223 protein-coding genes and 9 tRNA genes (2 of these 232 cut by a window edge) are annotated in these 226,220 nt (G+C 62.0%); 75 read left to right on the plus strand and 157 right to left on the minus strand.

Features of this window, described 5'->3' with window-relative positions; translation table 11 throughout:
* The 4 genes in view from JNO50_RS17605 to lnt are tightly spaced (at most 3 nt apart) and all read left to right on the plus strand, a layout consistent with a single transcriptional unit that may run on beyond the window.
* On the plus strand, positions 1-555 hold the 3' portion of the coding sequence (locus tag JNO50_RS17605) for a PhoH family protein (protein ID WP_189534253.1). Its footprint begins 423 nt before the window's first position; only the last 555 of its 978 coding nucleotides appear in the window; the start codon falls outside the window, past its left edge; its stop codon occupies positions 553-555.
* On the plus strand, positions 518-1,024 hold the full coding sequence (ybeY, locus tag JNO50_RS17610; protein ID WP_189534251.1) for an rRNA maturation RNase YbeY: 507 nt from the start codon (positions 518-520) through the stop codon (positions 1,022-1,024). Before JNO50_RS17605 ends, ybeY begins: the two co-directional genes overlap by 38 nt.
* 3 nt (positions 1,025-1,027) lie before the next feature.
* Positions 1,028-1,867: a CorC family transporter gene (locus JNO50_RS17615; protein WP_189534249.1), complete on the plus strand. Its 840-nt coding sequence runs from the start codon at positions 1,028-1,030 to the stop codon at positions 1,865-1,867.
* Positions 1,868-1,870: 3 nt separating this feature from the next.
* A complete protein-coding gene (gene lnt, locus JNO50_RS17620; protein ID WP_189534247.1) occupies positions 1,871-3,370 on the plus strand; it encodes an apolipoprotein N-acyltransferase in 1,500 nt (499 codons plus the stop codon).
* On the opposite strand, the gene JNO50_RS17625 is transcribed toward lnt, so the two are convergent.
* From JNO50_RS17625 to rpsL, 35 genes are all read right to left on the minus strand, one after another.
* Positions 3,353-4,993, minus strand: coding sequence for a methyl-accepting chemotaxis protein (locus JNO50_RS17625; protein WP_189534245.1), 1,641 nt, complete (start codon positions 4,991-4,993; stop codon positions 3,353-3,355). The genes lnt and JNO50_RS17625 overlap by 18 nt on opposite strands.
* A 138-nt stretch (positions 4,994-5,131) precedes the next feature.
* Complete coding sequence (locus JNO50_RS17630; protein WP_229804690.1) at positions 5,132-7,069, minus strand: methyl-accepting chemotaxis protein; 1,938 nt, start codon at positions 7,067-7,069, stop codon at positions 5,132-5,134.
* A 200-nt stretch (positions 7,070-7,269) separates the two neighbouring features.
* Positions 7,270-7,662, minus strand: coding sequence for a 50S ribosomal protein L17 (rplQ, locus tag JNO50_RS17635; RefSeq protein WP_189534243.1), 393 nt, complete (start codon positions 7,660-7,662; stop codon positions 7,270-7,272).
* A 25-nt stretch (positions 7,663-7,687) separates the two neighbouring features.
* The gene (locus JNO50_RS17640; RefSeq protein ID WP_189534241.1) at positions 7,688-8,671 is read right to left on the minus strand and encodes a DNA-directed RNA polymerase subunit alpha; all 984 of its coding nucleotides are present in this window, start codon (positions 8,669-8,671) and stop codon (positions 7,688-7,690) included.
* Between the two features lie 23 nt (positions 8,672-8,694).
* Positions 8,695-9,315 carry a 30S ribosomal protein S4 gene (gene rpsD, locus JNO50_RS17645; protein WP_189534239.1) on the minus strand — a complete coding sequence of 207 codons (621 nt, stop codon included), beginning with the start codon at positions 9,313-9,315 and terminating at the stop codon, positions 8,695-8,697.
* A gap of 18 nt (positions 9,316-9,333) precedes the next feature.
* On the minus strand, positions 9,334-9,729 hold the full coding sequence (rpsK, locus tag JNO50_RS17650; protein ID WP_008955659.1) for a 30S ribosomal protein S11: 396 nt from the start codon (positions 9,727-9,729) through the stop codon (positions 9,334-9,336).
* Positions 9,730-9,747: 18 nt separating this feature from the next.
* The gene (gene rpsM / locus JNO50_RS17655; RefSeq protein WP_189534237.1) at positions 9,748-10,110 is read right to left on the minus strand and encodes a 30S ribosomal protein S13; all 363 of its coding nucleotides are present in this window, start codon (positions 10,108-10,110) and stop codon (positions 9,748-9,750) included.
* Positions 10,111-10,180: 70 nt separating this feature from the next.
* Positions 10,181-10,294, minus strand: coding sequence for a 50S ribosomal protein L36 (gene rpmJ, locus JNO50_RS17660; RefSeq protein ID WP_011137711.1), 114 nt, complete (start codon positions 10,292-10,294; stop codon positions 10,181-10,183).
* Positions 10,295-10,328: 34 nt separating this feature from the next.
* Positions 10,329-10,547 (minus strand): translation initiation factor IF-1, encoded by a 219-nt coding sequence (gene infA / locus JNO50_RS17665; protein WP_189534235.1) that lies wholly within the window; start codon positions 10,545-10,547, stop codon positions 10,329-10,331.
* Between the two features lie 23 nt (positions 10,548-10,570).
* Complete coding sequence (gene secY, locus JNO50_RS17670; RefSeq protein ID WP_189534233.1) at positions 10,571-11,890, minus strand: preprotein translocase subunit SecY; 1,320 nt, start codon at positions 11,888-11,890, stop codon at positions 10,571-10,573.
* An 11-nt stretch (positions 11,891-11,901) separates the two neighbouring features.
* Positions 11,902-12,336 carry a 50S ribosomal protein L15 gene (gene rplO / locus JNO50_RS17675; protein ID WP_189534231.1) on the minus strand — a complete coding sequence of 145 codons (435 nt, stop codon included), beginning with the start codon at positions 12,334-12,336 and terminating at the stop codon, positions 11,902-11,904.
* Between the two features lie 10 nt (positions 12,337-12,346).
* Complete coding sequence (gene rpmD / locus JNO50_RS17680; RefSeq protein WP_189534230.1) at positions 12,347-12,526, minus strand: 50S ribosomal protein L30; 180 nt, start codon at positions 12,524-12,526, stop codon at positions 12,347-12,349.
* Complete coding sequence (rpsE, locus tag JNO50_RS17685) at positions 12,519-13,037, minus strand: 30S ribosomal protein S5 (RefSeq protein ID WP_189534228.1); 519 nt, start codon at positions 13,035-13,037, stop codon at positions 12,519-12,521. The genes rpmD and rpsE overlap by 8 nt, the downstream gene beginning before the upstream one ends.
* A 13-nt stretch (positions 13,038-13,050) precedes the next feature.
* The gene (gene rplR, locus JNO50_RS17690) at positions 13,051-13,404 is read right to left on the minus strand and encodes a 50S ribosomal protein L18 (RefSeq protein WP_189534226.1); all 354 of its coding nucleotides are present in this window, start codon (positions 13,402-13,404) and stop codon (positions 13,051-13,053) included.
* A gap of 13 nt (positions 13,405-13,417) precedes the next feature.
* Positions 13,418-13,951: a 50S ribosomal protein L6 gene (rplF, locus tag JNO50_RS17695; protein ID WP_189534224.1), complete on the minus strand. Its 534-nt coding sequence runs from the start codon at positions 13,949-13,951 to the stop codon at positions 13,418-13,420.
* Between the two features lie 12 nt (positions 13,952-13,963).
* Entirely contained in the window at positions 13,964-14,359 is a 396-nt protein-coding gene (gene rpsH, locus JNO50_RS17700; RefSeq protein ID WP_189534222.1) for a 30S ribosomal protein S8, read from the minus strand.
* Positions 14,360-14,373: 14 nt separating this feature from the next.
* Positions 14,374-14,679: a 30S ribosomal protein S14 gene (gene rpsN, locus JNO50_RS17705; RefSeq protein ID WP_189534220.1), complete on the minus strand. Its 306-nt coding sequence runs from the start codon at positions 14,677-14,679 to the stop codon at positions 14,374-14,376.
* 4 nt (positions 14,680-14,683) lie between these two features.
* Complete coding sequence (gene rplE, locus JNO50_RS17710) at positions 14,684-15,223, minus strand: 50S ribosomal protein L5 (RefSeq protein WP_189534218.1); 540 nt, start codon at positions 15,221-15,223, stop codon at positions 14,684-14,686.
* A 9-nt stretch (positions 15,224-15,232) separates the two neighbouring features.
* The gene (gene rplX / locus JNO50_RS17715; RefSeq protein WP_189534216.1) at positions 15,233-15,547 is read right to left on the minus strand and encodes a 50S ribosomal protein L24; all 315 of its coding nucleotides are present in this window, start codon (positions 15,545-15,547) and stop codon (positions 15,233-15,235) included.
* 10 nt (positions 15,548-15,557) lie between these two features.
* Entirely contained in the window at positions 15,558-15,926 is a 369-nt protein-coding gene (gene rplN / locus JNO50_RS17720; RefSeq protein WP_189534214.1) for a 50S ribosomal protein L14, read from the minus strand.
* A 202-nt stretch (positions 15,927-16,128) separates the two neighbouring features.
* Positions 16,129-16,392, minus strand: a complete 264-nt coding sequence (rpsQ, locus tag JNO50_RS17725) for a 30S ribosomal protein S17 (RefSeq protein WP_189534211.1) — start codon at positions 16,390-16,392, stop codon at positions 16,129-16,131.
* A 2-nt stretch (positions 16,393-16,394) separates the two neighbouring features.
* A complete protein-coding gene (rpmC, locus tag JNO50_RS17730; protein ID WP_189534209.1) occupies positions 16,395-16,583 on the minus strand; it encodes a 50S ribosomal protein L29 in 189 nt (62 codons plus the stop codon).
* Entirely contained in the window at positions 16,583-16,999 is a 417-nt protein-coding gene (gene rplP / locus JNO50_RS17735) for a 50S ribosomal protein L16 (RefSeq protein WP_189534208.1), read from the minus strand. Before rplP ends, rpmC begins: the two co-directional genes overlap by 1 nt.
* Complete coding sequence (gene rpsC, locus JNO50_RS17740; RefSeq protein WP_189534205.1) at positions 16,983-17,684, minus strand: 30S ribosomal protein S3; 702 nt, start codon at positions 17,682-17,684, stop codon at positions 16,983-16,985. The genes rplP and rpsC overlap by 17 nt, the downstream gene beginning before the upstream one ends.
* Before the next feature lie 10 nt (positions 17,685-17,694).
* A complete protein-coding gene (gene rplV, locus JNO50_RS17745; RefSeq protein WP_189534203.1) occupies positions 17,695-18,024 on the minus strand; it encodes a 50S ribosomal protein L22 in 330 nt (109 codons plus the stop codon).
* A 9-nt stretch (positions 18,025-18,033) separates the two neighbouring features.
* Positions 18,034-18,312: a 30S ribosomal protein S19 gene (gene rpsS, locus JNO50_RS17750; protein WP_028536833.1), complete on the minus strand. Its 279-nt coding sequence runs from the start codon at positions 18,310-18,312 to the stop codon at positions 18,034-18,036.
* A gap of 5 nt (positions 18,313-18,317) precedes the next feature.
* Positions 18,318-19,151, minus strand: a complete 834-nt coding sequence (gene rplB / locus JNO50_RS17755) for a 50S ribosomal protein L2 (RefSeq protein WP_189534201.1) — start codon at positions 19,149-19,151, stop codon at positions 18,318-18,320.
* An 11-nt stretch (positions 19,152-19,162) separates the two neighbouring features.
* Positions 19,163-19,471, minus strand: coding sequence for a 50S ribosomal protein L23 (gene rplW, locus JNO50_RS17760; RefSeq protein WP_215796420.1), 309 nt, complete (start codon positions 19,469-19,471; stop codon positions 19,163-19,165).
* On the minus strand, positions 19,462-20,082 hold the full coding sequence (rplD, locus tag JNO50_RS17765; RefSeq protein ID WP_189534197.1) for a 50S ribosomal protein L4: 621 nt from the start codon (positions 20,080-20,082) through the stop codon (positions 19,462-19,464). Before rplD ends, rplW begins: the two co-directional genes overlap by 10 nt.
* The gene (rplC, locus tag JNO50_RS17770) at positions 20,082-20,726 is read right to left on the minus strand and encodes a 50S ribosomal protein L3 (RefSeq protein ID WP_189534195.1); all 645 of its coding nucleotides are present in this window, start codon (positions 20,724-20,726) and stop codon (positions 20,082-20,084) included. The genes rplD and rplC overlap by 1 nt, the downstream gene beginning before the upstream one ends.
* A 144-nt stretch (positions 20,727-20,870) precedes the next feature.
* On the minus strand, positions 20,871-21,182 hold the full coding sequence (rpsJ, locus tag JNO50_RS17775; protein ID WP_189534193.1) for a 30S ribosomal protein S10: 312 nt from the start codon (positions 21,180-21,182) through the stop codon (positions 20,871-20,873).
* A gap of 12 nt (positions 21,183-21,194) precedes the next feature.
* Positions 21,195-22,385: an elongation factor Tu gene (gene tuf / locus JNO50_RS17780; RefSeq protein ID WP_215796421.1), complete on the minus strand. Its 1,191-nt coding sequence runs from the start codon at positions 22,383-22,385 to the stop codon at positions 21,195-21,197.
* Between the two features lie 70 nt (positions 22,386-22,455).
* The gene (gene fusA, locus JNO50_RS17785) at positions 22,456-24,555 is read right to left on the minus strand and encodes an elongation factor G (protein ID WP_189536873.1); all 2,100 of its coding nucleotides are present in this window, start codon (positions 24,553-24,555) and stop codon (positions 22,456-22,458) included.
* Between the two features lie 27 nt (positions 24,556-24,582).
* Positions 24,583-25,053, minus strand: a complete 471-nt coding sequence (gene rpsG, locus JNO50_RS17790) for a 30S ribosomal protein S7 (protein ID WP_189536871.1) — start codon at positions 25,051-25,053, stop codon at positions 24,583-24,585.
* A gap of 107 nt (positions 25,054-25,160) precedes the next feature.
* Positions 25,161-25,532: a 30S ribosomal protein S12 gene (rpsL, locus tag JNO50_RS17795; RefSeq protein ID WP_189536869.1), complete on the minus strand. Its 372-nt coding sequence runs from the start codon at positions 25,530-25,532 to the stop codon at positions 25,161-25,163.
* Positions 25,533-25,861: 329 nt separating this feature from the next.
* Between rpsL and JNO50_RS17800 the strand changes: the two genes are divergently transcribed.
* A complete protein-coding gene (locus JNO50_RS17800; RefSeq protein WP_189536867.1) occupies positions 25,862-28,162 on the plus strand; it encodes a ricin-type beta-trefoil lectin domain protein in 2,301 nt (766 codons plus the stop codon).
* Positions 28,163-28,241: 79 nt separating this feature from the next.
* On the opposite strand, the gene rpoC is transcribed toward JNO50_RS17800, so the two are convergent.
* The 16 genes from rpoC to rsmD all read right to left on the minus strand — a co-directional run bounded on the left by rpoC (position 28,242) and on the right by rsmD (position 42,910).
* Complete coding sequence (gene rpoC / locus JNO50_RS17805; RefSeq protein ID WP_189536865.1) at positions 28,242-32,435, minus strand: DNA-directed RNA polymerase subunit beta'; 4,194 nt, start codon at positions 32,433-32,435, stop codon at positions 28,242-28,244.
* A gap of 54 nt (positions 32,436-32,489) precedes the next feature.
* A complete protein-coding gene (rpoB, locus tag JNO50_RS17810; protein WP_189536864.1) occupies positions 32,490-36,665 on the minus strand; it encodes a DNA-directed RNA polymerase subunit beta in 4,176 nt (1,391 codons plus the stop codon).
* Positions 36,666-36,822: 157 nt separating this feature from the next.
* Entirely contained in the window at positions 36,823-37,194 is a 372-nt protein-coding gene (gene rplL, locus JNO50_RS17815) for a 50S ribosomal protein L7/L12 (protein WP_189536862.1), read from the minus strand.
* A 36-nt stretch (positions 37,195-37,230) separates the two neighbouring features.
* Positions 37,231-37,725: a 50S ribosomal protein L10 gene (rplJ, locus tag JNO50_RS17820; RefSeq protein WP_189536860.1), complete on the minus strand. Its 495-nt coding sequence runs from the start codon at positions 37,723-37,725 to the stop codon at positions 37,231-37,233.
* A gap of 93 nt (positions 37,726-37,818) precedes the next feature.
* Positions 37,819-37,893, minus strand: a tRNA-Thr gene (locus JNO50_RS17825).
* Between the two features lie 160 nt (positions 37,894-38,053).
* On the minus strand, positions 38,054-38,749 hold the full coding sequence (rplA, locus tag JNO50_RS17830) for a 50S ribosomal protein L1 (RefSeq protein ID WP_189536858.1): 696 nt from the start codon (positions 38,747-38,749) through the stop codon (positions 38,054-38,056).
* Between the two features lies 1 nt (position 38,750).
* On the minus strand, positions 38,751-39,182 hold the full coding sequence (gene rplK, locus JNO50_RS17835) for a 50S ribosomal protein L11 (RefSeq protein WP_189536856.1): 432 nt from the start codon (positions 39,180-39,182) through the stop codon (positions 38,751-38,753).
* A 102-nt stretch (positions 39,183-39,284) separates the two neighbouring features.
* Positions 39,285-39,818, minus strand: a complete 534-nt coding sequence (gene nusG, locus JNO50_RS17840) for a transcription termination/antitermination protein NusG (protein ID WP_189536855.1) — start codon at positions 39,816-39,818, stop codon at positions 39,285-39,287.
* A 2-nt stretch (positions 39,819-39,820) separates the two neighbouring features.
* Positions 39,821-40,174, minus strand: a complete 354-nt coding sequence (gene secE / locus JNO50_RS17845; RefSeq protein WP_189536852.1) for a preprotein translocase subunit SecE — start codon at positions 40,172-40,174, stop codon at positions 39,821-39,823.
* A 66-nt stretch (positions 40,175-40,240) separates the two neighbouring features.
* Positions 40,241-40,316: transfer RNA gene (locus tag JNO50_RS17850), tRNA-Trp, on the minus strand.
* An 11-nt stretch (positions 40,317-40,327) separates the two neighbouring features.
* Complete coding sequence (gene tuf, locus JNO50_RS17855) at positions 40,328-41,518, minus strand: elongation factor Tu (RefSeq protein WP_215796421.1); 1,191 nt, start codon at positions 41,516-41,518, stop codon at positions 40,328-40,330.
* A 38-nt stretch (positions 41,519-41,556) separates the two neighbouring features.
* Positions 41,557-41,631, minus strand: a tRNA-Thr gene (locus JNO50_RS17860).
* A gap of 22 nt (positions 41,632-41,653) precedes the next feature.
* Positions 41,654-41,727, minus strand: a tRNA-Gly gene (locus JNO50_RS17865).
* A 51-nt stretch (positions 41,728-41,778) separates the two neighbouring features.
* Positions 41,779-41,863 (minus strand) — tRNA-Tyr (locus tag JNO50_RS17870).
* 140 nt (positions 41,864-42,003) lie between these two features.
* Positions 42,004-42,255, minus strand: a complete 252-nt coding sequence (locus JNO50_RS17875; protein WP_189532138.1) for a YfhL family 4Fe-4S dicluster ferredoxin — start codon at positions 42,253-42,255, stop codon at positions 42,004-42,006.
* 67 nt (positions 42,256-42,322) lie between these two features.
* The gene (gene rsmD / locus JNO50_RS17880) at positions 42,323-42,910 is read right to left on the minus strand and encodes a 16S rRNA (guanine(966)-N(2))-methyltransferase RsmD (protein WP_189532135.1); all 588 of its coding nucleotides are present in this window, start codon (positions 42,908-42,910) and stop codon (positions 42,323-42,325) included.
* A 296-nt stretch (positions 42,911-43,206) separates the two neighbouring features.
* Here rsmD and ftsY point away from each other — a divergent pair, with 296 nt between their 5' ends.
* The 5 genes from ftsY to JNO50_RS17905 all read left to right on the plus strand — a co-directional run bounded on the left by ftsY (position 43,207) and on the right by JNO50_RS17905 (position 47,454).
* Positions 43,207-44,310, plus strand: coding sequence for a signal recognition particle-docking protein FtsY (gene ftsY / locus JNO50_RS17885; RefSeq protein ID WP_189532133.1), 1,104 nt, complete (start codon positions 43,207-43,209; stop codon positions 44,308-44,310).
* Positions 44,311-44,331: 21 nt separating this feature from the next.
* Positions 44,332-44,985, plus strand: coding sequence for a cell division ATP-binding protein FtsE (ftsE, locus tag JNO50_RS17890; RefSeq protein WP_189532131.1), 654 nt, complete (start codon positions 44,332-44,334; stop codon positions 44,983-44,985).
* On the plus strand, positions 44,982-45,890 hold the full coding sequence (ftsX, locus tag JNO50_RS17895; RefSeq protein WP_189532128.1) for a permease-like cell division protein FtsX: 909 nt from the start codon (positions 44,982-44,984) through the stop codon (positions 45,888-45,890). The genes ftsE and ftsX overlap by 4 nt, the downstream gene beginning before the upstream one ends.
* A gap of 136 nt (positions 45,891-46,026) precedes the next feature.
* Positions 46,027-46,890 carry an RNA polymerase sigma factor RpoH gene (gene rpoH / locus JNO50_RS17900; RefSeq protein ID WP_189532126.1) on the plus strand — a complete coding sequence of 288 codons (864 nt, stop codon included), beginning with the start codon at positions 46,027-46,029 and terminating at the stop codon, positions 46,888-46,890.
* 114 nt (positions 46,891-47,004) lie between these two features.
* On the plus strand, positions 47,005-47,454 hold the full coding sequence (locus tag JNO50_RS17905) for a hypothetical protein (protein ID WP_189532124.1): 450 nt from the start codon (positions 47,005-47,007) through the stop codon (positions 47,452-47,454).
* Between the two features lie 32 nt (positions 47,455-47,486).
* Here JNO50_RS17905 and JNO50_RS17910 read toward each other — a convergent pair whose 3' ends face one another.
* Together JNO50_RS17910 and JNO50_RS17915 are read right to left on the minus strand one after the other, a co-directional pair.
* Complete coding sequence (locus tag JNO50_RS17910; RefSeq protein ID WP_189532122.1) at positions 47,487-49,277, minus strand: PglL family O-oligosaccharyltransferase; 1,791 nt, start codon at positions 49,275-49,277, stop codon at positions 47,487-47,489.
* A gap of 151 nt (positions 49,278-49,428) precedes the next feature.
* The gene (locus JNO50_RS17915) at positions 49,429-49,899 is read right to left on the minus strand and encodes a pilin (RefSeq protein ID WP_189532120.1); all 471 of its coding nucleotides are present in this window, start codon (positions 49,897-49,899) and stop codon (positions 49,429-49,431) included.
* A 270-nt stretch (positions 49,900-50,169) separates the two neighbouring features.
* On the opposite strand from JNO50_RS17915, the gene bioA reads away from it, so the two are divergent.
* The 4 genes from bioA (at position 50,170) to JNO50_RS17935 (ending at position 55,421) form a co-directional block, all read left to right on the plus strand.
* Complete coding sequence (gene bioA / locus JNO50_RS17920) at positions 50,170-51,516, plus strand: adenosylmethionine--8-amino-7-oxononanoate transaminase (RefSeq protein ID WP_189532118.1); 1,347 nt, start codon at positions 50,170-50,172, stop codon at positions 51,514-51,516.
* A 130-nt stretch (positions 51,517-51,646) separates the two neighbouring features.
* A complete protein-coding gene (gene proB / locus JNO50_RS17925; RefSeq protein WP_189532116.1) occupies positions 51,647-52,771 on the plus strand; it encodes a glutamate 5-kinase in 1,125 nt (374 codons plus the stop codon).
* Positions 52,772-52,878: 107 nt separating this feature from the next.
* Positions 52,879-53,946, plus strand: a complete 1,068-nt coding sequence (locus JNO50_RS17930; RefSeq protein ID WP_189532115.1) for a polyamine ABC transporter substrate-binding protein — start codon at positions 52,879-52,881, stop codon at positions 53,944-53,946.
* Positions 53,947-54,110: 164 nt separating this feature from the next.
* Positions 54,111-55,421, plus strand: coding sequence for an NAD(P)/FAD-dependent oxidoreductase (locus JNO50_RS17935; RefSeq protein WP_189532113.1), 1,311 nt, complete (start codon positions 54,111-54,113; stop codon positions 55,419-55,421).
* Positions 55,422-55,473: 52 nt separating this feature from the next.
* On the opposite strand, the gene JNO50_RS17940 is transcribed toward JNO50_RS17935, so the two are convergent.
* From JNO50_RS17940 to amgK, 6 genes are read right to left on the minus strand one after another with little or no spacing between them, the layout of a single operon-like run.
* Positions 55,474-55,878 (minus strand): hypothetical protein, encoded by a 405-nt coding sequence (locus JNO50_RS17940; protein WP_189532111.1) that lies wholly within the window; start codon positions 55,876-55,878, stop codon positions 55,474-55,476.
* Positions 55,879-55,893: 15 nt separating this feature from the next.
* Positions 55,894-56,922 (minus strand): Holliday junction branch migration DNA helicase RuvB, encoded by a 1,029-nt coding sequence (gene ruvB, locus JNO50_RS17945; protein WP_189532109.1) that lies wholly within the window; start codon positions 56,920-56,922, stop codon positions 55,894-55,896.
* Positions 56,923-56,974: 52 nt separating this feature from the next.
* The gene (gene ruvA / locus JNO50_RS17950; protein ID WP_189532107.1) at positions 56,975-57,565 is read right to left on the minus strand and encodes a Holliday junction branch migration protein RuvA; all 591 of its coding nucleotides are present in this window, start codon (positions 57,563-57,565) and stop codon (positions 56,975-56,977) included.
* A 43-nt stretch (positions 57,566-57,608) separates the two neighbouring features.
* Positions 57,609-58,148 carry a crossover junction endodeoxyribonuclease RuvC gene (gene ruvC, locus JNO50_RS17955; protein ID WP_189532105.1) on the minus strand — a complete coding sequence of 180 codons (540 nt, stop codon included), beginning with the start codon at positions 58,146-58,148 and terminating at the stop codon, positions 57,609-57,611.
* Positions 58,145-58,834: an N-acetylmuramate alpha-1-phosphate uridylyltransferase MurU gene (gene murU, locus JNO50_RS17960; protein ID WP_189532104.1), complete on the minus strand. Its 690-nt coding sequence runs from the start codon at positions 58,832-58,834 to the stop codon at positions 58,145-58,147. Before murU ends, ruvC begins: the two co-directional genes overlap by 4 nt.
* Positions 58,834-59,838 carry an N-acetylmuramate/N-acetylglucosamine kinase AmgK gene (gene amgK / locus JNO50_RS17965; protein WP_189532102.1) on the minus strand — a complete coding sequence of 335 codons (1,005 nt, stop codon included), beginning with the start codon at positions 59,836-59,838 and terminating at the stop codon, positions 58,834-58,836. Before amgK ends, murU begins: the two co-directional genes overlap by 1 nt.
* A gap of 75 nt (positions 59,839-59,913) precedes the next feature.
* Between amgK and JNO50_RS17970 the strand changes: the two genes are divergently transcribed.
* The 6 genes from JNO50_RS17970 (at position 59,914) to JNO50_RS17995 (ending at position 70,843) form a co-directional block, all read left to right on the plus strand.
* Positions 59,914-62,136, plus strand: coding sequence for an LPS-assembly protein LptD (locus JNO50_RS17970; RefSeq protein ID WP_189532100.1), 2,223 nt, complete (start codon positions 59,914-59,916; stop codon positions 62,134-62,136).
* Positions 62,137-62,139: 3 nt separating this feature from the next.
* The gene (locus JNO50_RS17975) at positions 62,140-63,420 is read left to right on the plus strand and encodes a peptidylprolyl isomerase (RefSeq protein ID WP_189532098.1); all 1,281 of its coding nucleotides are present in this window, start codon (positions 62,140-62,142) and stop codon (positions 63,418-63,420) included.
* Positions 63,421-63,460: 40 nt separating this feature from the next.
* Positions 63,461-64,429 carry a 4-hydroxythreonine-4-phosphate dehydrogenase PdxA gene (pdxA, locus tag JNO50_RS17980; protein WP_189532096.1) on the plus strand — a complete coding sequence of 323 codons (969 nt, stop codon included), beginning with the start codon at positions 63,461-63,463 and terminating at the stop codon, positions 64,427-64,429.
* 162 nt (positions 64,430-64,591) lie between these two features.
* Positions 64,592-68,422 carry a DUF3683 domain-containing protein gene (locus JNO50_RS17985; protein ID WP_189532094.1) on the plus strand — a complete coding sequence of 1,277 codons (3,831 nt, stop codon included), beginning with the start codon at positions 64,592-64,594 and terminating at the stop codon, positions 68,420-68,422.
* Positions 68,423-68,437: 15 nt separating this feature from the next.
* Positions 68,438-68,914: a YbaK/EbsC family protein gene (locus JNO50_RS17990; protein WP_189532092.1), complete on the plus strand. Its 477-nt coding sequence runs from the start codon at positions 68,438-68,440 to the stop codon at positions 68,912-68,914.
* 147 nt (positions 68,915-69,061) lie between these two features.
* Entirely contained in the window at positions 69,062-70,843 is a 1,782-nt protein-coding gene (locus JNO50_RS17995) for a ShET2/EspL2 family type III secretion system effector toxin (RefSeq protein ID WP_189532090.1), read from the plus strand.
* Between the two features lie 59 nt (positions 70,844-70,902).
* Here the strand turns inward: JNO50_RS17995 and JNO50_RS18000 are convergent, their stop codons facing one another.
* A complete protein-coding gene (locus JNO50_RS18000; protein WP_189532088.1) occupies positions 70,903-71,268 on the minus strand; it encodes an acid-shock protein in 366 nt (121 codons plus the stop codon).
* Between the two features lie 160 nt (positions 71,269-71,428).
* Positions 71,429-72,751 (minus strand): polyamine export protein PaeA, encoded by a 1,323-nt coding sequence (gene paeA / locus JNO50_RS18005; protein ID WP_215796422.1) that lies wholly within the window; start codon positions 72,749-72,751, stop codon positions 71,429-71,431.
* A gap of 119 nt (positions 72,752-72,870) precedes the next feature.
* Here paeA and JNO50_RS18010 point away from each other — a divergent pair, with 119 nt between their 5' ends.
* Both JNO50_RS18010 and JNO50_RS18015 read left to right on the plus strand, forming a co-directional pair.
* Positions 72,871-73,272, plus strand: a complete 402-nt coding sequence (locus JNO50_RS18010; RefSeq protein WP_189532086.1) for an HIT family protein — start codon at positions 72,871-72,873, stop codon at positions 73,270-73,272.
* 2 nt (positions 73,273-73,274) lie between these two features.
* Complete coding sequence (locus JNO50_RS18015; protein ID WP_229804538.1) at positions 73,275-74,120, plus strand: sulfurtransferase; 846 nt, start codon at positions 73,275-73,277, stop codon at positions 74,118-74,120.
* A 7-nt stretch (positions 74,121-74,127) separates the two neighbouring features.
* Here JNO50_RS18015 and JNO50_RS18020 read toward each other — a convergent pair whose 3' ends face one another.
* On the minus strand, positions 74,128-74,904 hold the full coding sequence (locus JNO50_RS18020; RefSeq protein ID WP_189532082.1) for an exodeoxyribonuclease III: 777 nt from the start codon (positions 74,902-74,904) through the stop codon (positions 74,128-74,130).
* Between the two features lie 74 nt (positions 74,905-74,978).
* On the opposite strand from JNO50_RS18020, the gene pyrE reads away from it, so the two are divergent.
* Positions 74,979-75,623 (plus strand): orotate phosphoribosyltransferase, encoded by a 645-nt coding sequence (gene pyrE / locus JNO50_RS18025; protein WP_189532080.1) that lies wholly within the window; start codon positions 74,979-74,981, stop codon positions 75,621-75,623.
* 3 nt (positions 75,624-75,626) lie between these two features.
* On the opposite strand, the gene JNO50_RS18030 is transcribed toward pyrE, so the two are convergent.
* From JNO50_RS18030 to JNO50_RS18040, 3 genes are all read right to left on the minus strand, one after another.
* Positions 75,627-75,956: a hypothetical protein gene (locus JNO50_RS18030; RefSeq protein WP_189532078.1), complete on the minus strand. Its 330-nt coding sequence runs from the start codon at positions 75,954-75,956 to the stop codon at positions 75,627-75,629.
* 36 nt (positions 75,957-75,992) lie between these two features.
* Positions 75,993-76,721 carry a ChaN family lipoprotein gene (locus JNO50_RS18035; RefSeq protein ID WP_189532076.1) on the minus strand — a complete coding sequence of 243 codons (729 nt, stop codon included), beginning with the start codon at positions 76,719-76,721 and terminating at the stop codon, positions 75,993-75,995.
* 128 nt (positions 76,722-76,849) lie between these two features.
* Positions 76,850-79,054 carry a TonB-dependent hemoglobin/transferrin/lactoferrin family receptor gene (locus JNO50_RS18040; protein WP_189532074.1) on the minus strand — a complete coding sequence of 735 codons (2,205 nt, stop codon included), beginning with the start codon at positions 79,052-79,054 and terminating at the stop codon, positions 76,850-76,852.
* A gap of 189 nt (positions 79,055-79,243) precedes the next feature.
* Here JNO50_RS18040 and JNO50_RS18045 point away from each other — a divergent pair, with 189 nt between their 5' ends.
* The 6 genes from JNO50_RS18045 (at position 79,244) to JNO50_RS18070 (ending at position 86,631) form a co-directional block, all read left to right on the plus strand.
* On the plus strand, positions 79,244-80,146 hold the full coding sequence (locus tag JNO50_RS18045; RefSeq protein WP_189532072.1) for a glycerophosphodiester phosphodiesterase family protein: 903 nt from the start codon (positions 79,244-79,246) through the stop codon (positions 80,144-80,146).
* Positions 80,147-80,284: 138 nt separating this feature from the next.
* A complete protein-coding gene (gene bfr, locus JNO50_RS18050) occupies positions 80,285-80,767 on the plus strand; it encodes a bacterioferritin (RefSeq protein ID WP_189532070.1) in 483 nt (160 codons plus the stop codon).
* A 154-nt stretch (positions 80,768-80,921) separates the two neighbouring features.
* Complete coding sequence (locus JNO50_RS18055; protein ID WP_189532068.1) at positions 80,922-81,458, plus strand: sigma-70 family RNA polymerase sigma factor; 537 nt, start codon at positions 80,922-80,924, stop codon at positions 81,456-81,458.
* Positions 81,455-82,462 carry a FecR family protein gene (locus tag JNO50_RS18060; RefSeq protein WP_189532066.1) on the plus strand — a complete coding sequence of 336 codons (1,008 nt, stop codon included), beginning with the start codon at positions 81,455-81,457 and terminating at the stop codon, positions 82,460-82,462. The genes JNO50_RS18055 and JNO50_RS18060 overlap by 4 nt, the downstream gene beginning before the upstream one ends.
* 82 nt (positions 82,463-82,544) lie before the next feature.
* Positions 82,545-84,947 carry a TonB-dependent receptor gene (locus JNO50_RS18065; protein WP_189532064.1) on the plus strand — a complete coding sequence of 801 codons (2,403 nt, stop codon included), beginning with the start codon at positions 82,545-82,547 and terminating at the stop codon, positions 84,945-84,947.
* A gap of 49 nt (positions 84,948-84,996) precedes the next feature.
* The gene (locus JNO50_RS18070; protein WP_215796423.1) at positions 84,997-86,631 is read left to right on the plus strand and encodes an enterochelin esterase domain-containing protein; all 1,635 of its coding nucleotides are present in this window, start codon (positions 84,997-84,999) and stop codon (positions 86,629-86,631) included.
* Here JNO50_RS18070 and JNO50_RS18075 read toward each other — a convergent pair.
* From JNO50_RS18075 to cutA, 7 genes are all read right to left on the minus strand, one after another.
* Complete coding sequence (locus tag JNO50_RS18075; RefSeq protein ID WP_189532060.1) at positions 86,589-87,338, minus strand: substrate-binding periplasmic protein; 750 nt, start codon at positions 87,336-87,338, stop codon at positions 86,589-86,591. The genes JNO50_RS18070 and JNO50_RS18075 overlap by 43 nt on opposite strands.
* A gap of 57 nt (positions 87,339-87,395) precedes the next feature.
* The gene (locus JNO50_RS18080) at positions 87,396-88,166 is read right to left on the minus strand and encodes a substrate-binding periplasmic protein (protein WP_189532058.1); all 771 of its coding nucleotides are present in this window, start codon (positions 88,164-88,166) and stop codon (positions 87,396-87,398) included.
* A gap of 148 nt (positions 88,167-88,314) precedes the next feature.
* Positions 88,315-88,390, minus strand: a tRNA-Lys gene (locus JNO50_RS18085).
* Between the two features lie 40 nt (positions 88,391-88,430).
* Positions 88,431-88,506 (minus strand) — tRNA-Lys (locus JNO50_RS18090).
* 32 nt (positions 88,507-88,538) lie between these two features.
* Positions 88,539-88,614 (minus strand) — tRNA-Lys (locus JNO50_RS18095).
* Between the two features lie 33 nt (positions 88,615-88,647).
* Positions 88,648-88,723: transfer RNA gene (locus tag JNO50_RS18100), tRNA-Lys, on the minus strand.
* 80 nt (positions 88,724-88,803) lie between these two features.
* The gene (gene cutA, locus JNO50_RS18105) at positions 88,804-89,151 is read right to left on the minus strand and encodes a divalent-cation tolerance protein CutA (protein ID WP_244976377.1); all 348 of its coding nucleotides are present in this window, start codon (positions 89,149-89,151) and stop codon (positions 88,804-88,806) included.
* Between the two features lie 45 nt (positions 89,152-89,196).
* On the opposite strand from cutA, the gene JNO50_RS18110 reads away from it, so the two are divergent.
* A complete protein-coding gene (locus JNO50_RS18110; protein ID WP_229804530.1) occupies positions 89,197-89,598 on the plus strand; it encodes an FxsA family protein in 402 nt (133 codons plus the stop codon).
* Here JNO50_RS18110 and JNO50_RS18115 read toward each other — a convergent pair.
* Complete coding sequence (locus JNO50_RS18115; protein ID WP_189532054.1) at positions 89,592-89,888, minus strand: DUF167 domain-containing protein; 297 nt, start codon at positions 89,886-89,888, stop codon at positions 89,592-89,594. The two genes, JNO50_RS18110 and JNO50_RS18115, sit on opposite strands and share 7 nt — an antisense overlap.
* Positions 89,889-89,938: 50 nt before the next feature.
* Here JNO50_RS18115 and JNO50_RS18120 point away from each other — a divergent pair, with 50 nt between their 5' ends.
* The 5 genes from JNO50_RS18120 to JNO50_RS18140 are packed head-to-tail and all read left to right on the plus strand — an operon-like array spanning position 89,939 to position 92,558.
* The gene (locus JNO50_RS18120) at positions 89,939-90,403 is read left to right on the plus strand and encodes a Dps family protein (protein ID WP_189532053.1); all 465 of its coding nucleotides are present in this window, start codon (positions 89,939-89,941) and stop codon (positions 90,401-90,403) included.
* Positions 90,404-90,457: 54 nt separating this feature from the next.
* A complete protein-coding gene (locus JNO50_RS18125) occupies positions 90,458-91,204 on the plus strand; it encodes an energy transducer TonB (protein WP_189532051.1) in 747 nt (248 codons plus the stop codon).
* A gap of 22 nt (positions 91,205-91,226) precedes the next feature.
* Positions 91,227-91,598 carry a VacJ gene (locus tag JNO50_RS18130; protein ID WP_189532049.1) on the plus strand — a complete coding sequence of 124 codons (372 nt, stop codon included), beginning with the start codon at positions 91,227-91,229 and terminating at the stop codon, positions 91,596-91,598.
* A 41-nt stretch (positions 91,599-91,639) separates the two neighbouring features.
* Positions 91,640-92,050, plus strand: coding sequence for an acyl-CoA thioesterase (locus tag JNO50_RS18135; protein ID WP_229804529.1), 411 nt, complete (start codon positions 91,640-91,642; stop codon positions 92,048-92,050).
* 16 nt (positions 92,051-92,066) lie between these two features.
* Positions 92,067-92,558, plus strand: a complete 492-nt coding sequence (locus tag JNO50_RS18140; RefSeq protein WP_189532045.1) for a peroxiredoxin family protein — start codon at positions 92,067-92,069, stop codon at positions 92,556-92,558.
* Here JNO50_RS18140 and JNO50_RS18145 read toward each other — a convergent pair.
* The 8 genes from JNO50_RS18145 to def form a co-directional block, all read right to left on the minus strand.
* On the minus strand, positions 92,528-93,307 hold the full coding sequence (locus JNO50_RS18145; RefSeq protein WP_189532043.1) for a HesA/MoeB/ThiF family protein: 780 nt from the start codon (positions 93,305-93,307) through the stop codon (positions 92,528-92,530). The two genes, JNO50_RS18140 and JNO50_RS18145, sit on opposite strands and share 31 nt — an antisense overlap.
* A 10-nt stretch (positions 93,308-93,317) precedes the next feature.
* Positions 93,318-94,586 carry a sigma-54-dependent transcriptional regulator gene (locus tag JNO50_RS18150; protein ID WP_189532041.1) on the minus strand — a complete coding sequence of 423 codons (1,269 nt, stop codon included), beginning with the start codon at positions 94,584-94,586 and terminating at the stop codon, positions 93,318-93,320.
* Positions 94,586-96,694, minus strand: a complete 2,109-nt coding sequence (locus tag JNO50_RS18155; protein WP_189532039.1) for a sensor histidine kinase — start codon at positions 96,692-96,694, stop codon at positions 94,586-94,588. The genes JNO50_RS18150 and JNO50_RS18155 overlap by 1 nt, the downstream gene beginning before the upstream one ends.
* A 1-nt stretch (position 96,695) precedes the next feature.
* Complete coding sequence (locus JNO50_RS18160) at positions 96,696-97,262, minus strand: DUF4390 domain-containing protein (RefSeq protein ID WP_229804528.1); 567 nt, start codon at positions 97,260-97,262, stop codon at positions 96,696-96,698.
* Positions 97,249-98,499, minus strand: a complete 1,251-nt coding sequence (gene rsmB, locus JNO50_RS18165; RefSeq protein WP_189532035.1) for a 16S rRNA (cytosine(967)-C(5))-methyltransferase RsmB — start codon at positions 98,497-98,499, stop codon at positions 97,249-97,251. The genes JNO50_RS18160 and rsmB overlap by 14 nt, the downstream gene beginning before the upstream one ends.
* Positions 98,500-98,586: 87 nt before the next feature.
* Positions 98,587-99,444, minus strand: a complete 858-nt coding sequence (gene htpX / locus JNO50_RS18170; protein WP_189532033.1) for a zinc metalloprotease HtpX — start codon at positions 99,442-99,444, stop codon at positions 98,587-98,589.
* 35 nt (positions 99,445-99,479) lie between these two features.
* Positions 99,480-100,400, minus strand: a complete 921-nt coding sequence (fmt, locus tag JNO50_RS18175) for a methionyl-tRNA formyltransferase (protein WP_189532031.1) — start codon at positions 100,398-100,400, stop codon at positions 99,480-99,482.
* Between the two features lie 14 nt (positions 100,401-100,414).
* Positions 100,415-100,918, minus strand: coding sequence for a peptide deformylase (gene def / locus JNO50_RS18180; RefSeq protein ID WP_189532030.1), 504 nt, complete (start codon positions 100,916-100,918; stop codon positions 100,415-100,417).
* 99 nt (positions 100,919-101,017) lie between these two features.
* On the opposite strand from def, the gene JNO50_RS18185 reads away from it, so the two are divergent.
* From JNO50_RS18185 to JNO50_RS18205, 5 genes are all read left to right on the plus strand, one after another.
* Positions 101,018-101,779 carry a hypothetical protein gene (locus tag JNO50_RS18185; protein ID WP_189532027.1) on the plus strand — a complete coding sequence of 254 codons (762 nt, stop codon included), beginning with the start codon at positions 101,018-101,020 and terminating at the stop codon, positions 101,777-101,779.
* Positions 101,776-102,654 (plus strand): DNA-processing protein DprA, encoded by an 879-nt coding sequence (gene dprA, locus JNO50_RS18190; RefSeq protein ID WP_229804526.1) that lies wholly within the window; start codon positions 101,776-101,778, stop codon positions 102,652-102,654. Before JNO50_RS18185 ends, dprA begins: the two co-directional genes overlap by 4 nt.
* Before the next feature lie 165 nt (positions 102,655-102,819).
* The gene (locus JNO50_RS18195) at positions 102,820-103,275 is read left to right on the plus strand and encodes a Smg family protein (RefSeq protein WP_189532026.1); all 456 of its coding nucleotides are present in this window, start codon (positions 102,820-102,822) and stop codon (positions 103,273-103,275) included.
* Positions 103,276-103,417: 142 nt separating this feature from the next.
* Positions 103,418-105,706: a type I DNA topoisomerase gene (gene topA / locus JNO50_RS18200; protein WP_189532024.1), complete on the plus strand. Its 2,289-nt coding sequence runs from the start codon at positions 103,418-103,420 to the stop codon at positions 105,704-105,706.
* Between the two features lie 284 nt (positions 105,707-105,990).
* Entirely contained in the window at positions 105,991-106,341 is a 351-nt protein-coding gene (locus tag JNO50_RS18205; RefSeq protein WP_229804524.1) for a hypothetical protein, read from the plus strand.
* Here the strand turns inward: JNO50_RS18205 and JNO50_RS18210 are convergent.
* The 4 genes from JNO50_RS18210 to JNO50_RS18225 all read right to left on the minus strand — a co-directional run bounded on the left by JNO50_RS18210 (position 106,330) and on the right by JNO50_RS18225 (position 110,026).
* A complete protein-coding gene (locus tag JNO50_RS18210) occupies positions 106,330-106,710 on the minus strand; it encodes a diacylglycerol kinase (RefSeq protein ID WP_189532020.1) in 381 nt (126 codons plus the stop codon). The genes JNO50_RS18205 and JNO50_RS18210 overlap by 12 nt on opposite strands.
* Before the next feature lie 16 nt (positions 106,711-106,726).
* Positions 106,727-107,677 carry a glutathione synthase gene (gshB, locus tag JNO50_RS18215; RefSeq protein WP_189532018.1) on the minus strand — a complete coding sequence of 317 codons (951 nt, stop codon included), beginning with the start codon at positions 107,675-107,677 and terminating at the stop codon, positions 106,727-106,729.
* 29 nt (positions 107,678-107,706) lie between these two features.
* On the minus strand, positions 107,707-108,990 hold the full coding sequence (gshA, locus tag JNO50_RS18220; protein WP_189532016.1) for a glutamate--cysteine ligase: 1,284 nt from the start codon (positions 108,988-108,990) through the stop codon (positions 107,707-107,709).
* 88 nt (positions 108,991-109,078) lie between these two features.
* A complete protein-coding gene (locus JNO50_RS18225) occupies positions 109,079-110,026 on the minus strand; it encodes a carbohydrate kinase family protein (RefSeq protein WP_189532014.1) in 948 nt (315 codons plus the stop codon).
* A gap of 113 nt (positions 110,027-110,139) precedes the next feature.
* Here JNO50_RS18225 and JNO50_RS18230 point away from each other — a divergent pair, with 113 nt between their 5' ends.
* A complete protein-coding gene (locus tag JNO50_RS18230; RefSeq protein WP_229804522.1) occupies positions 110,140-110,631 on the plus strand; it encodes a TlpA family protein disulfide reductase in 492 nt (163 codons plus the stop codon).
* On the opposite strand, the gene JNO50_RS18235 is transcribed toward JNO50_RS18230, so the two are convergent.
* A complete protein-coding gene (locus JNO50_RS18235; RefSeq protein ID WP_189532012.1) occupies positions 110,622-111,725 on the minus strand; it encodes an ADP-ribosyltransferase in 1,104 nt (367 codons plus the stop codon). The two genes, JNO50_RS18230 and JNO50_RS18235, sit on opposite strands and share 10 nt — an antisense overlap.
* Before the next feature lie 796 nt (positions 111,726-112,521).
* Positions 112,522-114,543, minus strand: a complete 2,022-nt coding sequence (locus tag JNO50_RS18240; protein WP_189532010.1) for an NADPH-dependent 2,4-dienoyl-CoA reductase — start codon at positions 114,541-114,543, stop codon at positions 112,522-112,524.
* A gap of 158 nt (positions 114,544-114,701) precedes the next feature.
* On the opposite strand from JNO50_RS18240, the gene JNO50_RS18245 reads away from it, so the two are divergent.
* Positions 114,702-115,043, plus strand: coding sequence for a DUF1294 domain-containing protein (locus JNO50_RS18245; protein WP_189532008.1), 342 nt, complete (start codon positions 114,702-114,704; stop codon positions 115,041-115,043).
* Here JNO50_RS18245 and JNO50_RS18250 read toward each other — a convergent pair.
* The 16 genes from JNO50_RS18250 to JNO50_RS18325 form a co-directional block, all read right to left on the minus strand.
* The gene (locus tag JNO50_RS18250; RefSeq protein WP_189532006.1) at positions 115,001-115,945 is read right to left on the minus strand and encodes an alpha/beta hydrolase; all 945 of its coding nucleotides are present in this window, start codon (positions 115,943-115,945) and stop codon (positions 115,001-115,003) included. The genes JNO50_RS18245 and JNO50_RS18250 overlap by 43 nt on opposite strands.
* Before the next feature lie 8 nt (positions 115,946-115,953).
* Complete coding sequence (locus tag JNO50_RS18255) at positions 115,954-116,535, minus strand: GNAT family N-acetyltransferase (protein ID WP_189532004.1); 582 nt, start codon at positions 116,533-116,535, stop codon at positions 115,954-115,956.
* Positions 116,536-116,606: 71 nt separating this feature from the next.
* Complete coding sequence (locus JNO50_RS18260) at positions 116,607-117,476, minus strand: phosphoribosylaminoimidazolesuccinocarboxamide synthase (protein WP_189532002.1); 870 nt, start codon at positions 117,474-117,476, stop codon at positions 116,607-116,609.
* 16 nt (positions 117,477-117,492) lie between these two features.
* On the minus strand, positions 117,493-118,623 hold the full coding sequence (locus tag JNO50_RS18265) for a 5-(carboxyamino)imidazole ribonucleotide synthase (RefSeq protein WP_189532000.1): 1,131 nt from the start codon (positions 118,621-118,623) through the stop codon (positions 117,493-117,495).
* Positions 118,623-119,111, minus strand: a complete 489-nt coding sequence (purE, locus tag JNO50_RS18270) for a 5-(carboxyamino)imidazole ribonucleotide mutase (RefSeq protein WP_189531998.1) — start codon at positions 119,109-119,111, stop codon at positions 118,623-118,625. The genes JNO50_RS18265 and purE overlap by 1 nt, the downstream gene beginning before the upstream one ends.
* Before the next feature lie 188 nt (positions 119,112-119,299).
* Positions 119,300-120,037: a tol-pal system protein YbgF gene (gene ybgF / locus JNO50_RS18275; protein ID WP_189531996.1), complete on the minus strand. Its 738-nt coding sequence runs from the start codon at positions 120,035-120,037 to the stop codon at positions 119,300-119,302.
* A gap of 77 nt (positions 120,038-120,114) precedes the next feature.
* Positions 120,115-120,639, minus strand: coding sequence for a peptidoglycan-associated lipoprotein Pal (gene pal / locus JNO50_RS18280; protein WP_189531994.1), 525 nt, complete (start codon positions 120,637-120,639; stop codon positions 120,115-120,117).
* A 31-nt stretch (positions 120,640-120,670) separates the two neighbouring features.
* A complete protein-coding gene (gene tolB, locus JNO50_RS18285; RefSeq protein WP_189531992.1) occupies positions 120,671-121,960 on the minus strand; it encodes a Tol-Pal system beta propeller repeat protein TolB in 1,290 nt (429 codons plus the stop codon).
* Between the two features lie 57 nt (positions 121,961-122,017).
* Positions 122,018-122,893 carry an energy transducer TonB gene (locus JNO50_RS18290; protein WP_189531990.1) on the minus strand — a complete coding sequence of 292 codons (876 nt, stop codon included), beginning with the start codon at positions 122,891-122,893 and terminating at the stop codon, positions 122,018-122,020.
* Positions 122,890-123,300 (minus strand): biopolymer transporter ExbD, encoded by a 411-nt coding sequence (locus JNO50_RS18295; protein WP_189531988.1) that lies wholly within the window; start codon positions 123,298-123,300, stop codon positions 122,890-122,892. Before JNO50_RS18295 ends, JNO50_RS18290 begins: the two co-directional genes overlap by 4 nt.
* A gap of 93 nt (positions 123,301-123,393) precedes the next feature.
* Complete coding sequence (locus JNO50_RS18300; RefSeq protein WP_189531987.1) at positions 123,394-124,062, minus strand: O-methyltransferase; 669 nt, start codon at positions 124,060-124,062, stop codon at positions 123,394-123,396.
* A 68-nt stretch (positions 124,063-124,130) separates the two neighbouring features.
* Positions 124,131-124,310 carry a DUF3460 family protein gene (locus JNO50_RS18305; protein ID WP_189531985.1) on the minus strand — a complete coding sequence of 60 codons (180 nt, stop codon included), beginning with the start codon at positions 124,308-124,310 and terminating at the stop codon, positions 124,131-124,133.
* A 60-nt stretch (positions 124,311-124,370) separates the two neighbouring features.
* Positions 124,371-125,888: a sensor domain-containing diguanylate cyclase gene (locus JNO50_RS18310; RefSeq protein WP_215796424.1), complete on the minus strand. Its 1,518-nt coding sequence runs from the start codon at positions 125,886-125,888 to the stop codon at positions 124,371-124,373.
* 156 nt (positions 125,889-126,044) lie between these two features.
* Positions 126,045-127,718, minus strand: coding sequence for a tetratricopeptide repeat-containing response regulator (locus tag JNO50_RS18315; protein ID WP_189531982.1), 1,674 nt, complete (start codon positions 127,716-127,718; stop codon positions 126,045-126,047).
* A 28-nt stretch (positions 127,719-127,746) separates the two neighbouring features.
* Positions 127,747-129,897, minus strand: a complete 2,151-nt coding sequence (locus JNO50_RS18320; protein ID WP_189531980.1) for a UvrD-helicase domain-containing protein — start codon at positions 129,895-129,897, stop codon at positions 127,747-127,749.
* A 75-nt stretch (positions 129,898-129,972) separates the two neighbouring features.
* Positions 129,973-130,815, minus strand: coding sequence for an isopenicillin N synthase family dioxygenase (locus tag JNO50_RS18325; RefSeq protein WP_189531978.1), 843 nt, complete (start codon positions 130,813-130,815; stop codon positions 129,973-129,975).
* Between the two features lie 209 nt (positions 130,816-131,024).
* Between JNO50_RS18325 and JNO50_RS18330 the strand changes: the two genes are divergently transcribed.
* Positions 131,025-131,294 carry a hypothetical protein gene (locus tag JNO50_RS18330; protein ID WP_189531976.1) on the plus strand — a complete coding sequence of 90 codons (270 nt, stop codon included), beginning with the start codon at positions 131,025-131,027 and terminating at the stop codon, positions 131,292-131,294.
* On the opposite strand, the gene cysE is transcribed toward JNO50_RS18330, so the two are convergent.
* From cysE to secA, 5 genes are all read right to left on the minus strand, one after another.
* Positions 131,291-132,076, minus strand: coding sequence for a serine O-acetyltransferase (gene cysE, locus JNO50_RS18335; RefSeq protein ID WP_189531974.1), 786 nt, complete (start codon positions 132,074-132,076; stop codon positions 131,291-131,293). The genes JNO50_RS18330 and cysE overlap by 4 nt on opposite strands.
* A 14-nt stretch (positions 132,077-132,090) precedes the next feature.
* Complete coding sequence (gene rng, locus JNO50_RS18340; protein WP_189532147.1) at positions 132,091-133,584, minus strand: ribonuclease G; 1,494 nt, start codon at positions 133,582-133,584, stop codon at positions 132,091-132,093.
* A 14-nt stretch (positions 133,585-133,598) separates the two neighbouring features.
* Positions 133,599-134,192 (minus strand): Maf family protein, encoded by a 594-nt coding sequence (locus tag JNO50_RS18345; RefSeq protein WP_189531972.1) that lies wholly within the window; start codon positions 134,190-134,192, stop codon positions 133,599-133,601.
* Positions 134,193-134,323: 131 nt separating this feature from the next.
* The gene (locus JNO50_RS18350) at positions 134,324-134,941 is read right to left on the minus strand and encodes a DUF4136 domain-containing protein (RefSeq protein WP_189531970.1); all 618 of its coding nucleotides are present in this window, start codon (positions 134,939-134,941) and stop codon (positions 134,324-134,326) included.
* 112 nt (positions 134,942-135,053) lie between these two features.
* Positions 135,054-137,762, minus strand: coding sequence for a preprotein translocase subunit SecA (gene secA, locus JNO50_RS18355; RefSeq protein ID WP_189531968.1), 2,709 nt, complete (start codon positions 137,760-137,762; stop codon positions 135,054-135,056).
* A gap of 279 nt (positions 137,763-138,041) precedes the next feature.
* Between secA and JNO50_RS18360 the strand changes: the two genes are divergently transcribed.
* Positions 138,042-140,102, plus strand: coding sequence for an alkaline phosphatase D family protein (locus tag JNO50_RS18360; protein ID WP_189531966.1), 2,061 nt, complete (start codon positions 138,042-138,044; stop codon positions 140,100-140,102).
* A 93-nt stretch (positions 140,103-140,195) separates the two neighbouring features.
* The gene (locus tag JNO50_RS18365) at positions 140,196-140,621 is read left to right on the plus strand and encodes a DciA family protein (RefSeq protein ID WP_189531964.1); all 426 of its coding nucleotides are present in this window, start codon (positions 140,196-140,198) and stop codon (positions 140,619-140,621) included.
* Positions 140,622-140,625: 4 nt separating this feature from the next.
* On the opposite strand, the gene JNO50_RS18370 is transcribed toward JNO50_RS18365, so the two are convergent.
* From JNO50_RS18370 to JNO50_RS18385, 4 genes are read right to left on the minus strand one after another with little or no spacing between them, the layout of a single operon-like run.
* Entirely contained in the window at positions 140,626-141,699 is a 1,074-nt protein-coding gene (locus tag JNO50_RS18370) for a sulfate/molybdate ABC transporter ATP-binding protein (protein ID WP_189531962.1), read from the minus strand.
* Positions 141,696-142,607, minus strand: a complete 912-nt coding sequence (gene cysW / locus JNO50_RS18375) for a sulfate ABC transporter permease subunit CysW (protein WP_189531961.1) — start codon at positions 142,605-142,607, stop codon at positions 141,696-141,698. Before cysW ends, JNO50_RS18370 begins: the two co-directional genes overlap by 4 nt.
* A gap of 8 nt (positions 142,608-142,615) precedes the next feature.
* Positions 142,616-143,455, minus strand: a complete 840-nt coding sequence (gene cysT / locus JNO50_RS18380; protein ID WP_189531959.1) for a sulfate ABC transporter permease subunit CysT — start codon at positions 143,453-143,455, stop codon at positions 142,616-142,618.
* 18 nt (positions 143,456-143,473) lie between these two features.
* Complete coding sequence (locus tag JNO50_RS18385; protein ID WP_189531957.1) at positions 143,474-144,469, minus strand: sulfate ABC transporter substrate-binding protein; 996 nt, start codon at positions 144,467-144,469, stop codon at positions 143,474-143,476.
* A 342-nt stretch (positions 144,470-144,811) separates the two neighbouring features.
* Here JNO50_RS18385 and JNO50_RS18390 point away from each other — a divergent pair, with 342 nt between their 5' ends.
* Positions 144,812-146,686, plus strand: a complete 1,875-nt coding sequence (locus tag JNO50_RS18390; RefSeq protein ID WP_189531955.1) for a methyl-accepting chemotaxis protein — start codon at positions 144,812-144,814, stop codon at positions 146,684-146,686.
* Positions 146,687-146,764: 78 nt separating this feature from the next.
* On the plus strand, positions 146,765-148,024 hold the full coding sequence (locus JNO50_RS18395; protein ID WP_189532145.1) for a glutamate-5-semialdehyde dehydrogenase: 1,260 nt from the start codon (positions 146,765-146,767) through the stop codon (positions 148,022-148,024).
* 416 nt (positions 148,025-148,440) lie between these two features.
* Here JNO50_RS18395 and JNO50_RS18400 read toward each other — a convergent pair whose 3' ends face one another.
* Positions 148,441-149,205 (minus strand): TlyA family RNA methyltransferase, encoded by a 765-nt coding sequence (locus tag JNO50_RS18400; RefSeq protein WP_189531953.1) that lies wholly within the window; start codon positions 149,203-149,205, stop codon positions 148,441-148,443.
* A gap of 145 nt (positions 149,206-149,350) precedes the next feature.
* Here JNO50_RS18400 and JNO50_RS18405 point away from each other — a divergent pair, with 145 nt between their 5' ends.
* Positions 149,351-149,995 (plus strand): YceH family protein, encoded by a 645-nt coding sequence (locus JNO50_RS18405; protein WP_189531951.1) that lies wholly within the window; start codon positions 149,351-149,353, stop codon positions 149,993-149,995.
* On the opposite strand, the gene JNO50_RS18410 is transcribed toward JNO50_RS18405, so the two are convergent.
* The 4 genes from JNO50_RS18410 to JNO50_RS18425 all read right to left on the minus strand — a co-directional run bounded on the left by JNO50_RS18410 (position 149,968) and on the right by JNO50_RS18425 (position 154,572).
* Positions 149,968-151,998, minus strand: coding sequence for a prolyl oligopeptidase family serine peptidase (locus JNO50_RS18410; protein ID WP_189531950.1), 2,031 nt, complete (start codon positions 151,996-151,998; stop codon positions 149,968-149,970). The two genes, JNO50_RS18405 and JNO50_RS18410, sit on opposite strands and share 28 nt — an antisense overlap.
* A gap of 50 nt (positions 151,999-152,048) precedes the next feature.
* The gene (gene ltaE, locus JNO50_RS18415) at positions 152,049-153,074 is read right to left on the minus strand and encodes a low-specificity L-threonine aldolase (protein WP_189531948.1); all 1,026 of its coding nucleotides are present in this window, start codon (positions 153,072-153,074) and stop codon (positions 152,049-152,051) included.
* A gap of 133 nt (positions 153,075-153,207) precedes the next feature.
* Positions 153,208-153,435, minus strand: coding sequence for a hypothetical protein (locus JNO50_RS18420; RefSeq protein ID WP_189531946.1), 228 nt, complete (start codon positions 153,433-153,435; stop codon positions 153,208-153,210).
* A gap of 189 nt (positions 153,436-153,624) precedes the next feature.
* On the minus strand, positions 153,625-154,572 hold the full coding sequence (locus tag JNO50_RS18425; RefSeq protein WP_189531943.1) for a prenyltransferase: 948 nt from the start codon (positions 154,570-154,572) through the stop codon (positions 153,625-153,627).
* Positions 154,573-154,736: 164 nt separating this feature from the next.
* On the opposite strand from JNO50_RS18425, the gene JNO50_RS18430 reads away from it, so the two are divergent.
* Complete coding sequence (locus JNO50_RS18430) at positions 154,737-155,522, plus strand: tRNA threonylcarbamoyladenosine dehydratase (protein ID WP_189531941.1); 786 nt, start codon at positions 154,737-154,739, stop codon at positions 155,520-155,522.
* Positions 155,522-155,779 carry a YkgJ family cysteine cluster protein gene (locus JNO50_RS19205; RefSeq protein ID WP_342357281.1) on the plus strand — a complete coding sequence of 86 codons (258 nt, stop codon included), beginning with the start codon at positions 155,522-155,524 and terminating at the stop codon, positions 155,777-155,779. The genes JNO50_RS18430 and JNO50_RS19205 overlap by 1 nt, the downstream gene beginning before the upstream one ends.
* 11 nt (positions 155,780-155,790) lie before the next feature.
* Here the strand turns inward: JNO50_RS19205 and JNO50_RS18435 are convergent, their stop codons facing one another.
* The 8 genes from JNO50_RS18435 to JNO50_RS18470 all read right to left on the minus strand — a co-directional run bounded on the left by JNO50_RS18435 (position 155,791) and on the right by JNO50_RS18470 (position 164,392).
* Complete coding sequence (locus JNO50_RS18435; RefSeq protein WP_189531940.1) at positions 155,791-156,717, minus strand: HD-GYP domain-containing protein; 927 nt, start codon at positions 156,715-156,717, stop codon at positions 155,791-155,793.
* A gap of 86 nt (positions 156,718-156,803) precedes the next feature.
* Entirely contained in the window at positions 156,804-157,802 is a 999-nt protein-coding gene (gene oppF, locus JNO50_RS18440) for a murein tripeptide/oligopeptide ABC transporter ATP binding protein OppF (protein ID WP_189531937.1), read from the minus strand.
* Positions 157,795-158,799: an ABC transporter ATP-binding protein gene (locus tag JNO50_RS18445; protein ID WP_189531935.1), complete on the minus strand. Its 1,005-nt coding sequence runs from the start codon at positions 158,797-158,799 to the stop codon at positions 157,795-157,797. Before JNO50_RS18445 ends, oppF begins: the two co-directional genes overlap by 8 nt.
* Positions 158,800-158,820: 21 nt before the next feature.
* Positions 158,821-159,738, minus strand: coding sequence for an ABC transporter permease subunit (locus tag JNO50_RS18450; protein WP_189531932.1), 918 nt, complete (start codon positions 159,736-159,738; stop codon positions 158,821-158,823).
* Positions 159,739-159,753: 15 nt separating this feature from the next.
* Positions 159,754-160,671: an ABC transporter permease subunit gene (locus JNO50_RS18455; protein ID WP_189531930.1), complete on the minus strand. Its 918-nt coding sequence runs from the start codon at positions 160,669-160,671 to the stop codon at positions 159,754-159,756.
* Positions 160,672-160,769: 98 nt separating this feature from the next.
* Positions 160,770-162,320: a peptide ABC transporter substrate-binding protein gene (locus tag JNO50_RS18460; protein ID WP_229804516.1), complete on the minus strand. Its 1,551-nt coding sequence runs from the start codon at positions 162,318-162,320 to the stop codon at positions 160,770-160,772.
* Between the two features lie 783 nt (positions 162,321-163,103).
* A complete protein-coding gene (gene pyrC / locus JNO50_RS18465; protein ID WP_189531926.1) occupies positions 163,104-164,147 on the minus strand; it encodes a dihydroorotase in 1,044 nt (347 codons plus the stop codon).
* 14 nt (positions 164,148-164,161) lie between these two features.
* Positions 164,162-164,392 (minus strand): sulfurtransferase TusA family protein, encoded by a 231-nt coding sequence (locus JNO50_RS18470; RefSeq protein WP_189531924.1) that lies wholly within the window; start codon positions 164,390-164,392, stop codon positions 164,162-164,164.
* Positions 164,393-164,455: 63 nt separating this feature from the next.
* Here JNO50_RS18470 and JNO50_RS18475 point away from each other — a divergent pair, with 63 nt between their 5' ends.
* Positions 164,456-165,253 carry an NRDE family protein gene (locus tag JNO50_RS18475; protein WP_229804514.1) on the plus strand — a complete coding sequence of 266 codons (798 nt, stop codon included), beginning with the start codon at positions 164,456-164,458 and terminating at the stop codon, positions 165,251-165,253.
* Entirely contained in the window at positions 165,250-165,762 is a 513-nt protein-coding gene (locus JNO50_RS18480) for a CNP1-like family protein (RefSeq protein WP_189531922.1), read from the plus strand. Before JNO50_RS18475 ends, JNO50_RS18480 begins: the two co-directional genes overlap by 4 nt.
* On the opposite strand, the gene JNO50_RS18485 is transcribed toward JNO50_RS18480, so the two are convergent.
* The 17 genes from JNO50_RS18485 to mraZ form a co-directional block, all read right to left on the minus strand.
* Positions 165,756-165,956, minus strand: coding sequence for a hypothetical protein (locus tag JNO50_RS18485; RefSeq protein ID WP_189531920.1), 201 nt, complete (start codon positions 165,954-165,956; stop codon positions 165,756-165,758). The two genes, JNO50_RS18480 and JNO50_RS18485, sit on opposite strands and share 7 nt — an antisense overlap.
* Before the next feature lies 1 nt (position 165,957).
* Complete coding sequence (gene lpxC, locus JNO50_RS18490; RefSeq protein WP_215796600.1) at positions 165,958-166,869, minus strand: UDP-3-O-acyl-N-acetylglucosamine deacetylase; 912 nt, start codon at positions 166,867-166,869, stop codon at positions 165,958-165,960.
* 100 nt (positions 166,870-166,969) lie between these two features.
* Positions 166,970-168,157: a cell division protein FtsZ gene (gene ftsZ / locus JNO50_RS18495; RefSeq protein ID WP_189531916.1), complete on the minus strand. Its 1,188-nt coding sequence runs from the start codon at positions 168,155-168,157 to the stop codon at positions 166,970-166,972.
* 66 nt (positions 168,158-168,223) lie between these two features.
* Positions 168,224-169,435: a cell division protein FtsA gene (ftsA, locus tag JNO50_RS18500; RefSeq protein ID WP_215796425.1), complete on the minus strand. Its 1,212-nt coding sequence runs from the start codon at positions 169,433-169,435 to the stop codon at positions 168,224-168,226.
* Between the two features lie 43 nt (positions 169,436-169,478).
* On the minus strand, positions 169,479-170,063 hold the full coding sequence (locus tag JNO50_RS18505) for a cell division protein FtsQ/DivIB (RefSeq protein WP_229804512.1): 585 nt from the start codon (positions 170,061-170,063) through the stop codon (positions 169,479-169,481).
* Positions 170,064-170,193: 130 nt separating this feature from the next.
* On the minus strand, positions 170,194-171,105 hold the full coding sequence (locus JNO50_RS18510) for a D-alanine--D-alanine ligase (protein WP_189531911.1): 912 nt from the start codon (positions 171,103-171,105) through the stop codon (positions 170,194-170,196).
* Positions 171,102-172,517, minus strand: coding sequence for a UDP-N-acetylmuramate--L-alanine ligase (gene murC / locus JNO50_RS18515; RefSeq protein WP_189531909.1), 1,416 nt, complete (start codon positions 172,515-172,517; stop codon positions 171,102-171,104). The genes JNO50_RS18510 and murC overlap by 4 nt, the downstream gene beginning before the upstream one ends.
* Positions 172,514-173,587, minus strand: a complete 1,074-nt coding sequence (gene murG, locus JNO50_RS18520) for an undecaprenyldiphospho-muramoylpentapeptide beta-N-acetylglucosaminyltransferase (RefSeq protein ID WP_189531906.1) — start codon at positions 173,585-173,587, stop codon at positions 172,514-172,516. Before murG ends, murC begins: the two co-directional genes overlap by 4 nt.
* A gap of 5 nt (positions 173,588-173,592) precedes the next feature.
* Positions 173,593-174,750: a putative lipid II flippase FtsW gene (gene ftsW / locus JNO50_RS18525; protein ID WP_189531904.1), complete on the minus strand. Its 1,158-nt coding sequence runs from the start codon at positions 174,748-174,750 to the stop codon at positions 173,593-173,595.
* On the minus strand, positions 174,747-176,114 hold the full coding sequence (gene murD / locus JNO50_RS18530) for a UDP-N-acetylmuramoyl-L-alanine--D-glutamate ligase (protein WP_189531902.1): 1,368 nt from the start codon (positions 176,112-176,114) through the stop codon (positions 174,747-174,749). Before murD ends, ftsW begins: the two co-directional genes overlap by 4 nt.
* A 13-nt stretch (positions 176,115-176,127) precedes the next feature.
* A complete protein-coding gene (gene mraY, locus JNO50_RS18535) occupies positions 176,128-177,213 on the minus strand; it encodes a phospho-N-acetylmuramoyl-pentapeptide-transferase (protein WP_189531900.1) in 1,086 nt (361 codons plus the stop codon).
* A 1-nt stretch (position 177,214) separates the two neighbouring features.
* Positions 177,215-178,576 (minus strand): UDP-N-acetylmuramoyl-tripeptide--D-alanyl-D-alanine ligase, encoded by a 1,362-nt coding sequence (locus tag JNO50_RS18540; RefSeq protein WP_189531898.1) that lies wholly within the window; start codon positions 178,574-178,576, stop codon positions 177,215-177,217.
* Positions 178,560-180,047, minus strand: a complete 1,488-nt coding sequence (locus JNO50_RS18545; protein WP_189531896.1) for a UDP-N-acetylmuramoyl-L-alanyl-D-glutamate--2,6-diaminopimelate ligase — start codon at positions 180,045-180,047, stop codon at positions 178,560-178,562. The genes JNO50_RS18540 and JNO50_RS18545 overlap by 17 nt, the downstream gene beginning before the upstream one ends.
* A gap of 11 nt (positions 180,048-180,058) precedes the next feature.
* Positions 180,059-181,801 (minus strand): peptidoglycan D,D-transpeptidase FtsI family protein, encoded by a 1,743-nt coding sequence (locus JNO50_RS18550; protein WP_189531894.1) that lies wholly within the window; start codon positions 181,799-181,801, stop codon positions 180,059-180,061.
* Entirely contained in the window at positions 181,801-182,073 is a 273-nt protein-coding gene (gene ftsL / locus JNO50_RS18555) for a cell division protein FtsL (RefSeq protein WP_189531892.1), read from the minus strand. The genes JNO50_RS18550 and ftsL overlap by 1 nt, the downstream gene beginning before the upstream one ends.
* A complete protein-coding gene (rsmH, locus tag JNO50_RS18560; RefSeq protein ID WP_189531890.1) occupies positions 182,070-183,032 on the minus strand; it encodes a 16S rRNA (cytosine(1402)-N(4))-methyltransferase RsmH in 963 nt (320 codons plus the stop codon). The genes ftsL and rsmH overlap by 4 nt, the downstream gene beginning before the upstream one ends.
* Complete coding sequence (mraZ, locus tag JNO50_RS18565; RefSeq protein WP_189531888.1) at positions 183,029-183,475, minus strand: division/cell wall cluster transcriptional repressor MraZ; 447 nt, start codon at positions 183,473-183,475, stop codon at positions 183,029-183,031. The genes rsmH and mraZ overlap by 4 nt, the downstream gene beginning before the upstream one ends.
* A 461-nt stretch (positions 183,476-183,936) precedes the next feature.
* On the opposite strand from mraZ, the gene JNO50_RS18570 reads away from it, so the two are divergent.
* Together JNO50_RS18570 and JNO50_RS18575 are read left to right on the plus strand one after the other, a co-directional pair.
* Positions 183,937-186,621 carry a hypothetical protein gene (locus JNO50_RS18570; protein ID WP_189531886.1) on the plus strand — a complete coding sequence of 895 codons (2,685 nt, stop codon included), beginning with the start codon at positions 183,937-183,939 and terminating at the stop codon, positions 186,619-186,621.
* 207 nt (positions 186,622-186,828) lie between these two features.
* The gene (locus JNO50_RS18575; RefSeq protein WP_189531884.1) at positions 186,829-187,656 is read left to right on the plus strand and encodes a hypothetical protein; all 828 of its coding nucleotides are present in this window, start codon (positions 186,829-186,831) and stop codon (positions 187,654-187,656) included.
* Positions 187,657-187,680: 24 nt separating this feature from the next.
* On the opposite strand, the gene gatB is transcribed toward JNO50_RS18575, so the two are convergent.
* Genes gatB through gatC form a run of 3 tightly spaced genes read right to left on the minus strand, consistent with a single transcriptional unit; the run spans position 187,681 to position 190,894 of the window.
* Positions 187,681-189,111 carry an Asp-tRNA(Asn)/Glu-tRNA(Gln) amidotransferase subunit GatB gene (gene gatB, locus JNO50_RS18580; RefSeq protein ID WP_189531882.1) on the minus strand — a complete coding sequence of 477 codons (1,431 nt, stop codon included), beginning with the start codon at positions 189,109-189,111 and terminating at the stop codon, positions 187,681-187,683.
* A 20-nt stretch (positions 189,112-189,131) separates the two neighbouring features.
* Positions 189,132-190,583, minus strand: coding sequence for an Asp-tRNA(Asn)/Glu-tRNA(Gln) amidotransferase subunit GatA (gatA, locus tag JNO50_RS18585; protein ID WP_189531880.1), 1,452 nt, complete (start codon positions 190,581-190,583; stop codon positions 189,132-189,134).
* Between the two features lie 23 nt (positions 190,584-190,606).
* Complete coding sequence (gene gatC, locus JNO50_RS18590; protein WP_189531878.1) at positions 190,607-190,894, minus strand: Asp-tRNA(Asn)/Glu-tRNA(Gln) amidotransferase subunit GatC; 288 nt, start codon at positions 190,892-190,894, stop codon at positions 190,607-190,609.
* 218 nt (positions 190,895-191,112) lie between these two features.
* On the opposite strand from gatC, the gene JNO50_RS18595 reads away from it, so the two are divergent.
* From JNO50_RS18595 to JNO50_RS18620, 6 genes are all read left to right on the plus strand, one after another.
* A complete protein-coding gene (locus JNO50_RS18595; protein WP_133682305.1) occupies positions 191,113-192,156 on the plus strand; it encodes a rod shape-determining protein in 1,044 nt (347 codons plus the stop codon).
* 43 nt (positions 192,157-192,199) lie between these two features.
* Entirely contained in the window at positions 192,200-193,108 is a 909-nt protein-coding gene (gene mreC / locus JNO50_RS18600) for a rod shape-determining protein MreC (protein WP_189531876.1), read from the plus strand.
* A complete protein-coding gene (gene mreD / locus JNO50_RS18605) occupies positions 193,108-193,608 on the plus strand; it encodes a rod shape-determining protein MreD (RefSeq protein WP_189531874.1) in 501 nt (166 codons plus the stop codon). Before mreC ends, mreD begins: the two co-directional genes overlap by 1 nt.
* A gap of 7 nt (positions 193,609-193,615) precedes the next feature.
* Positions 193,616-195,553 carry a penicillin-binding protein 2 gene (gene mrdA / locus JNO50_RS18610; RefSeq protein WP_189531872.1) on the plus strand — a complete coding sequence of 646 codons (1,938 nt, stop codon included), beginning with the start codon at positions 193,616-193,618 and terminating at the stop codon, positions 195,551-195,553.
* Positions 195,534-196,628: a rod shape-determining protein RodA gene (gene rodA, locus JNO50_RS18615; protein ID WP_189531870.1), complete on the plus strand. Its 1,095-nt coding sequence runs from the start codon at positions 195,534-195,536 to the stop codon at positions 196,626-196,628. The genes mrdA and rodA overlap by 20 nt, the downstream gene beginning before the upstream one ends.
* 92 nt (positions 196,629-196,720) lie before the next feature.
* Complete coding sequence (locus JNO50_RS18620) at positions 196,721-197,608, plus strand: sterol desaturase family protein (RefSeq protein ID WP_189531868.1); 888 nt, start codon at positions 196,721-196,723, stop codon at positions 197,606-197,608.
* Between the two features lie 35 nt (positions 197,609-197,643).
* Here JNO50_RS18620 and JNO50_RS18625 read toward each other — a convergent pair whose 3' ends face one another.
* On the minus strand, positions 197,644-199,668 hold the full coding sequence (locus JNO50_RS18625) for a hypothetical protein (protein WP_215796426.1): 2,025 nt from the start codon (positions 199,666-199,668) through the stop codon (positions 197,644-197,646).
* A 483-nt stretch (positions 199,669-200,151) separates the two neighbouring features.
* Here JNO50_RS18625 and JNO50_RS18630 point away from each other — a divergent pair, with 483 nt between their 5' ends.
* Positions 200,152-201,477 carry an amino acid permease gene (locus JNO50_RS18630; RefSeq protein WP_215796427.1) on the plus strand — a complete coding sequence of 442 codons (1,326 nt, stop codon included), beginning with the start codon at positions 200,152-200,154 and terminating at the stop codon, positions 201,475-201,477.
* 8 nt (positions 201,478-201,485) lie between these two features.
* Here JNO50_RS18630 and JNO50_RS18635 read toward each other — a convergent pair whose 3' ends face one another.
* Positions 201,486-202,133: a MarC family NAAT transporter gene (locus JNO50_RS18635; RefSeq protein WP_189531864.1), complete on the minus strand. Its 648-nt coding sequence runs from the start codon at positions 202,131-202,133 to the stop codon at positions 201,486-201,488.
* A gap of 197 nt (positions 202,134-202,330) precedes the next feature.
* On the opposite strand from JNO50_RS18635, the gene JNO50_RS18640 reads away from it, so the two are divergent.
* Together JNO50_RS18640 and JNO50_RS18645 are read left to right on the plus strand one after the other, a co-directional pair.
* Positions 202,331-202,783, plus strand: a complete 453-nt coding sequence (locus tag JNO50_RS18640; protein ID WP_189531862.1) for a copper chaperone PCu(A)C — start codon at positions 202,331-202,333, stop codon at positions 202,781-202,783.
* 447 nt (positions 202,784-203,230) lie between these two features.
* Positions 203,231-204,088: a hypothetical protein gene (locus JNO50_RS18645; RefSeq protein ID WP_189531859.1), complete on the plus strand. Its 858-nt coding sequence runs from the start codon at positions 203,231-203,233 to the stop codon at positions 204,086-204,088.
* Between the two features lie 145 nt (positions 204,089-204,233).
* On the opposite strand, the gene JNO50_RS18650 is transcribed toward JNO50_RS18645, so the two are convergent.
* The 5 genes from JNO50_RS18650 to bioB form a co-directional block, all read right to left on the minus strand.
* A complete protein-coding gene (locus JNO50_RS18650; RefSeq protein WP_189531857.1) occupies positions 204,234-205,124 on the minus strand; it encodes a patatin-like phospholipase family protein in 891 nt (296 codons plus the stop codon).
* Positions 205,125-205,135: 11 nt separating this feature from the next.
* Complete coding sequence (gene bioC, locus JNO50_RS18655; RefSeq protein ID WP_189531855.1) at positions 205,136-206,032, minus strand: malonyl-ACP O-methyltransferase BioC; 897 nt, start codon at positions 206,030-206,032, stop codon at positions 205,136-205,138.
* The gene (gene bioH / locus JNO50_RS18660) at positions 206,029-206,793 is read right to left on the minus strand and encodes a pimeloyl-ACP methyl ester esterase BioH (RefSeq protein WP_189531853.1); all 765 of its coding nucleotides are present in this window, start codon (positions 206,791-206,793) and stop codon (positions 206,029-206,031) included. Before bioH ends, bioC begins: the two co-directional genes overlap by 4 nt.
* Positions 206,794-206,980: 187 nt before the next feature.
* Positions 206,981-208,135, minus strand: coding sequence for an 8-amino-7-oxononanoate synthase (gene bioF / locus JNO50_RS18665; RefSeq protein WP_189531851.1), 1,155 nt, complete (start codon positions 208,133-208,135; stop codon positions 206,981-206,983).
* 13 nt (positions 208,136-208,148) lie between these two features.
* Positions 208,149-209,132 carry a biotin synthase BioB gene (gene bioB / locus JNO50_RS18670; protein WP_189531849.1) on the minus strand — a complete coding sequence of 328 codons (984 nt, stop codon included), beginning with the start codon at positions 209,130-209,132 and terminating at the stop codon, positions 208,149-208,151.
* Positions 209,133-209,234: 102 nt separating this feature from the next.
* On the opposite strand from bioB, the gene JNO50_RS18675 reads away from it, so the two are divergent.
* From JNO50_RS18675 to JNO50_RS18685, 3 genes are read left to right on the plus strand one after another with little or no spacing between them, the layout of a single operon-like run.
* Complete coding sequence (locus tag JNO50_RS18675; RefSeq protein WP_189531847.1) at positions 209,235-209,945, plus strand: ComFC family protein; 711 nt, start codon at positions 209,235-209,237, stop codon at positions 209,943-209,945.
* A gap of 39 nt (positions 209,946-209,984) precedes the next feature.
* Positions 209,985-210,449, plus strand: coding sequence for a tRNA (uridine(34)/cytosine(34)/5-carboxymethylaminomethyluridine(34)-2'-O)-methyltransferase TrmL (gene trmL / locus JNO50_RS18680; RefSeq protein ID WP_189531846.1), 465 nt, complete (start codon positions 209,985-209,987; stop codon positions 210,447-210,449).
* Positions 210,450-210,487: 38 nt separating this feature from the next.
* Positions 210,488-211,348, plus strand: a complete 861-nt coding sequence (locus JNO50_RS18685) for a septal ring lytic transglycosylase RlpA family protein (protein ID WP_189531844.1) — start codon at positions 210,488-210,490, stop codon at positions 211,346-211,348.
* A gap of 182 nt (positions 211,349-211,530) precedes the next feature.
* Here the strand turns inward: JNO50_RS18685 and yihA are convergent, their stop codons facing one another.
* The gene (gene yihA / locus JNO50_RS18690; RefSeq protein ID WP_189531842.1) at positions 211,531-212,169 is read right to left on the minus strand and encodes a ribosome biogenesis GTP-binding protein YihA/YsxC; all 639 of its coding nucleotides are present in this window, start codon (positions 212,167-212,169) and stop codon (positions 211,531-211,533) included.
* A gap of 92 nt (positions 212,170-212,261) precedes the next feature.
* Here yihA and JNO50_RS18695 point away from each other — a divergent pair, with 92 nt between their 5' ends.
* The 6 genes from JNO50_RS18695 to JNO50_RS18720 all read left to right on the plus strand — a co-directional run bounded on the left by JNO50_RS18695 (position 212,262) and on the right by JNO50_RS18720 (position 218,073).
* Positions 212,262-212,876, plus strand: coding sequence for a c-type cytochrome (locus tag JNO50_RS18695; RefSeq protein WP_189531840.1), 615 nt, complete (start codon positions 212,262-212,264; stop codon positions 212,874-212,876).
* A 73-nt stretch (positions 212,877-212,949) separates the two neighbouring features.
* Positions 212,950-214,974: a cytochrome c biogenesis protein ResB gene (locus JNO50_RS18700; protein WP_189531838.1), complete on the plus strand. Its 2,025-nt coding sequence runs from the start codon at positions 212,950-212,952 to the stop codon at positions 214,972-214,974.
* Positions 214,974-216,116 carry a c-type cytochrome biogenesis protein CcsB gene (gene ccsB, locus JNO50_RS18705; protein WP_189531837.1) on the plus strand — a complete coding sequence of 381 codons (1,143 nt, stop codon included), beginning with the start codon at positions 214,974-214,976 and terminating at the stop codon, positions 216,114-216,116. Before JNO50_RS18700 ends, ccsB begins: the two co-directional genes overlap by 1 nt.
* A gap of 32 nt (positions 216,117-216,148) precedes the next feature.
* Positions 216,149-216,436, plus strand: a complete 288-nt coding sequence (locus JNO50_RS18710; protein ID WP_189531834.1) for a GIY-YIG nuclease family protein — start codon at positions 216,149-216,151, stop codon at positions 216,434-216,436.
* Between the two features lie 41 nt (positions 216,437-216,477).
* Complete coding sequence (locus JNO50_RS18715) at positions 216,478-217,128, plus strand: MBL fold metallo-hydrolase (protein ID WP_189531832.1); 651 nt, start codon at positions 216,478-216,480, stop codon at positions 217,126-217,128.
* A 171-nt stretch (positions 217,129-217,299) separates the two neighbouring features.
* Positions 217,300-218,073, plus strand: coding sequence for an outer membrane protein OmpK (locus tag JNO50_RS18720; protein ID WP_189531830.1), 774 nt, complete (start codon positions 217,300-217,302; stop codon positions 218,071-218,073).
* A gap of 74 nt (positions 218,074-218,147) precedes the next feature.
* On the opposite strand, the gene pgl is transcribed toward JNO50_RS18720, so the two are convergent.
* Positions 218,148-218,819: a 6-phosphogluconolactonase gene (gene pgl, locus JNO50_RS18725; RefSeq protein ID WP_189531828.1), complete on the minus strand. Its 672-nt coding sequence runs from the start codon at positions 218,817-218,819 to the stop codon at positions 218,148-218,150.
* Positions 218,820-218,967: 148 nt separating this feature from the next.
* On the opposite strand from pgl, the gene edd reads away from it, so the two are divergent.
* The 3 genes from edd (at position 218,968) to JNO50_RS18740 (ending at position 222,325) form a co-directional block, all read left to right on the plus strand.
* Entirely contained in the window at positions 218,968-220,803 is a 1,836-nt protein-coding gene (edd, locus tag JNO50_RS18730; protein WP_189531827.1) for a phosphogluconate dehydratase, read from the plus strand.
* A 2-nt stretch (positions 220,804-220,805) separates the two neighbouring features.
* Entirely contained in the window at positions 220,806-221,426 is a 621-nt protein-coding gene (eda, locus tag JNO50_RS18735; RefSeq protein ID WP_215796428.1) for a bifunctional 4-hydroxy-2-oxoglutarate aldolase/2-dehydro-3-deoxy-phosphogluconate aldolase, read from the plus strand.
* A 74-nt stretch (positions 221,427-221,500) separates the two neighbouring features.
* Positions 221,501-222,325 (plus strand): HDOD domain-containing protein, encoded by an 825-nt coding sequence (locus JNO50_RS18740; RefSeq protein WP_189531823.1) that lies wholly within the window; start codon positions 221,501-221,503, stop codon positions 222,323-222,325.
* Positions 222,326-222,328: 3 nt separating this feature from the next.
* Here the strand turns inward: JNO50_RS18740 and JNO50_RS18745 are convergent, their stop codons facing one another.
* The 3 genes from JNO50_RS18745 to argH all read right to left on the minus strand — a co-directional run.
* On the minus strand, positions 222,329-224,194 hold the full coding sequence (locus tag JNO50_RS18745; RefSeq protein WP_189531820.1) for a ribonuclease catalytic domain-containing protein: 1,866 nt from the start codon (positions 224,192-224,194) through the stop codon (positions 222,329-222,331).
* 152 nt (positions 224,195-224,346) lie between these two features.
* Positions 224,347-225,114 (minus strand): DeoR/GlpR family DNA-binding transcription regulator, encoded by a 768-nt coding sequence (locus JNO50_RS18750; protein WP_189531819.1) that lies wholly within the window; start codon positions 225,112-225,114, stop codon positions 224,347-224,349.
* 102 nt (positions 225,115-225,216) lie between these two features.
* Positions 225,217-226,220, minus strand: partial view of an argininosuccinate lyase gene (argH, locus tag JNO50_RS18755; protein ID WP_189531816.1) — the 3' portion only. Its footprint extends 388 nt past the window's final position; only the last 1,004 of its 1,392 coding nucleotides appear in the window; its start codon lies off the right edge, out of view; the stop codon is at positions 225,217-225,219.

Raw genomic sequence — 226,220 nt, forward strand, 5'->3', positions numbered from 1 at the left:
TGCGCGGTCGACGCCATGGAACGGGACGCGGTCAAACGCATCGTCCTCGTCCGCCCGGCGGTCGAGGCCGGCGAAAAACTGGGTTTTCTGCCGGGCGACCTCGCCCAGAAGGTCGACCCCTATCTGAGACCGCTGTACGACGCCCTGTACGACTTGATGGGTTTTGACCGGGTGGCCCGCCTGTTCGAAAAGAACCTGATCGAGATCGCTCCGCTGGCCTACATGCGCGGGCGCACGCTCAACAACGCGTTCATCATTCTCGACGAGGCGCAGAACACCACGCCCGAGCAGATGAAGATGTTCCTGACGCGGATAGGCTTCGGCTCGCGCGCCGTGGTCACCGGCGACGTCACCCAGATCGACCTGGCCCGCAACCAGAAAAGCGGCCTCGTGGAAATCGAGCGTATCCTCGGCGGCATACGCGGCATCCACTTCCATCATTTCATGAGCGACGACGTGGTCCGCCACCCCCTGGTCCAGAAAATCGTCGACGCCTACGACAAATGGCAGAATAAAAATGAAATCCGCAAAACGGACCTGCCGGTTCAAGAATAAAACCGGCGCCTTCCATCTGACCCTGCACTACGCGGTCAGGAACGACAACGTGCCGCGCGGCCGGCTGCTCTCCCGCTGGGCGGAAAAGGCCAAACTGCGCGGGCGGGATGTGCTGGTCACCTTGCGCGTGGTTGGCGAGGAGGAAGGACGGACGATGAACCGCGACTACCGCGGCAAGGATTACGCGACCAATGTGCTGACCTTCGCGCTGCACGAAGGCGACGATACCCCGCAAGGCATGCCGCTGATCGGCGATATCGTGCTGTGCGCGCCGGTGGTGGAGCGCGAAGCGGCCGAGCAAGGCAAGCCCCTGCTGGCGCACTATGCTCATCTGACCGTGCACGGGATGCTGCATTTGCAGGGATTCGATCACGAGGACGACGACGAGGCCCGGGAAATGGAAAACCTCGAAACCTCGCTGCTGGCCGCCCTGGGCTTCCCGGATCCCTACGGCGAGGAGAAGGCCTGACCCATGGATGACCCCGGCAAACCCCGATCAAGCTGGCTCGACCGGCTCTCGGCCTTCCTGCTGCGGGAGCCGGAAGACCGCAGGGAGCTGGTCGAGCAGCTGCATGCCGCCTTCGAGCGCAATCTCCTCGATGCCGAAGCGCTCGGCATGATCGAGGGCGTGCTCTCCGTCAGCGAGCTGACGGTCCGCGATGTCATGATTCCCCGCAGCCAGATGAACGTGATCCGCCATACCGACCCGATCGAGCAGGTGCTGCCCCCGATCATCGCCAGCGGTCATTCGCGTTTCCCTGTGGTGGGCGAAGACAAGGACGACGTGAAAGGCATTCTGCTGGCCAAGGATCTGCTGCGCTATTTCCTCAATCCGGGACATTTCAGACTCGACGAAGTGCTGCGTCCCGCCCTGTTCGTTCCCGAGAGCAAACCGCTCAACCTGTTGCTGCGCGAGTTCCGTGCCAGCCACAACCATCTGGCTCTGGTGGTCGATGAGTACGGTAGCGTCGCGGGCCTCGCCACCATCGAAGATGTCATCGAACAGATTGTCGGCGACATCGAAGATGAATTCGATCCGGAAGGCGAAGACGATATCATCCCGGTGAAAGGGCAGCGCTACCGTGTCAATGCGCTGACGTCGCTGACCGACTTCAACCGTTATTTCGATTGCAAGCTGGCGGAGGACGATATCGACACCATCGGCGGCCTGGTGGTGTCCCGGCTGGGCTTCGTGCCCAAGCGCGGCGATGTGCACGAAGACGGCCCACTGCGCTTCACGGTGCTCAAGGCCGACAGCCGCCGCCTCTTCACCTTGCTTGTAGAAAAATTCACTCCAACCCACGGATCCTGATCCATGCGTTTTCTTTTCGGTCTTCTGACCGCGATATTTGCCGGCGCGTCGACGGTGTACAGCTTCGCTCCCTATCGCCTTTTCTGGCTCATGCCGCTTGCGCTGGCCGCACTGGCGGAGCTTTCGGTCCGCTTTGAAAAACGGGCGTTCTGGATCGGTTACGCCTGGGGACTCGCGGCTTACCTGGCCAATTTCTACTGGATCTATCACAGCCTGCACGACATCGCCGGCATGCCCGCGCCCATGGCGCTGCCGATCACCGCTTTGCTGCCGGCCTACCTGGCTCTCTACCCCGGCCTCGCCGCCTGGATCACGGTCAGACTCGCACTGCCCCGCGCCTTGCGATGGCTGGTGACCTTTCCCTGTGTCTGGACTCTGACCGAATGGTTGCGCAGCTGGGTCTTCACCGGTTTTCCCTGGGGACAGGCCGGCTATTCGCAAATCACCGAAAGTCCCCTGGCCGGTTACACATCGGTCGGCGGCATCTATGCCGTTACGGCGCTTGTCGCGCTCAGCGCCGGAGCCCTCGTGCTGATGCCGCGCCTGGCAAACCGCGGCCGGCTCACCCTTCTGACGGCGGCGCTGGCGGTCTGGAGCAGCGGCGCCTTCCTCAAGACGGTTGACTGGACAAGCCCCGTCGGCAAGCCGTTCTCGGTCGCGCTTGCCCAGGGCAATATCCCGCAGGAGATGAAATGGGATCCCGCCAACTTCGCTCACACACTGCGTCTGTATTACACCCAGGCCGCGACTACCCGCGCCGATTTGATGCTGCTGCCCGAGACGGCTTTGCCGCTGTTTCTCGATGACCTGCCTTCCGGTTACCTGACCATGCTCAAAGGCAGCGCCGATCGGCAGGGCATGGCCCTGGCAACCGGCATCCCGCGGCGCACGCCGGACAATCGGGGCTATCTTAATGCCGTGGTGGCGATCACAACGGAAGGCATGCCGTATTATGCCAAGGACCACTTGGTCCCGTTCAGCGAATTCATTCCGCTACGCTGGCTGATCGGCGGGATCTACCAGTTCATGAACATGCCGCTGGCGGATTTCACCCCCGGCGGACAAAGCCAGACGCCGCTCGCCCTCGCCGGCCAGAAAATCGCCTTCAACGTCTGTTACGAGGATGGTTTCGGAGAGGAGCTGATCGGCAGCGCCAAAAACGCCACCGTGCTCGCCAACGTGAGCAATCTGGCCTGGTTCGGCCGCTCGAACGCCGCCAGCCAACAGCTGCAGCTTTCGCAGGCACGATCGATGGAAACCGGGCGTTACATGCTAAGGGCGACCAATACCGGCATGACCGCGATTATCCGACCGGACGGGGAGGTGGGGAGCATCGCGGCGCCGTTCACCGAGCAGATTCTGACTGGTTATGCCCAAGGCCGCACGGGCATGACCCCGTACATGAAAACCGGCAATCTTCCCGTGATCGCCGGTTGTGCCTTACTGTTTGCCGGAATGCTCGCGCTGGGAGTCCGGCGCCGCAGATTACAGCCGGAAGCGTGATACCACCGAACGGAGCGATGCCGCCTCGGAACTGACCTGCTCGATCGAAGACGACACGGTTTGCGCCGCTTCGGCGTTGGCGCTGCTGCTCTGGGCAATGCGTTCGACCAGTTGGGCGATATCCTGACTGGCCTGCCCCTGCTCCTTGAGCGCGGAGGAGATCTCGTTGACCACAGTCACCACGCGGCTGGCGCTGTTACGGATCTCTTCGATGGCCTTGCCGCCCTGCTCTGCCAGATCAAGACCGGTCTTGACGCGGGAGACGGCTTCTTCCATGGTGATGCGGGAGCTTTCAGAACTGGTCTGGATATCCTGAATCATCCCGGCGATTTCCTGGGTCGCGCTTCCGGTACGCTCGGACAGTTTTCTCACCTCGTCGGCGACCACCGCGAATCCGCGGCCCATTTCTCCGGCGCGCGCGGCCTCGATCGCGGCATTCAGCGCCAATAGATTGGTCTGATCGGCGATATCCTTGATGACTTGCATGATGGCCGAAATAGTCTGCGTTTTGTTGGTCAGTTCGGCGATGGTGACGGAGGCCTGGTCAACGGACTCGTTGATTCGGCGCATTTCGCCGACCGCGCTGGCGATGACCTCGCCGCCCTCTTGGGACAAACGGCCGGATGTCTGGCTCAATTCGCGCGCATCCGCGGCATGATCCGCGATGTGGTTGATGCTGACCGTCAACTCCTCCACAGAGGCCGCCATCGACGTGGCGGCCTGACTTTGCTCGTCCGATCCGCTCGCCACCACATCGGCATTGCGATGGACGGTGGCGCTCATATCCGAAAGATGAACCGAGCCATTAAGAATCTGCTGCACCAGCGTTCGAAGCTCATCCTGCATGTGACCCACGGCAGCCATCAGGCTGCCCGTATCGCCCTTGGCAACCGGAACGGGATCGTCGAGCGATTTGTCGGCGATGCGCTTGACCACCTGCAACGTAACGCTCGGATCCGCGCCCAACTGACCGAGAATGCTGCGCATCAGCAATAGGATCAAGACCAGCACGACGATCAGCGCCGCCACCACCTCGCCGACCAGGATCATCAAATCGTGGAAAAAAGCCCGGTTCACGTCATCCATATAGATGCCCGTACCGATAATCCATTTCCATCCGGAAGTCGTGGTAATGAAGGAGATCTTGGGTTGCGGGCTATCGAAGCCGGGTTTGTCCCAGACATACTCGACAAACCCCTTTCCGCCGCCTTCCGATAACGCCCGGGAAAACAGCTCGCCCATATTCACCCCGGTAGGATCTTTGAAGTCATGCAGGTCCTTGCCGGCGATTTGCGGTTTGACACCATGCGCGACATAGCGAAGATTGGCGTCGAAAGCGAAAATGTATTCTTTGGTGTCGTAACGCGCCTTATTCAATGCCGCGACGGCCTGCGCCTTAGCCGCCGCCTCGCTCATCTTTCCGTTCGCCGCCTGCTCTTCGTAGTAGCCGACCACGCTCGACGCCGACTCCACGATATTGCGGATCTTGTCCTTGCGATCCTGAATCATTGTCGAGCGTTGCGTAAATACCGCGATCAAGCCGACAACCACGACCAGTAACGCGACCAGCCCCAATAAACCGGTCAAGCGTCCCTTCAACGACAATGCAGCTGACTTCTCCATCGATTATCCCCACACACTGTTATTTTCTTGACATAGTTCTCCACAACACGTCCAGTTTAACTTAACAAATTAGATAATGTCATACAGCCAAATGAAAGAAAGCGCGGTGAAAAACACCGCGCTTTCCGTCACAACATTTCACACTTTAAAGCGTGAGAACGTCTGCCTCATGCTCGACGCCGCCGTTTTCAGCGACAGCAGCGTGTCATGAACGCCCTGCAAGGCCGTGTCGCTGTCCAGAATCCGGCCATTGATGCGCTCGGTACTCTGGGCAATCATGGTGGTGGCCTTGTGCTGTTCGGTGGTCGACAGATTGATTTCGTTCATCTTCGCCACCACTTCCTCCATCGCATCCTGGATCTTGGAAATCCGCTCCACCGCATCGCGGGTCAGCACGACCCCATCGTCCACCGAGGTCACCGTGTTCTGCATATTGGCGACCGCCTGACTGGTTTCCTCGCGGATCGTATTCACCATGGCCGTGATTTCGACCGTCGCCTGGGCGGTGCGCTCCGCCAGCTTCCGCACCTCATCGGCCACGACAGCGAAGCCGCGCCCCATTTCCCCGGCCCGGGCCGCTTCGATCGCGGCATTCAACGCCAGCAAGTTGGTCTGGTCGGCGATGTCCTTGATCACATTGGTAATACCCGTGATCTGTTGCGAGCGGTTGTCCAGCGTTGCCAGCATGCTCGACAGCCCCTTCACCGCATCCACGGTGCGATTCATTTCACGGGAGATCTGCTCCATGTCCTTGGCGCTGGCATGTGAATAGTCGCCGGTCTTCGTCACCAGGCCATCCGCTTCTCTAGCCGCATCGGCGATATGGGAGATGCTAACCGTAATTTCTTCCAGCGTGGCGGCATTCGAGCTGGACACATCGGAAATCGAACGCGAATCGTCCGCCACCTTCTCAACGGTCGAGCTGACTTCTTCGACACCGCTAATGACACTGGAGGCCTCGCTGCGGACACTGAGGAACATCTGCTGCAAATGCTCGACAAAGAGGTTGAATGACCGGGCCGTGTCGGCAATTTCGTCCTGCCCGCTGACATCCATGCGCCGCGTCAGATCGCCTTCACCCTGGGCGATCTCCCTCATGGCGCGGCTGAGCCGGCCAAGCCCGGCCAGCATCGAACCCAGAATCATGCTGACCACCGGCACCAGTACCACCATGACCAAAAGGCCCAGACCGACAATCGTGATCAGTAATTTCCCCAACGGCTCCAGGACAATATTCTTGTCCACCACGATCCCCAGAATCCAGGGAGTGCCTTCGACCTGCATGACTTGAACAAAGTGAGGCGTACCGTCAATGTCCACTTCCAGCAGTTCTTTGCTGGCCGCCGCACTATTCAGTTTCTCGGCGGTCAATGCCGGAACCGTCTCGGAGAGCGGTTTGAGGGTCAAGGCCTGATTGGGGTGGGCGATGACTTTACCGGACTGATCCACCAGGAATGCGAAACCGTTTCCGCGCAACTTGATGTCAAGAACGGTTTTGACCAGACCGTCGATGAAGATGTCGCCACCAACCACCGCTTTGACCGACCCGCCTTCGCTGACCGGCGCCACGAACGTCACCACCAGTTTCTTGGTATCGAAATCGACATAGGGATCGGAAACCCCGGGTTTACCCGACTTGGCCGCCATCTGATACCAGGGGCGAGCCACCGGATCATAACCTTGCGGTTGCGGTTTGTTGTCGCTTCGCAGCATGCGATGATCGGCCGTTCCGATATACATCAGATCGTAGCCGGCCCCTTGCGCCAGTCTCGTCAGAAACGGGATCGGCTCCGGGTTTTTCACCAATTCCATGCCTGCCAAAGCTTGCTGCAGTTTGCTGGAATACCAATTTTTTACAAAAGTTACGTAACCTGTTGTGGTACTTGTTAGCTCATTGGCCACATCCTCGACCAGTTCCGCGCGCATTTTTGTATAGGCGATAACGGTGAACACCGTACCGAACAGAATCAAAAACGCAGCTGTCAGGGCAATCAGCTTTGCCTTCATGGATTTCATCAGAAACTCCCCGAATTTAGAATAATTATCAGATCTATTCCCCAAGCACAGCACTTCCACTGCTACAACTCTCGTTGTAGAGGGAATTTAAAGAAACTCCAACATGCAAAAATACCGACTCGGTAGATTTTGTTAGGAAAAAACAACGAAACAACGAAGAAAAGGCGGGAACAGTTTGAAAAAGAAAGGGATATGTATTTGTAATGAGAAACAAATGTAAATAAAAAAGCCAGCCCGAAGGCTGGCTTTCTCATCGGCGATTACTCGCCGGTTTCTTCTACCGCTACCGCCTCTTCAGGACGGTCAACCAGCTCGACCAGAGCCAGCGGGGCATTGTCGCCCTTGCGGAAGCCGTACTTCAGGATACGAACGTAGCCACCATTACGGGCAGCGTAGCGCGGTCCGAGTACGTCGAAGAGTTTAACGACCATCTCGCGATCGCGGGTGCGATCGAAGGCCAGACGACGGTTGGCCAGAGAAGGCTTTTTGCCGAGCGTGATGAGCGGCTCGGCGACACGACGCAGTTCCTTGGCTTTCGGCAGCGTGGTCACGATAACTTCGTGGCGCAGCAGAGAGTTAGCCATGTTACGCAACATAGCCAGACGGTGGCTGGTCGTGCGGTTCAGTTTACGATTACTGTAACGATGACGCATTGTTAATGTCCTTTAGTCTCAAACCTTACGGTTTTTCGAGGCCTGCCGGCGGCCAGTTCTCCAGCTTCATGCCCAGAGTCAGGCCTTTCGAGGCGAGAACTTCCTTGATCTCGTTCAGAGATTTACGACCCAGGTTCGGCGTCTTGAGCAATTCGGTCTCAGTACGCTGAATCAGATCGCCGATGTAGTAGATGTTCTCGGCTTTCAGGCAGTTCGCCGAACGAACCGTCAGTTCAAGATCGTCAACCGGGCGCAGCAGGATCGGATCGATCGGCGGCGCCTTTTCAACGACTTCTTCAACCGCTGTACCCTGAAGATCGGCGAAAATGGACAGCTGGTCGATAAGGATGCGTGCAGCATTGCGCACGGCCTGCTCCGGCTCGATCACGCCATTGGTCTCGATATCGAGAACCAGACGGTCGAGGTCGGTACGCTGTTCCACGCGGGCGCTTTCCACTGCATAGCTCACGCGGCGAACCGGCGAGAAGGAAGCATCCAGCTGGATGGTACCAATGGAACGGTTATCCTCATGACTGCTGCGCACGGATACCGGCTGGTAACCGCGGCCCTTTTCAACCTTGATCTCCATCTCGATCTTGCCGCCGGCGGAGAGGTGAGCAATCACATGATCCGGATTGATCACTTCCACGTCGTGCGGAAGCTCGATATCGCCAGCCAGAACAGCGCCTTCGCCCTCTTTCTTCAAAGAGAGAACGACGCTGTCACGACCATGCAGCTTAAGCACTACGCCCTTGAGGTTCAGGAGAATGTCGACGACATCCTCCCGTACACCGTCAAGTGCGGAATACTCATGCAAAACGCCAGCGATGGTCACTTCGGTAGGAGCGTAGCCCGGCATCGACGACAGAAGAATGCGACGCAGGGAATTGCCCAAGGTATGGGCATACCCACGCTCGAACGGCTCCATGGAGACGCGAGCATGCGTAGCGGTTACCGGCTGTACATCGATAAGACGAGGTTTCAGAAATTCCGAAGCGCTGTTTTGCATAGTCATTCCCTAAGAGCTAGCGATTACTTGGAGTAGAATTCCACAACGAGTTGTTCGTTGATATCGCTAGACAGTTCGGAACGTTCCGGGGCGACCTTGAAAACGCCTTCCATTTTCTTCGGATCAACCGAAACCCAGGACGGGAAGCCGATTTGCTCGGCCAGTGCCAGAGCTTCGGCAACACGTACCTGTTTCTTGGCCTTCTCGCGAACGGCAACGATGTCGCCCGCTTTTACCTGGAAGGACGGGATGTTCACGACCTGGCCGTTAACAACGATGGCCTTGTGGCTGACCAACTGACGCGCTTCGGCGCGCGTGGAGCCAAAGCCCATGCGATATACAACGTTATCCAGACGGGACTCGAGCAGCTTCAGCAGGTTTTCACCCGTGGAGCCCTTGCGACGGACAGCTTCCGCGAAATAGTTGCGGAACTGACGCTCGAGCACGCCGTAAATACGGCGAATTTTTTGTTTCTCACGCAGCTGGACGCCATAGTCAGACAGGCGGCCTTTACGGGCGCCATGCTGGCCAGGAACGCTATCCAGTTTGCACTTGGAATCCAGTGCACGACGCGCGCTCTTCAGGAAAAGATCCGTACCTTCGCGACGCGCGAGTTTACACTTGGGGCCGATGTAACGTGCCATGTTCTCAACCTCTCCGAATTAGATACGACGTTTCTTGGGCGGGCGGCAGCCGTTGTGCGGCACCGGCGTCACGTCGGAGATGCTGGTAATCTTGAAACCAAGCGCGTTAAGAGCACGCACGGCGGACTCACGACCCGGTCCCGGGCCCTTGATTCGAACTTCGAGGTTCTTCACACCGTATTCTTGGGCAACTTTACCAGCGTGCTCTGCCGCTACCTGAGCGGCAAAGGGTGTACTCTTGCGCGAACCCTTGAAACCCGCGCCGCCAGAGGTAGCCCAAGACAAAGCATTGCCTTGACGGTCGGTGATGGTGATGATCGTGTTGTTGAAGGAAGCGTGTACATGCACGATGCCTTCGCTAACACTCTTGCGCACTTTTTTACGTACACGGACAGCTGTGTTTGCTTTAGCCATTATCTGTGTTCCTTGAGTTTACTTCTTGCCGGCGATCGCCTTGCGCGGACCCTTGCGGGTACGGGCATTGGTGCGGGTACGTTGACCGCGGCACGGCAAGCCACGACGATGACGCATGCCGCGGTAGCAGCCCATGTCCATCAGTCGTTTGATGCTCATGGTGATTTCACGGCGCAGGTCACCTTCAACAGTGAACTTTGCCACTTCGTCACGAAGAGCTTCCATTTCAGCATCCGTCAGATCCTTCACTTTCGTGGAGGGGGTAACGCCAGCGGCGGCGCAAATCTGCCGCGCGCGGGTCTGACCGACACCGTAAATGGCTTGCAGGCCGATCACGGCATGCGCATGATTGGGGATGTTTACCCCTGCAATACGGGCCATACTCTTTCCTTAAGCCTTAAGACTCTGAAAAGTTTGCGATTGTATCACGCAATGGCAGGACTAACAAATGTTAGCCCTGTTTTTGCTTGTGACGCGGATCCGTGCAAATCACGCGAACTACGCGATTGCGACGAATGATTTTGCAGTTACGGCAAATTTTCTTTACCGAAGGCTGTACTCGCATGTCAGTTCCTTTCTATCTCTAAAGAACGTGTGCTTTATTTCGCACGGAACACGATTCGGGCACGGGTCAAATCGTATGGAGTCAGCTCCACCGTAACCTTGTCGCCAGGCAAGATGCGGATGTAGTGCATCCGCATCTTCCCGGAGATATGCCCGAGCACGACGTGTCCATTTTCGAGCTTGACCCGGAACGTTGCGTTAGGCAGCGTTTCCAGGACTTCGCCCTGCATCTGGATGGTATCTTCCTTAGCCATATAACCCAGTGTGAACTCGTGTATCAGCGGGAAAGAGTGTTGCCCTTGAAGTTTGCCTTCTTGAGCAGACTCTCGTACTGGTGCGACAACACGTAGGATTGAACCTGCGACATGAAGTCCATGGTCACCACGACGATAATCAGCAGTGACGTACCGCCAAAATAGAACGGAACGTTCCATTTCAGCACAAGGAATTCCGGCAACAGACAAACCAGCGTGATGTACAGCGCACCGATCAGCGTCAGCCGCAGAGTGATCTTCTCGATATAACGGGAAGTCTGCTCGCCTGGACGGATGCCCGGAATGAACGCACCACTCTTCTTCAGGTTGTCAGCCGTTTCCTTCGGGTTAAACATCAACGCCGTGTAGAAATAGCAGAAGAAGATGATGGCCGCCGCATACAGCAGCACATAGATCGGCTGTCCGGGGTGCAGCTTGTCGGCTACGCCCTTCAACCAACCCAGGCCTTCCGTGTTTCCGAACCAGCCAAGAGCGGTGGCCGGGAACAGGATGATGCTGGACGCAAAAATCGGCGGAATCACTCCTGCCATGTTGAGCTTGAGCGGCAGATGCGTGCTCTGGCCCTGCATGACACGATTGCCAACCTGCCGCTTCGCGTAATTGACGAGAACTTTCCGTTGTCCACGCTCGGCATAGATAACGAGGAAGGTCACGGCGATCACCGCGAGGAACAGCAAAATGGTAACCGGGATAGGCAGCGAATTTTGACTCGTCAGAGTCAGGGTCTTACCGATCGCAGCTGGAACGCCTGCGGCGATACCGGCACAAATGATGAGGGAGATACCGTTACCGATACCACGCTCGGTGATCTGCTCACCAAGCCACATCAAGAACATCGTGCCGGTCACCAGGGTGACCACTGTGGTCAGGTAAAACTCCCACTGGGGAGTCACTACCAGGTTGGGCTGCTTGTAAAGCATTACCGCGATGCCGAAACTCTGGAAAGAGGCCAGCGCCACGGTGGCGTAACGTGTGTACTGGGTTACCTTGCGACGTCCCGCGTCGCCCTCCTTCTTCAGCTCTTTCAGGCGGGGGATGACCTCGCCGGCGAGCTGGAGAATGATGGAGGCCGAGATGTACGGCATGATGCCAAGGGCAAAGACCGTAAATCTGGAAAGGGCGCCCCCCGAAAACATGTTGAACATGTCGAGGAGCCCCGTTTGCGACGTGTGGAACAACTTCGCCAGTTCGGCAGGATTGATCCCGGGAACGGGGATATGCGCACCGATACGGTAAACAATCAACGCTCCGATCAGGAACCAGATACGGTTCTTCAGATCACCAAACTTATTGGCATTCGCCATTATCGAAGTATTCGCCACGTACGTGTGCCTTATTCAACAATACTGCCACCAGCGGCTTCGATGGCTGCGCGGGCGCCGGCAGTAGCCAGAACACCATGCAGTTTCAGAGCGCGCTCGACCTTGCCGGACAGGACGACCTTGGCCTGCAGGGCCAGGGCCGGCACGATACCGGCTTGCTTCAGGGTCAGCAGATCGATTTCGTCAACCGGCAGCAGGTTCAGTTCGGACAGGCGAACTTCAGCCGTTTTGCCAGCGGACAGGGACTTGAAGCCACGCTTCGGCAGACGACGCTGCAGAGGCATCTGACCGCCTTCGAAGCCTACCTTGTGGAAGCCACCGGCACGGCTCTTCTGACCTTTGTGGCCACGGCCACCAGTCTTGCCCAGACCGCTACCAATGCCACGGCCGACGCGACGCTTCGCATGCTTGGCGCCCTCGGCGGGTTTGATGGTATTAAGCTGCATCACTTAGCCCTCAGAATTTCAAGAGGTAGCTGATCTTGTTGATCATGCCACGGTTAGCAGGCGTATCGAGCACTTCGACAGTCTGGTTGATCTTCTTCAGACCCAGACCGCGGGCGCAAGCCTTGTGCGACTCCAGTCGGCCGATCAGGCTTTTCACCAGAGTCACTTTTACGGTCTTGGCGTCACTCATGATCCACCCCCAGGATTTGCTCAACGGTCAGACCGCGCTTGGCGGCGATCTGAGACGGTACGCAGATCTTGTTCAGGCCATCCAGCGTGGCGCGAACCACGTTGTACGGGTTGGTCGAACCATGAACCTTGGCCGATACGTTGCGTACACCCATCGCGTCAAAAATGGCGCGCATCGGGCCACCGGCCTTAACGCCGGTACCTTCCTTGGCCGGCTGCATGAACACGGTGGTCGCGCCATGCTTGCCGATTACGGTGTGATGCAGAGTGCCGTTCTTCAACGGAATCTTGACCAGGCCGCGGCGGGCCTGTTCCATTGCCTTTTGCACGGCAACAGGCACTTCTTTCGACCTGCCTTTGCCCATGCCGATACCACCATCGCCGTCGCCGACCACGGTGAGTGCGGAGAAGGCCATGATACGACCGCCCTTCACCACCTTGGTGACACGGTTGACGCTGATCATTTTTTCGATCAAACCGTCGCCGCGCTCTTCGATCTCGTGCTTAGCCATTCTTTACTCCGAATTAGAATACCAGGCCGGATTCGCGTGCAGCGTCGGCCAGGGCCTTGATACGACCGTGGTATTTGAAACCCGAACGGTCGAAGGCAACTTTCTCGATGCCAGCGGCTTTCGCCTTCTCGGCGATGCGTTTGCCGACCAGGGCTGCGGCGTCCACGTTGCCGCCACTCTTGAGGCCGGAGCGAACTTCGGCCTCCAGCGTCGAAGCGCTGGCGAGGACGCGGCTACGGGTCTCATCGATGATCTGGGCGTAAATGTGGCAGTTGGTGCGGTACACAGTGAGACGCACCATCTTGAGCTCCGCAATCCGAGCACGGGATTTGCGTGCACGGCGGAGTCGAGCTTGTTTCTTGTCCATGTCAGTGCCTCAGTTACTTCTTCTTGGTCTCTTTCAGAACCACAACCTCGTCGGCATAACGGACACCCTTGCCCTTGTAAGGCTCGGGAGCGCGGTATGCGCGAATCTCGGCGGCGGTCTGACCAACACGCTGCTTGTCAGCACCCTTGATCACGATCTCGGTCTGACTCGGGGTCTCAACCTTGATACCGGCGGGCATCTTGTGCACGATCGGATGGGAGAAACCAAGAGACAGGTTCAGGGCATCACCTTGGGCCTGGGCGCGATAACCTACGCCGACCAGGCTCAGCTTCTTCTCGAAGCCCTTGGAGACGCCAGTCACCATGTTGTTGAGGAGCGCTCGCAGCGTGCCGGACATGGCGCGCGCGAACTTGCTGTCGTTTTTGGCTGCGAAAGTCAGCTGGTTGTTGTCCAGCTTGATTTCCACTTCCTCGCACAGAGGCGTGCTGAGGGAGCCGTTGGAGCCCTTCACAGTCACCTCGGTCGCGGAGAACTTGACTTCTACGCCTGCCGGGATGGCTACGGGATTCTTAGCTACGCGAGACATTACACCCTCCCCTTACGCCACGATGCACAGCAGCTCGCCACCGACGCCGGCAGCGCGTGCCTTGCGATCGGTCATCAGGCCACTGGAGGTGGACAGGATGGCAACGCCGAGGCCGTTCATGACCTTCGGAATTTCGGTGGTGCCCTTGTACACGCGCAGGCCGGGACGGGATACGCGCTCGATGCGCTCGATCACCGGACGACCAGCGTAGTACTTGAGCTGGATATCAAGAACAGGTTTCTTGGCTTCGCCAGCGATGGCGAAGTCTTCGATATAGCCTTCTTCTTTCAGCACCTGAGCCAACGCTACCTTCAGCTTCGAGGACGGCATGGAAACAGCCACCTTGGAAGCGCGTTGACCGTTGCGGATGCGGGTCAGCATATCGGAAATAGGATCATGCATGCTCATTTATGTGTCTCCTATTACCAGCTGGCCTTCACAACACCCGGGATCTCGCCTTTGAGGGCGATTTCGCGGAGCTTGTTACGACCCAGACCGAATTTACGGAACACGCCACGCGGACGACCGGTGATGGCGCAGCGACGACGCTGGCGGACCGGGGAGGCGTTGCGCGGCAGCTGCTGCAGTTGCAGGCGTGCGGCGAAACGCTCTTCTTCCGAGAGGCTCTGGTTGTTGATGACGGCGAGAAGCTGCTCACGCTTGGCGGCGTATTTGGCGGCCAGCTTTACGCGCTTCTCTTCACGGTTAATCAGTGCAAGTGTTGCCATGTGCTTAACCCTTGAACGGGAACTTGAACGCGGCCAGCAGAGCGCGGGCCTCTTCGTCAGTCTTCGCCGTGGTGGTGATCGTAATGTTCATACCACGCAGAGCATCGATCTTGTCGTAGTCGATTTCCGGGAAGATGATCTGCTCTTTGACACCCATGTTGTAGTTGCCACGGCCGTCGAAAGACTTGCCGGAAACACCACGGAAGTCACGTACGCGCGGCAGGGCGATGGTCACCAGGCGGTCGAAGAACTCGTACATACGTTCGCGACGCAGGGTTACCTTGCAGCCGATCGGGTAGTGGTCGCGGATCTTGAAGCCGGCGATCGATTTGCGGGCGGTGGTAACGACCGGTTTTTGACCGGACAGTTTTTCCATGTCGCCCACGGCGTGTTCCATGACTTTTTTGTCAGCCACGGCTTCGCCGACACCCATGTTCAGGGTGATCTTTTCGATGCGCGGTACTTCCATGATCGACTTGTAGCCGAACTGTTTCATCAGATCGGGTACGACAGTTTCTTTGTAGAAATCGTAGAGACGTGCCATGTTGACTCCTTACGCCCCGATAACTTCGCCGGAGGACTTGAACACGCGAACCTTGCGGCCGTCTTCAAGAACCTTGAAGCCTACGCGGTCAGCCTTCTGGCTAGCCTGATTGAAGATGGCCACGTTGGACACGTCAATCGGCATGGTCTTTTCAACGACACCGCCAGCCACGCCACGAATCGGGTTCGGCTTCTGGTGCTTCTTGACAACATTCACGCCTTCAACGACCAGCTTGCCCTCGAGGACACGCAGGACGGTGCCACGCTTACCTTTGTCTTTACCGGTGATTACTACGACTTCATCACCTTTGCGGATTTTAAGCATGCGTATCCCCTTACAGCACTTCCGGCGCCAGCGAAACGATCTTCATGAAGCGTTCGGTACGCAGTTCACGCGTTACCGGCCCGAAGATACGAGTGCCGATGGGCTCGAGCTTGGTGTTGAGCAGTACGGCGGCATTGCCGTCAAACTTGATCAACGAGCCGTCCGGACGACGCACGCCCTTGGCGGTGCGAACTACAACCGCGTTGTAGACGTCGCCTTTCTTGACGCGACCGCGCGGAGCAGCATCCTTGATGCTCACCTTGATGATGTCGCCAACGCTTGCGTAGCGACGCTTGGAGCCGCCCAGCACCTTGATGCACATAACATGCTTTGCACCGGTGTTGTCAGCGACCTCAAGCATGGTCTGCATTTGGATCATGTGTGATTACCTTTCTATCCAACTTAACCCGTCACTTTCGTCCGCGTTAAGCTCGAAGAGTCGAACTACGACAGACGAAACGCCACAGCCAAAGCTGCGGCGTGTCAAACGGCCAGTTTTGGACCCCGTAAAGGGCAGAATCCTGCCCTAACGAGGCAGGAAAATGGCCATTATACAGAGGGGTTGCCCCCTCTGCAAGCACTCACACCAGGCGAGACTTCTCGACCAGTGCGGTCACTACCCACGACTTGGTTTTCGAGAGCGGGCGGGACTCGCTGATTACCACGATGTCGCCAGCCTTGAACTCGTTGTTCTCGTCATGCGCGTGAAACTTCTTGGAACGACGGATGATCTTGCCGTAGATCGGGTGCTTAACCTTGCGCTCGACCAGCACGGTCACGGTCTTGTCCATCTTGTCGCTGACTACTTTGCCGGTCAGCGTACGTACGACTTTGGTTTCGCTCATATTCAAGCCGCCTTCTCTTTCAGAATGGTGCGGACGCGAGCGATGTCGCGACGCACTTTCTTCAGTTCACTGTTCTTGGTGAGCTGTTGGGTGGCGTGCTGCATACGCAGCGCAAACTGAGCCTTCAGAAGGCTGAGCAGTTCGGCCTTCAGCTCGTCTACACTCTTGGCTTTGAGTTCGGACGCTTTCATCACTGACCTACCTGTCTAGTCACAAACACAGTCGGGATCGGCAATTTGGCTGCGGCCAGACGGAAAGCTTCGCGAGCGAGTTCCTCGGAAACACCATCCATTTCGTACAGCATCTTGCCAGGCTGAATTTCTGCAACGTAGTACTCAGGGGAACCTTTACCGTTACCCATACGTACTTCAGCAGGCTTGGACGTAATCGGCTTGTCCGGGAAGATGCGAATCCAGATGCGGCCACCACGCTTGATGTGGCGGGTCATCGCACGACGCGCAGCTTCGATCTGACGGGCGGTCAGGCGACCGCGACCAATAGCCTTAAGACCGAAATCACCAAAGCTCACTTTGTTGCCACGAGTAGCGATACCCGTGTTGCGGCCTTTTTGCTGTTTACGGTACTTGAGTCTAGTTGGCTGCAGCATTGCGAGGCCCCTTTCTCATTTTCTTCTCGGGAGCGACCGGAGCGGCAACGACCTGACCCGGCTTCGACTCACCCTTGTATACCCATACCTTGATGCCGATCACACCGTAGGTGGTCTTGGCTTCGGAGGTTGCATAGTCCACGTCAGCACGCAGGGTATGCAGGGGCACGCGGCCTTCGCGGTACCATTCGCTGCGGGCGATGTCGATACCGTTCAGACGACCGGAGGACATGATCTTGATGCCCTGGGCGCCCATGCGCATTGCGTTCTGCATGGCGCGCTTCATGGCGCGACGGAACATCACGCGCTTCTCCAGCTGGGAAGCGATGCCGTCGGCGATGATCTGTGCGTCGAGCTCAGGCTTGCGAACTTCTTCGATGTTCACATGCACCGGCACGCCCAGGCGCTTTTGCAGTTCTTGTTTCAGGATTTCGATGTCCTCGCCCTTCTTGCCGATCACGACACCCGGACGGGCGCTGTGAATGGTGATGCGGGCGGACTTGGCCGGACGCTCGATGATGACGCGGCCGACGCTGGCGTGAGCCAGACGTTGCTTCAGGAAATCGCGAACATCGATGTCCTGTTTCAGCATGCCGGCGAAATCGTGACTATTGGCAAACCATTTGGATGCCCAGTTCTTAGTTACGGCAAGACGGAATCCCGTCGGATGAATCTTCTGACCCATAACGTACCCCTTAATTGCCCACAGTCAACGAGATGTGGCAGGTCTGCTTCTCGATGCGATTACCGCGGCCCTTGGCGCGAGCGGAGAAACGCTTCAGGCTCGGACCCTTGTCAACGAAGATGGTTGCCACCTTGAGGGTGTCAATGTCGGCACCTTCGTTGTGCTCGGCGTTGGCGATAGCGGACAGGAGCAGCTTCTTGATCAACTCGGCGCCTTTTTTCGGGCTGAAAGCCAGAATGTTCAGGGCCTCATCGACGGACTTGCCGCGGATCAGGTCTGCCACGAGGCGGCCTTTCTGGGCCGACAGTCGGGCATTGTTCAGATATGCAGATACTCTCATCGCTTCACCTTATCGCTTCTTCGCCTTCTTGTCGGCCGCGTGGCCTTTGAAGGTACGAGTCAGGGAAAATTCGCCCAGTTTGTGGCCGACCATGTTTTCGGACACATAAACGGGTACGTGGGTGCGACCGTTGTGTACGGCGATGGTCAGACCAATGAAATCCGGCAGGATGGTCGAACGACGCGACCAGGTCTTGATCGGACGCTTATCACTGGTCGCACGCGCCGCGTCTACCTTCTTCAGAAGGTGCAGATCAACAAACGGGCCTTTTTTCTGCGAACGTGCCATGTCAATTACCCTTTATTGGAATAGCGGCGGCGTACGATCATGTTGTCGGTACGCTTGTTGCGACGGGTACGGAAGCCCTTGGTCGGAGTGCCCCACGGGCTGACCGGTACGCGACCTTCGCCGGTACGGCCTTCACCACCACCGTGCGGGTGATCAACCGGGTTCATCGCAGTACCGCGAACGGTCGGACGGATACCACGCCAGCGGTTCGCACCGGCCTTACCGATCTTGCGCAGGCTATGCTCTTCGTTGCCGACTTCGCCAACGGTGGCGCGGCAGTCAACGTGCACCTTGCGGATTTCGCCGGAGCGCAGACGCAGCTGGGCATAAATGCCTTCGCGCGCCAGCAGCATGGCGGAAGCACCGGCGGAGCGGACCATCTGGGCGCCGCGGCCAGGCTGCAGCTCGATGCAGTGAACCGTGGTACCAACCGGGATGTTGCGGATCGGCAGCGCGTTACCCGCCTTGATCGGGGCTTCGGCGCCGGACAGCAGAACGTCGCCAGCCTTCACGCCACGCGGAGCGATGATGTAACGGCGTTCGCCGTCTGCATAGCACAACAGGGCAATGTGAGCGGTACGGTTCGGATCATATTCAAGACGCTCCACCTTCGCCGGGATTCCATCCTTGTTGCGACGGAAGTCGATGATGCGGTAGTGCTTCTTGTGACCGCCACCCTTGTGACGGGTAGTGATGTGACCGTTGTTGTTACGGCCACCGGTCGAGCTTTTCTTCTCAACCAGCGCAGCGTGCGGCGCACCCTTGTGCAGGTCGGGATTCACGACCTTGACGAGCGAACGACGGCCCGCGGAAGTCGGTTTAACTTTTACGATAGGCATGCTCTATCTCCTTACTCGGCAACCGCGGTGGTCAGATCGAGTTCCTGACCCTGCACGAGGCTTACGTAAGCCTTTTTCCAGTCCTTGCGGCGGCCCATGGTACGGCCAAAGCGCTTGACCTTACCCTTGACGTTCACGGTGGAGACACTCTCAACCTTGACGTTGAACAGCATTTCCACTGCGGCCTTGATTTCCGGCTTGGTAGCGTCGGTTGCGACACGGAAAACCACTTGCTGGTTTTTCTCGGCAACGAACGTGCTCTTCTCGGAGACAACCGGAGCAAGAATTACTTGCAACAGACGTTCTTGATTCATGCCCACTGCTCCTCCAGTTGCTTCACGGCGTCACGGGTGATCACGATCTTCTTGAAGCGCAGCAGGCTGTAAGGATCAACCTGTTGAGCCTCGATCACCAGCACGTTCGGCAGGTTGCGAGACGAGAGATAGAGGTTTTCGTCCAGTTCCTTGGTGATGAACAGAGCCTGTTCCAGGCCCATCGACTTCACCACGCCGACGAATTCCTTGGTCTTCGGGGTTTCGACCGAGAGACCGTCAACCACGATCAGACGCTCGTCGCGAACCAGTTGCGACAGGATGGCCGCCATGCCGGCGCGGAACATCTTGCGGTTGACCTTGTGGCTGTAGTTTTCGTCCGGGCTGTTCGGGAAGGCACGACCACCACCACGCCATACCGGGGACGAAGACATACCGGAACGCGCACGGCCGGTACCCTTCTGACGCCACGGCTTTTTGGTGGTGTGGTTGACTTCGGCGCGGGTCTTCTGCGCACGGTTGGCGCTGCGGGCGTTAGCCAGGTAAGCGGTAACGACCTGATGCACCAGTGCCTCGTTGTATTCGCGGCCGAACAGGGATTCGGACGCTTGCAGACCTTCTACGGCCTTGCCTTGAGCATTGACTACTTTCAGTTCCATCACGCACCCGCCTTCACGCTAGGACGCACGACAACGTCGCTGTTCTTGGCACCGGGAACGGCACCCTTGACCAGCAGCAGCTGACGCTCAACGTCGATACGAACAATTTCCAGGCACTGAACGGTAGACTTGGTGTTACCGTACTGACCTGCCATGCGCTTGCCCGGCAGAACGCGGCCCGGATCCTGAGCCTGACCGATGGAACCCGGCGTGTTGTGCGAACGGGAGTTACCATGGGAGGCGCGGTTCGACGCGAAGTTGTGGCGCTTGATGACACCGGAGAAACCCTTACCCTTCGAGGTGCCGGTGATGTCAACGATCTGACCCACCTGGAAAATCTCAACGGAGATGGCATCGCCCGGCTTGTAGCCGGAGAGTTCTTCCGCGGACAGGGTGAATTCGTGCAGACCACGACCGGCTTCAACGCCAGCCTTGGCGTAGTGACCGGCAGCAGCCTTGTTGACACGGCTTGCCTTGCGAGCGCCATAAGTCACTTGCAGGGCGGTGTAGCCGTCAACATCGGCCGTTTTGATTTGCGTAACGCGGTTGGCGGACATGTCCAGCACCGTAACCGGGATGGATACACCATCGTCGGCGAAGATGCGGGTCATGCCGACTTTGCGTCCGACAAGACCTTTACTCATGTTTATTTCCTTTTGCAGGTGCCGACTACGATTGGCCGGCATACAAAAACAAAAGCGGACTCGCAAAATTGCGAGTCCGCTAATGTATCACAGAAAATTCAAGCGCCGCAAGCACTTAGCGTGCTTGCTGACTCTCTTCCGTAATTACTGCAGCTTGATTTCCACATCAACGCCGGCCGGCAGGTCGAGCTTCATCAGAGCGTCAACCGTTTTGTCGGTCGGATCAACGATATCCATCAGACGCAGGTGAGTGCGGATTTCCAGCTGGTCGCGGGAAGTCTTGTTCACGTGCGGCGAACGCAGAACGTTGAAACGCTCGATCTTGGTCGGCAGCGGAACCGGGCCCTTGACAACGGCGCCAGTGCGCTTGGCGGTTTCGACGATTTCCTGAGCGGAACGATCGATCAGGTTGTGGTCGAACGCTTTGAGGCGGATGCGGATACGTTGGCTTTGCATGTCTGTTCCTAATTAAGCGACGATTTTAGAAACGACACCGGCGCCGACGGTACGGCCACCTTCGCGGATGGCGAAACGCAGGCCTTCTTCCATGGCGATCGGGGCGATCAGTTCCACGGCGAAGGTTACGTTGTCACCCGGCATTACCATTTCCACGCCCTCTTCCAGCGTAACCGAACCGGTCACGTCGGTCGTACGGAAGTAGAACTGCGGACGATAGCCCTGGAAGAACGGAGTGTGACGACCGCCCTCTTCCTTCGACAGAATGTACACGCTGCCGGTGAACTTGGTGTGCGGGGTGATGGAACCCGGCTTGGCCAGTACCTGACCGCGCTCGACTTCTTCACGCTTCGTGCCGCGCAGCAGTACGCCGACGTTGTCGCCTGCCTGACCCTGGTCCAGCAGCTTGCGGAACATTTCAACGCCCGTGCAGGTCGTCTTCGCGGTGGCCTTGATGCCCACGATTTCGATTTCTTCACCGACCTTGATCACGCCACGCTCAACACGACCGGTCACAACGGTACCGCGGCCGGAGATCGAGAACACGTCTTCGATCGGCAGCAGGAACGGCTTGTCGATCGCGCGTTCCGGCGTCGGGATGTAGCTGTCCAGCGCGTCGGCCAGGCGGAAGATCGCCGGTTCGCCGATGTCGGACTGGTCGCCTTCCAGCGCCTTCAGAGCCGAGCCCTTGATGATAGGCAGGTCGTCGCCCGGGAAATCGTACGACGACAGCAGGTCGCGCACTTCCATTTCCACCAGTTCCAGCAGCTCTTCGTCATCCACCATGTCGCACTTGTTCAGGAACACGATGATGAACGGAACGCCTACCTGACGAGCCAGCAGGATGTGCTCGCGGGTCTGCGGCATCGGACCGTCAGCGGCCGAGCACACCAGAATCGCGCCGTCCATTTGAGCGGCACCGGTAATCATGTTCTTCACGTAGTCGGCGTGACCCGGGCAGTCAACGTGAGCGTAGTGGCGCGAAGCCGTTTCGTACTCAACGTGAGCGGTATTGATGGTAATACCGCGGGCCTTTTCTTCCGGCGCGCTGTCGATCTGCGAGTAGTCTTTCGCTTCGCCACCGAATTTCTTCGACAGAATCGTGGTGATAGCGGCGGTCAGCGTGGTTTTACCATGGTCAACGTGACCGATGGTGCCGACGTTTACGTGCGGTTTTGTCCGCTCAAACTTTTCTTTTGCCATTTTGCAAAATCCTTGATTAAAGAACGATAAAGATCGGGACCGGCCCCGGAAGGGCCGGCCTCAGCGCGCATTACTTCTTGGCGTTGGTCACGGCGTCGGCAACGTGCTTCGGCGCCTCGGAGTAGTGCTTGAACTCCATGGAGTACGTAGCACGACCCTGAGTCAGCGAACGCAGCGTGGTCGAGTAACCGAACATTTCGGCCAACGGGACTTCGGCACGAATCTTCTTGCCGCCCAGGCCGTCGTCATCCATGCCTTGCACGATACCGCGGCGGGAGGACAGGTCGCCCATGACGTCGCCCATGTACTCTTCCGGGGTCTCGACTTCCACGGCCATCATCGGCTCGAGCAGAACCGCGCTGGCGCGGCGCATCGCTTCCTTGAACGCCATGGAACCGGCCAGTTCGAAGGCGATTTGCGACGAGTCGACATCGTGGTAGGAACCGAAGGTCAGACGCACACGTACGTCCACCACCGGGTAGCCGGCGACAATACCGGTGGACAGGGTGTTCTGGATACCCTTGTCCACGGACGGGATGAATTCGCGCGGAATCACGCCGCCCTTGATTTCGTCCACGAACTCGTAACCACCACCTTCGCCCAGCGGCTCCAGGGTGATGACGCAGTGACCGTACTGCCCCTTACCGCCGGACTGCTTGACGTGCTTGGCTTCGACATCGGTAACGGTCTTGGTGACGGTTTCGCGGTAAGCAACCTGCGGAGCGCCGACGTTGGCTTCCACGCCGAATTCACGGCGCATGCGGTCAACCAGAATTTCCAGGTGCAGTTCGCCCATACCGGAAATGATGGTCTGACCGGATTCTTCGTCGGTGCGCACGCGGAACGACGGGTCTTCCTTCGCCAGGCGGTTCAGGGCAACGCCCATCTTTTCCTGGTCGGCCTTGGTCTTCGGCTCAACGGCGACGTGAATCACCGGCTCCGGGAACTCCATGCGCTCGAGAATCAGCGGAGCGTCGGACGAACACAGGGTCTCACCGGTGGTCACTTCCTTCAGACCGATGGCGGCGGCGATGTCGCCGGCGCGAACTTCTTCGATCTCTTTACGCTCGTTGGCGTGCATCTGAACGATACGGCCGATACGCTCTTTCTTGCCCTTGACGGAGTTCAGGACGGAGTCGCCGGACTTCACCACGCCGGAATAGACGCGGAAGAAGGTCAGCTGACCGACGTACGGGTCGTTCATCAGCTTGAACGCCAGTGCGGAGAACGGCTCGTCATCGGAGGCCTTGCGGACCGTCGGCGTGCCGTCTTCGTTCTCGCCCGGTACCGGGGGAACGTCGATCGGGCTCGGCAGCAGGTCGACAACGGCGTCCAGCATGCGCTGAACACCCTTGTTCTTGAACGCGGAGCCGCACAGCATCGGCTGGATTTCGCAACGCAGGGTACGCTGGCGCAGACCGTAAACAATTTCCTCTTCGGTGAGCTCACCGGTTTCGAGGTACTTGTTCATGGTGTCTTCGTCGACTTCGGCGGCGGCCTCGACCATCTTCTCGCGCCATTCCTGGGCAACGGACACGAGCTCAGCCGGGATTTCGCCGTATTCGAACTTCATCCCCTGGGAAGCTTCGTCCCAGATGATGGACTTCATCTTCAGCAGGTCGACAACACCGGTAAAGCCGTCTTCGGCACCGACCGGAACCACGATGGGCACCGGATTGCCGCGCAGACGGGTCTTGACCTGTTCCACGGCGCGGAAGAAGTTGGCACCCTGACGGTCCATCTTGTTCACGAACGCGATACGCGGAACCTTGTACTTGTTGGCCTGACGCCATACGGTTTCCGACTGGGGCTGAACACCGCCCACCGCGCAGTAAACCATCACGGCGCCGTCCAGAACGCGCATGGAGCGCTCGACTTCAATAGTGAAGTCAACGTGTCCCGGGGTGTCGATGATGTTGAAGCGGTGCTCCGGATACTGCAGGGCCATACCTTTCCAGAAGGTAGTGGTAGCAGCGGAGGTAATCGTAATACCGCGCTCCTGTTCCTGCTCCATCCAGTCCATGGTGGCAGCGCCGTCGTGAACTTCACCAATCTTGTGGTTCACGCCGGTGTAAAACAGAATGCGTTCGGTGGTGGTGGTCTTACCAGCATCGATGTGAGCGGAGATACCGATATTACGGTAGCGCTCGATAGGGGTTTTCCTAGCCACGGCCTTAACCTTGTAGGTTGGGTTGAATTAGAAACGGAAGTGCGAGAACGCCTTGTTGGCCTCAGCCATGCGGTGAACTTCTTCACGCTTCTTCATTGCGCCGCCGCGGCCTTCAGCCGCATCGATCAGTTCGCCGGCAAGACGCAGATCCATGGACTTTTCGCCGCGCTTGCGGGCGGCGTCGCGCAGCCAGCGCATGGCCAGCGCCATACGGCGTGCGGGACGAACTTCAACAGGAACTTGATAGTTGGCACCACCAACACGGCGGCTCTTCACTTCGACCACCGGCTTGGCGTTGGAGATCGCGGCGTTGAACACTTCGATGGCGTTCTTGCCGGTTTTCTTTTCGATCTGGTCCAGCGCGCCGTAGATGATGCGCTCGGCAACCGACTTCTTGCCGTCGATCATCACGACGTTCATGAATTTGGAGAGATCCTGGCTACCGAATTTCGGATCAGGCAGGACATCACGCTTGGGGACTTCTCTGCGTCTTGGCATTTTAATTCCTTAAACTATTCAGTTGAGCTTTAGCGCTCATGGTTACCCATAAGGGAGCAACCACTTACTCGACGGCACTCGGCCGCCGTTCCAAACCCGACAAGCGCTTACTTGGGACGCTTGGCACCGTACTTGGAACGAGCCTGTTTACGGTCCTTGACGCCTGCGGTGTCGAGGGAGCCGCGAACGGTGTGGTAACGCACACCCGGAAGGTCCTTGACACGACCGCCGCGGATCAGCACGACGCTATGTTCCTGCAGGTTGTGGCCTTCACCGCCGATGTACGAAATGACTTCGAAACCGTTGGTCAGACGCACCTTGCACACTTTACGCAGAGCCGAGTTAGGCTTCTTCGGAGTGGTGGTGTAAACACGGGTGCACACGCCACGCTTTTGCGGGCAGGCATCCAGCGCGGGCACTTTGCTCTTCGCCGTGGTGGCGAGGCGGCCTTTGCGCACGAGTTGGTTGATGGTTGGCATTACTATCAGTTCCTAGTTGATATCCCCACAACGGCAACATGCCGCCATGAGAGAGGCTGGATTATAGTTGAGTCAAACATGGGGGTCAATCGAAATGACGGCGCGCAAAACCGCTTAGCCCTTGAATGAGCAGCATTTTTTCCGGCCACCCTGTTTCACGCTCCACGCTCCCCGCACCTGCGCTTCGGCATGCCGCCGACGGTCACTTCCGGTGGCCCACCTCCTGTTGAGGAAATTTCGACACGAAAAGACGTAATGCGCACATGTCGTGGCCTTCGTGCCTACCGTAGATTCGGCCTTCCTCATTATCTTCAAAGGGAAGATTCATTATGGCCCATCACGGTCCACTGACATGCCTCCTGGCTGGAGCCACCTTCATCACCACCGTCCATGCGCAGGCCGCCCACCCTTCGCCCATCCGTCATGAAACATCATGGTTGCAATCCAGCCTGACGCCCGTCACCGTGCGTGTGATTGGCGCTCATGCGCTTGTCGACGATATCATCGTCGGCGAATGGGATAGCGTCCGCGCCGAGGGTGTACCCAGTTTTCATGTCGGCGCGCCGGATAAATCCGCCAATGGCGAGGTGCACGCAGCGACCGCGCATTTTGTCAGAACCTGGCCTCGCGGCATCGTGCCCTATGAGTTCTCGCGCGACTATCCCGAGAGCGGAAAACAGATGTTCGAGCAAGCCATCCGTCACTACGAGGAAAAAACCGGCATACGGTTCATTCCGAGAAACGGCCATGGCAGCTACATTCGCCTGAACACAAGCATCGACGCCTGCTACACCTACCTTGGCATGGCCCACGACGCCCGCAATATATACATGACCCACGGCTGCGCGGGCGACATGAACTCGAATCTTCATGAACTCGGCCACATACTTGGCCTGATTCACGAGCATCAGCGCGCCGACCGTGACACGTACATCCGCCCCTCGCCTTTTTACAAATGGAGTTCGCAATGGGTTCATGAGTCGGGTACACGCGAGCTGACTCCATACGACATCAACTCCGTCATGCATTACCGAAGCGGTTATACAATGGAAAGCGGCCACAGTAACCGCACATTATCGCGTAACGCGCTCTCGCCCGGCGATATCCGCGGCCTTGCCCAACTCTATCCGGAAGCGGCGCAACGTGTCGTTCCCGAACAACCGGGGGTCGGACGGCTCCCGTCATCGCCAGGCATTCCGGGCATGCCCGCCACGCCACGCTCCCCTTACCCCCAGGTCCTTCCTCCCCGTCCCCGCACTCCACCGGAAGGGAACGCCGCCCTGCCCGGGCAAGGCGGCCTGATCCGCGACAGCACTGGCCAGCGCTGCCTCGGCATTTCATCGGTGAAATTGCCCGGATTCGAGGACGATTATCAGAAAACCCGGCTCGAACACTGCGATGGGCGACCCTCTTTGCGCTGGTATCTGGGCAAGGACGGCAAACTGCGCAACACCAGTCTCGGACCCGATCAATGCCTGGGGGGATTTGTCGCAGGCGCGGGAGAGACGGTCATGCAGCCCTGCAACGGAGGAGGAATACAACGATGGAACCTCGACGCGGGACGGCTTCGCAATCCCGTCGCGATGAACCTGCCGCTTGCCATCATAAGTGTCAGGGACGGTCTCATCGGGACAGGATGGTCCGGGACCCCGGCTTCCAACTTTCTTAACTGGCACCCGGAAGGCGCGACCGCACCTCCGCCTCCCGTACCGGATCGTCAGTACACCGGCCGGTTGTCCGACACGACGGGTCACCGCTGCCTGAGCGTGATGCGCAATCGCCCCAACAGTCCCCATTGGGACATTTCGATGCAATACTGCAACGCTTCACCGCGGCAGGAATGGAAGCTGGACGGTTCACGGCGGTTGCGCAGCGAGTCGCTGCCCGGCTACTGCCTGGGTGGCGATATCCGCAACCAGGATATCCGGATGGAGCCATGCAGTGGCGACGCCCGCCAGCAATGGCACTTCGATGGCGCACATTTGCGCAGCGTTGCGCATACCGGACATGCAATGCGCAAGCTGCCAGCCGGCCCTGTTGTCCTGAACATGCTGACCCAGTGCCCGCAGTTCGACTTTGTCTGGCGAGCATCGCCGGCCAGCCGCGGCCAGGGCCGGAATGAATCGAAGCCCGGCGCGTCCGGTTCAAGCCCGGGACACCCGGCACCCACTCCCTTCGTCCGGACTCCTCCGTCGATCATGGCGTCCGGGACTCGTCCCGCTTCCGTACCACAGGCGGCGTCGCGCAAGGGCTTGTTGACCAGGGCGACCGGCCAGTGCCTCACGGTCGATCCGTACGGCCCGGCAAGGCTTTCCGGGACGCGTTACCTGTCCATGCAAACCTGCACCGGCTCGGCGCTGCAACGTTGGGAGCTCGATGCTGCCGGCAAGCTCGCCAGCGCCGGCCTGCCGGGTTACTGCCTGGATAGCGAGTCGCCCACCCGCGGCTTCGCATTAATGCGGCGATGCGCAAACGGCGCGGCGATGCGCTGGAATTACCGAAACCAGCGACTTGAAAACCGTCAAACGCCTTCGATGGGAATTCGCTATAACGAGCAGGGTAGTGTGTACTTCGACGAGTTCGATCCGGCGAACTACACCCACACGCTGTTGTGGAAGCCCGGACAGTGAGCGGACGGCCCGCCATAGGGTAAAAAAAACGCCGCTCCTCCTTTCGGAGGAACGGCGTTTTCCTGTCTGCGATGCGGACTTATTCGTCGCTTTCCACACCTTCGGTCGCCGGCTGCTGGAACAGGTGTTCCGGAGCCGAGTCGACGCCCAGCGTATTGCGGCGACGATTGCGATGGTAAGCCAGGCCGGTACCGGCGGGGATCAGTCGGCCAACGATGACGTTTTCCTTCAGGCCACGCAGGTCGTCCTTCTTGCCCATGATCGCCGCTTCGGTCAACACGCGCGTGGTTTCCTGGAAGGACGCCGCGGAGATGAACGAGTCGGTCGACAGCGATGCCTTCGTGATACCAAGGAGGACATTCTCGTAGTGAGCCGGCTCCTTGCCTTCGGCCATCATGCGGTCGTTGGTCTCCAGCACTTCCGCGCGCTCGACCTGTTCGCCGGTGATGAAGTCGGTATCGCCCGAGTCGCTGATGACCACACGGCGCAGCATCTGGCGAATGATCACCTCGATGTGCTTGTCGTTGATCTTCACACCCTGCAGGCGATACACCTCCTGCACTTCCTGGACGATATAGCGGGCCAGCGCCTCGATACCCTGCAGGCGCAGAATGTCGTGCGGATCGACCGCGCCGTCGACGATCAGTTCGCCGCGGTTCACCACCTGACCGTCGTGAACCAGCACGTGCTTGTCCTTCGGAATCAGGTTTTCGTAACCGTTGCCTTCCAGATCGGTGATGATCAGACGCTGCTTGCCCTTGGTGTCCTTACCGAACGAGACCGTACCGGTGACTTCGGCCAGCATGCCGGCATCCTTCGGCGAACGGGCTTCGAACAGCTCGGCCACACGCGGCAGACCACCGGTAATATCGCGGGTCTTGGTGGTTTCCTGCGGAATACGCGCCAGAACCTCACCCTTGCCGACCTCCTGGCCGTCCTTGACGGTGATGATCGCGCCAACCTGGAAGGTGATCGATACCGAAGACTCGGAACCGGCCAGCTTCACTTCGTTGCCGAAGTCGTCGAGCAGCTTCACCAGAGGACGCAGCATCTTCGACTGGGTGCCGGCACGGCGCTTCGGATCGATAACGACCAGCGTCGACAGACCGGTCACTTCGTCGGTCTGCTTGGCCACGGTAACGCCTTCTTCGACGTTCTCGAACTTCACGCGGCCAGCGTACTCGGTAATGATCGGACGCGTATGCGGATCCCAGGTCGCGAGCACATGGCCGGCCTTGAGGGACAGACCATCGGTCACCAGCAGGGTCGCGCCGTACGGTACCTTGTGACGTTCGCGCTCACGGCCGATATCGTCGTGAATGACGACTTCGCCGGAGCGGGTGATCACGATCAGCTCGCCCTTGGTGTTGGTCACATAGCGCATCTGGCTGGAGAAACGCACCGTACCATTGGACTTGGCTTCCACCTGGCTGGCAGCGGCATTACGCGAAGCGGCACCACCGATGTGGAAGGTACGCATGGTCAGCTGGGTACCCGGCTCACCGATCGACTGGGCGGCGATCACACCGACCGCTTCGCCGGAGTTCACTTCCTTGCCGCGGCCGAGGTCACGGCCGTAGCACTTGGCGCACAGACCATAACGGGTGTCGCAGGTGATCGCGGTGCGAACCTTCACCTCGTCGATACCGAGGTTGTCGACCATATCGACAAGATGCTCGTCGAGCAACGTGCCGGCTTCGATCACCGTCTCCCCGGTGGACGGATCGACCACATCGATGGCGGTCACGCGGCCGAGAATACGGTCGCGCAGCGCTTCGATGACATCACCACCTTGCAGAACGGCCTTCATGGTGAAGCCGTTCGTGGTGCCGCAATCGTCTTCCACCACGACCAGATCCTGGGTCACATCCACCAGACGACGGGTCAGGTAACCGGAGTTCGCGGTCTTCAACGCGGTATCCGCCAGACCCTTACGGGCACCGTGGGTCGAGATGAAGTACTGCAATACCGTCAGGCCTTCGCGGAAGTTCGAGGTAATCGGCGTTTCGATAATCGAACCGTCCGGCTTGGCCATCAGGCCCCGCATACCGGCCAGCTGCTTGATCTGCGCCACGGAACCCCGGGCGCCGGAGTCGGCCATCATGTAAATCGAGTTGAACGATTCCTGATCGACTTCCTTGCCTTCGCGATCGAGCACCTTCTGCTTGGACAGTTCGTCCATCATCGCCTTGGCGACCTTGTCGCCGGTGCGGCCCCAGATGTCGACCACTTTGTTGTAGCGCTCGCCCTGGGTCACCAGACCTTGGCGGTACTGCTCCTCGATTTCCTTGACTTCCTTGTGCGCGTCGGAGAGCAGGTCGCTCTTGCGCGTCGGAACCAGCATGTCGTCCACGCAGATCGAGATGCCGCCGCGGGTCGAGAAGCTGAAACCGGTGTACATCAGCTGGTCGGCGAAGATGACCGTATCGCGAATGCCGCAGCGGCGGAACGATACGTTGATCAGCTTGGAGATCTCTTTCTTCTTCAGCGCCTTGTTGATGTGCTCGAACGGCAAGCCCTTGGGCAGAATGTCCGACAGGAGCGCACGGCCGACGGTGGTCTCGTAACGCTTCATGACCGGCTGGAATTCGCCTTGGTCGTCCTTCTCCCACTCCTTCAGGCGCACGGTGATGCGGGTAGCCAGCTCGACCTGACGGGTTTCGTAGGCGCGGTGCACTTCCTTGGTGTCGGCGAACACCATGCCTTCGCCCTTGCCATTGACGCGATCGCGGGTCATGTAATAAAGACCCAGCACGATATCCTGCGACGGCACGATGATCGGTTCGCCGTTGGCCGGGGACAGTACGTTGTTGGTCGCCAGCATCAGCGTGCGGGCTTCCATCTGCGCCTCGAGCGACAGGGGAACGTGAACGGCCATCTGGTCACCGTCGAAGTCGGCGTTGAATGCCGCGCAGACGAGCGGATGCAGCTGGATGGCCTTGCCTTCGATCAGCACCGGTTCGAACGCCTGGATACCCAGACGGTGCAGCGTCGGCGCACGGTTGAGCAGTACCGGGTGTTCACGGATCACGTCTTCGAGAATGTCCCAAACCTCCGGAACTTCCTGCTCGACCAGTTTCTTGGCCGCCTTGATGGTGGACGCCAGCCCCATCACTTCCAGCTTGTGGAAAATGAACGGCTTGAACAGCTCGAGGGCCATCTTCTTCGGCAGACCGCACTGGTGCAGACGCAGGGTCGGGCCCACGGTGATCACGGAACGACCGGAGTAGTCCACGCGCTTACCCAGCAGGTTCTGACGGAAGCGACCGCCCTTACCCTTGATCATGTCGGCCAGCGACTTGAGCGGACGCTTGTTGGCGCCGGTCATGGCCTTGCCGCGGCGACCGTTGTCCAGCAGCGAGTCGACCGATTCCTGCAGCATGCGCTTCTCGTTGCGCACGATGATGTCCGGCGCGCGCAGCTCCAGAAGACGCTTCAGACGGTTGTTCCGGTTGATGACACGGCGATACAGATCGTTCAGATCGGAGGTCGCGAAGCGGCCGCCGTCCAGCGGAACCAGCGGGCGCAGTTCCGGCGGCAGCACCGGCAGAACTTCAAGGATCATCCATTCCGGCTTCATGCCGGAGCGCAGGAAGGCTTCGAGCACCTTCAGACGCTTGGCGATCTTCTTGATCTTGGTATCCGAGCCGGTGGTTTCCAGCTCGCGGCGCAGGGTTTCGATCTCGCCGTTAAGGTCGAGGCTGCGCAACAGTTCGCGAACGGCTTCCGCGCCCATCATCGCGCGGAACTCTTCACCGTACTGGTCTTCCTTATCGAGGAAATCCTCCTCGGTCAAAAGCTGACGGCGCTGCAGCGGGGTCAGGCCAGGATCGGTCACCACGAAGGCTTCGAAATACAATACGCGCTCAATGTCGCGCAGCGTCATGTCCAGCACCATGCCAAGACGCGACGGCAGGCTCTTGAGGAACCAGATGTGCGCGGTGGGGCTGGCCAACTCGATGTGGCCCATGCGTTCGCGGCGGACCTTGGACAGGGTCACTTCCACGCCGCACTTCTCGCAGATCACGCCGCGGTGCTTGAGGCGCTTGTACTTGCCGCACAGGCACTCGTAGTCCTTTACCGGCCCGAAAATACGCGCGCAGAACAGGCCGTCGCGTTCGGGTTTGAAGGTCCGGTAGTTGATGGTCTCGGGTTTCTTGACCTCACCGTAGGACCAGGAACGGATCTTGTCGGGCGAGGCGATGCCGATCTTAATCGCATCAAACTCTTCTTCCTGCGTAACTTGCTTAAAGAGATCGAGCAGTGCTTTCATTGCGTCTCCAGTCGGAGGGAGGCCGCGGCGCCTGCCGCGGCTTCACTCCCTTAATCAATAGCGTTCCAGGTCCATGTCGAGGCCCAGCGAGCGGATTTCCTTCACGAGTACGTTGAAGGATTCCGGCATGCCGGCATCGATCTTGTGTTCGCCCTTGACGATGTTTTCGTAAACCTTGGTACGGCCGGTCACGTCGTCGGACTTCACCGTCAGCATTTCCTGCAGCGTGTAAGCGGCGCCGTAGGCTTCCAGAGCCCACACTTCCATCTCGCCGAAACGCTGGCCGCCGAACTGCGCCTTACCGCCCAGCGGCTGCTGGGTCACGAGCGAGTACGGACCGGTCGAACGCGCGTGCATCTTGTCATCGACAAGGTGGTGCAGCTTCAGATAGTGCATCACGCCGACGGTGACCTTGCGGTCGAATGCCTCACCGGTGCGACCATCGTACAGAGTCATCTGGGTCTTGGACTCATTGAAACCCAGTTGGCCGGTCAGCGGATCGGAGTCGGGATAGGCCAGATCCAGCATGTGCTTGATCTCGGCTTCCTTGGCGCCGTCGAAGACCGGCGTCGCGAACGGCATGCCGCGGCGCAGGTTTTCCGCCAACGACAGGATATCGTCGTCCGACAACTCCGCGATCTGTTCGTTCTTGCCCGTATCGTTGTAGACGCGCTCGACATAGGAGCGGATATCGCCCACGGCGCGCTGCTCCTTGAGCATGCGGTCGATCTGCTCGCCGATGCCCTTGCCGGCCCATCCGAGGTGAACCTCGAGAATCTGGCCGATGTTCATCCGCGACGGTACGCCAAGCGGGTTGAGCACGATGTCGACCGGACGCCCGTCGCCCATGTACGGCATGTCTTCGATCGGCAGAATGCGGGAAACCACACCCTTGTTACCGTGACGGCCGGCCATCTTGTCACCGGCTTGCAGGCGGCGCTTGACGGCAAGGTAAACCTTGACCATCTTCTGCACGCCCGGGGGCAGTTCGTCGCCCTGGGTCAGCTTGCGCTTCTTGTCTTCGAACTTGAGATCGAATTCTTCGCGTTTTTGCGCGAGGCTTTCCTTGATCAGTTCGAGCTGCTTGGCGATGTCTTCATCGCTCATGCGGATATCGAACCAGTCATGCTTGGACGGCAGGCCGTCCAGGTAGGCGACGTCGATCTCGGTGCCCTTGGCCAGACGCTTCGGACCACCATTGGCGATCTTGCCGAGGATCAGGCGTTCGATACGGCTGAACGCGTCGTTCTCGAAAATCCGCAGCTGGTCGTTCAGGTCCAGACGGTAGCGCTTCAGTTCGGCGTCGATGATCGACTGCGCGCGCTTGTCGCGTTCGATTCCCTCGCGGGTGAAGACCTGTACGTCGATAACCGTGCCGGTCATGCCGGTCGGTACGCGCAGCGAGGTGTCCTTCACATCGGAAGCCTTCTCGCCGAAGATCGCGCGCAGCAGCTTCTCTTCCGGGGTCAGCTGGGTTTCGCCCTTCGGCGTGACCTTGCCCACCAGCACGTCACCGGCTTCGACTTCCGCGCCGATGTACACGATGCCGGCCTCATCGAGACGGCCCGCCATGCGTTCGGACAGGTTCGGGATATCGCGGGTGATTTCCTCGGGGCCGAGCTTGGTGTCGCGCGCAACGACCGACAGTTCCTCGATATGGATCGAGGTGTAGCGGTCTTCGGCCACGACCTTCTCGGAGATCAGGATCGAGTCCTCGAAGTTGTAGCCGTTCCACGGCATGAAGGCGATGGTCATGTTCTGACCGAGCGCCAGTTCACCAAGGTCGGTCGAGGCGCCGTCCGCCACCACATCGCCACGGGCGATGGAGTCGCCAACGCTCACAACCGGACGCTGGTTGATGTTGGTGTTCTGGTTCGAGCGGGTGAACTTGGTCAGGTTGTAGATGTCCACACCGACTTCGCCAGCCGTCGCCTCATCGTCGTTGACGCGCACAACCACACGGTTCGCGTCGACGAAATCGACCACGCCGCCACGACGGGCCACCACGGTGGTGCCCGAGTCGACCGCGACGGAACGCTCGATGCCGGTGCCGACGAACGGCTTTTCCGGGCGCAGGCAGGGAACGGCCTGACGTTGCATGTTGGCGCCCATCAAGGCACGGTTCGCGTCGTCATGCTCGAGGAACGGAATCAGCGAGGCGGCCACGGAGACCACCTGACCGGTCGCCACGTCCATGTACTGAACGCGATCCGGTGTCGCCAGAATGGTTTCGCCCTTTTCGCGGCAGGTAACCAGTTCATCGATCAGACGGCCTTCCTCGTCCAGCTCCGCGTTCGCCTGGGCGATCACATAGCGGCCTTCCTCGATGGCCGACAGGTAGTCGATCTCGTTGGTCACCTTGCCGTCGATCACCTTGCGATACGGCGTTTCCAGGAAGCCGAACTGGTTGGTGCGCGCATAGACGGACAGCGAGTTGATCAGACCGATGTTCGGACCTTCCGGCGTTTCGATCGGACATACGCGGCCATAGTGGGTCGGATGCACGTCGCGCACTTCGAAGCCGGCGCGTTCGCGGGTCAAACCGCCCGGGCCCAGAGCCGAAACACGGCGCTTGTGGGTAATTTCCGACAGCGGGTTGGTCTGGTCCATGAACTGGGACAGCTGGCTCGAACCGAAGAACTCCTTGATGGCGGCGCTGACCGGCTTGGCGTTGATCAGGTCGTGCGGCATCAGATTGTCGGACTCGGCCTGGTTCAGACGCTCCTTCACCGCGCGCTCAACGCGCACAAGGCCGGCGCGGAACTGGTTTTCAGCCAATTCGCCCACCGAGCGCACACGGCGGTTGCCCAAGTGATCGATGTCGTCGACTTCGCCACGGCCATTGCGCAGCTCGGTCAGGATGGCGATCACGGACACGATGTCCTCGGTGGACAGGGTCGCTTCGACCGCATCGCGACGCGGTGCGAAGGTTTCGCCGATCAGCGTCTTGAACCACTCGGGGGTCTTGTCGTCGAACTTGTACTGATAGGTCCGGGAGCTGAACTTCATGCGGCCCACGCGCGATAGATCGTAGGTTTCTTCGCTGAAGAACAGGCGCTGGAACAGTTGCTCGACCGCGTCTTCCGTCGGCGGTTCGCCAGGACGCATCATGCGGTAGATGGCGACGCGGGCCTGCAGCTGGTCCTGGATATCGTCCACGCGCAGCGTCTGCGAGATATAGGCGCCCTGATCCAGATCGTTGGTGAACAGCACGTCCACTTCCGAAACCTCGGTCAGCGCGAGCTTGGCCAGGATTTCTTCGGTGATTTCGTCGTTGGCGCGGGCCAGAACCTCGCCGGTATCGGTGTTCACCACGGCACGGGCCAGAACCTTGCCCAAGAGGGCGTCGGCCGGGACTTCGATACGGTCAAGCTCCGAGGTCTGGATATCGCGGATGTGCTTCGCGGTGATCCGCTTGTCCTTGGCGACGATCAGTTTGCCGTCGGTACCGACGATGTCGAATTTGGCCACCTCGCCTTTCAGGCGCTCCGGCACCACCTTCATGAAGACGCCGTTCTTGCTCAGGTAGAACGTGTCGAAGCTGTAGAACTCTTCGAGGATGCGTTCCTCGGAGTAGCCCAGGGCCTTGAGCAGGATGGTCACCGGCATCTTGCGACGACGGTCGATACGGAAATACAGCAGGTCCTTCGGATCGAACTCGAAGTCGAGCCACGAACCGCGGTAAGGAATCACGCGGGCAGAGAACAGCAGTTTACCCGAAGAATGCGTCTTGCCGCGGTCGTGCTCGAAGAACACGCCCGGGCTGCGGTGCAGCTGGCTGACGATGACACGTTCGGTACCGTTGATGATGAAGGAACCGTTGGTCGTCATGAGCGGAATCTCGCCCATGTAGACTTCGTTCTCGCGCACTTCCTTGACGACCGGCTTGGACGATTCCTTGTCGAAGATCGTCAGGCGAATACGGGCGCGCAGCGGAGCGGCATAAGTAATGCCACGAAGCTGACATTCCTGCATATCAAACGGCGGTTCGCCAAGAATGTAGTGTGCAAAATCTAGACGTGCGTAGCCATTGTGGCTGACGATCGGGAAAATCGACTTGAACGCTGCCTGCAAACCAACATCCTTGCGCTGATCGAGCGGCGCTCCGAGCTGCAGGAACTCGGAGTACGAATCGATCTGGGTCGCCAACAGGAATGGGACATCGAGAACACTGGCACGCTTCGCAAAGCTCTTGCGAATACGCTTCTTCTCAGTAAACGAATAACTCATAGAGTCTCCATCGAGGTGGGGTGGCGCAAGAAACCAAAAGTCAGCAGCCATGCGCGCAATAATTGCTGGCTTTTACCTTCTTTGTTTCGGCCAATCACAAGCGCAATAAGGCTGGCGGATTACTCCGCCAGCCTCGTACATCTTCTGTCAGGGAAGATTATTTGATTTCAGCTTTAGCACCGGCTTCGGTCAGTTGCTTGAGGATGTCTTCGGCTTCAGCCTTGGCGACACCTTCCTTGACGGTCTTCGGAGCGCCGTCAACCATGTCCTTGGCTTCTTTCAGGCCCAGACCGGTGATTGCACGGACAACCTTGATCACGTTGACCTTCTGGTCGCCAGCGGCGGTCAGAACAACGTCGAACTCGGTCTTCTCTTCAGCGGCGGCAGCGCCACCAGCGGCCGGGCCGGCAACGGCAACGGCAGCGGCGGAAACGCCGAACTTCTCTTCGAACGCCTTAACCAGGTCGTTCAGTTCCATAACGGTCAGACCGGCAACGGCCTCGAGGATGTCTTCTTTGGTAATAGCCATGTGAAAATCTCCTGAATTCGGGATAAGTCAAATAAGTTAAGCGGCTTCGGCTTGCTTCTCCGCCAGAGCGGCCAGTGCGCGGGCGAAGCCGGCAACAGGAGCTTGCATGACGTACAGAAGCTTGGACAGCAGTTCTTCGCGGCTCGGGATCGAGGCCAGCTCACCAACTTGAGCGGCGTTCAGAACGTTACCGTTGTAAGAACCTGCCTTGACGACGATCTTGTCGTCAGCCTTGGCGAATTGATGCAGTACTTTGGCTGCAGCAACCGGATCTGCGGAAATCGCGTAAACCAGCGGGCCGACCATGTGGTCTGCCAGACCGGCGAACGGCGTGCCTTCCACAGCACGGCGCACCAGCGTGTTCTTGACGACACGCAGGTACACACCTTGCTCACGCGCCTGGGCACGGAGCTTGGTCATGCTGCCAACCTCGATACCGCGATATTCGGCGACGACGAGGGTCTGGGCATCTACCAGTTGGGCAGCTACCTCGGCCACGACCGCCTTTTTATCTTCGAGATTAAGACTCAAGGTCATCCTCCTAGACTGAAAAGAAACGGGAAGTCCCGTTTCGCTTTGCAGCGGCGACCTGTTCAGGAGACATCAGAATACGGTGTCGTGAAGTGGTGCCCATGGGCAGAATTGAACTGCCGACCTCTCCCTTACCAAGGGAGTGCTCTACCCCTGAGCTACATGGGCCTTCAAGACGATTGAAGCCTTCTTTAGGGTACACCATCTGCGCAGGACGCTGTTTCCAGCCATTAAGCCTTGCGGCACCTGCGGTCTTTGACAATCCGGCAACCCTCGAAAGGGTTGCCGGCCCAAAGCCTTGGCAGGACTAGCCTGCCGACCCCGTCACTCAGGCGGTGACGGAGCTGACGTCGACGCGTACGCCAACACCCATGGTGCTGGATACGGCGATTTTCTTCAGGTAAACACCCTTGGCGGCGGCCGGCTTGGCCTTGACCAGGGCGTCAACGAGTGCGGCAAGGTTCTCGCGCAGAGCGGCGGCATCGAAGGATGCGCGACCGATCGTGGCATGAACGATACCGTCACGGCTGGTACGGTACTGAACCTGACCGGCCTTGGCGTTCTTGACGGCTTCGGCGACGTTCGGGGTCACGGTGCCGACCTTCGGGTTCGGCATCAGGCCACGGGGGCCGAGGATCTGGCCCAGCTGACCGACAACGCGCATGGCGTCCGGAGCGGCGATAACGACGTCGAAGTCCATTTGACCGGCCTTGACTTGCTCGGCGAGGTCATCGAAGCCGACGACTTCGGCACCGGCTTCGCGAGCTGCGTCAGCGGCGGCGCCCTGGGCGAATACGGCTACGCGAACGGACTTGCCGGTGCCGCGCGGCAGAACCACGGAACCACGAACAACCTGGTCGGACTTACGCGGATCCACGCCGAGGTTGACGGCGATATCGATCGACTCGTCGAACTTGGCGGTGGCGGCTTCCTTGACCATGTTCAGGGCTTCGTCAACCGCGTACAGCTTGTTGCGGTCAACCTTGGCGTTCAGATCTTGCAGACGCTTGGAAAGCTTGGCCATGTCACACACCCTCCACGTTCAGACCCATCGAACGAGCGGAGCCGGCGATGGTGCGCACGGCGGCGTCGAGGTCGGCAGCGGTCAGGTCCGGCTGCTTCTGTTTGGCGATTTCTTCCAGCTGGGCGCGAGTCACCTTGCCCACCTTTTCGGTGTTGGCGCGGGAGCTGCCCTTCTGGATGCCGGCGGCCTTCTTCAGCAGGATCGACGCGGGCGGGGTCTTCATCACGAAGGTGAAGGACTTGTCCGCGTAGGCGGTGATCACAACAGGAATCGGCAGACCCGGCTCGATGCCTTGAGTCTGGGCGTTGAACGCCTTGCAGAATTCCATGATGTTCAGGCCACGTTGACCCAGGGCCGGGCCGATCGGCGGCGAGGGGTTCGCCTTACCGGCGGGCACTTGCAGCTTTACATAGCCGACAATTTTCTTTGCCACGATTTAGACTCCTAAAGCGGGTATAGCGCGCCGCAGCGCGGCGCTTCCCAGACGAAAGGGCACGATTATACTACCCTTCCATGAAAACGCCAAGCCGAAAGATCAGATTTTCTCAACCTGGCTGAAATCGAGCTCGACGGGTGTGTCACGACCGAAGATCTGCACCGAAACACGCAGCTTGTTGCGTTCGTAGTTGACTTCGTCCACCGAACCGTTGAAGTCGTTGAACGGCCCGTCGGTAACACGGACGCGCTCACCCACCTCGAACAGAACCTTCGGCTTCGGCTTCTCCACGCCCTCCTGCATCTGCTGCATGATGGCGTCGACTTCGCGCTTGGAGATGGGAGCCGGACGATTGGCGGTACCGCCAATGAAACCGGTGACCTTGGGAGTACTCTTCACCAGGTGCCAGGTGTCATCGGTCATTTCCATCTCGATGAGCACGTAGCCCGGGAAAAACTTGCGCTCGGTGATCGAACGGCGGCCATTTTTCATGTCCACCACTTCTTCGACCGGAACAAGCACCTGACCGAACAGGTCGGCCACATCGCTGCGATCGATACGTTCGCGCAGCGCCTTTTGCACGCTCTTCTCAAAACCCGAATAGGCGTGAATTACATACCAGCGTTTTGCCATGATCAGCCTCGACCCAGAAGAACGTCATAAACCAGCCAGGTCAGACCCGAGTCGACCAGCCACATGAACAGGGCAAGCACAAACACGAACAGCGCCACCATGAGGGTGATCTGCTGCGCTTCCTTGCGGGAGGGCCAAACGACCTTCTTCACTTCGGCGACAGACTCCTGCGCATATAGCACGAAGTCCTTGCCGGGACGCGACAACCACACAATACCGGCTCCGGCGACCAGACTCGCGGCGAACGCCGCGGGACGCAACAGGCCATGCGCCTCCGGAATCATGTAAAAGCCGGCAACCCCGGCGATCACGATCAGCGCCGCGAGGGCGAGCTTGATTTTGTCTTGCATTTCCATGCGGTTTTTCTCTTGCGCGTATGCGACAAAAGACCAACCGGCGCTTGCGCGCCGGTTAGTCTTAATTGGCAGGCCAGGAGGGTCTCGAACCCCCAACCCTCGGTTTTGGAGACCGATACTCTACCAATTGAGCTACTGGCCTTTAAACCTTACTCAAGCAACAATCTTGGATACTACACCGGCGCCGACGGTACGGCCACCTTCGCGGATGGCGAAACGCAGGCCTTCTTCCATGGCGATCGGAGCGATCAGTTCCACGGCGAAGGTTACGTTGTCACCCGGCATTACCATTTCCACGCCCTCTTCCAGCGTAACCGAACCGGTCACGTCGGTCGTACGGAAGTAGAACTGCGGACGATAGCCCTGGAAGAACGGAGTGTGACGACCGCCCTCTTCCTTCGACAGAATGTACACGCTGCCGGTGAACTTGGTGTGCGGGGTGATGGAACCCGGCTTGGCCAGTACCTGACCGCGCTCGACTTCTTCACGCTTCGTGCCGCGCAGCAGTACGCCGACGTTGTCGCCTGCCTGACCCTGGTCCAGCAGCTTGCGGAACATTTCAACGCCCGTGCAGGTCGTCTTCGCGGTGGCCTTGATGCCCACGATTTCGATTTCTTCACCGACCTTGATCACGCCACGCTCAACACGACCGGTCACAACGGTACCGCGGCCGGAGATCGAGAACACGTCTTCGATCGGCAGCAGGAACGGCTTGTCGATCGCGCGTTCCGGCGTCGGGATGTAGCTGTCCAGCGCGTCGGCCAGGCGGAAGATCGCCGGTTCGCCGATGTCGGACTGGTCGCCTTCCAGCGCCTTCAGAGCCGAGCCCTTGATGATAGGCAGGTCGTCGCCCGGGAAATCGTACGACGACAGCAGGTCGCGCACTTCCATTTCCACCAGTTCCAGCAGCTCTTCGTCATCCACCATGTCGCACTTGTTCAGGAACACGATGATGAACGGAACGCCTACCTGACGAGCCAGCAGGATGTGCTCGCGGGTCTGCGGCATCGGACCGTCAGCGGCCGAGCACACCAGAATCGCGCCGTCCATTTGAGCGGCACCGGTAATCATGTTCTTCACGTAGTCGGCGTGACCCGGGCAGTCAACGTGAGCGTAGTGGCGCGAAGCCGTTTCGTACTCAACGTGAGCGGTATTGATGGTAATACCGCGGGCCTTTTCTTCCGGCGCGCTGTCGATCTGCGAGTAGTCTTTCGCTTCGCCACCGAATTTCTTCGACAGAATCGTGGTGATAGCGGCGGTCAGCGTGGTTTTACCATGGTCAACGTGACCGATGGTGCCGACGTTTACGTGCGGTTTTGTCCGCTCGAACTTTTCCTTAGCCATGGCAAAATTCCCTGAATCCGAAAACAAAGTTTAAGCGATGGTGCCCATGGGCAGAATTGAACTGCCGACCTCTCCCTTACCAAGGGAGTGCTCTACCCCTGAGCTACATGGGCCTTATAACAGGCATCTAACGCTTGGAGCGGGTGAAGGGAATCGAACCCTCGTCGTAAGCTTGGAAGGCTTCTGCTCTACCATTGAGCTACACCCGCCTCTACGACCTCGGCTCACAACACCGCAGCCGCCAAGACGCTTTAATATTCTGGTGGAGGGAGAAGGATTCGAACCTTCGAAGGCTGAGCCGTCAGATTTACAGTCTGATCCCTTTGACCGCTCGGGAATCCCTCCTGAAAGAGACCCGAATCTTATAGAAGCACCCGTTGAGTGTCAACACCTTCAATGGAATTATTTGCCGTTTTTTTATCCCCGAAAAGGAAAACGCCCGGCGTTAACCAGGCGTTTCCTTTGACATCAGTACCTTATCCGTTTCAGGACTTGGCGGATATCTTCAGATATTTCTGGTAGAGCTGATCCTGATCCTCCTGGTGCGACGGATCGAGGGGGATACAATCGACCGGACAGACCTGCTGGCACTGCGGCTCGTCATAGTGCCCCACGCACTGCGTACAGAGGTCGGGATTGATTTCGTAGATTTCCTCGCCTTGCGAGATCGCGCTATTCGGGCATTCCGGTTCGCACACATCACAATTGATGCATTCGTCGGTAATCATCAAAGCCATGCTGAAATTCCTTTGCTTAATTTGCCTTGGTACTGATTTTGTCACCGGGGATGACAAGGCGGCAACATCACCCCGTTATATCATTAGATAAAGATCGGGTTTCGGCGCTTGCCCGCGCGCGCCGGGCAAGCCCGTAATGCACAGCGCCGGCCTTGTCCCGTCTCAGCAGTTCGAACCCTTCCAGCCCGGGCCACTGCCGCGCCTCGAAATAGATCACGCCATCCTCGGACAAAAGACCGCCCAGCAATGGCAGCACCTGGATGAGCAAGTCGGAGCCGTAGGGCGGATCGAGAAAGATGACATCGAATGCCTGATGCACCGTTTTCAGGTACATCAGCGCATCCATCCCCACCACGTCGATCGATGCGGCGCCCAGCAACGCCTTGTTCTGCCGCAGGCTATCGGCCACCTTGCGCGACTTTTCGACCATGACCACCTGCCGGGCCCGACGTGATGCCGCCTCAAAGCCCAACGCGCCGCTGCCGGCGAACAGATCGAGGCAACGGCGGCCCGCCATATCCTGCCCCAGCCAGTTGAACAGGGTTTCGCGCACCCTGTCCGGCGTCGGACGCAGCCCCTCCGAATCGGGAAACGGTAGCAGCCGTCGACGGTAATCGCCGGCGATGATTCTGACTTTATTGCGTTGCTGACTCATGATCGTCACTGAAAAAACGAACCTGAGAGTTTACCGCGAAGCCCGGCCGTGCGCCTCAATTCCCGTTATTTTCCTCCAGTCTGTCGTCTTCCGGCAACGCCAACTCATTATTTTCACTATAGTTTTTCTTCTGTCGCTTTACCGCTCCCCTATCCCGTGCAAGGCTGCGCCCCAGCCAGCGACACCGTGACAACGACCCGCAACGTTGCCCGCGAAGGATGTCCGCCTGCCCGTAAAGCGATTTAAAGGATACAATTTCCATATTTCACCCCTTAACTGGCTGATTCAGGTTACGCATGTTCAGTTTCTTCAAGAAAAAACCCAAACCCGCCGATACCGCCGACATTCCGGCCTCCGACGAGACGGGCATCGACACCTTCGCCGAACCGGCAGATCAAGCCGCGCCCCCCGGTGATGCCGAACCTGCGCCGTCCACGCACACAGAGGACCCCGGGACGCCCGCCGAAAACGACACTCCCGCCCCCCTCAAGACAATGAGCTGGACTCAGCGCCTCAAGGCCGGACTCTCCAAGACCCGCGACCGTCTGGGCAAACAGCTGGCCGGTCTGTTCGGAGGGGGCAAGATCGACGAAGAGCTCTATGAGGAGCTGGAAACGGTTCTGTTGACGGCGGACATGGGGATAGACGCTACCGTGCACCTGCTCGGGGATGTGCGCGAACGCGTTTCGCTCAAAGGACTCAAGGATGCCGCCGAGTTGAAGGAAACGCTCAAAGAATCGCTGACCGAGCTGATCCAGCCCCTTGAAAAGCCCCTCGACACCCAGGGACGCAAACCGTTCGTGATCATGATGGCCGGCGTCAACGGCGCGGGCAAAACCACCTCGATCGGCAAACTCGCCAAATACTTCCAGTCGCAGGGCAAAAGCGTGCTCCTCGCCGCCGGCGACACGTTCCGGGCCGCCGCTCGCGAGCAACTGATCGCCTGGGGCGAACGCAACAATGTGACCGTCATCGCCCAGGAGGGTGGCGACGCCGCCGCGGTCTGCTTTGACGCCATCAAGGCGGCCCAGGCGCGCGGTATCGATATCGTGCTGGCAGACACGGCAGGCCGCTTGCCGACCCAACTGCATCTGATGGAAGAGATCAAGAAGGTCAAGCGCGTCATTCAGAAAGCGCTGCCCGACGCGCCGCACGAGATCGTGCTGGTGCTGGATGCCAACATCGGCCAGAACGCCATCAGTCAAGTCAAGGTTTTCGACGATGCGCTCGGTCTGACCGGCCTGATTCTCACCAAGCTCGACGGCACGGCCAAGGGCGGAGTGATCGCCGCCATCGCCAAGCAACGTCCGATTCCCCTGCGGTTCATCGGGGTGGGCGAAGGTATCGACGATCTGCGGCCGTTCGATGCCAAGAGTTATGTCGATGCCCTGTTCGACTGACAACAACGAGGACGGACAGTCATGATCCAGTTTGATCAGGTGACCAAGCGTTACCCTGGCGGCAACGAAGCTCTGAAACAGCTTTCCTTTTCGATCGGAACGGGGGAAATGGTTTTCCTCGCCGGTCACTCCGGCGCTGGCAAATCAACGCTGCTCAAGCTCATCGCGGGCATCGAACGGGCCACCAGCGGCAGCGTGCTGGTCAACAACCAGAACCTGAGCAAGCTGCGCTCCAGCCAGTTGTCCTTCGTTCGCCAGCACATCGGCATCGTTTTTCAGGATCACAAGATCCTTTATGACCGCAGTGTGTTCGACAATGTGATGCTGCCGCTGGACATCATCGGCTTCGAGCGGCGCGATGCGGCCCGCCGGGTGCGCGCCGCACTCGACAAGGTCGGCCTGCTCGGCAAGGAAAAAATGATGCCAGTCCGTCTCTCCGGCGGAGAGCAGCAGCGCCTGTGCATCGCCCGGGCCGTCGTGCACCGTCCAACCATCCTGCTGGCCGACGAGCCTTCGGCCAACCTCGACCGCGCCTACGCGCTCGACATCATGGAGTTGTTCAAATCCTTCCACCAGGTGGGGGTCTCGGTCGTGATTTCCGCCCATGACGAAACCCTGATGGAAGACTACGGCCGCCGAATCATTCGCCTGAGGGAAGGACAGTTCGCCGCATGAAACACTTTCTCTACCTTCACTGGCAAAGCGCGTCGAGCGCGTTTTCCCGGATTGTGCGCCAACCCTTCGGCAGCCTGTTGAACCTGCTGATGCTCTCGGTCGCGCTGGCCCTGCCGCTGACCCTGTACCTTGGCGTGAACAGCCTGCAGGCCTGGGTCGGTCGTCTGAGCGCCACACCCCAGATCACCCTGTTCATGGAGATGTCGGCCGAAGACGCCGATCTGGCCGCGGTGAACAGTACACTGCGCAAGCACCCGCGCATCAAGCGTTACGAGTTCATCAGCAAACAGCAGGCGCTCAAGGACATGGAAAACCGCAACGGGCTGAGCGGATTGACCGAGGGGCTGGAGAGCAATCCGCTGCCGGACGCCTTTGTCGTGACACCGTCCACGCTGGAGCCGGCGGAGCTTGAGATGCTGCAAAAGGAACTGTCGGGGCTGCCCATGGTGGAAACCGCGCAGTTCGACGCCCACTGGGCCAAGCGCCTGTACGGCATGGTCGAGCTCGGCAAGAAACTGACAGTCTTCCTCGCCTCGGTACTGGGGATCGCCCTGATCATCATCACCCACAACACCATCCGCATGCAGATCCTGGCGCGGAAGGATGAAATCGAGGTCGCCAAACTCATCGGCGCCACCGACAGCTTCATCAGACGCCCCTTCCTTTATCACGCCTTCTGGCAGGGCGTGCTCGCGGCGTTGATCGCCTGGGGACTGACACTGTGGCTGGTCGCCATCGCCAACCCAGCCCTGGCCGAGTTCGCGCAGCTATATAATGAGAGGGTGGATTTGCAGCCTCTTAGCGCGGGCGAGCTGGCAATCGTCGTGGCCGCCGCCGCGGCGCTGGCCATGCTCGGCGCACGACTGGCCACCGGCCATCACCTGCGCCAACTGGAACCCCGCTGACTCCCGACTGGCACCAGGATAGTTTCCCGCTACAGCACCGATAGAAAAATACTCCGGGCAGGGAAACTTTCCCTTCTGGCACTCGACTAATACGAGTGCTAAGATTGCTCTACCCACCAAGGAGGTAGTTTGACTCATGAACGCTACGTTTACTTTGCCCGTCCCGTCGTCCAGCGGTAGCCTGGAACAGTACATTCAGGCCGTGAACAGCGTACCGATGCTGACTGCCGAGGAAGAGAACGAACTGGCTGTCCGCTACAACCAGGAAAACGACCTGGAAGCGGCGCGCAAGCTGGTACTCTCGCACCTGCGCGTCGTCGTTTCGATCGCGCGCGGCTACAACGGCTACGGACTGCAGCAGGCCGACCTGATCCAGGAAGGCAATATCGGACTGATGAAGGCGGTCAAGCGTTTCGAGCCCAATCGCGGCGTGCGCCTGTTCTCTTTCGCCGTGCACTGGATCAAGGCGGAAATTCACGAATTCATCCTGCGCAACTGGCGTCTGGTTCGCATCGCGACCACCAAGCCGCAGCGCAAGCTGTTTTTCAATCTGCGCAGCATGAAGCGGGGCTTCTCCGCGCTGACCGATAGCGAAGCCCAGGCGATCGCCGACAATCTTGGCGTCAAGCGCGAAGAAGTGCTGGAAATGGAAACCCGGTTGTCCGGGCAGGACATCGCGCTCGTCGCCGATGATGGCGACGACGAGGGATTCGCCCCGATCGACTGGCTGGCCGATGCCGATGCCGAACCGACCCGCATGCTCGAACGCAAGGCATTCGACACGATGCAGACCGAAGGCCTGGAACATGCCCTTTCCGTGCTGGATCCGCGCAGCCGGCGAATCGTTGAGGCGCGCTGGCTGGCCGACGATGGCGGCGCGACCCTGCACGAACTGGCCGCGGAATTCGGTGTGTCGGCGGAGCGCATCCGCCAGATCGAAGCCAAGGCGCTGACGCGAATGAAAACGGCGCTAACGGAAGGCACTGTCCTTCTGGACTGACAAAAGGCTCCCCCGGGAGCCTTTTTCTTTGCCCACCGGGTTTCGGAGTCCTCCGATGGGAGCGCGCCAGCCACACCGATACGATGAGCGTTTTCTCAAGGAGAGACGATCATCATGCAAGGTCTTCCCACAGCACAACTGAGCCGCCAGTTCCAGGACATGGCGCGCGTCCTCGCCGCCATCGCCCTGCGCAAGTTCATCTTTGCCCTTGACGCCGAACCAGGCGAAGCGGGCCACCTGGACCCGGCGGTACTGAACGCGATGGAGGTGTTCCGCGCGTCGTTACTGATGAACGACCAGCAGGAGCGTCCGGCCCCCGACCCGCTGCAGATATCCGCGCTGCTGCGCGATCTGGCCACCGAGGAACGCAACCGCCTTGCCGGCGCGCTAGAGCACAGTCCGACCCTGCATCTGGTCTCGCTGTCCGCATCCAGCAGGGCAACGCTCTGGCAGGATACCATCCGGCAACTGGTCGAGGCAGGGGAAGCCGATCGGCTTTATCCGCACTTCAGTTCCGCCCACCTGCTTTTGCTGCTGCGCGCCCAACTGCGCGGCAACGACTGACTAAAGCAAGACTATCGACGCAGGGGCCCCCGTCAGTCAGTGGTTTTCTTGTATTTCTCCGGCAAGCGCTCCCATCCCTCGTGTGCCTGCCGCAGCAACGGACCGAAGGCGGGAGGGCCGTCGCTCAGCTCTTCGATGTAGTAGCGGGCATAGGTCGGAAACGAGGCCAGCGCCAGACCGAGCGTGGCACGGGCCTTGGCGCCCTCACCCGCCAGCGCTTCCAGCTTGGCTTTTTTCAGCAGCACATCCGGATACGGTCGAATCGCGGCCATCAGATCGACCCATTGGCGATTCACGCCAAGGTTCTCGGACGTGCCCTCCAGATAATTGTCCAGCGTATAGAGGGCATGGTACGCGTACAGGGGACGCTCGCGAATCAGCGTTGTCAGACGTTCAACGCGTTGGGCATCCTTCGCGCCATTCTCGGTTGGCGTGTAAAGGTTCACCAGCTCGCGATAGGGAGCGTAGGCCATCGCCGAAACACCCATGAGGACCAGCAACAAAGCGACCAGCATGGCTTTGATCGGCAGGCCCGCGCGCATTTGCCGCCCCGGAGCCAGCGACACGAACACGACCACCATCGCCAGGAAATACAGATACCAGAGCGGATATTCGAGCATGCTGTGGATAGCGCTCACCGACAGACAGGCCAGTGGCAGAAACCCCTCCACTTCGGCGCGCTCGGAGAAATACGGCCAGACAGACCAGGCAAAACCGCCCAGCACGATGGCCGTGGCTACGCCGCCCATTTCGGCCAGCAACTGAAGCACGAGATTATGGGCATTGGTGAACAGGCCGCTGTTGAAACCGGCTTTGGCGAACTCGGGCAAGGTTTGCAATTCGACACTCTGGCTGGCGAACTGCGACCAGCCGGTGCCCCACCATGGGTGGGCGCGGAACACCAGCCAGGCCTTGTGCATTTCGGCAAAGCGGCGCGAAGCCATATCGTCGCCGTTCGCGGCCAGTCGCTCCATCCCGCTGGCCACACCGACATTCTTGTGCAGCAGGGAGGACACCAGGTGGTTGACCATCGGCAACGCGAACTGCACCAGAATGATCGCCAGGCTCGCCAGCAGCATGCCGTTCAGCATCCGCCGCGACGCCTCGCTGCGGATGCGCAAGTGCCAGACAAGGGCCACCGCGGCCACGGCGAACACATAGAGCAGAATCGTGCGCGACCCCGCGAAAGCGAGCATCACCGACAACCAGAGCGTCCACGCAAGGAAAGGCAATTTGCCCAGGCGGTTCACCGAGCGCAGGAACACCCCGGCGAGCATGCCCCACATCAGATAGTGCGCGAACTGGTTGCGCTGGCCGATATGACCGAAGATATTGGTGGTGGGATGCTCGGAATCGTAAAACAGGATGCCATTGCTCAATTCGGCAAGACCGGTCACCTGGGCAAGACCGATCAGCGACTGCACCAGCGCGCCCGCCATCAGCGCGCGGGCGAGCCATATGGTCAACTCGCCGTTGCCCAGTTCCTCGCGCAGCGTCGAGCCGGCCAGCGCGAGCAGGGCCAATACGCACCAGGCCAATGCCGTGACGGTATTGAGTCCGGGAAACAGAACGGGAACAAGCCAGGGTTGCAGCGCCCAGACCAGCCCCAGCATCAGGCACCAGATCGCGGCGCGCGGCAACCGGTTGAGCGCTTCGCGTAGCGGCAACGCAAAAAGCAGGGAGCCTAGCGCGAACCACACGGTTTCCATCTCCCCCCACCATTGCGGCAAGGGCAGGTAATGGGTGCGCGACGCGAAGGGTATGATCGCGACCAGGCACCACAGCAGCAGCGAGAGCCCGAGCGACAGAGATTTCCAGTTCATGACGGAGCGAGTTTTCTTATTACGAATCAGCCGTGAAGGATACCCCAATACCCCGTCGGGAAGTACTCCGCTCCGTCAAAATCCCGGGGATTCGTGGTGGGGAAAGCAAAAGCGCCCCACCAAGGGGGCGCAGTGGGTTCGCTATGCCATGTTACGGGTTCGCTGGTGCGGCAGCTGGCTGGACACAAGATGACGGCAGGATTTCCGCCGGCACACCGTTCTGCCCGGCGCTGTTGCCATTCACGCAAGCCCAGGTCAGATTGCCGTTATTCAACGTGGCGCGTAATGAAATGGCATTCGTATTCGCCGGTGCCACCGCAGGAGTTAGCGTCGCAGTGATAAACCCATTGCCATTGGCTAACGCATACGATACATCAGATACATTATCAGTTGATACCGCAGGCAAGACGAGTGCCGCCGTCGCCGGCATGACATTATTGGTTATGATGGCCTCGGATACTCGGGTTTTCGCCCCCGCCATCAGCGTCAGAGCCTCCGCCACCCGCGCCCGCCGGGTGTAGTCCAGATACCTCGGTACAGCCAGGGTCGCGAGAATCCCCACGATGGCGACCACGATCATCAATTCGATCAGCGTGAAACCGCGTTGTGCTCTGTGTTGCATATCATCTCCAGTGTTTTGCTGAATGGTTTACAGAAAAACCGGCCCGAAAGCACAGCTTTTCCTGCGTCAAGTTGATACGTGCTCTTACCAGGCCGTCGCCGGAGAGCAGACTCCCGGACTCAGGCTTCTCATCGTTATTTTTGATCATACGCGGTCGGTTCCCACCGGGGAACCCACACCGGTTTCTGCCAGGATGTCCTCGAGCCGCACACAGGCTTCGCCCGCTGCGACTGTGTTAGCATTCCCTCATACGTTTTCAGGATCGGTTCCATGTCCAATCAACACTGGCTCGAACGCAGCCGCGCGTCTGTCTGGCATCCCTGCACCCAGATGAAGCGCCATGAAACCTTGCCCATCATTCCCGTTCGCGAGGCCTCCGGCATCTGGCTGACCGATTTCGAAGGCAACCGGTATATCGATGGTGTCAGCTCCTGGTGGGTCAACCTCTTCGGTCATGGCGAACCGCGCATCAAGGCCGCGATCCGCGACCAGCTCGACTCGCTCGAACACGTCATTCTGGCCGGGTTCACCCACGCGCCGGTCGTCGAACTTTCCGAGCGCCTTGGCGCGCTGACCGGCCTAGGCCACGCGTTTTACGGCTCGGATGGAGCGAGCGCCACCGAGATCGCCCTCAAGATGAGCTTCCATTACTGGAAGAATCTCGGCAAACCGGAAAAAAACCGCTACATCAGCCTGGAAAACAGTTATCACGGCGAAACCGCCGGAGCGCTGTCGGTCACCGACGTCCCCCTGTTCTCCGCCACCTATGCCCCGCTATTGCGTAATGCCATCCGCGTCCCGTCTCCGGACAGCCGCAAGGCGGCGCAAGGCGAAAACGCCGACGATGTCGCGCTCGCCGCCGCGGCCGCCCTGGAGAACGTGCTGGCCAAACAATCGGCCCACATCGCGGCGATCATTCTCGAACCGCTGGTGCAGGGTGCGGCGGGAATGGCCATGTACTCGCCCCTGTATCTGGAAACGGTGCGACAGCTGGCCGACCGCTACGACGTGCATCTGATCGCCGATGAAATCGCGGTTGGCTTCGGCCGTACCGGCACGCTGTTCGCCTGCGAGCAGGCCGGCATCCGTCCCGATTTCCTGTGTTTGTCCAAAGGCATCACCGGCGGTTTCCTGCCGCTCTCCTGCGTGCTGACCCGCGACGGCATCTACGATGCGTTTTACGACGAAGACGTCACCCGGGGATTCCTGCACTCGCACAGCTACACCGGCAACGCCCTTGCCTGCCGCGCCGCGCTCGCCGTGCTCGACATTTTCAGGGACGACGACATCCTCGCCGCCAACCGCGAACGGGCGAACCAATTCACCCATTATCTCGAACCGGTGCGCCAACGCCGCGACATCCATCACTTCCGTCATACCGGCATGATCTGGGCATTCGACGTCGACACACCGCACCCCGGCTTCGGCCAGGCTTTCTTCCAGGCCATGCTGGCGCAGGGCTGTCTGGTGCGCCCGATCGGCAACACGGTGTATTTCATGCCGCCTTACTGCATCGATGACGCGCACATGGCTCAATTGGCCGAAGCAACGTGCAAAAGCCTGGACGCTCTGGCCGATGACCCGGGCCGGATCGGCGCCGGACTCGCCCTGCCGTGAAGCAATACACAAACGGCATAACCGTATTGTCCTTCACACCGAGAAAGAAAAGCTTGATATGTCTCAAGCCGAGGTCTCACCACGATGGACCCGGCCACCTTATAATTGCAACCCCACAAGAGAACACTGTATGCATTCGCTGATTCACGATGCCGGCAGGCTGGTCGTCAAGGTTGGCTCCAGTCTTGTCACCGACAATGGCCGCGGTCTGGACATGGCTGCCCTGCACCGCTGGGCAACGGAAATCGCCGAGCTGAAGCGGCGCGGCAAGCAGGTCGTGCTGGTTTCCAGCGGCGCGATCGCCGAAGGCTGCCAGCGCCTGGGATGGGCCAGCCGGCCGCGCGCGGTTCACGAATTGCAGGCCGCCGCCGCCGTGGGGCAGATGGGTCTGTGCCAAGCCTATGAGAGCGCCTTCCGGCAACATGGTCTTGGCACCGCCCAGATTCTGCTGACGCACGAGGATCTGGCGGATCGCACCCGTTACCTGAATGCGCGCTCCACACTGACGACGCTGCTCAACCTGAATGTCGTTCCGATCATCAACGAAAACGACACGGTGGTGACCGACGAGATCCGTCTGGGCGACAACGATACCCTCGGCGCCCTGGTCACCAACCTGATCGAGGCCGATGCCCTGATCATTCTCACCGACCAGCAGGGGCTGTTCAGCGCGGACCCGCGCAAGCATCCCGACGCCCGCTTGATCGCGACGGCCCGGGCCGGGGATCCCGCGCTCGAAGCCATGGCCGGCGGCGCGGGCAGCGCGGTCGGCACCGGCGGCATGCTGACCAAGATCCTGGCGGCGAAACGGGCGGCGCACAGCGGCGCGGCGACCGTGATCGCCTGCGGCCGGGAGCCGCATGTGCTGTCCCGGCTGGCGGATGGCGAATGCATAGGCACCCAGCTCGAAGCCACCACCACCCGGCTGGCGGCGCGCAAGCAGTGGCTCGCCGATCATCTGAAACTCAGCGGCGCCCTGCATCTTGACGAAGGCGCGGCGCGCGCCATCCGCGAACGCGGCACCAGCCTGCTGCCTGTCGGGGTCACCGCGGTGGACGGCGAATTCCTGCGCGGCGAAGCCGTGGCCTGCCTTGATCCATCCGGCCAGGAAGTCGCCCGCGGTCTTGTCAATTACAGCTCCGACGAGGCGCGACAAATTCTCGGCAAAGCCACGCGAGACATCGAGGCTGTGCTGGGCTACCTGGTGGAAGCGGAACTGATCCATCGGGACAATATGGTCGGAGCCGCTCACTGAGACTTCCCGCTCCGACGCTGTTACCCTGACTGACGTTGTTGTTATCCCGCCCCTGTTTCGTGATCGCGACAGGGGTTTTATCTCCCGCCCAAGAGGAAACTGGTGTCATGAAACACTATGCGATTGCCGCTCTCATGCTGCTGGCCGCGGCTTCGGCCCAGGCAGACAATGTGCTGCGTATTTTCAACTGGAACAACGAGATCGCTCCCGATACGATCAAGCGTTTCGAACAGACTTGCCATTGCAAGGTCGTCGAGGACTACTACGGCGACAACGAGGAAATGCTGGCCAAATTGGCAGCCGGGGCGAAGGGCTACGACATGGTGGTGCCGACCACCTATGCCATGCAAACGCTCGCCAAGCAGAACAAGCTGCAGCCGCTGGACAAGGCGCACATTCCCAACTTCAAGAATCTGAAGCCCGCCTTCCTCCAGCTCAATGCCCCGTTCGATCCGGGCAACAAGTTCGGCGCCCCGCTGCTCGCCAGCGTCACCGGCATCGGCTACAACACGGAAAAGATCCGCTCGCTCGGCATCCCCACCAATACCTGGGCCGCGGTCTTCGATCCGAAGTACCTCGCCAAGGTCAAGGGCAAGGTCACCGTGCTCGATTCGCAACGCGAACTGATGGGCGCGGCGCTGATGTATCTGGGCAAGGATCCGAACACCACCAATCCGGCCGACTGGAAGGCCGCGGCGGACGTGATCCGCAAGGCCAAGCCTTACTGGGCCGCCTTCAATAACCAGTCCTACATCAAGGAACTGACGGTCGGCAATATCTGGCTGGTACTGGGTTACTGCAACGACTTTTTCCAGGCCATGAACGATGCCAAGGCGGCCAAGCGGCCGTTCACCATCGGTTACGAAACCCAGAAGGAAGGCAACATCCTCGGCCTCGACAACCTGGTCGTGCTCAAGGATGCGAAAAACCCCGCGCTGGCCAGCCAGTTCATCAACTTCCTGCTTGACGGCAAGAACGCGGCGGATGTCTCCAACATCATCGGCTCCGTGAACCCCAATGCCGCCGCCACCGCCTTCCTCAAACCCGATGTGAAGGCCAACAAGGTCATCATGGCGGATCCGGCCAAGCAAAAGCTGATTCTGCTCAAGGACATGGACGTCAAGTCGCGCCGCGAACTGAACCGCATCTGGACGGACCTGAAAGTCGGCGGTTAACTTTCCGCCCCTTTCTCCCGAACGGCCTCCGCTTTCCGGAGGCCGTTTTTTTTGCGATGTGCCGATCCACGACATATCCCGGAGCTCCGGACCTCCGCAGTTGGTGCGTATCCCCGCAATCGTGCCATCATCATGGTAAAGCCACCGCAGCGAAAGGATCCCCGATGTTGAGCCGTACCTCTGCGTTACCCTGCATCGTCATTGTCGGAGGCGGCGCCGGCGGACTGGAACTGGCCACTCGCCTCGGGCGAAGCCACGGCAAGCCCCGCAAGGCCCGGATCGTGCTGGTCGACGGTGCGCCGACCCATATCTGGAAACCCCTGCTGCACGAAGTGGCGACCGGCGTGCTCAATACCGGCGAAGACGAAGTCAACTATTTCTCGCATGGTTACCGCAATGGCTACGAATTCGAGTACGGCTACATGGACGGACTCGATCCGGAGCGGAACGTACTGCGGCTCGCCCCGGTTTCTGGCCAGAACGGGCAAGCGCTCTGCCCGGTCCGCGAAGTCGCCTATGACTGGCTGGTGCTGGCGGTCGGCGCGCAGGCCAATGATTTCGGCACACCGGGAGCTCACGAGAACGCCTTGTTCCTGAACACGCCCGAGGATGCCGAACGGCTGCGCCGTACCGTGCTTGAGCATGTGTTCCGTTGCGGCTGCCATCCTGAGCGCGCCCTGTCGATCGCCATTGCCGGAGGAGGCGCCACCGGCGTCGAACTCGCCGCGGAACTGAACCATACCCTGTGCGAACTGCGCGCTTACGGCGCACGGCTCGCGCCGGACAAAGTCCGCATCGCCGTCATTGAAGCCGCGGAACGCCTCCTGCCGGGAGCGCAGCCTTCTTTGTCGGCCTACGCGGAGGCGCAATTGAAAGAACGCGGCATCACCGTGCATACCGCCAGCCGCGTCGCGGCCGTGCATCCTCTCGAAGTCGAATTGAGCGGGGGACAGCGCATTCCCGCCGATATCATGGTCTGGGCGGCCGGAGTCAAGGCGCCCCAGTGGCTCGCCACACTGCCGGGACTCAACAGGAACCGGCTCAATCAGATCGAAGTCGACACCAGATTGCGCGCGCATCCGAATGGACGGATCTTCGCGCTGGGCGATTGTGCATCGGCGCCGGACGGCGACACGGGCTCCCGCCTCCCGGCCACTGCGCAAGTGGCCCATCAGCAGGCCCGCTGGCTTGCCGGTGAACTTGGCTTGCGGCTCAAGGGCAAGGAGGGACGGCCGTTTGCCTTCAAGCCACAGGGCATGATGGTGTCACTCGGAAAGCACAGCGCCGTTGGCAGCCTGTCGGCGCTGGTCGGCCCCAAACACGACTACTATGTGGAGGGCCGTAGCGCCAAATTGATTTACGCCTCTCTCTACCGTCTGCACCAGGCGGTGGTGCACGGTTGGGTTCTGACCCTGTTGCTCCTGATCGGCGACAAACTGCGGCGCGTGGTGCGGCCGTCACTGAAGCTGCACTGATCTCACAACGATAAACGGCCGCAAGAGCGGCCGTTTGTCTGTCCGACTGAATTCACTGCATGTCGTCTTCATGCTTGGCTCGCCGCGCCTCCAGCGTACGCATCAGCACAAAACCGATCATCGCGCACAGGAAGAACATCAGCATCACCCAGGCGACCGACTGAAGGGTTTCAATCATGGTGCGGTAAACCTCCAGCGTCCAGCGCATCCCGTTCAACTCCATCGGACCGGACTCGCCCTTGGTGCTGACATACTTTTCCAGTTCCCACAAACGCACCCCTCCAGAGACGCCGACCACCATCACCGCGAACTGCAGATACTGGCTCCAGGCACCTGACAATTCGTCACCCACCAGGCGTACCAGCAGTTTTTTTACTGTCTTGTCGAAAAAACGGGTTACAGCATATGAAACAGCGAGAGAGACGAACAGGGTCGCCAGGAGCAGCACGTAGAACATGGTGATTTCCTTGATTTAATTGGCGGACAGCCCGAAATGGGTATACGCGAGCGGCGTCGCCACCCGTCCCCGCGGGGTACGCTGCAGATAACCTTGCTGGATCAGGTAAGGTTCGATCACATCCTCGATGGTGTCGGCGCTTTCCCCGATCGCCGCCGCAACGTTGTCCAGACCCACCGGTCCACCGGTGAATTTCTCGATGATCGCCGACAAGAGCTTGCGGTCCATGACATCGAGGCCCGCCGGATCGACATCCAGCATGGACAGCGCCGCATCGGCCACTTCGGGCCCCACCGTACCGTCCGACCTGACCTCGGCATAGTCGCGTACCCGACGCAGCAACCGGTTGGCGATACGTGGCGTCCCGCGGCTGCGGCGCGCCACTTCGAATGCGCCCTGCCCCTCCAACCTGACATTGAGCAGCCCCGCGGACCGCTCGACGATCCGGGTAAGCTCTTCGGACGAATAAAACTCCAGGCGCGCAACGATACCGAAGCGGTCGCGCAACGGGTTGGTCAGCATGCCCGCGCGCGTCGTGGCGCCGATCAGCGTGAACGGGGGGAGATCGATTTTCACGGAGCGGGCCGCCGGCCCCTCCCCGATCATGATATCGATCTGGTAATCCTCAAGCGCGGGATAGAGAATTTCCTCGACCACGGGACTCAAACGATGGATCTCGTCGATGAACAGCACGTCGCGCGGCTCAAGATTGGTCAGCAAGGCGGCCAGATCGCCGGCGCGCTCAAGCACCGGGCCCGAGGTCTGGCGCAGGTTGACCCCCATTTCGCGCGCCATGATGTGCGCGAGCGTCGTTTTGCCAAGCCCCGGGGGCCCGAACAGCAGCACATGGTCGAGCGCCTCGCCGCGTCGCCTCGCGGCTTCGATGAAGATTTCCAGCTGCTCGCGCGCCTTGGCCTGCCCGACGTATTCGTCCAGCAGTTTCGGCCGCAACGCGCGCTCCTGAGCCTCCTCTTGAGAGGAAAGGCTTTGCTGCGTCACCAGCCGTTCGGGCACCGAGCCCATCAGGTCATCTGTCTGAATCATGGTTCAACCGGCCCGTACGGGGCTCCTTCTTCGCATACCCTATAGTACCAGATCAACGCACCAGTCCCTTGAGCGCGAGCCGGATGCCCTCGCTGACCGTCACCTCCGGTGGCAGACCCTTCATCGCCGCCTGCGCTTCCTTCTCGTTGTAACCCAGCGCAAGCAGGGCGTTGGCGATATCGCCGCGGTCGTCCGGCGTGGCGGCGAACGGCAACCCGCCCGGCACCACCGCGGCAGTTCCCGTGGAGAGCTTGCCGCGCAACTCGAGCACCAGACGCTCGGCGGTCTTCTTGCCGATGCCCGGTACCGAGGAAAGACGCTTGATGTCTTCGGTCGCCACCGCCACCGCCAGTTCGTCGGCGGTCATGCCGGAGAGGATCGCCAGCGCGATGCGCGCACCGATGCCGGTGACCTTGATCAACTGACGGAAGGTCTCGCGCTCCTCGCGGGTCGCGAAGCCGAACAGCAAGTGAGCGTCCTCGCGCACCACCTGATGGGTATACAGCCGCGTGGGCTCGCCCAGCGCCGGCAGCTGGTAGAAAGTCGTCATCGGCACATCCACTTCATACCCCACGCCATTGACATCCACCACCACCTGCGGGGGCAGTTTTTCGATCAGGGTTCCGCTCAAGCGACCAATCATCGGCATTCCTCGGCCATTCCGGCCATAGTGTTGCAAAAAAGAATCATGCCAAACGGCCTCCCTTGATGCGGAGACCCTGGCGGGTGAACGCCGCCAATGCGGCGTGGCTGTGGTTGGCATGCGTCAGCGCGACGGCGAGCGCATCGGCCGCATCGGCCTGTGGCGTGCCCGACAGGGACAACAACCGCACGATCATCGCCTGCACCTGCTCTTTGGGCGCTTTGCCATGCCCGACCACGGATTGCTTGACCTGCAGGGCGGTGTACTCGGCGACCGGCAGATCCTTCATCACCAGCGCCGATACGACGGCGCCCCGCGCTTGCCCCAGCATCAGGGTCGCCGCCGGATTCACGTTGACGAAGACCTGTTCGACAGCGGTTTCGTCGGGGCGATAGGTGTCGACCACCTCGAAAAGCCCTGTGACGATCACGCGGATACGCTCGGCCAGCGCCGCGCCGTCCGGTGTTCGGATACACCCCGACGCGACATAGAGGCGCTGCTGGCCGACGACATCGACAACCCCGAAGCCGGTCATGCGCGATCCCGGATCGATGCCGAGAATGCGCCGCTTCGGGGCGTTCATGCCCAATCCCGCCCGGTGGCGATACGATCGGCCTCCCGCAGGCGTTCCGGCGTGCCGACATCCAGCCACAGGCCGTCATGACGGTGACCGGTGATTTGCCGTTCCTTGATCGACCGCCGGAACAGGGGCAGCATGGGAGCGGCTTGTCCCGGCGGCATTCCGGCAAACATCGCAGGGTGGTAGGCCGCCGCGCCGGCGAAGGTCAGGCTTGTGCCTTCGGTCAGAAAACCGTCCTCGCCAAGATCGAAATCTCCCGCGGCACGCCAGGCAGGGTTAGGCACCATGACCAGATGAGCCAGACGCTCAACACCGTCGAGCCCGCGGGCCGCTTCGGCAAGACGCCCGAAATCGATGTCGGCCAACACATCGCCGTTGATCAGCACGAAAGGCTCGCCGCCGAGCAGCGGCAACGCGTTGGCGATGCCGCCCGCGGTTTCGAGGGCCTGCGCCTCGCGCGACCATGAGATCGACACGCCGTAAGCGGAACCGTCGCCGAACGCCGCCTCGATCTGCTCGCCAAGCCAGGCATGGTTGACCACCAGCTCGGAGAACCCCGCCCGAGCCAGGCGGCGGATATGCCAGCCCATCAGGGACTCTCCCCCCGCCTTCAGCAAAGGCTTGGGGGTATGGTCGGTCAGCGGGCGCATGCGCTCACCACGGCCCGCGGCAAGAATCATGGCTTTCATCAGAAGGTGTATCCGGTGGTCACATCGTCGTCGCCGACCAACTGCACGATCAACTCATAAAACGGCGCAAGTTCCCGGTAACGGCGTGTGCTGTGCTTCAGATAGCCGATGAAACGCGGCACCTCGGCCAAGTATTTGTGCTTGCCGTCACGGTGGCTCAACCGGCAGAAAATCCCGACCACCTTGAGATGACGCTGCACGCCCATCCATTCCACATCGCGGTAGAAATCATCGATACTCTCCGCGACGGGCAGACCAGCGGCGCGCGCCTTCTCCCAGTAGCGCACAACCATGTCGAGGACGAACTCCTCGTCAAAACCGATGAAGGCATCGCGTAACAGGGAAACCAGATCGTAGGTCACCGGCCCGTAGACCGCATCCTGGAAATCCAGCACCCCGGGACGGCCGGGCGTCAGCATCAGGTTGCGCACGATGAAGTCGCGGTGCACATACACTTTCGGTTGGGCCAGAATATTGGCCAGCAGAACATCGCACCCCTCATCCCACAACTTGCGCTGGGCAAAGGTGAAGGGTTTTTTCAGTTCCTTGCCGGCATACCATTCGGCGAACAGGCCGAATTCACGTCTAAGCAACGCCTCGTCGTACTCTGGCAACACATCCGGACGGCTGCCCTTCTGCAATTCGACCAGGGTATCGATCGCTTCCAGGAGCAGGACGCGGCGGGTCGCAGGGCTGTCATCGTGGGACAGGGCGTCAAGGTAGGTGACGCGTCCCAGATCCTCCAGTTCCATGAAACCGGCCTGCGGGTCATGCGCGTGGATGGCGGGCACGTTCACCATGGAAAACACATCGCGCGCCAGGGCGTAAGGCCGGGTGTCCATCTTGTCGGGAGGCGCGTCCATCACGATGCGGGTGCTGCCATCCGGAAATACCGCCCGGAAATAGCGCCTGAAATCGGCGTCCGCGGCCGCGAATTCGACGCTGATATCCTGTCCCGGATAGCGGCTGGCCAACCACGCCTTCAAATCTTCAAGTCTTTGCATGTTTCAGTTCGTTGCGGTGCTGATAGAATTGTGCGATTTTATACCGCTGATTGCACCCAAGATATGGCTTTGTGCATGCACAGAACTCAAATGACACCGATCGCGCTGGCGCTGGCCACCGCGTTTACCCTGCAAACGGCGCGCTCGGAGCAGATCGAGGACAGCGTCGCGCTCCCCGCCCAGGTCCCGGGACAGGTCCGGATGGACGCGGATCATGTGGACGGGCAACTGGATACCCTGCTCAAGGCGCGCGGCAATGTCGTCACGCACAAGGACGACCAGACCGTGCTGTCCGAGTGGCTCGACTACTACCGCGAATCCAGCCGGCTCAAGGCCGGTGACGCGTTCCGCATCATCAAGCCGAACGAACAGGTGGATGGCCGTCTCCTCGACTACTACCTCGACTCCCATACCGGCAGCGCTCAGTCCCCGGTATTCCGTTCCCGGCAAAAAGGCGCCACCCTGCGTGGCAAGGGTGACCACCTGGAGTTCAACGGACCGGACCAGTACCGGATCCGGCGTTCCGAGGCCACCACCTGCGAACCGGGCGACGAGTCGTGGTACCTTAAGTCATCGACACTGGATCTGGACTATGTCAGTAACGTCGGCGTCGCCAGGAATGCCACACTCTTCTTCCAGGGCGTGCCGATCGGGTACACCCCGTGGATCGACTTTCCGTTGAACAACGGCCGCAAGACCGGGTTTCTGATTCCGACCCTGAAAACGACCAACAACGGCACGGAACTGACCGTTCCCTATTATTTCAACCTGGCGCCCAACTACGACCTGACGCTCACCCCCCACACCAACACCAAACACGGGATCGGAATGGGCGCGGAGTTCCGCTATCTGCAACCTGGTTACTCCGGCACGCTCTTCACCGACCAGTTGCCCAAGGATGCCGTCACCAAGCAGCACCGCTATGTCTGGTCAGGGCAGCACATTCAGCGCTTGTCACCACAACTGACTTTCGGCTACGACGCCACCAAAGTGTCCGACGACGACTACTTCCGCGACTTTGGCGACCGTCAGGCGATTGCCGCCAACGTCAACCTGCTGCGCGAAGCCTGGGTCAATTACGCGATGAGCTGGACAGGCGGAAGCGCCAATGCGCAAGCCAGGATGCAACGCTACCAGACTCTGCAGGATCCGCTCAGTCCGGTGACGCCGCCCTATGCGCGCCTGCCGCAACTGACCTTCACGGCCTACCAGACGCTGCCCCAGGGTTTCTCCGCGAACCTGACCAGCGAACTGACGCAATTCTCCCACCCGACCCAGCAGGAGGGCACGCGGCTGATCGCCTACCCGAGCGTCACCTGGAATTTTGCCCGGACATGGGGCTTTCTGAGACCGAAGCTGGGAGTGAATTACACCAATTACGATCTGGCGGCCTATCAGGGGGCGGCATCGCGCAATGCGACCCGGACATTGCCCGTGTTCACGGTCGATAGCGGTCTGTATTTCGACCGCGATACCCGGCTGCTCGGGAGCGACTACACCCAGACCCTCGAACCCCGGCTGTACTACGTCAACATACCGACAAAAGCGCAGAGCCAGCTGCCGAACTTCGACAGCTCCGAAAACGATATCGGTTTTGCCCAGCTGTTCACGGAAAACCGCTTCTCCGGCGGAGACCGCATCAACGGCGCCAACCAGGTTTCCGCCGCCCTCACGTCAAGCCTGATCAATCAGGACACCGGGCTTGAGACCCTGCGCGTGGCGGTCGGCCAGCGTTTCTATTTCCGCAATGATGATATCTCCCTCTCCGGCGCGGAAACCCAACGCAAGAAAAACGGTTCGGATATCCTGGCCAGCATCGGCGGCTCCCTGACCCGCTCGCTGCGGCTCGACAGCAGTTACCAGTACAACAACGACCTTGGCAAAACCCAGCGCTACGACATGGGGGTCATCTATCAGCCGAAGCAGGGCAAGACGCTGAGTGTCCGCTACCGTTACGGGCGCGACGAACAGGTCAGCGCCACCCGGCGCGACTACCTGCGCCAGCTGGACATCGCCGTGCAATGGCCGCTGACCAAGAATGTCTACGCGCTGGCCCGCAACAACTACTCACTGCGCGACCGCAAGAACCTCGAGCAGCTCGCGGGGGTCGAATACAACCAGGGCTGCTGGTCCGTGCGCCTGGTCGGCCAACGCTACGTCACGAATCTGGTGACGACCCGTACCGCCTACTTCATCCAGCTTGAGCTCAAGGGCATCGGCGGCCTTGGCAGCAATCCGATCGACACGCTGCGCCTGGCGATTCCGGGCTACAGCCAAACCCGTTCCGTGGAACCGTAAATCATGAAAAAAACCTTTCTTACCCTGCTGCTGGCCGCTTCCTTCAGCCATGCCCAGTCGGCACCGGTCGTCGGAGTGGACCGCATTGTCGCCATCGTCAACAAGAGCGTGATCACCGAGCAGGATCTGAAGGCGCGCATCGCCCAGGCGCGCCGTTCGCTGGAGGCCCAGAAAATCGCTCCGCCCGACGGGCAGGTGCTGTCGCGCCAGGTGCTGGATCAGATGATCACCGAAGAGGTGCAATTGCAATTCGCGGCCAGCAACAACATCACCGCCGACGACAGTGACATCGACCAGGCGATCAAATCGCTGGCCCAGCAGAATCGTACCGACCTTGCCGGCCTCAAGGCGCGCGTGGCCCGCGACGGCGAACCATGGGAAACCTTCCGCAACGACATCCGCCGCGAGATCCTGCTCTCCCGCGTGCGCGAGAGCGAAGTGGACAACCGCACCAATGTCAGCGACACCGAGGTCGAACAGGTGCTCAAAAGCGCGCAAAGCACCAACAATGCCGAATACCATCTGGCGAGCATCCTGGTGAGCGTACCCGAACGCGCCGACGGCAAGACCACCGAAGACAAGGCGCGCAAGGCGGAAAAGGCGCTGGCGGAACTGAACGCCGGGCAGCCATTCGGTAAAGTGGCGGCCACTTATTCCGACGCGCCCAACGCCCTCAAGGGAGGAGAGCTTGGCTGGCGTCCGTCCAACGGTCTGCCGCCCGATTTCGTCACCCTGCTTGAAAGCATGAAGCCCGGTCAGCACACCGGCGTGATCCGCACCCAGCAAGGATTCTTCATTTTCCAGATGCAGGAGAAGCGCACCGGCAAGGGGCCCGTCATGGTCGAGCAATACCATGCCCGTCACATTCTCGTGCGCACCAACGAAATCACCTCGGATGCCGAAGCCCGCGCCAAGATTCAGCAGATCCGCGACCGCATCGTCAAGGGCGCTGCGTTCGCCGATATGGCGAAGCAGTTTTCCGAGGATGGCAGCAATGCCAAGGGCGGTGATCTTGGCTGGCTGAACCCCGGCGACACCGTCCCCGAATTCGAAAAGGCCATGGTCGCTCTTCCGCTCAATACCGTTTCCGAGCCGGTTCGCTCTCCCTTCGGCTGGCACCTGATCCTGCTGGAAAGCAAACGAACCCAGGATGTCTCGGGTGAACGCGAGAAGGCCCAGGCCAAACAACAGATTCGTGCCCGCAAGGCCGAGCAGACCTATATCGACTGGGTTCGCCAGCTGCGCGACAGCGCGTACATCGAAGACCACCTGGACGACAAGTAACCCAAGGGCCGGAAGGCCCTTTTTTCATAGGAAGTGCATCATGACGCGCCCCATACTCGCGGTGACGGCCGGCGAACCGGCCGGCATCGGTCCCGATATTGTGCTGGCGCTGGCCGGGCGCCATACGGCCGCCCGTCCGGTGATCATCGCCGACCGCGGATTGCTGGAGGCGCGCGCCCGGCAACTGGGACTTTCCGTATCCTTCTCCGGTTATGACCAGGGGTGCGATCCCGGCCCGGGAGTCCTGGAGATCCGCCACGTCCCGTTGGCGCATCCGGCCCAGGCGGGCCGGCTCGACCCGGCCAATGCCCGCTACGTACTCGACACGCTCGACATCGCCATTGACGGCTGCCAGTCCGGTGAGTTTGCCGGCATGGTCACCGCGCCGGTTCATAAAGGCGTGATCAACGACGCCGGCGTACCGTTCACCGGGCATACCGAATACCTCGCCGAACGCACGGCAACCGGTAAAGTCGTGATGATGCTGGCCGGCAGCGGCATGCGCGTGGCGCTGGCCACCACCCACCTCCCTTTGCGCGATGTGGCGGACGCCATCACCCGCGACGGGCTGACCGAAGTCCTCCGCATTCTGCACAAGGATCTGGTCAACCGCTTTCGGATCGCCGATCCGGTGATTCTGGTCGCCGGACTCAACCCTCATGCCGGCGAAGGCGGTTATCTTGGCAGGGAAGAGATCGACATCATCGGCCCAGTGCTCGACACCTTGCGCGCCGAGGGTCTGCGCCTTGTCGGCCCGCTTCCGGCCGACACGCTGTTCGGGCAGGAAAAGCTTGCCGGCGCCGATGCTGTGCTCGCCATGTATCACGATCAGGGCCTGCCCGTTCTGAAGCATGCGTCCTTCGGTGAAGGCATCAATATCACGCTGGGCCTGCCCATCGTGCGAACTTCCGTCGATCATGGCACGGCGCTGGATCTGGCCGGCACCGGCCAGGCCAATCCGGGCAGTCTGTTCGAAGCCTTCGAGCTGGCCGCCAGACTGTCCTGCTGATATCAGGCCCGGACGATTGTCAGACAACCTTCACATCGCGGGCAAAAGCTTCACGTAAAAGGAGTTTTTGCCGCAATAACCCTATTGCCATCGGCATTTGCGCAACGCAGCAATTGGGATACACTTTCAGCCTGAATCCAAAAAAAGACCGAGCACCGGGCAATGACACCTACAGATCACCAGCAACGGGTCCGCGAGATCCCCTATAACTATACTTCGTTCACCGATCGGGAAATCGTCATCAGACTGATCGGCGAAGATCTGTGGACGCTGCTTGAAGAATTACGCAGCGAACGACGTACCGGACGCTCCGCCCGCATGCTGTTCGAAGTGTTGGGCGACATCTGGGTGGTCGACCGCAATCCCTATCTGGTCGACGACCTGCTCGACAATCCCCGCCGCCTGTCCGCGCTGGTCGAGGCGATGCGCCACCGGCTCGGCGAAATCGAAAAACGCCGGGACGGCAACGACAAGGTCGGCGTCATGCTGCGCGCCGCGCAGGATGCCGTGCGGCGTTTCGCCCGACAGTTCGACGAAACCCGCGCGCTGCGCCAGAAAGTCCTGCGCCGCCTCGGCAAGCTGACCCGTCGGGACAACATCCTCTTTGACGGACTCGCCCGCGTCTCCCATGTCACCGACGCCACCGACTGGCGCGTGGAATACCCGTTCGTGGTGCTGTGCCCCGACAGCGAGGCGGAGATCGCGCCGCTGGTGCGCGCCTGTATCGACCTTGGCCTGACCCTCATTCCGCGTGGCGGCGGCACCGGCTACACCGGAGGGGCCGTACCGCTCGACCGCTTGTCGGCGGTCATCAATACCGAAAAGCTCGACCGGCACCAGGGGGTCGAACACATTGAATTGCCGGGGCTTTCCGGGCGGCATGCGACAATCCAGTGCGGCGCCGGCGTGGTCACGGCGCGCGTCAGCGAAGCGGCCTCGGCCGCCGGTCTGGTATTCGCGGTGGATCCGACATCGGCCGAGGCGTCCTGTATCGGCGGCAATGTCGCGATGAACGCCGGCGGCAAAAAGGCGGTGCTGTGGGGTACCGCCCTCGATAACCTCGCCAGCTGGAAAATGGTCGATCCGAACGGCAACTGGCAGTTCATCGAACGGATCGGGCACAATTTCGGCAAGATCCACGACGCGCCGGAGGTGACATTCCGCATCAGCCGACTCGACGACGATGGTCAAACCGTGCTGGAAAGCCGCGATCTCGTGGTGCCCGGCAGCCGCTTTCGCAAGGTGGGTCTCGGCAAGGATGTGACCGACAAGTTCCTCGCCGGACTGCCTGGCGTCCAGAAGGAAGGCTGCGACGGCATCATCACCAGCGCGCGCTTCGTGCTGCACCGGATGCCGGATCACATCCGCACCGTCTGCCTGGAGTTTTTCGGAACGGTGGCGCAGGCCACGCCGGCGATCGTCGAAATCAAGGACTATCTGGACGCCCATCCGAGCGTGCGTCTGGCGGGACTTGAGCATCTTGACTGGCGCTATGTCCGCGCGGTTGGTTATGCCACCAAGGCCAAATCACGCGGCCGGCCCAAGATGGTGCTGCTGGCCGACATCGTGGCCGACGACGAAACGGCGCTGGGCGACGCGGCAAGCCATGTCGTGCGTCTTGCCAACGCCCGAACCGGCGAAGGCTTCATCGCCGTCGCGCCCGAGACCCGCAAGCGCTTTTGGCTTGATCGCTCGCGCACGGCCGCCATCGCGCGTCACACCAACGCCTTCAAGATCAACGAGGACGTTGTCATCCCGTTGCCGCGCCTCGGCGACTACTCGGATGGCATCGAGCGCATCAACATCGAATTGTCGATCGCCAACAAGATCGAACTGACGGATACGCTGACCGAGTATTTTCATGGCAGGCTGCCGGTGGACACCGATGGCAGCAGCGTAACGGCCGATGAACTGATCGGCGACCGTAGGGAACAGGCCCTCTCCCTCATCGACACAACCCGCCAGCGCTGGCAGTGGCTGCTGGACAATCTGGACGCTCCGTTCGAGGCCCTGCGCGAACGGTGGCCGGATATCCGTCTGGAGGTAGCGGACGCGCGCCCGGCCACCGTGTTTCTCGCCATGCGCGACATGCAGTTGCGCGTGAGCTGGAAAAGCGAATTGCAGGCGCCGCTCGAAGCCCTGTTCGCCGGCAAAAGCGACGCGACCATTCTGGACGCCGTGCATCGCATCCACGGCCGCGTGCTACGCGGCCGGGTGTTCGTCGCGCTGCACATGCATGCGGGCGACGGCAACGTCCATACCAATATCCCGGTCAACTCGGACAACCCGGCCATGCTTGCCACGGCGCACACGGCGGTCGGCCGCATCATGGCGCTGGCGCGCTCGCTGGACGGGGTCATTTCCGGTGAGCACGGCATCGGCATCACCAAGCTGGAGTTTCTCGGCGAAGACGAGCTGGCGCCCTTTGTCGCCTACAAACAGCAGGTCGACCCCGAGGGCCGCTTCAATCGCGGCAAGTTGCTGCCGGGGGCGGACCTGTCCCGCGCCTACACGCCGTCTTTCGCGCTTCTGGGGGTCGAGTCCCTGATTCTCGAACAGTCGGATATCGGCGGAATCGCCGAATCGGTAAAAGATTGCCTGCGCTGCGGCAAATGCAAACCGGTCTGTTCGACCCATGTGCCGCGCGCCAATCTGCTTTATTCGCCTCGCAACAAGATCCTGGGTGTCGGCTTGCTGACCGAGGCCTTCCTCTACGAGGAACAAACGCGTCGCGGAGTGAGCCTCAAGCATTTCGATGAACTGGCCGATGTCGCCGACCATTGCACGGTCTGCCACCGTTGCGTGAATCCCTGCCCGGTGAAAATCGATTTCGGCGATGTCTCGGTGGCCATGCGCAATTTTCTGCGCAAGACCGGCAATGCGCGCTTCAATCCCGGCACGGCGCTGGGCATGGCCTTTCTCACCGCCAAGGACCCGGCCACCATCAAGGCGCTGCGCACCGGCATGATCCGCATGGGCTACAAGGCGCAGCGCGCCGCGCACGAATTGGCCCGGCGTTTCGGACTTATCGGCAACCAGACCAAAGCGCCGCCATCCACCGTGGAAAAACCGCCCATCAAGGCGCAGGTTATCCACTTCATCAATAAACCGATGCCGGGCGGCCTGCCGAAAAAAACCGCGCGCGCGCTGCTGGATCTGGAAGACGCCACCGTCGTGCCGGTCATTCGCTCCCCGGAAGCGACCGAAGCCGAAGCGGTGTTCTATTTTCCGGGTTGCGGCTCGGAACGCCTGTTCAGCCAGGTCGGCCTCGCCACCCAGGCGATGCTCTGGCATGTCGGCGTCCAGACCGTGCTGCCACCCGGCTATTTGTGTTGCGGCTATCCTCAGGCGTCGGCGGGATATGCCGACAAGGGGGAGGAAATCACCACGGAAAACCGCGTGCTCTTCCATCGCCTCGCCAATACGCTGAATTACCTGGATATCAAGACCGTCGTCGTCAGTTGCGGCACCTGCTATGACCAATTGCAAAGCTACCGTTTCGAGGACATTTTCCCCGGCTGCCGAGTGCTGGATATCCACGAGTACCTGATGGAGAAAGGTATCTCGCTCGAAGGGGTCGAAGGGCGTAAATACCTCTATCACGACCCTTGCCATACCCCGATGAAAGCTTACCAGCCTATCAAGGTTGTCAACGAGCTGATGGGCGGCGGGGTGTTGCTCAACGACCGCTGCTGCGGCGAGTCGGGCACCTTCGCCGCATCGCGCCCGGACATTGCCACTCAGGTACGCTTCCGCAAGGAAGAAGAAATCAACAAGGGATTGGCGAAACTGGGCAATGACAGCAAGGAGCCGGTCAAAATACTCACATCCTGTCCATCCTGTCTGCAAGGATTGTCGCGTTACAATAACGACACGGGTACAGAGGCCGATTACATCGTTATCGAACTGGCCCGACACATTCTCGGCGAGAGCTGGATGCCCGACTATGTGGAAAAGGCCCGCCACGGCGGGATCGAGCGGGTCTTGCTATAGACGGAGGAGCACGAAGTGAGCATCGAGTCGGTGCGCCGCGAGTTCGAAGAGCGCGGCCTGGACATTCCCATCATCGAACTGGAAACCAGTACGGCGACCGTGGAGCTCGCCGCCCGCGCCCATGGCGTGGAGCCCGGCATGATCGCCAAGACCCTGGCGTTCCGCAAGGCGGATGGCGAGGTCTTCCTGCTGGTGGCGAGCGGCGACGCCCGCATTGACAACCGGGCGTTCAGGGAAACCTTCGGCAAAGGCAAAATGCTGGATGCCGAACATGTCGAGGCCATCACCGGCCATCCGGTCGGCGGAGTGTGTCCGTTCGGACTTACCACCCCTCTGCCGGTCTATCTTGATGCCTCGCTGAAACACTGGGACGAAGTCATGCCCGCGGCGGGAGGCATTCACACCGCGATACGCATCGCCGTTCCCTATCTTGCCGAATTGCTCGGCGACAACTGGGTGGCTGTGACACGCCTGCCGGAACCGGCGCATTGAACCAATGGAAACTGGGGGGGCCTTGCCCACTTCCGGTTTCATCTTTCGGATTCGTCCGATTTTCTCACGGCACCCTAAGGGCAATACTCCTCGTTATTTTGCCAGCACACCAAGCTACCGCATTAGCTTACGCCAACGAGGATAATCATGCTACGGATCGGACCGGCCAACTCTTTTACCTCATTCCCCCCCTGTCCCTCGGAGAACAAGCCGTTCACCTGCGGCAATGCACCCACTCTGCCCTCCAGCCCCCCGGCTCACACAGCCGACACGACCTCCCTGGCGGGCCAATTGGTCACGGCGAGGGCCGAGACCGCCACCGATTCGCCGTCCGGACCCGATCGGCTGGCGCGGGACCGCGAGCTGCTGTTCCCGGAACGACCCGCCGTCCCCTCCGAACTGGAGAGCGCGATGCTGGACGGCTCGCTGGATGACATCCGCCAAGCCTTGAAGACACATGGAAAAACGGCAACAGCCGACTGCCGCCTCAAAGCGGAAGTCCTGCTCGGCCACTGGGACAACCTCTCCCTCATCGACCAATCCGGGCAGCCCGCATGGCAAACCGACAAGGGTCTGCACAATTGGCTCAAGCATACCGGGCGACCTTACTACTCGCGAAATGGTAATCCTAAAGTCAATCGTAATTGCGAACTGCATTTTGCAAATGCGCCAGAGCAAATCATTGCCTGTCGGCACCTCGCCACTCATCTCGTGTCGAACAGCGAAGGCAAACCGGGATCATGGCTCTCCCCCTACCGGTCGGATACTGGCGTCACCTCCAGCGTTGCTGCGGACACCGACGATATGTTCGTGGAGCTGGTGAGTAAAGCCGAGGAGAATCACCTGATCATCGACGACGAGTTCGATGTGTTTCTCCACGACCAGTTCACCGCCATGACAACTTGTCAGGAAACTACGCGCAAATACCTCGTACACGCCTTTAGCCATGCGATGGCGCTTCATCTTGAGCGTAAACCCGAAGGTTACACGGTCTCTCTGTTCGACCCCAATGCGACGGAAGTTTACGCACGCCTTCACGTTCGCAATCTTGACGAATTACCGACGGATTTCAAGCAACTGTTATCCTTTCAAAACTTTTTCCCGTCATCGGGCGGCGCGCTAATTCTGCAGCGCATCGAATCCCCTGCCAAAAATCCAGCCACGTTCAAGCCACGAAGCTTTACCGTTCACCAACGACACCCCGATGCCACCTTGCCAAGCGCCGCCCAAGTGATGCTTCATAAGACGCCTTACAACGTTTTATTTGGCTCGTTCGCGTCCGTGTCGCGCCTGACCAAGGATGCCGACTTCCACGCCATGGAAGGATGGCTGCGTGACTGTGCAGAAAACTGCTCTGACAACCCCGTTGCCTTACTTCGCCTATCGGAATCCGTCCTTGAAAGGATTGATCTGAATGCCCTGCTGCTACATCCCAGCAAGGCGCTCGGGTGCAGTCATCTTGATCGGCTGATCAAGACTAATAACCGTTCCATGCTGGAGCGGTTATTAGAAGAATTGGACAACATCAACGCATCGTTGCATCTTTCGGAACAGCAAATCATGGCATGCCTTGCCAATGATTTGCCTCTTCCCAAGTACGTGATCTCTGAACAACGATTCAAATCGTTCTGTGATCGTTTCCGACGCGGCAAGATCACCCTGTCCCACATGAAGACCTTGTTGGCACGCAATACGAGTTGGACTGCGGGTAATCAAAAAGCGTTCGCAGCCATGACCAACCAATTGATCAAAAGAAAAAGCGTACGCAAACTGAAGCTGTTCCAGGAACTGCCGCGAAGCGTCCTTGGACGCCTGGATGAACAGACGGTGCACAAAGTTCGCGATATTGTCGCGAACTGGCACCCTTGGTATAAGCGCCTTGCGGCTTTTCTGAGACTAAAGCGCCGACAAACGACCCAAAAAGGTTGATCTTGCGTCAAACAAAAAGGGAGACTTCCGTCTCCCTTTTCTCATGCTACCGGTGCCGATTATTCGGAAGCCGCCGCCTTCTTCATCGAAGCGTGATGCTTCTTGACCTTGTGATGTTTCTTGGCGCCGTGGTGCTTCTTGGCCGGAGCCGAGGATTCGTCGGCCTGGGCTTTTTGCTCAGCCGCGGAAGCGGGCTTGGCCGCCTTGCGGTGCTTCTTGGCGGCATGCTTCTTGGCCGGCGCGGACGCTTCTTCTGCCTGAGCCTTTTGTTCAGCGGCGGAAGCGGCGGGTTTCGAAGCTTTGTGATGTTTCTTCACGGCATGATGCTTGGCCGGAGCGGAAGCGGCCGACGCGTCGGCGGCGAAGCCGGCAGCGGAAGTCAGGCCGAACACGGCGGTCAGGATCAGGGCAGCAATCTTTTTCATGTTCAAACACTCCACATCGGTTGAGGTAAGGTGATCATCATGAAGCGCGCCGCCTTGAGGTTGGGGTAACCGCGCTTCCATGAATTCATCCTATGCTCGGTCCAGAACTGCGTCTGTGTGGCTTATGTAAGGATGTGTAACCGTCTGTACTTGCCCAGGGTCAGGATGGATCGGCATCTTTCGGCGCACTGTCGCTGACCTGCGGCAACCGGGTGACCAGCAATTGGTCGACCTTGTAGTTGTCGATATCCACCACTTCGAACTTGTAACCGGCAAACTCGACAAAATCGGTGCGTTTGGGAATCTTGCGCAGCATGTACATCATGAAACCGGCCATCGTTTCATAACTGGCGTCATCGGGGAACTCCTCGATATCCAGCACGCGGCCGACATCCTGAAGTGGAGTCAGGCCATCGACAAGCCAGGAGTTCTCATCCCGGCCGATGATCTGCTCTTCCTGGTACTGGCTGACCAGATCGCCCATCACGGTGTTCATCACATCATTGAGGGTCACAATGCCGACCACCAGCGCGTACTCGTTGAGCACCACCGCGAAATCCTCGCGGGCGGCCTTGAAACGCTCAAGCAGTTCGGAGAGCGTCAGGCTGTCCGGAATGATCATCGCCGGGCGGATCAACCCCTTGTCGAGGCGGATCGACTCGCCGTTGAGCAGGCATTTGAGAATGTCTTTCGCATCCACATAGCCGACCAGCTTTTCAAGGTTGCCATCACACACCAGGAATTTGGAATGCGGCGATTCGGCCATTTTCCGGCGCATGGACTCTTCGCCTTCCTGCAGCGTGAAGTAGACCAGCATCTCGCGCGTGGTCATCGACGAAGGCACCGTGCGGTTTTCCAGCTCGAAAACATTTTCGATCAGATGATGCTCCTGGCGTTGCAGCACCCCGGCCTCGGCGCCGGCGTCCATCATCGCGAAAATATCATCGGACGTGATGTCCTCGGCACGGGATTGCGGCAGATCGAACAGATGAAACAGCCAGTTGGTCACACCGTTGAAAACGAATACGATCGGACTGAACAGCACCAGGCAGAACAGCATCGGCTTGATGACGACCAGCGCGATGCGCTCGGGAGCGAGAAGCGCCATGCGCTTCGGGGTCACGTCGGCGAAGATCACGAACAGCGAGGTGACGAAAAGGAACGAAAGGGTAAAACTGATACTGTGGACCCAGGTACCCTGGAACCAGTTGTTGAAAAACGCTTCGATATAAGGGGTCAGCGCAGCCTCGCCCAGAATACCGCCGAGAATGGCGACGCCATTGAGGCCGATCTGGACGACGGTGAAGAATTTACCGGGTTTCTCCTGTAGCGCCAGCACTTTTTCGGCATTCCGGTTCCCTTCTTCCGCCAGCTGCCGCAGCTTCAGCTTGCGGGCCGAGCACAGGGCGATCTCCGAAATGGAGAAAAAGCCACTGGCCAGAATGAGAACAAAGATGATCACGAAATGACTGGTCAGACTCACAAGTTTCTTCCTGTACTATGATAACCCGTCTAGTGTACCCGACTGGCGGGTGTTCTCCAAAATATCGGGGAACGCTACGGTTCATGCCAGCATAATCAAGAAACGCCGAGAGAGACAGAATGAATTGCGAATTGTGCGCGGCGACAGCCGGCGAAATCCTTTTTGAAAACAGCAAACTGCGGGTCGTTCTGGCCGACGAGGCGGGCTATCCTGGCTTCTGCCGGGTCATCTGGCGCGAGCACATCAAGGAAATGACCGACCTTTCCGCCGACGACGCCAGACTGCTGTTCGATTGGGTGCTGCGCACCGAGCGGGCCTTGCGCGACGTGATGCGTCCGGAAAAAATCAACCTCGCCACCCTGGGCAATATGGTGCCGCACCTGCACTGGCACGTCATTCCGCGTTTTGCCGATGACCCGCATTTTCCAGCGCCGGTATGGGCCGCGCCGCGGCGCGAACCTGCCTTGCGCGACACCGCCGGTCTGGCCGGGCGCTTGCGAGCCCATCTTCAAGGAGACTGAACGTGACAATCCCGCTGATCGATGTGGAAACCCTGAACGTCAACGCGGAACGGGTCATTTTCGATTGCCGCTTCAAGCTGGAAGACCCCGGCTGGGGAGAACGGGCATGGCGCGAAGGACATATCCCCGGCGCGCGTTACCTGAGCCTCGACCGCGATCTGAGCGGCAAACCGGACGGGCGCAACGGCCGGCACCCGCTACCGCTGCCGGCGCAGCTGGCGGAACGGCTCGGTGCCGCGGGCGTGGGCGCCGACACCGAGGTCGTTGTGTACGATGACATGGACGGCCGATATGCGGCCCGGGCCTGGGTACTGCTGCGCTGGTTGGGCCACGACCGCGCCGTCCTGCTCGATGGAGGACTCCCGGCCTGGATCGCGGCCGGCGGGCGTCTGGAAACGGAAACGCCGGAGTGCGAACCGACGATATTCCCGATACGCGCATCGCGGCTGGCCATGGTAACGGCGAACGATGTCGAAACAAACCTGTCGGACAGGACGTTCGTCGTCATCGATGCCCGCTCGCCGGCGCGTTACGCGGGAGAAGGGGAAACACTCGACCCGGTAGGCGGCCACATCCCGGGAGCGCTCAACCGCTATCTCGCCGACAACACCACAACCGGGCAGCGGTTCAAGCCGCCCGGCATGCTCGCGGCCGAATGGCGTGCTCTCATCGGAGAACGGGATCCGGCCAGCGTCGTGCATCAGTGCGGCTCGGGCGTCACCGCCTGCCACAACCTCTTGGCCATGGAGTGCGCGGGCCTCGCGGGCAGCCGGCTTTACCCGGGTTCATGGAGCGAATGGTGCAGCGACTCGGCAAGGCCGGTCGCCACCGGCCCCGACCCCGAGTAGCCCCGCCTCAGAACGGCCAGTCGTACTCCACCGTCAGGGGAGCGTGATCGGAAAATTTCTCGTCCTTGTACACCGAGGACGCACGCGCCCTGGCGGCCATGCCCGGCGTCACGATGTGGTAGTCGATACGCCAGCCCACATCCTTGGCATAGGCCTGGCCACGGTTGCTCCACCAGGTGTAGCCGGGAGCGTCCGGGTAGAGGGTACGCCAGACATCGACCCAGCCGACGCGCGCGAGCACGTCCCCGAGCCAGGCGCGCTCCTCGGGCAGAAAACCCGAGTTTTTCAGGTTGCCTTTCCAGTTCTTCAGATCGATTTCATTGTGGGCGATATTCCAGTCGCCGCAGATCACCACCTCTCGCCCCGAGCTTGCGAGCGCCTCAAGATGCGGCAAAAAACGCTCCATGAACACGAATTTGGCGGCCTGCCGCTCCTCGCTGCTGGATCCGGAGGGCAGATATACCGAGACCACCGACAATTGGCCGAAATCCAGCTGCAGATAGCGGCCTTCCGCATCGATATCGGCGATACCGAGTCCTTCGATCACGGCATCGGGCGTACGCCGGGTATAGATGCCGACCCCGCTGTACCCTTTCTTTTCGGCGGCGTGAAAATAGCCCGTATAGCCTTGCGGCGCGCGTTGCGCATCGGACAGGTCATCCAGCTGGGCCTTGAGCTCCTGAACGCACACCACGTCCGGCGCGCTGGCGGTCATCCATGTCAGAAAACCTTTCTTGTCGGCGGAACGGATTCCGTTCAGGTTGGCGGATACGATTCGAAGCAAGGGCGACTCCCGTGGTATTCTTGCCAGCGTTTTTTACCGGCGATCAAACAGTTGATGAACGAAGGATGGGCTCGATGAACGATTTCAGACAGGATTTTATCCGTTTTGCGCTCGACCGCCAGGTTTTGCGCTTCGGGGAATTCATTACCAAGGCAGGGCGCAACTCGCCTTACTTCTTCAACGCGGGTCTCTTCAACGATGGGCTGTCCACCCTCAACCTGTCGCGCTTTTACGCACGATCCATCGAAACGAGCGGCATCGCTTACGATATGTTGTTCGGGCCGGCGTATAAAGGGATCATTCTGGCCGCGGCCACCGCGATGGCGCTCGCCGAAAACGGCCGCAACGTGCCTTTCGCCTACAACCGCAAGGAAGCCAAGGATCATGGCGAAGGCGGCGTCCTGGTCGGCGCCCCCCTGCAAGGCAAGGTGCTGATCATCGATGACGTGATTTCGGCGGGCACCTCGGTGCGCGAATCGGTGGAACTGATCCGCGCGGCCGGAGCCGAGCCCGCCGGTGTGGCCATCGCGCTTGACCGCATGGAGCGCGGCCAGGGCGAACTGTCGGCGGTGCAGGAAGTGTCGCGCCAGTACGGCCTTCCGGTGGTGGCCATCGCCACCCTCGAAGACCTGCTGGGTTTTCTGGAGGGGAGCCCCGACCTCGCCAGACACCTGGAGGCGGTCAGGGCTTACCGTGAAGCCTATGGCGTGAACGGCTGAGGCTTACTGCCCGGCCTCCTTGCGTTTCCAGGCGGCATTCAGGCCGTCCGTCATTTTCTGCATCAGGTCGCGCGACTGCGCGACATTGTCGGTGGCGGCGGCCAGCTCCTCGTTGGCCTTTCGCAGCGCCTCCTGGGCATCGGCCAGACGCTTCTCGGCGGCCGCCCTGGCCTCTTCGGCCTGCTTCATGCGGGCGTCGGCCGCATTTTTGCGATTTTGCGCATCCTGATAGGCCATCTGGCTGGCCAGAAGCGCTTCCTCGGCCGACTGGGCCAGCGCCGGCAGAACGGCGGCCGCCATGACGGCGGCCAGAATCCAACGGGGCGTGTTCATCTGACGCATCCTTTGCAAAAACCTTAGACCCGCCGATTATGCAGCACCCTTCGCCGCCGGGACAATCACTCCGGCGCACGGATCGCCGCGTTCGGCCCGCCCGATCCCGACACGCCGGTCGAACTCTCCGACACCACCAGGCTCGATGAAGCCGACTGTTCGTGCGCGACGGCGCAACGGATCAGCAAGCCAGCGCGCCACCCCAAGATCGCGCCGCACATGTCCGTTTCCCGCCAGCAACACGACATCCCCGGCCACCGCGGCATCCTCCACAACCTTGGCCATCCACACATCGCGCGCCATCTGCGCGCGAGCCATCGGCGCCACCAGCGTCTCGGGCAATTGCCCGCAGTGCCCCTCGCGGACAGCGGCCTCCTGCGCGCGCAGCAGATGCTCCGGCAACGGGGCGTCCAGCCCGTAGCGCAGTCGCAGTGCGTCATCAAACGCGCCGGCGAAGCCGGCCCTGACCACCCGAGAAGCCTCCTCGCGCGACAGATTGGCGGCCAGTACCGGCAAGCGGTGTTTCAGGGCAAGATCGATGACCGGCAGGTAATGCGTCCACGCCCAGCGCGTCCGACCTTCCGCCGCCGCGGCAACGACACAGGAAGCCTCCTCGCACCGTTGCATGGCCGCATCGAGCGCGGGTTGACTACCACGATCGAATTGCTCCATGGCGATGGCCGGGCGGGCGCCCGTTTCGATCAGCGCGACCAGTTCTTCAAACCGCCGCCGATGCCCTTCGGCATTGTCATGCACTTCGCCCATAAGCCATATTCCTTGAGCATTAGCCCACTGCATGGCCAGGAACACCAGCCCACCGGCAAGTTTTCCTTTCACCGTTGCTCCTCCCGGTAGAACCACCCCGCGCAGGACACGCCTCGCGGGGCGTCGGCTTAAAAATCGTAACGAACGGAAATCTGGACATTACGGCCTGGCGCCGTATAGGCATCCTTATCCGAACTGCTTTGCGTCACACCCCGCACATCCGACCACAACCAGTAACGTGTATCGAACAGATTATTGATGTTGGCGTTGAGCGTCAGATCCTTGCGCGGCTTCCAGAACACGCCGACATCGACCACGGTGGAGGAGGGCGGCGCGTAGGCAAGTCCACTGAGTGGATCGGCCGGAGGCTCAATGCGATTCGCCGATTTGCCCTCGTTGTACTGCACGTTGACGCGTCCACCGTACGATTCCGCATCGTAACGCGCTCCCAGCACGACGCGCAGCGGCTGCACCGAATCCAGCGGCGCGGTCTTGCCTCCCTCTTCGCTCTTACCGTACGACCAGGCCACACCGCCGGTCAGCGTCCAGCGAGCGTCAAGCGCCCAATCGGCGCGCGCCTCCACGCCGTGAATGCGCACTTTCGCAAGATTGATGTACTGGAATACGGCAGGATCCCCCGGACGCATCGAACCACGCACTTGACGCCGATCGATAAAATCCTCGTAGCGGTTGTCGTACGCCGCGAACGAATAGCGCAGCGCATCGATCTTGCCGCGCACGCCGATCTCGACACTGTCGGCCTTTTCCGGTTTCAGGTTGGGATTACCGATGGTCATATAGTTCATGACCGGATTGGCAAACCCGTTGTTGACCTGATCCGGAGTGGGTGCCCGGAAGCCCCGCGCCCACTGGCCGTACGGCGCGAACGCCTCGGCCAGCCGCCAGACGACCCCGAAGCGCGGCGTCAGCGCCTGATCGGAAAGGGACTCCGTCGGCCCCGTGTAACTGGCTCTGGACGGATCGAGCTTGTAATGGTCGAATCGCAAACCGGGAATCAGGCTGAACTTGCCCCATTCGATCTCGTTTTGCAGGAACGCGCCGGCCAGCGTGTAATCGGTGTCAGGGAACGGCTTGTTCGGAAACGCTTCGCCTCGTGGAGGAACCATGCCGTCGCGCACCCCGCTGATCTTCGATTTGCTCCAGTCAAGGCCATAGCTCAGGCGTTGCTTGACGGGCGTACCGATGCGGCTTTCGAATTCGGCGGTCAGTCCGGTCACGTCCTGCGTATATTTGCCGGAGCGGATACGATCCGGCGACGTATTGCGGTCTTCGAACGAGTACTGGCTCACTTCGGCATTCTGCCGGTAAAGATGCGCATTGACCTTCTGCAGCAGCGCGCCGTCGGGATTGTCGTAGCGGTAGGTCAGCGACACCCGGTCGCGGCGGGTCTTGTCGCGGCCATCAAGCCCGATCACGCTGGACGCGGCCAGCGGAGGGACGGCCACCGCCGACAGGGCATTGGTGTTACGGTTCTGGCGCTGCCCTTCCAGCGTCAGGCCGATCACCTGATTGGCATCGACCGAGTACAAGACCTTGGCCAGCGCGTATTTGCCGGTGTAATCGACCGGATTGGGCCGGGTGCGGTTGGCGTTGCCCGAATCGTCGTCGCCCTTGTTGCGCGTTTCATGACCTTTGCTGTAGCTGCCAAGCAGCATGGCCTGCCAATCGCCGGCGCGCAGCGCGGTGGCCAGCGTCGAGCTCCATGAACGGTCCACCGAGTTGTATCCGCCGCGGACGAAACCACCGACGGAACGCCCGGACGCGAGAATATCGGCCGGGTCCAGGGTACGAAAGCCCACCGCGCCGGCCAGGCCGTCGCTGCCGAATTGGGTGGAGGCCGGGCCGCGCAGCACTTCGACGCTACGGATCCCGTTCATGTCCAGGAAATCCCCCCGTCCCGACGCGAATGCGCCAAAGCTGAAACTGTTGGGCACGCGGATGCCGTCGAGCGTCATCATCACCTGATTGCCCTCCAGCCCGCGGATGTTGATACCCTCGTTGCCGGCGCGGCCGACCGACGAACCGGCGGCGGTGAAGCGGGCCGGCGCGAAGCGAACGCTCACATCCAGCTCGTTGCGGAACAGGTCTTTGATATTGCGGACTCCATCGGCCTGGATCTGACCCGCGCCATAGACGGTCACGGTCGCCGGCACGTCATTGGTGCGGCGTTCGGTCCGGGTCGAGATCACGGTGACCTCGTCCAGTTGAACCGACCCGGTTGCGGGAGTCTTGTCTTGCTGGGCGGCCATGACGGGGCTGATCATGCCCCATGCCATACCGAGCGCCAGCGCCATCGGTGTTTTACACTGCACGGTTACCTTCTCCTGAGCGTTTGGCACGGGCTGGCGGCGGCTGGCTGGTGCGGGTTTGTTGCGAGAAGATACTACTGATATTCATTCTCATTAACAAGCGGACAACACCGTTTTCTCCGCCGACCGTCGCGATCCTGTCACAAAGGACCGGTACCCTATGGCATATTGACCCAGATACGGACTGTCGCCATGGTTGCACGCCTTGCCCTGCCCCTTGTCCTCGCGGTACTCGTCACCACCGCCTGCACCTCTCTCCCCAAAGGAAATGTCTCCTCTTCCCCGCTTCTTATCGCCCACCGGGCCGGAACCGGCGATGCCCCGGAAAACACCCTGCCCGCGATCGATGAGGCCTTGCGCAACGGCGCCGACGGCATCTGGCTGAGCGTGCAGCTCAGTGCGGACGGCATTCCCGTTCTCTATCGCCCGGCCGACCTGAGCGCCCTCACCAACGCGCATGGCCCGGTTTCGGCCTGGACAGCCGAGCAACTGGCGATTCTGAACGCCGGCTTCACGTTCAAGACCCTGAGCGGCAAGCAACCTTATCGCGACAACGGTCCGGCCGTTCCGACACTGGACGAGGCGCTGGCCCGCATCCCGGTCTCCGTCCCGGTATTCCTGGATCTGAAGTCCGAACCGGCGGCCCCGCTGGTCGAGGCGGTCGCGCGCGTGGTCACGGCGCGCGATGCCTGGCCGCGTGTGCGCTTTTATTCGACGTTGCCAAGCCACATGACTGCGCTGTCCGCCTATCCCCAGGCGCAGCGCTTCGAAACGCGCGACGCAACGCGCAACCGCATCGCGGCCGTGGCGCTTTCCGGTCGTTGTGACGCGCCGCCGGCAGGCACCTGGGCCGGGATCGAACTCAAACGTCGCCTGACCGTCGGGGAAACGTTCACGCTCGGCACGGTCAGCGCCCCGGTCGACGCCGTGCTGTGGACCGAAAGCACCGTCGCCTGCTTCAAGACCCATCCCGACACCCATATCGTCATGTTCGGCATCGATAGCGACAAAGACGCGCAAACGGCTCGTCAGTTGGGCGCCGACGCGGTATTGAGCGATTCGCCGGCGAAGATGCGTCCGCTGCTGCCACAGTAACCACATCCATACCGGTGTTTTTCCCGCTTTGGCGGGAATGCCTCGAATCCGCCTCTCCGTCGCGGTACAATCCACTAAGATTGAATCAATCGCGACTTCACACCCGGCCCGGAACACCGCGCCGCGACGGAGAGGCATATGCAAGGCAACACCCGCATCATCGACATACTCAACGATCTGCTGGCCGGAGAACTGGCCGCCATCGACCAATACCTGATCCACGGCGAGATGTACGCCGATTTCGGACTTGAACGGCTCGCCACCAAGAGCCTGCACGAGTCCGAGCACGAAAGGGAGCACGCGCGCGCCATCATTCAGCGCATTCTGTTCCTCGAAGGGGTGCCCCGCATGGATGCCCGCCATCCGCTCAACATCGGCGCCACCCCGGCGGCCATGCTGCGCTCGGATCTGGATGTCGAATACAGCGTCGCGCGCCACCTGAAGGACGCGATAGCCGAATGTGAAGCGGCCCGCGACTACGTGACACGCGACATGCTCAAAGTTCAGCTGGACGACACGGAAATGGACCATGCCCATTTCCTGGAAAAACAATTGAGCCTGATCGCCCTGGTCGGCGAAAGCAACTACCTGCAAAGCCAGATGACCAGCACGTCGGCCTGATCCTCCTCCTGCCCGGCCGGTTCGCCGGGCTCGTCTCTCCTTGCGCCCCGGTGTCTTGTCTTGTTGACATCCGCGCAGTTGCCTTTTCATTGCTCCAACGGATAAAATGATAATCATTATCATTTTATTTGCGCTTTACGCGTAACATATTGGAATGCCGAAGGGCTGCGCCCTGTCACCGGCGGAAGGTGACCTGCAACAACGAATCCTGACACTGTACAGCGAACATCACGGATGGCTGTCCGGCTGGCTGCGTCGCAAGATGGGTTGCGCACACTACGCGGCCGACCTCGCCCACGACACCTTTGTGCGCATCATGAGCGCCCGTCCCGAACTGGCGGAAATCCGGGAACCTCGTGCTTATCTGACCACCACGGCGCAGCGGCTGCTCATCGACCGGTCGCGTCGCCAGGCCGTTGAAGATGCCTGCCTGACGGAATGGGCTTTGTCCGCCGCTCACGGCAGCGCCCCGTCGCCGGAGGAATTCCTGCAGATGGCCGACACGCTGGACATGTTGTGCAGGGCGCTGGAGCTCGTCTCGCACAAAGCCCGGGAAGCGTTCATCCAGCACTTCCTGGAAGGCGAGCCGCAAGCCGTCGTCGCGGAACGGTTAGGCGTATCGACGCGCACCGTGCGGACGTATCTGGTGGACGTGCTGATCCATTGCAATCCGGGCAGTGAGGCGGCATGAACCCGCCGCAAGACCGGACACAGGACTGCGGTCGGCTGGCGGCCGAATGGCTCGTCCGTTTGAGCGCGGAGGAGAACCCCGCGGAAAAGGCACGGATCGAAAGCGCATTCGCCGCATGGAAGCGCGCCGACCCCCGTCACGCCGAAGCGGCGCATCGTCTGGAGAGTCTTCTCGGACAAATCGTGGCGCTGCGGGAAGACGACTCGCCACCGGCCCGCGCCATCCTTGATCGCGCGCAATCCGTCTTTGCCCCGAAGCGCCGCACCCGCCGCGCCATCACACTCGCTCTCGCGATCGGCGCTGTCGGCCTCTCGGCCGGACTTGCCGCGCACGGCCCCGGTCTTGCCAGATTGACCGCCGACATCGCGACAGCCCCGTCGGAATGGAAAACCGTCACGCTGGCCGACGGCAGCCGCTTGACGCTGCGCCATGGCGCCGCCGTCAATGTGCGCATGAACGCCACATCGCGCGAAGTCGAGCTGGTGAGCGGCGAAATGCTTGCCGATGTCGCCCGCGACATCGACCGCCCTTTTCTGGTCACCACCCCGGACGGTCGCATCAGGGCGCTCGGCACGCGTTTCATCGTCTCGCGCCGGACCGGCCAGACCGAACTATTCATGCTGCACTCACGAACAGAAGCACGCGCCTCGGATTTCGCCATCCCGGCGCGGATCGTGTCCGCGGGTCAGGGAGTCCGCATCACGCCGGCGGCGATCGAACCCCTTGACTCCATCCGGCCCAGCGACCTGGAAGCGGACTGGCGGCCGCCCCGGCTCGTCGCGAACGACCGGCCGCTGCCGGAGGTGCTCGATGCGCTGGGCAAATACCGCTGCGGCGGATTGCACTACGACAGGGAGGCGCTGAGCCGCATCAGGGTGTTTGCCGTGCTGCCCCTTGACGACAACGACAAGGCGCTGGATCTCTTGCAGGACAGCTTGCCCGGCTTGCGAGTGAACCGCAGCGTACCATGCTGGACAACCGTCAAGCCCGCCCGGCCAGGCTGAATGTTTTTCTGCGGGACTTCCGCTTTGCGTGTCTGCCGCGTCAATACCAACAAGATCAACCCGAAAGAAGAGTCTGTCCGTCATGCAATTGCCTTCGCGCCGCCCAACCGGCCGCCCCCGCGCCGTATCCCGTATGGCCGCCGCCATTCATTTCGCTTTCGTGCCATTGCTGGGGCTATCCGTGTCCGCGCACGCCGACTCGATTCGTTATTCGGTTCCTCCGGGCCGTCTGGCCGAGGTGCTGAACCAGTTCGCCAACCAGTCGGGGGTCACCCTCGCCATCGACGCCGACACGCTGCGCGGACAAACAAGTCCGGGATTGAACGGCCGCTTTACGATCGACCAGGGCTTCGACACGCTGCTGACCGGCAGCGGTTACACCGTGGCGCGGACCTCGGCCGGCTACATCCTGGTCGCCAGTCCGGGAGCGGGCGGCACACAGCTTCCCGAAGTGAAAGTGATCGCCGTGGCAAAAAACGGAGAGCTGCCCGGGGTTGCGCCGGGCGGCCAGGTCGCCAAGGGCTCGCGGCTGGGCATTCTCGGCAACCGCAGCGTGATGGATACCCCATTCAATACGACCAGCTACACCGCGCGCCTGATGCAGGATCAGCAGGCCCGCACCGTGTCGGATGTGCTGGTCAATGATCCCTCCGTCCGCTTCATGACGCCATCCGGGCATCTCTACGAAAACTATTCGATCCGCGGCTTTGACGTGCTGTCCGGCGAAGTCGCGCTCAACGGCATGTACGGCCTTGCGCCCATGGGCCATGTTCCGACCGAATTCATCGAACGCGTGGAGCTGCTCAAGGGACCCGAGGCGCTGCTGACCGGCATGGCGCCGGACGGCGGGGTCGGCGGCCTGATCAACCTGGTGCCCAAGCGCGCCGGAGACACGCCGCTGACGCGCTGGACGACCCGCTTCACCAGCGGCTCTGAAGTCGGCAACCATCTGGATGTGGCACGCCGCTATGGAGAAAACCAGGCGTTCGGCGTGCGCTTCAACGGCAGTTACCGCGACGGCAAGCAAGGCGTGCAGGATCAGTCCAAGCGCAGCCGCCTTGGCGCGCTGGCCCTCGATTATGCCGGCGAACGCCTGCGCGCATCGCTGGATACCTACTGGAACGTGGAAAGCATGTCGGGCGGCTCGCCGATGATGGCATCGTTCGGTTCCACGAATGTGCCGAAGGCGCCGGATGCCAAAACCAATATCCTGGCGGGCATTCACGGTGAAATGGACAGCACGGCGATCGCCGCGCGGGCCGAGTACGATCTTGGCGATGCGCTGACCGCCTACGCGGGGGCCGGAACGCAACGCTATCGTTATCACGGTTTTCTGAACGGCACGCGCGCCGGCCGCGTCGACGCGCAAGGCGACTATACCGGGGAAACCTATTTCCAGCGCGGTTACACCGATGCCTTGTCCGCCGAAGCCGGCTTGCGTTCGCGCCTGAACACAGGCGGCGTCGGTCATCAATGGGTGGCGGGCGCCACATGGCTCGATCTGGAAAGCGGTGTGGCCGTGGGCTACGGCGACCCTTACGCCTCCAATATCTACCATCCGGCCCGCCCGATTCTCGCCAAGGATCCCGGCGCCGCCCCGAAAACTTCGGCAAGCACGCTTTACAGCCTGAGTCTTGCGGACACCCTGTCCTTCGCCGGCGACCGGGTGCAGTTGACTCTCGGTCTGCGCAACCAGCATATCCGCAGCAAAAGCTACAACGGAAAAACCGGCGCGCAAACGTCGGATTATGACAAGTCCGCGCTGACTCCCGCGCTGGCCGTGGTTGTCAAACCCCGGGACGGCCTCTCGCTGTACGCCAATTACATCGAGGGACTCAGCCGCGGCGACACCGTCAACGACATGGCCGCGCGCAACTATGGGGAGGTTTTCGCGCCGTACAAGACGCGCCAGATGGAAGCTGGCGTGAAGTGGGACAATGGCATGCTGACGCATACCGTGAGCCTGTTCCAGATCACCCGCCCGAGCATGCTCAAGAACTCGGCCACCAATACCTATTCGGCCGATGCCAGGCAGCGTAACCGCGGGCTGGAATGGAATGTGTCCGGCAAAGTTGCCCCGCGGCTTAGCGTACTGGGCGGCATGACCTTTCTGCAGGCCCGCCTCACCAAAACCGCCAACGGGCAGAACGACGGCAAGACGGCCTTCGGTTCGCCCACATGGCAGACGACACTGGGACTCGACTGGGAGACGCCATGGCTCTCCGGCCTCGGCTTGTCGGCCCGGACCATTCATGTCGGCAGGCAATACCTCAATGCCGCGAATACCCAGACGCTCCCCGCCTGGACGCGTCTCGACCTTGGGGCGCGCTACAGCATGACATGGGCTGGCAAGGATGTGATCCTGCGCGCCGGAGTGATCAATGTGGCCAACACGAATGCCTGGGCCGGAACCTATCACGCGGAAGGTTATGCGACCCAAGGCACACCGCGAACCGTCCAGCTGTCGGCCACGGTCGATTTTTGAGACCCCAGGGGTGCCGGCGCTCCGGCGCCCCTTTATGCAGGAGAAACGCATGTACCGGTCGTTTTCACGTACGCTGGCGCTGTCCGGCCTCGCCCTGGCATCCCTGTGCGCTCAGGCGGGCGCCCCCGAGGGAGTCCGGACATTCGAAGGACGGCTCGACAGCGGCCAGAGCCAGCGCCATCCGCTGCCGGTTCAAAGCGGCGATCTGGTGTATGGCAGCCTCGAGGGCCGGGAAATGCGGGTGACATTGCTGGACGCCGACCATGCCCCAGTACGACAACTGGTCAGGGGCCAGGGCGAACGGCAGGAATTCCTGTTCGTCGCCGGAGACCGGCCCCCCTATGCTCTGGAAGTCATGGCGCCGGCGAGCGGCAGCTACGCGCTGCGCATCGACCGGGTGATCGGCAAAACCATGCAGCGGCAACCCGATTCACTGGAAAGCCCGCGGTTGCGGACCTTGCGCGACGATCTGACGCAAGGCAAAGGCAGCGACGGCTTTTGGGAAACGATACAGCGGCAAGGAACACCGCTCGTCGAGCGGGACGGCGTGACACCGCCGCTCAAGAAAGGCGAAGCGCTCGTGACCTTCCTGTGGCGCGGCGCGCGTCATGGCGTACGCCTTTTCGGGTCGCCATCGGGCGATCACGAAGACCTGTTCCGGCTGGGCGACTCCGATGTCTGGTACCGCAGCTACCGCGTGCCGGACAGCACACGCCTGGGCTACCTGCTGGCCCCCGACGTACCGCAACTTGACGCCTCGCCGATGGAGCGCCGCCGGGCGATCCTCGCCACCGCCCAGCGCGACCCGTTCAATACGCGCCATTTTCCCGCGCAGGTGCAGGATCGCTATGACGGCGAATCGGTGCTGGAATTGCCCGACGCACCGCCGCAACGCTGGATCGAACCGGTCAAGGGACAGGCGCAAGGAATACTGGAACGCCATCGCTTCACCAGCCGGCATCTTGGCAACACCCGGGACATCGTCCTTTACCGGCCCGCCGGTTATCGCCCCGGCGCCGCCGGCAATGCCCTGCTCGTGCTGTTCGATGCCGACGAATATCTGGACAAGGTGCCCACTCCCGTCATTCTCGACAACCTGATCGCGGCGGGCAGGATTCCGCCCACCGCCGCGATACTGATCGGCAATCCGACCCGGACGTCGCGTTCGGCGGAACTGCCCCCCAACCCGGCATTCGTGGACTTTCTGGCAAAAGAACTGATGCCATGGGCCAAACAGCACGGGGTGCGGGCGCCGGCCAGACGCACCGTCGTGGCCGGATCCAGTTATGGAGGGCTGGCGGCGGCCTATGCGGGACTGAAGGCGCCGGAATGGTTTGGCAAGGTCTACAGCCAGTCAGGATCGTTCTGGTGGAGTCCCGCCTCGCGCGACACCGAACCGGGATGGCTGACGCGGCGCTATGCCGAGGCGCCTCGACGCCCGGTGGTGTTCCATCTGGAGGCCGGATTGTTCGAGGCCTGGCGCGCAGGACAGATCAGCATCCTCGAGTCGACACGCCAACTGCGTGACGTGCTGCGAGCCAAAGGCTACACCGTATCGCATGCCGAATACGCCAGCGGTCACGACTACCTGCACTGGCGAGGCACGCTGGCGACCGGCTTGACGACCCTGATCGGCCTCCCTCAACGCGACGCGCCGCTGCCGCGAAACATGTCTTCGCGGTAAGCCTCCAGGGTGCCGTCGGTTTTCATGGAGGCGAGTCCATGGTTGAAACGCTTGAGCAAGCGCTCACCTTCCGGGGTCTTGCGCAGCATCAGATGCCCGCTGATGACGCTAAAAGGCATGGGCTCGGCGACCACCAGATCGCGCGAGCCGGGAGGGAACGCCCCGGATGACAGGATCGACCACCCGGAAAACTCGTCCATCGGCAGGATATCGACGCTGCCGCCAAGCAGCTTGCGAAGCGAGCTTTCGTCATCCTGCGACACGGTCACGTTGAGCACTCCCTGGCGGGTCAGCGCCCAGAACTCCGGCGTGTACGTGTAACTGCGCGTCGCGCCGAAACGGAATCCCGACAAGTCGGCAAGGCGACGCCATTTGGGCAGGATCTTGTCCTTGCGGTGAAAGAGCAGCTCCCTGTGCTCCACCAGGACGTCGCTTGGCAGGAAGTCCTTGTCGCGGGCGGGGTCGCGCCCCCAGTAGGAACTGCCCTGAACCGTGCCGTCGCGCAATTCGGCGAGCGCCCGGGTCCAGGGACGGTACTTGAACTTGACGGTGATTCCTTCCCGGCGGAACGCCTCGCGCACCACCCGGTTCACAAAGCCCCCGCCGGGCAGGTTCTCGCCGGTCCATGGCGCATACTCCCCTGTCGAGACCACCACCTCGTCGGCGCCCGCCGGCGCGAAGGCCAGCGCCAGGGCAATTCCAGCCACTCCCCGCCACCTCACACCGCGTCTCCCTGTTTCCGTCGTTTAACCTGTTATAGACGATTATCTTGAAGTCGCGCTGCCACGGTAGAGATCCTCCTTGAAAATGGCCAGGGTACCGTCGGCCTTCATGGACTGCAGACCGGCATTGAAGCGCTTGATCAGGCGCGCGCCCCGCGCATCGCGACGCACCATGAGGTGCCCGTAAATCACGCTGAAAGGCCGGGACTCGGCCGTCACCAGATCGCGGGAACCCGGAGCGAATGCGTTCGAGGCCAGCAGGTTCCAGCCGGCGAATTCGTCCATCGGAAAAATATCGATCCGGCCGGCGAGCATCTTGCGCATACTGCTTTCATCGTCCGCCGACACCTCGATTTTCAGGATCTTGCGCCGCCCCAGACTCCAGAAGGCCTTGGTGTAGGTGTAACTGCGCGTCGCGCCGAAACGGAAGCGCGACAGATCCTCCAGACGACGCCATTTGGGCAGGACCGTGTCCTTGCGGTGGAATAGCAGCTCCCTGTGCTCGGTCAAGGGATCGCTGAGCAGAAAATCCCCGGCCCGCTCCGGATCGTCGGCCCAGAAGGAACTGGCTTCGACCGTGCCATCGCGCAATTCCTCCTTGGCGCGCGCCCAGGGCGAATACTTGAAGCGCACGATCATGCCTTGGCGCCGGAGCGCTTCCCGCACCACGCGATTGACGAAGCCCCCGAACGGAAGTTTCTCCCCCGTCCATGGCGAAAACTCCCCGGTCGAGATCAATATCTCTTCGGCTTGGCCGACATTCGCCGCCAACAGCGCGCACAACATAAAAAGCACCCGGATCCATCGATTCACAGCGCACTCCCCAGCGATGACTAGACCCGTTATAGGCCAGGAAACAGCCCGATCAGGGAATAAAAAATGCGAGGGATGAAGCAGACATGCGGCAGAAAATGGGAAATGCAAAAAGCCCGGTCGCGGGACCGGGCTTTTTTGCTGAATATGGTGGGTCGTGAGTGGCTCGAACACTCGACCTACGGATTAAGAGTCCGCTGCTCTACCAACTGAGCTAACGACCCATATCAGAACTGGCGTTATCCGGGCACGAAGCAACTCATGTGGTGGGTCGTGCGGGATTCGAACCTGCGACCAACGGATTAAAAGTCCGCTGCTCTACCAGCTGAGCTAACGACCCGATGTCTCGTGTCCGCCTGCATGTCAGGGATGTGGTGGGTCGTGAGTGGCTCGAACACTCGACCTACGGATTAAGAGTCCGCTGCTCTACCAACTGAGCTAACGACCCATCTCATGGCGACATACTACCAGAAATCTCTGGTGGTGGGTCGTGCGGGACTCGAACCTGCGACCAACGGATTAAAAGTCCGCTGCTCTACCAACTGAGCTAACGACCCAAGAGAGAGCGCAACTATAAAGAAACCCTCCCCTCTTGTCAACTCCCGTGTCAGAAAGTTTTCAGGGTTCCCGTAAACTTCTACTCTTCGCCGCTGTCCGACAATAATGGAGAGCTTGCAATTACACTGTCCGACACCCATTTCATGTAGGCAGGCAAACCGGCCGCGTCGAAAGCGAGGATTTCCGGCACTTCGTAAGGATGCAGCCGGACAATGGCCGCCTCGAGCGCGGGATACCCCTCGCGAGTGGTCTTGATGAACAAGGTCAACTCGGTGGACTTTTCCAGTCTCCCCTCCCAGCGATAGACTGATTCGCCGGGTGGTTGGATGGCGACGCACGCGGCCAGCCGCGACTCGACCAGCGCTTTTGCCAGGATTTCTGCCGTGTCGCGGTTCGGCACGGTGCACATGACCAACATGACAGACATTTTTAGGACGATACCCGTTTGATGAAAGCGTTCCTGATTCTACTCATGCTTTACCCCTTTGCCGAGATCGCCGCGCTAGTCACGCTGGCTGGCCATATCGGCGGGGGCGGCGTGATGCTCTATATCCTGCTCTCCGCGCTCCTGGGCATCTTCATGCTGCGCAACCAGAAAATCGGTGCGCTGATGACGTTGGGCAGCCTGATGAACAACGGCCCCGAAATATCGCTCTATTCGCTGCTGTGGCCGCTGCGCTATACGCTGGCCGGCGTACTGTTCATCGTCCCCGGCGTCATCAGCGAAATCGCCGCGATCCTGCTGCTGTTGCCGCTCAAGGGGCCGAAGATCGCCATGGCCGCCCGGCCGGCTCCGGTGCAGGCTGACGACATCATCGAAGGGGAATACCATAGGGTGGACGAACCGGCCGACCCGAACCGGCGCCTTCACTGAAGCCCGAGCCGTTCGAGCAGGTCGGAGGTCGGCATGGCCGGTTCGATATCGATGACCTTGTTGCGATTTTTTTCGCCGGACACGAGTCGTACCGAACGGCGCGGAATACCCAGCGAGTCCGCCAGCCAGGTCTGCAACGCCTCGTTGGCCTTGCCATCGACAGGCGGAGCGGCAAGACGGATCTTGAGCGCGCCGCCATGCTCGCCGGCGACTTCGGTCTTGCGTGCGCCGGGCTGAACGTAGAGTGTGAGCCGCAGCGCATCGCCTTTGGGAGTGATCCAGGATTTCATCTAGAGAATTTTAGTATTTTTCCAACAGTCAAACTTTCGGGAGACTTCACATGGATATCGGCATCAACGAACAAGACCGCCAGGAAATCGCAAACGGATTATCCCGTCTTCTCGCCGACACGTACACGCTTTACCTGAAAACCCATAACTTCCACTGGAATGTCACCGGTCCGATGTTCCAGACATTGCACCTGATGTTCGAGCAGCATTACAACGAACTCGCGCTGGCGGTCGACCTCGTGGCCGAGCGCATCCGCGCGCTGGGCCATTACGCGCCAGGCAGCTACGCAGAATACGCGCGGCTCGCGTCCATTCCCGAAGCCAATGGCGTTCCGTCGGCCGAAGACATGATCCGCCAACTGGTGGACGGCCACGAAACCCTGTGCCGCACCGCGCGCAGTATTTTCCCGATCGTGGAAAAGGCATCGGACGAACCGACCGCCGACCTGCTGACCCAACGCCTGCAAGTCCATGAAAAAACCGCCTGGATGCTGCGCAGCCTGTTGGCCCGCTGACGGGGGCGGGGGACGCCGGATTCCCGGCGCCCCATCCCGTGATACACTTGGCGCATGACACCCGTTTCGTCCGGCAGGGTGCTGCTCTGCACCCTTCTCGCTTCGCTTGCGCTGCATGCGCTGCTCCTTTTTGCCGGGCAGCGTCAGGCACCGCGGCGCGCGTCCGAACACACGCTCCCCCTCTCCATCGCGCTGGCTCCGGCCGCGGCCGTTCGAACCGAGCCTGCGCGTAACACACCCGCGGTTCCGGATGGAACGCGCCCGCCCGCCGCGCCCAAGCGCCAGAGCGAAAATCGCCGTCCTCATGCCTCCGCGACCGAGCCTCCGGCGCCCGCGGGCAGCGAAACGCGCCGTACTCCGCCGGCTGACAACTTGCCACTGAACACCGCCAATCTGCTCGAACAGGTGCGCAACCTGCCGTCCGTGAAACACGACATCGCGGCAGGCAGTGTGGCCGTTTACGGAAGCACGGCCACCGGTCCGGTCTGGAACCAGTATGTGGACGACTGGGTTCGCAAGGTCGAACGGCTCGGCGCGCTGAATTTTCCGGAAGAAATCCGCCGGCGCGGCCTGTCCGGCGGACCGCTGCTCAGAGTGGTGCTCAATGCCGACGGCTCGCTTTCCCGGGTGACCATCGTGCGCCATGCGCCGGACCCCCTGCTCGACGAAGCCGCTATCGCCATCGTGCGGATGGCCACGCCCTTCGCGCCATTCCCGGCCGACCCGGCGGGAGCCTTCCGCCAACTGGAAATCGCCCGGCGCTGGACCTTCACCAAAGACAATGCCCTGTCGGCCAGATAGGGCCCACCACGGAATCCCCACTATGTTCGAAGTCAACCGCAGTGTCGCCGTTCTACGCCCCACCACGCTGTTTCATACCTGGCTCACGGCCCTTCCCGGCGGAGCCGGCGCCCCCTCTCTGGATGTTCTGCGCGCCGCCGGCAACGCCATGCTGATTCCGCCCGCCGACGACACCGATGATGCCCGCGGCTTCGTGCTGACGCATTGGGCCGAGTTGTTCGAGGCCGAGCTGGCCGACTGGTGCGAAGACACCGCGGCCTGGCCCGCGGCACGCAGCGAGGCCATGTTCGCGGCCTGGTTCGATATCGATATCCACCCCGTTCTCACCGACCTGGTGAAGGAGCCGCTCGAACGCGAGGCGTTCATTCCGCTCGATCTGGATTCGCTGGGCTGAACCCACACCATAACAATACCGACACCATGAGGAAAACTGTCATGCAGCACACCACTCCCATCAAAGTCCGCGGCTACCATCTCGATCTTTACGGGCACGTCAACAATGCCCGTTATCTGGAATTTCTGGAGGAAGCGCGCTGGACTTTTTTCGAGGACCGCGGCAACCTGCCACGGTTCATGCAAACCGGGCTGGCCTTGGTCGTCGTTAACATTAATATCGACTACAGATACCCGGCTACCATGGGGGATGAACTTATCATCGAGACAACCATCAAATCGGTGGGAACCCGCAGCGGAGTCATCCACCAGCGCATCACCCTGGCGGGACGCGACACGCTGGTCGCAGAAGCCGATGTGACCTTCGTCGTTTACGACGGCAAAGCCAACAAGGCCATCGCCATCGATGGCGAGATCCGCGACCTGCTCGAAAGCATGCAGGCCGTCAACTGAGAGAGAAAACCGTAGAATGAAGAAAATCCTGATCGCGGTGGTGGCGCTGATCGCCATCGGACTGGTGGGCTACACACTGTGGTTCGACAAACCGAAAGCTCCTGACGTCGAATTGACCTCGCTGACCGGCCAGAAAACCTCGCTGTCCGCGCTCAAGGGCAAGATGGTGCTGGTCAATTTCTGGGCGACAAGCTGCCCGGGGTGCGTCGAAGAGATGCCCGAGATCAAGAAAATGCACGAACAGTACGCCGCTCGCGGACTGCAGACGCTGGCCGTGGCGATGAGCTACGATCCGCCCAATTACGTCGAAGCCTTCACCCGCAGCCAGGGCTTGCCGTTCTTCGTGGCGCTGGACAGCGACGGGAAGGTTGCCAAGGCTTTCGGCGATATCCAGCTGGCACCGACCACGTTCCTGATCGACCCGCAAGGGCACATTCTGAAACGCTATGTTGGCGTAATGAATTTCGCGGAAGTGCGTCAGCTGATCGAGGCCAATCTGAAAGGTTGACGCTCCCGGCACACCGGACACTCCGGATCGCGGCGGATTCGCGTTTGGCGTATCCGCCCTTTTTTTGCGTCGAACAAGGTCAACACGCCGGTGGCGGGAGGAATGCCAGCCAGGCACTTGACCGCTTCTACCGCTTGCAGGCCGCCGATCACGCCGACCAGCGGCGACAAGACACCCAGCAGCGCGCACGGCTCATCCTGCGACTCGCCTTCATCCGGAAACACACAGTGGTAGCACGGCGACTCCGCATCCCGCGGATCGAACACCGCCATTTGTCCCTCGAAACGAACCGCCGCGCCGAAGACCAGTGGCACGCCAGCTATAACGCACGCGGCGTTGATGGCATGGCGCGCGGGGAAATTGTCCGTGCAGTCCACCACCAGATCGTGCGCGGCGACAAGGCCGCGCAAGCGCTCGCCGGCCAGCCGTTCGCCAATCACATGAATGCGGCAATCCGGGTTGATCGCTCTCATGCGGCAAGCGGCCGATTCGGCCTTGCCCATGCCCAGGGAGCCTTCGTCATGAACGATCTGCCGCTGCAGATTGGACAGCTCCACCTTGTCGTCGTCGGCAACGCTCAGTTCGCCCACTCCGGCGCTGGCCAGGTACATCAGCACCGGGGAGCCAAGCCCTCCGGCCCCCACCACCAGAGCACGCGCGTTGCGCAGCCGCTCCTGCCCGCCGATATCGATGTCGTCAAGCAGAATGTGCCGGCCGTAGCGCAATAGCTCGCGATCGCTCAGACTCATCCTCGCCGCGTCACTCCTCGACGGTGCGCCGGGAAAACTTGATGCCCAGTTGCTTGAGCTTGCGGTACAGGTGGGTGCGCTCGAGGCCGACCTTCTGCGCAACCCGGCTCATATTGCCGTTCTCGAGGGAAATATGATGCTCGAAGTAGCGGCGTTCCAGCTGCTCGCGCAGCTCCCTCAGGGGCAGATTGAAGTCGAAACCGGTTTCTTCCACCGGCTTCTCGTGGCGGAACTGCGCCAGCACCTTGTTCACCTCGGGCGCATCGATCTCGTCCGACTCGGACGTCAGCGCCAGGCTCTTGATGATGCTGCGCAGCTGTTCGAGGTTGCCCGGCCAGTCGTACTGGCGCAGGGCATTGAGCGCGGCCGTGGTCAGCTTGCGAGCGGGAACCTGCTTGGACTCGACCAGTTCGGTCAGGATCTGCTCGGCGATGAAGATGATGTCTTCGGCGTGTTCGCGCAACGGTGGAATCGGTACGATCACGCTCGACAGCGAAGTGAGCAGCCGGTTGTCGCACTCCGGATCGACCAGTAACTCCTGCAGCGGTCGGCTGCAGGAGCAGATCAGGCGCACGTTGAAGCGGTCGAGTTTGGAGAGCAGGAACAGCAGTCCCTGCTGGATGCGCCGGTTGTACTGGCCGATTTCGGACAGGAACAGAACACCGTTATTGGCCTTCTGCAAGAGTTCGAGCGGCGCGTCGGCCAGCTGTTCGGCTTTCGGCGGCGTGATCCAGGGAGTATTTCCCTGATGGAAAAACCGCGCCACCAATTCGAACCCGGAACCCGATTCGCCGGTCAGCAGCACCGGTGACTTTACCTTGGCGACCCTCTCGAGCTGGCGTTTGAGCTCCTGGATCGGCACGCTCTTGCCCAGCTTGTCGAGGTTGAGCGAGGTATTGGCCTGCATGTCGCCATACTTGAGGGCACGCTGAACCGTGGACAGCAGTTTTTGCAGCGCGATCGGCTTTTCCAGGAAATCGAAGGCGCCGATGCGGGTCGCCTCGACCGCGGTATCGATGCTGGCATGCCCGGACATCATCACCACCGGCATGTTCAATTGTCCAGACTTCGCCCATTCCTTGAGCAAGGTCACGCCATCGCAGTCGGGCATCCAGATATCCAGCAGCACCAGAGCCGGACGGGTCTGGTTGCGCAGCTGCCGCGCGATCTCGGCGTTCTCCGCCAGCGCCACGGTATACCCCTCATCCTGCAGAATTTCCGAGAGCAACTCCCGAATGCCGATTTCATCGTCAACAATCAAAATATCGCTGCTACGCATTAGGCCTCCAGCAATGGCATGGTGAGAAGAATACGCGCGCCACGCTGCCCGGCGTTGGCCAGCGCAATCTGACCGTGATGTTCTTCCACGATCTTTTTCACGACGGCAAGGCCAAGCCCCGTACCTTTGGACTTGTTGGTCACATAGGGTTCGAATGCTCGGGGGAGGATGTCGGACGAAAAGCCCGGACCGTTATCCTCGACGCAAACAATCGCGCTTCTTCCTTCTTGTCGGCTGCTAATTTGAATCATAGGAATGCCAACGTCAAGGACAGCGTCTTGAGCGTTCTGCATCAGATTGTGTAAAACTTGCCTGAGCAAGGCCGCATCCCCCATGATTATCAAAGGCGTATCCGCCAGTTCCATCTTAACAGCCGGGTTGGATTCATACAGCGTCATCACCTCGCGAATCGCTTCGTTCAGATCCAGTCTCGCGAGTTTGGTATGCGGCGTTCGGGCATAGTCGCGGAATGCGTCGACCATGCCTTTCAATGCCGCCACTTGCTTGATGATGGTGTCGGTCGAACGGCGCAACATCTCCGCATCGCCGCTTTCCAGCTTGTCCGACAGCTTCATCGCCAGACGCTCCGCCGACAACTGGATCGGTGTCAACGGATTGCGGATTTCGTGAGCGAGCCGCTTGGCCACCTCGCCCCAGGCCGCGTCGCGCTGAGCGCGCGCAAGCTCGGTAATATCGTCGAACACCAGCACATAACCACTGCTAGAACGATCAGGCAACGGCGCACCCCTTACCAAGAGGGTACGCTCACCTTGCACGGAAGAGAACTCCAGCTGGGTTTGCCAACCGGGATCGGCATTGGTTTCCACCTTCGCGGTAACCGCTTCGATCAGGACATGCAGACTGCCGACGCTGGCCGCCCAGACGGGAAACGGCTGGTGCGCGAGCTCGTCGAAGTCCACCCCGAGAATGCGCGAGGCGCTGATGTTGGAGGCGCGCAGATACCAGCTCGCATCGAAAGCGATCACCCCCGCCGACAGGTTGGCAAGAATGCTTTCCAGGTAAAGCTTGGCCGACTCCAGCTGGTTGCGCTGTTCGTCGGCGACATGGCGGGCGTCCTCCAGCTGCTGGGTCATGCGGTTGAACATGGTCGTCAGTATGCCCAATTCGTCGCGCCGGTACACCGGATGCCTTCGCGAGAAGTCCCCCTGCGCCACGGCGCGCGTGCCGGCGGCGAGCTCCGACAGCGGGGCGGAGAGCCGTTCGGACATGAACAGCGCGAACGCCATCGCGAAGGTCAGCGCCAGCAGGAACGACAGCGCGAGAGTCAGCATGTAGAAGGTTTTCAGGCCATGCCGGTTAAGCAGCAGACCACGGTAATCGGCTCGCGCCTTCTCGATCATGTCCGCATCCCGCGAAATGATTTCGGGCGCATCCTGCAGCACCTGAATCACCCGCATTTCCTGATACACGGTATTGAATCCGAGCGAAACCTTCAAGGTCAGCCTGTTCTGACTGTCGTTCTCGATCGATTCGAGCGGTTGGCGCGGCTTCAGCGAGCGGATCGTTTCCCGCGACGGAGGCTGGGGAAGATGCGAACTCATCCCGGAAGCGAACGCGATCAGCTTGCCCGAGCGGCTGTAGATCGCCACCTCGCGCAGCCCCAATTGCTCGCGCATCCGCTCAAGACGCGACGGCAGCAGCAAATCCGGCAGCCCGTCGACCTCCTCGAGGATCACCCTGCTCTTGCGGCCCACGTCCTGCAAAACGAAGCCCAGCGCGTTCTTGCCCAGTTCGAGCCCGCGGTCCAGCGCCGACTCGACGCGCACGTCGAACCAGCTCTCGATGCTGCTGGTCAGGAACTGCGCGGAAATGGTGAACACCAGCACGCCCGGCACAAGTCCGACCAAGGCGAACATCATCACCATGCGCTGCGTGAGCTTGGCGCCGAACACCCGGGTTTTGACGCGCTGGCGCAGGCGCAGGAGTTGGCGGCCAACCACGCCGAGCAAGGCCAGAAGCAAAAGGGTATTGAAGCCGAAGACCCACCAGTAGTACTCCTCCAGCTTGGAGGCGTTGCCGGTGGCGATGGCGAGCAGGTAGAGAAGGATGGCGGCAAGGGTGGCCGACGCGGTCATCGCGTAACGCATCTCAACCGCCGCCTTTCACATCCAGATTGGTCCAGCTGGAGGCAAGCCCCCAGTCGGGCGACCCCAGCGCATTGAGCTGAAAGGGTTTGGGCAACTCACCGATATCGAGTTCCAGTTTGACCCTGCCGGCGACTTTGTCCGCGGACACGCCGCTGAGCGTTCCGGGCTCGAGGACCCGCCAGCCCTGGATGGCGCCCAGCGCGGCCAGCGCCTTGTCCAGACTCTGGTAATAGGTCGACAGCGAGCCGATGGTGACGCGATAGCGGTTGGTCAGCGGCTGGTAGGACAATTTGAACGCCATCGAGGCGTGAGGATCGAACCACTCCTTGACGCTCAGATAATAGGCGGTGGCCCGCGGCCGGGTCAGTTCGAACTCCAGACGGAAAGAAAGCGGAATACCCTGTGTCAGGGTCTGATACAGGGTATTGGAAAGCTTGACGTTGAACCGGGTACTGACGGACAACTGCCCGTCGACCAGTTCGGCCTCGCTGCGGCTGGCGGATATACCGTCGCTCCATGCGGGCAACGCCGCACAGGCAAGCCAGCCAAGCAGGCTAACGTTTCTCAAGCAACGCGTAATAAAAGCCGTCATGGGCCTCTGTTGGCAACAACTGTTCCTGATAAGTACAGACCGCCTCCGGATGCCGCCCAAGGAAGGCGTCCAGTTGCACCCCGTTTTCCTGCGGGAAAATCGAACACGTAGCGTATAGCATTTTGCCGCCCGTGGCGAGAACCTGCCATAAACCGTCCATGATCACCGCCTGCTGCCGGGCCAACTCCTCGAAATCGCCCGGACGCCTGAGCCACTTGATGTCCGGATGGCGTCGCACCACTCCGCTGGCGCTGCATGGCACGTCCGCGAGAATGCGGTCGAACGGCTCGCCGCTCCAGCGATCCTTGAACTTTCCGGCATCGGCCGCCGCAAGCTCGGCCGACAGGCCGAGGCGGTCAAGGTTTTCCCGCACCCGGCCAAGCCGCGCCGGATCGGCGTCCAGCGCCGTCACCGATACGTCGAAACGCTCCAACATGTGGCAGGTCTTGCCGCCTGGCGCGGCGCAGGCGTCCAGCACGCGCATGCCATCGGCCAGATCCAGGAGCGGCACGGCGCGCTGCGCGCCCAGGTCCTGCACGGACAACTCGCCCTCGGCGAAACCGGGCAAATCGCGCACATTCCTCGGCACATCCAGGGTGATGGCATCCTCTGAGCTCGCCACCGCGCCGATTCCCGCCGCGGCCAGACGGGCGAGGCTGGCCTCGACCGAGCTGCGGCGCCGGTTCACCCGCAGCGTCATCGGCGGATGACCATTGCCGGCCAGCAAGACATCCTGCCATTGTGAGGGATAAGCGCGCCTCATGGCCTTGATCCACCACAACGGATGGTTGTAGCGCGACTCATCGCGCGCTTGCGCCCCCGCGATCAGCGCATCCTTGCGGCGCAGCGCGTTGCGCAGCACCCCGTTGACCAGTCCCTTGAAACGCCCGGCGGCGATGCCGGAAGCGAGTTTGACCGCTTCGTTCACGACCGCGTATTCCGCCGCCCGGGTATGGATAAGCTGAAACAGCGCGACAAGCAGGACGCGCTCGAGCGCGGGTTCGGGCAAGGCGCGGGGCACCAGATCCCGCAGCACATGGATCAGTTCACCCTTGAAGCGCTGCACGCCGTAACTGATATCGAGAAGCGCGCCGCGATCCGACGCGGCAAGGCCGGGGTGGCGCTGCAGGACGCCCGCCAGGGCGTCGGTCAGGGTCTGGCCCGACTCGACGGTCGCGAGAATGTCGGCGGCAAGTGCCTGAATATGGGACATGACGGCTGTTTTCCAAAAAAACCGGCCACAGTTCCGCGAAACCCGGACTGTGGCCAGCGATGAGCAAAATTGCCTGCAATGATACGGCTAGAGGACGCCCCGCGCCATCTCGTTCAATCGTGCGATGCGTTCCTCGGTCTGCGGATGGGTGCGGAACAGATCCCCCATCGAGTTCCCTCCCGAGAGCGGATTGATGATCATCATCTGCGCGGTTTCGGGGTGCGCTTCGGCCGACGGCATCGGCAGCCCCTGCGCGTAATACTCGATCTTGCGCAAGGCGGATGCCAGGGCCAGCGGATCGCCGCTGATCTCCGCCCCGCCGCGATCCGCTTCGAATTCGCGGGTGCGGGAAATGGCCATCTGGATCAGGCTTGCCGCCACCGGAGCCAAAATGGCCACCAGAAGTCCGGCGACCGGATTGACAGGGCGCCCGTCCTCGTCACGGCCGCCGAAGAACATCGCGAAGGTCGCCAGCGACGAAATGGCGCCGGCCATCGTCGCGGTCACCGTGGACAGCAGTGTGTCGCGGTGACGCACGTGGGCCAGCTCGTGCGCCATCACGCCGCGCATCTCGCGGTAGTCCAGCATGCGCATGATGCCGGTGGTCGCCGCCACAGCGGCGTTCTCGGGATCGCGGCCGGTCGCGAAGGCATTGGGCTGGTCCTCATGGATGACAAACACCCGGGGCATCGGCATGCCGGCACGACCGGCGAGCTCGGCGACAAGGCCATAGAATTCGGGCGCGGAAGCGGCATCGACCTCCTGGGCGTTGTACATCCGCAACACCATGCTGTCGGAGTTCCACCACGCGTACACGTTCATCGCGCCGCCGAGCAGCAGCGCGACCAGCATGCCGCCCTTACCGCCGATCAACCCGCCGACCACGACGAACAGCGCCGTGAAGGCCGCCATCAGCATCGCCGTCTTGAGCCAGTTGTCGCTCATCGTTTCACCTCGTCATCAATCGGAAAAACCGGGGATCACACCCCCAGGCGCATACCTGCGGCGACGGGATGCCCGGCCAGAAAATCACGGGCGGGCAAGCGCCGGCCTCCGGCGGCCTGCATGATGGTAAGACGCAAAAGACCGTCGCCGGTTCCCACCACGACGCCATCCGCATCGACCCGCGCCACCAGCCCGGGCTCGCCACGGCCTTCGAGCGCCTCGGCCATCCATACCTTGAGTGGAGCGCCGGCCAGCAGGGTATGGCAGCCGGGCGCCGGGTTGAAGGCGCGCACACGCCGCGCCAGCAGATCCGCCGGCAGGGTCCAGTCGATGCGCCCCTCCTCCTTGCCGACCTTGGCGGCGTAGGTCACGCCTTCTTCCGGCTGCGCCGTGCGGGGCAGCGCATCCAGATCCGCCAGCGCCTCGACGATGGCGCGGGCACCGCTTTGCGCGAGGGCATCGTGCAGGGTGGACGCCGTATCGGCCGGCCCGATGTCAACGGGGTGGGTGCTCAGCATGGCGCCGGTATCGAGTCCGACATCCATCTGCATGATGGTGATGCCGGTCCTCGCGTCGCCGCTTTCGATCGCGCGCTGGATCGGAGCGGCGCCGCGCCAGCGCGGCAGCAGCGACGCGTGGATATTGAGACAGCCGCGCGCCGGCATGGCGAGCACCGCGGCGGGCAGGATCAGGCCGTAGGCCGCCACCACCATCACCTCGGCGCCGACGTCGGCGACCAGCGCCTGGGCTTCCGGCGTCTTGAGCGACAGCGGCTGCTCCACGCGCAGTCCGCGGGACTGCGCCAGCGCCTTGACCGGGCTGGGCGTCAGTTTCATGCCGCGACCGGCCGGGCGGTCGGGCTGGGTCAGCACCAGTGCCACGTCGTGACCGGCATCGAGGATCGCCTCGAGGGCCCGGGCGGCGAATACCGGCGTACCGGCGAAAATCAGTTTCATGGGAATGCCTTGAATTACAGGGTGGCCTTCTCGCGCTTCTTGAGCTTGGCCTTGATGCGGTTCTGCTTGAGTTCGGACAGGTAATCAACGAAAACCTTGCCGTCCAGGTGATCCACCTCGTGCTGCAGGCAGATCGCCAGAAGACCGTCGGCCTCGAGTTCGAACGGCTTGCCGTCGCGGTCTAGCGCGCGCACCTTGACGCGCTCGGCGCGGGTGACCTTGTCGTAGATGCCGGGCACCGACAGGCAGCCCTCCTCATAAACGGTCTGCCCCTCTTTCTCGAAGATTTCGGGATTGACGAAGGCCCGCACCTCGTTGCGCTCCTCGCTCACGTCGATCACGATAACGCGCTCGAGCGAGTCCACTTGCGTGGCGGCAAGGCCGATACCGTGGCAGGAGTACATGGTTTCGATCATGTCGTCGATCAGGGTGCGGATGCGGTCGTCGACTTCGCCGACGGGCTTGGCCACCTTGTGCAGACGCTCGTCGGGGTAATGCAGGATTGTTAGCAGCGCCATGTTGTCGAGATCTCCGAAGTCGTTGCGGCGGCCCCGCACGCGTGCCGACGGGGCCGATTGATGTCATGATTGCGTTTTGCCGATATGGGGGCATTTTCTATGCGTAAAAGCATTATATCGCTAGTCGCGCTCTTTAGCGTCGCGAGCCGGCTTTTCGCCGCCGGTGCGCCACCTCTGGAAAAATGGTCGCCGCGCATTCGGGAGCTGCCGGCCCAAACGGCCGACGCGCCCCCTGCGGACATGGCGACAATGCTCGAGCGCATGGAAGTGCTGGAGCCAACCGGGCTTGATGCCCTGCCCCGCCTCACCGGTAGCGGCGCGGAGGGCGATGTGCTGTTGCGGGGAGGGGAAACCGCTTACGCGCGCGGCGTGCGGGGAGATGGTGTCTGGTACGTCTACCGCGTCCGCGGCGCGCTGAAGGATCCCGCGACGGGCAAGACGCTCGGTATCGCGCTGAACCGGATTGGCGAGGCGCGAGTCGCGGAGGCGGGCGACCCGGCCCGGCTCGCCATCGTCGCCGCGCGCCAGGAGATCCAGCCGGGCGACCGGCTCATGCGCAGTCCGGGCACGGGCGCCCCCGTCACCCGGATAACGGACGCTCCGGACGGCCTCGCCGGCCGCATCGTCGATGTCCACGGCGGCAGTTTCGACGCGGCGCGCTACGCCACGGTCGCCATCAACCTCGGCAGCGAGGCCGGTCTGATTCCCGGACACCGCCTGTCGGTGCCGGGCGAAGACGGCAAGCCGCGCGCCGTGCTCGTGGTTTACCGGGTGTTCGGCAAGGTCTCCTACGCCCTGGTCACCGAGAGCCGCCTCCCTGTCCGGCGAGGCGACAGAATCGTCGCCGGGGAGGCTCTGTGACGCCCGCCGATCACGAAGCCTGGCTGCATCTGGCCTTCACGCGCGACCTGGGCGCCTCGGCCGCGCTCGCCCTGGTCGGCCGCCTCGGATCGGCCCGTCATGCCCTGGATGCGTCGCTGTCCATGCTCGCGCCGCTGATCGGCCATGCCGCGGCCGAGGCCCTGCATCGCCGCGATGCGGGCGGCGAGGTGGACGCGGCGCTCGAATGGGCGCAGCAGGCGGATTGCCATCTGGTATCGCTTGACGACGACGATTATCCGGCCCGGCTCGCCGAAACGGTCGGCCCTCCTCTTGTCATGTTCGCCCGCGGACGGCGCGAATTGCTCGCGCGCCCTTCCCTCGCGATAGTCGGCAGCCGCAATGCCTCCACCGAAGGGGCCGGAACCGCGCAGGACTTCGCCGCCGCGCTCGCCGGTCACGGCTACACCATCGTCAGCGGACTTGCCGAGGGAATCGACACCGCCGCGCACCGCGGCGCCCTGGAACACGAGGCCTCGACGATCGCCGTCACCGGCACGGGCATCGACCGCGTCTACCCGGCGAGCAATCACGCACTGGCCCGCGAGATCGCGGAGCGGGGGCTCGTGCTGAGCGAGCTGCCTTTGGGCAGCAAACCTCTGCAGCATCATTTCCCCAGACGCAACCGCGTCATCGCCGGCATGTCGCAAGGCTGCCTGGTGGTCGAGGCGAGCGTGCGCTCGGGATCGCTGATCACGGCGCGGCTCGCGCTGGAAGCGGGACGGGAGGTGATGGCCATCCCCGGATCCATACACAATCCCCAGGCGCGCGGTTGCCACCGGCTCATCAAGGACGGCGCGAAACTCGTCGAAACCGTGGAGGATGTGATGGCGGAAATCTCCCCGGCGGACCGTTGACAAGGATCCGGATTCCGCTTGCGGGTTGACGGATGCGGCGGTTTACGCGATGCTGCATGCGCCCGCATCGGGAAGGCCGCCCGGCAACCCTGCCGGACCGCTGTTTCCCGGCGCCTCTCGGCCTTGCTGTACAGGCGGCGCGGGTGTCTTGTAAAGTCTGGCCCAATGTTTGACGTTCTCGCTTATCTTTTTGAAGAATACCGCGATCCCGAGGCATGCGAGGACCGCGCCCGCCTGGTGCGTTCGCTGTCTGCCGCAGGCTTCGAGGACGAGGAAATCCAGGATGCCCTGGACTGGCTGTATGGCGTGCTCGACGCCGACGAAGAGGATTTCGCCGGAGCGGACTCGGGCATCGGCATGCGGATCTATACCGAAGAGGAGCAGGACCGGCTGCCGATGGATGTGCGCGGCCTGATCCAGTTTCTCGAGGACAACGGAGCGTTGTCCGGCTCGAGCCGCGAACGGGTGATCGACCGGCTGATGGCGCTGCCGGGCGACATCACCGTGATGGATGCCAAGCTCGTGGCGCTGATTGTGCTGTGGGCGCTCAAGGCGGAGCTTCCGGTGCTGATCGGCGAGGAGCTGATGAACGCCGTGCACGGCGAGCCCACCATGCAGTGACGAACCCGCGCCCGCGCCGTGCCAAGCCGCATCGGCGCAGGTATTGATTATCGATGACGAGAGCGCCTGCTTGCGCTCTTGTTTTATTTGTTGGATACAGGATGTATCAGCCCGGAGTTGCCGGGCCAGGGAATGAAACCACATGCCTTCAAGTCTCCTGATCGTTGAATCGCCATCCAAGGCCAAAACGCTGAAGAAATATCTGGGACAGGACTTCGAGGTCCTGGCTTCCTACGGACACGTGCGCGACCTCGTTCCCAAGAACGGGGCGGTGGATCCGGAAAAAGACTTCGCCATGAAGTACCAGCTGATCCCGAAAAACTCCAAGCACGTGGACGCCATCGCCAAGGCCGTCGCCGAAGCCGACAACATTTACCTCGCAACCGACCCGGACCGCGAAGGCGAGGCGATTTCCTGGCATCTTTTCAAGATCCTGGAAGGCAAGAAACTGCTCAAGGGCAAGCTCACGCAGCGGGTGGTGTTCCATGAGATCACCAAGAACGCGGTGCTCGAAGCCATCGCCAATCCGCGGGAAATCTCCCAGCAACTGGTCGATGCCCAGCAGACCCGCCGCGCGCTCGACTATCTGGTCGGCTTCAACCTGTCGCCGCTCTTATGGAAGAAGATCCGCCGGGGCCTGTCCGCCGGACGTGTGCAAAGCCCGGCCCTGCGCCTCATCTGCGAACGCGAGAACGAAATCCGCGCGTTCGTGGAGCAGGAGTACTGGAGCCTGCACCTGGACAGCCACAAGGGCCGCCAGAAATTCTCGGCGCGCCTGACCCACCTTGGCGGCAAGAAGCTCGAACAGTTCGACATCGCGACCGACGCCGACCATCAGGCGGCGCTCGCCCGTCTGGCGGGCGGAGAAGCCACGGTCACCGCGATCGAAAAGAAAAAGAAAACCCGCAATCCCGCGGCGCCCTTCACCACCTCGACGCTTCAGCAGGAGGGCGTGCGCAAGCTTGGCATGACCACCGACCGCACCATGCGCACGGCCCAGCAGTTGTACGAGGGGATCGATATCGGCCAGGGAACGATCGGTCTGATCACCTACATGCGTACCGACGCCGTCGTGCTGTCCAACGAGGCGCTGACCGAGATTCGCGGCTATATCGAAGGCAACTTCGATGCCGAGTTCCTCCCGAAAAACCCGGTCACCTTCAAGAACAAGTCGAAAAACGCCCAGGAAGCGCACGAAGCGATCCGTCCGACCTCGATCCTGCGCACGCCCGAGTCGGTCAAGCCGTTCCTGACCTCCGACCAGTTCAAGCTTTACGACATGATCTGGAAGCGCACGCTGGCCTGCCAGATGGCTCCGGCGCGTTTTGACACCACGGGCGTCGACATCGCCCTGGGCGAAGGCGTGTTCCGCGCATCGGGCCAGGTGCAGGTTTTCGCGGGATTCCTCGCCGTCTACGAAGAAGATGTGGATGACGCCGAGGACGAGGACAATGCCCGCCTGCCGCTTCTCGAGCAGGGCGATGTCCTGCCGGTCGACAAGCTCTACGGCGACCAGCACTTCACCCAGCCGCCGCCGCGCTTCTCCGAGGCGAGCCTTGTCAAGGCGCTGGAAGAATTCGGCATCGGCCGCCCGTCGACCTACGCCAGCATCATCTCCACGCTGAAGGACCGGGAATACGTCACGCTCGACAAGAAGCGCTTCATGCCGACCGACACCGGCGACATCGTCAACAAATTCCTGACCGAGCACTTCAGCCAGTACGTGGACTACAACTTCACCGCCCGCCTGGAAAACCAGCTGGACGAAATCGCCAGCGGACAACGCGAGTGGGTCCCGGTGATGGACAGCTTCTGGAAAGGCTTTTCGAAGCAGATCACTGAAAAAGAAAGCATTTCGCGCGCGGAAGTCACCACGGAAAGTCTTGACGAAGCCTGCCCGAAGTGCGCCAAGCCGCTGATGATCCGCTTCGGAAAACGCGGCCGTTTTGTCGGATGTTCCGGGTATCCCGAATGCGACTATACGCGCAACATGAATGAAACGGCGGAAAGCGCCGAGGCGGACGAACCGGAAATCGTCGAGGGGCGAACCTGCCCGAACGACGGCGGCCAGCTTGTCATCAAGAAAGGACCGTACGGGAAGTTCATCGGCTGTGCGAACTACCCCAAGTGCAAGCACATCGAGCCGCTGGAAAAACCCCGCGACACCGGCGTGACCTGCCCGGAGTGCAAGACGGGCTCGCTGATCGAACGCAAGAGCCGCTACGGCAAGCTGTTCTACAGCTGCAATACCTATCCGAAATGCAAGTACGCCACGTGGAATCCGCCGGTCGCGGAACCCTGCCCGCAGTGCGGCTGGCCGATCCTGACCATCAAGACCACCAAGCGGCGCGGCACAGAGAAGGTTTGCCCGCAGAAGGAATGCGGCTACAGCGAAGTCATCGCTCCACCGGAAGCCAAAACCGAAGAGTAACACCCGACCAACCCCCGCCGCGCGCGGGGGTTGTGCTTTGCCTTTCCCGCAAAAGACACATTAATTCATGCCATTCGATAATCACTGAAAATATCGGCTGACGCAGGTCAAATCACGACAAAATCATCAACACCCCATTGATTTGATTCGGATTTTTATAAATCGAGTGTGTATACTTGGCCATCAAGACGAGTCACTTTGCTCGCCGCCTTCATCGGGCGGCGTTGTTTTTTGGTACTGCCATGAAGCTGAACAGCCGATTTTTCTTCACCGGAGCCACCGTCATGGCCATCTGCTTTTTCCTCAGCGGGGAATGGCTGATGCTGCCGGTGGCTTTTTTCATTGCCTTTTTCGCGACGATCCTCGCGGATCGCGAACAATTGGCCGAAATGGACGCGTCGACCGCCGCGATGCTCCTTGAAGGACGACAGCGCCCGGTGTTTCCCGCGGAACTGTTCCGCGGCCGTGAACTGCTGTTTTACCGGGCGGGCTGCCCGATCTACCGCTATCTGGTCGCGCGCGACGGATTGTGGCAATTGCTCGGAGAGGATGGAAAAGTCCGTCAGGAAGACGGCATGATTCGCGTCTTCCCCGGCTATGTCTACCAGCGAGTCGAACGCCCGTCAGCCAAATAGCACCAGCGCCCAAACCACGGCAAGATTCAGCAGACCGAGCAGCTGGGCCGCGCTGCCCATGTCCTTGGCCCGCTTGGCCAGCGGATGGCGTTCCAGTGAGGTATGGTCCACCGCGGCCTCGATGGCCGAATTGAGCAATTCGATGATCAGCGTCGCCAAAGAACTGGCCACCAGCATCGCCCGCGCCAGCGGCTCGGCATGGATGAGAAAGGCCATCGGGATCAGGATAATGGCAAGCAGCACCAGCTGTCGGAACGCGTCCTCGTGGCGGAAGGCGGCTTTCATGCCATCGAGCGAATAGCCCAGGGCGTTGATCAGCCGGCGCACGCCGGTTTTGCCCTTGAACGGGCTTTCTTGGGTCGACTTCATTTACATTACCAATGCATCAGGAGCGAAAACCGCTCGCTTCTTCGAGAGCATCCAGATACAGCCCGGCGACATTGAGTCCGGTCTGATCCATGATCTCCCTGAAACAGGTGGGACTCGTCACGTTCACTTCGGTCAGATAATCGCCGATTACGTCGAGGCCGGCCAGTAAAATTCCCCGGCGCATCAACTCCGGCGCCACCGTTTCGGCGATTTCCCGGTCGCGCGCCGATAGCGGTCGCGCCTCGCCACGGCCGCCGGCGGCAAGGTTGCCCCGCGTCTCGCCGGCTTTGGGAATGCGCGCCAGGCAGTAATCGACCGCTTTGCCGCCGATCACCAGAATACGCTTGTCGCCATCCCGGATTTCCGGGATGTAGCGCTGCGCCATGATCGTGCGCGTCTCGCGCTCGGTCATGGTTTCCAGGATGACCGACAGGTTCGGATCATCGGGACGCACCCGGAAAATACTGTCCCCTCCCATGCTGTCCAGCGGCTTGAAGATCACGTCGGAGTGCTGATTGACGAAGGTGCGCAGCCTCGAGGACTTCGAGGTCACCAGCGTCGGGGAAATGAGGTCCGGGAAATTCAGGATGGCGAGTTTCTCGTTGAAATCCCTCAATGCCTGCCCCGCCGTGAATACCTTCACGCCCTGCGTCTCGGCCAGAGAGAACAACTGCGCAGCGTACAGGTACTCCATGTCGAATGGAGGATCCTTGCGCATCACCACGGCCGTGAAGCCGGCCAGCGGCTGCCTCAGCTTTTCCGCGAGCCGGAACCATGCCGGCGTTTCGCCGGTCAGCGTCAGCTGCGCGGCATCCACCAGCACGCGGCCGCCCTCGAAGGTCAAATCGGCGGCGTGCGCATAGGCCAGCGAATGCCCGCGGGCCGCCGCCTCCTCCATCATGGCGAAGGTGGTGTCCTTGTAGAGCTTGAAGTCTTCCAGCGGATCGGCAATAAACAGGATCTTCATCGTTCGTCCTTCCAGCGCCCCGAGCGGGCTCAGTTGAAATCCGGATCCGTCGCTTCCAGCTCCAGCGACGCGGCCAGCAGCGCAAGACGCGCGATGACCCCGTACGCGTAAAAGCGGTTCGGCGGACAGTCGGGCGACCCTTTGCGATCCGGGAGGCAAACGGACTCGAACGACAGCGGCACGAAGTGCATACCCGGCGCGTTGAGGTTTTCATCGATGCCGCGGCCGGTGTGCACGCGATAGAAGCCGCCGACCACGTACCGGTCCATCATGTAGACAACCGGTTCCGCGACCGCTTCGTTGACCGTCTCGAAGGTATGGACGCCTTCCTGCACGATCACCTCGGAAACTTCGAGACCTTCCTTCACCACCGACATCTTGTTGCGCGCCTTGCGGTTCAGGCCGATGACGTCCTCGGGACGCTTCACGCTCATCACGCCCATGCCGTAGGTGCCGGCGTCCGCCTTGACGATGACGAACGGCTCCTCCTTGATATCGTGCTCGCGATATTTCACGCGGATCCGCTCAAGCAGTGTCGACACCGTGTCGGCCAGCGTCTCTTCGCCCTGGCGCGACTGGAAATCCAGTCCGCGGCAGGCGCTGAACATCGGATTGATGGTCCAGGGATCGATATCCAGCAGTCCGGCGAATTCGTTGCAGACCTTGTCGTAGGCTTCGAAATGATTGCTCTTGCGACGTACCGCCCAGCCGGCATGCAACGGCGGCAGAAGATTCTGTTCAAGTCCGCTCAGGGTATCGGGAATTCCGCCGGACAGGTCGTTATTGAGCAGCACGATGCAAGGATCGAAACCGTCGGCGAGCCGGAGTCTGTCGCCTTCGCGCCGTACCGGCTCCAGGGTCAGCACGGCGCCGTTCGCCGCGGTCAGTTCGGTGGGGACGGAGATCTCGGGGTTCAGAGTGCCAAGACGCACATTCAGGCCGGCCTGCTCGAAGATGTGCACCAGCGAGGCGACATTTTGCAGATAGAATGTGTTGCGTGTATGGTTTTCCGGGATGAGCAGCATGCTGCGTGCTTCCGGACAGACCTTCTCCACCCCCGACATCGCCGCCTGCACGGCCAGCGGCAGGAAATCCGGGTTGAGGTTGTTGAACCCGCCCGGGAACAGATTCATGTCGACCGGGGCCAGCTTGAACCCACTGTTGCGCAGGTCGACCGAACCGTAAAACGGCGTGGCGTGATTGTGCCATTCACTGCGGAACCAGTGTTCGATGCGCGGCTGGGCTTCAAGAATACGGCGTTCGAGCTCCAGCAGGGGACCCGTGAGGGCGGTGGCCAGATGAGGAACAGGCATGTCGCTCCCTTCCTGAGGATGGACAGTGTGTAATCCCGCTATGGTGGGGGTGGATCGGCAGAGTTTCAACCCTGCCGGAGTGACGGAATTATGCCAGCGGCCATGGCTCGCCGTAGGAACCGGCGTACAGATCCGTGATGATGTCCCAGTCGAAGAAGTGACTTTGCGGGCCCTGGGCGGTAATCTTGATGGCGCCGAGGATGTTGGCGAGGCGGCCGGTCACGATCCAATCGAGGCCGCGGCTGATGCCGTACAGCAAGCCGGCGCGATAGGCGTCGCCGCAACCGAGCGGATCGAGCGGTTTGTTCGGCATCTGCACGCGCGGAATGTGGTGAACGGTATCCGGCGTATAAATTTCCGAGCCTTTGGAACCCCGGGTCACGATGACCGCGTCCACCATCCCGCGCATGACGTCGACGGTAAGGCCAGCGCGCTCGCGCATCAGCTCGCTCTCGTAATCGTTGAGGGTGACGTAGCTGGCCAGGCCGACCAAACGGTGCAGTTCTTCCGCGCTGAACAGCGGCAGTTCCTGCCCCGGATCGAAAATGAACGGGATGCCGGCGGCGGCCAGCTCTTCGCAATGCTGCACCGATCCGCTATGCCCGGACGGCGCGACGATGGCAAGCTCGATAGGCTCTTCGACATCAGCGATATGATTGATGATGGCATGCGTCATGGCGCCGGGGTGAAGCGCCATGATCTGGTTGGCATCCCGGTCGCTGATGGCGAACAGTTGGGGAGTAAACTCCCCCCGCACCGTGCGCACGTATTTGTCGTTGACCCCGAACCGCTTCAGATGGGCCCGATACGGAGCGAAATCCTCACCGACGGTCGTCATCAGCAAGGGCTCCTCGCCCAGCATGGCCAGATTGTAAGCGATATTGCCGCCACAGCCGCCGAACTCCCGGCGCATGTGTGGCACCAGGAACGTCGTGGAAATCTTGTGTAGCTGATCGGCCAGAATGTGATTCTGGAACCGGTCCTCGAAGGTGAGCAGCGTATCGTAAGCGAGAGACCCGCACACGAGAAGAGACATGCGAACTCCGCATCCAAATCAATCGAGTAGTTTAACATGAAAACAATCGATCGTTCATCTGTCGCTTCACGCAAGCCACGGATATCAATAAGGAATACTTTTCAGGAGCTGACATGATTAACCTTGCAACCCGACTGAAATCGCTGATGCTGGGCGCCATGCTGATGCTGCCGCCAACCGCTTTCGCCGCCACGCCGCTGGATACGGCCTCATTCACCACAGTCTCCGGGCAAAGCGCCAGGGTGAGCGCGGGTCAGGGACGGGTACTGGTCGTTAACTTTTGGGCGACCTGGTGCGGCCCCTGCCGTGAGGAATTGCCGATGCTGGACCGTTTGGCGAAGCCCTGGAAAGGTCAAGGCATCGATGTTGTCGGCATCGCCATGGATACCCGAATTGAAGTCAACAACTACCTGAAGTTCAGCAAGCTTACCCTGCCGGTGCTGATCGGCAACGCGGAGACGCTGAACCTCTCCCGGGCGCTGGGCAATCATCAGGGCGGACTGCCGTTCACCGTGGTGTTCGACCGTCAGGGCAAGCAGGTGGCGACGCTGCTGGGCAAGCTCGATGAAAAAACCATCACGGATACGGTGATGCGCTACCGCTGACGGTCATGCCGCCGAGGGGCCAGAGCACGGCCTCTCGGGTTAATGTCTCCGAAGTTAGCCGGTATGGCGCCTTCGGAACGTCGCCGAACGCTCGCGGAACCAGACTCGGGCTTTGGCGAATCCATGCGATAGTCGGTCAGCGCATCGGCGTTTTTCCCTGTTGCACCGGGCAGCCCGACCTCCTCGAGGACAGTCCGAACGGCCAATGGCTTGCGGTCCCGCGTACGCCGGTCATCGTGCTTGATAGGCCAAGACAATTTCGTCGGATCGTGACGGAATACAACGTTGAACCTTGTGCCATCTTTATATAGCAACTCTTTTTCCTCAGGAAAATTCGATAGGTTATCAATTCTTGCCCCTGTCTTTCCAAACACAACGAAACGGTTATGTCGCTTATCAGAGTGAGTAAATTCGTCCACAACACCAACCTTACGAGCTGTTGAAATAAACCCTGAAAACGCCACCTCATCACCCTCACGCATCTCAAACGGCACTGAATTTTCTCCACGAAACGTCTTTGCCACCTCCGAAGTGGAAAGCTTTTCTATAGCGCGCTTGAGAGCAGTGATCACTCCCTGCTGCTCATAAAGATTCCTTTTGCTATCCTCTCCGATTCCACGCAGGGCATTATTAATTTCCTTATAATGGCTGTCACTGTAGACCCTCACGGCCAAATACTCTTCAAAATCCAGCCGAATTCGTTCATCTTTGCATTCGTTGGAATATTTTTTATATCCTTCAACAGCATTCCGCAAGGAGCCTGAATTTTCATGATAAAAAGAAAGAAATGTCTCTGCTTTATCAAAGAGAAAACTATTTTTCGCGTACCACTCACTGTCCTTGAATGACAGAGTTGGAACCATGTCAGAGGGTTTCATGAGGGACGACCCCGTATTCTTATAATCCGTAGCAATCCCCCTCCCTTCCTGAAGATTACAGCATTCAGGGTTGGCTCCGACCTCGGCAATTCCACAAACAGTCTCGACAACATTATGGACAGCAGTGACAAACTTCAATTTGCCCTGTTGAATTCCTGACGAAATGAGTTTATTAAAACGCTCAAAATTCGCACAATTAGTAAATATATTTAACATGATCAAACACCAAAATTAAATTGTTTTTCCAAAAACCAACCACAAGTAACATTATTAAATATGATCCATAGCAAAACCCGGAATATCAATACAGCGCAATCCTAAAACCAGCTTTCCCATACCGCAAAACACCACTAAATAGATGGCAAAATCTCTTTATCAATGAGTAACAGACCGCGTTTTGCAACACTCGTCTGCATCACCACCCTTCTCGATTTCACTATCTTTTTTCTACATTGCCATTTCTCATAGTATATGCTGATGCAGCAGAAATACTTTCAGAAAACGATTAACTTAGTAACCAGCCTGTCAGTCCGTAAAGAGCACAGAGGCTGCCATTCACTTGTTTAATCGTTCATACCTGCCAACAAGTCACCATTTCACTTTAAAAAGCATCAAGCATGACCGCCCCGCACGAGGCGCTAACGGGAGCGCCACAGAGTGGTATCCAACTGGGGGGCGAAAACGACAACGAAAACAAACTGGAAAAACGGCGGGAAGAGGATCGGCACCGAACGGGCATGCCCGCTTCGCTTGAAACCCGGCAAAAAATCGGGCTTTCTCCCCTATCCGCCGAGCAGGAGCGACACGGGAGGACGTTTCGGCAATTCCAAGGACGTCGCGCCACCTCATCATTGGCAAAAAAAGAGGGAGGAACCAACCGTTCACAGTGTCGGTCAGGGCGAAGCGTGGGTTCACGTTCCGTATCGTGCTTCCAACCCATTCCATAAAACAAACCCCCGTGCCTTGGCAACGGGGGTTTGGATCAGTCCGGCTTAGCGGGCGAACGGATGAATCATATCGCAGCCGCCAGGCGAGCCCCCTGGTCGATCGCGCGCTTGGCATCCAGCTCGGCGGCGACATCCGCGCCGCCGATCAGGTGCACGGTCCTGCCTTGCCCCTCCAGATCCGCGACCAGATCGCGCCGCGGCTCCTGCCCCGCGCAGATCACCACATTATCGACCGGCAGCACACGGCTTTCACCCTTGATGGTGATGTGCAGGCCCGCGTCGTCGATCCTGTCGTAGCTGACGCCCCCGAGCATTTCCACCGACTTCATCTTCAGGCTGGCGCGATGGATCCAGCCGGTGGTCTTGCCCAGCGTTTCGCCCGGTTTGGCGGGCTTGCGCTGCAACAGCCAGATCTTGCGCGGGCTCGGATGCGGCTTGGGACCTTCCTTGACCAGACCGCCACGCGACGCGAGGCTCATGTCCACGCCCCACTCTTCCATGAAGCGCACGGGATCGAGCGAGGTCGGCTCGCCTTCGTGCGCAAGGAACTCGGCCGTATCGAAGCCGATGCCCCCGGCTCCGATGATCGCCACCGATTTGCCCACCGGCTTGCCGTGCTTGAGCACATCAAGATAGGACAGCACTTTGGGGTGATCGATGCCCGGAATCTGCAACGCACGCGGCGTGATGCCGGTCGCCAGCACGATCTCGTCGAAGCCGGCGAGGTCTTCCGCCCCTACCCGGCGGCCCAGTTGCCGCTTCACCCCGGTCGTTTCCAGACGACGGCCGAAATACCGCAGCGTCTCGTAAAACTCCTCCTTGCCCGGAATGCGTTTGGCGACATTGAACTGCCCGCCGATTTCGTTCGCTTCGTCGAACAGGGCGACATCGTGACCGCGTTCGGCGGCGATGCTGGCGAACGCCAGGCCGGCCGGTCCCGCGCCGACAACGGCGATTTTTTTGCGGGTGGCAGCGGGCAGGTAGTTCAACTCGGTTTCGCGGCAAGCGCGCGGATTGACCAGACAGGAGGTGAGTTTTCCCTGAAAAATGTGGTCAAGGCACGCTTGATTGCACCCGATACAGGTATTGATCTCGTCGCCGCGCCCCTGGGCCGCCTTGTTGACGAACTCGGGGTCGGCAAGGAAAGGACGCGCCATGGAGACCATGTCGGCACCGCCGTCGGCGAGCACCGATTCGGCCACCTCCGGTGTGTTGATGCGGTTGGTGGCGACCAGCGGAATACCGACCTCGCCGCGCAGCTTGCGGGTAACCCAGGCGTAACCCGCGCGCGGCACCATGGTCGCGATGGTCGGTACGCGGGCCTCGTGCCAGCCGATGCCGGTATTGATGATGGTGGCGCCCGCCTTTTCAACGGCGCGCGCCAGCGTGACGACCTCGTCCCACTGGCTGCCCTCGCCAACGAGATCGAGCATCGACAGTCGGTAAATGATGATGAAATCCGGTCCAACGGCCTCCCTGACCGCTTTGACGATTTCTATGGGGAAGCGGATGCGGTTTTCGTAACTGCCGCCCCAGCCGTCGGTGCGCTTGTTGGTCTCGGCCGCGATGAACTGGTTGATCAGGTACCCCTCCGAGCCCATCACTTCCACGCCATCGTACCCCGCCTCGCGAGCCAGGCGCGCGCAACGGGCGAAATCGCCGATGGTGCGCCAGATATCCTCTTCGGAAAGCTCGCGCGGACGGTAGAAGTTGATCGGTGCGATCAGCGGCGACGGAGCGACGCACTTCTCCTGAAAACTGTATCGTCCGCTATGCAGGATCTGCAGACAGATCTTGCCGCCCGCGGCGTGCACGGCATCGGTCACCAGGCGGTGATGCGGCACTTCCTCTTCATTGGCGAGCATCGAGGCGCCTTCTGCCACACAGCCTTCCGGGTTGGGGCCGACACCGCCGGTGACGATCAGACCGACACCGCCCGCCGCGCGCTCCGCGTAGAACGCGGCCATCTTTTCAAAGCCCTGGGGGGCTTCTTCCAGGCCGGTATGCATGGAACCCATCAATACCCGGTTTTTCAAGGTGGTAAACCCCAGGTCAAGGGGGGCAAGAAGATGCGGATAAGCGCTCATAGGACTTCCTCGTTCAGGCATGCGGCCAGGTTGGGACGTATACATTGGAATCATTTTGACGATACTTACTAGTAAGTAAGTTGTCAATCCGCATACGGCGTTCCCCACGATGCGCTACACTCTGCCACCTTGGAAACCCATAAAGAAAGCGCTCGCGTATGCGCGGATTGAGCCTGGCGGGAGGCTTCCCTGTTCTCGTTATGAGCCTGCTGGCCTGGATGCGGGAACTGCGCTGGCCCGTACAACTGTATCTTGCGGCAGGCTGCCTGACCTTCATTCTCTACAGCTTCGACAAATGGCGGGCCGTACGGGGAGGACGTCGAGTTCCCGAAACGACGCTGCATCTGATGGAATTGGCCGGAGGCTGGCCCGGCGCGCTCATCGCGCAGCGTCTCTTGCGTCACAAATGCAGCAAATCGCGCTACCAGTGGGTATTCTGGCTGATCGTGGCGGTGCACTACGCCGCGTGGGGGGCGTGGTTCTGGGTGGCGGGACGGTGAGCATCCAGCCACGCGATCAAATCCGCCTCGACGTCTTCCCGATTGGTTTCGTTATGCATCTCGTGCCGACCGCCCGGATAGACCTTGACGGTCACATCGGCCAGGCCAGCCTGCCGGTAGCGGCGCGCCAGTTGGCCCAAACCGAATGCGCCTAGGCTCACCGGATCGCGGCTGCCGGCGAACAGCAGGACCGGACAGCCGGTGTTCAGGCCCCGGCCGGCCTTTTCTTCCCGCTCCATGGCCAGTATCCCCCCGAACAGGTCGGACCATAGCGACGGCGTCGGCGCGAAGCCGCACAGCGCGTCCGCCCTATACCGATCCACTTCGTCCCGATCGCGGCTGAGCCAGTCGACCGGCGTGCGGGCAGGGACAAACCCCAGATTGAAACTGCCGAACACCAGCTTCGCCATGAAAGGACTGGCTACGGCGCTCCGCCCCCCACGCCCGGCCAGCCCGGCCACCGCGCGCATGACGCGCGCCATCGCGGATTGCCGGTATCCGGTGGCGGACAAGACCAGACCGGCCAGCCCCTCGCCCCGGGACAAGAAATGCGCTCTGGCGATGAAGGAGCCCATGCTGTGACCGAACACGAACAGCGGCAGGCCCGGGTTATCGTCCTCCGCCCTGCGGCGCACGTTATCGAGATCGCCCAGGACACGCTGCCACCCATCCTTCACGGCAAAGAGCCCCCGTACTTCGGCTCGCGCGCCGTGACCGCGATGATCATGCGCATAGACCGCATAGCCGGCCTCAACCAGGGTTCGCGCCAGTCGGTCGTAGCGCGCGGCATACTCGCTCATCCCGTGCGATACCAGCACAACACCACGGGCCGGAATGACCGGCATCCAGCGGCAAACCGGAATGGAGCGCCCGTCGGCCGCGGTCAGTTCGAAGGCATCCATGAGGCTCCCTAGCCAAGAATGTATTCAGGTTTGAAATCGGGATTGATCAGCGAGGTCAGGACATGATCGCGCCATTCCCCGTCCAGGAACAGGTAGCGGCTGGCCTTGCCTTCGATGGTGAAGCCAAGCCTCGACAACAGACGCGCGCTGCGATCGTTGTGAGGCTGGTAGTTGGCCTGGATGCGGTGCAGCTTCAAGCGCTGGAACATGAAGTCGTTGGTGGTCTTCAGGGCCTGGCGCATCTGCCCCTTGCCTTCGTGCTTGGCATCGATGCTGTACCCCAGATGGCAGGCCTGGAACACGCCACGCACGATGTTGGAGTAAGAGATGGTGCCGATAACACGGGAAGCGTGCTCCGGATCCAGCAGCAGCAGGCGAACGGCGCGTCCTTCGTCCCAGTCCCGCACCGCTTGCCGGAAACTGGTGATCCAGTACGCTTCGGTATAGTAACTGTCCGAGTGCGCCACGCCCCAGGGAGCGAGGTGGTCGCGGTTTCTCAACTGGAATTCGAGCATGCCCCTTGCCAGCGAGGAACGCGCAAGAACGATTTTGGCATGCGGGGTCGATAATTCGGGGTGAGGCAGCGCCAAGGGGGTCTCCGGTCAATATGTTGTCATACGTCGACCGATTCTAGCCTCAGCGCCGCGCCCGGACAAGACGATCACCCGGCGAGCCGGGTCAGCGCCTCGCGGTACTTGTCGGCGGTTTTCTGGCGCACCTCGGCGGGAACGGAGGGCGCCGGCGGGCGTTTGTCCCAACCGCTGGCCTCAAGCCAGTCGCGTACGAACTGCTTGTCGAAGCTCGGCGGCGTCGTGCCTTCCCGATAACTGTCGGCCGGCCAGAAACGGCTCGAATCCGGCGTCAGCGCCTCATCCATCAAGGTCAGGACACCATGCTCGTCCAGGCCGAACTCGAACTTGGTGTCGCAAATGATGATGCCCCGGCTCAATGCGTAATCACTGGCCGTACGGTACAGGCGAATGGCGGTATCGCGCACCTGTTCGGCAAGTTCCCGGCCGATGCGGCTGGCGCATTCGTCAAAGGAAATGTTCTCGTCGTGATCGCCGACCGCCGCCTTGGTCGACGGGGTGAAAACCGGCTCGGGCAGGCGCGACGACTCCTTGAGTCCCGCCGGCAAGGCGATCCCGCACACCGAACCTGCGCGACAATATTCCTTCCAGCCCGAACCGGCAAGGTAACCGCGCACGATCGCTTCGACCGGCACCGGCGTGAGGCGCTTGGCCACCACGGCGCGCTTTTCGACGAGCGGCAGCTCTTCGGTCGTCACCACCGACGCGACGCGGTCGCCGGTCAGATGGTTGGGCACCACCTCCTTGAGATGATCGAACCAGAAATTGGAAATCGCCGTCAGGATCTCGCCCTTGCCCGGAATCGGTTCGGGCAGGATCACATCGAACGCGGACAGGCGATCGCTCGCCACCATCAGCATGCGTTTTTCGTCGATTTCATACAGATCGCGGACTTTGCCCGAATAGATCTTCTTCAGGCTCGTCAAAGTGGTACCGGACATGAACAGCTTTCCTTCCTTACAGGGTTTCCTTGAGCGCCATGGCCTGCTCCAGCGCGTCGTCGACGGATGAAGCGAGCACGGTGAAGTGTCCCATCTTGCGGCCGGGACGGGCTTGCGCCTTGCCGTACAGATGCAGGTGCGCGTTGGGCGCCTCCATCAGGACATCCCAGCGCGGCTCACCGCCATCGTCCCGCCAGACATCCCCCAGGAGGTTGACCATCACCGCGGGGGACAAGAGATCGGTACGGCCCGGCAACAGGCCGCACATCGCGCGCACCTGCTGCTGGAACTGGTCGGTCAGACAGGCATCCAGGGTGAAATGACCGGAGTTGTGCGGGCGGGGCGCCATTTCGTTGATCACCAGCGAACCATCCTCCAGCACAAAGAACTCCACGGCCAGCACGCCCACATAGTCGAGCGCGTCGGCAAGGCGCCGGGCCATGTCCTGCGCGGCGGCGGCCAGCGTCGCCTCGACCCGGGCCGGCACGATCGACACGTCCAGAATGCCGTTGGCGTGACGGTTTTCCGCCAGGGGGAACACCGCGGTCTGCGCCGCGCTGGTGCGCGTGACGATGGCCGAAATCTCGAGCGCGAGATCGACCCGTTTTTCCAGTACGCACGGCTGGCCGCCCAGATCGGCCCAGGCAGCCCGCGCCTCCTGCGCGGTCGCGACCCGCACCTGACCCTTGCCGTCATAACCAAGCCGCGCCGTCTTGAGGATGCCCGGCAGCCAGGCGGACAGATCGACATTGATGTCGGCCAGGGTGTCGACCACAAGATAGGGCGCCGTCGGCAAGCCCGCGCGGTTGATCCAGGCCTTTTCCTCAATGCGGTTCTGCGCCACGGCCACCGCGTCGCCGGACGGACAGACCCGGGTATGCCGCGCCAGTTCGCGCATGGCGTCGGCGTTGACGTTTTCGAATTCGGTGGTCACCGCCGCGCAGCTGGCACCCAGTTCGGCCAACGCCACGGGATCGTTGTAAGGGGCGCAAAGGTGGGTATCGGCAAAACGCGCGGCCGGCGCGGCCGGGTCAGGGTCGAGCACCGTCACCCGGTACCCCATGGTCTTGGCGGCCACCGTGAACATGCAGCCCAACTGGCCGCCGCCCAGGATGCCGAGCCGCGCGGGAGGAAGAATCGCCGCCATTACTCGACCTCCGGCAGCGTCATGGCGAGAACCGCCTCTTCCTGACGACGGCGGAAATCCGCCAGGGCATCGGCCAGTTCAGGCCGGGAGACCGCCAGCATGGCAAGGGCGAACAGCGCCGCATTGGCCGCGCCCGCCTCACCGATGGCGAAGGTGGCGACCGGGATGCCCTTGGGCATCTGCACAATGGACAGCAGGGAATCCTCGCCGCGCAAATAACGCGATGGCACCGGCACGCCAAGCACGGGAATCGTGGTCTTGGCCGCGAGCATGCCCGGCAAGTGGGCGGCGCCGCCGGCACCGGCAATGATCGCCGAGAGACCGCGCTCGCGCGCCGTTTCGGCATAGTGGAACAACAGGTCCGGTGTGCGATGCGCGGAAACCACCCGCGTTTCGAATGCCACGCTGAACTCCTTGAGCACTCGGGCCGCATGCTGCATGACTTCCCAGTCACTGTTGCTGCCCATCACGATGCCAACTTCGATCATGCCTTTACGCCTTCGGGGGTCATAAAGATGGCATTTTACCCGAAGCGCGCCATGCCCCGGAAACGATTTATGTCTTTACGTAAAGCAAATTCAACGACTTAGCCTGTATCTGGCCGTCATTCTTCATGCCACCAGACGCAAAAAAACCGCGAGGAGCCTTCGCGGTTTTCATTCCGGCGTTCGGGACGTCAGAGGGTTTTCAGCTGTTCTTTCGCCTTGATCGCGGCGGGGCTCTTCGGGTAGAGCTTGATCAGGCGACGGAAAGTGGCGCGGGCGGTGTCGAGCTGATTGAGCGCGCGCTGACACAAACCGATGCTGCGCAACGCATCTGGCGCCCGCGGGTCGTCCGGATGCTGTTCGACGAAGCGACGGTGGATATCGATCGCCGAGTCGTACTGACGCAGACCGGCATGGGCGACGCCCAGCCAGTAGGTCGCCTCGACGGCTTGCGGCGAATCCGGATTCTGGCTGATGAAACGCTGCAGGGCAGGCACCGCGTTGGCGAAATCCTGACTGCGCAACAACTTGAGGGCCTTGTCGAAATCGGGCGCGGCCTGGGCCGTTCCCTGCGCAGCGGCAGGCGGCTGACTGGCGGCCGGAGCGCTGGCGGCCGCCCCTTCCACTTTGCCAAGACGGGCGTCCAGATCGGCGTACAGATCGTTCTGCCGCTTCTGGGTGGTCTGCAGGGTGTAGTTGATGACCTCGTTCTCTCCGCGGAGCTTGGCGATCTCCGCCTTGAGGGCATCCACCTGGCTGACCAGATCGAGCAGCTTGTCGTTGGACAGTTTGCTTTCCATTTCGGAAAGACGGCTGCTGGCCTGCTGGTTCACCTGGTCGATCTGGCGCCGGGTGGCCTCCAGATCGCTGTTGGTCGCGCAACCGGCAAGGGCGGCCAGCATGAGCGCGCTGATGGCGACGCGTTTCATCGTTGTTCTTCTCCCCGAAAAAGACAGATGGCCGGATAGCCTAACCCGGGGTATCCGGCCGTGTCTTCAGCCAACGCTTATTTCTGCTGGTAGACGATGTCGTCGCGACGGTTTTCGGCATAGGCCGCGTCCGAGTTGCCCTCGGCCTTCGGCTTTTCCTTACCGAAGCTGACCGCTTCGAGCTGCTTGTCCTTCACGCCCAGCACTTCCATGGACTTTTTCAGGCTCTCGGCGCGTCGCTGGCCGAGGGCCAGGTTGTATTCACGGCTGCCGCGCGAGTCGGTGTTGCCCTGAATCACGACCTTCTGCTCCGGGTTCGCTTTCAGATAAGCCGCATGCGTGTCGACCAGCGGTTTGAATTCAGGCTTGATGACATTCGAGTCGAAATCGAAATACACGCTGCGCTTGGCCAGCGGGCTGTTCGGGTCATTGAGCGGATCGACCGCCACCTTGCCCTGGTTGGCCGCGTTCTGATCGACAGGGGCGGTCGACTTGGGCGTGGCGTCCACCGGCGCCGTCTTGGCGGTTTCCGGCTTGGTGCTGGCGCAAGCGGCCAGCAGGGTAACCGTCGCAGTGCCCATCAGAAGGTGTTTCCAGTTCATGCTTTCACTCCTCGAAAAAGGGTTCAGGAATTCACGGAGCATTGAACGGGCCCCACGCGGGGTCCTGCACATCTCCGTTGATCACGGCCAGCTTCATCTTGCTGCTGCCATCCACCGTGGCGGCGTACAACACGCTCTTGCCACCGGCTTCACTGGCGTAAAGCACCATGCGGCCATTGGGCGCATAGCTTGGTCGTTCGTTGTCCGGTCCATCCGACAGATAGCGGTCGCCGCCGCCCATCTCCTGGATCACCACCCGGAATTTGCCGCCCTCGCGGCGCACATAGGTAAAGCTCTTGCCATCCGGCGCGACACGTGGCGACACGTTGTACCCGCCGTTCCAGCTTAGCCGCTGCACGGCGCCGCCCTGTGTCGGCACACTGTAAATCTGTGGTCCGCCCGCGCGATCCGAAACGAACAGCAACCGGCCGCCATCGGGTGTGAAGGTCGGTTCGGTGTCGATACCGTCACTGTGAACGACACGGCGCGGCGAACCGCCGGACGCGTTCATCAGGTAAATCTGTGAATTACCCGAGGTCGTCAGCACCACGGCGAGCGTGGAGCCGTCAGGCGACCAGGCAGGCGCCGAATTGCTGCCCTTGAAATTCGCCACGGCGCGCCGCGATCCGGTCGCCAGATCCTGCACCCATACCACGGGTTTCTGGGTCTCGAAGGACACATACGCAAGGTAACGGCCGTTCGGCGACCAGACCGGCGACATGATCGGCTCTTTCGAGCGCAGGATGGTTTGCGCCCGGGCGCCGTCGACATCGGCGATCTGCAGCTGATAACTGCGTCCCGATTTCAGGACATACGCGATGCGGGTATTGAAAATTCCCTTCTGCCCGGTGATCGCCTCATAAATCATGTCGGCGATGGTATGCGCGACTTCGCGCACGCGATCCGGACCGACCGTGAACTGTCCCGCGGTCAACTGCTTGTGCTGGGCGATATCCATCAGGCGGAAGCTGATAGTCATCTGCCCGCCGGGAGCCGCCTCGACCTTGCCGATGGCGATCGACTGCACGCCCTTCGCCTGCCACAGCGGATATTTCAGGTCCGCCGGCTCGAAAGGCACATTGGGCACATCCGCGCCATCCACGAGACGAAACTCGCCCGACAGGGACAGGTCGTTACGTACGACCGGAGTCAGGTTGCCGCCAGCCCGCGCGGTCTCATCCTTGAAAGGCGCGATGGTAATGGCGTGGCGATTGGCGCCACCGCCGATGATGTCGATCACCATTTCCGCCCGCGCCGCCGGCATCGCGGCGGCCAGCATCAGCGCCATGCCGGCGTAGATGAGAGTCCTGAAATTGGCCATGAGTTCCCTCTATCGCAACAAATATCTGATTTGGTTAGTTCATATACGTCTTGCAAGCTATTTCGGACTAAAGCGCAAGGTCAGGCGCCGGTAGTCAGTAAAACTTGCTCCGGCAGGCAATGCCGGAAAAACCTTCGCGTCCCAGATGGCGCGCATCACCGCGTCGTCGTAGGCGCGGTTGCCACTGGACGTCACCAGCTTCACGTCGCGCACTTCCAGGCTGGGCAACAACGTCACCAGGACAATCGCCTGGGGATTGCCCGTCATGTCGGGAGGCATCTGCACCAGCGGCCGGACCTTGGCCTGCACGCGGGAAGCATAGCCGTCGCGCGCACCGTTGCCGCTCGCCGCGCCACCGGCCACGCCATTGGCCGCGCCGGCCTGATCCCGCTTCGCGGTGGCCGGGCGCGTGGTATTGGCACTGTTCAGATCCGCCAAGAGATCGTCGGCCACCGGGTTGTAACGCGGCGCCGTGCGGCTGCCCTTGCCGGACGGCGCCACCGACGGATGCGCCGGCTTCGCCGCCGGCGCGGGATGAGACTCGGGTTTCACCCTGGGCTGGGGCACGGGCTCTGGCACCGGTTTGGGCCGCGGCTCCGGTTTCGGTCTGGGCTTCTCGGAAGGCTTTGACGCCTCGGCTTTGCGCGGCGCGGGCTTGTCTTCGCGGTGCAGATTGACGTCGGCCCTGGGGGTTTCCTCCAGCGGCTCGGGCCGGACATCCGGCTCGGGCGCCGGCGCGACGTTCACGGCGGGTGCGGCGGACGGAGGAGGAGGTGGCGCGCTGCTCCACAATTCGACGGCAACCGGCGCCTCGTCCTGGGGCGCCTTGCGGGTCATGCCGAACCAGATCGCCCCGGCCAGCACCGCCAGATGCAGGAGGACGGAGACGACCAGCGATCCGGACAGACTGTCGCGTCCGCGAGATGCGCTCATCCGTTCGCGCCCTGTTTGACGGTCAGCGCCACGCGCTTGATGCCGGCCTTGTGCAAGAGGTCGGCGACGTGGATCACCTCGGAATACTTGAGATCCTTGTTCGCCGAAATGGCGAAGGCCTGGTCGGGAGAACCCAGCCCCTTGACGATATCGACCAGTTCCTCGGCGGAACCGGCGTTGATCGACTTGTCGGCGGTTTTCACGATGATGTGCGCGCTGTCCTCGATCACCACCTCAACCGGCCGGGCGTCCACATTGCGCGCGCGCGATACACTCGGCACGTCGATCACCCCCGGCGTGAACATGGGAGCGGTCACCATGAAGATAACCAGCAGCACCAGCATCACATCGATGTAGGGCACGACATTCATTTGATTGACCTGGCGGCGGGGACGGCGATTCAGCATGGCGATTTGGGCATTGGGAACTTATCCATCATACACCTTGCACCAGCACGGAATGATGGGGAAATTAATGGGACTGGCATTGACATGAAAAGTTCACCGTTTCATGAGCAGGGTCATGCCATCGCCGATCGGCAGCAGACAGAGCGCGACGCGCTCATCCTTCACCAGGGAGGCATTGAACGCGTGCATGACGTGAACGCCGGGCGGATCGCTTTTGGCCGGGTCAACCACCCGGCCGCCAAGGAACACGTTGTCGATGGCGATGATGCCGCCCGGGCGCACCAGAGTCAGGCATGCCTCATAGTAATCCGGGGTGCCGGGCTTGTCGGCGTCGATGAAGGCCATGTCGAAGCCGGCGGCGCGCCGCTCTTCTCCGATCAGGGTGTCGAGCGTGCGCATGGCGGGCTGAAGCACCAGCCGGATGCGGTCGCGAACACCGGCGCGCTGCCAGTACGTTTCGGCAACACCGGTGAACTCCCGGCTGACATCGCACGCGACCACCTCGCCATCCTGTGGCAGGGCCTGCGCCACGCTCAGGGCGCTGTAACCGGTGAACACACCGATCTCCAGATAGCGGCGCACGCCGGTCAGGCGAGCGAGCCAGGCGAGCAATTGCCCCTGCTCCGGCGCGATCTGCATCTTCGCCATGCGGTGCGTGGCGGTGAATTCGCGCAGTTCGCGCTGAACGGGGGTCTCCGTCACGCCGACCTTGAGCAGGTAGTCGTGAATGGCGGAATCAAAAGAAGGTGAACGGCGAGTCATCGGGTCAAGTCGGGTCCGAAATGCGAAACGCCCGGGTTAGCGGGCGTCGGAGCGGGAAAGCCGGTCTATCAGTCCGGCTGGTATACGTACGGTTTCTGGGCGACACGCGACTCTTTCCAGCGGCGCTGGTCGTCCAGATCGACCTGGCGGTCCCACCAGGTCAGGCGCAATTCGCGGCGCTCGGTCTCCACCTTGGGATTCTCGTCCAGAAACGCGTTCATGAACCGGGTAAAGTCGGATTGGTACATCCTGATCATCCTTTGTGTCCTGTCGGGGGAAGTGTACTGCAAAACGTCCGTCATGGCACGTCAGCAGACGGCTTCCGGTTCCCGTTTGTCGCCATACATCTTGCGGTCCGCGACCGAAAGGAGCTCCTCGATCAGCACACCGTCCTCCGGATAATAGGCCACGCCGATGCTGACGCCCACCCGGATCCGGTGCTCCTCCACTTCGAAGATCTCCTCGATCGAGCCCTTCAGGCGCGCCACCACACGATCGACCTCGCGGTAGGACTCGATGTCCTCGAGCAGCACCACGAATTCGTCGCCACCCAGCCGGGCCACGGTATCCTCGCTGCGCAAGGCCTGCTTCATCCGCGTCGCGATCATCTGCAGAATCCGGTCGCCGACCACATGCCCATACGTGTCGTTCACCGGCTTGAAGCGGTCCAGATCGAGGAACAGTACCGCCAGACGCTTGCCGCTGCGATTGAGCCGCGAAATGGCATGCTGCAGGCGGTCATAAAACAGCCCGCGATTGGCAAGACCGGTCAGGCGATCATGGTTGGCGAGATAAAAAAGCCGCGCTTCGCGTTCCACGCGGCTGCTCAGATAGCGGCGGTAGCTTTCACAGCCGAGCCAGAGCAGCACCATGGTCACCAGCGACAGGGCCGCGCTCATGCCCCATTCGAACAGGCCGATCTGTTTCCAGCCCAACTGCCAGCTCACGCTGAGAATCAGCGGCTGCGCCTCGCTGCCGACCTGGCGGACACGCTCGAGCCTTGGAAAGATGCGCGACTCCAGCCACCCCGATGGCGGCTCCGCCACATTGACGAACCAGCCTTGCGGAGCGCTCGGGGAGAAACGCTTGTGCCACAGCCGCACGGCCATTCCCGGGGGAAGATCACCGACCTGCGACGACAGGGATCCGGTGCGGACCATCATGCCGACAAAATGCCAGGGCATGCCGCCAGCCGAAACATAAGTCGACAAATCGTCGGAAGGACGCACCATCAGATAAGCGGCCCGGCCGTCGGCCCAGTCGAAAGAACGCGACGCCGCGCTGCGCCCGCTTTCGATGGCGTCAAGCAGGGTATCGCGCAAAAAATCATTGGTGGCGATATCGGCGCCCAGCCAGCGCGAGCTGATCCGGTTGGACGGTTCGATGAAGGTGACGGGAAATCCCTCCTCGCTCAACGCGACGGAGCCGGCGGCGCCTTTGCCGTCCTTGTCCAGACCGTGAATCGTGTACATCATGCCGTGCCGCGCCCGGGCTTCTTTGAGAAAGCTGTCGCGCGAAGCGAGCGGCACGCGCTCGATGCGCATCACGGCGATGATCTGGGGGTAGCGCTGCAGGAACTGGCGGACGAACTGACGTTCTTCCTGTCCGCCGTTTTTCATGCCAAGACCGGTGAATGTTGCGTAACTGTCGAGCACAGCTTCATTGACCTGAAGCTTTTGCCCGATGTTTTCGAAGAGCTGCTGGCTGATGCGGGTGAACTCGGTCTGTGCCTCGGACACGGCCCGGCTGGCGAAAGACAGTCCGGTCAGAACCGTCAATACCAGCCATAGCAAGCCGCTGGCGAGATAGACCGATCTCATCTGCATGTGTTACTTGAGCCTAGAGGGAAATATTAAAGAGCATTAATGGTAGAGCATAGCGCATTGTTTGGTTGTTAATTCAAGCCAATTAGGTATTTACACTTAACTTAAATCAAACAACATGGAATGCGGACATCATTGCCAGCCATAGGATAACACAGCTTACAGCCCCCAGTGCGGTTTCCCCGACTTCTCCGTCAGTACACGCCAGGACTGCAGGATCTTCTGGAACTTGTTGTTGGCCGGCGCCACCTCGCGCACCCGCCGCAACAGCTCGGCCGCGCGTCGCATGTGGCTTTCATGCCAGCCGGCATGGTGAACATAGGCCACCGTCGCGTTGGCCAGGTTGAGCATCACCTGCACATTGTCCGGCATGTCCTCGAGCGCCCGGGCGAAACGCTCGATCGCCCCTTCGAAATCGCCGCCCTGGGCGTCGCGCACGGCGCGGTTGTTCAGATCCACCACCGACTGCACATTCGAGGCGATCAGATCGCGGCCGATCTCGCCTCGTCCGACTTCTTCGAACAGATCGCCGAGCGACCCGAGCAGCGCTTCGTCGTCGTGGTGATTGCGCACCAGATCGCACAAGGTGGCGTCCCCGAGGTCATTGCGTTTTTGCGCATAACAGGCGCGGGCGAACTCCATGCGCGAACCAGGATCGGGCGAAGCGGTCATCACCCCGAGACGCTCGTGCGCCCCTTCGAGCAGCGACGCGGCGCGCGCGTGATTGCCGCTGGCTGTCTGCAGCTGGCTGTCCACCACATCGGCCATCCATTCGCCCAGCTCGTTGTAGCGGTAATCCCGGCGCAGGCTGGCCAGCGTGCGCGCCGCCGCGCCGGCCTCGCCCTGCGCCAGTTGCACCCGTGCCAACGTGGCGTAATGCGTCGGATGGCGGTGCCAGGTGTACTTGGCGATGTCCAGCACCTGCCGGCTGGCCTGGGCCGCCACGCCCAGATCCTTGTTCATCATCGCCACTTCGGCCAGCTGCTGCTGGCGCCGGATCACCACCGGCGACAGATCGGCGGCGGTCTTGAGCACCGACTGCGCCTGCGGCAGATCGTGGCTCAGCCGGTGCAGGCGCGCCAGCCAATCGTACGCTTCCATCACCCGATCATTGTCGGCGAGCACATCCTCGAACAGCAGCCGCGCCTCCTGGTAGGCCTTCAGGCCGCTGAGCGCCTTGGCCAGCCCCATCTTCGCCCAGGGCACATTTTTCAGGGCGAGCACTTCACTGTACAGGACGCGGGCGGTGTCGTAGTCGCCGATCTTCAGCGACAACGAGCCCTTGAGTTTCATGAAATCCAGCGTGAATTCGCCGCGTTCGCGGATCTTGCGCGTGCAGGTTTCGATCGCCGCGAGGTATTCGTGCTTGAGAATGGCCTCGTCGACCAGCCGGAACGCCGCGCGGCGGCGGATGGCTTTGGCCAGGCGCTGCGACAGCACTTCCCCGGTGAAGGGTTTGAGCAGGTAGTCGTCCGGCGCGAGCTCCGCCGCCGAAATCACCCGCTGGGAACGCCGCTCGCCGGTCACGATCATGAAGACGCAGGACTGCTTGACGAGATTGCGCTCCTTCACTTCCTCGAACAGGTACAGACCGTCGTACCCATTGCCCAGGTCGTAATCACACAGCACCACATCGAACTCGAAACGACTCATTTTCGCGAGGGCGTCGCCGGCCTTGCTCGCGAACTCCACCTTGTCCACGCCGAACGAGGACAGGGTCATCGCCAGCGCCCGCTGCATCTCGGGAACACTGTCGACCACCAGGAACAGTTTGCGCGCAAACGGGTCGGCCGGTTCCTGGGCCGGACGGCGGGCGGGAGCGTCATCGTTCATCGGGGGCGTCCTGTTCCACGAAAAGACCTCATACCGGCGTCAGTTTGGCGAACCGCAGATCCAGCCACTTGAGGCCTTGTTCGGCGAAATTGATCTGCAGCCGCGCATCCTGGCCGCTTCCTTCGGCATTGACCACCACGCCGGTGCCGAAACGCGCATGCGACACGCTCTGCCCAATGGCAAAGCCCGCCAGATCCCTGGCGTGCGATACCGGCATGCCGTCGCCGAGCCACGGCGCTCGCGCCGCCTCGCGCTCGGGAGCCGGGCGGCGACCGGACGACAGCACCCGCAGCAGTTCGGCCGGCACTTCATCAACAAAGCGCGAGCGGATCGGATAGCGGCTCTGGCCATGCAGCATGCGCGACTGGGCGCAGGTCAGGTACAAACGCTGCCGGGCCCGCGTGATGGCGACATACATCAGCCGCCGCTCCTCCTCGAGCCCCTTCTGGTCGTTGAAACTGTTCTCGTGGGGAAACAGTCCTTCCTCGAGGCCCGAGACGAACACGGCGCCGAACTCCAACCCTTTCGCGGAATGCACCGTCATCAGCTGGATCGCGTCCTCGCCGGCCTCGGCCTGATGGTCTCCGGCCTCGAGCGAGGCCGCCGACAGGAACTCGATCAGCGCCTGCGACGGATCGTCGGCCATGAAACCGGCGGCGGCATTGATCAGTTCGTCAAGGTTGGCCAGCCGCTCTTCACCTTCTTTGCGATCGGCTTCATACATGTCGCGCAACCCGGAATGATCGATGACGAGGCTCACGGTTTCCGCCAGGGTCAGCCCCTCGGCTTTGCGACGCAGATCCTCGACGAGCAGCACGAAGCGCCCCAGCGCCGCGGCGGACCGGCCGCCTCCGGCGCCGCAAGCGGCGCGCCACAACGGAACACCCTGCTCGCGCGACGCCAGCTGAAGGTTTTCCACGGTGCGGGCGCCAATGCCGCGCGCCGGCACATTGATGACCCGCAACAGCGCGTTGTCGTCTTCCGGATTGGCGACCAGCCTCAGATAGGCGAGCGCGTGCTTGATCTCCTGACGCTCGAAAAAGCGCAGCCCCCCGTAGATCCGGTAAGGCAACCCGGCATTCACCAGCGCGTGTTCGAGCGCGCGCGACTGGGCGTTGGAGCGGTACAGCACCGCCATGTCCGCCAGATCGAAGCCTTCGCGCTTGAGGGTGCGGGCCTCCTCCACGATGAACTCGGCCTCGTCGCCATCCGACCAGGCCTCGTAAAGCCGGATCGGCTCCCCGTCACCGGCGTCGGTCCACAGATTTTTGCCAAGACGGCCGTCATTGCGTTCGATCAGCGCATTGGCCGCCTTGAGGATGGTGCCCATCGAACGGTAGTTCTGTTCGAGCCGCACCGGCTCAGCAACGGAAAAGTCCGACAACAGCGCCCGCATATTGCCGACATCCGCGCCACGGAAGGCGTAGATCGACTGATCGTCGTCGCCCACCGCGAACAGATTCGCGTGCCTGCCCGCCATCAGCTTGAGCCAGGCGTACTGCAAGCGGTTGGTATCCTGGAACTCGTCGACCAGGATATAGCGGAACCGCTCGCTGTAATGTTCGCGCAGCGCGGCGTTGGCGCTGAGCACCTCGAAGCTGCGCAACAGCAGCTCGGCGAAATCGCACACCCCCTCCCGCCGGCACTGGGCGTCGTAGGCGGCATACAGCTCGATCAGCTTGCGGGTGTAGGCGTCGTGCGCGGAGAGCTTGTCGGCGCGCAGGCCGGATTCCTTGTTGCCGTTGATGAAGTTCTGCACGGCGCGCGGCGGAAACTTCTCTTCGGACACCTCGAGGCTTTTCAGCAGCCGCTTGATCAACGCCTGCTGGTCCTGGGTATCGAGAATCTGGAAGGTCGCGGGCAGACCGGCGTCGCGGTGATGGATGCGCAAGAAGCGGTTGCACAGGCCATGGAAGGTGCCGATCCACATGGCGCGGACATTGACAGGCACCATGGCCGACAGACGGGTCTGCATTTCGCGCGCGGCCTTGTTGGTGAAGGTCACGGCGAGCACGCCCGCCGGGCTCGCCTGTCCGGTGGACAACAGCCAGGCGATGCGGGTGGTCAGCACGCGGGTCTTGCCGCTGCCGGCTCCGGCGAGAACCAGCGCGGAGCGGGCGGGCCAGGTGACGGCGCGCAGTTGTTCGGTATTCAGACCGTCAAGCAGATCGGCACTCATGGGGCGGGACACGGTTTCATCAAAACTCCGATTCTACATCAGGCGGCGGATCCCCCGCGCCCCGCGTTGCGCGCTTTACCTCTTCACGCCCAGTTCGCGCAGCCGTTCGTCCAGGTAGGCGCGGGCGGTGTAGCGTTCGGAGAGCACCACCTCGTCGCGCGGATGCAGAAACAGGGGCAACGACACGCGCGAGCGCCGGGCGGAATCGCCGGCCGGATTGACCACGCGATGGATAGTGGAAGGATAGTAGCCTCGCGACGCTTCTTGCAGCATATCGCCGGTATTGATGATCAGCATGCCGAAGTCGCAAGGCACGTCGATCCATTCCCCGTTCTTGCCCTGCACCTGCAATCCCGGCTCGTTGGCCGCCGGCAAAATGGTCAGCAGATTGATATCGCCATGGGGAGCGGCGCGCAGCGCGCCGTCCGGCTCCGCTCCGGTCAGCGGCGGATAGCGCAGCACCCGCAGCAGCGTTTTGGCGCTGTCGCGGATCATTTCCGACAGCGGCTTGCTGTAGGACGCGGCGATCTGCGCCGGAGTGTGGCGTTCGACCCAAGACAGCAATTCGGCGGCCAGGGCATTGGCCGATGCGTAATAGGCCAGCGCATCCTCCCTAAGAGCGGGCGGAATGCGCCCCCACGGGTAAACGTGGAAAAACTCTTTGATGTCCTTCTGGGCAAAGCCCTTGGCGGTTTCGGAAATTCCGGTGGAAAAATAGCCGTCCTGGGTCTCGACCCGGAAGGCGTAATCGTGTTTTTCTTCTCTGTCGAAAAACGCCAGCCAGTCCCGATAGATCGACTCGACCAAAGGCTGGCTCAGCGGATGGTTCACCAGCACGCCGAATCCGGTTTCGTGCAACGAGCGGGTGAACCGCTCCGCCGCATCCGGTGCGCGGTAATCAACGACTTTGACTTGCATGCCAGGGCTCCTCTCTCATGTGTTTGCGCGCGCCAGTGTAACCACCGCTTACCCGGAATGCCAGTCGGCATTCCATCATTCCGATGCCATATTGATGGAATTTTTATGCAATTGGGGCAATGCTTTTCACCATGCGGCGCCGGTCTTCGCTGAGCGGCGCACAAGCGCCGGATCGCGAAGGTCCGGTGACGGTCACAGGAAAGGGGATCATGGACGAACTGCTGGCGGCCCTGGTGGCCGTGCTGATTTTTCTTGTCGTGTATCTGCAGATCCGCGTCGGTCAGCTGGCGCGCCGCGCCAGAAAAACCAACCGGTTGCTTGCCGAACTGATCGCGCGGACAAAGGTAGGCGGCGCCTCCGCGGCGGATGCGGAAACACAACCGGAGGCGCTCGGACTGGAGGCCGCCGAAGAGGTGCTCGACCGTCTTCGCGCCCCGCTTTCCACCCGAGAAACCGGCCGTCGCGGGGATGCGACCTAGACGCGCTGATCCATATCGAGGGCCGGCGTGCAACCGGCATCGGTCTGGCTGACCACCCGCGCCGGCACGCCGGCCACCGTGGAGTGCGGCGGAACGTCTTCCAGCACCACGCTGCCCGCGCCCACCTTGGCGCAGGTGCCGACCCGGATATTGCCGAGAATCGACGCGCCCGCGCCGATCATCACACCATCGGCGATCTTGGGATGCCGGTCGCCACGCTCCTTGCCCGATCCGCCAAGTGTCACGCCGTGCAAAATCGATACGTTATTGCCGATCACCGCCGTTTCGCCGACCACCACGCCGGTGCCGTGATCGAGCATCACACCATGGCCAAGCCGCGCGGCCGGATGGATATCCGCCCCGGTGACTTCCGAAATGCGGTTCTGCAGGAACAGCGCCAGAGTGCGCCGCCCGTTTTTCCACAGCCAGTGGGTGATGCGCTGGCTCTGGATGGCATGGAAACCCTTGAAATACAACAATGGCGTCGCGTAGGAATCGCAGGCGGGGTCACGGTCGAAACAGGCGCGGATATCGGCGCGCATCGCCTCCCCGAGCAGCGGGTCGGCGGCCAGCGCCTCGCAGAACAGCTCCATCAGCGCTCTGGCGTCCATCACGGGACTCGCCAGTTTGCTCGACAGATGAAACGCCAGCACATCGTCGAGCGTGCCATGGCGCAATACTGTCATATGCAAAAAACTCGCCAGCAACGGCTCGGCCTGCGCGGCCTCGTAGGCTTCGGCGAGAATCGCGGACCACAGCGGGTCGGCAACGGACTCAGACATCGGAACTCCAGATCTCACAGCAGTACGACATCGAACTGCTCTTGGGAATACGTGGTCTCCACCGACAGGGAAACCGGTTTGCCGATAAAATCGACCAGCATGGCAAGACTTTGCGACTCTTCATCGAGGAACATGTCGATCACCGGCTGGGCGGCCAGAATACGGAACCCTCTCGCGTCGAACTGGCGCGCCTCGCGCACGATCTCGCGCTGGATTTCGTAGCAGACGGTTTGCGGCGTCTTGATCTCGCCGCGCCCCTGGCATTGCGGACAGCTTTCGCACAGCACGTGGGCCAGGCTCTCGCGGGTGCGCTTGCGGGTGATCTCGACAAGGCCGAGGCTTGTGAAACCGTTCAGCGTCACGCGCGTGCGGTCGCGCGCCAGCGATTTGGCCAGCTCGTTGAGCACCAGTTGGCGGTGCTCTTCGTTTTCCATGTCGATGAAATCGACGATGATGATGCCGCCCAGATTGCGCAGGCGCAGCTGGCGCGCCAGCGCGTGGGTCGCTTCCAGGTTGGTCTTGAAAATGGTCTCGTCGAAATTGCGGTTGCCGACGAAACCGCCGGTGTTCACATCGATGGTGGTCATCGCCTCGGTCTGATCGATGATCAGATAGCCGCCGAACTTGAGATTGACGCGGCGCGCCAGCGCGCGGTCGATTTCCGCCTCGATGCCGTGCAACTCAAAGAGCGGCCGCTCGCCGCTGTATCGCTCGATCTTGTTCACCGCCGCCGTCACGTATTGTTCGGCGAACTCCACCATCCGGCTGTAGTTTTCCGTGGAGTCGACGATCACGTTGACGGTCGATTCGCTCACCATGTCGCGCAGCACCCTCACCGACAGCGGCAGGTCTTCGTAGAGCAGGGACTGGGCGGGCAGCGACACGGACTTCTGGCGAATGTCGGTCCACAGTTTCGACAGGTACAGGATATCGGCGGCCAGCGCGGCATCCGACGCGGTTTCGGCGCTGGTGCGGATGATATAGCCGTGCGGCTCGCCTGGCGGCAGCAGTTTTTCAAGCCGCTGCTTGAGAGAGAGGCGTTCGGTCTCGTTCTCGATTTTCTGCGAGATACCGATATGTTCTTCTTGCGGCAAGTGAACGAGGAAACGCCCCGCCAGACTGATCTGGGTACTCAGGCGCGCGCCCTTGGTGCCGATCGGATCCTTGATGACCTGCACGAGGATGGTCTGACCTTCGAACAGCATGTTTTCGATGCGTTGCGGTTCGCTCGGATGCTGGCGCTGTTCGAGGACATCGGCGATATGCAGGAAGGCCGCGCGTTCCAGACCGATTTCGATGAAGGCCGACTGCATGCCGGGCAGCACGCGCTTGACGCGGCCAAGGTAGATGTTGCCCACGATGCCGCGGCTCGCGGCGCGCTCGATGTGCAACTCCTGGACGATGGCGTCTTCGAGGACCGCGACCCGGGTTTCCTGCGGGGTGATGTTGACGAGAATCTGCTCTTTGTGACGCACCACGTCACGGGGCAAAACGATCGGCTGCTGCAGCACGGAGCCCCCCTTCACGGGAAAACGTACCCGAATTCGGACAACAATGCGGCGGTCTCGCAAAGCGGAAGGCCGACCACGCCGGTGAAGCTGCCGTTCAGGCGGGTGACGAACACCGCCGCCCGCCCCTGGATGCCATAGGCGCCGGCCTTGCCGAACGGTTCGCCCGAATCGATGTAACGCTGGATTTCCTCATCGCTCAGCGGTTTGAAGGTGACATCCGTCACCGAGGTTCGCACGCTGACCGTGTCGCCGCGGCGCACCGCCACGGCGGTGATGGCCTGATGGGTCTTGCCGGAAAACGCGCGAAGCATGCGGCGCGCATCAGCCTCATCCTCGGGTTTGCCGAAAATTTCGCCGTCCAGCACCACGGTCGTATCGGCCGCCAGCAGTGTGCGCTCGGGCAAACCGCAGGAAACCACGACGCCCCACCCGGCGGCCGCCTTCGCCACGGCAAGGCGCTCGGTATAGATCACTCCGTCCTCGCCAGGCAGAACCGACTCGTCGATATCGGCATGGATACGTTCGAAATGCAGGCCAAGCTGTGTCAGCAATTCTCGCCGGCGCGGGCTGCCGGAGGCCAGGTAGAGGGTGTCGTTCTCGGTCATGTTTCGCGGCAATCTGTCTTGTAATGCGTCTAGATTACCAGAGGCGGGGGGGCTTGGACTATGGCATCGGCGACAAGCGGGGCGCGCGGCACGCCCAAAAAGAGCGCGCCGGCCCGCCCGGAAAGCCTGTCCTACGACTTTGGCAACGGAGGAATCAGTCCCTGCTTGGCCAGGGTTTCGGTCACCACACTGGAAAAATCGTTGATGATGCGTTTGACGTCTTCCGGATCGGTCGACTCGGTGGTACCCGACCACAGCAGCTTGCCGTCCTTGCCGGACCAGAGGTTGGTTTCCATCACCGCGACCTTGTAGGTGGACACCGTGTCGTAATTCACCCAGACGTCGTGGTAATAGCCGTAAAAACCCATATAGGGCGCGGGCCAGGGGTTGCTGCGCACTTGCTCGCGCGAATCGACGCGCACCACTCGGGTGACCAGGATGCCGTCGACACCACTGTCGGCGATGATTTTCTTGAGTTTATCCTGATCGGCCTCGCCCAGTTCGGGATGCACGGAATACATCGGCACCGCTTTCACCCCGGCGCGGGCCAGCGCCGCGGAAAACGTATCCTCGAAAGCGCGTCGCGGTCCTTCTTCCTTGGAAATACCCATCACCAGAACTTGTTTCATCATGGCATGGCCGGTGGCCCCGGAGGGGGTCCACTCGTGTACGACCCGGGTCGTGGAGCAAGCGGCAAGCACGAGCACCGCAGCGGCGGCCATCGTGCGCAGGATCATGCGTCGGAACATGGCGGAACTCCTGACTGATGTTGAACTGACACTTAGAAGAGTATTACCAGCACACAAAAAATGCCACGACTGGCGTGGCATTTTTGTTAAGCGGCTTGACCGGCTCCGAAGCTCAGTCCAAACGTCCGTGGCACTGCTTGTAGCGCTTGCCGCTGCCGCACGGGCACGGATCGTTGCGGCCGACACGCAAGCCCTGCCCTGCCAGCGCTTCGGGCGAGAGGGGGTTCTCTCCGTCAGGCAGCGCAGACCCCGGATCGGCATGGCGCAATTCCATGGCGGGAACCTGATGGGGCTCGACCGCGTCAACATCGTCCTGACTGCGGATCTGCACGGTCATCAGCACATTCACCACACTGCGCTTGATGCGCTCGAGCATGTCGGCGAACAGCTCGAAGGCTTCGCGCTTGTACTCCTGCTTGGGGTTTTTCTGCGCGTAACCGCGCAGATGAATACCCTGACGCAGGTGATCCATCGACGCCAGATGCTCGCGCCAGTGGTTGTCCAGCATCTGCAGCACCAGAGAGCGCTCGAACTGGCGCATCACGTCCGCTCCGGCCACGGCAACCTTGGCTTCATAAGACGCGACCGACAGCGCCACGATACGGTCCCGGATGTCCGGGATGTCGAGATTCGGCTCGTCCTTGAGCCAAGTGGAAACATCGGCTTCCAGCAGGTACTCGGCGGCAAGAACCTTTTCCAGTCCGGCGATGTCCCACTGCTCTTCCATCGAGTCGGGCGGAATGTGCAGATCGACGAGGTCGCCGATCACGCCTTCGCGCATATTGGCGATGATGTCGCTGACATCGTCCTCGGCCAGGATCTCGTTGCGCTGGGCATAGATCACCTTGCGCTGGTCGTTGGCCACATCATCGTATTCGAGCAGTTGCTTGCGGATGTCGAAATTGCGGCCTTCGACCTTGCGTTGCGCGTTTTCGATCGAGCGGGTGACCCATGCGTGCTCGATGGCCTCGCCTTCCGGCATTTTCAGGCGGTCCATGATGGACGCGACGCGATCCGATGCGAAAATCCGCAGCAGGGGATCTTCGAGCGACAGGTAAAAGCGCGAGGAACCCGGGTCGCCCTGCCGGCCGGAACGGCCACGCAGCTGATTGTCGATACGGCGCGACTCGTGACGCTCGGTGCCGATGATATGCAGGCCGCCGGCGGCCAGCACGGTTTCGTGGCGGCCCTTCCATTCGGCGCGCACCGCTTCGATGCGCGACGCGCGTGTCGCCTCATCCAGCGACTCGTCCGCCTCGATGGCGCGGATTTCCGGTTCGGGATTGCCGCCGAGCACGATATCGGTACCGCGGCCGGCCATGTTGGTGGCGACCGTGATCATCGACGGACGGCCCGCCTGGACCACGATGTCCGCTTCGCGGGCATGTTCCTTGGCATTGAGCACATTGTGCGGCAACCCGGCTTCGGTCAGGAGGGACGCCATCAACTCGGAATTCTCGATCGACGTGGTGCCGACCAGCACGGGCTGGCCGCGCTCGTGGCAATCCTTGATGTCGGCGATGATGGCGTTGTACTTCTCCCTGGCGGTGCGATAGACCTTGTCCTGCGCATCCTTGCGGATCATCGGTTTGTTGGTCGGGATCACCACGGTTTCCAGGCCGTAGATCTGCTGGAATTCGTAAGCCTCGGTATCGGCCGTGCCGGTCATCCCCGCCAGCTTGCCGTAAAGACGGAAGTAGTTCTGGAAGGTGATGGTGGCCAGCGTCTGGTTCTCGCGGTTCACCTCGACGCCTTCCTTGGCCTCGACGGCCTGGTGCAGGCCTTCGGACCAGCGGCGGCCCGGCATCAGGCGTCCGGTGAATTCGTCGACGATGATCACTTCGCCATCCTGAACCACATAGTGCTGATCCAGATGGAACAGGGCATGGGCGCGCAGGGCGGCCATCAGGTGGTGCATCAGGGTGATGTTGGCGGCCGAGTAGAGGCTGTCGCCTTCGCGCAGCATGCCCTGCTGCTGCAGGATGGTCTCGCAGTGCTCGTGACCGGTTTCGGACAGCAGCACGGTATGGGCCTTCTCATCGACCCAGTAATCGCCCGGACCGTCCTCGGCCTGCTGGCGCACCAGCAGGCTCGGCACCACATTCATGCGGCGGTAGGTGTCGACGTTGTCTTCGGCCGGGCCGGAAATGATCAACGGAGTGCGGGCCTCGTCGATGAGGATGGAGTCGACCTCGTCGACCACCGCGAAGGCCAGCTTGCGCTGCACTTTCTCGCCGGTGGAGAACACCATGTTGTCGCGCAGGTAGTCGAAGCCGAACTCGTTGTTGGTGCCATAGGTGATATCGGACCCGTAGGCGATCTGCTTCTCGTCATGCGGCATCTGGCTGAGGTTGACGCCCACGGTCAGGCCGAGGAAGTTGTACAGCTTGCCCATGATGCCCGCGTCGCGGCTGGCCAGGTAGTCGTTCACGGTGATGACGTGCACGCCGTCGCCGCTGAGCGCGTTGAGATAAACGGCCAGGGTCGCGACCAGGGTCTTGCCCTCGCCGGTGCGCATTTCGGCGATCTTGCCGTTATGCAGCGTCATGCCGCCGATCAGCTGCACATCGAAGTGCCGCATGCCGAGTACCCGGCGGGATGCCTCGCGGCAGACGGCGAAGGCTTCGGGCAGGAGGTCGTCGAGCGTTTCGCCCTTGCCAAGACGATCGCGGAACTCGGCGGTCTTGCCGGCCAGCGCCTCATCGGACAGCGAGCGCATACCATCTTCCAGCGCGTTGATGCGCGCGACAACCTGGCGATACTGCTTCAGCAGGCGGTCGTTGCGGCTGCCGAATACTTTCTTGAGAAGCGTGGAAATCATCTATCGGATCCAGAGGGCCCGCGGGCCGGGAAAAATGCTGTCAATACTATCACATTCGCTGTCAAGGGTATTGGGGCAGATTAATCCGAAATCAAGTGGCCCTGACAAATAGCGGTTCACCTGTCCTTTTTAGAGCATCCACTCTTTTCCGGCAGGAAATGTGTCATATTGATGACATGCGCATCATTCAAACTGTCGTTCGTTTGGCGCGCCGCGCAAAGCATAACCATAACAATCTTTCCTGCAAAATACTGTGACTCAATCAAGGGCTAAACCATCATGAACCGTCGTCAGTTCATCCAAATGGGCAGTTTTCTTTCCGTGACCGCCGCGACCCTGGGCCTTTCCGCCTGCGGAGGCGGAGGAGGGGGCGGCAACAGCGGCGCATCGGACGGAGCCTTCGGCCAGGGCGTCGCCTCGGCCGACCCGAAGCCGGACAGCATCATCCTCTGGACCCGCTGCGCGCCGCTGTCCGGCGCCCCGGACAGCGTTACCCTGGCGCTGGATGTCTCCACCACCGCCGACTTCGCCAATCTCGTGGTCAGCCAGCCGCTGACCGCTCTCGCCGCCTGGGACTACACCGTCCGCAACAAGGTCACCAATCTCAAGCCGTCGACCACCTACTACTACCGTTTCCGCTCGGGCGGAGCAACGAGTCCCGTCGGCCGCACCAAAACGGCGCCGGCCGCCGGTACGCCGGTGTCGCAGTTGAAGTTCGCCTTCATCACCTGTCAGGACTGGAGCGTCAACCACTGGGCCGCCTTCGACGAGCTGGTCAACCAGGATCTCGATTTCATTGTCCACCTCGGCGATTACATCTACGAGACAGTCGGCGCCGGATTCCAGAGCTCCGGCGGCGAAACCCGCCATACGACGCTGAGGTTGCCCGAAGGCAAGCCGGCCGCCAAGGGCGGTTTCTACGCCTCTTCCGTCAACGATTACCGCTATCTGTACCGCAGCTACCGAAGCGACTCGCGCCTGCAAGCGCTGCACGCGCGCTTCCCCTTCGTGCATATCTGGGACGACCACGAGTTTTCCGATGACTGCTGGCAGGATCGCGAAAACTACATTCCTGGCGAAGACAGCACCACCCAGGGGCCGCGCCGCCGCAGCGCCAACCAGGCCTGGTACGAATACATTCCGGCCGACATCGACATGCTCGATGTGAAGAACCCGTCCTTCCAGAACCTGAAAATCTACCGATCGCTGGCATTCGGCAATCTGGCGAGCCTGGTGATGACCGACGAGCGTCTGTACCGCGCCGACCACATCATTCCGGAATCGGCCGTGCCCGGCGGCGCAAGCGAAATCGGCAGCCGGTATTTCGTGCCGACCGCCTCGCTCTCCCAGGTCGAAGGGCTCAAGATGGCCTCCGCCACGGCCGGCGGCCTCGATCCCCTGAGCAATGTCTCGATCCTCGGCAACGCCCAGCGGCAATGGTGGAAAGACCAGATGAGCGCCTCGACCGCCACCTGGAAGCTGTGGGGCAACGAAGTGTCGCTGCTGCGCATGGGTTTTGACGGCACCCGCGCAGTCGCCGCCCTGCTCGCCCAAGGGCTCGTCGCCGGGGTGCAATCGGGCCTCGGCATCGATCTGACGGCCCAGATGGCGACGTTGACCGGCGCGCTGTACCAGGATCTTGCCGCCGCCAACAAGAGCGGAGCCCAGCCCGTGGTGACCTATACCAACACCATCGCCGCGCTCGGCGCCGTGCCCACCTACGGCGGCGCGCTGGCCGCCGCGTTCCCCGGCCAGCTGCAGCCGGACCTTGACGCTTCGCTGCCGCCGTCCCTGTTCCTTGGCAAGTTCGTGATCAACGCCGACCAGTGGGATGGCTACAACGCCGAACGCAAGGATCTGATGGCCCACCTGAAAAAGAACGCGATCGGCAATGTGGTCGCGCTGACCGGCGACCTGCATTCGATCTTCGCCGGCAACGTCTGCGACGACTACGATGCCGCCTCGCCGACACCGGTCATGGTGGACCTGGTGACCGCCGGCATTTCCAGCAACTCGCTGTTCAGTTATTTCAAGAGCGTGGTCGACAGCAGCCAGGCCTTCGCCAAGGCCAAACCGCTGATCTACACCACCAATAACGATGGCAGCATCAACAACAAGTTCAACACGACACTTTCATCGTTCAACGGCGGCTGGATGAAGTTCGTCGAGACGGATGCGCAAGGTTATGCCGTGGTCACGTTGACCCCGGCCCGGCTCACATGCGAGTTCCACAAGATGAAGCCGACGGTCGCCGGCGTCGCGCCGGCCCTGCCGGCGTCGAGCGTCATCGCCACAGTGACGGTGAACGCCGGCAGTCCGGCCATATCCGTGCAGCAGTGATCCCCGCGTCCGCCGCCTGGCCATCCCTGCGGCGGACGCCTTCTTTTGACCGAAGTATCGTACAATGCGGACATCACACCACCCCGGACCGCCATGTTTTCCCGACCGCTGCAGGATATTGCGAAAAATGACGCCCTGCTCGCGCGCCTGACCGAAGAGGCGCGCGCCGGCATGGCCATCGACCGCGCCTTGAAGCGGCTCTTGCCGCCACTGCTGGCGGGCATGTGCCACGCCGGACGGATACGGGACGGGGAATTGACCGTCTATGCGGACAACAGCATGATCGCCGCGCGCCTGCGGCTGACACTGCCCGGTCTGCTGCCGGCGCTCGCCGCGGCGGGCTACCCGGCCTCAAGAGCCAGAATCAAGGTGGCGGTGCGTTTCGAAACACGCCGGCCGGCTGTCAAACGCGGGCTGAGCGGCAAGGCGCTCGACGCCTTCGACAAGGCGAGCCACACGATCGCCGACCCCGACCTCGCCCGCGCGCTGGCGCGCCTCGTGCGCCGTCACCGCGGCTGACCGTTCAAATCGAGTAATCCTGCCCGCCGGCGGGAAACACCGACAGCTTGCGCGGTGTCACGTACACCCGGTCGCCAAGCATCAGGCCAAGCTCCCGGTAACGCTCCTTGACAATCGCCACTTCGATGGTTTCTCCCTTGCCGGACGCGATTTCCACCCGCACCAGCGGCCCGACCGCGTGGATGTGCTCGACAACGCCGTCTCCCAGCGCGCCGTCGGCCCCGCGGCTGACATCCAGATCATGCGGCCGGACATAGGCCACGACGTGACCCGACAATCCTTCGTTCGCCGATTCCAGCGGATGGACGAAATCGCCGAGGGTGAACTGTCCGGACTCGGCCCGGCCGTGGAACAGGTTGACGTCGCCCAGAAACTGGGTGACGAAGGTCGACGCGGGGTTTTCGTAGATATCGTCGGGCCGCCCCACCTGCTCGATGCGGCCGTGATCCATCACCACCACCCGGTCCGACACCTCCAGCGCCTCTTCCTGATCATGCGTGACGAACACGCTGGTCAGGTGGATCTGGTCGTGAAGATCACGCAGCCAGCGCCGCAGATCCTTGCGCACTTTGGCGTCCAGCGCGCCGAACGGTTCATCCAGCAAAAGAACGCGCGGCTCCACCGCCAGCGAACGGGCGAGCGCGATGCGCTGGCGTTGCCCGCCCGACAACTGGGAGGGATAGGCGTCGGCGAGCCAGGACAACTGGACCAGTTCGAGCAGGGACATGACCTTGTCGCGGATGGCTTCGCGCGACGGCCGCTCGCGGCGCGGCCGGACCGACAGGCCGAAGGCGACGTTCTCGAACACCGTCATGTGCCGGAACAGCGCATAGTGCTGGAACACGAAGCCTACCTGACGCTCGGCGACATGGCGGTGCGTGGCGTCCTCTCCGCCAAACAGCACTTGTCCCGCATCGGGAGCCTCCAGTCCGGCGATGATGCGCAGCAGCGTGGTCTTGCCGCAGCCGGAAGGCCCCAGCAGGGCCAGCAGTTCGCCGGATGCGATGCTCAGATTGACCTCGTCGAGCGCGACAAAATCGCCGAAGGCTTTGCGAATCTGACGTATTTCAATGCTCATGCCTTGCTCTCCAGAATGGGGGCGGTGGCGCGGTGCGCCACCCGGGCTTCGCGCACCCGTGCCTGCGAAGCCACGCCCTGCCGGTGGACACGCCATTCGAGCAGGGACTTGAGCACCAGCGTCAACAGGGCCAGCAGCGCGAGGATCGACGCGCACGCGAACGCGCCGACGAAGTTGTATTCGTTGTAAAGAATCTCGACATGCAGCGGGATGGTATTGGTCTCGCCGCGAATGTGACCGGACACCACGCTCACCGCGCCGAACTCACCCATCGCCCTCGCGTTGGTCAGCAGCACGCCGTAGAGCAGCCCCCACTTGATATTGGGCAGCGTGACGCGGCGGAACATCTGCCAGCCGGAAGCGCCAAGCACCCGCGCGGCCTGCTCTTCCTCGTCCCCCTGGCTTTGCATCAGCGGGATCAGTTCCCTGGCCACGAAGGGAAAGGTCACGAAAACCGTCGCCAGCACAATGCCGGGCGTCGCGAAAATGATTTTGAAACCGTGCGCTTCGAGCCATCCGCCCAGCGGGGAATTAAGGCCGAAGGCGGTGACCATCATCAGGCCTGCCACCACGGGAGATATCGAAAAAGGCAAATCGATCAACGTGATCAGGAAACTTTTGCCGCGAAACTCGAAACGCGCGACAGCCCATGCCGTCGCCAGGCCGAACACCGTGTTCAGCGGCACTGCGATGAGCGCGGTCACCAGAGTCAGGGACACGGCCGCGCGCGCCTCGGGTTCCAGCAAGGCAGCCAGATACAAACCCCAACCCCGCGACAGCGCCTCGTAGAACACCGCGATGAGCGGCGCGAACAGGAACACAGCAAGAAAACCCAGCGCGGCGCAGGTCAGCGCAACCCTTACGGGACGGGACTCGGTGGTAACGACGGCGGGAACGGAATTCGGCATGGCGTACCTCAGCGACGGGCCAGGTGGCGGCGGGAGAACCACCACTGCAGGGTATTGATGGCCAGCAGCAGGACAAAGGAAATGACCAGCATCACCAGCGCCACCGCCGTGGCGCCATGCTGGTCGTACTGGTCGAGCTTGGACAGAATGATCAGCGGCGCGATTTCCGACACCATCGGAATGTTTCCGGCGATGAACACCACCGAGCCGAATTCGCCGGTGGCGCGCGCGAAGGCCAGCGTCACCCCGGTCAACAGGGAAGGCAGCACCGTCGGCAGGATCACGCGGCGCACAGTCGCGAGGCGGCTCGCGCCCAGGCAGGCGGCGGCTTCCTCGAGCTCCTTTTCCAGATCCTCCAGCACCGGCTGAACGGTGCGCACCACGAAGGGCAGTCCGATGAAGGTCAACGCCACAACAATGCCCAACGGCGTGAACGCCACCTTTATTCCCCAGGCCGCGAACCATTGCCCGAACGCGCCATTGGGCGCATAAAGCGATGTCAGCGCGATACCGGCCACGGCGGTCGGCAGAGCGAACGGCAGATCCACCATCGCATCGACAACACGCTTGCCGGGAAACGGGTAACGCACCAGTACCCAGGCGACCAGCAGGCCGAACACCGCGTTGATCAGCGCCGCCACGGCGGAGGCCATGAACGACAGACGCAGCGAGGCGATGACCCGGTCGGTGCCGACGGTGTGCCAGAAGGCCGGCCATCCCATCGATACGGTGGAGGCCAGCAACGCGGCCAGTGGCAACACGACGATAAGGCCCAGCCAGAACACCCCCATGCCGAATGTCAAACCGAAACCGGGCAATACGCTATGGCGCCGGGCAAGCAATGTCATCGTAACCTCGCGTCCCTGTCAGCGGGCGTAAATCTGGTCGAACACGCCGCCATCGGCGAAGTGGGTGCGGGCGGCCGCCTGCCACGAACCAAAAACACCGGCGACCGTGAAGGTCTTCACGTAGGGAAACTGGGCCGCGTATTTCTGCAGCACGCCCTTGTCTCGCGGCCGCAGGAAATTCTGCGCCGCGATTGTTTGTCCTTCGGGACTCCACAACCACTTCAGATAGGCTTCGGCCGTCTTGCGGGTCCCTTTCTTGTCGACCACCCGGTCGACCACCGCCACCGGATTCTCGGCGAGGATGGACACGGACGGATAAACCAGTTCGAACTGGCCGCGTCCGAATTCGCGGGAAATCATTTCGGCCTCGTTCTCGAAGGTCACGAGCACGTCCCCGATCTGGCGCTGCATGAAGGTCGTGGTCGCCGCGCGGCCCCCGGTATCGAGCACCGGCACATTGCGGAACAGGCGGGTCACCAGATCGCGCGCCCGTGCCTCGCTGCCGCCGGGCGACTTGAGCGCGTAGCCCCACGCGGCCAGGTAGGTATAACGGCCGTTGCCGGACGTCTTGGGATTGGGCACCACCACCTGAACGCCCTGTCGGGCAAGATCGTTCCAGTCGCGGATGTGCTTGGGATTGCCCTTGCGCACCAGGAAAACCGTCGTCGAGGTGAACGGCACGGACTGGTCGGGAAGACGCGAGGACCAATTGGCGGAAATCAGGCCACGGGAGGCCACAAGATCGATATCGGTGGCCTGGTTCATGGTGATCACGTCGGCCTGCAGGCCGCCCGCCACCGACATCGCCTGCTTGGACGATCCGCCATGCGACTGCTGGATCACGACCGTCTCGCCGCCTTGCGCCTTCCAGGCCTTCTGGAAGGCCGGATTGTAATCCTTGTAAAAATCGCGCATCACGTCGTAACTGACGTTCAGCAAAGTGACATCGGCCAGGGCCGGACGCGCCAGGGAGCCGGCCGTCACGACGGCCGCGGCAAGAAGTCGCACGAACATGAAAACGCCTTTTCAATCAAGGTGATGGTTCGGCCACTATACCCAACGCTCTTTTATATCGATAAATAATATTAAGTAATACCTTTATCAAAAACAGCGATAAAGCATTTCTCCCTTGCCGGTCAGGAAAAAATTGTGCGCGGGCGGGAACTCTACCCAGGGGCGGCGACTCTATGTCTGGCATTCTGTAGTAACGAGCCCTTCGGGTTTGTTCAGTTTTCGATTGCGTTTTGACTTCCTGCTATTAATACCGGGCCCCACTGGCCCGGTTTTTTTTCACCAGCCACCCCATTTGTAAGCATTTACCGTAAAATACCCCTATAAAAAGGGGGGGCTTTCCCAATGAAAACACTGAAAGCGCGCCTGATCGCGCTCAATACCCTGCTGATGGTCGTCACGGGGTTGGTTCTGGTGTCGTTGTCCATCGTCAACATGCGCGGGGAGATCCTGCAGGGGGTCGACCGGGAGTTCGCCGCGCTGCTCGGCGGCCAAACCGCGGTGGTGCGCACCTGGGTCGCGGAAAAAACCGCGCATATCGCGAATCAGGCCGATATCGCCGCCGAGGCGGACGCGTTGCGTTTCTTGCGCCAAGGCGCGAAAAGCGGCGGTTTCTTCGTCAATTACATCGGTTTCTCCGACGGCCGGACGGTGTTTTCCGATGGCTGGCAGGCGCCCGCCGACTACAACGCGCCATCCCGGGACTGGTACCGGCAAGCCACCGCCGCGGGCCGGCCGATCGTCACCCGCCCCTATCTTGACGAAGCCACCAAAAAACTGACCGTGACACTCGCCGCGCCGTTCGCGGGACCGGCCGGAACCGGCGTGGTCGCCGGCGACGTCTTCGTCGGCGAACTGGTCCGCTCGGTGCTGCAAGCCAAACCGCGCGGCGACGGGCTGACATTCATCGTCGACCGCAAGGGCACGATCATCGCCCACCCCAAGGCCGATCTCGCACTCACGCCCATCGCGGCCGTCGCCCCTGAACTGGACGGCCCCGCGCTGGAGGCGATGGCCGGCAATCCCGCCACGCGCGAAGTCACGGTGGATGGGCGCGTTCAATTGATGGCGCTGCAACCGATCCCCGGCACCGACTGGCTGATGGGCGCGCAGACCGATAAAGCGGCCATCCTCGCGCCGCTCGACCGCCTTGTGGCGACGGTCGCCGGCCTGTCCGCGGTGGCGATCCTGCTGATGATTCCCCTGTCCGGATGGGTATTCGGGCGCATGCTGCGCGGACTGGCCGACCTGCAGGCAGCCATGACCCGCATCGCCGGCGAGGACGCCGACCTGAGCTGCCGGCTCAAGGATGACGGACAGGACGAGATCGCCGCGACCGCGCGCGCGTTCAATCTCTTCGTCGCCGGACTGAACACACTGTTCGGCAACCTCATGAAGCGGGCGACCGGACTGATCGGTGGTGTGGCCGACGGCAATCGCCTGATCGAATCGGCCGCCGCCGCCTCGCGCCAGATGGCCGACGCATCCTCGACCAATGCGGCGACGCTCGAGGAAATCACCGTCAGCATCGCCCATATCGCCGACAACGCGCTCAGCGCCGACGCGCTGGTGCAAAGTACCGGAGACACCCTCAGACAAAGCGCCGGAACGGCCAACCGGTTGTCCGCGCAGATGCTCGACACGCTGGACCGGATCAGCCGGCTGGAATCCATGCTCGCCTCGCTGGGCAAGCGTTCCGAAGAAATCTCCGGCTCCACGGAGGAAATCCGCGACATTGCCGACCAGACCAATCTTCTGGCGCTGAACGCCGCCATCGAAGCGGCGCGCGCCGGTGAACAGGGACGCGGCTTCTCGGTGGTGGCCGACGAGGTGCGCCAGCTCGCCGAACGCACGGCTCACGCCACACGCGACATCACCGCCCTGATCGGCGCCATCCATCAGGATACCGCCTGCGCGGTCGAAGATATTCGCAGCACGGCGGCGGCGGTGGCCGAAGGCGAGCGCCTCGGTCGGGAATCGGCGGACAGTATCGGCACGGTCGAGGCGGCGATGCGTGAAATCGCGGCCGCGATGAACGCGATTTCACTGTCGACGCGCGAGCAGCACGAAGCCAGCGTCCAGCTCGCCCAGAGCACCGAAACCATCAACAATCAGGTGCAATCCAACGATGAGCTGCTGCAGCGGCTGTTCGCCGCCTTGCAACAACTGTCCAGGGAAGCGGGAGACATGGAGGCCGAACTCGAGCGCTTCAAGTTGTAACGCGGCATTGTCTTTTGCCGGAATGGTCGGTTAAGCTGAAATCATTACAGTATCCGCTGCGCGATTACCGCCATGAACATCGAGATCAAAGAGTATATGCACCGGCTGGGCTCGGCCGCGCGCAAGGCCGGCCACGCGCTGGCAAGGGCCGACACCCGTCAGAAAAACATGGCGCTGAACGCCATCGCCTCGTTCATCGAGCGCGATGTCGACGCTCTGCTCGAAGCCAACGCAAAGGATCTCGCCGCGGCCGAAGCGGCCGGGCTGGATGCCGCGCTGACCGACCGCCTGCGCCTGACCGCCGCGACGGTCGCCCAAATGGCCGAAGGTGTCCGCCAGGTCGCCGCCCTGCCCGATCCGGTTGGTGAAATGAGCGATTTTTCCTATCGGCCGTCAGGTATCCAGGTCGGCAAGATGCGCGTGCCGCTCGGCGTCATCGGCATCATCTACGAGTCACGTCCCAATGTGACGGCGGACGCCGCCGCCCTGTGCCTCAAATCCGGCAACGCCACCATCCTGCGCGGCGGCTCGGAAGCCTTCCACAGCAACCAGGCCATCGCCCGCTGCGTGCATGAAGGACTGCGCTTCGCCGATCTTCCGCCCGCGGCCGTGCAGGTCGTGGAAACCACCGACCGCGCGGCGGTCGGCGAGCTGATCACACTATCGGAATTTGTGGACGTCATCGTACCGCGCGGCGGCAAGGGACTGATCGAGCGCATCAGCCGGGAAGCCCGTGTACCGGTCATCAAACACCTTGACGGCAACTGCCATGTTTTCATCGATGACGCCGCCAATCCAGACAAGGCGCTCGCTATCGCGGTCAACGCCAAGACACACCGCTACGGCACCTGCAACACCATGGAAACGCTGCTGGTGCACGAAGCCTTCGCCAATTACATTTTGCCCGAACTGGCCGAGCGATTCGCCGCCAAAGGGGTTGAACTCAGAGGGTGCGGACGCACGCGCGCCATCCTCGGCGACCGCGTCGCGGAAGCCGGCGAAGAGGACTGGAGCACGGAGTACCTCGCGCCGATCCTCGCCATCCGGGTGGTCAAGGGACTGGACGAAGCCATCGCGCACATCAATCACTACGGCAGCCACCATACCGATGCGATCGTCACCGAGGATTACTCGCGCGCGCGCCGTTTCCTGCGCGAAGTCGACTCCTCGAGCGTGATGGTCAACGCCAGCACGCGCTTCGCCGACGGGTTCGAGTACGGACTGGGCGCGGAGATCGGCATTTCCACCGACAAAATCCATGCGCGCGGTCCCGTCGGTCTCAAGGGACTGACCAGTGAAAAATGGGTCGTGCTCGGAGAGGGTCAGATCCGCGAGTGAACCGGATGACACGCACGCCTGTGGACAGTTTTTCCACAGGCGTTTTTTTGTGGATTTCGTGGATAAAATGTATACAAATTGTGGATAAGTTATTTACTTCTGTTGTAACTTGACGCTTGAAAACAAAAAAACCTGTGGATAATCATCAACTGACGACAGACAACGGTGGACACTGTGCAAAACCCCTGAATAAGCTGTGAATATCTCAAAAACATAAACAGATCACCCCTTGCCTTACCATCCGAATAAATGAAACTCGCCCACGAAAAAGTGCTCCTCGCGGGATTTTTTTTCTGGTAAAGCAGCAGGATTTTGCATACAAAGTAGATGTGAATGTTCCTCACAATCCGGGATGTTCATTGGCACCCCCGCAGCCATTTTTTTGCCCACCTGTCGTGGGCATTTTCTTTTGCGCGTCAGGATCCGTCGCGCCGGGCGAACACAAAGAACTCCCGGTTTCCGTCCCCGCCCAGAATCGGGCTGTCGAACCAGTCAAGCAATGTCATGCCTTCATCGGCAAGCAACGCGCCGATCTTGTCGCGGACCCTGTCGTACCAGCGCGGATCCTTGACGATCCCGCCCTTGCCGAGCCCCTCGCGGCCGACTTCGAACTGCGGCTTGACCAACGACAGCAGATACCCCCCCGGCGCCAGCAGCGGCAACGCGGAGGGCAACACCAGCGTGAGCGAAATGAACGAGACATCGCAAACAATGACATCGAACGGCAGGCCGTCGTTGGCGGCGAACAATGCCTCTCGGTCAAGCGCCCTTCCGTTCACGCCTTCGAAATAACGCACACGCGGGTCGGCCGCCAGACGCGCGGCCAATTGCCCGTGCCCGACATCCACGCCCACCACGCGCAACGCCCCTTCCTGCAGCAGGCAGTCGGTGAAACCGCCGGTGGACTGGCCGATGTCCAGCGCGCGAAGGCCCCGCACATCCAGTGCGCTTTTCCCGAGGGCGCCGGCCATCTTCAGGCCGCCGCGGCACACGAAGCGGTCGGAAGGATCGGGCGCCACCACCAACCGGGCAGACTCGGCCAGCTTCTGGCTGACCTTGGCGACCGGCAGAAGGCGGACGCCATCGTCGATGGCGACCCGCCCGGCCTCCACCATATGCTGAGCGGCCGTGCGCGACGGAGCCAGACCCTGCGCGACAAGAAGAAGATCGACCCGAACCATGCGAGAAATCCGTGAAAGACAGTCAAGGGCGACAGGGTGGCGAGCGTGCCCGGCCCTGTCAAGCTTCCGGCGCAATATCCACCGGAATGCACCGCCCTGAGCGATAATGAGCTCATCGTAACACTGTCGGTATGGAGTCGTGCGAATGGAAACCTATCAGTTGGACCCGGTGGAAATCCGGGTTCTCGGCGCCCTTGTCGAAAAGCAGGCGCTCACCCCGGATGCTTATCCGATTACGTTGAATGGCCTGCTTGGAGCCTGCAACCAGCTCACCAGCCGCGATCCGGTGATGCAACTTGACGAAACGGATGTCGCGCGCGCACTCGACAGCCTGATCCAGCGCCGTCTCGCCGCCGAACGTCTGCCCGCCGGCAGCCGCGTCGCAAAATACGAGCACCGCTTGCCCTACGAATGGAACATTGATGGCGCGCGGCTCGCCGCGCTCGCGCTGCTGGCGCTGCGCGGCGCGCAGACCGCCGCCGAGATTCGCGCCCGCTCGGGCCGGATTTACGCATTCGGCGGCGTCGAAGAAGTGGAAACCGCGCTCAATGCGCTGGCCGACAAATATCCGCCGCTGACCTTGAAGCTCGAGAGGGCGCCGGGCGAACGCGAAGCGCGCTGGGTGCACTGCCTCGGCGACGCGCCCGAGGCTCCCGAAGCGCTCCGGGCAGCCGACACCGGACGGGAAACGCTCGAAGCGCGCGTCGCCGCTCTGGAAGCGCAAGTGGCGAGACTCTCCGAGCAACTGGCTCGACTGTCCGCTCAGGAAGGGTCGAACAGCGTTCTGTAGAGAAACACCAGCACCCGGGCAAGATCGGCCGCGGTCGCTTCCTGTCCGGCGTTGCCGCCATGGCCGCCGTCGCGCGTCTCGAAGAACAGCACGTCGGCTCCCGCTTCTTCGAGCCGCGCCGCCATCTTGCGGGCATGGGCCGGATGCACGCGGTCATCCTGCGCGCTCGTGGTCAGGAACACCGAAGGGTAACCGGCCGCGTTGTCGCTGACATGGTGATAAGGCGAATAGGCGGCCAGCGCCGCCCGGTCGCCCGCCTCGTCCGGATCACCGTACTCGTCGACCCAGCTGGCCCCGGCAAGCAGCCGGGTGTAGCGCAACATGTCGGTGAGCGGCACCTCGCAGACCACGGCGCGGAACAGCTCGGGATGGCGCACCAGCGACGCGGCGACCAACAGTCCGCCATTGCTGCCGCCCTCGATCGCCAGATGGCGGGCATCGGTCACGCCGCGGGCGGCAAGATCCCGCGCCACCGCGGCAAAATCCTCGAACGATACCGGCTTGTTCACCCCCTGCGCGGCCTGGTGCCAGGCAGGACCGAATTCACCGCCGCCACGGATGTTGGCCACCACGAAGGCCCCGCCCTTCTCCAGCCAGTGCGGGCCGAAGTTTTCCACATAGTAGGGCAGCATCGGCACTTCGAAGCCCCCGTAGCCATACAGCAGGGTTGGCAGGGGCACACCCGCCTCGCGCTGCCTGGGCATCACGATGAAATAGGGTATCGCGGTGCCGTCATCGGCCACGGCGTGCCACTGCTCGCAAACAAAGGGGGCCGCGTCGAAAGCGGCGGGCTGGGAGCGCAGACACTGCGGCGCATCGTCGCCGATCTGCAACCGATAAAGACCTGATGGCACCAGAAAATCGCAATAGCTGTAATACAGCGCGTCGCTGTTCCACGGCTGATCGACGAACTCGATCACGCCATGTTCGGGCGTGGGCAGCGCGAAGCCTTGCCAGCGCCCTTCAACCCGGCGAAACCCGACAAGCCGGCTTTGCACGTTGGAGAGCAGGTTGACGACAATCGCCGAGCGCGTGGTTTCGACACTTTCGACCGAACTGTGCGCATCCGGCGCGATCAGGCACTGTACCCGGTGCCGGCCCTCCCGCAGCGCCTCGCCCTCCACCGCCAGAAGACTGCCCGGGGCGAATCGTTGGCCATCGGCCTGCCAATGCTCGGCCAGCTTGATGATCAGATCGCCATCGATCCAGGCCAGCACCTCGGCGCGCCCGGGCAGCGGCAGAAACACCGGCTCGCCCGAATCGACGATCCGCGCATGGCGCCGCGCGTAGAAACTGTCGGAAACTTCGAGCATATCCCAATGCCCCCGCTCGGGGCACAGAAAACGCCAGGCCGCCACCATCATGCTGTCGGCGGGCGCCTGGAACAGGCATTCGGGCGCCTCTCCCCGCCGCGCACGCCACACCGTGGCCGGATAACCGGCCCCGGTCAGCTCCGCCCCTTCCCAGCCAGGGCAGACCAGCAAGGTGTCGCGATCCTGCCAGGCGATATGGCTTTTGCCCAAAGGAAAGGCGAAGCCATCGTCCACGAAACGGCCTTCGCCCAGATGGTATTCGCGGGTGACCGTCGCATCGGAGCCGCCCGGGGTCAGCGACACCAGACACAATTCGGGCTCCAGCGTGTAGTGCGACACCCCCTCCAGATACCAGTCCGCGCCCTCATCATGGGCGATGGCGTCGATATCCAGCACCGTATGCCAGTCCTGGCGCCCTTCCCGGTACGACGCTGGCCGGATCCGCCGGTACACGCCGCGCGGCTGCGTCTCGTCCTGGTGGAAGTTGTAGAGCCAGCCGTCGTGCTCGCTGACATAGGGAATCTGCCGGGTGTCGCGCAGGTTGGCGAGGATGGCGCGCTTGAGTTCCGGAAAACGCGCGTCCCCTTCCAGCGCCGCGCGCGCGCGTTCGTTGCGCTCCCCGACCCAGGCGCGGGCATCCGCGCCATCGAGGGATTCAAGCCACTGGTAAGGATCGGCCGTACGGGTCATGGGCATGGTCTCCCGGAAAAAAGGAGCAAGAGTACCACGAGCCCGCCGTCTCAGAGCACGGAACGCAACGCGCCAAGCAGGGTTTCCAAGCCCGCACGGTCGACATCGTGATGGGTGACGATGCGCATCCGGCGGTTTTCCGGGGGATTGGCCTTGATGCCGGCCGTCTCGAGGGCCGCCATCAGGCGCGCGGTATCCAGCGACGCCGGCACGCCGAACCACACCATATTGATATCGACGGCGGCCGGATCGACCTCGAAACCCGGCAATTGGGCGAGCCGCCCGGCGAGCCAGCGCGCGTTCTCGTGATCTTCGTCGAGCCGCCGGCTCATCACCGACAGGGCAAGACGTCCCGGAGCGGCGAGCACCCCGGCTTGGCGCATGCCGCCTCCGAGCAGCTTGCGGTGGCGCCGTGCCCGTTCGATGAAGTCGCGACGGCCCGCGAGCAGCGACCCGGCCGGCGCGCACAACCCCTTGGACAGGCAGAACATCACGCTGTCGGCCTCGGCGGCGATCGCGGCCGCCTCCACCTTGAGGCGGCTTGCCGCATTGAAAATCCGCGCGCCATCCAGATGCACCGGCACGCCGTGCCCGCGGGCCAGCTCGGCGACTTCCCGCATGGCCGCCAGCGGAATCACGCGGCCATTGGAGTGGGCGTTCTCCAGGCAGATCAGCGTGGTGCGCGGGCAGTGGATATCGTCGCCGGTGCGAATGCGGCGCCGGATCGCCTCGGCGTCGAGCACGCCAAGCCGGCTCTCCACGGTACGCAACTGCACGCCGGCCAGCACCGCGGCGCCCCCCGTTTCGTGCCAGACGATATGGCAGTCGTCGCCGAGAATCACTTCGTCGCCGCGCCGGCAATGCGTCATCAGCGCCAGCTGATTGCCCATGGTTCCTGTCGGCACAAAGAGCGCCGCTTCCTTGCCGAGGCGCTCGGCGGCTTCCCGCTCCAGCGCATTGACCTCGGGGTCGTCCCCGTACACATCGTCGCCGACCTCGGCGCGAAGCATGGCCTCGCGCATCCGCTCGGTGGGACGGGTTACCGTATCGCTGCGCACATCGATCCAGGATTGCATGGGACTCCTTTGTTCTGAGAGGGCGGAAATGGCAGCGGCGACCTCGTGGTCGCCGCATTGCATGATCAGGTCATGTCGGATGATGCCAGCCGGACCGGCTGATCAACAAGTCCGGGAACTGGCCTTTCCGGGACTATCGGACCCGATACGCCGCCTTGATCGCGTCAACGCGCCGTTCGGCCTGCAGCATGGCCCCCGGCGACATCGCGATGGGCGAGCCGCACTGGCAATGGACGGATCTGTCGGGGATGAGGGTTTTCATGTGAAGACGGGTTTCCCGCCCGCAATCGGAGCAGGCAATCACCAAAGTGGCGTTGTAGTGCTTATCCAGATCGATATCGAATCGAGGTTGCTGCTTCATCGGTCAACTCCCTATTCAGAAACAACGACTTTCCCCCGGCTCGGCCGAAGCGGCCGATCAGTTGGCCAGACCAGATTACCCCTCCCCACCGGCCCCCACAACCGGGGCATTCATCAATACGTCACATTAGGCACAAAGCAACAATACCAAAGTCATAAATCCAGTCCCCTTGCGGGCTTGGCCTGCGTATCATCCAAACCACAGCCCCGCCGCCAGCGCCAGCGGGTGCAGGTTCGCCGCGGCGATCGTCAGAATGATCGCCGGAGCCAGCCGCGCCGGCCGGTCGTGATCGCGCCATAGCCGGTATGCGGCTACCATGGTCAATGGCAGCGTCACCATGCCCGTGAGCGCCGCCACTGGCAGGATGCCGGCCTCTGTCGCGATGGCGAGCCAGCCGTACCCCGCGCCGGTCAACAGCGGATAACCCCAGCGCGCCGAGCGTGTCGGCAGACGCGCCACCCAGTGCCATTTGCCCGCCGCCCGGTCGGCGGCGCGATCGGGAAACTGATTGATATAGAGCAGCGCGGAAGCGAGGCAACCGACACTGATGCCACTGGCCAGCACGGCCGGCGACAAAACGCCGCCTGCCAACGCGACCATGCCAAGGGGAATCAGCCAGAAGCACACCGCCACGGACACCTCTCCCAGACCGCGACTATTGAGTTTCAGAGGCTCCGCCGAATAGGCCCATCCCAAGCCGACGCCGGTCAGGCCGATGTAAAGCAGCGGCGCGCCGGCCACCGCGACCAGCGCGAGCCCACCGGCCGCGACCAGGCAAAACAGCAGCAGGGCGAGCCGCTTCATGCCGTCGCGCGACAACACGCCATTCTGAATGAAGCGGCTGCCGCCAGTGAACGGAAACACCCGGTCCCGGTTCATCGCGTCGCAGCCATTGTCCTCGTCGGCCACATCATTGATCACATTCACCGCGGCATGCGTCAGCAAGGCCAGCATGCAGCCGGCCAGCAGCATCGGCAAAGCGGGCAGGAGCGACCGATGCGCGGCGGCGAGGCCCGGCCACAAGGCGCAAAACGTCAACGACAGGAAGGCGGGGCGCGTGGCGAGCCAGAACCGAAGCGGATGACGCGCCAGCCGCGCGTAGTCGCGCTCAGCGGATAGCGAGGGGGATGAACTCATGAGCTTCCGTTTCGTCATGACAAATGGACAACCCCAAGCGTAACACCGCGAACCCCATCAGGAACTGTGGATCATCAACAACGCCGTCAGGATGAAGACTTGGTACTCGCGGCCCGCATGCAGTATCCTTCGCCGCTTCGACGATTCCATCCCGGTACTTCCCCATGTCCGACCCAACCGCAGATCTCGACCGCCGTTTCGGCGGCATTGCCCGCTTGTACGGAGACGCCGCGCTGGCGCGCTTCAGGCGGGCCCGCGTCTGTGTCGTGGGGGTCGGTGGCGTGGGCTCCTGGGTGGTCGAGGGGCTGGCGCGCAGCGGTATCGGTCACTTGACGCTGATCGACCTGGACAATGTCTGCGAATCCAACGTCAACCGCCAGTTGCCGGCGCTCGATCCGCTGTTCGGCATGGCCAAGGTCACCGCCTTGGCCGAACGCGTGCGCGCCATCAATCCGTCCTGCGCGGTCGAAGAGATCGAGGACTTCGTCACCGAAGACAATCTGGACGCCATGCTGGGACGGGATTTCGATTTCATTGTCGATGCCATCGACAGCCAGCGCGTGAAAACCGCCATGACCGTCTGGTGCGTGAAACGCCGCCAGCCCTTCATGGTCAGCGGCGGCGCAGGCGGGCAGATGGACCCGACGCGCATCCGGGTGGCCGACCTTGGCGAAGTCACGGACGATCCGCTGCTGGCCAAGATGCGCTACACGCTGCGCCGCCATCATGGCTTCCCGCGCGAACAGGGCAAGCGCATGCGCGTGCCCTGCGTGTACTCCACCGAGCCGCTGACCTGGCCGCAAAGCGGTCACTGCGAGACGGAATCCGGCCCGCGCGGACTGTCATGCGCCGGATTCGGCGCCAGCATGGCGGTCACCGCTTCGTTCGGCATGGTCATGGTGTCCCGCGTGCTGGCGCACCTGGCCGCCGCGGCCGCGAAGGGCGCCTGATGGAGTGCCGCGCCGGTTGCGGCGCCTGCTGCATCGCGCCGTCGATCACCAGCCCGATACCGGGGATGCCTTTGGGAAAACCCGCCGGGGTCCCGTGCATACAGCTGTCGGATGACTTCAGGTGCGGGATTTTCGGGCAGTCGGAACGGCCCGCGTGTTGCGGGGGGCTCAAGCCGTCGGCGCAGATGTGCGGAGCAAACCGTGATGAAGCGATAAACTGGCTGTCCGAACTCGAGCGTCTGACAGCGCCGGACTGAATCCTCCCGGTTTATCTCCCGAACCAGCGCTGTATCCAGGTCCGGCCATCGGCATCCCGGTCCGGCGCGGCCAGAAGCGCGGTCACCGCCGAAACGACCATCCCGGCCAGCAGCGGTTCGTCAACCTCCATCTCCAGTTGCGCGGCATCGCCACGCCGGCCGGTGGCGGCAATGCGCACATCGCCCTCGCGGCCCATGGTTTCGATGCGCGCCTGAGCGCCGCAGCAACGGCAGTACACCACCTCGCCGGGCTTCTGGTCGCGTCTTACCACAATGGTCGGTCCGCAAGCACCGCACAGTTGCAAGGGGATGCCCAGATCGGAGTGCCCGACAATCGCGTCAAGCCGACCGGTTTCGCCCAGCGCGACGAAATGGCGCACCAGCCGCGCATCGAACTGACGGCCCGCCTCCTCGTTCAGGATCGCCAGAGCCCGCTCAACCGGCATGCCCTCGCGGTAGGGGCGCGTGCTGGTCATCGCGTCGAACGCATCGCACAGCCCCACGATACGGGCATCGGCGGAAATGTCATCCTGAGTCCGACCCGCCGGGTAACCCAGCCCGTCAGGCCTCTCGTGGTGTTCGAAGATGGCCGGGCCGATCCACGCGGCCAAAGGATGTCCATGGATCAGGCGCTCGCCGATGGCCGGATGAGTCTTGATGGTCTCGTATTCTTCGTCGGTGAGTTTGTCCCGTTTATTGAGAATGGCGTCCGGCACACCGATCTTTCCCAGGTCGTGCAAAAATCCGCCCAGCGACACCCGCGCCACGTCGGAGGCGGGCCAGGCCAGATCCTCGGCCAACAAGCGCGCGAACTGGGAGACGCGCCATAAATGGCCGCCGGTATAGGGGTCGCGGGCCTCCACCAACCAGGCCATGCGATACAGACTGTCGATCAGGGGAAGGGCCACGTCGGTGCGCGGCAGCGAAGAGGCGGGCATGATCGGCTCCACGGTTGGCTGGAGCACTCGTTATAGCCCGGAAAACAGGCCGCCGCGCGGGTTGGCGACGGCGGCCCCGGTAAGGATCAGGCCAGCAGACAGGCGCTTTGGGTATCCTCGCTCAGCGCCTTCAGACGCGGCGTCTCGGCCCCGCATCGCGCTTCCGCCTTCGGGCAGCGCGTGCGGAACACGCAGCCTGATGGCGGATTCAGCGGGGACGGCAGATCGCCGCCCAGCAGCTCGATAACCTTGACCCGCTCGCGCGCCGGATCCGGAACCGGAATCGCCGACAACAGCGCTCGGGTGTAGGGATGGCTTGGCCTATCGTAGAGCGCGTGTTTTTTCGCGAGCTCCATCTCCCGTCCCAGATACATCACCAGAATCCGGTCGGAGATGTGCTTGACCACCGCCAGGTCGTGCGCGATGAAAATCAGCGCCAGTCCCATTTCGCGCTGCAATTCCTTGAGTAGATTGATGATCTGCGCCTGGATCGACACATCGAGCGCCGACACCGGTTCATCGCAAATCACCAGCTTTGGCTCCAGGATCAGCGCCCGGGCGATGCCGATACGCTGGCACTGCCCCCCGGAAAACTCGTGGGGATAGCGGTTGATCTGCTGCTCGGTCAGGCCGACACGCCTCATCATCCTGCGCACCCGCTCCATCACGTCCTTGTCGGACAGCTCGGGACGGTGAGTGCGCAGTGGCTCGGCGATGATCTGCGCCACGGTCATGCGCGGGTTGAGCGAGGCGAGCGGGTCCTGGAAGATCATCTGGATGTCGCGCCGCACATCGTGCCAGTCGCGGGCCGAGCCTTTGAGCAGGTCCTTGCCCATCCAGACGATCTCGCCCGAAGTGGCCGGCACGAGATTGATGATCGCGCGCGACAGGGTGGACTTGCCGCAGCCGGACTCGCCGACCACGCCGAGCGTTTCGCCCGCGAAGAGATCGAACGACACACCGTCGACCGCCTTGAGGGTTTTTTTCGCGGTCCAGGGCCATTCGGTGCCCCCGCCGGATACCTGGAAATGCACTTTGATATCGCGCACCGACAGAATCGGCGCCTGCGGATTTTGCTCAGCCATGAACCACCTCCTCGCGAACAGCGGGAATCACTTCCGCCGCGGGCCGGAAACAGGCGCGCAGCACTGTCGGATCGCACTCGGACGCTTCGAGCGCCGGCACTTCCCGGTGGCAGCGTTCGGAAGCCATCGAGCAGCGCTCAGAGAACGGACAACCCCTGGGCATATTGGCGAGGTTCGGCGGATTGCCGGGAATGCTGATCAGCTCGGCCCCATCGTGATCGAGGCGCGGCAGCGCGCCCAGCAAGCCCACGGTGTAAGGATGGGACGGGCGGTAGAACAGCTCGTCGGCGGAACCGAATTCCATCACCCGGCCGCCATACATCACCATCACCTGGTCGCACAAACCGGCCACCACACCCAGATCGTGGGTGATCATGACGATCGCCGTGCCGAAATCACGCTGCAGGTCGCGCAACAGGTTGAGAATCTGCGCTTGCACCGTCACATCGAGCGCCGTGGTCGGCTCGTCGGCGATCAGAATTTCCGGCTCGCACAATAGTGCCATCGCGATCATCACGCGCTGGCGCATCCCCCCGGAAAACTCGTGCGGATACATGCCCACACGCCGCGCCGCATCGGGAATGCGCACCGCGTCGAGCAATTCGATCGAACGCTTTTTGGCATCGCGACGGCTCATGCCCTTGTGCAGCTCGAGCACTTCGCTCATCTGCCGCTCAATGGTCAGATACGGATTGAGCGAAGTCATCGGATCCTGGAAGATCATCGACAGACGGTCGCCACGGATGCCGTTCAATTCGCGGGCCGGCATCGTCAGCAGATCCCGCCCCTGATACAGCACTTCGCCGGTCGCCTCGCCGTTCTTGGCCAGGAGGCCCATCACGGCCAGTACGGTCTGACTCTTGCCGGAGCCGGATTCGCCCACGATACCGAGGGTCTGGCCGCGCTCCAGGCTGAAACTCACGCCGTTGACGGCATGCACCATCGCGTCGTGCGTCGCGAAACGCACGCCGAGGTTCTTCACTTCTAGCAAAGACATCGTTTGTCCTCTCCTCGCCGGTCAGCGGTCTTTCGGATCCAGCGCGTCGCGCAGGCCGTCACCGACAAAGTTGGCGCAATACATCGTCACCGACAGGAAAGCCGCCGGGATCAGCAGCATCCAGGGCGCGGTCTCCATCTGGCGCGATCCATCCTGCACCAGCACTCCCCAACTGGTCATCGGATCCTGCACGCCAAGCCCCAGGAAGGACAGCACCGATTCGGTGAGGATCACGTTGGGGATGGTCACCGTGGCGTACACCACGACAATGCCCAACAGGTTGGGCACGATGTGCCGGAAAATGATCGTGCGCCGCGAGGCGCCGATGGCATGGGCCGCCTCGACGAACTCCTTGGACTTGAGCGCCAGCGTCTGACCGCGGACGATGCGCGCCATGTCCAGCCAGGAGATGGCCCCCAGCGCGATGAACATCAGCACCAGGCTGCGCCCGAAGAAAGTCATCAGCAAAATGGCGAACAGCATGAACGGCAGAGCGTACATCACGTCCACAAAACGCATCATGAAACCATCGATACGGCCGCCGAAGTAGCCCGCCGTCGCCCCCCACATCACACCGATCAGAACCGAGACCAGCGAGCCGAGCAGCCCGACCATGAACGTCACGCGGCCGCCGACCAGGGTACGCACCAGGAGGTCGCGGCCGTTGTCGTCGGTGCCGAACAGATGCCAGCCTTCCATGGTGGGCGCGATGCCCATGTTGGCGGTGTCGGTGTAGTCGAAATCGTTCGGCAGCACCCATGGGCCGATCACGATCAGGATGGCCAGCAGGCCGAGGAGGATCAGACTGGCCACAGCCGCGCGGTTTCTCAGGAACCGGCGCCGGGCATCGGCCCAGGGGCTGCGCCCCTGCATCTGGCTTTCGGTGGCCTGAGCCAGCGAATCGGCCAGCGCCGTTTTCTTGGCTTTGGAAAATTGCATGGTTTTACCCCGGGATCAGTAGCGGATGCGCGGATCGAGCATCGCGTAGACGATGTCCACGATCAGATTGAACAGCACCGTGAAAAAAGCGATCAGCACCACGAGTCCCAGCACCAGCGTGAAATCGCGGTTGAGCGCGCCGTTGATCAGGAGACGGCCGAGCCCCGGAATCGAGAACATGCTCTCGGTCACCACCGCCTGGGCGATCGATGACACGGCGAGCGGTCCGAGCAGCGTGACGATCGGCAGCAACGCCGGCTTGAGCGCATGGCGCATCACGATGGTACGCATCGGCAGGCCTTTGGCGCGCGCGGTGCGGATGAAGTTGCTGTTGAGCACTTCGATCAGGCTGCCGCGCATCACCCGTCCCAGCGTGGCGACGTTGATGATGGTCAGCAGCCCCACGGGGAGAGCCATGTACTCCGGCGTCATTTCGAACTGGCCGTACGGCAGCCAGTTGAGCCACAGGCAGAAGATCAGGATCATCACCGGCCCGATGATGAACGAAGGGACGGCACTGCCGAAGTTGCCAAGGAACATGACGAAATAATCGACAAGGCTGTTCTGCCGCAGCGCGGCGATAACGCCGAGCAGCACGCCGATCACCAGCGCCGCGACCAGCGAAATGCCGCCCACCGTGAGCGAGACCGGCAGGGCGTTCGCCACCAGGTCGTTGACGCTCCAGTCGGCGTATTTGAACGACGCGCCCAGATCGCCGTGGATCAGGTTGTTAAGATAGTGCAGGTACTGCTCGTACAACGGTGCGTCAAGATGATACTTGGCCTGCAAGTTGGCCAGCACGGCTTCCGAGACCTGGCGTTCGCCATCGAACGGCCCGCCCGGAACCGAATGCAGCATCATAAAACACACCGTCACCACCACAAGAATGGTGGGCACCGCGCCGGCGATGCGCTTCAGGATATAGGACAACATGAAACGGATTCCTCCCTACCAGCATGGGACGGCCGCAAGCGAACACGCCCGTCCTCACCCGGAGAGGGAGAAGACGGGACGCGGGCGGCCGTTCAGGCTCAGTGCTTGATGATGTACAGATCGCTGGTGCGGAAACGCTCGAACGCGTTGCTGGTGAAGTAACCGCCCACCCACGATTTGACGAGGCGCGGGGAGGTGTACTGGAACAGCGGAATCAGCGGATAGTCCTCCATCGCCAGCCGGCCCGCCTCGGTGAGAACCGCGGAGCGCTTGGCCAGATCATTGGACGCGTAACCCTGGTTGATCAGGGCATCCACTTTCTTGCTGCAGTACTTCTGGTCGTTCTGCGGGCTGTTGCAACGCAGAAGATCAAGGAAGGTCGAGGCATCGTTGTAGTCGGCGTTCCAGCCGTTGCGGGCCACCTGATAGGCGCCGTCGTGGCGGGTTTTCAGGAAAACCTTGAACTCCTGGTTTTCCATGGTCGCCTGAACGCCCAGCTTGTTCTTCCATTCGCCGATGGCGAACACCGCGATCTTCTTGTGCAGATCCGTGGTGTTGTACATGTACTTGAACTTGAGCGGCCTGTTCGGACCGTAACCGGCGGCGGCGAGCAGTTTCTTCGCCTCATCGATACGCTTTTGCATCGGCCATGCCGACCAGTCGTAGGCGCTCACTTTCGCGCCCTCCATGCCCTTGACGAACAGGCCGTAGGCGGGCCGCTGGCCTTCGCCCAGCACCTTGCCGGTCAGCACGTCGCGGTCGATCACCATCGACAGCGCCTTGCGTACGCGGATATCTTTCATCACCGGGTCAGTATTGTTGATGCCCATGTAATAGAGCGCGATGGTGAGGCCTACGCGGTAGTCTTTCGGCATTTCCTTCGACAGTTTGGCGTAGGAGCCGGACGGCGCGCGGTCGGTCCAGTCAAGCTGGCCGGCCTTGAACATCTTGAACGTGGCGTCTTCGCTCTCGGTCGGATCGAAGGTCACGCGGGTGATGACGGTGGTCGAGGCGTTCCAGTAGTTGGGGTTCTTTTCCAGCACGATACGGCTGTTCGGCACCCATTCCTTGAGGACATAGCCGCCGTTGCTGACCAGCTTGCCAGGCTTGGTGAAATCCTTGCCGCCCTTCAGATAGGCGCCCTTGTTGAGCGGGGCCATGGTCGGATTGGACAGCAGATCCGGGAGGAAAGGCGTCGGCACGGCGGTTTTCACTTCCACTGTGCCGGCATCCAGGGCCTTGATGCCCAGTGCGGTGACGGGTTTCTTGCCGGCGAGAATGGCGCTGCCGTTGGCAATGAAATCCAGGAAAATGGTGTACTTGGAGGCGGTTTTCGGATCAACCGTGCGCTGCCAGGAGAACACGAAGTCATTAGCGGTGACCGGCTCGCCGTTCGACCAGCGGGCATTTTTACGCAGCTTGAACACCCAGGTCAGCGGATCCTTGCGGGTCCAGCTTTCGGCCACGCCCGGAACGATCTTGCCCGAGCTGTCGATGGCGGTCAGACCTTCGAAGAGATCGCGCGCGACATGGTTGGCCGGCACGCTTTCGATCTGGGAAATATCCAGCGATTCGACTTCGGCGCCGATATTGCGGACGAGTTCCTGCTTGGCGGCCAGCTGGGTGCCGGCGGGGACTTTCGCAGCCATGCTCTGACCGGACATTGCCAGTGCGATGGACGCGGCTATGACTGACAACGCGTTCTTTGTCATTTCGCCTATTCTCCTGTTTTATTACGTCGATCCGCGGGGTTGCGGTCGTATTCTTATGGCTCCCCCGGAGGTAGCCGAGGGGTTCAATCCATTATGCCCCCCCTTTTTTTGGGGATTCAAGACGTTAGCCATACAACTTGTTGCCTAGCTAATGACATTGACCTCAAAAAAAGCCGTAACATGCCAAGGTATTTTCAAGGAAGCCATTCTCTCAACGGCGGATTATGACTTATTCATTGACATTTGCCACCCATAACTCAGTACAAGTCGACAAAATCAATGACAAATTGTTGTTTGTCTGTCCGACAAACTATTTTTTGCAACACACCAAGATGAAAGAAACGAGGAGTCCGGAACGGCCGCCCAAGGGAAAAGCCGGGAAGCCGGCCGTCACGGCGGCGGACCGGCAGGCCATGCCGGGTTGATGTTCGCCTGCGACAAACGTCAGGAGCAGGTTCTCGCGACGATCCGTGCCGGAGCGTCTGACCGGCTCCGGGCGATGCGCGGCAACAAGCGGCAATCCGAACGACGCGGACAACACATCGATGGGCACCGACCGAACATGCCAAACGCATTCTCGAATCGGACATGTGCCCTGGAGAGAGGTGTGTCGATTTTCGCTATCATGGAAGGCTACTTCGATCGCTATTTGCTGAACAGCACCGGTCGCAGCCCCGTTCGCACGACAATCGCCACCCGCCGGGAGGGAGAGCGATTGTGTCAGCCGACCGGCACAAATCGCCAGGCGATCGTCTCGCCAGCGCGTAGCGGCACCAGCGAATCTCCCGGATAAGGCAAGGCCTCCGGTACGGTCCAGGATTCGCGCGCCAGCGTCACGCGGTCAGAATTGCGCGGCAAGCGGTAGAAATCCGCTCCGTGGAAGCTCGCGAACGCTTCGAGACGGTCCAGCGCGCCCACCGACTCGAAGGCCTCGGCATACAGTTCGATAGCGGCGTTGGCCGTGTACATGCCGGCGCAACCGCATGCCGCCTCCTTGGCGCCGCGGGCATGCGGCGCGCTGTCCGTCCCCAGGAAAAACTTCGGCGAACCGGAAGTCGCGGCGGCCAGCAGCGCCTTGCGATGCTCCTCGCGCTTGAGCACCGGCAGGCAATAGTGGTGCGGACGGATGCCGCCGGCGAACAGCGCGTTGCGGTTCATCAGCAGATGATGGGCGGTGATGGTCGCCGCCACGTTACCGTCCGCCGCCGCGACGTATTCGGCCGCCTGACGCGTGGTGATGTGCTCGAACACCACGCGCAGCGATGGCAGCCGCCTGCGCAGCGGTTCGAAAACCGTATCGATGAACACCGCCTCGCGATCGAATACGTCCACATCCGGATCGGTGACTTCACCATGAACCAGCAAGGGCACACCGTATTCGGCCATCGCCTCGAGAGCCGGCATGGCCTTGTCGACCGAGGTCACGCCGGCGTCGGAATTGGTGGTCGCGCCGGCGGGATACAGCTTCAAGGCGTGGACGAAGGGACTCTCCGATGCGCGCATGACTTCCGCGGCGGGAGTATTGTCGGTCAGATACAAGGTCATCAGCGGCTCGAACGCGCTGTCTGCCGGTCGTGCCGCCCGAATCCGGTCGCGGTAGGCGAGCGCCGCCTCCACCGTGGTCACCGGCGGTTTGAGATTGGGCATCACAATGGCGCGCCCCATCTGGCGACAGGTATCGGCCAGCACGGAGGCCATCGCCGCGCCATCGCGCAGATGCAGGTGCCAGTCGTCGGGGCGAACGATCGAAAGAGTCGTGGTCATGTCTGAGTCCTGCCTCACTTGCGTTTGAGTACCATGCGGAACTTGCCATCCTCTCGCACCGTCGACTCCACAAGCCCGTTGCCGGTCTGGCGGCAGAACGCCTCGAAGTCCTTGGGCGCGCCCGGGTCGGTGGCGATCACCTCGAGAACCTTGCCGCTCTCCATTTCCGCGAGCGCCTTTTTGGCGCGCAGGATGGGAAGCGGACAATTGAGTCCGGACAGGTCGATCAATTTGTCGGGCTGCATTTCGCGTATCCCTTTGCCGTTCACGTTACAATGGAAGTCATATTGTACATAGCATTGGGCGCCATGATGTGTGTGATTGCCTTCGCCTACAAGACCGGCAGGCTCGGACCCCTTGTCCTGCTGGCCAACCGCGACGAATACCACCGGCGTGAAACCGCGCCGCTCGACTGGTGGCAGGATCACCCCGGCACTTTGGGCGGTCGGGATCTGGAGGGGGGCGGCAGCTGGCTCGCGGTCGACAGCCGCGGCCGCCTCGCGGCGGTGACCAATATCCGCGACGGCTACCCGGTCAAGGCGCGCCTCTCGCGCGGCACGCTGGTGGAACGCTTCGTCACCGGAGACATGACCGCCCTGGAATTCGCCACGGAACTCGCTCAGAGCACCGGCGACTATGCGCCCTATAACCTGCTGTTCGGGCAAACCGACGATCTGTTTCATTTTCACAGCCGGACCGGGCGCATCACACGCGTCACACCGGGCGTGCACACCCTGTCCAACGCCACGCTCGATACCCCGTGGTTCAAGTGCCAGCGGCTCGCCGACCAACTCTCCTGCGCCCCCCGCCCCCCCAGCGAGGACGATGCCTTCGAATGGCTGTACGACCGCCATGCGGCGCCGCCCGAGCTGTTGCCCAACACGGGCGTCGGCACGGCGCTCGAACGCCTCTTGTCGCCGGTGTTCGTCGAGGCGCGGGACTACGGAACACGGGCCTCGATGCTGTTGACCGTCTCCGCCCGCGGAGACATCCAGTTCGCCGAACGCAGTTTCGGACTCGCCTGCCGGGAAACCGGTCGGCGCCGCTATACGCTCCGGCCGGGACAAATGATCCCGCCGGGCGCCACCAAAGGAGCCGTTTCTTGAAAAAACTCGTCCTGCTGACCGGCCTGTGCCTTTTGAGCGCGGCAGCCTCGGCCGAATACAAGCGCCATTACAACACCAACTACGCCCTGCCCGACGAGGGCCCGTGGGAGGAATCGGCTTACACGCTGCCCGCCTACCCGGGAGCCGAAGGCTTCACCGCTCTGGACGTACCGCGTACCGAGGGCACCCGCTACCTTGTCGAAGAGAAAAGCCTGACCATCACACCGGATGGCGTGGTTCATTACGTATTGAAGGTGGTCACCCCGCGCGGTGCGGAAAACCTCAGTGTCGAAGGGTTGCAGTGCGCGAAAAAGCGGATTCGCAACTATGCGTTCGGCGATAATGTGAACAAGCGCTGGATCGAATCGGTGAATGGCGCTTGGCGCGACTGGAGCCGCCAGGACAAGGTACGGGTGACGGTGCGTGAAACGCTCTGCCCCGACGGCTTTGCTCCCAAAAGCGCCGAAGAGGCCGTGACACTGCTGAAAAAAGCCGCGCCGCGTCAGTAGCCGGCGGCGCGCAGGCCGACGCGGACCAGCCGGATCGCCAGGAGGAGGGCGGCGCCGGCCGTCAAGCCTAGCACAAGGCGCCCGTTGCGCCGGATCGTGCGCGCATCCCCGGCCGGGGCCGCGCGCACCATTGTCCAGCAGACAGTCAGCATGGCGCACAGCGCCATCGCTCTGGCCAGTCCCGCAAGCATCATGTCACACCACCTCCGGCACGCTGTGGAAGCTGGACGGCACTTCCGATGGATCGGAAAAACTCACGAACTCCCAGGCCGAAGGCCGCGACAGCAGTTCGCGCAGCAGTTGATTGTTCATCGCATGGCCCGACTTGTGGCCGGAGAAATGAGCGATCAGCGGATGACCGACGATATACAGGTCCCCGATGGCGTCGAGAATCTTGTGTCTGACGAACTCGTCGGGAAACCTCAGCCCTTCCGGATTGAGCACATAGTCGTCATCGATAACGATCGCGTTGTCGAGGCTGCCGCCAAGGCCGAGGCCGTGATTGCGCATGTATTCGACTTCGTGCATGAAACCGAAGGTCCGCGCCCGGCTGATTTCCTCGATATACGAGCGGTGCGCGAAATCCACTTCGACTTTCTGCGGAGCCAGATTGAACGCCGGATGGTTGAATTCGATGGACAAGGTGACCTTGAATCCATCCAGAGGATCCAGGCGCACCCACTTGTCGCCCTCGACGACCGCAACCGGTTCGAGAACGCGAATGAATTTCTTCGGGACGGGCTGCTCGACGATGCCCGCCGTCTGAACGAGAAACAGGAAGGGCGCGGCGGAGCCATCCATGATGGGGATCTCCGCCGCGGTCACTTCCACGACCAGATTGTCGATGCCAAGACCCGCCAGGGCCGACATCAGGTGCTCGATGGTGCCGACACGCACACCGGTCGGATCGACCAGTGTCGAGGAGAGACGCGTGTCGTTGACAAGCACCGGTTCCGCCTTGACCTTCACCGGCTCGGGCAAGTCGGTGCGGACAAAGGTGATGCCGGAATCGGGCGGCGCCGGGCGAAGGGTAAGACGCACCCGTTCGCCGGAGTGCAAACCCACACCGGTCGCGCTGATCGCTTCTTTGAGCGTGCGCTGCAATATCATGGCGGACTCACTGGTTTTTACAGGGATGGGGTGAGTTTAGCACAGCCGATGGCTCGCTTTTATTGATTACTCACACAACCCTGATAGTCCGCAGCTATCAATCAGCCTGCTTGCGCAGGAATGCCGGAATATCGTAGGACTCGCTCACCTCCGGATTGGAAAAATCCAGCGCCTGCCCGCCACGACGCGGACTCTTGCGAATGATGGCCGGGGTATCGAATTCGTCGTAGTTGAGCACGTCAACCGGACGGTTGTCGGTACCGGTCTTCACGACCTTGATGTATTCCGGACGCTCTTCGCGATTGCCATTCTTGCGCTGGCCAAGGCCCGTCGCGATCAGGGTCACGCGGATGGTGTCTTCGGCCATGTCCTCGACTTCGGCGGTACCGAACTTGACCTGGGCGTCTTCGTCCGCGTACTGGCGGATGATGCTCATGATCTCGCGATACTCGCTCATCTTCAGGCAGCCTGGCGCGGTGGAAATGTTCACCAGCACGCCGCGCGCGCCCTCCAGGGTGATGTTGTCGAGCAGCGGGCTCGCCACGGCCTGTTCGGCCGCCACGCGGGCGCGGTCGATACCGGAGGCATAGGCCGAGCCCATCATCGCCAGGCCCATTTCACTCATCACGGTGCGCACGTCGGCGAAGTCCACGTTGATCAGGCCCGGGCAGGTGATGACTTCGGCGATACCGGCCACCGCGCCCTTGAGCACGTCGTCGGCCGCGCGGAACGCTTCGCGCATCGTCACGTCCTCGCCCAGCACTTCCATCAGTTTTTCGTTGGGGATGACGATCAGGGAGTCGACGTGTTTTTTCAGATCGTCGATGCCGGCCTGAGCCACCTTCATCCGCTTGCCTTCATGGTCGAAGGGACGGGTCACCACGCCCACGGTCAGAATGCCCATTTCCTTGGCCACTTCGGCGAAAACCGGCGCCGCGCCGGTACCGGTGCCGCCGCCCATGCCAGCGGTAATGAACACCATGTTCGCGCCACGCAGCATTTCGGTGATGCGCTCGCGATCCTCCAGGGCGGCGTTGCGGCCGACATCCGGATTCGCGCCGGCGCCCAGACCCTTGGTCAGATTGCTGCCAAGCTGCACTTTCACCGGCGCCTTGTTGCGCTTGAGCGTTTGCGCATCGGTATTGGCGCAGATGAAGTCCACGCCCTGCACCTTGTTGTCGATCATGTTGTCGATGGCGTTGCAACCGCCGCCGCCGATACCGATGACCTTGATCACGGCTTCCTGAGCCGTTTCCTGCATGACTTCGAATACCATTCCGCTCATTTTTCTCTCCTCATAAAGATGAGCATCCAACGACTTTTCAACTACGCCCGAAAAATCCGGCTTTTCTCAGAAATTGCCGGCAAACCATGCTTTCATGCGCGACAGGAGCTGTCCCACTCCCGCGCTTTCGCTCTTCGGACCGACATGGCCCTGAAGCTGCTCCTTGCCGAACAGCATCAGACCGACACCGGTCGAGAAACGCGGCGTCTTGACCACTTCGGCCAAGCCACCGACATACTTGGGTACGCCGATGCGCACCGGCATGTGGAACACCTCCTCCGCGAGCTCCACCATGCCCGGCATCAGGCTTGCGCCGCCGGTCAGCACGATGCCGCTGGAGAGCAGCTCCTCGAAACCGCTGCGACGCAGTTCCTGCTGCACCAGCTGGAACAACTCCTCGACGCGCGGCTCGACCACCTCGGCGAGCGTGGCGCGCGACATCTGGCGCGGTCCGCGCTCTCCGACGCCGGGCACCTCGATCATCTGCCCCGGATTGGCGAGGCTCACCAGCGCGACACCGTGCTGGATCTTGATATCCTCGGCTTCCTTGGTCGGCGTGCGCAGGGCCATGGCGATATCGTTGGTGATCTGGTCGCCGGCGATCGGGATCACCGCGGTATGGCGGATCGCGCCGTTGGCGTACACGGCGATATCCGTGGTGCCGCCGCCGATGTCGATCAGGCAGACGCCCAGATCCTTCTCGTCCTCGGACAGCACCGCGATGGCCGAGGCCATCGGCTGCAGCACCAGATCGGCGACTTCCAGACCACAGCGCCGCACGCACTTGGTCACGTTCTGCGCGGCGGATACCGCGCCCGTGACGATGTGCACCTTCGCTTCCAGCCGGACACCGCTCATGCCCAGAGGCTCGCGCACCCCTTCCTGGCCGTCGATGCTGTACTCCTGGGTCAGGATGTGCAGCACCTGGTGATCCGGCGGAATGGTCACGGCGCGCGCCGTCTCGATCACGCGGTCGATATCCATCTGGGTCACTTCGCGGTCCTTGATCGCCACCATGCCGTGCGAGTTCACGCTCTTGATGTGGCTGCCGGCGATACCGGCAAACACTTCATGAATCTTGCAGTCGGCCATCAGTTCGGCTTCCTCGAGGGCGCGCTGGATCGCCTGCACGGTGGACTCGATGTTCACCACCATGCCGCGCTTGAGACCGCGCGACGGCGTCTGGCCCATACCGACAATATTGAGTTGGCCATCTTCCAGCACTTCGGCGACGATCGCGACGATCTTCGACGTGCCGATGTCGAGGCCAACCAACATGTTTTTGCTTTCCTTCGGTTTGCTCACCTGTCGCTCCAACTGCTTACTTTTTTCCCGAGGCCGCGGGCGCCCGGTAATCGGGCATCCTCACGGCAAATCCGTTAGGGTAGCGCATGTCCACATACTCGATGTGGTACGGCAGCGCCGCCAATGTCTCTTTCCAGTGCGAGGCGAAGCGCGCCACCCGGCTCTCCACTTCCCCCCTGCCCAACTCCAGCCGGATGCCGTTGTCCAGTCCGAGGCGCCATGCGCGCCGGTCGGACAACCACACCGTGGCCGGTTTCAATCCCGAGACTCCCAGTTCCTCGCGGAACTTTTCCAGCATCAGGCTCATTTCCTTCTGGCTGCCGGCCGGACCGGACAGCACCGGAAGCGCCTCGTCGCTCGCCGCGTCGAACCACTCGCCGCGAACGCTCACCAGGCCGTTCTCGCCCCAGCGCGCCAGCGCGACATGCTCATCCACCTCGATGTCCAGGGTATCCGGCCAGCGCCGCCTCACCTGGGCGTCGCGCACCCAGGGCAGCTTGCCGAACGCCGCCCGGGTCTTGTCGATATCGAGCGTGAAGAACGTCCCGGACAATTCATGCTCGGCGATGAACCGCAACTGCTCGGGGGTTACCCGCTTCATATGCCCGCTGATCTGGATGCGTTTGACCGGAAATACCGGCGCATGCGTCACCCAAAACCCAGATGCATACAAAACCATCAATAATGATGCAAAAAGCAATACATCCGCCAGCCCTTTTAGCGCCTTGTGGTTATCCCACATGCGCCATTTCCAGGATGGCCACGCATAAATCCTCGTAACTCATCCCTTCCGCGCGGGCGGCCATCGGTACCAGACTGTGACTCGTCATGCCCGGAGAGGTGTTCACTTCCAGCAGGTAAGGCTCGCCGGCCTCATCCATCAGGAAATCGACCCGTCCCCATCCGCGGCCGCCCACCACGCGGAAGGCGGCGAGGCACAACTCGCGCAGCCGCGCTTCCGTTTGCGCATCGAAACCGGCGGGACAACGGTAGACCGTGTCGTCGCGGAAATATTTCGCCTGGTAGTCGTAAAACTCCGTGGCCGGTTCGATCTTGATCGTCGGCAGCGCGCGATCGCCGATGATGCCGCAGGTGTACTCGCCGCCACCGATGAAGCGCTCGGCGATCACGAGCTTGTCGTAACGCGCGGCTTCCGCCCAGGCGGCCCGCAAGCCGCCATGCGCCTTGACCTTGGTCACGCCGATGCTCGATCCCTCGGTTGCCGGTTTGACGAAAATCGGCAAGCCCAGTTGCGCCTCCACGGCATCGAAATCGCTATTCGCATCCAGCAGCACGAATTCCGGAACCGGCAGTTCCGCGCCTTTCCATAACAGCTTGGTGCGCCATTTGTCCATGCAGATCGCCGAAGCCATCACGCCCGGGCCGGTGTAAGGCAGCTTCATGCTGTCCAGCACCCCCTGCAGGGTGCCATCCTCGCCAAAGGGGCCGTGCAGGGCGATGAACGCCCGCTCGAACCCTTCGGCTTTCAAGGCTTCGAGCGGCTTTTCCGCCGGATCGAACGCATGGGCGTCGACACCGCGCGAACGCAGGGCGGCGAGCACGCCGTTACCGCTCATCAGCGAGACTTCCCGCTCGGAGGACGTCCCTCCCATCAATACCGCGACTTTGCCGAACTGCTTCATTGCTGCTGTCCTGTCTTTGCCCGGGCCAGGGCGACAACCTTGGCCGGCACGGCGCTCACCGAGCCCGCTCCCATCGTTACCAGCACGTCGCCGTCTTCGGCGGCGGCGAGAATCGCCTCCGGAAATTCCGCGATGTTTTCCACAAAACGCGGCTCCACCTTGCCCGTCACGCGCAGCGCGCGGGCCAGGGCCCGCCCGTCGGCGGCCACGATGGGCGCCTCGCCCGCCGCGTACACCTCGCCGAGAATCAGCGCATCGACCGTGCTCAACACCTTGACGAAGTCTTCGAACAGATCTCGGGTACGGGTGTAGCGGTGCGGCTGGAACGCCAGCAGCAGGCGCCGCCCCGGGAACGCGCCACGTACGGCGGCCAGGGTCGCGGCCATTTCCACCGGGTGGTGACCGTAGTCGTCGACCACGGCGAAGGTGCCGCCGCGCGGCGCCTCGACATCCCCGTAACGCTGGAAGCGCCGGCCCACGCCGGCAAAGTCGGCCAGACCCTTGCGGATCGATTCCACATCGGCGCCGCACTCAAGACCGATGGCGATCGCGGAGAGCGCATTGAGCACGTTGTGACGACCCGGCAGATTCAACACCACCGAGAAGCGGTTTTCCACGCCATTTTTCACTACCACGTCAAAACGCATGCGGCCATGGTCCGCCTCGACGTTCTCGGCGCGGATATCGGCCGATTCGTCAAAGCCGTACGTCGTCACCGGCTTGTTGATGCGCGGCAGGATATCGCGCACGTTCGCATCGTCCACGCACAGCACGGCGCGGCCGTAAAACGGCAGGCGATGAGCGAAGTCGACGAACGCCTGCTTGAGCTTTTCAAAACTGTGCTCGTAGGTGTCCATATGGTCGGCGTCGATATTCGTCACCACCGCCATCACCGGCGTCAGGTGCAGGAACGACGCATCCGACTCGTCGGCCTCCGCCACCAGGAAGTCGCCGCGGCCCAGACGGGCATTGGTTCCCGCGGCGGTCAGGCGTCCACCGATCACGAAGGTCGGATCGAGACCGGCGGCGGCCAGCACCGACGCCACAAGACTGGTGGTGGTGGTCTTGCCGTGCGTTCCGGCGATGGCGATGCCCTGCTTGAAGCGCATCAGCTCGGCCAGCATCATCGCGCGCGGAATCACCGGGATGTGGCGGCGCTTGGCTTCGACCACTTCGGGGTTATCGTTCTTCACCGCCGTGGAGGTCACCACCACGTCGGCGCCTTCCATATAAGTCGCGTCATGCCCGAAAAACACGCGGGCGCCCTGATCCATCAGGCGGCGCGTGGCGGCCGTGTCGGCCATGTCGGTGCCCGAGACGGTGTAACCCAGGCTCAGCAGCACCTCGGCGATGCCGCACATGCCGACGCCACCGATTCCGACAAAATGTATGTGTTTGACTCTGTGTTTCATTTCAGTCCTGTCACGGCCTCGCATTCGTCGGCCACCCGGCGGGCGGCATCGGGAATGGCGAGAAGCCTTGCGCGACGCGCCATCTGCAGGCATTCGTCGCGTGTCGTCGATTTCAGGAGGCTGGCCAACCCTTCGGCCGTCAGCACATGCTGCGGCACGAGGCGGGCGGCGCCGGCCTCCGACAGATACCTGGCATTGCCGGTCTGGTGATCGTCCACCGCGAAGGGGTACGGCACCAGAATGCTGCCAACCCCGGCGGCGGCGAGCTCGGCGACGGTCAACGCCCCCGCCCGGCACAACACGAGATCGGCGTCGGCATAGCGGGCGGCCATGTCGTCGATGAATGCGAGGCATTCGGCGTCGACACCGGCCGCGCGGTAGTTTTCCTTCAAGGTCCCGATCTCTTTCGCCCCCGCCTGATGCGTCACCAGCGGCCTGTCGCCCTCGGACAGCAGCGCGATGGCCTCGGGCAACAGGGTATTGAACACGCGGGCCCCCAGGCTGCCGCCGACCACCAGGAGGCGCAACGGTCCCTGACGGCCCTCGAAGCGCTCCTCGGGACCGGGCAGCGCGGCGATCTCTTCGCGCACCGGATTGCCCACCATGCCATCGAGACAGGGGAAAGCGGACGGAAACGCGAACAGGGTGCGGCGCGCCAGACGCGACAGCACGCGATTGGTCAGACCGGCAACGGAATTCTGCTCGTGGATCACCAGCGGTTTGCCGCACAGCACCGCCATCAGCCCGCCCGGGAAACCCGTGTAGCCGCCGAAGCCGATCGCCAGCGCCGGCCGGTGCCGGCGCAGCACGCCGAAGGTTCTCAGCAGCGCGCGCAGCATCATCGGCGGCAGCGACAGCCAGCGGCGCAGTCCGTTGCCGCGCATGCCGGCGATTTTCAGGGTTTCGATCGCATAGCCGTGCTGCGGAACGAGACGGGTTTCCATCCCGCCTTCCGCGCCGAGCCAGATCACTTCCCAGCCCCGGGCGCTCATCTCGCGGGCGACCGCCAGCCCCGGGAAGATGTGCCCCCCGGTACCGCCGGCCATGATCATCACGGTTTTGCGTGCCATATCCTCTAAACCTTGTAGCCGCGCATGATGCGGCGATTCTCGTAATCCACTCTCAGGAGCACGGCCATGGCGATGAGATTCATCAGCATGGCCGACCCGCCGAACGACATCAGTGGCAGGGTCAGGCCTTTGGTCGGCAACAGCCCCATGTTCACGCCGATGTTGAAAAACGCCTGCACGCCGAGCCAGATTCCCAGCCCCTGCGCGACGAGCGCCTGGTAATACCGCTCCAGCTTTTTCGATTCCACACCGATGTGAAAGGCGCGACGCACGATCCATGCGTACAGACCGATCAGCACGCAGATCCCGACAAAGCCGAACTCCTCGGCGATCACCGCCAGAATGAAGTCGGTGTGCGCCTCGGGCAGATAAAAGAGCTTTTCCACACTGCCGCCCAGCCCTACGCCGAACCATTCGCCCCGCCCGATCGCGATCAGCGAGTGCGACAGCTGGTAACCCTTGCCGAACGGATCGTCCCACGGGTCCATGAAACCCAGCACGCGCTTGAGACGGTACGGCGAGGAGACGATCAGCAAGGTCACCGCCACCACCGCCATCGCCGCGAGCCCCGAAAAAATCCGCATGTTGATGCCGCCCAGGAACAACAGTCCCATCGCGATGCTCAGCACCACCATCAGCGCGCCGAAATCGGGCTCGCGCAAGAGCAGGAACCCCACCACGATCATCGCGGCGAACATCGGCGCGAAGCCTTCCTTCAGACTGTGCAAGAGGTGCGATTTACGCACCGTGTAGTCGGCCGCGTACAGCACCGTGGCGAACTTCATCACCTCCGAGGGCTGCAGGTTCAGCACGAACAGCGAAATCCAGCGGCGCGAGCCATTCACCACGCGGCCGATGCCCGGGATCAGCACGAGCAGCAGCAGCACCAGACCGATCAGGAACAGCTTTCCCGAATACTTTTGCCAGAAACGCGTCGGCACCTGAAAGGCGGCATACCCCGCCGACAACCCAATTGACATGAAAATCACATGTCGTATCAGGTAGTAATACCTGTTTTGCGTCGCCGCATCGCCTTCGGCATAGGCGATCGAGGCCGAGTAAACCATCACCAGACTGATCGACAGCAAGAGCGCGAGCGCCCAGGCCAGCGCCTCGTCGATCGGAGCGATGGCGGCATAGCGCCTCGGCCCGTGCACGATCATCGTGCGGCCTCCCTGGCCATGGCTTCGACCTCGCCGATGAAAACCTCGGCGCGATGGGCATAGTTGCGGAACATGTCGAGGCTCGCGCAGGCCGGCGAGAGCAACACCGCATCACCCGACCTGGCGATTTGCGCGGCTTCGCGCGTTGCCTTTTCCAGAGTGTCGCAGCGCACGACCGGGATCTCTCCGTCCAGCGCCGCCTCGATCTTGTCCGCATCGCGGCCGATCAGCACCACCGCGCGCGCGACGCCGCGACAGGCGGCGCGCAGCGGCGTGAAATCCTGCCCCTTGCCGTCGCCCCCGGCGATCAGCACCACCGGACGCGTCATACCGTACAACGCGGCCTCGGTGGCGCCGACATTGGTGCCTTTCGAGTCGTCGATGTAGGTCACGCCGGCCACCTCGGCGACTTTCTCCACCCGGTGCGGCAAGCCGCGGAACGTGGTCAGCGCCTCGAGCAGCACGGAGCGCGGCAGGCCGATGCCTTCGCACAAGGCCAGCGCCGCCAGTGCGTTCGCCGCGTTGTGCAGGCCTTCGAGCTGAAGCGAGCCGACCGGCAACACGGGGCTCCCGGACGCGGCAAGCACGTACCGGCCGTTCGCGTCTTTTTGCAGGTGGTAATCCGCGACCTGCGCCAGCGAGAACCAGCGCACCTCATGGCCGGGCCGCGCCATCGCGCGCACCAGCGCGTCGTCGCGATTGAGCACCTGCACGCCCCGCCCGGTGAATACCGCGCTCTTGGCATGGGCGTAATCGAGCAGATCGTTGTAACGATCGAGGTGATCCTCGGAAATGTTCAGCACCGTCGCGGCATCCGCTTCGAGGCTGTACGTCGTCTCCAACTGGAAGCTCGACAGCTCGAGCACCCACACGTCGGGCCGCTTGCCCGCCTCCTCGCGCTCCATCAGCGCCTCGAGCACCGGCAAACCGATATTGCCCGCCACCACGGTATCGAGACCGGCGGCGCGGCACAGATGGCCGACCAGCGAGGTCACCGTGGTCTTGCCGTTGGAGCCGGTAATGGCGATGACCCGGCTGCCGTCGCGCGCGATCGCGCGCGCCAGAAGCTCGATGTCGCCGACCACTTCACCGCCGGCCTTGCGCCAGCGCGCCAGCGCGGGCGTCGACAGGGGCACGCCGGGACTCGTCACCACAAGATCGGCGCCGGCGAAGGTCAGTTCATCAAACTCGCCAAGAGCGAGGTCGACTCCCGGCAGCGCCGTCTGGAAACGATCCAGGTTGGGCGGCATCTCGCGGCTGTCGGCGACCGTCACGCGCGCGCCTCGGGCGGCCAGATAGCGCGCCGTGGCAAGCCCGGTATCTCCGAGCCCGACTACCACGATGTGACGGTTATCGAATCGCATATTCACTTCATCCTCAACGCAGCTTGATGGTGGACAATCCGGCCAGCACCAGCATGATGGTGATGATCCAGAAACGGACCACCACCTGGGTTTCCTTCCAGCCCTTCAATTCGTAGTGATGATGCAGCGGCGCCATGCGGAACACGCGCTTGCCGGTCAGCTTGAACGAGGTCACCTGGATCATCACCGACATGGCCTCCATCACGAACAGTCCGCCCATGATGAACAGCACGATCTCCTGGCGAACGATCACGGCCACCGCGCCGAGGGCCGCGCCGAGCGCGAGGGCGCCAACGTCGCCCATGAACACCTGGGCCGGATAGGCGTTGAACCACAAAAAGCCCAGGCAGGCGCCGCAGATGGCCGCGCAGAACACCGCCACCTCATGCGCCCCCGGAATGAACGGCAGGCCCAGATAACGGGAAAACACCGCGTGACCGGCGATATACGCGAAAATCGCGAGCGCCGCCGAGACCAGCACGATGGGCAGCGCGGCGAGTCCGTCAAGGCCGTCGGTCAGGTTCACCGAGTTGGAGGTGCCGACGATCACGAGATAGGTCAGCACGCAAAAACCCAGCGCGCCGAACGGATACACGACATTCTTGAAGAACGGCACGATGAATTCCGTCGTCGCGGGCAGACTCGCGGTACCGACCAGGAATACCCCCGTGCCGATCGCGATCGCCGATTGCCAGAACATCTTGCCGCGCGCCGACAGTCCTTTCGGATCGCGGTACACCACCTTGCGCCAGTCGTCATAGAATCCGATCGCGCCGGTACCGAACAGCACGGCGAGCAGCAGCCATACGTACTTGTTGCGCAGGTCGGCCCACAACAGCACGGTGATACCGATGGACAACAGGATGAGGGTGCCGCCCATGGTCGGCGTGCCGGCTTTCACGAGGTGGGTCTGCGGCCCGTCGGAACGCACCGCCTGGCCCACCTTCAGTTCGGTCAGCTTGCGAATCACCCACGGCCCCATGGCCAGGGAGATGCCCAGCGCCGTCAACGACGCCAGGACGGCACGCAACGTCACATAATTGAAGACGTTGAACGCCCGGATATGATGAGCAAGCCATTCGGCCAACCAGACAAGCACGTTACACTCCCTCTTTGCGATGACCGCTCAAATGCTCCACCACGCGTTCCATGCGCATGAAGCGAGAACCCTTGACCAGCACGGTGCTGCCGGGTTCAAGATTGCCATCGAGCCATGCCAACAGCGGCTCGATCGACTCAAAATGCCTGGCGCCCTCGCCGAAAGCGTCGGCGGCGTGACGGCTCGTCGCGCCCAGCGAGACGAAAACCTCGATGCCGACACGGCGCGCATGCTCGCCGACTTCGGCATGCAGGGCCGGCGCAGTGTCACCCAGCTCCCCGATGTCCCCCATCACGAACACCCGCGGAGCGGAGGCGCGGGCCAGCACGTCCAGCCCGGCTTTCATCGAATCCGGATTGGCGTTGTAGGTGTCGTCGATCAGCGTGACACCCCGCTGAGCGGCGATCCGCATCAGCCGGCCTTTCACTCCGCGAAACGCCGCGAGGCCGACGGCAATGTCTTCCACCCCGAGTCCCAGGGCATGGGCCAACGCGGCGGCGGCCAGCGCATTGCGCACGTTGTGCTCGCCGGCGGCGGGCAGCGCCACGTCCGCCTCGCCATCCGGCGCGACAAGCACGAACCGGCTGGAGGTCTCCGCCAGCGCCACGTCGCGCGCCGTCACGTCGGCCCCCGCGAGGCCGAAGCCGATCCGGCGGCGAGCGCAGTTCTGTTCGGCAAACCGCGCCGCGTTCGCATCGTCCAGATTGATCACGGCGATGCCGTCCGGTCCCAGCCCGGCGAAAATCTCGCCCTTGGCGCGGGCGATGCCCTCCACGCCGTCGAACTCGCCCAGATGCGCGCGCATCGCGTTGTTCACCAGCGCGACATCGGGAGCGGCGATGCGTGTCAGGTAGTCGATTTCGCCGGTGTGGTTCATGCCCATCTCGATCACCGCGTAACGGTGCGTGTCATTCAGTTCGAGCAGGGTCAACGGCAAACCGATATCGTTGTTCAGGTTGCCGCGCGTGGCGAGCACGGCCTCCTCGCCGGCTTTGGCGCGCAGGATGGCCGCCAGCATTTCCTTGACGGTGGTCTTGCCGTTGGAGCCGGTGATGCCGACCAGCGGCACGGAGAACCGGCGTCGCCAGCCGGCGGCCAGCCGGCCCAGGGCAAGGCGGGTGTCGTCGACGGCGATCAACGGGGCGCCGGGCAGATCGAAGCCGCGCGCGACCAGCGCGGCGGACGCGCCGCGGGAGAGCGCGTCCGCGACGAAATCATGCGCGTCGAAGCGCTCGCCCTTGAGCGCCACGAACAGATCGCCCGCGCGCACCGTGCGACTATCGGTTGTCACGCGCAGGATCGTCCGGTCACCGCCGGTAAGTTCGCCACCGGCCAGACGGGCGGCGTCAGACAGCATCAGCATCGTGCGCCCTCCCCCATTCGGTCAGCGCGTCCTCGGCGACGCGGAAATCGGAAAACGGCCGCTTGACACCATTGATGTCCTGATACTCTTCGTGCCCTTTGCCGGCGATCAGCACGATATCCCCGGCGCGCGCCTCGCGGATCGCGCGGTGGATGGCTTCGCCCCGGTCCGCCTCGACAACGGGAGAACCCGGCATGCCGGCGAGAATCTCGCCGATGATGGTCTCGGGCCGCTCACTGCGCGGATTGTCGCTCGTCACGACGGGCACGTCGGCGAGCCGCGAGGCGATCTCGCCCATCATCGGACGCTTGCCGGCATCGCGGTCGCCGCCGCATCCGAACACGCAGAACAGGCGGCTTCCGGCCGGCCGGATCTCGGCGAGGGTTTCCAGCGCCTTTTCCAGGGAGTCCGGGGTGTGCGCGTAGTCGATGACCACCAGCGGCTCGTGCGCGCCGCCGATACGCTGCATGCGGCCGCGCGCGGGCTGGATCATCGCCAGGACACGGACGGCTTCTTCCAGCGCCACGCCGTTGACACACAAGGCGGACAGACAGGCCAGCAGGTTGGACGCGTTGAATCGGCCCAACAGCGACGAGCGGATATCCGCCTCGCCCCAAGGGGTCGTCACGCGCATCGCCAGGCCATCCAGGGTGGCGGACAGGTTCAGCGGACGCACATCGCCGCCGTCAAGACCGTAGCGCACCACGTCGACACTCGGGTCGAGCCGGGTCGCAAGATCCGCGCCGAACGCGTCGTCGACATAGATCACCGCATGGCGCAGGCCTTCCCAGTGGAACAGGCGGGCCTTTGACTCGCCATACGCCTCCATCGTGCCGTGATAGTCCAGATGATCGCGCGTCAGGTTGGTGAACAGGGCCGTGGAGAACGGCACGCCATTGGCGCGGCCCTGGTCGAGCGCGTGGGAGGAAACCTCCATGGTCACCACGTGCGCGCCCTGGCGGCGGTATTCCGCGAGTTTTTGCTGAATGACGACCGGATCCGGCGTGGTGTGCGTCGACGAGGCGAGTTCACCGTAAAAACCGCTGCCCACCGTGCCGATCAGCGCGGCCTTCTGCCCCAGCAGCGAAAAGGCCTGGGCCAGCCAGTGCGACAGGGAAGTCTTGCCGTTGGTGCCGGTGATGCCGATCATCACCATGTCACGCCCCGGATAGCCCAGCACACGGCCGGCGATCTCGCCGGAACGCTCGCGCAGGGCGGGCACGGCCAGATTCGGCACGTTCCAGGACGCATTCCAGGCAAAGCCGCCCGCCGGATCCCACAGCACGCCCACGGCGCCCTTCTCCAGGGCCATCGGGATGAAATCCCGGCCGTCGGTCTGCCCGCCGGGGAAGGCCAGGAACACGTCGCCGGGCAGAATGCGGCGACTGTCGACCTCCACGCGCCGGATGGCTCCGAGGGTTTCCAGTTGGGCCGGATCCCAGTCCGGCAGGCTTGTCTTGCGGCTTTTCATATCCTGTTTCTTCAATAATCCACAGGCACCGGAGTGGATTCCGGCACCAACGCGTTGTTGAACGGCTCGTCGGGCTGCACGTTGAGCACTCTGAGCGCGCCTCCGGCAATGCGGGAGAAAACCGGTGCCGCCACGGCGCCACCGTAGTACTTGCCGGCGGAAGGCTCGTCGATCATGACCGCCACGATCAGCCGGGAGCTCTTGCCCGGCGCAAACCCCATGAACAGGGCGCGGTGCTTGTCGGCGACATAGGTGCGGCCTTCCAGCTTGCGCGCCGTGCCGCTCTTGCCGCCGATGCTGTAACCGATGACCCGGCCTTGCTGCGCGCCGCCGCCTTCGCCGCTGTTGGCCACCAGGACCTGGCGCATGTCTTCGGCCGCCTTGCTGTTGAGCACGCGGCGGCCGCTGGTCGGGGTCGGCGACTTGTAAAGCGACATCGGGAGAAGCACGCCGTCATTGGCGAAAATCGTGTACGCCCGCGCCATCTGCAGCAGACTCACGGAGACGCCGTACCCGAAGGACATGGTGGCCTGCTCGATCGGCCGCCAGCTCTTGTAGTCGCGCAACCGGCCCGATGCCTCCCCGGGGAAGCCGGTGTTCGGGGCATGCCCGAAGCCCAGCGAATCGTAAAAACTCCAGAAATCCTTGGGGGGCACCATCAGCGCGAGCTTGCTCGCGCCGACGTTGCTCGACCGCTTGATGACACCCTCGATGTCCAGCGACGGGGACGGGGACACATCGCGGATCAAGGCCGGACCGATCGTATAGCTGTGGGTATCGAGCACGGTATGGCGATTGGCCTTGCCCTCTTCCAGGGCGATGGCGATGGACAGCGGCTTCATCGTCGAACCGGGTTCGAACAGGTCGATCACCGCGCGGTTGCGCATCATTTCGGGGGTGACGCCGACCCGGTTGTTGGGGTTGAACGACGGATAATTGGCCAGCGCCAGCAACTCGCCGGTATGGGCATCGAGCACCACGACGCCACCGGCGCGCGCCTTGTTTTCCTCAACGGCGTTCTTCAGTTCGCGGTAGGCGAGATACTGGATGCGGTAATCGATCGACAGCGCGACGGTCTGCCCGTCGTGAGGCGGCTGGATGGCGGCGACGTCCTCGATGATCTGGCCGCGGCGGTCCTTCAGCACCGTGCGGCGACCGTTGACGCCGGACAGCATTTTTTCGCGGGACAGCTCCACGCCTTCCTGACCCTTGCCGTCCACGCCGGTGAAACCGATGATGTGCGAGACGATTTCACCCGCCGGATAAAAACGCCGGTACTCCTGCTGCTTGGCGATGCCGGGGATGCCGAGCGCCATCACCTTGTCGGCGATCTCCGGATTGATCTGCCGCTTGATGTAGACGAATTCGCGCTTGCGGTCGGCCAGCTTGCTGTCCAGCTCCTGCGGCGACATTTCCAGCAGGCGTGCCAGTTCGCGCAGCTTGGCCGGCGGCACGGGTTCCATATCGGCGGGACTGGCCCAGATCGTCTGAACCGGCGTACTGATCGCCAGTGGTTCGCCGTTGCGATCGGTGATGAGCCCGCGGTTGGCCGGCAGGGTCATTTCGCGGCGGAAGCGCGCTTCGCCCTGATTGACGAGGAAGTCCTGCTGAACAACCTGCAGGTAAACAGCGCGCCCGACGAGCGCGAGGAACAGCACACCGATCGCGCCCAGCACAAAACGCACACGCCCTGGCGTCATGCGCAGGGCGGAGCTTGCCTGGGGTGTGCGGTGATTCAGCGAGTGGGAGCGCATCAGGTCCCCCCTCTCGGTGTCACGACCTGAACTTCTCGGGGATCGGGAGTATGCATGCCCAACCGTGTCGTCGCGGCTTTCTCGATCAACGCGTGGGCCCCCCAGGTCCCTTGTTCGAGCATCAGCTGGCCATACTCGACATCGAGGTCATGCTGGGATTTCTGTTCCTTTTGCAAGTCGCTGTAAAGCTTGCGGGCCACGTACTGCGAGGTCACCACGGACCAGGCGCACAGGACGAGGATGACAAGCAGGATGGCGTTCAACCTGTTCATGCCGCCACCTCCCGCCACGCGCCGCGCGTGCGTTCGGCCACGCGCATGATGGCGCTGCGCGCGCGCGCGTTATCCCGGACTTCCTCCTCGGAAGGCTTGACCGCCTTGCCCGCGAGTTTCAGCGGCGCTTCGGGCATATCGCTCGCGCGCACAGCGACCCAGGAGGGCAGCGTGTCCGTCGTGCTCGCTTCCCGCAGGAATTGCTTGACGATGCGGTCCTCGAGGGAATGAAAGCTGATCACCGCGAGACGGCCGCCCGGCGACAACCGCCTTGCCGCCTGTGGCAGGACATCGCGCAGCTCGTCGAGCTCGCGGTTGATGAAAATCCTTATCGCCTGGAACGTTCTCGTCGCCGGATCCTGACCCGGTTCCCGAGTACGGACGTTTTGCCCAACGAGGAGAGCGAGCTCACGCGTCGTCGTGATGGGACTGACTGCCCGTTGCGCAACAATGGCTGCTGCGATCTTGCGAGCAAACCGCTCTTCACCATAAGTCTTGATGACCTCCCAGATATCGGCCTCTTCGGCGGTGGCCAGCCATTCGGCCGCGGTACAGCCGCGGGACGTGTCCATGCGCATGTCCAGCGGCGCGTCGAAACGGAAGCTGAACCCCCGTCTTCCGTCGTCGATCTGCGGCGAGGAAATGCCCAGATCCATCAGCACGCCATCGACGGCGGCGATGCCAAGCCTGTCGAGTTCTTCGTCGAAGGCCGCGAAACCATTGTGCACAAGGGAAAACCGCGAATCTTCGCGAGAGAGCGCCTCGCCGACGGCGATCGCTTCGGGGTCCTTGTCGAACGCGACAAGGCGGCCTTCCGGCCCCAGCGCCGCCAGAATGCGCCGGCTATGACCGCCTCGACCGAACGTGCAGTCCACGTAGGTGCCGTCGGGGCGGATCGACAGGGCGGCGACGGCTTCGTCGAGCAGCACCGTGCGGTGAGAAAAGGCGGTGGCGCTCACAGCGTGAAATCTCCAAGGTGCCGGGCCAGGTCATCCTGATCGAGCTCCAGGGCGGCGCGGGTCTGGGCTTCCCATTCCTCGCTGTTCCACAGCTCGAAACGGTTGCCCATGCCGACAAGGGCGACGTCCTTGTCCAGACCGACAAGGTCGCGCAGACGGGATGGCAGAAGAATACGGCCGGCGGCGTCCATTTCCAGCGTTTCGGCATGACCAAGCACCAGACGTTGATAGCGCTTGAGCACGGGATTGCCGGCAGGCAGGGTCAGAAGCCGCGCTTCGACGGGTTTCCAGTTGGGTTCGGGATAAAGGAGCAAGTGATCCTGGGATTCGAGTGTCACGACCAGCCGGTGCCCGAACGCGGACAGCAGTGTCTCGCGGTGCCTGGCCGGAATGGCCAAGCGACCCTTGCTATCAAGAGACACTACGCTGACACCACCAATCATGATTCTCTGGACTGACCTCTCGCCGGGTGAAACTCCCCACAATGCCCCACTTTTCCCCACTTTCCGCCACTATAAGAAAGAACATGGCCGGGGTCAATATCAGCAAGAACGAATTCACCTTTTGCGACAAAGACTTAGCCGCAGCGTCAAAACGCAATAACCTTGTCAAATCAGGGGGTTAAAAACGGGACTAAAAGTGGGATATGAAACGAAATGGTCATCAGATATGCAACAGATCAGCCAGGACAACATCGGAAGGGCATTAATCAGCACTACAACATCAATACGCCGACTACTTTAAACGCAAGTCGAATCCAGAACCCTGACCCGTCATTCTACGCCTGACGCCGGAATCGCGCCATCGCGCCTCGTGCCGCGCCGCCGGATGAGCGATTTTTGAAAGTTGCCGCCCCCCCGTTCCACCTACAGTCGGCGATACGGAAAACAACAGGAAGACAGGCATGCCAACACCCTCCATCGCCGGCTCAATAACCCTTCATCACGCCCCTCCCCACGCTCAAAAACCGCGACCGGGACTCCCGATCAACCATGTCAGGAAAACCTCAGGGCAGCCTACGCGGGGCGGGCAAACCAAGGTCGCCGAGGCTCTCCTTGCCGGCGCGAAAAAAACGTTCCGGGACCAGGTCATTATCCATGAACGCGACGCGGTGGCGCGCGCCTACGAAAACTTCCTCCACAAACTGATCGAGAAGGGCTCGGAGGGCTTGCCGGACGCCGCGTCATGGCTGGCGGCGAACCGTCCGACGGCGTCCGACTATCTTGACGCCCACCGCCCGGTGGCTCCGCTCAGAGGAGGAGGCAGACCACCCGCGGTTCGGGCCATGCCAGAACACCCGGTCATGCAGGCGAGCCCCATGCCGGCAACCACCGCCTCCGGCGCCCTCACGCATGAACAAAAGCCAGCAACGGCGCCCCATCGGACCGGCGCGCTCATCGAGGCCAATAACCTTGCCAGTCGGTTGAACGCGAGCCTGCGGGCTTTGCATGCAGACCAGAAAATTCTTCTCGAAAAATTTCGCGCTCGCCGGGCCAAGCCGCATGACGAAGCGACAAAGCATCGCATCGCGGCGTCCATGGCCCGCCTTCAGCCTCGATACGCACAAGGCACCGTCCAAGCCTCGCAGTCCGACATCGATTGCGAAGAGGGCATGGCGGGCACGCACGCTCCACGCCATCGTCCCTCCCTCTCATCGCGATCAAACACGACCGGCGCTCGAACCGCAGAACCGGCCGGCGGCGCGGCCAACCTCCTCCCCGATCTCCGCTTCGCCGCCATCCTGCGCGAGGCGCTGGATTCTCTGACCGAAAACATGGGCGGAGCAATAACCCTCAGTGAGCTCGATAGCCGTTTTATCGATCTGCGCGGCGAGGCGGCCAAGGCCGCGAGCGGAGCGCTGATCGCGGAACCGGCCGGGCAAGGCGATGAAACCACTCTGGTCACCCTGTTCGACACAGTCATCGACCTGCTGGAAATGCCTCCGGGAGAAGCGCAACGCGAAGCCATCCTGGCCTGTCTGGCAACACTGAACGCCGCGCCGCTCGGAGCACACCCTCCTCGCGCGGTAGCACGGTCGACCCCCTCCCGCTCATTCACCCACGCCCCTGACAAAAGAAACGCCATGTCTATCGGAAACCTGTCTCAGTTGCAAAACGCACTCGGCACCACGACCGGATCGTCAACTTCCTCCCGGTCGGGAAGCCGCCGGCTGACAGGGGTCCGCTCGGCGCCAATGCCCCCGGCCTTCAGTCAACAGAGCGACACCCTGCGCGAGACAGCCATTCCCGGCAACCACGACACACGGACGTCGAGCAGGAAACCCGTCGTCGCCCCCAGAAAACGCAACAAACTCTTGCCGCAACAACCCGGAACAGGAGAACTTCCGTTCCGGATCGCCACCGTTGCGAAAGTCGGCCCGCTGGCGTCTTTCAATGCCCAAATCGGCGAACTGGACACCCGACTCAAGGCCGCCCTTTCCAGGCCGGCCCCCGCGCCACACTCGACACCGGCGTCGTCCTCTCCCGTGCAGGCGCCGCCCCGGGAGTCTCTTGCGCGGGCCCTGAGTGCGCCCGATTTGAGCGAATCGTTCGTTGCGCATGCCGATGCGCAGGAGGCCTTGCGCACCAGGTCCGCAGAGTTCGTCCAGCAGTTTCAGGAGCTTCAATTGACCGCGCAGACTGGCCGCCTGTCCGCCAAGGATGCCTGCCTGACCATCGAAACGACCATCCTGCAATTCTGGCATTTGCATGCGTGGCACGCGCAAAAGCTCCAGTCGCTCGGAGCTGGCACAGCCTCCCTGGACAACGTGTTTTCCCGGGAGCTTCTCGCACTCCTGCAGACCGGCCACGACGTGCTTCACACATTGGGCCACAGTGCCCGCACCACGAGCAGCCGCTGGAAATCGCTGTGGCACGGCGATACCCGGCAGAAGAAACTCGACAAGACACGCGCCGTGCTCGACCGCCATGCGGCACGTCTTTTAACCGATGAGCGCAAGAACTATGATTTTGGCAAAACCCAGCCGGGATACCGGACAGCCGATTACATCAAGTGGCTCGCGGCGCGAGGAAAAGATCGGATCAGTGCGTTGCCGGTCAACGACATCGCACACGCGGACACGCTGATCAGGACGCTGCATGAGCAACTGCGCCCCCTGGCCGCGGCGTGGCACTATGCGCGGAAAGAATCCCGCGCGTCGATCGATCACGCCATGCTGCAGCTGGCCAAGGCGGCAGAGCGGCGCCTTGACGGTTTGACACCGCGCCGCGCCCTTGCCCGCAAAAACTTCGACCAGCATCTTGCCCAGCTGAAACGGCGTGCGCACCGGGCGGCTCCGGGCGTGCTGAGAGCCGCATTGCGCGAACAGGCGAGTCCGACGGGCAAGGACGCGACCGCGGGCTACCGGAAAACCCTTGCCGACCACATCGAGACCCGGCTGAACGTGGAGCCGAACCTCACGGTCCGGACGTTTGAACGCCTGCGGCGGCAAGTCGAGGAGTTGCTCGTGGCCTGCGACATGCTCGACGGCTTACCGGCGGCAGAAACCACTCGCGTGGAAAACGGATATTACGAAAGCGTCGCAGAAGACATCAGAAAGAAAGTCGACGCGCTGGCCGCGCCCCGCTGACTCGGCGCGGCATTCGGCCCCATCAAGACAAAAACACCCAAACCGGTTCCGGCCTTCCGCCGGAGCCGGTTTTTCATGCCGGCGGAGATCGATACACAACCTTGCAAGAAATGGCGAAGCCCGCCGCGGTGAGCGGTTCTCGCAAGTCGCGCCGGGAATCCGGGCGTAGATTCATGGCGTTACTTCATTGCGACAGGAACTCGCGACATGTTCATCCATCCATTAAGCCTCATATTCCGGGCATCCCGCAACACATCGCATAATAAAAGATGCCAATTTTTCGCCACCCGGCTGAACGGGGCAACTTCCACTGCGCAAACGCCGCAAACTGTCGGCGGCCAAACTTCGTCCCGCGGGAAGCTGACTCCGGAGCAAATTCAGCGACTCTACCCCGATGCCCAAAACATCATCACCCGTAGCTCCACACCGACGTCCCCCTGCCTGCCGGATACGATCGTAACCGATCACAACGCCTCATCAGGAAAAAAGCCCCCCCTGCCCGGCGCGGTTGATGTACTCAATTTTCGAATGACGCCCCCCAAGACCCCGTCTTCAGCTCAGGACAACATCCCTGGCGCCGCCCTTGCGCTGCCGTCGTTGCCGGCGAAAACTTCTACCGCTCCGGTGAACAACACATTGAGCGACGCACAAACCGTTCAGAATCAGCTCATCAACTTCAGCAACGCGGCGGATTCACTTTTGCACAGCTATCGGGAAAACGGGGGAAAACGGTTTGGCTCGGGCCGGGTTGCCGCGCTTTACTACGAAAACCAGCTGCTGATCAAGGCGCTCGCCCTTTCCGCCACCCGGCAAGAGTGCGTCCGGCAAAACACCGCCGAGACGCTTCGGCACGCCGAACGCATCGACCGGGCCTTCGACTCCGCAGCCCGGAAACTGGTGGAACACGAAAAGCCGCGCGGACTCCTGGCCAACCTGAACCGTGTCTTTACCGGCAAAAAGGCCGGGCAGGCTCGCATCGAAAAACGACTCAAAGCTCTGCACGGCCTTTTTTTGGCGGGTAAGACCCATCCCTGACAGGAAAGGTCCGCCTGGCCAGACTCAGGCGCCCAGTTTTTTCTTCAGCACTTCCTGGGCCTGGGCCGGGTTGGCCTTGCCCTTCGACGCCTTCATCACTTGACCCACCAGGGCGTTGAGGGCTTTTTCCTTGCCGGCGCGGAACTCTTCGACCGACTTGGGATTGGCCGCGATGACATCGTCGACGATCGCCTCGATGGCGCCGCTGTCGGTGATCTGGCGCAGTCCGCGCGCATCGATGATCGCATCGGCGCTGTCATTCCCGCCCCACATCGCCTCGAACACCTCCTTGGCGATCTTGCTGGAAATCGTGTTGTCGACGATACGCGCGATCAGCCCGGCAAGACGCTCGGGATCGATCGGACTTTGGGCGATGGAAAGGCCTTCGCGATTGAGGGATGCGGCGAGTTCGCCGTTCACCCAGTTGGCCGCAAGCTTGCCCTGGCCGGCAAGACGCGCCAGGGTCTCGAAGTAGGTGGCGGTATCGCGGTTTGCCGTCAACAGATCGGCGTCATAGGCCGAAACACCGAAGGAGGCGACGAAGCGGGCCTTCATCGCGGACGGCAGCTCGGGCATATCGGCTTTCACCGCATCGATCTCGCTTTCGGGGATAACCACCGGCAGCAGGTCCGGATCCGGGAAATAGCGGTAGTCGTGCGCGTCTTCCTTGGATCGCATCGAACGCGTCTCGCCGCGGTCCGGATCATAAAGACGGGTCTCCTGCACGACGCGGCCGCCGTCTTCGATCAGTTCGATCTGGCGCTCCACCTCGTACTTGATCGCGGCCTCAAGGAAGCGGAACGAGTTGAGGTTCTTGATCTCGCAACGCGTGCCGAACGCTTCCTGCCCCATCGGGCGGACCGATACGTTGGCGTCGACGCGGAAGGAGCCTTCCTGCATGTTGCCGTCGCAAATGCCCAGCCATGTCACCAGCGTGTGCAAGGCGCGCGCATAGGCGACCGCTTCCTCGGCGGAACGCATGTCGGGTTCGGAGACCACCTCCAGGAGCGGCGTGCCGGCACGGTTCAGGTCGATACCGCTCGCGCCGTGGAAGTCCTCGTGCAGCGACTTGCCGGCATCCTCTTCCAGATGCGCGCGGGTGACGCGGATGACTTTTTCTTCATCGCCGACCTGGATCGCCAGTTCGCCCGGCCCGACGATGGGCAGATCCATCTGGCTGATCTGGTAGCCCTTGGGCAGATCGGGATAGAAGTAATTCTTGCGCGCGAAAACGTTCTTGCGGTTGATCTTCGCGTTCAGGGCGAGTCCAAGGCGGATGGCTTTCTCCACCGCGCCGCGGTTGAGCACCGGCAGCACGCCGGGGAAGGCCAGTTCGACCACCGAGGCCTGGGTGTTCGGTTCGGCGCCGAAAGCGGTCGACGACCCGGAAAAAATCTTGGAGGCGGTCGAAAGCTGCACATGCACTTCCAGACCGATTACTACTTCCCATTTCATGGCGTCATCTTCCTAATCGTTTACAGTGCCGGCGCGCGCAGGTGCCAGTCGGTGACTTGCTGGAAGCGGTGCGCCACATTGAGCATCTTCGCCTCACCGAAATAATTGCCGATGATCTGCAGCCCGACCGGACGGCCCTTGCCATCGAAGCCCGCCGGCACGCTCATGCCCGGCAGACCGGCGAGGTTGACCGACAGCGTGTAGATATCGGACAGGTACATCTGCACCGGATCATCGCTCATCTGGCCCAAGTCGAACGCCGCGGTCGGCGCCACCGGCCCGAGGATCACATCGCACTGCGCGAAGGCCGCCTTGAAGTCGTTGGCGACAAGCCGGCGGATTTTCTGGGCCTTCAGGTAGTACGCATCGTAATAGCCGTGGGACAGCACATAGGTCCCGACCATGATGCGGCGCTTGACCTCGGCGCCGAATCCTTCGGCGCGCGTCTTCTCGTACATATCGACAAGATCCGAGTATTCGGCGGCGCGGTGACCGTAGCGCACCCCGTCGAAACGGCTCAGGTTGGACGACGCCTCGGCCGGCGCGATCACATAGTAGGCCGGGATCGACAGCTCGGTGTTGGGCAGCGAAATATCCACGACCACGGCGCCCAGCTTGCGCAGTTCGGCGACCGCCTCGTCGACGACGCGCGCCACATCGGCCGACAGGCCGTCGGCGAAGTATTCACGCGGCAATCCGACACGCAGCCCGTCCAGAGGCTTCTCCAGATCGCGGGTGTAATCCTCCGTCTCGCGCTCGAGACTGGTGGAATCCCGGGGGTCGAAACCCGCCATGACGTTCAGCATCAGCGCGCAGTCTTCGGCCGTCTGGGCCATCACGCCGCCCTGATCGAGCGAGGAGGCGAACGCCACCATGCCGAAACGGCTCACCGTGCCGTAGGTCGGCTTGATGCCGGTGATGCCGCAATGCGAGGACGGCTGGCGGATCGAACCGCCGGTATCGGTGGCCGTGGCGACCGGCGCCATGCGCGCCGCGACCGCCGCGGCGGAACCGCCCGAGGAACCGCCGGGGATGGCGCGGATATCCCAGGGATTTTTCACCGGGCCGTACCAGGAGTTCTCGTTGGACGAACCCATGGCGAACTCATCCATATTGGCGCGTCCGAGCGTCACGAGACCGGCGGCGCGGCAGCGCTCCACCACGGTCGCGTCGTACGGGGACACGAAATTGTCCAGCATGCGCGAACCGCAGGAGCTCTTCCAGCCCTGCTGACAGAAGATGTCCTTGTGGATCAGCGGCACACCGGCGAGCGCGCCGGCGGCGTTGCGCGCGCGCAGCTCGTCGGCGGCGCGGGCTTCGGCGAGCGTGCGTTCGCGGTCGACGCTGATCAGCGCGTTCAGTGCCGGGTTTAGCGCCTCGATGCGATCCAGATACAGTCCGGCCAGCTCCAGGGCGGACACGCGTCCGGCGGCGAGTTCCGCGGACAGCGTCTTGAGAGTTGCATTAATCATTTTTTCGTATTTCCCGCGCACACTTACTCGATAACCTTGGGAACGAGGAAGAGCCCCGCCTCTACCTGCGGCGCCACCGCCTGGAACGCTTCGCGCCGGTTCGTTTCGGTCACCACGTCGTCGCGCAGGCGCAGCGCGGTTTCCTGCGGATGGGCCATGGGCTCGATACCGTCCGTATTGACAGCCTGCATCTTCTCGATCAGACCGAAAATGGTGTTCAGCTGAGCGCCGACCGACTCGATTTCGTCGTCAGTCACGGCGATGCGGGCCAGTTTGGCAATCCGCGCGACATCCTGATGCGTCAATGACATGGTGTCCTCGTCAAAACCTTTAATATTTCAAGTTTTATAGGGTATCATAGCCAGTTTGATTCTCCCAAGATTCACGTCGCACAACGACGCCCACGGAACGGCCCCGCCAAGCGAGGGCTCGATCTTCCGGCGCCGGGGTGGTAAATAATGCTACGGGGTTTGCGGGCCCACTTTCATGCCCAGCGCCTACATAATGGAAACTGAACCAGGATCGCCCAATGTTTCGTTCGCTGACCGGATACTTCTCCAACGACCTCGCCATTGACCTTGGCACCGCAAACACGCTCATCTACATGCGCGGCAAAGGCATTGTGCTGGATGAACCCTCCGTCGTGGCCATTCACAACGACGCCCCGACCAACAAGAAATCCATTCTGGCCGTCGGTCTGGAAGCCAAGAAGATGCTGGGCCGCACGCCCGGCTCGATCCAGGCCATCCGCCCGATGAAGGACGGCGTGATCGCCGACTTCACCGTGACAGAGCAGATGCTCAAGCAATTCATCAAGAAGGTCACCCCGAGCCGCTTCTTCTCGGCGAGCCCGCGCATCGTGATCTGCGTGCCCTGCGGCTCGACCCAGGTCGAACGCCGCGCGATCAAGGATTCGGCACTGGCTGCCGGCGCCCGCCGCGTGGAACTGATCGAAGAGCCGATGGCCGCCGCGATCGGCGCCGGCCTGCCGGTCGAGGAGCCGACCGGCTCCATGGTGGTCGACATCGGCGGCGGCACCACCGAAGTCGGCGTGATCTCCCTTGGCGGCGTGGTCTACTCCAACTCGGTGCGGGTCGGCGGCGACAAGTTCGACGAAGCGATCATCAATTACATCCGGCGCAACTACGGCATGCTGATCGGCGAAACCACCGCCGAAGAAATCAAGAAGACCATCGGTTCGGCCTTCCCGGGCGCCGAAGTGCGCGAGATGGAAGTCAAGGGCCGCAATCTGGCCGAAGGGATTCCGCGTTCCTTCACGGTCTCCTCGAACGAGATTCTCGAGGCCCTCACCGAGCCGCTCAACCAGATCGTCTCGGCCGTGAAGATCGCGCTCGAGCAGACCCCGCCCGAACTGGGCGCGGACATCGCCGAGAAGGGCATGGTCCTCACCGGCGGCGGCGCGCTGCTCAAGGACATCGACCGCCTGCTCGCCGAAGAAACCGGTCTGCCGGTGTTCGTCGGCGAAGAACCGCTGACCTGCGTGGTGCGCGGCTCCGGCAAGGCGCTCGAGAAAATGGACAAGATCGGCACCATTTTCACCAACGTTCCCTAAACCGACTCTGATGCCCGCCCCGCAAGGGGCGGTGGTGTTTCAAATGGACTTTGCCAACAATCCCAGCTTCATCAGGCAGGGTCCGAGCCCTGCCGCACGACTGGCGCTGTGCGCCGCGCTGTCGGTGACACTGCTGATCAGCGACAGCCAGTTCGGGCTCATGGAACAGGTGCGCCAAGGCTTGTCCGTGGCGTTCTACCCGCTGCAACGGGCCGTCAACATGCCTGTCACCGCCGCACGCGCCGTCAGCGACTTCTTCACGACGCAAGCGAGCCTGCAGGCGGACAACAACGCCCTGCGCAACAGGCACCTGGCGATGGCGGCCCGGCTGCAACGGCTCGAAACCCTCGAGCACGACTATGAAACGCTGCGCCAGCTCAACCATCTGAAATCCGCGCGCCGCGACGCCGGAGAACTGGCCGAGGTACTGTATACCGGTCGCGATCCCTTTTCCTATAAGATCATCATCGACAAGGGCGAGGACGCCAAACTGCGGCCGGGCCAGCCGGTGGTCGACGAGCAGGGACTGATCGGCCAGGTCACCCGGGTTCAGCCGCTGACGGCGGAAGTCACGCTGGTGGTCGACAAGACGCTGATGATTCCCGTCATGCTGCAACGGACCGGCGCGCGCGCCATCCTGTACGGTTATGGCGGCGGAGTGGACGTGCGATACCTGCCGGTACATGCCGATGTGCAGTCGGGGGACCTGTTCGTCACCTCAGGCATCGACGGACTCTATCCGGAAGGGATCCCCGTGGCCAGGATCAGCCGGGTCGACCGCAATGGCGACACGGCGTTCATCCGCCTCGCGGCGGTCCCGGTGGCCGGCGTGCAGCGGGGACGCTACGTAATGGTGCTCGACGAGAAGGCGCATGTTCCCGCCCGCCCGGCCGAACCACCGCCTCCCGCGCCCAAAGCCAAGAAGAAATCCGCCGAAGACGAGGATAATTGATGTCGTTCGACCGCCCGAAAGAAATTCTCAAGCCGGTGAAGCGCCGCATCATCTTCCTGAGTTTCGCTCTCGCGATCCTGTTCGAGCTGTTGCCGCTGCCGCAGGAAGCCCAGGCGTGGCTGCCCGATTTCACCGGTCTGCTCGTGCTGTACTGGGTGATCAACCAGCCTCGGCGTGTCGGCATCGGCACCTCCTTCTCGGTGGGCATCCTCGCCGACATCGCCAGCGCGGGCCTGTTCGGCCAGCACGCCCTCGCCTATTCGGTGACGAGTTTTCTTGCCCTCTTGCGCCAGCGCCAGCTTGTCATGTTCAACCTCGGCCAGCAGGCGCTGAGCGTGCTCGGGCTGATGCTGATCAACCAGTTCATCATGGTCGTGGCGCGCATGCTGACCGGCTCGGCCTTCGCCGGATGGTCGTACTTCCTCCCCCCGTTGACCGGAGCGCTGCTGTGGCCGCTGATCACCAAGCTGTTGCTGCTGCCCTACCGCAACATGGACTGAATCGCCGATGCATCGCCCCCAGCTGAAGAATCTCCAGGCGGAGGAAAGCCAGTTCCAGCTGCGCCTCCTGGCCGCCTACATGTTCATGGTGCTGATGTTCATCGTGCTGATCGCACGGTTCGTCTGGTTGCAGGTTTTCCAGCACGAGCACTACAGCACCCTGGCGCAAAGCAACCGCATCTCGCTGGTTCCCATCCTCCCGAACCGGGGATTGATCGTCGACCGCAACGGGGTGGTGCTGGCCCAGAACTACTCGGCCTACACCCTGGAACTGACCCCCAGCAAGATCGACAACCTGGAAAAGACCATCACCGAGCTTTCCGCTTTGGTCGACATCGCGCCCCGGGATCTGAAACGGTTCCGCAAGCTTCTTGACGAGTCCAAGGGCTTCGAAGCGATACCGCTGAAGGTCAAGCTCACCGACGAGGAAGCCGCCCGCGTCGCCGCCAACGGCTGGCGCTATCCGGGCGTCGAAGTGAAGGCGCGGCTGTTCCGCGACTATCCGTACAAGGAAATGACCAGCCACGTGCTCGGTTACATCGGCCGTATCAACCAGCAGGACAAGGACCGGCTGGAGGACGAGGAAAAGACCACCAATTACCGCGGCACGACCTATATCGGCAAAACCGGTCTCGAGGCGGTCTATGAGGACGACCTGCATGGCTCGGTCGGCTTCGAGGAAATGGAAACCGACTCGGGAGGCCGCGCCATCCGCTCGCTCAAGCGCACCCCTCCGGTCAACGGCAACACCCTGAAACTGGCGCTCGACATCCGGCTTCAGGAAATGGCCGACAAACTGTTCGGCGAACGGCGCGGAGCCCTGGTCGCGATCGACCCTTCGACCGGTGGCGTGCTGGCCTTTCTCTCCAAACCGGGCTTCGATCCGAGCCTGTTCATCGACGGCATCGACAACCAGACCTGGGCGGGGCTCAACGGCGACTGGCAAAAACCGCTGGTCAACCGCGCCTTGCGCGGCGTCTACCCACCCGGCTCCACGTTCAAGCCCTTCATCTCGATGGCCGCGCTCGAAAGCGGCGTGATCGGCAAAACCGATATCCGTCCCGCGCCTGGCTCATTCTACCTGCCGGGCAGCTCGCATGAATTCCGGGACAGCAAGAAAGCCGGTAACGGCATGGTCAACCTGTCTCGCGCCATCACCGTTTCGAGCGACACCTTCTTCTATCGGCTGGCCTGGGAGATGGGCATCGACCGGATCCACCCCGTTGTCGGCCAGTTCGGCCTCGGCAGCCGCACCGGCATCGACCTGGACGGCGAGGCGACCGGAGTCTTGCCCAGCAAGCAGTGGAAAGCAAAACGCTTTGCCAAATGGGGCGCCCAGGCCGGCAAGTGGCTGCCCGGCGATGTGGTGAGCATCGGCATCGGACAGGGCTACAACGCCTACACGCCGCTGCAGATGGCCAATGCGACGGCGATCATGGCCAACGAGGGTGTGGTGTTCAAACCCCACCTGGTGCAAGAGATTGTCGACACGCACACCGGCAAGACCCGGCGTGTCGAAGCCCAGCCGCAGCGGGTTCTGCCATTCGCCAAGGACAATTTCGCCTACATCAAGCAAGGTATGGCCGGCGTGCTGGCTCCCGGCGGCACGGCCGCGCGTATTGGCGCCGGGCTGTCCTACTCCATGGCGGGCAAGACCGGCACGGCGCAGGTGGTCAGCATCGCGCAGGGACAGAAATACAACGCGGCCGCGCTCGCCGAACAAAAACGCGACCACTCGTGGTTCATCGCCTTCGCGCCGGTCGACAAACCGCGCATCGCCGTCGCCGTGATCGTCGAGAATGCCGGCTGGGGCGCGGCAACCGCCGGCCCCATCGCGCGCGCCCTGTTCGACTTTTATCTGACCGGCAAAGTGCCGGGCGACATGGGCCAGTTCAAAACCATACCGCAGGAGGCACCGTCGACCGATGCAGCCCCACCTGATTAAACGCATCTGGCTCGTCATCAGAGAGCCGCTGGACGCATGGCTGATGCTGTTTCTCGGCCTGGTGTTCCTGCTCAGCCTGCTGGTGCTCTATTCGGCCTCCAACCAGAGCTTCTACAAGATCGACAACAAGTTGATCTACACCTTTCTGTCGCTGGTGATCATGTGGCTTCTGGCGCGGGCCCGGCCGCAGGTGGTGATGAATTTCGCGCCGCCGATCTATCTGTTCGGCCTGATTCTGCTGCTGCTGGTGCACTTCAAGGGCATTACCGTCAATGGTTCGACACGCTGGCTGTCCATCGGCGTGACCCGGATCCAGCCGTCGGAAATCATGAAGATCGCCCTGCCCATGATGCTGGCCTGGTACTTCCAGAAATTCGAACTGTCCATCCGCTGGTGGCACTACGGTGTGGGCGCCCTGCTGATGATCATCCCCGGAGCGCTGGTGCTCAAACAGCCCGATCTGGGCACCGCGACACTGATCATGGCGGCGGGATTCTTCGTGCTGTTCTTCGCCGGCCTGTCCTGGAAAATCATCATCGGCGGCATCGTGGCCGGGGCCGCCGCGCTGCCCATCGTCTGGCCGCTGCTGCACGACTACCAGCGTAAACGGGTGCTGACCCTGATCGACCCGATGACCGATCCGCTGGGGGCCGGCTACCACATCATCCAGTCGATGATCGCCATCGGCTCGGGCGGACCGTTCGGCAAAGGCTGGCTCAAGGGGACGCAGACTCATCTGGACTACATTCCCGAACGGACCACCGACTTCATTTTCGCGGTCTACTCCGAAGAGTTCGGCATGATCGGGAATATCCTGCTTGTCGTTCTCTACCTGCTGATCATCAGCCGCGGACTGATGATCACCGCGCGCGCGCCGACTCTGTACGGACGCCTGATGGCCGGATCCATCACCCTGTCGTTCTTTGTCTACGCGTTCGTCAACATGGGTATGGTATCGGGAATTCTTCCGGTCGTCGGCGTGCCCCTTCCTTTCGTTTCCTATGGCGGCACGGCAACGGTCACCCTGTTCGTGGGCATGGGAATGCTGATGGGTATCGCAAACCAGAGAAAATAACTTAACCTCATTGCCAACCATCAATCCCGTCATTAGGATAAATACTCAACCATAAGGCCACCGCATGACGGCTGGCCACGAGGAGAGTAGAGATGGGCTTTGACGTGGAACTCCTGCTGCTGGCCCTCGGGCCCGTTTTCGTGCTGTTCATCGGCGCCGAAGCGCTGTATTACCGCAAGCACGGCATACTCGGCCAGCGCTTCTGCCTTCGCGACAGCCTGTGCAATCTGGCGCTGGCGCTGTTGCACCAGGGCGCCGACAAGATCGCCTGGCTTCTGGTATTGCCGCTCTATCAGGCGGTGTACCAGCACCGGCTTTTCACTTTCGATGCCTCCTGGGGGAGTTTTCTGGTGCTGTTCCTCGCCCAGGATTTTCTCTACTACTGGTTCCACCGGGCCAGCCACCGCGTGCGCTGGCTGTGGGCGGCGCACAGCGTGCACCACAGCTCGCGACTGATGAATTTTTCCACCGCGTTCCGCCAGAGCCTGATGTATCCGGTGGCCGGCATGTGGGCATTCTGGCTTCCGATCGCCTGGCTCGGCTTCCCGCCCGGCCAGGTCGTCGCCATCGTGCTGCTCAATCTCGCCTACCAGTTCTTCGTGCATACCCAGGCCATTCCCAAGCTCGGCGTCCTGGAATGGGTACTCAACACGCCGTCGATCCATCGCAGCCACCACGCGAAAAATCCTCGCTACATCGATCACAATTACGCGGGGGTGCTGGTGATCTGGGACCGGATGTTCGGAACCTACGTAGAGGAGACCGCGGACGACCCTTGTGATTACGGCACGGTCAAACCGGTCAACAGCTTCAATCCATTCTGGGTCAGCCTCGTCGAATGGCGCGATATGCTGGTCCATGCCTGGCGGGCGCCAACGCTCAAAGGCAAGCTGATCCAGCTGTTCGCCCCCCCGGAGAGGGCGGAGAGGGACACCCTCCCCGACCTCCGGGATCCGGATACCGCGCCCGATCCCCGTTGACCAACGCACACGAGGGGGAGATTCACGCTGCGGCGCTATTTCCTGTGCTCGTCATGCACCGGCGGCCGATTTGGCGAGGGCGTTCCCGTTTGGTCACGCCGGTCCTGCTCCCGCCAACGGCGGCGTCGCGCTTCATCCCACTCCACCACCTGCCTGTACAACGGCCAGACATGGGAATTGTGCAGAAACCCGGACGTCTCGACCGGCGGCGCGCTGAAGTCCGCCCGGGAAACAAATGTCCCGAACAGCGCCGCGAACGACGGCAAGTTGTAACCGGGGGGCACCATCGACTCGATTTGGTTACGCAGCGATCTGACCGCGCCGATATCGTCCAGCGTCACATTGCTCCTTAGCATGCGCAAAGCCGGAAACACCCCCGGATCCAGCACTGCCAGCTGACTGCGCGACGTTCCCGCATGCTCGCGGAAATAGCGCTCAAGCCAGTCTAGATCGTCGTAAACCCGCGGCATCATGATTTGCTCTACTTCCAAAACGGTGGTTTGCAAATGATCGCGCACGGCGATGTATGCCTCCGCCGGATCGCTGTCGGACACGGAGAGGGTGGCCAGGCGCGCGCGCAATTGCTCCGCGGCGGCGCTGACGGTACGGATCGGCGGCATATGTGACTGCTCGGCGCGGAGCAAGCCCATTTGCAATTGCCGGCGCAATGCATGAATGGAGCGGATCAGCTCGACGGCACCGTCAGGTCCCAAGCGCCGGACCAGGCCGCGCACGTTTTCATTTCTCTTCAGTCTGGCCAGATTGGGAGCCTGCATCCACGGGATCTGATCCAGATTCATCGCCGCCAGCGCATCGGTGAGGAAGCGGGCCACCGTTTCGTTCTCGGTGCGAGGATTGGACTGAACGAGTCCTTCCAGGGTCTGCTCAAGGCGCCCGATCATGCGCGAAACCTCCGCGGCATCCAGTGAGGCCGGACCGCCCGCCAGCGATTGCATCGCGAAATTAAACCGGGGGACTTCGGGAATGGCTTCCGGGCCGGTATGGAAGATATTGCGCAGCGTATAGATTTCCGACCCGCGCAGCATCAGATACCCGACAACCCGGGCCAGCGTCCCCGCATCGCGTTCGGAAATCCGGGAAACGTTACCCGTTAGCCGGCTAAACACTTGCCGCATGTAGGTGGTTTGTTCGGGAAACTGGTTGGCGTAGTCACTACCGAGGGTCAGCATGCCAGACAAATTCCGGTACGCACGGGCATTCGCCGATGCGGGCCGACCGCCGCTATCCTGTGCCGCCACCAGTTTCTGCAATTGTGTGCGCACCTGCTGCAGACTGTCCGGAGCGAAACCACGCCGCATGATGTGCAGCAATTCAAGGTAGGCCTCCGAGCCGGCCTGCGTGTCCACAAGGTAACGGGGCGCAAGTTGCTGTCGATGGAACTGGAGGATCCGCTCGAGAAGTGTGTTGATTTCAACCAGCACCGGCCCCTGCGCACGCAGCAGTTCATCGAACTCCAACGTGGAGGAAGCCCGCGTCCGCAGGATTTCCAGACGCTCGGCCCACTGCCGCAGAGCCATACGGACTGGCAAGGAAGCATTCCCGTCATAAGGGGTCAGCATCATCGCGATCAGATAGCTCTGCTGAAGCGCCATCCGGAATGCCACAAGCGCCGGGCTGTCCGCGGCATCCTGGGCGAGGCGGCGCGGGCAAACGTAGCGAAACGGCTCCTGGCCATCCCCTCCGGCCGCCGCCCCGTCCCCCTTCCCGGAGTTTCCTGCCGGGGGAGAGCCGCCGGCGCCGCCGGTCCCGCGGTTTCCGTTGTCGGTCTGGCCGGGAGTCCCGCCCCGGCTTTCACCCCGAATGCAGTTTCCCGCCTGTTTGAGCAGACTGTTCCATTGCGTGGCATTCGGGTCTTCTTTGCCGTTGGCGATTCGGCCATTCACCGGCTCGAACCGGTAGGTATAGATACCGGGCCCGGAATGGTCGGAAGGCCGCATCAGGATCAGGTTTTCAAAGGTTTCGAGCAACCCGTGCCATGAAAACGCGCGCTTGACCTTGATGGGAGGAAGTTCATTTTGGTTCGCTTCGGCCGGTGCCACAGGGAAACTGCATAAAATGGACAGTGCACCGATGGCCAGCGCCTTTCGCTGACGATTCGAGGATAGTCTCAAGGATACCCCTCCATAACGTAAACGCCGTGAAAATTGGCACGAGTCACGGGTCATGCGCCGGATTCACACCATGCGGACGACCCGGCAGGCGGGTCCACGCCATGATCGGTCCCGGATACCGTGCGCGTCAGCTTCACGGTGCCGTTACATGGAGAAGGAAATATCCTGAAATCCGCAAGGAACGGTAAGAGGACGTGTGTGAACCGGGGAAAAGAAGGAGGTCAATGGATTCGGCCCGGAACCCACCAACGGTCGGCCGGGTAAGAAACGGGTGAATGACAGGGCCACAGAACAAGCATTTATCATTAAAAATACCTATTAATTATAATGACAATCCTGTGTGCACCTTATCTCCAGTGCTGCGTTTAGTTCGGATTCGCTTTCAGAACTGCAACGTTCCCCGGAGATACCATGAAAAGAAAAATGGGATTCTGGATGTGCTCCGCGCTGGTCATCGGCAACATGATCGGCTCGGGCATTTTTCTTCTGCCCTCCTCACTGGCCCCGTTCGGCATCCATAGCCTGTGGGGCTGGGCCCTGGCGACCGCCGGGTCGGTCTGCCTGGCGATGATGTTCGCGTTCCTGGTGCGCGCCGAGCCCGCCGCCGGTGGTCCTTACGCCTACACCCGCCGCGCCTACGGCGATTTCGCCGCCTACCTGTGCGCGTGGTGTTACTGGAAGGCGGCCTGGATCGGCAACGCGGCGGTGGCCGTCACGCTGGTGGGCTACCTCAAGGTTTTCGTGCCGGCGCTCGCCAATCCGGTGGCCGGCTGCCTCGCGGGGGTAGGGTTCATCTGGTTCTTCACCCTGGTCAATCTGATGGGCACCCGCACCGCCGGCGCCTTCGGACTGATCATGACGCTGCTCAAGCTCGTGCCGCTCGTACTGGTTGGCGTTGCCGGCCTGCTGCATTTCGATGCAGCCAACATGCAGGCCGCCAGCGCCCAACCAGCGGGGGCAATGTCCCTCGCCAACATGGTATTCCAGGTGGCGGCGCTGACCATGTGGTCGTTTGTCGGTCTGGAGTCCGCCACGGTTCCCGCCGAGGATGTCGTCTCCCCGGAAAAAACCATACCGCGCGCGACCGTGTTCGGCACCATCTTCACGGCGGTGATCTATATCGTCTCGGTCACGGCCATTCAGGGCATGATTCCGGCCGCAGATCTCGCCAAATCCAGCGCGCCGTTCGCCGACGCGGCGGGCATACTGTTCGGCAAGACCGGTTATCTTCTGGTGGCGGCAGGCGCCGTGGTGGCCTGCATGGGCACACTCAACGGCTGGGCGCTGCTGCAAGGACAGATTCCGATGGCAGCGGCCCGCGACGGCCTGTTTCCCCATTCGCTGGCACGCCTTAACCGCCATGGGGTCCCGGCCAACGGACTGATCGCATCAAGCGTGCTGGTCACCCTGCTGATGGCCATGGATTTCAACGACAACCTGGTTGGCATGTTCAACATCGTCGCGCTGCTGGGCACATTGACCGCGCTGATCCCTTACGGGTTTTGCGCCGCGGCCCAATTGCAGATCCTGGTGGATGAAGAAACGCCGGTCAGCGCCCGTGAAGCAAAACGCGCCTCCGCGACCGCCGTCCTGGCGTTCCTGTTCACGTTGGGCGCCATTTACGGCGCCGGACGCGATGCCGCGTTCTGGACGTTCCTTGTGCTGATGGCGGGCATACCGATGTATACCTGGCGGCAATGGCGCAACCGTGTGGAGGCGCGCCTCGCCGCGGGGTGACGCGGGGCTTACGAGCCGGACATGAAGGTGCGCACGCCGGAGCCGACGAACTGCACGCCCACGCAGATCAGCAAAAAACCCATCAGGCGGGTCATCACCTCGCGTCCGGCATGGCCGAGGCGCTCGGAAATCATCACCGATGAGCGTAACACCAGCCACATGCCGAGGCTGGTGCCGCAAATGGCGGCAAACGTCATGGCGAAGGCCAGTGATTTGGCGGCGAAGGACGACAGTTCGGCGATTTCGGTGGAAATGCCGATCACCACGGCGATCGTTCCCGGGCCGCTGATGCCAGGCATCGCGATGGGGAAAAACGCGTAATCGTCGCGCTGGCTGTCCGGGCGCGGCGCCATGCCAGGATCCTGGGTCAGGAACAGCATGCGATAACCGAGCACCGCCACGACAAACCCGCCGGCGATGCGCAACGCGCCGTAGGAGATGCCGAATACCGACAGGATCACATTCCCGGCCAGCAGGCACACCAGCATGATCATTCCCGCATACAGGCAGGCCCACTTCGCGTGATTCGCGCGGCGCTCTTCACTCATGTGCCGAGTCAGCGTGACGAACAGGGGAATTTTGGACAAGGGATTGGTGATCGTCACCAGGCTTATCAGGCCGCCGAACAGGAATTGCAGCGACAGGGTCTTGAACATGAAGACAGTCCACACGTGTAATCAAGGGAATTCTAATATAGATGACACGATCTGACGACATGCGGCGTCGTTGGCGCATAAAGCGCCGTCGCAACGTCGACAGAACACGTCGCGGCTGCGGCACTTTGTCACAGGGTCCGCCCTACACGCCTATGTTAATGTGATCTATTGCCAATATGACATTAGATGGAGCCCAGATGAAACATTGCCTGTCCGCCCTTTGCCTGTGTGTCCTATCGCTTGGCGCATCCGCGCATGAATACCAGATCGGCAAGATTCATATCGCTCACCCCTGGGCCCGCGCGATGCCGGCGTCGAGTCCGACTTCCGCTGTCTACTTCGGTCTGGACAATCAGGGCGCCGACGGGGATCGCCTGCTCTCGGCCGAGACCCCTCGCGCCAAGGCGGCCGAACTGCACAGCAACACGGTCGAGCAAGGCGTGATGCACATGCGCAAGATCGAAGGCGGTGTTGCGGTTCCCGCTGGCGGCAAAATGGCTTTCGCGCCTGGCGGCTTGCATGTGATGCTGATCGGCCTCTCCGGTGAACTCAAGGTCGGCGAACGTTTTCCGATGACACTGCGTTTCGAGAAGGCGGGGAAAGTCGACGTGCAGGTGCAGGTCGAAAAAGGAATGCCGGGCGGTCATTGAAACGAGGTGTAACGCGGCCGCTACATCGTGCGGCGCAACAAAACCGCCGGATTAGAGTTAATGCTTTACCTTGTCCGGCGGTTTGGGCACACTGACACTGTCTGAACACCTTTCAGGCAATATTCAACCAGCAGCTCAACCGGTTTCCCGCCAGCGAGCACTGCGCCAAGTCAAACCTGAAAACGAAGAAGAGATAGAGGAGAGAGCCGCCCTGCGGCTTGATGAACAACAGGATCACCAGCGGGAAACCGGTTCCTTTTTACCCTCATCGCCCCTTGCGGCGCCCCCTTGCCTCCCTACCCAACGGAAAGTCGTCTCTCCTGGCTGTCGGTTATTTCCGATTCTTTATCATGGCCGCGTCCAGCGGGAACCGAACCGCCCCAACCGCTTCGAATCCATTCTCTACGTCCCTGTTTTTCTTGAACGTTATCAATAGAGATGGAATCTATGAAAATTGCGATAGCCACATTGACCGCGTCAGCCTTTCTGCTCACCGGATGCGGTAGCGGAGGAAACAACGGCAGTTCCTCGAACACCCAGCAGACTACGACCCGCGCCGGCACCCCGATCACCGAGAAACAAAACCCGGAAGGGATCTGGCTGGGCACAACCAAGAACCGCAAGCGGGCCTTCGCCCTTGTCGGCCCGGTTCAGGCAAGCGGCCACCAACCGTTCCACTTTGCCATTGACGTCGGCACGCACCGTTACATGCCAAGCATCGCCGGATTCCTGACCAGCCAGATCCGGACCTTTTCAGCCAACGATGTCAAAAGCCCATTCTCGGCCACCCGGCTGGCGCTGGAGGGCAACATAACCAGCGGGCAGTTCCTGACGGCGCGTCTGGTGGTACCAGGATCGTCCAATGACACACCGGTCGAAGAATACGCGTTCGACTACAACCCGGATTACGATCGTCCTCTGCCGGTGAAAGCCCTGATGGGCAACTACAGCGACCTCGCCCGCACCCTGCCCGGCTACGGAGGTTATGACCATCAGTCCCCCCTGGCGCTAACGGTCGACGGGCACGGTATCCTCTCGGGTCATGTGAATGGCTGCGCGGTCACGGGAACCCTGTTCGATCTGGGCAAGAACCAGAAACGGCTCTTCTCGCTGACGCTGGAGGCCACTCCGTACGACTCCAGCACCACCTGCTTCTCGGGCAAACGGGGCGAAACCCGAGCCGTCGGCCTCACGGGCCTGGCCACATTGACACGGTTCAAGGGCGATAACGTCGACTCCCTGCTGTTTGCCGCCACCGATGCCACAGGCGAGCGTCTGCTGGCCGGCGCGGTGGCCAAACAATAAGGGGATAGGTCAGCATGGGGAGGGCGTATCCGGCTTGTGTTGCGGTAGCGCGGTGAACCGCCGAACAGGGAGATCATGCGGGCCGGTCCTTTGCGAACGGGGTTTCGCGTCAGGCATGGGCGAGAAGGCCCGCCCGCACAAGCCGTCAGGCGCCGGCCATGACTCTCGCCTTGTCCTGCAACAGCTTGCGAATCTGCGGCAGCGCCTGCCGCGCGGCGGCTTCGCCCGCCGCGATCGCTTGGTTGCGCGCCTCGAACGCCGCCGAGCCGATGTTCTGCACCCTCGGCTGAATGATCACATCGGCCGCCCGCAGCTCCTGAGCCAGGCCGGCGACACTCATGATATTCAGGCTCTGGTCGAGGATGGACAGAAAACCGGTCGCCTTGCCTTTGCCCGGTCGCGCCGAGATGTCCACGGCGATCACGAAGTCCGCCCCCATCTCCCGCGCCGCGCTGACAGGAACCGGACTGACGAGTCCGCCGTCAACGTAACGTTTGCCGCCAATGTCCACCGGCAGGAAGATGTTGGGAATGCTCGCCGAAGCGCGCACGGCCTGCCCGGTGTTGCCAAGGCGAAACACCACGCGCCGTCCGGTATCCAGCTCGGTGGCAACCGCGCCGAACGGTTTGGCAAGTTTTTCGATGGGCCGGTTGCCCACTTCCTTATTAATGAATCCCTGCAGCTTCTCCCCCTTGATGAACCCCCGGGTGGACAGCGTGAAGTCGGTCAGATTGCTCTCGTCCAGTGCGGCGGCCTTGGACTGCAACTGGGCGGGGGTATAACCGGCGGCATACAGGCTGCCAACCACGCTTCCGGCGCTCGTACCGGTCACGATGTCGGCGCTGATGCCGTTGGCCTCGAGCACCTTGATCACCCCGACATGGGCGAATCCCTTGGCCGCGCCGCCGCCTAGCGCCAGGGCGATACGGGGTTTGGGGAGGATTTTCGGTTGGGAAGGCTGGACAATGGGAGACTGGGTGCCACAGGCGCACAGCAGCAAGGCCAGCACCGGGGCGAAACGTTTAACGGAAAACATGACTATTCGGTTCAGTTCGGTTTCTTGATGAATTCGATGACTTGGCGGCCATCCGGCAAGACGGCGCCCTTGCGCGAGGATTCGGATTTCCAGGCATGCCCATACACGACCTCATAGGTCGCTGGAAGTTTCCCATCTTTGCGAAATACTTCATAAGCATCAACCGCAGTCTGCCAGGCACGTTTGCCGGTCAGACCGCGCGGACGCCCCGCCATTGCATTATGCGCCCCTATACTTTTCAGATCTCGCATTACCGCTTTTGCATCCGGATAGGTCATGACGATCTTCTCCATGTCCATCACCGGCTCGGCGAACCCGCCCTTGAGCAAGGCATCGCCCAGATCATGCATATCGATGAAGCGATTGACGTGGGAGGCGGAGTCGACAGCGGCGAAAGCCTGGCGCAATTCGGTCAGGGTATCGGGTCCCAGCGTGGAAAACATCAGCATCCCTTGCGGCTTGAGCACGCGGCGGAATTCCGCGAACACGCGATCCGGAATGTTCACCCACTGGATGGCAAGATTGGACCAAATCATGTCGACGCTATTGTCGGCCAGCGGCAACGCCTCCAGATCGCCGCACGTCATCCACGGATCCTTGCCGAACCAGCGCCCCAGAAGGCCCGCGCCACGCCGGACTTTCTCGCGGGAAACCGACAACATGCCGTGCGCCAGATCCAGTTCGACCACGCGTGCCTCCGGATAACGGCGCCGCAAGGCGGCGGCGCTTTCGCCGGTACCGCTGCCGGCATCGAGAATCAGCCGGGGCGCCACCTTGATATAGTCAAGCCGTTCCCCCATGCGCACCGCCACCTCCCGCTGCAGCACCGCCGCCTCGTCATAGTGTTGCGCCGCCTTGTCGAACGAGGCGCGTACCCGGGATTTGTCGGTATAAAAGACTTCGGTCATGCGTTGCTTTCCAGATGGTGGGCGAGCCGCGTCACGAACTCGCTCTCGTGAGACAGGAACGGGGCATGCGATGCCCTGGGGAATTCGTGCAAAGTGGCGAAGGTCAGATTGTCGCGCAACCAGTGCGCCGCGCCGATCGGCGTGATGGCATCGCGCGCGCCGTGAAAAAGTCCGACCGGGCAGAGGATATCCGGCGCGAGCGACCGCCCATCGCCATCGAGCAGCAGCGCGAGCGCGCTTTTGAGTCCCGCCGGCCGACCATGGGCGAACAGCAGATCCCTGACCGCTCGCAACGTTTCCCGGGCCTCGGGCGCGCCCAACATCTGCAAAGCCAGAAAACGCTCGAGCGTGAGATCGAAGTCATCGTCAAGGCTGTCGGCGACAGCGTTCAGATGACGCGCCTCCTGAGCATGCGGCCAATCGCCGCGGCGTGTGAAACAGGGACTGGTCGACACCAGCGCGAGGCTTTTCACTTGATGGGGATGACGCGCGGCCCAGTGCTGGGCGAGATAGCCGCCGAGCGACCAGCCGACGACCTGCACGGGAAACGGAAACAGCCCGGCCAGCGCATCGGCGATCGCCGGAGCGTCAAAAGGGTCGAGAGGCGGCGATGCCCCGTGCCCTGGCAAATCCACCGCATGCAGGCAGAACCGGGACTCCAGCGCATCGGCAATACGTCCGAATACTCCGCCGTGCAACCCCCAGCCATGCAGGAGCACCACATCGGAGCCACGGCCGCGCGTCTCAACAAATAGATTCATGGGCAGTCAGATTGGGGCAAGGCATCCGTTTCGCAAGTACGCACGGCCCCGCCGGTCAATGGCCAACGCCGACGCGGGACGGGCGAAATAGTCGCCAGGATCATATGGCGGTTCGGGCGCGTCGTCATGCCTTCATGGTAGCCACTCGCTCCCGGTTCGCCGTGGTTGTGCGCGATGACGACCCCCTTCACGGCGACGCCAGAACCGCCAGGCGACCGATCAGCCGGTCGACATCCTGTTCCGAATGGGCCGCGCTCAGCGACACCCTGAGGCGTGCCGTTCCCTCCGGAACGGTGGGAGGACGGATGGCCGGCACCTGGAACCCCTCGTCGAACAGGGCGGCGGCGACATCGAGCGCGCGCCTGGCATCGCCAAGCACCACCGCCTGAACCGGCGTGCGCGAAGGCAGGACCGCCACCCCGGCCGCGCCCAGCTCGCGTTGCATCCTGGACGCGAGCGCCAGGACATGCCCGCGGCGCCATGGCTCTCCCCGCATAACCTCAAGACTCGCCAGCACGGCGGCGGACAAGGCGGGAGGAGACGCCGTGGTATAGATATAAGAGCGCGCCCGATTGACAAGCCATTGGCAAACCCTGCGATCGGCCGCGACAAACGCGCCGGACACGCCGGCGGCCTTGCCGAGCGTCGCCATACCGATCAGTCGCGGCGACGCGAGCGAGGCCTCCGCCAAACTGCCGCGCCCGTCCCCAAGCACGCCGAAACCGTGGGCATCGTCCACATAGAGCCAGGCATCGAAACGTTCCGCCAGCTCAAGAAGACCGGCAAGCGGCGCCTCGTCGCCATCCATGCTGTACACGGCGTCCACCGCGATCAGCCGGCCGGCCGCTTCGGTTGTCGACAGCAGGTGCGCCAGATGATCCAGGTCATTGTGGCGAAAACGGCGGAAGGTCGCGCGCGACAGCTGGCAGGCATCATTGAGCGACGCATGGTTGAGCTTGTCGCCGAACACCGCGTCGCCACGCCCGGCGAGCGCGGTGATCACCGCGAGATTGGCAAGGTAGCCCGAGGAGAACAGCACGCTCGCCTCCCGCCCGACAAAACCGGCGAGCGCGGTTTCGGCTTCCTCGTGCGGCGCGAAATGGCCGGCGACGAGGTGGGACGCGCCGCCGCCCACGCCGTAATGCCGCACGGCCCGGGTCACGGCCGCGATCAGCGCGGGGTGATTGGCAAGACCGAGGTAATCGTTGCTGGCAAAGGCGATACGCGACCGGCCGCCGACAACGACATTCGCGCCCTGCGCGGACTCCAAGGTCTGCCGCTGCCGGAAAAGCCCCCGGCCGGCCAGCGCCGCGAGGGCGGCATCGATTTCATCCGGTTTCACGGCGTTCTGCCGTTCAGGCCGGGGAAAGATCGAGCTTGGCCAGCAGCTCGCGATCGGCGATGGCGTCCGGGTTGTCGGTCGTCAGCAGCTTGTCTCCATAGAAGATGGAGTTGGCTCCGGCGAGAAAACACAGGGCCTGCATGGCCTCCGGCATTTCCCGGCGTCCGGCGGACAGGCGCACATAGCTTTGCGGCATGGTGATGCGGGCCACGGCGATGGTCCGCACGAACTCGGTCCAGTCGATCGGCTCGGCGCCTTCGAGCGGCGTGCCGCCGACCTTGACCAGATTGTTGATCGGCACCGATTCCGGAGGCGGCGTGAGGTTCGCCAGCTGCGCGATCAGGCCGGCGCGATCGCGGCGGGTTTCGTTCATGCCGACGATGCCGCCACAGCAGACGGAAAGGCCCGCGCCGCGCACCTTGCCCAGGGTGTCCAGCCGGTCTTCGTACTCGCGCGTCTGGATGATGTTGGCGTAATTATCCGGCGCGGTATCCAGATTATGGTTGTAATAGTCGAGACCGGCATCGGCGAGCTTTTCCGCCTGACCCTCTTTGAGCAGACCGAAGGTCGCACAGGTCTCGAGTCCCAGCGCCTTCACCTCGCGCACCATCTCCAGGGTTTTTTCCAGGTCGGCGTCCTTCGGGCCGCGCCAGGCGGCGCCCATGCAGAACCGGCTGGCGCCATTGGCGCGCGCGGCGCGCGCCGCCTCCAGCACCTCGTCGACGGTCAGCATCGGCGTGTCCTCCACGGGCGTGTCGTGATGGGCCGACTGCGGGCAGTAGCCGCAGTCCTCCGGACAGCCGCCGGTCTTGATCGACAGCAGCGTGGACAGTTGCACCCGGGTCGGATCGAAAAACTGGCGGTGAATTTCCGCGGCGCGGAAAACCAGTTCCATGAACGGCAGGCCGAGAAGCGCCTCGATGTCCGCGACACTCCAGGCGGATCCGGAAGGATGGGGCGTGGCAGGTTTGGAAAAGGCAATGGAAGTGGCGTGCATGGGCATATCCCGTACCGGCTCCGCGGACAGCGGGCCGCGAAAGTGGCTAAAGTTGAGGTCGTATAACGCGAAACTGTCGGACAATAGTGCGGGAGAGGCGCCATGCTGTCAAATTTGTTGAAATATAAAATTGACAACTGCACAATATTTAATCAAATTTGTGTGGTATGCCGTGCAACAGGAACCCGCCACGGCCTCTGCGCCCCCTGTCTGACGATGCTGCCGGAGCTCACCGGACCCCGTTGCCCGGGATGCGCGTCGCCCTCCCCGCAAAACCAGCCCTGCCGGGCCTGCGCGACGAATGAACACGCGCTGGACGCCATACACGCTTCATATGAATATTGCTACCCCCTAGCGCAAATAATTCAGGCCTTCAAGTACCAGAAGCGCATGGAGCTGGCCGGAGCGCTGGGTTTCGCAATGCGCAGGAAATTGGGTACAATCCCGCCCTGCTTTGATGTTGTCATCGCTGTTCCGCTGTCAAATGAACGACTTGCCGAACGCGGATTCAATCAGAGCGAGTTGCTGCGCGAAGCGCTTCTCGGTTCCGGAAAATCGTCCGGATCGCCAACATGGTGTTGGCGAAAACGCAACACTTTGCCGCAGGCCCGGCTCGGACAGCTCCAGCGGACCCGCAATCTCGAGAATGCTTTTGGCGTAGAACATAGGTGCGACGGGCTCGAAATCGCCATTGTCGACGACGTGTCGACCACCGGATCCACCCTCGAAACCCTGGCCTCCGAGCTCAAAAAACGGGGGGCAAAACGGGTCGAAGCCTGGGTCCTTGCCCGGTCATTTTCGTCAGTTACTTGACCAACTTTTTGATTCTTTGGAACAATCCTGCTGCCAACGATGTTCACAGTAGTTCTATTTCAGCCGGAGATACCGCCTAACACAGGCAATGTGATTCGTTTATGTGCCAACACCGGCTGTGAACTGCATCTGGTCAAACCGATGGGGTTTCCGCTGGACGACGCCAAACTGCGCCGTGCCGGACTCGACTATCACGAGTATGCCCGTCTCGTCGTGCACGAGAACTGGGAGGCCTGCCAGGCAACACTCCAGGGGCGGCGCATTTTCGCCGCCACCACCAAGGGCGCGACGCGCCATGACCAGACCCAATTCCGACCCGGGGATGTATTCCTGTTCGGACCGGAATCGCGTGGCCTGCCGCAAGACGTGCTGGCAGGGTTTTCCGCCGATCGCCGGATCCGGCTGCCGATGCAGCCCCAATCGCGCAGCATGAACTTGTCGAATGCTGTGGCCGTTACCGTTTATGAGGCGTGGCGGCAAATCGATTTCGAGGGAGGAATCTGAAGCGTTCACATGTTGGCCCAACAGCATAAGGGAGGTTTATGAAGCCTGTATTCCGATGGCTGTGGCTGTTAATCGTCAGTCTAGTGCTCGTGGCCTGTTCCACCGTCAAGACCGCAAGCGCCACCAGTCAACCGTCGGCAAAACCGACAAAGAAAACCACCGCCCGCGGCGGCGCCTATTTCCAGAACGATGGCCCGGCAAGCCACATCCCCGTGAATCTGGATCTGGTGCCCAATGCGGTTCCTCAAGACGAGCCGCTGATTCGCGCGGCCAACCTGCCCTACACCGCGATGGGCATGAGCTTTCGCCCCGATACCAGTCCGGCTCCGTACCGGGCCCGGGGCAAGGCATCCTGGTACGGTCGCCAGTTTCATGGCCGCCGCACCACGTCGGGCGAACGCTACGACATGTTCGCCATGACGGCGGCGCACCCCACCCTGCCGATCCCGAGCTATGCCCGGGTGACCAATCTGGACAACGGCAAATCGGTGGTCGTGCGCATCAACGACCGGGGACCGTTCCATCGTGGACGCCTGCTCGACCTGTCCTACGCGGCCGCTCACCGCCTGTCCTTCGTTGGCCAGGGCAGCGCAAGCGTGCTGGTGGAACGGGTATGGCCGACCGAGGGCGAAACGACCCTGACGGCGCGCAACGACGCGGGACTGCGCCAGGATGAAAGCCCCAAGTATCTGCAATTGGGCGCCTTCAACAGCCTGGCGAACGCGGAGGCCATGCTCAAGAAGCTGGTCGACGAGCTGGACAAGGGCTATGACGACAAGCTTGGCATCGTGAACCAGCAGGGGGTGTACCGGGTCCGGCTCGGCCCCTTCAGTTCCGATGCCGCTGTTCGCACGGCGGCGGAAACGCTGAACGTGGAAACCATCGTGATGAACAACTGACGCAAGACGACTGACGACGCCACAGGACAGGGCGGGGTACCGGCAACGGCCCCGCCCTTTTCATTTTTCAAAGGCACAAAAAAACCCGGCGACCAGGTCGCCGGGCAAACGATGCCTATAGTGTCAGCTAAAGGCTCCCGCTCAGGGAGGCAAGCGGGGGTGCGCAAGCACCAGACGGTTAGTCACGGGGAGTCCGGCAAAGTTCCGTCATCCGGCGCGCCATCGCCACCGTCCATCTCGGAAAACCATCCTTCCACGACGGATTCGACTTCCTCGACACCGCTTTTCTTGAGGCTGGAGAACAATTGCAGTGTCACCCCCGGATACTCGGCGAGAGCCCGCTTCACCGCCGCGAGGGTTTTTTGCTGCTCCTGGCGCGACAGTTTGTCCGCCTTCGACAACAGGATGTGCACGGGACGTCCGGTATCCCGGAAGAAATCGAGCATCTGGATATCCAGATCCTTGAGCGGATGACGGATATCCATGATCAGGATCAGCCCGATCAGGCTGTCGCGGGTCTGCAGATAGCGGCCCAGCAGGGCGACCCAGTGGCGGCGCACCGCTTCCGGCACTTCGGCATAGCCGTAGCCCGGCAAATCGACCATATAGCGCTCATCGCCGAGGTCGAAAAAGTTGATATGCTGGGTGCGTCCCGGTGTCTTGGAAACGAAGGCGAGCCGCGTGCGGTTGGCCAGCGTATTGATCGCGCTGGACTTGCCGGCATTGGAGCGGCCGACGAAGGCGACTTCCGCCCGGGTGGGGGGAAGATCCTTCATATGATTCACTGTTGTGAAAAAACGTGCGTTCTGAAAAATCGTCATAGTAGTAAGGCTGAATGCATTTCGTATAGAATAGCAGGTTTGAGATTGCCACTTTTTGCGATTTTTGCGAAATCCGTGTCTTAGGAGCGACCATGAAACGAACGATGCTGTTGGCAATGGCAGCGGCAGCCCTGTCTGGCAACGCACTTGCCCAAGCCCCGGCCGGCAAGGGGGATCCGATCAAAGGCAAGCAGATCGCCGAAACGGTTTGCGCGGCGTGCCATGGAGCTGACGGCAACAGCGTCGCCGCAGCCAACCCGGTACTGGCAGGCCAGAGCCAAGCCTATCTTGTCACCCAGCTCAAGGCGTTCAAGGGCGGCGTGCGCAAGAATCCGACCATGCTCGGCATGGCGTCGACCCTGTCGGAGAACGACATGCAGAACGTCGCCGCCTGGTTCAGCGCGCAACCGGCCAAGCCCCGTCAGGCAGCGGACAAGACCCAGATGGAACTGGGCAAGAAAATCTACCGCACCGGCAACGCAGCGACCCATGTTCCGGCCTGTATGGCCTGCCACGGCCCGAGCGGCGCCGGCCTGCCCGACCAGTATCCGCGCCTGGGCAGCCAGCACGCGGGCTATGTGGCCAAGCAGCTGACCGACTTCAAGGCCAACGCCGACCGCAAGAACGCGACCATGTACGACATCGCCAGCCGTTTGAGCGATGCCGAAATGAAGGCGGTATCGGAATATATTTCCGGCCTGCGTTAATCGAAACTTTTGTGTCATGCCTCACTCAAAAGGGAAGCCGTGAGGCTTCCCTTTTTTGTTCGAAACCGGACTTATGAAACATTCGAGCCGCACCACGTCGTCCTTTCCGCGAGCGCTCTACGAGCTGCTCAGTTCGATGCGTTTCGCCATCGGCCTTCTGACGGTGCTGGCCATCGCCTCGATCGTCGGCACCTGGATCAAGCAGGGCGAAGCCTATCCCAATTACGCCTTCGAATTCGGCCAGTATTGGTTCCAGGTTTTTGATGTTCTTGGCATCTATGATGTCTACCATTCGGCCTGGTTCCTGACGATCCTGGCCTTTTTGATGCTGTCCACCACCTTGTGCATCGCGCGCAACGGCCCGGGCTTCATCAAGGATATCCGCTCCTTCCGCGACAAGGCCTCGGCCAGGTCGCTCGCCGCGATGCGCCACACCGCGCTCGTCGACGGCGCGGCGGACCGCGCCGCGGTCACCGCCCGCCTGCAGGCCGAAGGCTTCCGCTTCAAGGTGCGCGAGCGCGAGGACGGCACGACCCTCATTGCCGCCAAGAAGGGTTCGGCCAACCGTCTGGGGTATTTTTTCGCGCACATCGCGCTGGTGGTGATCTGTATCGGCGGCCTCCTCGACGGCAACCTGCCGTTGAAACTCGCCGAGCTGGCGGGCCGCGTTGTTCCGGAAACCCGCGACGACATTCCGCAAAGCCGCATCCCCGCGCACAGCCGGCTGTCGACCGCCAACCTGTCGTTCCGCGGCAACGCCAAGATTGTCGAAGGGCGCAGCGCCGACGTGGTGTTCCTCAATGCGGGACAAGGCTACCTGGTGCAAGAGTTGCCGTTCATCGTGACACTCAAGAAATTCGATGTTGCCTATTACAGCAACGGCATGCCCAAATCCTTCATCAGCGACGTGGTCGTCACCGACAAGGCCACCGGCAAAACCCGCGATGCCCGCATTTCGGTCAATCATCCGCTGGTTGTCGACGGCATCGCCATCTACCAGGCCAGTTTCGGCGACGGTGGCTCGCCCCTGAAACTCACGGCCTGGAATCTCGATGCGCCGGCGACGCCGCCGGTCGAGGTCAACGGCGTGTCGACGGCCACCCAACCGTTGACGGTGAATGGTAAGCGCTACGCGCTCGAATTCGGCGATTTGCGTGTCTACAATATCGAGGACATGGGCAAAACCCAAGGCGGGGAACGCTCGCTCGGCCAGCGCCTGAAGGACGCGCGCGAAGTGCGCCACGAAAAGCAGTTGAAGAACGTCGGCCCGTCGATCACCTTCAAGCTCAGGGATGCGCAGGGCCAGGCGCGGGAATACCTGCAGTATATGGCCCCGATCACCCAGGATGGCGCGATGTACCAGATCTCGGGGATGCGGGCCAAGGTCGCCGAACCGTTCCAGTACCTGCGGATTCCGCTGGACGACGCGGCCTCCATCGATACCTTCATGCGCCTGCGCGGCGCGCTGGCGGATCCGGCCATGTACGACGAAGTCGCCGCGCGCAGCGCCGCCAAGGCGCTCGAAGGCAAGGCGATCAGTCCCGACATGAAAAAAGAGTTCGCGGACAGCGTAAAATGGGTGCTGACCGTCTTCGCCAGGGGCGGCTTCGCCGGCCTCGAAAACTTCCTCGAAGAAAAAGTGCCGGCGGACAAGCGCCAGGCGGTGGCCCAGACCTATATCAAGATTCTCCAGGGCGCCATCATCGACGTCATGGCGGTGGCGGACCGCAAGGCCGGCGCCGAACCGCTGAAGAACGACGCGCAGCATTACCGCTTCTTGCTCGACAGCCTGGTCGCCTACAGCGCGCTGAAGGACTACGGCTCCCCGGTTTATCTGCAGATGACCGGATTCGATCAGGTTCAGGCCTCCGGTCTGCAATTGACCCGCTCTCCGGGCAAGAATCTGGTGTACCTGGGTTCGCTGATGATGGTGCTGGGCATCATTCTGATGTTCTACATCCGCGAACTCAGACTGTGGGTGCTGCTGGAGCCGGGCCGGACACGGCTGGCGATGAGCGCCAACCGCCACAGCCGCGACCTGGACGGTGTGTTCGCCCGCTGGTCGGCCATCATTGAAACGACGGTACGAGGAAAGTAATGGAACTTGCACAGATTGACACCCCGCGCTCCTGGGTTCGGCAACTGACACTCGCCGACGGACTGTATGCCTTGCTGATCGTTCTGGCGGCGGTGATCGCCGAAACGCGCCTTGGCCAATACATGGACATCTACGAGCACGCCATTCTCGCCGGATCGGCGGCCGGTCTCGTCGCCCTCGGCTGGTTCTGGAAAGCCTGGCGGGTGTTCTTCCCGGCGGCCGGCGCCATCGCGCTTCTGGCCGTCACGGCCTATCAGGGCGACCTGACCCGCGGCCAGCAGGCGTTCTGGCTCAAATACATCCTGTCGAGCCAATCCTCCGTGATGTGGATGTGCACGCTGTTCTTCCTCGCCACCGGCGCCTACTGGGCCGGCGTGCTGTCCCGCTCCGGCATGCTCTGCCGCATGGGCTCCTGGCTGACCTGGAGCGCCGCGACGATGGGCTTTGCCGGCCTGTTCACGCGCTGGTACGAAAGCTATCTGATCGGCCCCGACGTCGGCCACGTCCCGGTGTCCAACCTCTACGAAGTCTTCGTGCTGTTCACGCTGATCACCGCGCTGATGTACCTGTACTACGAAGCGCGCTTCGCCGCGCGCCAGATGGGCGCTTTCGTGCTGCTGGTGATCAGCGCCTCGGTGGGCTTCATCCTGTGGTACACCTTCGACCGCCAGGCGCACGAGATCCAGCCGCTGATTCCGGCGCTGCAGTCGTGGTGGATGAAAATCCACGTTCCGGCCAACTTCGTCGGCTACGGGGCGTTTTCCCTGGCGGCCATGCTCGGTGTGGCGCAGTTGCTCGTGAGCCATGGCGTGCTCAAGGACCGGCTGCCTCCGGCCGACGTGCTGGACGAGGTGATGTACAAGGCGATCGCCGTCGGCTTCCTGTTCTTCACCATCGCCACCATCCTCGGCGCGATGTGGGCGGCGGACGCCTGGGGCGGCTACTGGTCGTGGGACCCGAAAGAGACCTGGGCGCTGATCGTCTGGCTCAACTACGCCACGTGGCTGCACATGCGGCTCGTCAAGGGCATGCGCGGCAAGCCGCTCGCCTGGTGGGCCGTCATCGGGCTTGCCGTCACGACCTTCGCCTTCCTCGGCGTGAACATGTTCCTCAGCGGCCTGCATTCCTACGGCGGCCTGTAAACGCAAGGGGGCCGACCGCCCCCTTTTCTCTCATGTCCTGGTTTCTTTACATCCTCGAATGCAGTGATGGCAGCCTCTACACGGGCGTCACCACCGATGTGGCGAACCGCTACCGGGCTCACGCCAGCGGCCGGGGAGCGCGCTATACCCGCGGCCGTCCGCCGCGCGCGCTGCGCGCCGTGGTCGCTTTCGACACCCGCTCCGAGGCGCTGTCCGCCGAGTGCGCCGTGAAAGCCATGCCGCGCGCGGCGAAGCTGGCCTTTTGCGAAGCGCATGCGGATACCGCGCACGGCGTCTTGGCAGACGCCGGCGAGGCGTGACAGAATCGACACCCAGACCGAACCTCCGGAATCGCATCGTCATGGCACTTCACTACCACATCATTCCCGTCACACCGTTCGCCCAGAACGCCACCTTGCTGTGGTGCGACGCGACACGCAAGGCCGCCGTGGTCGACGCGGGCGGCGATATCGACCGGCTGGCGCACGCGATCAGCGAGCGCGGTCTGACCCTGGAAAAACTGCTGCTCACGCACGGACATATCGACCATGCGGGCGGCGCGGCGGAGCTGGCCGGGCAATTCGGCGTGAAAATCGAGGGGCCGGAGCAAAGCGAGCGCTTCTGGCTCGACAAACTCCCCGACCAGGGACGGATGTTCGGCTTCCCGTCCAGCGCGCCGTTGACGCCGGATCGCTGGCTCGCCGAAGGCGACACCGTCACGGTCGGCGAGGAAACGCTCAAGGTCCTGCACTGCCCGGGCCATACGCCGGGGCATGTGGTGTTTCACAGCGAAAGCGCCGGTCTCCTTGTCGTGGGGGATGTGCTGTTCCAGGGATCGATCGGCAGGACGGATTTTCCGATGGGGGATCACCAGGCATTGATCAATGCGATTCGCGGCAAGCTCTTCGCGTTGCCCGATGAAACCGTGGTGCTGCCGGGGCACGGACCGCTGACGACGATCGGCGACGAGAGACGCGACAACCCGTTCGTGGCGGACGCACGATATCGTTGATTTGGAAAAGTTTTTGTTCCAGGTAAAGAAACTTCGTTTTATGCCAAAAATATGGCGAAAATGATACGAACGTTTTACCAAAACTTTACAAGTTCAATACATGTGCTTATCCTGCGCGCGGGCCTAGCCAAGGCCCGCATAAAACCAACACAACAGAACGCAGGTCTTTCCATGAACACTAGCAAACTCCTCCTGGCCGTTACCCTCGCCGGTACGGTCGCCGCGGCCCAGGCCGACGGCTACTCCTTCGCCAACGTGTCCGCCAACTACCTCGACTGGTCCAACAATACCACCCGCATCTCCAACGGCGGCAAGCAGGACTTCGGTTACCTGGAGGCCGAAGGCGGCATGGGCGGCAACTGGGGCGATCTGTACGGCTTCTTCGATATCGAGAACCCGGGCCAGAGCAACCAGAACACCAAACCCGGCAAGGATCGCCGCTGGACCACCAAAGTGGTCGGCCGCTACAACCTGACCACCGTGGCCAACGTCCCGGTTCAACTGTACGCGCACGTCTACGACACCCGCGGCCACAACTTCTACGACCAGAACCGCGTCCTGGGTCTGGGCACCAGCCTGTCCTTCGGCAAGCTGTGGATCAAACCGTTCATCGGCGTTCACCAAGAGCTGAACTACTGGAACACCGCGCGTCACAACGGCTACATGGCCGGTTACGTCGCCGGTTACGACTTCACCGCTTTCGGCCAGCCGTTCTCCATCACCCAGTGGCACGAAACCGAATTCGACCGCAACTCGCGCTTCTCCCAGCTGTCGACCGACGGCAACGTGCATGAGCGCAAGAGCGGCCAGAACGGCGCGATCTCGCTGTGGTGGACCCCGGTCAAGTCCGTGACCACCGGCATCCAGTACCGCTACGCCCTGCACAAGCTGGGTGTGGCCGGTAACGAAAACGCCATGATCTACACCATCAAGTACAACTTCTAAGCCCGGCGGCCGGCTTGACCGGCGCCCCGCTGAATGCCCCCGTCTTCTTCGGAAACGGGGGCATTGTTCTTGGGTCACGCCTCGTAACTGTCGAGCGGCAAGCCGGGCCGCGCCAGCAACACGCTGACCGGCAAGGCGGGATCCGCTCCAGCCAGCGCTTTGTCGAGCACGGCGCGTTTGGCTTCGCCCTGGATCGAGAGATACAGCCGCGAGGCGGCGCAAAGCGCCGGCAAAGTCAGGCTGACCCGGCGGTGGGGCGCCGAGCCGGGCGTCACCGCGATCACGGCGGGGGCATCCGGCGACAGACCGAGGGTCAGTTCCGGCGCATCGGGAAACAGCGACGCGGTATGGCCGTCCTCGCCCATGCCCAGCACCACAAGCTGCGGTTGGCGGAATTCCGCCAGACGCGCGCTTGCCGCCTCTTCGGCGCTCTCGCCATCGCGCACCATGGGGTGAAAGCGGGCGGCCGCGGCGCGGTTGACCAGCAAGGCCTCGCGCACCAGCCGGGCGTTGCTGTCCGGATGGTCTTGCGCAACGACGCGCTCATCCACCAGCGTGACCGTCACCCGAGACCAGTCGAGGTCGGCTTGCGAGAGACGTTCGAAAAACGGCAAGGGGGAGCGTCCGCCCGACACCGCCAGCACCGCTTCGCCGCGCGCGTCCAGCTGGCGCGCCAGATCCTGGCCCACCCGTTCGGCCAGGGCGCCGGCCTGAAGGGCCGCGTTGTCAAACACGAATCGTTGCATGGCTGCTCCTTGCCTGAATCGTTCAAGTGTCGCTATTGTAGTTATATTACCGGATATTTTCACAGCCTCCCCGTGTCAAATCAAACCATCTTGGCATTTGTGTAGTAAAATTACTCTCAACACACCTGTTCGCTCCGAGAGGGACCCCATGGCCTTGCACCCTGTTCTCGCCGAAGTCACCACGCGTATCGCCGGGCGCAGCCGCGCCACCCGCGGCGCCTACCTCCAACGCATCGACGCGGCGGCCGGCCGCGGCAAGGTCGAGCGCGGCCAGCTCTCCTGTACCAATCTTGCCCACGCGTTCGCGGCCATGCCCGATACCGTGAAAATCCACCTCAAGGAAGAGTCGCGGCCGAACCTCGCCATCGTCTCCGCCTATAACGACATGCTGTCGGCACACCAGCCGCTCGCCGCTTATCCGGCCTGGCTCAAGGAATCCGCGCTGGAAGCCGGCGCCACCGCCCAGTTCGCCGGCGGCGTGCCGGCCATGTGCGACGGCGTGACCCAGGGGCAGGAGGGCATGGAACTGAGCCTGTTCTCGCGCGACGTGATCGCGATGAGCACCGCGGTGGCGCTGTCCCACCAGATGTTCGACGCCGCGCTCTACCTTGGCGTGTGCGACAAGATCGTGCCCGGACTCCTGATCGGCGCGCTGTCCTTCGGCCACCTGCCCGCCGTGTTCGTGCCGGCCGGTCCCATGACCACCGGCATGGCCAACGACGACAAGGCGCGCATCCGCCAGCTTTACGCGGAAGGCAAGGTCGGACGCGACGCGCTGCTCGAGTCGGAATCGAAGTCCTACCACGGCCCGGGCACCTGCACCTTCTACGGCACGGCGAACTCCAACCAGATGCTGATGGAGATCATGGGCCTGCACTTGCCGGGGTCGGCCTTCGTGACACCGCAAACCGAGTTGCGCGAAGCGCTGACCCGCGAGGCGGCGCGCGTCGCCGCCGGGCTTTGCCGGCAGGGCGGCGCGTTCATGCCGGTGGGCCGTCTCGTCACCGAAAAAACAGTCGTCAACGCCATTGTCGGCTTGCTGGCCACCGGCGGTTCGACCAACCACACCATGCACCTTGTCGCCATCGCCCGAGCGGCGGGCATCGACATCAATTGGGACGATTTCGACGCGCTGTCGGCCGTGGTGCCCTTGCTGGCGCGCGTCTACCCGAACGGCAAGGCCGATGTGAACCATTTCCACGCCGCCGGCGGCATCGGCTTCGTGATCCGGGAGCTGATCGGCGCCGGCCTGCTGCACGAGGACGTGGACACGGTGGCGGGGCACGGGCTGTCGCGCTATGCGCGCGAGCCGTGGCTCGACAACGGCCGCCTCGCCTGGCGCGACTCGCCCGAGCGAAGCGGCGATGACACGGTATTGCGCCCCGCCTCCGCACCGTTCTCGCCCGATGGCGGCCTGAAGGTGCTCGCGGGGCCGCTCGGCCGTTCCGTGATCAAGGTCTCGGCCGTCAAACCCGAACACCGCGTGGTCGAGGCGCCGGCCAGGGTCTTCCACGACCAGCAGGAGATGATCGACGCCTTCAAGGCCGGCACGCTGGACGGCGATCTCGTCGCCGTGATCCGCTTCCAGGGTCCCCGCGCCAACGGCATGCCCGAGCTGCACAAACTCACCCCCATTCTCGGTATCCTGCAGGAACGGGGCCACCAGGTGGCGCTGGTCACGGACGGACGGATGTCCGGCGCGTCGGGCAAGATTCCGGCCGCCATTCACGTGACTCCCGAAGCGGCGATGGGCGGTCCGATCGCGCGCGTGCGCGACGGCGATCCGATCCGGCTTGACGCGAATCGGGGCACTCTCGACATCCGGCTCGACGAGGCGGAATGGCAATCCCGCGAAGCGGTGACGGCCGATCTTGCGCATAATCAGACAGGCTGCGGGCGCGAGCTTTTCGCGGTGTTCCGCGACGCGGCCGATCCGGCGGAAGAAGGCGCGGCCAGCTTCCGTCATCCCGAATGGAGAACGTGAACATGGATGCATTGACTCTGTTGCGCCAGGGGCCGGTCGTACCGGTGATCGTGGTCAACGACGCGGCGGTCGCCGTCGATCTGGCCCACGCGCTGGTGGCCGGCGGAATCCGCGTGCTGGAAGTGACGCTGCGCACCAAGGCGGCGCTGGCCGCCATGCGGCGCATGCGCGACGAAGTACCGGACGCGATCGTCGGCGCCGGCACCTTGCGCAACCGCGCGCAGGTGGAAGCGGTGGTCGACGCGGGCGCCCGTTTCGGCGTCAGCCCCGGCCTCACCCCGGAACTCGCCGCCGCGGCCCGTTCCGCGTCGCTGACCTTCATTCCCGGTGTCGCCACGCCGTCCGAGGCCATGCACGCGCAGGATGAAGGTTTTCTTGTGCAAAAACTGTTCCCCGCCGAGGCGGTGGGCGGACAAAAACTGCTGCGCTCCCTCGCCGGGCCGTTCGCCGACCTGCGTTTCTGCCCCACCGGCGGGATCGATCTTGCCAAGGCGCGCGAATACCTGGCGCTGCCCAACGTGCTCGCGGTGGGCGGCAGCTGGCTGACCCCGGAGGACGCCATCGCCGCGCGCGACTGGGATCGCATCACGGAGCTGGCCAGGGAGGCTTCGCGTCTCGTCTGAACGGGGCCATTGCTTTTGCTCCGCCCTTGCCTAAGCTCAAAGAGCGGCTACGTGTCCCGACAAGGAGAAAAGCGATGCAAGTGGCGGAGATTTTCGAGAAAGCGACCGGCCGTCTGCCGATGGTGCCCAAGGTCGTCCAGGAACTGGTGGCCAGCTTTCACCGGCCGGGGGTGAACATCGACGAGGTCGCCGACATGGTCGGACACGACCAGGTACTGACAGCCCGTGTGCTGCGACTGGCCAATACGGCCCGTTTCGGGGGAAACCGCACGGTCGGCTCGCTCGACGATGCGGTACTGCTGCTCGGGTTCGACAATTTGCGCGTGCTGGTCATCGCCTCCGGCGTGACCGGCGCGAGCGCGTCGATTCCCGGTTTCGACATGAAGGGGTTCTGGCAGCGCAGCTTCGAGATGGCCAATACGGCCAAGTGCCTCGCCAAACTGGCGAAAATGGATTCGCAACTGGGCTATACCTGCGGACTGCTGGCCGGCATCGGGGAGCTGGTATTGCATGTCGCGCTGCCCGAAGAAGCGCTGAAAATCGACAAGGTGGTCGCCGGCGGGGCCGATCGCACCGCCACGGAGCGCATGGTGCTGGGCGTGGATCTGACACAGGTTGGCGCCGAGCTCGCCCGGCGCTGGAATTTCCCCGACGCCATCCAGCAGGCCATTCTGCACCAGCACGATCTCTTGAAAACCGCGCACAACTCGCCCTACGCGGTGCTGACCGGGCTGTCCTCCTTCCTCGTGTCCGGCTTCAACCGGGGCATGAGCGAAGACGAGATGTTGGCCATTCTGCCCCAATCGGTCATCGACGCGCTGGGTATCCCCGGCGAAGCGCTGGGCGCGGCGCTGCCCGAACTGAAGCTGGCCAGCACCACGCTTGACGAGCTGCTCTGACGCTCACGCCCCGTCGGCGGGGGAAACCTCGTCGACCAGGCCGGCGAAACGGCATTCGATCTCGAGCATCGGCTCGTCGATGCGCAAGATCGCGAGCCGGATACGCGCGCCCGGGGTCAATTCCGGCAGTCCAGGCACGCGCAGCCTGAGCGGCAGTCCGTCAAGCCGTACCAGATCCTCCTTGATCCAGGTGGCGGTCGGCGAGGTGACACCTTCCTGGCTGAACCAGCGCAGGCACCAGAACAGCTCCATACGGTCCTGGAAGCCGAGATAGGCCGCGTAACTGGTATCGAAGTCCCTCAGCAAGGCGAACAGCCGGGTGTCGGACTGGGCGAACGGCGCTTCCTCCTCGCGGATCATGGCGATGAGTTGACGCTGGTTGACGAAGTCCGACGCGCGGCGCAGCGGCGACGTGGCCCAGGCGTACTGTGCCACGCCCAGACCGACATGCGGTTCGGGGCGCGTGGTCATGCGCACCTTGCCCGCGCCTTGCGCACGGTACATGGCGGGAATGTCGACCTCGGCCAGCATGCGTCCCCATTCGGAATTGGCGAGGATCATCAGCTCCGACACCAGCTTGTCCATCGGCGCGCCGCGGCGGCGCGTGGTGATACGCACCTTGCCGTCGATCACATCGAAATTGTAATCCTGCTGAACGGGCCGGGAGGGATCGTACTTGCCGCGCCGCTTCTCCAGCGCGACGGCGAACTGCCACAACCAGGTCAGCTCGCGTTTGAACGGGTAATCGATGCCGGGATCGTTGGCGAGAGTCGCCTCGTTGAACAGCGGCTCGAGCGTATCGTGGCGCAGGTTCGCGCTGATCGGCACGGCTTCGATGCGGTTCTCGAAGGATAGCGGTTCGAAATCGGGCGAAACAACCACATACAGGCTCAGCGCCGGGCACGGTTCGCCCTCTTTGAGCGTGAAGCGCTCGACGACGTCGTCCGGCAGCATGGTGATCTTGCCGCCGGGGAAATACACCGTGGACAAACGGCTGTAAACCAGGCGTTCAAGATCGGATCCTTCGGCGATGCCGAGCGTCGGCGCCGCGATATGGATGCCGACACGCATCGAACCGTCGGGCAGTGCCTCGAGCGAGAAGGCATCGTCGATTTCCGTGGTCGCCGCGTCATCGATGGAAAACGCCGCGACCGGCGCGACCGGCAGTCCCTCGACCGCCCCGGGCGGCGTGTACTGGCCAAACCCGATGCCCTTGGGAAAATGCTCCATCTGGAAACCGGCCATCAGATACTCGGGCACCGAGGGAATGCCGCCCGCCTCGATCGCCAGGCGCAACGGCGAGAGCGACATTTCCCGGCTGGCCTGCTCGAAGGCCTTGTATTCGAGCGAGTTCTTGTCGGGGCGGAACAGCATCTCCATCAGGCGAACGCGCACCGGCTCGGGCAAGGTCCGCTCCTTGAGCTGCGCCACCCACTCGTCGATCTGCTGCTGCTCGCGCTTTTTGCGTTCGAGACCGGCCAACGCCGCCTTGAGCGCCTCTTCCGGCGCGGCCTTGTAACGTCCCTTGCCCTTCTTGTAGAAGTACATCGGCGCGGAAAAGAGCCGCATCACGATCGCCGCGGTTTCAATGGCCGTCGGCGTGTGGCCGAAGTAGTCGAGCGCCAGCGCCTCGTGACCGAACTCGTCCTGGCCGCAGCACTCCCAGAGAAAATCCAGATCGATGTCGGCCAGCAATGCTTCCGCCGCCGGCAGAAAATCGTTGAGCGGGGAGGAGAACTCCAGCACGACACTGGCCGCCTTGAGTTTGGTGCGCTTGCCATGCTGGGTGTCGATCTGCAGGCTCGCATCGCTTTTGGAGACAATGCTGCCGACTTTGAAACTGCCACTCTCTTCGTATAAGACGTTCATCCGCGCAGCCAGAAATCCGGAAATCAAACGAAAATTATAGCAGGACTCGCCTCGCTCAGGAGGACGCATGGAAGAGATGAGAAAGGTATGACGAGCTGACGCATGCCGTGCCCCATGCTGGCAACACGGCATGCCGGGACCACCCGGACGGGTCAGTGTTCGGACATCAAGAGCCGGACATTGTGCTCTTCGAGGAGCTTGGCCAGGGTATCCGGCGGGGGAGAGTCGGTGAACATCACGTGAAACTCGCTGATATGTCCCATGCGCACCAGCGCGTTGCGCCCGAACTTGCTGTGATCGGCCGCAAGATAACGGTGCCGCGCGTTGGCCATCATCGCCTGCGCGACCCGCACTTCGCGGTAATCGAAATCCAGCAGCGAACCGTCCAGCTCGATGCCCGACGCGCCGAGGATCGCGTAATCGACCTTGAACTGGTTGATGAAGTCGAGGGTCGCCACACCGGTGATCCCGCCGTCGGAGGCCCGAACCACGCCGGAGGTGATCATCACCGTGAAATCCGGATTGGCCGACATGATCGACGCCACATGGATATTATTGGTGATGACGCGCAAGCCCTTGTGCGACGAGGTCAGCGCCTGCGCCACCGCCTCGATGGTGGTGCCGATGCTCATGAACAGCGAGGCGTGATCGGGAATGCTGCTGGCGATCATGTCGGCGATGTGCGCCTTCTCGCTCTGGAACTTGCCCTTGCGCGCGAAGTAGTCCTCGTTCTCGACACTGCTGCCCAGGGCAGCGCCACCGTGGTAACGGCGCAGGAGATTGGCCTCGCACAACTGGTTGATATCGCGGCGGATGGTCTGCGGCGTCACATCCAGGATGCGGGCCAGCTCGTCGATGGGCATGAAGCCGTTTTCTCGGACAAGCTGCAGGATTCTGTCGTGGCGGGGTGGTCGGCTCATTTGCGTTCGGTTTCGAAAATCTCGTTACTTTTAATTAACATATTTTTCTATGCAGGAGCAAATCGGCGCGCGCATCAGGTATTGATCTGCCCCAAAAGGACGTCAAAGATGCGGCACGGCCAACGACTTGCGGTGCCGGGTGATTTCCTTGCGCACCCGCTCGACGGCGGTGCCGCCGACATGGTTGCGCTGGGCAAGGCTGCCCTCCGGGGTCAGGACACGGTAGACGTCCTCCCCAACCAACCCGGAAAACCCCTGCAGCACCCCGAGCGGCAAGTCCGCCAGGTCGCAACCCTGGCCTTCGGCGTGGCGCACGGCGCGCGCCACGACCTCGTGGCTGTCGCGGAACGGCAGTCCTTTTTTCACCAGGTAATCGGCAAGGTCGGTGGCGGTGGCGAACCCCTGCAGCACCGCCTCGCGCATCGCGTCGGCCTTGACGGTGATGCCGCGCATCATGTCCGCGTAGATGCGCAAGGTATCCACCAGGGTGTCGACCGTGTCGAACAACGGTTCCTTGTCTTCCTGATTGTCCTTGTTGTAAGCCAGGGGCTGCGACTTCATCAGCGTCAGCAGCGCCACCAGATTTCCGTTCACGCGGCCGGTCTTGCCTCGCACGAGTTCGGGCACATCGGGGTTTTTCTTTTGCGGCATGATCGAGCTGCCGGTACAGAAACGGTCGGCGATATCGATGAAGCCGACGCGCGGACTCATCCACAGGATCAATTCTTCGGACAGGCGCGACAGGTGGGTCATCACCAGGCTCGCCGCGGCGGTGAACTCGATGGCAAAGTCGCGATCGGAGACGGCGTCCAGCGAGTTGTGGCACACCGCGTCGAACCCCAGCAGTTCGGCGGTGTAATGACGGTCGATCGGGAAAGTCGTGCCGGCGAGCGCGGCGGCCCCGAGCGGCAAATGGTTGATGCGCCGGCGGCAATCCGTCAGACGCCCCTTGTCGCGGGCGAGCATTTCCACGTAGGCCAGCAGATGGTGGCCGAAAGTCACCGGTTGAGCCACCTGCAGGTGGGTGAAGCCCGGCATCACCGTGGCGGCGTGCTCTTCGGCCAGATCGAGCAGGGCGCGCTGCAGGTCGGTTACCAGAAGCACGA

The sequence above is a fragment of the Paludibacterium paludis genome (assembly GCF_018802605.1).
GTDB classification, from domain to species: domain Bacteria; phylum Pseudomonadota; class Gammaproteobacteria; order Burkholderiales; family Chromobacteriaceae; genus Paludibacterium; species Paludibacterium paludis.

Excerpts from the sequence above, each read along its gene's own strand:
- ybeY (WP_189534251.1), top strand. The coding sequence starts at position 518 with ATGAAATCCGCAAAACGGACCTGCCGGTTCAAGAATAAAACCGGCGCC.
- JNO50_RS17615 (WP_189534249.1), top strand. The coding sequence starts at position 1,028 with ATGGATGACCCCGGCAAACCCCGATCAAGCTGGCTCGACCGGCTCTCG.
- lnt (WP_189534247.1), top strand. The coding sequence starts at position 1,871 with ATGCGTTTTCTTTTCGGTCTTCTGACCGCGATATTTGCCGGCGCGTCG.
- JNO50_RS17625 (WP_189534245.1), bottom strand. The coding sequence starts at position 4,993 with ATGGAGAAGTCAGCTGCATTGTCGTTGAAGGGACGCTTGACCGGTTTA.
- rplQ (WP_189534243.1), bottom strand. The coding sequence starts at position 7,662 with ATGCGTCATCGTTACAGTAATCGTAAACTGAACCGCACGACCAGCCAC.
- JNO50_RS17640 (WP_189534241.1), bottom strand. The coding sequence starts at position 8,671 with ATGCAAAACAGCGCTTCGGAATTTCTGAAACCTCGTCTTATCGATGTA.
- rpsD (WP_189534239.1), bottom strand. The coding sequence starts at position 9,315 with ATGGCACGTTACATCGGCCCCAAGTGTAAACTCGCGCGTCGCGAAGGT.
- rpsK (WP_008955659.1), bottom strand. The coding sequence starts at position 9,729 with ATGGCTAAAGCAAACACAGCTGTCCGTGTACGTAAAAAAGTGCGCAAG.
- rpsM (WP_189534237.1), bottom strand. The coding sequence starts at position 10,110 with ATGGCCCGTATTGCAGGGGTAAACATCCCCAATCATGCGCATGCCGTG.
- rpmJ (WP_011137711.1), bottom strand. The coding sequence starts at position 10,294 with ATGCGAGTACAGCCTTCGGTAAAGAAAATTTGCCGTAACTGCAAAATC.
- infA (WP_189534235.1), bottom strand. The coding sequence starts at position 10,547 with ATGGCTAAGGAAGATACCATCCAGATGCAGGGCGAAGTCCTGGAAACG.
- rplO (WP_189534231.1), bottom strand. The coding sequence starts at position 12,336 with ATGCAGCTTAATACCATCAAACCCGCCGAGGGCGCCAAGCATGCGAAG.
- rpmD (WP_189534230.1), bottom strand. The coding sequence starts at position 12,526 with ATGAGTGACGCCAAGACCGTAAAAGTGACTCTGGTGAAAAGCCTGATC.
- rpsE (WP_189534228.1), bottom strand. The coding sequence starts at position 13,037 with ATGGCTAAGCACGAGATCGAAGAGCGCGGCGACGGTTTGATCGAAAAA.
- rplR (WP_189534226.1), bottom strand. The coding sequence starts at position 13,404 with ATGGACAAGAAACAAGCTCGACTCCGCCGTGCACGCAAATCCCGTGCT.
- rplF (WP_189534224.1), bottom strand. The coding sequence starts at position 13,951 with ATGTCTCGCGTAGCTAAGAATCCCGTAGCCATCCCGGCAGGCGTAGAA.
- rpsH (WP_189534222.1), bottom strand. The coding sequence starts at position 14,359 with ATGAGCATGCATGATCCTATTTCCGATATGCTGACCCGCATCCGCAAC.
- rpsN (WP_189534220.1), bottom strand. The coding sequence starts at position 14,679 with ATGGCAACACTTGCACTGATTAACCGTGAAGAGAAGCGCGTAAAGCTG.
- rplE (WP_189534218.1), bottom strand. The coding sequence starts at position 15,223 with ATGGCACGTCTCTACGATTTCTACAAAGAAACTGTCGTACCCGATCTG.
- rplX (WP_189534216.1), bottom strand. The coding sequence starts at position 15,547 with ATGCTTAAAATCCGCAAAGGTGATGAAGTCGTAGTAATCACCGGTAAA.
- rplN (WP_189534214.1), bottom strand. The coding sequence starts at position 15,926 with ATGATCCAAATGCAGACCATGCTTGAGGTCGCTGACAACACCGGTGCA.
- rpsQ (WP_189534211.1), bottom strand. The coding sequence starts at position 16,392 with ATGAGCGAAACCAAAGTCGTACGTACGCTGACCGGCAAAGTAGTCAGC.
- rpmC (WP_189534209.1), bottom strand. The coding sequence starts at position 16,583 with ATGAAAGCGTCCGAACTCAAAGCCAAGAGTGTAGACGAGCTGAAGGCC.
- rplP (WP_189534208.1), bottom strand. The coding sequence starts at position 16,999 with ATGCTGCAGCCAACTAGACTCAAGTACCGTAAACAGCAAAAAGGCCGC.
- rpsC (WP_189534205.1), bottom strand. The coding sequence starts at position 17,684 with ATGGGTCAGAAGATTCATCCGACGGGATTCCGTCTTGCCGTAACTAAG.
- rplV (WP_189534203.1), bottom strand. The coding sequence starts at position 18,024 with ATGAGAGTATCTGCATATCTGAACAATGCCCGACTGTCGGCCCAGAAA.
- rpsS (WP_028536833.1), bottom strand. The coding sequence starts at position 18,312 with ATGGCACGTTCGCAGAAAAAAGGCCCGTTTGTTGATCTGCACCTTCTG.
- rplB (WP_189534201.1), bottom strand. The coding sequence starts at position 19,151 with ATGCCTATCGTAAAAGTTAAACCGACTTCCGCGGGCCGTCGTTCGCTC.
- rplD (WP_189534197.1), bottom strand. The coding sequence starts at position 20,082 with ATGGAACTGAAAGTAGTCAATGCTCAAGGCAAGGCCGTAGAAGGTCTG.
- rplC (WP_189534195.1), bottom strand. The coding sequence starts at position 20,726 with ATGAGTAAAGGTCTTGTCGGACGCAAAGTCGGCATGACCCGCATCTTC.
- rpsJ (WP_189534193.1), bottom strand. The coding sequence starts at position 21,182 with ATGCAAAGCCAACGTATCCGCATCCGCCTCAAAGCGTTCGACCACAAC.
- tuf (WP_215796421.1), bottom strand. The coding sequence starts at position 22,385 with ATGGCAAAAGAAAAGTTTGAGCGGACAAAACCGCACGTAAACGTCGGC.
- rpsG (WP_189536871.1), bottom strand. The coding sequence starts at position 25,053 with ATGCCAAGACGCAGAGAAGTCCCCAAGCGTGATGTCCTGCCTGATCCG.
- rpsL (WP_189536869.1), bottom strand. The coding sequence starts at position 25,532 with ATGCCAACCATCAACCAACTCGTGCGCAAAGGCCGCCTCGCCACCACG.
- JNO50_RS17800 (WP_189536867.1), top strand. The coding sequence starts at position 25,862 with ATGGCCCATCACGGTCCACTGACATGCCTCCTGGCTGGAGCCACCTTC.
- rpoC (WP_189536865.1), bottom strand. The coding sequence starts at position 32,435 with ATGAAAGCACTGCTCGATCTCTTTAAGCAAGTTACGCAGGAAGAAGAG.
- rpoB (WP_189536864.1), bottom strand. The coding sequence starts at position 36,665 with ATGAGTTATTCGTTTACTGAGAAGAAGCGTATTCGCAAGAGCTTTGCG.
- rplL (WP_189536862.1), bottom strand. The coding sequence starts at position 37,194 with ATGGCTATTACCAAAGAAGACATCCTCGAGGCCGTTGCCGGTCTGACC.
- rplA (WP_189536858.1), bottom strand. The coding sequence starts at position 38,749 with ATGGCCAAGCTTTCCAAGCGTCTGCAAGATCTGAACGCCAAGGTTGAC.
- nusG (WP_189536855.1), bottom strand. The coding sequence starts at position 39,818 with ATGGCAAAACGCTGGTATGTAATTCACGCCTATTCGGGTTTTGAGAAG.
- secE (WP_189536852.1), bottom strand. The coding sequence starts at position 40,174 with ATGGAAATGCAAGACAAAATCAAGCTCGCCCTCGCGGCGCTGATCGTG.
- tuf (WP_215796421.1), bottom strand. The coding sequence starts at position 41,518 with ATGGCTAAGGAAAAGTTCGAGCGGACAAAACCGCACGTAAACGTCGGC.
- JNO50_RS17875 (WP_189532138.1), bottom strand. The coding sequence starts at position 42,255 with ATGGCTTTGATGATTACCGACGAATGCATCAATTGTGATGTGTGCGAA.
- rsmD (WP_189532135.1), bottom strand. The coding sequence starts at position 42,910 with ATGAGTCAGCAACGCAATAAAGTCAGAATCATCGCCGGCGATTACCGT.
- ftsY (WP_189532133.1), top strand. The coding sequence starts at position 43,207 with ATGTTCAGTTTCTTCAAGAAAAAACCCAAACCCGCCGATACCGCCGAC.
- ftsE (WP_189532131.1), top strand. The coding sequence starts at position 44,332 with ATGATCCAGTTTGATCAGGTGACCAAGCGTTACCCTGGCGGCAACGAA.
- ftsX (WP_189532128.1), top strand. The coding sequence starts at position 44,982 with ATGAAACACTTTCTCTACCTTCACTGGCAAAGCGCGTCGAGCGCGTTT.
- rpoH (WP_189532126.1), top strand. The coding sequence starts at position 46,027 with ATGAACGCTACGTTTACTTTGCCCGTCCCGTCGTCCAGCGGTAGCCTG.
- JNO50_RS17905 (WP_189532124.1), top strand. The coding sequence starts at position 47,005 with ATGCAAGGTCTTCCCACAGCACAACTGAGCCGCCAGTTCCAGGACATG.
- JNO50_RS17910 (WP_189532122.1), bottom strand. The coding sequence starts at position 49,277 with ATGAACTGGAAATCTCTGTCGCTCGGGCTCTCGCTGCTGCTGTGGTGC.
- JNO50_RS17915 (WP_189532120.1), bottom strand. The coding sequence starts at position 49,899 with ATGCAACACAGAGCACAACGCGGTTTCACGCTGATCGAATTGATGATC.
- bioA (WP_189532118.1), top strand. The coding sequence starts at position 50,170 with ATGTCCAATCAACACTGGCTCGAACGCAGCCGCGCGTCTGTCTGGCAT.
- proB (WP_189532116.1), top strand. The coding sequence starts at position 51,647 with ATGCATTCGCTGATTCACGATGCCGGCAGGCTGGTCGTCAAGGTTGGC.
- JNO50_RS17930 (WP_189532115.1), top strand. The coding sequence starts at position 52,879 with ATGAAACACTATGCGATTGCCGCTCTCATGCTGCTGGCCGCGGCTTCG.
- JNO50_RS17935 (WP_189532113.1), top strand. The coding sequence starts at position 54,111 with ATGTTGAGCCGTACCTCTGCGTTACCCTGCATCGTCATTGTCGGAGGC.
- JNO50_RS17940 (WP_189532111.1), bottom strand. The coding sequence starts at position 55,878 with ATGTTCTACGTGCTGCTCCTGGCGACCCTGTTCGTCTCTCTCGCTGTT.
- ruvB (WP_189532109.1), bottom strand. The coding sequence starts at position 56,922 with ATGATTCAGACAGATGACCTGATGGGCTCGGTGCCCGAACGGCTGGTG.
- ruvA (WP_189532107.1), bottom strand. The coding sequence starts at position 57,565 with ATGATTGGTCGCTTGAGCGGAACCCTGATCGAAAAACTGCCCCCGCAG.
- ruvC (WP_189532105.1), bottom strand. The coding sequence starts at position 58,148 with ATGAACGCCCCGAAGCGGCGCATTCTCGGCATCGATCCGGGATCGCGC.
- murU (WP_189532104.1), bottom strand. The coding sequence starts at position 58,834 with ATGAAAGCCATGATTCTTGCCGCGGGCCGTGGTGAGCGCATGCGCCCG.
- amgK (WP_189532102.1), bottom strand. The coding sequence starts at position 59,838 with ATGCAAAGACTTGAAGATTTGAAGGCGTGGTTGGCCAGCCGCTATCCG.
- JNO50_RS17970 (WP_189532100.1), top strand. The coding sequence starts at position 59,914 with ATGCACAGAACTCAAATGACACCGATCGCGCTGGCGCTGGCCACCGCG.
- JNO50_RS17975 (WP_189532098.1), top strand. The coding sequence starts at position 62,140 with ATGAAAAAAACCTTTCTTACCCTGCTGCTGGCCGCTTCCTTCAGCCAT.
- pdxA (WP_189532096.1), top strand. The coding sequence starts at position 63,461 with ATGACGCGCCCCATACTCGCGGTGACGGCCGGCGAACCGGCCGGCATC.
- JNO50_RS17985 (WP_189532094.1), top strand. The coding sequence starts at position 64,592 with ATGACACCTACAGATCACCAGCAACGGGTCCGCGAGATCCCCTATAAC.
- JNO50_RS17995 (WP_189532090.1), top strand. The coding sequence starts at position 69,062 with ATGCTACGGATCGGACCGGCCAACTCTTTTACCTCATTCCCCCCCTGT.
- JNO50_RS18000 (WP_189532088.1), bottom strand. The coding sequence starts at position 71,268 with ATGAAAAAGATTGCTGCCCTGATCCTGACCGCCGTGTTCGGCCTGACT.
- JNO50_RS18010 (WP_189532086.1), top strand. The coding sequence starts at position 72,871 with ATGAATTGCGAATTGTGCGCGGCGACAGCCGGCGAAATCCTTTTTGAA.
- pyrE (WP_189532080.1), top strand. The coding sequence starts at position 74,979 with ATGAACGATTTCAGACAGGATTTTATCCGTTTTGCGCTCGACCGCCAG.
- JNO50_RS18030 (WP_189532078.1), bottom strand. The coding sequence starts at position 75,956 with ATGAACACGCCCCGTTGGATTCTGGCCGCCGTCATGGCGGCCGCCGTT.
- JNO50_RS18035 (WP_189532076.1), bottom strand. The coding sequence starts at position 76,721 with ATGGGCGAAGTGCATGACAATGCCGAAGGGCATCGGCGGCGGTTTGAA.
- JNO50_RS18045 (WP_189532072.1), top strand. The coding sequence starts at position 79,244 with ATGGTTGCACGCCTTGCCCTGCCCCTTGTCCTCGCGGTACTCGTCACC.
- bfr (WP_189532070.1), top strand. The coding sequence starts at position 80,285 with ATGCAAGGCAACACCCGCATCATCGACATACTCAACGATCTGCTGGCC.
- JNO50_RS18055 (WP_189532068.1), top strand. The coding sequence starts at position 80,922 with ATGCCGAAGGGCTGCGCCCTGTCACCGGCGGAAGGTGACCTGCAACAA.
- JNO50_RS18060 (WP_189532066.1), top strand. The coding sequence starts at position 81,455 with ATGAACCCGCCGCAAGACCGGACACAGGACTGCGGTCGGCTGGCGGCC.
- JNO50_RS18065 (WP_189532064.1), top strand. The coding sequence starts at position 82,545 with ATGCAATTGCCTTCGCGCCGCCCAACCGGCCGCCCCCGCGCCGTATCC.
- JNO50_RS18070 (WP_215796423.1), top strand. The coding sequence starts at position 84,997 with ATGTACCGGTCGTTTTCACGTACGCTGGCGCTGTCCGGCCTCGCCCTG.
- cutA (WP_244976377.1), bottom strand. The coding sequence starts at position 89,151 with ATGTCTGTCATGTTGGTCATGTGCACCGTGCCGAACCGCGACACGGCA.
- JNO50_RS18110 (WP_229804530.1), top strand. The coding sequence starts at position 89,197 with ATGCTTTACCCCTTTGCCGAGATCGCCGCGCTAGTCACGCTGGCTGGC.
- JNO50_RS18115 (WP_189532054.1), bottom strand. The coding sequence starts at position 89,888 with ATGAAATCCTGGATCACTCCCAAAGGCGATGCGCTGCGGCTCACACTC.
- JNO50_RS18120 (WP_189532053.1), top strand. The coding sequence starts at position 89,939 with ATGGATATCGGCATCAACGAACAAGACCGCCAGGAAATCGCAAACGGA.
- JNO50_RS18125 (WP_189532051.1), top strand. The coding sequence starts at position 90,458 with ATGACACCCGTTTCGTCCGGCAGGGTGCTGCTCTGCACCCTTCTCGCT.
- JNO50_RS18130 (WP_189532049.1), top strand. The coding sequence starts at position 91,227 with ATGTTCGAAGTCAACCGCAGTGTCGCCGTTCTACGCCCCACCACGCTG.
- JNO50_RS18135 (WP_229804529.1), top strand. The coding sequence starts at position 91,640 with ATGCAGCACACCACTCCCATCAAAGTCCGCGGCTACCATCTCGATCTT.
- JNO50_RS18140 (WP_189532045.1), top strand. The coding sequence starts at position 92,067 with ATGAAGAAAATCCTGATCGCGGTGGTGGCGCTGATCGCCATCGGACTG.
- JNO50_RS18145 (WP_189532043.1), bottom strand. The coding sequence starts at position 93,307 with ATGAGTCTGAGCGATCGCGAGCTATTGCGCTACGGCCGGCACATTCTG.
- JNO50_RS18150 (WP_189532041.1), bottom strand. The coding sequence starts at position 94,586 with ATGCGTAGCAGCGATATTTTGATTGTTGACGATGAAATCGGCATTCGG.
- JNO50_RS18155 (WP_189532039.1), bottom strand. The coding sequence starts at position 96,694 with ATGCGTTACGCGATGACCGCGTCGGCCACCCTTGCCGCCATCCTTCTC.
- rsmB (WP_189532035.1), bottom strand. The coding sequence starts at position 98,499 with ATGTCCCATATTCAGGCACTTGCCGCCGACATTCTCGCGACCGTCGAG.
- htpX (WP_189532033.1), bottom strand. The coding sequence starts at position 99,444 with ATGAGCGACAACTGGCTCAAGACGGCGATGCTGATGGCGGCCTTCACG.
- fmt (WP_189532031.1), bottom strand. The coding sequence starts at position 100,400 with ATGAAACTGATTTTCGCCGGTACGCCGGTATTCGCCGCCCGGGCCCTC.
- def (WP_189532030.1), bottom strand. The coding sequence starts at position 100,918 with ATGGCGCTGCTAACAATCCTGCATTACCCCGACGAGCGTCTGCACAAG.
- JNO50_RS18185 (WP_189532027.1), top strand. The coding sequence starts at position 101,018 with ATGCGTAAAAGCATTATATCGCTAGTCGCGCTCTTTAGCGTCGCGAGC.
- JNO50_RS18195 (WP_189532026.1), top strand. The coding sequence starts at position 102,820 with ATGTTTGACGTTCTCGCTTATCTTTTTGAAGAATACCGCGATCCCGAG.
- topA (WP_189532024.1), top strand. The coding sequence starts at position 103,418 with ATGCCTTCAAGTCTCCTGATCGTTGAATCGCCATCCAAGGCCAAAACG.
- JNO50_RS18205 (WP_229804524.1), top strand. The coding sequence starts at position 105,991 with ATGGCCATCTGCTTTTTCCTCAGCGGGGAATGGCTGATGCTGCCGGTG.
- JNO50_RS18210 (WP_189532020.1), bottom strand. The coding sequence starts at position 106,710 with ATGAAGTCGACCCAAGAAAGCCCGTTCAAGGGCAAAACCGGCGTGCGC.
- gshB (WP_189532018.1), bottom strand. The coding sequence starts at position 107,677 with ATGAAGATCCTGTTTATTGCCGATCCGCTGGAAGACTTCAAGCTCTAC.
- gshA (WP_189532016.1), bottom strand. The coding sequence starts at position 108,990 with ATGCCTGTTCCTCATCTGGCCACCGCCCTCACGGGTCCCCTGCTGGAG.
- JNO50_RS18225 (WP_189532014.1), bottom strand. The coding sequence starts at position 110,026 with ATGTCTCTTCTCGTGTGCGGGTCTCTCGCTTACGATACGCTGCTCACC.
- JNO50_RS18230 (WP_229804522.1), top strand. The coding sequence starts at position 110,140 with ATGATTAACCTTGCAACCCGACTGAAATCGCTGATGCTGGGCGCCATG.
- JNO50_RS18235 (WP_189532012.1), bottom strand. The coding sequence starts at position 111,725 with ATGTTAAATATATTTACTAATTGTGCGAATTTTGAGCGTTTTAATAAA.
- JNO50_RS18240 (WP_189532010.1), bottom strand. The coding sequence starts at position 114,543 with ATGAGCGCTTATCCGCATCTTCTTGCCCCCCTTGACCTGGGGTTTACC.
- JNO50_RS18245 (WP_189532008.1), top strand. The coding sequence starts at position 114,702 with ATGCGCGGATTGAGCCTGGCGGGAGGCTTCCCTGTTCTCGTTATGAGC.
- JNO50_RS18250 (WP_189532006.1), bottom strand. The coding sequence starts at position 115,945 with ATGGATGCCTTCGAACTGACCGCGGCCGACGGGCGCTCCATTCCGGTT.
- JNO50_RS18260 (WP_189532002.1), bottom strand. The coding sequence starts at position 117,476 with ATGTCCGGTACCACTTTGACGAGCCTGAAGAAGATCTATTCGGGCAAA.
- JNO50_RS18265 (WP_189532000.1), bottom strand. The coding sequence starts at position 118,623 with ATGGCGGCGATTCTTCCTCCCGCGCGGCTCGGCATCCTGGGCGGCGGC.
- purE (WP_189531998.1), bottom strand. The coding sequence starts at position 119,111 with ATGATCGAAGTTGGCATCGTGATGGGCAGCAACAGTGACTGGGAAGTC.
- ybgF (WP_189531996.1), bottom strand. The coding sequence starts at position 120,037 with ATGAAACGCGTCGCCATCAGCGCGCTCATGCTGGCCGCCCTTGCCGGT.
- pal (WP_189531994.1), bottom strand. The coding sequence starts at position 120,639 with ATGAACTGGAAACACCTTCTGATGGGCACTGCGACGGTTACCCTGCTG.
- tolB (WP_189531992.1), bottom strand. The coding sequence starts at position 121,960 with ATGGCCAATTTCAGGACTCTCATCTACGCCGGCATGGCGCTGATGCTG.
- JNO50_RS18290 (WP_189531990.1), bottom strand. The coding sequence starts at position 122,893 with ATGAGCGCATCTCGCGGACGCGACAGTCTGTCCGGATCGCTGGTCGTC.
- JNO50_RS18295 (WP_189531988.1), bottom strand. The coding sequence starts at position 123,300 with ATGCTGAATCGCCGTCCCCGCCGCCAGGTCAATCAAATGAATGTCGTG.
- JNO50_RS18300 (WP_189531987.1), bottom strand. The coding sequence starts at position 124,062 with ATGACTCGCCGTTCACCTTCTTTTGATTCCGCCATTCACGACTACCTG.
- JNO50_RS18305 (WP_189531985.1), bottom strand. The coding sequence starts at position 124,310 with ATGTACCAATCCGACTTTACCCGGTTCATGAACGCGTTTCTGGACGAG.
- JNO50_RS18310 (WP_215796424.1), bottom strand. The coding sequence starts at position 125,888 with ATGCAGATGAGATCGGTCTATCTCGCCAGCGGCTTGCTATGGCTGGTA.
- JNO50_RS18315 (WP_189531982.1), bottom strand. The coding sequence starts at position 127,718 with ATGAACGATGACGCTCCCGCCCGCCGTCCGGCCCAGGAACCGGCCGAC.
- JNO50_RS18320 (WP_189531980.1), bottom strand. The coding sequence starts at position 129,897 with ATGAGTGCCGATCTGCTTGACGGTCTGAATACCGAACAACTGCGCGCC.
- JNO50_RS18325 (WP_189531978.1), bottom strand. The coding sequence starts at position 130,815 with ATGCAAGTCAAAGTCGTTGATTACCGCGCACCGGATGCGGCGGAGCGG.
- JNO50_RS18330 (WP_189531976.1), top strand. The coding sequence starts at position 131,025 with ATGGACGAACTGCTGGCGGCCCTGGTGGCCGTGCTGATTTTTCTTGTC.
- cysE (WP_189531974.1), bottom strand. The coding sequence starts at position 132,076 with ATGTCTGAGTCCGTTGCCGACCCGCTGTGGTCCGCGATTCTCGCCGAA.
- JNO50_RS18345 (WP_189531972.1), bottom strand. The coding sequence starts at position 134,192 with ATGACCGAGAACGACACCCTCTACCTGGCCTCCGGCAGCCCGCGCCGG.
- JNO50_RS18350 (WP_189531970.1), bottom strand. The coding sequence starts at position 134,941 with ATGTTCCGACGCATGATCCTGCGCACGATGGCCGCCGCTGCGGTGCTC.
- secA (WP_189531968.1), bottom strand. The coding sequence starts at position 137,762 with ATGATTTCCACGCTTCTCAAGAAAGTATTCGGCAGCCGCAACGACCGC.
- JNO50_RS18360 (WP_189531966.1), top strand. The coding sequence starts at position 138,042 with ATGAACCGTCGTCAGTTCATCCAAATGGGCAGTTTTCTTTCCGTGACC.
- JNO50_RS18365 (WP_189531964.1), top strand. The coding sequence starts at position 140,196 with ATGTTTTCCCGACCGCTGCAGGATATTGCGAAAAATGACGCCCTGCTC.
- JNO50_RS18370 (WP_189531962.1), bottom strand. The coding sequence starts at position 141,699 with ATGAGCATTGAAATACGTCAGATTCGCAAAGCCTTCGGCGATTTTGTC.
- cysW (WP_189531961.1), bottom strand. The coding sequence starts at position 142,607 with ATGCCGAATTCCGTTCCCGCCGTCGTTACCACCGAGTCCCGTCCCGTA.
- cysT (WP_189531959.1), bottom strand. The coding sequence starts at position 143,455 with ATGACATTGCTTGCCCGGCGCCATAGCGTATTGCCCGGTTTCGGTTTG.
- JNO50_RS18385 (WP_189531957.1), bottom strand. The coding sequence starts at position 144,469 with ATGTTCGTGCGACTTCTTGCCGCGGCCGTCGTGACGGCCGGCTCCCTG.
- JNO50_RS18390 (WP_189531955.1), top strand. The coding sequence starts at position 144,812 with ATGAAAACACTGAAAGCGCGCCTGATCGCGCTCAATACCCTGCTGATG.
- JNO50_RS18400 (WP_189531953.1), bottom strand. The coding sequence starts at position 149,205 with ATGGTTCGGGTCGATCTTCTTCTTGTCGCGCAGGGTCTGGCTCCGTCG.
- JNO50_RS18405 (WP_189531951.1), top strand. The coding sequence starts at position 149,351 with ATGGAAACCTATCAGTTGGACCCGGTGGAAATCCGGGTTCTCGGCGCC.
- JNO50_RS18410 (WP_189531950.1), bottom strand. The coding sequence starts at position 151,998 with ATGACCCGTACGGCCGATCCTTACCAGTGGCTTGAATCCCTCGATGGC.
- ltaE (WP_189531948.1), bottom strand. The coding sequence starts at position 153,074 with ATGCAATCCTGGATCGATGTGCGCAGCGATACGGTAACCCGTCCCACC.
- JNO50_RS18420 (WP_189531946.1), bottom strand. The coding sequence starts at position 153,435 with ATGAAGCAGCAACCTCGATTCGATATCGATCTGGATAAGCACTACAAC.
- JNO50_RS18425 (WP_189531943.1), bottom strand. The coding sequence starts at position 154,572 with ATGAGTTCATCCCCCTCGCTATCCGCTGAGCGCGACTACGCGCGGCTG.
- JNO50_RS18430 (WP_189531941.1), top strand. The coding sequence starts at position 154,737 with ATGTCCGACCCAACCGCAGATCTCGACCGCCGTTTCGGCGGCATTGCC.
- JNO50_RS19205 (WP_342357281.1), top strand. The coding sequence starts at position 155,522 with ATGGAGTGCCGCGCCGGTTGCGGCGCCTGCTGCATCGCGCCGTCGATC.
- JNO50_RS18435 (WP_189531940.1), bottom strand. The coding sequence starts at position 156,717 with ATGCCCGCCTCTTCGCTGCCGCGCACCGACGTGGCCCTTCCCCTGATC.
- oppF (WP_189531937.1), bottom strand. The coding sequence starts at position 157,802 with ATGGCTGAGCAAAATCCGCAGGCGCCGATTCTGTCGGTGCGCGATATC.
- JNO50_RS18445 (WP_189531935.1), bottom strand. The coding sequence starts at position 158,799 with ATGTCTTTGCTAGAAGTGAAGAACCTCGGCGTGCGTTTCGCGACGCAC.
- JNO50_RS18450 (WP_189531932.1), bottom strand. The coding sequence starts at position 159,738 with ATGCAATTTTCCAAAGCCAAGAAAACGGCGCTGGCCGATTCGCTGGCT.
- JNO50_RS18455 (WP_189531930.1), bottom strand. The coding sequence starts at position 160,671 with ATGTTGTCCTATATCCTGAAGCGCATCGCCGGCGCGGTGCCCACCATT.
- JNO50_RS18460 (WP_229804516.1), bottom strand. The coding sequence starts at position 162,320 with ATGGCTGCGAAAGTCCCCGCCGGCACCCAGCTGGCCGCCAAGCAGGAA.
- pyrC (WP_189531926.1), bottom strand. The coding sequence starts at position 164,147 with ATGACCACGACTCTTTCGATCGTTCGCCCCGACGACTGGCACCTGCAT.
- JNO50_RS18470 (WP_189531924.1), bottom strand. The coding sequence starts at position 164,392 with ATGCAGCCCGACAAATTGATCGACCTGTCCGGACTCAATTGTCCGCTT.
- JNO50_RS18475 (WP_229804514.1), top strand. The coding sequence starts at position 164,456 with ATGATGTGTGTGATTGCCTTCGCCTACAAGACCGGCAGGCTCGGACCC.
- JNO50_RS18485 (WP_189531920.1), bottom strand. The coding sequence starts at position 165,956 with ATGATGCTTGCGGGACTGGCCAGAGCGATGGCGCTGTGCGCCATGCTG.
- ftsZ (WP_189531916.1), bottom strand. The coding sequence starts at position 168,157 with ATGAGCGGAATGGTATTCGAAGTCATGCAGGAAACGGCTCAGGAAGCC.
- ftsA (WP_215796425.1), bottom strand. The coding sequence starts at position 169,435 with ATGTTGGTTGGCCTCGACATCGGCACGTCGAAGATCGTCGCGATCGTC.
- JNO50_RS18505 (WP_229804512.1), bottom strand. The coding sequence starts at position 170,063 with ATGAAGCGGGTAACCCCCGAGCAGTTGCGGTTCATCGCCGAGCATGAA.
- JNO50_RS18510 (WP_189531911.1), bottom strand. The coding sequence starts at position 171,105 with ATGAAGCAGTTCGGCAAAGTCGCGGTATTGATGGGAGGGACGTCCTCC.
- murC (WP_189531909.1), bottom strand. The coding sequence starts at position 172,517 with ATGAAACACAGAGTCAAACACATACATTTTGTCGGAATCGGTGGCGTC.
- murG (WP_189531906.1), bottom strand. The coding sequence starts at position 173,587 with ATGGCACGCAAAACCGTGATGATCATGGCCGGCGGTACCGGGGGGCAC.
- ftsW (WP_189531904.1), bottom strand. The coding sequence starts at position 174,750 with ATGATCGTGCACGGGCCGAGGCGCTATGCCGCCATCGCTCCGATCGAC.
- murD (WP_189531902.1), bottom strand. The coding sequence starts at position 176,114 with ATGCGATTCGATAACCGTCACATCGTGGTAGTCGGGCTCGGAGATACC.
- JNO50_RS18540 (WP_189531898.1), bottom strand. The coding sequence starts at position 178,576 with ATGCTGATGCTGTCTGACGCCGCCCGTCTGGCCGGTGGCGAACTTACC.
- JNO50_RS18545 (WP_189531896.1), bottom strand. The coding sequence starts at position 180,047 with ATGAAAAGCCGCAAGACAAGCCTGCCGGACTGGGATCCGGCCCAACTG.
- JNO50_RS18550 (WP_189531894.1), bottom strand. The coding sequence starts at position 181,801 with ATGCGCTCCCACTCGCTGAATCACCGCACACCCCAGGCAAGCTCCGCC.
- ftsL (WP_189531892.1), bottom strand. The coding sequence starts at position 182,073 with ATGAACAGGTTGAACGCCATCCTGCTTGTCATCCTCGTCCTGTGCGCC.
- mraZ (WP_189531888.1), bottom strand. The coding sequence starts at position 183,475 with ATGATTGGTGGTGTCAGCGTAGTGTCTCTTGATAGCAAGGGTCGCTTG.
- JNO50_RS18570 (WP_189531886.1), top strand. The coding sequence starts at position 183,937 with ATGCCAACACCCTCCATCGCCGGCTCAATAACCCTTCATCACGCCCCT.
- JNO50_RS18575 (WP_189531884.1), top strand. The coding sequence starts at position 186,829 with ATGTTCATCCATCCATTAAGCCTCATATTCCGGGCATCCCGCAACACA.
- gatB (WP_189531882.1), bottom strand. The coding sequence starts at position 189,111 with ATGAAATGGGAAGTAGTAATCGGTCTGGAAGTGCATGTGCAGCTTTCG.
- gatA (WP_189531880.1), bottom strand. The coding sequence starts at position 190,583 with ATGATTAATGCAACTCTCAAGACGCTGTCCGCGGAACTCGCCGCCGGA.
- gatC (WP_189531878.1), bottom strand. The coding sequence starts at position 190,894 with ATGTCATTGACGCATCAGGATGTCGCGCGGATTGCCAAACTGGCCCGC.
- JNO50_RS18595 (WP_133682305.1), top strand. The coding sequence starts at position 191,113 with ATGTTTCGTTCGCTGACCGGATACTTCTCCAACGACCTCGCCATTGAC.
- mreC (WP_189531876.1), top strand. The coding sequence starts at position 192,200 with ATGGACTTTGCCAACAATCCCAGCTTCATCAGGCAGGGTCCGAGCCCT.
- mreD (WP_189531874.1), top strand. The coding sequence starts at position 193,108 with ATGTCGTTCGACCGCCCGAAAGAAATTCTCAAGCCGGTGAAGCGCCGC.
- mrdA (WP_189531872.1), top strand. The coding sequence starts at position 193,616 with ATGCATCGCCCCCAGCTGAAGAATCTCCAGGCGGAGGAAAGCCAGTTC.
- rodA (WP_189531870.1), top strand. The coding sequence starts at position 195,534 with ATGCAGCCCCACCTGATTAAACGCATCTGGCTCGTCATCAGAGAGCCG.
- JNO50_RS18620 (WP_189531868.1), top strand. The coding sequence starts at position 196,721 with ATGGGCTTTGACGTGGAACTCCTGCTGCTGGCCCTCGGGCCCGTTTTC.
- JNO50_RS18630 (WP_215796427.1), top strand. The coding sequence starts at position 200,152 with ATGAAAAGAAAAATGGGATTCTGGATGTGCTCCGCGCTGGTCATCGGC.
- JNO50_RS18635 (WP_189531864.1), bottom strand. The coding sequence starts at position 202,133 with ATGTTCAAGACCCTGTCGCTGCAATTCCTGTTCGGCGGCCTGATAAGC.
- JNO50_RS18640 (WP_189531862.1), top strand. The coding sequence starts at position 202,331 with ATGAAACATTGCCTGTCCGCCCTTTGCCTGTGTGTCCTATCGCTTGGC.
- JNO50_RS18645 (WP_189531859.1), top strand. The coding sequence starts at position 203,231 with ATGAAAATTGCGATAGCCACATTGACCGCGTCAGCCTTTCTGCTCACC.
- JNO50_RS18650 (WP_189531857.1), bottom strand. The coding sequence starts at position 205,124 with ATGTTTTCCGTTAAACGTTTCGCCCCGGTGCTGGCCTTGCTGCTGTGC.
- bioC (WP_189531855.1), bottom strand. The coding sequence starts at position 206,032 with ATGACCGAAGTCTTTTATACCGACAAATCCCGGGTACGCGCCTCGTTC.
- bioH (WP_189531853.1), bottom strand. The coding sequence starts at position 206,793 with ATGAATCTATTTGTTGAGACGCGCGGCCGTGGCTCCGATGTGGTGCTC.
- bioB (WP_189531849.1), bottom strand. The coding sequence starts at position 209,132 with ATGCACGCCACTTCCATTGCCTTTTCCAAACCTGCCACGCCCCATCCT.
- JNO50_RS18675 (WP_189531847.1), top strand. The coding sequence starts at position 209,235 with ATGCTGTCAAATTTGTTGAAATATAAAATTGACAACTGCACAATATTT.
- trmL (WP_189531846.1), top strand. The coding sequence starts at position 209,985 with ATGTTCACAGTAGTTCTATTTCAGCCGGAGATACCGCCTAACACAGGC.
- JNO50_RS18685 (WP_189531844.1), top strand. The coding sequence starts at position 210,488 with ATGAAGCCTGTATTCCGATGGCTGTGGCTGTTAATCGTCAGTCTAGTG.
- yihA (WP_189531842.1), bottom strand. The coding sequence starts at position 212,169 with ATGACGATTTTTCAGAACGCACGTTTTTTCACAACAGTGAATCATATG.
- JNO50_RS18695 (WP_189531840.1), top strand. The coding sequence starts at position 212,262 with ATGAAACGAACGATGCTGTTGGCAATGGCAGCGGCAGCCCTGTCTGGC.
- JNO50_RS18700 (WP_189531838.1), top strand. The coding sequence starts at position 212,950 with ATGAAACATTCGAGCCGCACCACGTCGTCCTTTCCGCGAGCGCTCTAC.
- ccsB (WP_189531837.1), top strand. The coding sequence starts at position 214,974 with ATGGAACTTGCACAGATTGACACCCCGCGCTCCTGGGTTCGGCAACTG.
- JNO50_RS18710 (WP_189531834.1), top strand. The coding sequence starts at position 216,149 with ATGTCCTGGTTTCTTTACATCCTCGAATGCAGTGATGGCAGCCTCTAC.
- JNO50_RS18715 (WP_189531832.1), top strand. The coding sequence starts at position 216,478 with ATGGCACTTCACTACCACATCATTCCCGTCACACCGTTCGCCCAGAAC.
- JNO50_RS18720 (WP_189531830.1), top strand. The coding sequence starts at position 217,300 with ATGAACACTAGCAAACTCCTCCTGGCCGTTACCCTCGCCGGTACGGTC.
- pgl (WP_189531828.1), bottom strand. The coding sequence starts at position 218,819 with ATGCAACGATTCGTGTTTGACAACGCGGCCCTTCAGGCCGGCGCCCTG.
- edd (WP_189531827.1), top strand. The coding sequence starts at position 218,968 with ATGGCCTTGCACCCTGTTCTCGCCGAAGTCACCACGCGTATCGCCGGG.
- eda (WP_215796428.1), top strand. The coding sequence starts at position 220,806 with ATGGATGCATTGACTCTGTTGCGCCAGGGGCCGGTCGTACCGGTGATC.
- JNO50_RS18740 (WP_189531823.1), top strand. The coding sequence starts at position 221,501 with ATGCAAGTGGCGGAGATTTTCGAGAAAGCGACCGGCCGTCTGCCGATG.
- JNO50_RS18745 (WP_189531820.1), bottom strand. The coding sequence starts at position 224,194 with ATGAACGTCTTATACGAAGAGAGTGGCAGTTTCAAAGTCGGCAGCATT.
- JNO50_RS18750 (WP_189531819.1), bottom strand. The coding sequence starts at position 225,114 with ATGAGCCGACCACCCCGCCACGACAGAATCCTGCAGCTTGTCCGAGAA.